The organism is Pseudoalteromonas marina, from assembly GCF_000238335.3.
Classification (GTDB): domain Bacteria; phylum Pseudomonadota; class Gammaproteobacteria; order Enterobacterales; family Alteromonadaceae; genus Pseudoalteromonas; species Pseudoalteromonas marina.
In genome coordinates this window covers 288358-519043 of the sequence record NZ_AHCB03000007.1, presented here as the reverse complement: position 1 = coordinate 519043, position 230686 = coordinate 288358, and the positions used below count along the sequence as shown (strand labels likewise).

The 230686-nt window shown below is 40.2% G+C and carries 209 protein-coding genes and 3 tRNA genes (2 of these 212 running past the window's edge); 129 read left to right on the top strand and 83 right to left on the bottom strand.

The window, feature by feature from the left end; all coding sequences use genetic code 11:
• The 6 genes from PMAN_RS13570 to PMAN_RS13545 all read left to right on the top strand — a co-directional run.
• Positions 1 to 49: the 3' portion of an aldose epimerase family protein gene (locus PMAN_RS13570; RefSeq protein ID WP_010557669.1), read on the top strand. Its footprint begins 917 nt before the window's first position; only the last 49 of its 966 coding nucleotides appear in the window; its start codon lies beyond the left edge, outside the window; its stop codon occupies positions 47 to 49.
• A 212-nt stretch (positions 50 to 261) separates the two neighbouring features.
• A complete protein-coding gene (locus PMAN_RS13565) occupies positions 262 to 3042 on the top strand; it encodes a TonB-dependent receptor (RefSeq protein WP_010557670.1) in 2781 nt (926 codons plus the stop codon).
• 81 nt (positions 3043 to 3123) lie between these two features.
• The gene (locus PMAN_RS13560; protein WP_010557671.1) at positions 3124 to 4665 is read left to right on the top strand and encodes a tryptophan halogenase family protein; all 1542 of its coding nucleotides are present in this window, start codon (positions 3124 to 3126) and stop codon (positions 4663 to 4665) included.
• A gap of 22 nt (positions 4666 to 4687) precedes the next feature.
• Positions 4688 to 5437 (top strand): SapC family protein, encoded by a 750-nt coding sequence (locus PMAN_RS13555; RefSeq protein ID WP_010557672.1) that lies wholly within the window; start codon positions 4688 to 4690, stop codon positions 5435 to 5437.
• A 2-nt stretch (positions 5438 to 5439) separates the two neighbouring features.
• Positions 5440 to 6903: an SLC5 family protein gene (locus tag PMAN_RS13550; protein WP_010557673.1), complete on the top strand. Its 1464-nt coding sequence runs from the start codon at positions 5440 to 5442 to the stop codon at positions 6901 to 6903.
• 305 nt (positions 6904 to 7208) lie between these two features.
• A complete protein-coding gene (locus tag PMAN_RS13545) occupies positions 7209 to 9341 on the top strand; it encodes an alpha-galactosidase (RefSeq protein ID WP_010557674.1) in 2133 nt (710 codons plus the stop codon).
• Between the two features lie 63 nt (positions 9342 to 9404).
• Here PMAN_RS13545 and PMAN_RS13540 read toward each other — a convergent pair whose 3' ends face one another.
• On the bottom strand, positions 9405 to 10106 hold the full coding sequence (locus PMAN_RS13540; protein WP_010557675.1) for a FadR/GntR family transcriptional regulator: 702 nt from the start codon (positions 10104 to 10106) through the stop codon (positions 9405 to 9407).
• Positions 10107 to 10303: 197 nt separating this feature from the next.
• Between PMAN_RS13540 and PMAN_RS13535 the strand changes: the two genes are divergently transcribed.
• Together PMAN_RS13535 and PMAN_RS13530 are read left to right on the top strand one after the other, a co-directional pair.
• Complete coding sequence (locus PMAN_RS13535) at positions 10304 to 11062, top strand: SDR family NAD(P)-dependent oxidoreductase (protein ID WP_010557676.1); 759 nt, start codon at positions 10304 to 10306, stop codon at positions 11060 to 11062.
• A gap of 3 nt (positions 11063 to 11065) precedes the next feature.
• A complete protein-coding gene (locus tag PMAN_RS13530; protein ID WP_010557677.1) occupies positions 11066 to 12010 on the top strand; it encodes a 2-dehydro-3-deoxygalactonokinase in 945 nt (314 codons plus the stop codon).
• Positions 12011 to 12085: 75 nt separating this feature from the next.
• Here the strand turns inward: PMAN_RS13530 and glpD are convergent, their stop codons facing one another.
• The 7 genes from glpD to galE all read right to left on the bottom strand — a co-directional run bounded on the left by glpD (position 12086) and on the right by galE (position 21072).
• Complete coding sequence (glpD, locus tag PMAN_RS13525; protein WP_010557678.1) at positions 12086 to 13576, bottom strand: glycerol-3-phosphate dehydrogenase; 1491 nt, start codon at positions 13574 to 13576, stop codon at positions 12086 to 12088.
• Between the two features lie 203 nt (positions 13577 to 13779).
• Positions 13780 to 15282 carry a glycerol kinase GlpK gene (gene glpK, locus PMAN_RS13520; RefSeq protein WP_033035268.1) on the bottom strand — a complete coding sequence of 501 codons (1503 nt, stop codon included), beginning with the start codon at positions 15280 to 15282 and terminating at the stop codon, positions 13780 to 13782.
• Between the two features lie 204 nt (positions 15283 to 15486).
• On the bottom strand, positions 15487 to 16815 hold the full coding sequence (locus PMAN_RS13515) for an alpha/beta hydrolase family protein (protein WP_010557680.1): 1329 nt from the start codon (positions 16813 to 16815) through the stop codon (positions 15487 to 15489).
• A complete protein-coding gene (locus PMAN_RS13510) occupies positions 16812 to 17840 on the bottom strand; it encodes a Gfo/Idh/MocA family protein (RefSeq protein ID WP_010557681.1) in 1029 nt (342 codons plus the stop codon). Before PMAN_RS13510 ends, PMAN_RS13515 begins: the two co-directional genes overlap by 4 nt.
• A gap of 14 nt (positions 17841 to 17854) precedes the next feature.
• Positions 17855 to 19003, bottom strand: a complete 1149-nt coding sequence (galK, locus tag PMAN_RS13505; RefSeq protein WP_010557682.1) for a galactokinase — start codon at positions 19001 to 19003, stop codon at positions 17855 to 17857.
• Positions 18993 to 20057, bottom strand: coding sequence for a UDP-glucose--hexose-1-phosphate uridylyltransferase (locus PMAN_RS13500; RefSeq protein ID WP_010557683.1), 1065 nt, complete (start codon positions 20055 to 20057; stop codon positions 18993 to 18995). The genes galK and PMAN_RS13500 overlap by 11 nt, the downstream gene beginning before the upstream one ends.
• Position 20058: 1 nt before the next feature.
• Positions 20059 to 21072, bottom strand: a complete 1014-nt coding sequence (gene galE / locus PMAN_RS13495; protein WP_010557684.1) for a UDP-glucose 4-epimerase GalE — start codon at positions 21070 to 21072, stop codon at positions 20059 to 20061.
• Between the two features lie 251 nt (positions 21073 to 21323).
• On the opposite strand from galE, the gene PMAN_RS13490 reads away from it, so the two are divergent.
• Positions 21324 to 22133 (top strand): SDR family NAD(P)-dependent oxidoreductase, encoded by an 810-nt coding sequence (locus PMAN_RS13490; RefSeq protein ID WP_010557685.1) that lies wholly within the window; start codon positions 21324 to 21326, stop codon positions 22131 to 22133.
• Positions 22134 to 22263: 130 nt separating this feature from the next.
• On the opposite strand, the gene PMAN_RS13485 is transcribed toward PMAN_RS13490, so the two are convergent.
• Positions 22264 to 22506: an HP1242/YdcH family protein gene (locus PMAN_RS13485; RefSeq protein WP_006791291.1), complete on the bottom strand. Its 243-nt coding sequence runs from the start codon at positions 22504 to 22506 to the stop codon at positions 22264 to 22266.
• Between the two features lie 258 nt (positions 22507 to 22764).
• Between PMAN_RS13485 and PMAN_RS13480 the strand changes: the two genes are divergently transcribed.
• The 8 genes from PMAN_RS13480 to speD all read left to right on the top strand — a co-directional run bounded on the left by PMAN_RS13480 (position 22765) and on the right by speD (position 30607).
• On the top strand, positions 22765 to 23346 hold the full coding sequence (locus PMAN_RS13480) for an anthranilate synthase component II (RefSeq protein ID WP_010557686.1): 582 nt from the start codon (positions 22765 to 22767) through the stop codon (positions 23344 to 23346).
• A 46-nt stretch (positions 23347 to 23392) separates the two neighbouring features.
• Positions 23393 to 24556, top strand: a complete 1164-nt coding sequence (locus tag PMAN_RS13475; RefSeq protein WP_010557687.1) for an HDOD domain-containing protein — start codon at positions 23393 to 23395, stop codon at positions 24554 to 24556.
• A 377-nt stretch (positions 24557 to 24933) separates the two neighbouring features.
• Positions 24934 to 26139 (top strand): aspartate aminotransferase family protein, encoded by a 1206-nt coding sequence (locus PMAN_RS13470; protein ID WP_010557688.1) that lies wholly within the window; start codon positions 24934 to 24936, stop codon positions 26137 to 26139.
• Between the two features lie 85 nt (positions 26140 to 26224).
• A complete protein-coding gene (gene astA, locus PMAN_RS13465; RefSeq protein ID WP_010557689.1) occupies positions 26225 to 27241 on the top strand; it encodes an arginine N-succinyltransferase in 1017 nt (338 codons plus the stop codon).
• A 15-nt stretch (positions 27242 to 27256) separates the two neighbouring features.
• Positions 27257 to 28726: a succinylglutamate-semialdehyde dehydrogenase gene (astD, locus tag PMAN_RS13460; protein WP_010557690.1), complete on the top strand. Its 1470-nt coding sequence runs from the start codon at positions 27257 to 27259 to the stop codon at positions 28724 to 28726.
• Positions 28727 to 28855: 129 nt separating this feature from the next.
• Complete coding sequence (locus tag PMAN_RS13455) at positions 28856 to 29203, top strand: DUF3802 family protein (protein WP_006791285.1); 348 nt, start codon at positions 28856 to 28858, stop codon at positions 29201 to 29203.
• An 89-nt stretch (positions 29204 to 29292) separates the two neighbouring features.
• Positions 29293 to 29706 (top strand): OsmC family protein, encoded by a 414-nt coding sequence (locus PMAN_RS13450; RefSeq protein WP_006791284.1) that lies wholly within the window; start codon positions 29293 to 29295, stop codon positions 29704 to 29706.
• A gap of 88 nt (positions 29707 to 29794) precedes the next feature.
• Complete coding sequence (speD, locus tag PMAN_RS13445) at positions 29795 to 30607, top strand: adenosylmethionine decarboxylase (RefSeq protein WP_006791283.1); 813 nt, start codon at positions 29795 to 29797, stop codon at positions 30605 to 30607.
• 95 nt (positions 30608 to 30702) lie between these two features.
• Here the strand turns inward: speD and PMAN_RS13440 are convergent, their stop codons facing one another.
• Both PMAN_RS13440 and PMAN_RS13435 read right to left on the bottom strand, forming a co-directional pair.
• Entirely contained in the window at positions 30703 to 32046 is a 1344-nt protein-coding gene (locus PMAN_RS13440; protein WP_010557691.1) for a M24 family metallopeptidase, read from the bottom strand.
• Between the two features lie 127 nt (positions 32047 to 32173).
• The gene (locus PMAN_RS13435) at positions 32174 to 33457 is read right to left on the bottom strand and encodes an aromatic amino acid transport family protein (RefSeq protein WP_010557692.1); all 1284 of its coding nucleotides are present in this window, start codon (positions 33455 to 33457) and stop codon (positions 32174 to 32176) included.
• A gap of 751 nt (positions 33458 to 34208) precedes the next feature.
• Between PMAN_RS13435 and PMAN_RS13430 the strand changes: the two genes are divergently transcribed.
• From PMAN_RS13430 to PMAN_RS13405, 6 genes are all read left to right on the top strand, one after another.
• Entirely contained in the window at positions 34209 to 34598 is a 390-nt protein-coding gene (locus PMAN_RS13430) for a hypothetical protein (protein ID WP_168371059.1), read from the top strand.
• A gap of 95 nt (positions 34599 to 34693) precedes the next feature.
• Entirely contained in the window at positions 34694 to 35056 is a 363-nt protein-coding gene (locus PMAN_RS13425; RefSeq protein ID WP_010557695.1) for a DUF7674 family protein, read from the top strand.
• Between the two features lie 169 nt (positions 35057 to 35225).
• A complete protein-coding gene (locus tag PMAN_RS13420) occupies positions 35226 to 36023 on the top strand; it encodes an alpha/beta fold hydrolase (RefSeq protein ID WP_010557696.1) in 798 nt (265 codons plus the stop codon).
• A gap of 1106 nt (positions 36024 to 37129) precedes the next feature.
• On the top strand, positions 37130 to 37384 hold the full coding sequence (locus PMAN_RS13415) for a hypothetical protein (RefSeq protein WP_010557698.1): 255 nt from the start codon (positions 37130 to 37132) through the stop codon (positions 37382 to 37384).
• A 71-nt stretch (positions 37385 to 37455) separates the two neighbouring features.
• Entirely contained in the window at positions 37456 to 37869 is a 414-nt protein-coding gene (locus PMAN_RS13410; RefSeq protein ID WP_033035258.1) for a hypothetical protein, read from the top strand.
• A 36-nt stretch (positions 37870 to 37905) separates the two neighbouring features.
• Positions 37906 to 38202, top strand: coding sequence for a hypothetical protein (locus PMAN_RS13405; RefSeq protein WP_010557700.1), 297 nt, complete (start codon positions 37906 to 37908; stop codon positions 38200 to 38202).
• 103 nt (positions 38203 to 38305) lie between these two features.
• On the opposite strand, the gene cysQ is transcribed toward PMAN_RS13405, so the two are convergent.
• Genes cysQ through cysG form a run of 6 tightly spaced genes read right to left on the bottom strand, consistent with a single transcriptional unit; the run spans position 38306 to position 45267 of the window.
• Positions 38306 to 39076, bottom strand: coding sequence for a 3'(2'),5'-bisphosphate nucleotidase CysQ (gene cysQ, locus PMAN_RS13400; RefSeq protein WP_010557701.1), 771 nt, complete (start codon positions 39074 to 39076; stop codon positions 38306 to 38308).
• A 5-nt stretch (positions 39077 to 39081) separates the two neighbouring features.
• Positions 39082 to 39678, bottom strand: coding sequence for an adenylyl-sulfate kinase (gene cysC / locus PMAN_RS13395; RefSeq protein ID WP_010557702.1), 597 nt, complete (start codon positions 39676 to 39678; stop codon positions 39082 to 39084).
• A gap of 33 nt (positions 39679 to 39711) precedes the next feature.
• Positions 39712 to 41436: an SLC13 family permease gene (locus tag PMAN_RS13390; protein ID WP_010557703.1), complete on the bottom strand. Its 1725-nt coding sequence runs from the start codon at positions 41434 to 41436 to the stop codon at positions 39712 to 39714.
• Positions 41437 to 41467: 31 nt separating this feature from the next.
• Entirely contained in the window at positions 41468 to 42892 is a 1425-nt protein-coding gene (gene cysN, locus PMAN_RS13385) for a sulfate adenylyltransferase subunit CysN (RefSeq protein WP_010557704.1), read from the bottom strand.
• Positions 42892 to 43791 carry a sulfate adenylyltransferase subunit CysD gene (gene cysD, locus PMAN_RS13380; protein WP_006791269.1) on the bottom strand — a complete coding sequence of 300 codons (900 nt, stop codon included), beginning with the start codon at positions 43789 to 43791 and terminating at the stop codon, positions 42892 to 42894. Before cysD ends, cysN begins: the two co-directional genes overlap by 1 nt.
• Positions 43792 to 43842: 51 nt before the next feature.
• Positions 43843 to 45267: a siroheme synthase CysG gene (gene cysG, locus PMAN_RS13375; protein ID WP_010557705.1), complete on the bottom strand. Its 1425-nt coding sequence runs from the start codon at positions 45265 to 45267 to the stop codon at positions 43843 to 43845.
• A gap of 277 nt (positions 45268 to 45544) precedes the next feature.
• Between cysG and deoC the strand changes: the two genes are divergently transcribed.
• From deoC to PMAN_RS13295, 16 genes are all read left to right on the top strand, one after another.
• The gene (gene deoC, locus PMAN_RS13370; protein WP_010557706.1) at positions 45545 to 46285 is read left to right on the top strand and encodes a deoxyribose-phosphate aldolase; all 741 of its coding nucleotides are present in this window, start codon (positions 45545 to 45547) and stop codon (positions 46283 to 46285) included.
• Positions 46286 to 46295: 10 nt separating this feature from the next.
• Positions 46296 to 47144, top strand: coding sequence for an SPFH domain-containing protein (locus PMAN_RS13365; RefSeq protein ID WP_010557707.1), 849 nt, complete (start codon positions 46296 to 46298; stop codon positions 47142 to 47144).
• Positions 47145 to 47250: 106 nt separating this feature from the next.
• Positions 47251 to 47327 (top strand) — tRNA-Trp (locus tag PMAN_RS13360).
• 132 nt (positions 47328 to 47459) lie between these two features.
• On the top strand, positions 47460 to 47837 hold the full coding sequence (gene secE / locus PMAN_RS13355) for a preprotein translocase subunit SecE (RefSeq protein ID WP_006791265.1): 378 nt from the start codon (positions 47460 to 47462) through the stop codon (positions 47835 to 47837).
• 4 nt (positions 47838 to 47841) lie between these two features.
• A complete protein-coding gene (nusG, locus tag PMAN_RS13350; RefSeq protein ID WP_006791264.1) occupies positions 47842 to 48399 on the top strand; it encodes a transcription termination/antitermination protein NusG in 558 nt (185 codons plus the stop codon).
• 214 nt (positions 48400 to 48613) lie between these two features.
• The gene (gene rplK / locus PMAN_RS13345; RefSeq protein WP_002958879.1) at positions 48614 to 49042 is read left to right on the top strand and encodes a 50S ribosomal protein L11; all 429 of its coding nucleotides are present in this window, start codon (positions 48614 to 48616) and stop codon (positions 49040 to 49042) included.
• Positions 49043 to 49045: 3 nt separating this feature from the next.
• Positions 49046 to 49750 (top strand): 50S ribosomal protein L1, encoded by a 705-nt coding sequence (gene rplA / locus PMAN_RS13340; protein WP_006791263.1) that lies wholly within the window; start codon positions 49046 to 49048, stop codon positions 49748 to 49750.
• A 320-nt stretch (positions 49751 to 50070) separates the two neighbouring features.
• Complete coding sequence (gene rplJ, locus PMAN_RS13335; RefSeq protein WP_006791262.1) at positions 50071 to 50565, top strand: 50S ribosomal protein L10; 495 nt, start codon at positions 50071 to 50073, stop codon at positions 50563 to 50565.
• A gap of 73 nt (positions 50566 to 50638) precedes the next feature.
• Positions 50639 to 51001, top strand: coding sequence for a 50S ribosomal protein L7/L12 (gene rplL, locus PMAN_RS13330; protein WP_006791261.1), 363 nt, complete (start codon positions 50639 to 50641; stop codon positions 50999 to 51001).
• A gap of 270 nt (positions 51002 to 51271) precedes the next feature.
• Positions 51272 to 55297 carry a DNA-directed RNA polymerase subunit beta gene (gene rpoB / locus PMAN_RS13325; RefSeq protein WP_006791260.1) on the top strand — a complete coding sequence of 1342 codons (4026 nt, stop codon included), beginning with the start codon at positions 51272 to 51274 and terminating at the stop codon, positions 55295 to 55297.
• Between the two features lie 104 nt (positions 55298 to 55401).
• Complete coding sequence (gene rpoC, locus PMAN_RS13320) at positions 55402 to 59577, top strand: DNA-directed RNA polymerase subunit beta' (RefSeq protein WP_006791259.1); 4176 nt, start codon at positions 55402 to 55404, stop codon at positions 59575 to 59577.
• Between the two features lie 193 nt (positions 59578 to 59770).
• Complete coding sequence (gene rpsL / locus PMAN_RS13315; protein WP_002958885.1) at positions 59771 to 60145, top strand: 30S ribosomal protein S12; 375 nt, start codon at positions 59771 to 59773, stop codon at positions 60143 to 60145.
• A 97-nt stretch (positions 60146 to 60242) separates the two neighbouring features.
• The gene (gene rpsG, locus PMAN_RS13310; protein WP_004588211.1) at positions 60243 to 60713 is read left to right on the top strand and encodes a 30S ribosomal protein S7; all 471 of its coding nucleotides are present in this window, start codon (positions 60243 to 60245) and stop codon (positions 60711 to 60713) included.
• A 27-nt stretch (positions 60714 to 60740) separates the two neighbouring features.
• Positions 60741 to 62855: an elongation factor G gene (gene fusA, locus PMAN_RS13305; RefSeq protein WP_006791258.1), complete on the top strand. Its 2115-nt coding sequence runs from the start codon at positions 60741 to 60743 to the stop codon at positions 62853 to 62855.
• Between the two features lie 62 nt (positions 62856 to 62917).
• Positions 62918 to 64102, top strand: a complete 1185-nt coding sequence (gene tuf / locus PMAN_RS13300; RefSeq protein WP_006791257.1) for an elongation factor Tu — start codon at positions 62918 to 62920, stop codon at positions 64100 to 64102.
• Between the two features lie 594 nt (positions 64103 to 64696).
• Complete coding sequence (locus tag PMAN_RS13295) at positions 64697 to 66163, top strand: bifunctional ADP-dependent NAD(P)H-hydrate dehydratase/NAD(P)H-hydrate epimerase (protein WP_010556702.1); 1467 nt, start codon at positions 64697 to 64699, stop codon at positions 66161 to 66163.
• 5 nt (positions 66164 to 66168) lie between these two features.
• Here the strand turns inward: PMAN_RS13295 and PMAN_RS13290 are convergent, their stop codons facing one another.
• Positions 66169 to 66567, bottom strand: a complete 399-nt coding sequence (locus tag PMAN_RS13290; protein WP_010556701.1) for a VOC family protein — start codon at positions 66565 to 66567, stop codon at positions 66169 to 66171.
• 75 nt (positions 66568 to 66642) lie between these two features.
• A complete protein-coding gene (locus tag PMAN_RS13285; protein WP_198434413.1) occupies positions 66643 to 66795 on the bottom strand; it encodes a hypothetical protein in 153 nt (50 codons plus the stop codon).
• A gap of 356 nt (positions 66796 to 67151) precedes the next feature.
• On the opposite strand from PMAN_RS13285, the gene PMAN_RS13280 reads away from it, so the two are divergent.
• The 4 genes from PMAN_RS13280 to PMAN_RS13265 all read left to right on the top strand — a co-directional run bounded on the left by PMAN_RS13280 (position 67152) and on the right by PMAN_RS13265 (position 71617).
• A complete protein-coding gene (locus PMAN_RS13280; protein ID WP_010556699.1) occupies positions 67152 to 68441 on the top strand; it encodes a tyrosine-type recombinase/integrase in 1290 nt (429 codons plus the stop codon).
• Positions 68442 to 68457: 16 nt separating this feature from the next.
• Positions 68458 to 69963, top strand: coding sequence for a GIY-YIG nuclease family protein (locus PMAN_RS13275; RefSeq protein WP_010556698.1), 1506 nt, complete (start codon positions 68458 to 68460; stop codon positions 69961 to 69963).
• 128 nt (positions 69964 to 70091) lie between these two features.
• Positions 70092 to 70658, top strand: coding sequence for a recombinase family protein (locus PMAN_RS13270; protein WP_021032401.1), 567 nt, complete (start codon positions 70092 to 70094; stop codon positions 70656 to 70658).
• Positions 70655 to 71617, top strand: a complete 963-nt coding sequence (locus tag PMAN_RS13265; RefSeq protein WP_010556696.1) for a ParB N-terminal domain-containing protein — start codon at positions 70655 to 70657, stop codon at positions 71615 to 71617. Before PMAN_RS13270 ends, PMAN_RS13265 begins: the two co-directional genes overlap by 4 nt.
• A gap of 122 nt (positions 71618 to 71739) precedes the next feature.
• Here PMAN_RS13265 and PMAN_RS13260 read toward each other — a convergent pair whose 3' ends face one another.
• The 4 genes from PMAN_RS13260 to PMAN_RS13245 all read right to left on the bottom strand — a co-directional run bounded on the left by PMAN_RS13260 (position 71740) and on the right by PMAN_RS13245 (position 75424).
• Entirely contained in the window at positions 71740 to 72492 is a 753-nt protein-coding gene (locus PMAN_RS13260; protein WP_010556695.1) for a hypothetical protein, read from the bottom strand.
• A 358-nt stretch (positions 72493 to 72850) separates the two neighbouring features.
• Positions 72851 to 74500 (bottom strand): chaperonin GroEL, encoded by a 1650-nt coding sequence (groL, locus tag PMAN_RS13255; protein ID WP_006791253.1) that lies wholly within the window; start codon positions 74498 to 74500, stop codon positions 72851 to 72853.
• Positions 74501 to 74549: 49 nt separating this feature from the next.
• Positions 74550 to 74837, bottom strand: coding sequence for a co-chaperone GroES (locus PMAN_RS13250; RefSeq protein ID WP_006791252.1), 288 nt, complete (start codon positions 74835 to 74837; stop codon positions 74550 to 74552).
• Positions 74838 to 74947: 110 nt separating this feature from the next.
• A complete protein-coding gene (locus PMAN_RS13245) occupies positions 74948 to 75424 on the bottom strand; it encodes an FxsA family protein (RefSeq protein ID WP_006791251.1) in 477 nt (158 codons plus the stop codon).
• Positions 75425 to 75594: 170 nt separating this feature from the next.
• On the opposite strand from PMAN_RS13245, the gene cutA reads away from it, so the two are divergent.
• The 15 genes from cutA (at position 75595) to PMAN_RS13170 (ending at position 91107) form a co-directional block, all read left to right on the top strand.
• Complete coding sequence (gene cutA / locus PMAN_RS13240; protein ID WP_006791250.1) at positions 75595 to 75915, top strand: divalent-cation tolerance protein CutA; 321 nt, start codon at positions 75595 to 75597, stop codon at positions 75913 to 75915.
• On the top strand, positions 75915 to 77705 hold the full coding sequence (locus tag PMAN_RS13235; protein ID WP_010556694.1) for a protein-disulfide reductase DsbD: 1791 nt from the start codon (positions 75915 to 75917) through the stop codon (positions 77703 to 77705). Before cutA ends, PMAN_RS13235 begins: the two co-directional genes overlap by 1 nt.
• A 229-nt stretch (positions 77706 to 77934) precedes the next feature.
• Positions 77935 to 78387 carry a type II 3-dehydroquinate dehydratase gene (aroQ, locus tag PMAN_RS13230; protein WP_010556693.1) on the top strand — a complete coding sequence of 151 codons (453 nt, stop codon included), beginning with the start codon at positions 77935 to 77937 and terminating at the stop codon, positions 78385 to 78387.
• Between the two features lie 43 nt (positions 78388 to 78430).
• Positions 78431 to 78898: an acetyl-CoA carboxylase biotin carboxyl carrier protein gene (accB, locus tag PMAN_RS13225; RefSeq protein WP_008128370.1), complete on the top strand. Its 468-nt coding sequence runs from the start codon at positions 78431 to 78433 to the stop codon at positions 78896 to 78898.
• Positions 78899 to 78924: 26 nt separating this feature from the next.
• Complete coding sequence (gene accC, locus PMAN_RS13220) at positions 78925 to 80265, top strand: acetyl-CoA carboxylase biotin carboxylase subunit (protein ID WP_006791246.1); 1341 nt, start codon at positions 78925 to 78927, stop codon at positions 80263 to 80265.
• 126 nt (positions 80266 to 80391) lie between these two features.
• Positions 80392 to 80856 (top strand): tRNA (adenosine(37)-N6)-threonylcarbamoyltransferase complex ATPase subunit type 1 TsaE, encoded by a 465-nt coding sequence (gene tsaE, locus PMAN_RS13215; protein WP_010556692.1) that lies wholly within the window; start codon positions 80392 to 80394, stop codon positions 80854 to 80856.
• Between the two features lie 79 nt (positions 80857 to 80935).
• On the top strand, positions 80936 to 82231 hold the full coding sequence (locus PMAN_RS13210) for an N-acetylmuramoyl-L-alanine amidase (protein ID WP_008128378.1): 1296 nt from the start codon (positions 80936 to 80938) through the stop codon (positions 82229 to 82231).
• Between the two features lie 36 nt (positions 82232 to 82267).
• A complete protein-coding gene (gene mutL, locus PMAN_RS13205) occupies positions 82268 to 84100 on the top strand; it encodes a DNA mismatch repair endonuclease MutL (protein ID WP_010556690.1) in 1833 nt (610 codons plus the stop codon).
• 10 nt (positions 84101 to 84110) lie between these two features.
• Positions 84111 to 85028, top strand: coding sequence for a tRNA (adenosine(37)-N6)-dimethylallyltransferase MiaA (gene miaA, locus PMAN_RS13200; RefSeq protein ID WP_008128382.1), 918 nt, complete (start codon positions 84111 to 84113; stop codon positions 85026 to 85028).
• Between the two features lie 81 nt (positions 85029 to 85109).
• Positions 85110 to 85373: an RNA chaperone Hfq gene (gene hfq, locus PMAN_RS13195; RefSeq protein ID WP_006791241.1), complete on the top strand. Its 264-nt coding sequence runs from the start codon at positions 85110 to 85112 to the stop codon at positions 85371 to 85373.
• A 15-nt stretch (positions 85374 to 85388) separates the two neighbouring features.
• Positions 85389 to 86678, top strand: coding sequence for a ribosome rescue GTPase HflX (hflX, locus tag PMAN_RS13190; RefSeq protein WP_010556689.1), 1290 nt, complete (start codon positions 85389 to 85391; stop codon positions 86676 to 86678).
• 100 nt (positions 86679 to 86778) lie between these two features.
• Positions 86779 to 87939 (top strand): FtsH protease activity modulator HflK, encoded by a 1161-nt coding sequence (gene hflK / locus PMAN_RS13185; protein ID WP_010556688.1) that lies wholly within the window; start codon positions 86779 to 86781, stop codon positions 87937 to 87939.
• A gap of 14 nt (positions 87940 to 87953) precedes the next feature.
• Positions 87954 to 88832 (top strand): protease modulator HflC, encoded by an 879-nt coding sequence (gene hflC / locus PMAN_RS13180; protein ID WP_010556687.1) that lies wholly within the window; start codon positions 87954 to 87956, stop codon positions 88830 to 88832.
• Positions 88833 to 89043: 211 nt separating this feature from the next.
• Positions 89044 to 90357 (top strand): adenylosuccinate synthase, encoded by a 1314-nt coding sequence (locus tag PMAN_RS13175; RefSeq protein WP_008128387.1) that lies wholly within the window; start codon positions 89044 to 89046, stop codon positions 90355 to 90357.
• Between the two features lie 111 nt (positions 90358 to 90468).
• Positions 90469 to 91107, top strand: coding sequence for a tetratricopeptide repeat protein (locus PMAN_RS13170; protein WP_008128241.1), 639 nt, complete (start codon positions 90469 to 90471; stop codon positions 91105 to 91107).
• A 100-nt stretch (positions 91108 to 91207) separates the two neighbouring features.
• On the opposite strand, the gene PMAN_RS13165 is transcribed toward PMAN_RS13170, so the two are convergent.
• Complete coding sequence (locus PMAN_RS13165; protein WP_006791234.1) at positions 91208 to 93049, bottom strand: cation:proton antiporter; 1842 nt, start codon at positions 93047 to 93049, stop codon at positions 91208 to 91210.
• An 831-nt stretch (positions 93050 to 93880) separates the two neighbouring features.
• Between PMAN_RS13165 and proB the strand changes: the two genes are divergently transcribed.
• The gene (proB, locus tag PMAN_RS13160; protein ID WP_006791232.1) at positions 93881 to 94987 is read left to right on the top strand and encodes a glutamate 5-kinase; all 1107 of its coding nucleotides are present in this window, start codon (positions 93881 to 93883) and stop codon (positions 94985 to 94987) included.
• On the top strand, positions 94984 to 96231 hold the full coding sequence (locus PMAN_RS13155) for a glutamate-5-semialdehyde dehydrogenase (protein WP_010556686.1): 1248 nt from the start codon (positions 94984 to 94986) through the stop codon (positions 96229 to 96231). The genes proB and PMAN_RS13155 overlap by 4 nt, the downstream gene beginning before the upstream one ends.
• Positions 96232 to 96290: 59 nt before the next feature.
• On the opposite strand, the gene PMAN_RS13150 is transcribed toward PMAN_RS13155, so the two are convergent.
• The 4 genes from PMAN_RS13150 to PMAN_RS13135 form a co-directional block, all read right to left on the bottom strand.
• Complete coding sequence (locus tag PMAN_RS13150) at positions 96291 to 98498, bottom strand: two-component system response regulator (RefSeq protein WP_010556685.1); 2208 nt, start codon at positions 98496 to 98498, stop codon at positions 96291 to 96293.
• A 46-nt stretch (positions 98499 to 98544) separates the two neighbouring features.
• A complete protein-coding gene (locus PMAN_RS13145) occupies positions 98545 to 101409 on the bottom strand; it encodes an ATP-binding protein (protein WP_010556684.1) in 2865 nt (954 codons plus the stop codon).
• Entirely contained in the window at positions 101409 to 102671 is a 1263-nt protein-coding gene (locus tag PMAN_RS13140; RefSeq protein WP_010556683.1) for an ABC transporter substrate-binding protein, read from the bottom strand. The genes PMAN_RS13145 and PMAN_RS13140 overlap by 1 nt, the downstream gene beginning before the upstream one ends.
• Positions 102672 to 102822: 151 nt before the next feature.
• A tRNA-Ala gene (locus PMAN_RS13135) sits at positions 102823 to 102898 on the bottom strand.
• A 166-nt stretch (positions 102899 to 103064) separates the two neighbouring features.
• Here PMAN_RS13135 and PMAN_RS13130 point away from each other — a divergent pair.
• Positions 103065 to 103460 (top strand): putative periplasmic lipoprotein, encoded by a 396-nt coding sequence (locus tag PMAN_RS13130; protein ID WP_010556682.1) that lies wholly within the window; start codon positions 103065 to 103067, stop codon positions 103458 to 103460.
• Between the two features lie 2 nt (positions 103461 to 103462).
• The gene (locus PMAN_RS13125) at positions 103463 to 103963 is read left to right on the top strand and encodes a prolyl-tRNA synthetase associated domain-containing protein (protein ID WP_033035173.1); all 501 of its coding nucleotides are present in this window, start codon (positions 103463 to 103465) and stop codon (positions 103961 to 103963) included.
• Here the strand turns inward: PMAN_RS13125 and PMAN_RS13120 are convergent.
• The gene (locus PMAN_RS13120; protein ID WP_010556680.1) at positions 103930 to 105078 is read right to left on the bottom strand and encodes an MFS transporter; all 1149 of its coding nucleotides are present in this window, start codon (positions 105076 to 105078) and stop codon (positions 103930 to 103932) included. The two genes, PMAN_RS13125 and PMAN_RS13120, sit on opposite strands and share 34 nt — an antisense overlap.
• A gap of 196 nt (positions 105079 to 105274) precedes the next feature.
• On the opposite strand from PMAN_RS13120, the gene PMAN_RS13115 reads away from it, so the two are divergent.
• The 4 genes from PMAN_RS13115 to PMAN_RS13100 all read left to right on the top strand — a co-directional run bounded on the left by PMAN_RS13115 (position 105275) and on the right by PMAN_RS13100 (position 108428).
• Positions 105275 to 105814 (top strand): DUF2058 domain-containing protein, encoded by a 540-nt coding sequence (locus PMAN_RS13115; RefSeq protein WP_006791224.1) that lies wholly within the window; start codon positions 105275 to 105277, stop codon positions 105812 to 105814.
• Between the two features lie 180 nt (positions 105815 to 105994).
• Positions 105995 to 106318 carry a c-type cytochrome gene (locus tag PMAN_RS13110; RefSeq protein WP_008128263.1) on the top strand — a complete coding sequence of 108 codons (324 nt, stop codon included), beginning with the start codon at positions 105995 to 105997 and terminating at the stop codon, positions 106316 to 106318.
• Positions 106319 to 106458: 140 nt separating this feature from the next.
• Entirely contained in the window at positions 106459 to 107226 is a 768-nt protein-coding gene (locus PMAN_RS13105) for a class II aldolase/adducin family protein (RefSeq protein ID WP_010556679.1), read from the top strand.
• A 26-nt stretch (positions 107227 to 107252) separates the two neighbouring features.
• Positions 107253 to 108428, top strand: a complete 1176-nt coding sequence (locus PMAN_RS13100) for a mandelate racemase/muconate lactonizing enzyme family protein (RefSeq protein WP_010556678.1) — start codon at positions 107253 to 107255, stop codon at positions 108426 to 108428.
• A 72-nt stretch (positions 108429 to 108500) separates the two neighbouring features.
• On the opposite strand, the gene PMAN_RS13095 is transcribed toward PMAN_RS13100, so the two are convergent.
• From PMAN_RS13095 to zapB, 8 genes are all read right to left on the bottom strand, one after another.
• Positions 108501 to 108869 (bottom strand): hypothetical protein, encoded by a 369-nt coding sequence (locus PMAN_RS13095; RefSeq protein WP_010556677.1) that lies wholly within the window; start codon positions 108867 to 108869, stop codon positions 108501 to 108503.
• Between the two features lie 51 nt (positions 108870 to 108920).
• The gene (locus tag PMAN_RS13090; RefSeq protein WP_010556676.1) at positions 108921 to 109760 is read right to left on the bottom strand and encodes an amidohydrolase family protein; all 840 of its coding nucleotides are present in this window, start codon (positions 109758 to 109760) and stop codon (positions 108921 to 108923) included.
• Positions 109757 to 110485, bottom strand: coding sequence for an SDR family NAD(P)-dependent oxidoreductase (locus tag PMAN_RS13085; RefSeq protein ID WP_010556675.1), 729 nt, complete (start codon positions 110483 to 110485; stop codon positions 109757 to 109759). The genes PMAN_RS13090 and PMAN_RS13085 overlap by 4 nt, the downstream gene beginning before the upstream one ends.
• Before the next feature lie 20 nt (positions 110486 to 110505).
• Entirely contained in the window at positions 110506 to 110994 is a 489-nt protein-coding gene (locus PMAN_RS13080) for an FKBP-type peptidyl-prolyl cis-trans isomerase (RefSeq protein WP_006791217.1), read from the bottom strand.
• A gap of 66 nt (positions 110995 to 111060) precedes the next feature.
• Complete coding sequence (locus tag PMAN_RS13075; RefSeq protein ID WP_010556674.1) at positions 111061 to 112548, bottom strand: LysM peptidoglycan-binding domain-containing protein; 1488 nt, start codon at positions 112546 to 112548, stop codon at positions 111061 to 111063.
• A gap of 55 nt (positions 112549 to 112603) precedes the next feature.
• Positions 112604 to 113626, bottom strand: a complete 1023-nt coding sequence (locus PMAN_RS13070; RefSeq protein ID WP_008128279.1) for an MBL fold metallo-hydrolase — start codon at positions 113624 to 113626, stop codon at positions 112604 to 112606.
• A 63-nt stretch (positions 113627 to 113689) separates the two neighbouring features.
• Positions 113690 to 113995: a cell division protein ZapA gene (locus tag PMAN_RS13065; RefSeq protein ID WP_006791214.1), complete on the bottom strand. Its 306-nt coding sequence runs from the start codon at positions 113993 to 113995 to the stop codon at positions 113690 to 113692.
• Positions 113995 to 114225, bottom strand: a complete 231-nt coding sequence (gene zapB, locus PMAN_RS13060) for a cell division protein ZapB (RefSeq protein ID WP_006791213.1) — start codon at positions 114223 to 114225, stop codon at positions 113995 to 113997. The genes PMAN_RS13065 and zapB overlap by 1 nt, the downstream gene beginning before the upstream one ends.
• A gap of 448 nt (positions 114226 to 114673) precedes the next feature.
• Here zapB and PMAN_RS13055 point away from each other — a divergent pair, with 448 nt between their 5' ends.
• Complete coding sequence (locus PMAN_RS13055) at positions 114674 to 115513, top strand: 23S rRNA (adenine(2030)-N(6))-methyltransferase RlmJ (protein ID WP_010556672.1); 840 nt, start codon at positions 114674 to 114676, stop codon at positions 115511 to 115513.
• 94 nt (positions 115514 to 115607) lie between these two features.
• Here PMAN_RS13055 and PMAN_RS13050 read toward each other — a convergent pair whose 3' ends face one another.
• Both PMAN_RS13050 and PMAN_RS13045 read right to left on the bottom strand, forming a co-directional pair.
• A complete protein-coding gene (locus tag PMAN_RS13050) occupies positions 115608 to 116174 on the bottom strand; it encodes a PhnA domain-containing protein (protein WP_010556671.1) in 567 nt (188 codons plus the stop codon).
• 73 nt (positions 116175 to 116247) lie between these two features.
• A complete protein-coding gene (locus tag PMAN_RS13045; protein WP_008130444.1) occupies positions 116248 to 116997 on the bottom strand; it encodes a substrate-binding periplasmic protein in 750 nt (249 codons plus the stop codon).
• A gap of 153 nt (positions 116998 to 117150) precedes the next feature.
• Between PMAN_RS13045 and PMAN_RS13040 the strand changes: the two genes are divergently transcribed.
• The 7 genes from PMAN_RS13040 (at position 117151) to PMAN_RS13010 (ending at position 126221) form a co-directional block, all read left to right on the top strand.
• Complete coding sequence (locus PMAN_RS13040; protein WP_010556670.1) at positions 117151 to 118416, top strand: EAL and HDOD domain-containing protein; 1266 nt, start codon at positions 117151 to 117153, stop codon at positions 118414 to 118416.
• Positions 118417 to 118418: 2 nt separating this feature from the next.
• A complete protein-coding gene (locus tag PMAN_RS13035; RefSeq protein ID WP_010556669.1) occupies positions 118419 to 119036 on the top strand; it encodes a paraquat-inducible protein A in 618 nt (205 codons plus the stop codon).
• A gap of 59 nt (positions 119037 to 119095) precedes the next feature.
• A complete protein-coding gene (locus tag PMAN_RS13030) occupies positions 119096 to 119470 on the top strand; it encodes a hypothetical protein (RefSeq protein WP_010556668.1) in 375 nt (124 codons plus the stop codon).
• Between the two features lie 150 nt (positions 119471 to 119620).
• On the top strand, positions 119621 to 120988 hold the full coding sequence (locus PMAN_RS13025; protein WP_021032400.1) for a TolC family protein: 1368 nt from the start codon (positions 119621 to 119623) through the stop codon (positions 120986 to 120988).
• Positions 120978 to 122471: an efflux RND transporter periplasmic adaptor subunit gene (locus PMAN_RS13020; RefSeq protein WP_010556666.1), complete on the top strand. Its 1494-nt coding sequence runs from the start codon at positions 120978 to 120980 to the stop codon at positions 122469 to 122471. The genes PMAN_RS13025 and PMAN_RS13020 overlap by 11 nt, the downstream gene beginning before the upstream one ends.
• Positions 122468 to 125587 (top strand): efflux RND transporter permease subunit, encoded by a 3120-nt coding sequence (locus tag PMAN_RS13015; protein WP_010556665.1) that lies wholly within the window; start codon positions 122468 to 122470, stop codon positions 125585 to 125587. Before PMAN_RS13020 ends, PMAN_RS13015 begins: the two co-directional genes overlap by 4 nt.
• Positions 125588 to 125765: 178 nt before the next feature.
• Positions 125766 to 126221 carry a hypothetical protein gene (locus PMAN_RS13010; protein ID WP_006791203.1) on the top strand — a complete coding sequence of 152 codons (456 nt, stop codon included), beginning with the start codon at positions 125766 to 125768 and terminating at the stop codon, positions 126219 to 126221.
• A 70-nt stretch (positions 126222 to 126291) separates the two neighbouring features.
• Here PMAN_RS13010 and PMAN_RS13005 read toward each other — a convergent pair whose 3' ends face one another.
• The 3 genes from PMAN_RS13005 to PMAN_RS12995 form a co-directional block, all read right to left on the bottom strand.
• Positions 126292 to 127779, bottom strand: a complete 1488-nt coding sequence (locus PMAN_RS13005) for a Ppx/GppA phosphatase family protein (protein ID WP_010556664.1) — start codon at positions 127777 to 127779, stop codon at positions 126292 to 126294.
• The gene (ppk1, locus tag PMAN_RS13000) at positions 127772 to 129859 is read right to left on the bottom strand and encodes a polyphosphate kinase 1 (RefSeq protein ID WP_010556663.1); all 2088 of its coding nucleotides are present in this window, start codon (positions 129857 to 129859) and stop codon (positions 127772 to 127774) included. The genes PMAN_RS13005 and ppk1 overlap by 8 nt, the downstream gene beginning before the upstream one ends.
• 93 nt (positions 129860 to 129952) lie before the next feature.
• Positions 129953 to 130459 (bottom strand): glycine cleavage system transcriptional repressor, encoded by a 507-nt coding sequence (locus PMAN_RS12995; RefSeq protein WP_006791200.1) that lies wholly within the window; start codon positions 130457 to 130459, stop codon positions 129953 to 129955.
• A gap of 365 nt (positions 130460 to 130824) precedes the next feature.
• Here PMAN_RS12995 and PMAN_RS12990 point away from each other — a divergent pair, with 365 nt between their 5' ends.
• The 7 genes from PMAN_RS12990 to PMAN_RS12960 all read left to right on the top strand — a co-directional run bounded on the left by PMAN_RS12990 (position 130825) and on the right by PMAN_RS12960 (position 139468).
• Positions 130825 to 133059, top strand: a complete 2235-nt coding sequence (locus PMAN_RS12990; RefSeq protein WP_006791199.1) for an ABC transporter permease subunit — start codon at positions 130825 to 130827, stop codon at positions 133057 to 133059.
• A gap of 15 nt (positions 133060 to 133074) precedes the next feature.
• On the top strand, positions 133075 to 134724 hold the full coding sequence (pstA, locus tag PMAN_RS12985; protein WP_010556662.1) for a phosphate ABC transporter permease PstA: 1650 nt from the start codon (positions 133075 to 133077) through the stop codon (positions 134722 to 134724).
• A 27-nt stretch (positions 134725 to 134751) separates the two neighbouring features.
• Positions 134752 to 135579: a phosphate ABC transporter ATP-binding protein PstB gene (pstB, locus tag PMAN_RS12980; protein WP_006791197.1), complete on the top strand. Its 828-nt coding sequence runs from the start codon at positions 134752 to 134754 to the stop codon at positions 135577 to 135579.
• Positions 135580 to 135625: 46 nt separating this feature from the next.
• A complete protein-coding gene (phoU, locus tag PMAN_RS12975; protein WP_006791196.1) occupies positions 135626 to 136327 on the top strand; it encodes a phosphate signaling complex protein PhoU in 702 nt (233 codons plus the stop codon).
• 143 nt (positions 136328 to 136470) lie between these two features.
• Complete coding sequence (locus PMAN_RS12970; protein WP_006791195.1) at positions 136471 to 137148, top strand: TIGR00153 family protein; 678 nt, start codon at positions 136471 to 136473, stop codon at positions 137146 to 137148.
• 39 nt (positions 137149 to 137187) lie between these two features.
• Complete coding sequence (locus PMAN_RS12965; RefSeq protein ID WP_010556661.1) at positions 137188 to 138456, top strand: inorganic phosphate transporter; 1269 nt, start codon at positions 137188 to 137190, stop codon at positions 138454 to 138456.
• A gap of 82 nt (positions 138457 to 138538) precedes the next feature.
• Positions 138539 to 139468: a hydrogen peroxide-inducible genes activator gene (locus PMAN_RS12960; RefSeq protein WP_006791193.1), complete on the top strand. Its 930-nt coding sequence runs from the start codon at positions 138539 to 138541 to the stop codon at positions 139466 to 139468.
• A gap of 30 nt (positions 139469 to 139498) precedes the next feature.
• Here PMAN_RS12960 and PMAN_RS12955 read toward each other — a convergent pair whose 3' ends face one another.
• Positions 139499 to 139711: a hypothetical protein gene (locus PMAN_RS12955; RefSeq protein WP_008130474.1), complete on the bottom strand. Its 213-nt coding sequence runs from the start codon at positions 139709 to 139711 to the stop codon at positions 139499 to 139501.
• 194 nt (positions 139712 to 139905) lie between these two features.
• Positions 139906 to 142422: an EAL domain-containing protein gene (locus PMAN_RS12950; protein ID WP_010556660.1), complete on the bottom strand. Its 2517-nt coding sequence runs from the start codon at positions 142420 to 142422 to the stop codon at positions 139906 to 139908.
• Between the two features lie 193 nt (positions 142423 to 142615).
• Between PMAN_RS12950 and queA the strand changes: the two genes are divergently transcribed.
• From queA to PMAN_RS12915, 7 genes are all read left to right on the top strand, one after another.
• Complete coding sequence (gene queA, locus PMAN_RS12945) at positions 142616 to 143647, top strand: tRNA preQ1(34) S-adenosylmethionine ribosyltransferase-isomerase QueA (RefSeq protein ID WP_010556659.1); 1032 nt, start codon at positions 142616 to 142618, stop codon at positions 143645 to 143647.
• A gap of 184 nt (positions 143648 to 143831) precedes the next feature.
• Positions 143832 to 144959, top strand: coding sequence for a tRNA guanosine(34) transglycosylase Tgt (gene tgt, locus PMAN_RS12940; RefSeq protein ID WP_006791189.1), 1128 nt, complete (start codon positions 143832 to 143834; stop codon positions 144957 to 144959).
• A gap of 25 nt (positions 144960 to 144984) precedes the next feature.
• Positions 144985 to 145320 (top strand): preprotein translocase subunit YajC, encoded by a 336-nt coding sequence (yajC, locus tag PMAN_RS12935; protein WP_006791188.1) that lies wholly within the window; start codon positions 144985 to 144987, stop codon positions 145318 to 145320.
• Positions 145321 to 145339: 19 nt separating this feature from the next.
• Positions 145340 to 147199 (top strand): protein translocase subunit SecD, encoded by a 1860-nt coding sequence (secD, locus tag PMAN_RS12930; protein WP_006791187.1) that lies wholly within the window; start codon positions 145340 to 145342, stop codon positions 147197 to 147199.
• Positions 147200 to 147208: 9 nt separating this feature from the next.
• Positions 147209 to 148162 carry a protein translocase subunit SecF gene (secF, locus tag PMAN_RS12925; protein ID WP_010556658.1) on the top strand — a complete coding sequence of 318 codons (954 nt, stop codon included), beginning with the start codon at positions 147209 to 147211 and terminating at the stop codon, positions 148160 to 148162.
• A 128-nt stretch (positions 148163 to 148290) separates the two neighbouring features.
• The gene (locus PMAN_RS12920; protein WP_010556657.1) at positions 148291 to 150060 is read left to right on the top strand and encodes a GGDEF domain-containing protein; all 1770 of its coding nucleotides are present in this window, start codon (positions 148291 to 148293) and stop codon (positions 150058 to 150060) included.
• A gap of 31 nt (positions 150061 to 150091) precedes the next feature.
• On the top strand, positions 150092 to 150901 hold the full coding sequence (locus tag PMAN_RS12915) for a substrate-binding periplasmic protein (protein ID WP_010556656.1): 810 nt from the start codon (positions 150092 to 150094) through the stop codon (positions 150899 to 150901).
• Between the two features lie 62 nt (positions 150902 to 150963).
• Here the strand turns inward: PMAN_RS12915 and suhB are convergent, their stop codons facing one another.
• Positions 150964 to 151767: an inositol-1-monophosphatase gene (gene suhB, locus PMAN_RS12910; RefSeq protein ID WP_006791183.1), complete on the bottom strand. Its 804-nt coding sequence runs from the start codon at positions 151765 to 151767 to the stop codon at positions 150964 to 150966.
• A gap of 248 nt (positions 151768 to 152015) precedes the next feature.
• On the opposite strand from suhB, the gene PMAN_RS12905 reads away from it, so the two are divergent.
• Positions 152016 to 152432 carry a VOC family protein gene (locus tag PMAN_RS12905; protein ID WP_006791182.1) on the top strand — a complete coding sequence of 139 codons (417 nt, stop codon included), beginning with the start codon at positions 152016 to 152018 and terminating at the stop codon, positions 152430 to 152432.
• Between the two features lie 55 nt (positions 152433 to 152487).
• On the opposite strand, the gene PMAN_RS12900 is transcribed toward PMAN_RS12905, so the two are convergent.
• The gene (locus PMAN_RS12900; protein ID WP_010556655.1) at positions 152488 to 153144 is read right to left on the bottom strand and encodes a LiaF domain-containing protein; all 657 of its coding nucleotides are present in this window, start codon (positions 153142 to 153144) and stop codon (positions 152488 to 152490) included.
• Between the two features lie 320 nt (positions 153145 to 153464).
• Here PMAN_RS12900 and PMAN_RS12895 point away from each other — a divergent pair, with 320 nt between their 5' ends.
• The 4 genes from PMAN_RS12895 to PMAN_RS12880 all read left to right on the top strand — a co-directional run bounded on the left by PMAN_RS12895 (position 153465) and on the right by PMAN_RS12880 (position 155390).
• Entirely contained in the window at positions 153465 to 154028 is a 564-nt protein-coding gene (locus tag PMAN_RS12895) for a BON domain-containing protein (RefSeq protein ID WP_006791180.1), read from the top strand.
• Positions 154029 to 154091: 63 nt separating this feature from the next.
• Positions 154092 to 154250 (top strand): YqaE/Pmp3 family membrane protein, encoded by a 159-nt coding sequence (locus PMAN_RS12890; protein WP_006791179.1) that lies wholly within the window; start codon positions 154092 to 154094, stop codon positions 154248 to 154250.
• A gap of 285 nt (positions 154251 to 154535) precedes the next feature.
• A tRNA-Ile gene (locus tag PMAN_RS12885) sits at positions 154536 to 154612 on the top strand.
• Positions 154613 to 154808: 196 nt separating this feature from the next.
• Positions 154809 to 155390, top strand: coding sequence for a porin family protein (locus tag PMAN_RS12880; RefSeq protein ID WP_010556654.1), 582 nt, complete (start codon positions 154809 to 154811; stop codon positions 155388 to 155390).
• 64 nt (positions 155391 to 155454) lie between these two features.
• On the opposite strand, the gene PMAN_RS12875 is transcribed toward PMAN_RS12880, so the two are convergent.
• Complete coding sequence (locus PMAN_RS12875) at positions 155455 to 156270, bottom strand: DUF4437 domain-containing protein (RefSeq protein WP_010556653.1); 816 nt, start codon at positions 156268 to 156270, stop codon at positions 155455 to 155457.
• Between the two features lie 137 nt (positions 156271 to 156407).
• Here PMAN_RS12875 and PMAN_RS12870 point away from each other — a divergent pair, with 137 nt between their 5' ends.
• Positions 156408 to 157373: a LysR family transcriptional regulator gene (locus PMAN_RS12870; RefSeq protein ID WP_010556652.1), complete on the top strand. Its 966-nt coding sequence runs from the start codon at positions 156408 to 156410 to the stop codon at positions 157371 to 157373.
• Positions 157374 to 157379: 6 nt separating this feature from the next.
• Here PMAN_RS12870 and PMAN_RS12865 read toward each other — a convergent pair whose 3' ends face one another.
• Positions 157380 to 157709 carry a 5-carboxymethyl-2-hydroxymuconate Delta-isomerase gene (locus PMAN_RS12865; RefSeq protein ID WP_006791175.1) on the bottom strand — a complete coding sequence of 110 codons (330 nt, stop codon included), beginning with the start codon at positions 157707 to 157709 and terminating at the stop codon, positions 157380 to 157382.
• Between the two features lie 206 nt (positions 157710 to 157915).
• Between PMAN_RS12865 and PMAN_RS12860 the strand changes: the two genes are divergently transcribed.
• The 6 genes from PMAN_RS12860 to PMAN_RS12835 all read left to right on the top strand — a co-directional run bounded on the left by PMAN_RS12860 (position 157916) and on the right by PMAN_RS12835 (position 162927).
• Complete coding sequence (locus PMAN_RS12860) at positions 157916 to 158398, top strand: CreA family protein (RefSeq protein ID WP_006791174.1); 483 nt, start codon at positions 157916 to 157918, stop codon at positions 158396 to 158398.
• A gap of 18 nt (positions 158399 to 158416) precedes the next feature.
• Positions 158417 to 159190 (top strand): hypothetical protein, encoded by a 774-nt coding sequence (locus PMAN_RS12855; RefSeq protein ID WP_010556651.1) that lies wholly within the window; start codon positions 158417 to 158419, stop codon positions 159188 to 159190.
• An 11-nt stretch (positions 159191 to 159201) separates the two neighbouring features.
• Positions 159202 to 159828, top strand: a complete 627-nt coding sequence (locus tag PMAN_RS12850) for a LysE family translocator (RefSeq protein ID WP_010556650.1) — start codon at positions 159202 to 159204, stop codon at positions 159826 to 159828.
• 35 nt (positions 159829 to 159863) lie between these two features.
• The gene (locus PMAN_RS12845) at positions 159864 to 160355 is read left to right on the top strand and encodes a gamma-glutamylcyclotransferase family protein (protein ID WP_008128736.1); all 492 of its coding nucleotides are present in this window, start codon (positions 159864 to 159866) and stop codon (positions 160353 to 160355) included.
• Positions 160356 to 160368: 13 nt separating this feature from the next.
• A complete protein-coding gene (locus PMAN_RS12840) occupies positions 160369 to 161910 on the top strand; it encodes a serine hydrolase (RefSeq protein ID WP_010556649.1) in 1542 nt (513 codons plus the stop codon).
• Positions 161911 to 162009: 99 nt separating this feature from the next.
• Complete coding sequence (locus PMAN_RS12835; RefSeq protein WP_010556648.1) at positions 162010 to 162927, top strand: histone deacetylase family protein; 918 nt, start codon at positions 162010 to 162012, stop codon at positions 162925 to 162927.
• 15 nt (positions 162928 to 162942) lie between these two features.
• On the opposite strand, the gene PMAN_RS12830 is transcribed toward PMAN_RS12835, so the two are convergent.
• The 14 genes from PMAN_RS12830 to rsmD form a co-directional block, all read right to left on the bottom strand.
• On the bottom strand, positions 162943 to 163236 hold the full coding sequence (locus PMAN_RS12830) for a hypothetical protein (RefSeq protein ID WP_010556647.1): 294 nt from the start codon (positions 163234 to 163236) through the stop codon (positions 162943 to 162945).
• Positions 163237 to 163238: 2 nt separating this feature from the next.
• Complete coding sequence (locus PMAN_RS12825) at positions 163239 to 164048, bottom strand: DUF2797 domain-containing protein (protein ID WP_006791167.1); 810 nt, start codon at positions 164046 to 164048, stop codon at positions 163239 to 163241.
• A 23-nt stretch (positions 164049 to 164071) separates the two neighbouring features.
• Positions 164072 to 166612 carry an EAL domain-containing protein gene (locus tag PMAN_RS12820; RefSeq protein ID WP_006791166.1) on the bottom strand — a complete coding sequence of 847 codons (2541 nt, stop codon included), beginning with the start codon at positions 166610 to 166612 and terminating at the stop codon, positions 164072 to 164074.
• 109 nt (positions 166613 to 166721) lie between these two features.
• Positions 166722 to 168005, bottom strand: coding sequence for a phosphoribosylamine--glycine ligase (gene purD / locus PMAN_RS12815; protein ID WP_010556646.1), 1284 nt, complete (start codon positions 168003 to 168005; stop codon positions 166722 to 166724).
• A gap of 16 nt (positions 168006 to 168021) precedes the next feature.
• Entirely contained in the window at positions 168022 to 168843 is an 822-nt protein-coding gene (locus PMAN_RS12810) for a class I SAM-dependent methyltransferase (protein WP_006791164.1), read from the bottom strand.
• A gap of 101 nt (positions 168844 to 168944) precedes the next feature.
• Complete coding sequence (gene purH / locus PMAN_RS12805) at positions 168945 to 170531, bottom strand: bifunctional phosphoribosylaminoimidazolecarboxamide formyltransferase/IMP cyclohydrolase (protein WP_010556645.1); 1587 nt, start codon at positions 170529 to 170531, stop codon at positions 168945 to 168947.
• A 191-nt stretch (positions 170532 to 170722) separates the two neighbouring features.
• Entirely contained in the window at positions 170723 to 171013 is a 291-nt protein-coding gene (fis, locus tag PMAN_RS12800; RefSeq protein ID WP_002957804.1) for a DNA-binding transcriptional regulator Fis, read from the bottom strand.
• 19 nt (positions 171014 to 171032) lie between these two features.
• Positions 171033 to 172004, bottom strand: a complete 972-nt coding sequence (gene dusB, locus PMAN_RS12795; protein WP_010556644.1) for a tRNA dihydrouridine synthase DusB — start codon at positions 172002 to 172004, stop codon at positions 171033 to 171035.
• 281 nt (positions 172005 to 172285) lie between these two features.
• Positions 172286 to 173167, bottom strand: a complete 882-nt coding sequence (prmA, locus tag PMAN_RS12790; RefSeq protein WP_010556643.1) for a 50S ribosomal protein L11 methyltransferase — start codon at positions 173165 to 173167, stop codon at positions 172286 to 172288.
• 66 nt (positions 173168 to 173233) lie between these two features.
• A complete protein-coding gene (gene rpoD / locus PMAN_RS12785) occupies positions 173234 to 175078 on the bottom strand; it encodes an RNA polymerase sigma factor RpoD (protein WP_006794813.1) in 1845 nt (614 codons plus the stop codon).
• A 124-nt stretch (positions 175079 to 175202) separates the two neighbouring features.
• Complete coding sequence (dnaG, locus tag PMAN_RS12780) at positions 175203 to 176954, bottom strand: DNA primase (RefSeq protein ID WP_010556642.1); 1752 nt, start codon at positions 176952 to 176954, stop codon at positions 175203 to 175205.
• A gap of 239 nt (positions 176955 to 177193) precedes the next feature.
• Complete coding sequence (locus PMAN_RS12775) at positions 177194 to 177640, bottom strand: GatB/YqeY domain-containing protein (protein WP_008128764.1); 447 nt, start codon at positions 177638 to 177640, stop codon at positions 177194 to 177196.
• A 19-nt stretch (positions 177641 to 177659) separates the two neighbouring features.
• Positions 177660 to 177875 carry a 30S ribosomal protein S21 gene (gene rpsU / locus PMAN_RS12770; RefSeq protein WP_002957797.1) on the bottom strand — a complete coding sequence of 72 codons (216 nt, stop codon included), beginning with the start codon at positions 177873 to 177875 and terminating at the stop codon, positions 177660 to 177662.
• 145 nt (positions 177876 to 178020) lie between these two features.
• Positions 178021 to 178626 (bottom strand): 16S rRNA (guanine(966)-N(2))-methyltransferase RsmD, encoded by a 606-nt coding sequence (gene rsmD / locus PMAN_RS12765; protein WP_006794810.1) that lies wholly within the window; start codon positions 178624 to 178626, stop codon positions 178021 to 178023.
• A 227-nt stretch (positions 178627 to 178853) separates the two neighbouring features.
• Here rsmD and ftsY point away from each other — a divergent pair, with 227 nt between their 5' ends.
• The 6 genes from ftsY to PMAN_RS12735 all read left to right on the top strand — a co-directional run bounded on the left by ftsY (position 178854) and on the right by PMAN_RS12735 (position 184301).
• The gene (gene ftsY / locus PMAN_RS12760) at positions 178854 to 180434 is read left to right on the top strand and encodes a signal recognition particle-docking protein FtsY (RefSeq protein ID WP_479687538.1); all 1581 of its coding nucleotides are present in this window, start codon (positions 178854 to 178856) and stop codon (positions 180432 to 180434) included.
• A gap of 85 nt (positions 180435 to 180519) precedes the next feature.
• Positions 180520 to 181197 carry a cell division ATP-binding protein FtsE gene (gene ftsE, locus PMAN_RS12755; RefSeq protein ID WP_006794808.1) on the top strand — a complete coding sequence of 226 codons (678 nt, stop codon included), beginning with the start codon at positions 180520 to 180522 and terminating at the stop codon, positions 181195 to 181197.
• Positions 181194 to 182180 carry a permease-like cell division protein FtsX gene (ftsX, locus tag PMAN_RS12750; RefSeq protein ID WP_006794807.1) on the top strand — a complete coding sequence of 329 codons (987 nt, stop codon included), beginning with the start codon at positions 181194 to 181196 and terminating at the stop codon, positions 182178 to 182180. Before ftsE ends, ftsX begins: the two co-directional genes overlap by 4 nt.
• Positions 182181 to 182621: 441 nt before the next feature.
• Positions 182622 to 183485 (top strand): RNA polymerase sigma factor RpoH, encoded by an 864-nt coding sequence (gene rpoH / locus PMAN_RS12745; protein WP_008128777.1) that lies wholly within the window; start codon positions 182622 to 182624, stop codon positions 183483 to 183485.
• 68 nt (positions 183486 to 183553) lie between these two features.
• Positions 183554 to 183907 carry a hypothetical protein gene (locus tag PMAN_RS12740; protein WP_010556640.1) on the top strand — a complete coding sequence of 118 codons (354 nt, stop codon included), beginning with the start codon at positions 183554 to 183556 and terminating at the stop codon, positions 183905 to 183907.
• Entirely contained in the window at positions 183885 to 184301 is a 417-nt protein-coding gene (locus tag PMAN_RS12735) for a hypothetical protein (protein ID WP_010556639.1), read from the top strand. The genes PMAN_RS12740 and PMAN_RS12735 overlap by 23 nt, the downstream gene beginning before the upstream one ends.
• Here PMAN_RS12735 and PMAN_RS12730 read toward each other — a convergent pair whose 3' ends face one another.
• The 4 genes from PMAN_RS12730 to gpmM form a co-directional block, all read right to left on the bottom strand.
• Positions 184302 to 185051 carry a divergent polysaccharide deacetylase family protein gene (locus tag PMAN_RS12730; protein ID WP_010556638.1) on the bottom strand — a complete coding sequence of 250 codons (750 nt, stop codon included), beginning with the start codon at positions 185049 to 185051 and terminating at the stop codon, positions 184302 to 184304.
• 79 nt (positions 185052 to 185130) lie between these two features.
• Complete coding sequence (locus PMAN_RS12725) at positions 185131 to 186378, bottom strand: S41 family peptidase (protein WP_010556637.1); 1248 nt, start codon at positions 186376 to 186378, stop codon at positions 185131 to 185133.
• Between the two features lie 34 nt (positions 186379 to 186412).
• Positions 186413 to 187552, bottom strand: coding sequence for a murein hydrolase activator EnvC family protein (locus tag PMAN_RS12720; RefSeq protein ID WP_010556636.1), 1140 nt, complete (start codon positions 187550 to 187552; stop codon positions 186413 to 186415).
• A 3-nt stretch (positions 187553 to 187555) separates the two neighbouring features.
• Entirely contained in the window at positions 187556 to 189100 is a 1545-nt protein-coding gene (gpmM, locus tag PMAN_RS12715; RefSeq protein ID WP_006794824.1) for a 2,3-bisphosphoglycerate-independent phosphoglycerate mutase, read from the bottom strand.
• Between the two features lie 271 nt (positions 189101 to 189371).
• On the opposite strand from gpmM, the gene PMAN_RS12710 reads away from it, so the two are divergent.
• The 4 genes from PMAN_RS12710 to gpsA are packed head-to-tail and all read left to right on the top strand — an operon-like array spanning position 189372 to position 191627.
• Positions 189372 to 189803 carry a rhodanese-like domain-containing protein gene (locus PMAN_RS12710; protein ID WP_006794823.1) on the top strand — a complete coding sequence of 144 codons (432 nt, stop codon included), beginning with the start codon at positions 189372 to 189374 and terminating at the stop codon, positions 189801 to 189803.
• A gap of 32 nt (positions 189804 to 189835) precedes the next feature.
• Positions 189836 to 190093 carry a glutaredoxin 3 gene (grxC, locus tag PMAN_RS12705; RefSeq protein WP_006794822.1) on the top strand — a complete coding sequence of 86 codons (258 nt, stop codon included), beginning with the start codon at positions 189836 to 189838 and terminating at the stop codon, positions 190091 to 190093.
• A 34-nt stretch (positions 190094 to 190127) separates the two neighbouring features.
• Positions 190128 to 190616 (top strand): protein-export chaperone SecB, encoded by a 489-nt coding sequence (secB, locus tag PMAN_RS12700; protein WP_006794821.1) that lies wholly within the window; start codon positions 190128 to 190130, stop codon positions 190614 to 190616.
• 3 nt (positions 190617 to 190619) lie between these two features.
• Positions 190620 to 191627, top strand: coding sequence for an NAD(P)H-dependent glycerol-3-phosphate dehydrogenase (gpsA, locus tag PMAN_RS12695; RefSeq protein ID WP_010556635.1), 1008 nt, complete (start codon positions 190620 to 190622; stop codon positions 191625 to 191627).
• A gap of 73 nt (positions 191628 to 191700) precedes the next feature.
• On the opposite strand, the gene trmL is transcribed toward gpsA, so the two are convergent.
• On the bottom strand, positions 191701 to 192165 hold the full coding sequence (gene trmL, locus PMAN_RS12690) for a tRNA (uridine(34)/cytosine(34)/5-carboxymethylaminomethyluridine(34)-2'-O)-methyltransferase TrmL (protein ID WP_008128796.1): 465 nt from the start codon (positions 192163 to 192165) through the stop codon (positions 191701 to 191703).
• A gap of 105 nt (positions 192166 to 192270) precedes the next feature.
• Between trmL and PMAN_RS12685 the strand changes: the two genes are divergently transcribed.
• The gene (locus tag PMAN_RS12685; RefSeq protein WP_010556634.1) at positions 192271 to 193188 is read left to right on the top strand and encodes a cation diffusion facilitator family transporter; all 918 of its coding nucleotides are present in this window, start codon (positions 192271 to 192273) and stop codon (positions 193186 to 193188) included.
• On the opposite strand, the gene PMAN_RS12680 is transcribed toward PMAN_RS12685, so the two are convergent.
• Genes PMAN_RS12680 through PMAN_RS12670 form a run of 3 tightly spaced genes read right to left on the bottom strand, consistent with a single transcriptional unit; the run spans position 193148 to position 196181 of the window.
• Positions 193148 to 194095, bottom strand: a complete 948-nt coding sequence (locus PMAN_RS12680; protein ID WP_010556633.1) for an alpha/beta fold hydrolase — start codon at positions 194093 to 194095, stop codon at positions 193148 to 193150. The two genes, PMAN_RS12685 and PMAN_RS12680, sit on opposite strands and share 41 nt — an antisense overlap.
• Before the next feature lie 3 nt (positions 194096 to 194098).
• Positions 194099 to 195514, bottom strand: a complete 1416-nt coding sequence (locus PMAN_RS12675; RefSeq protein ID WP_010556632.1) for an ATP-binding protein — start codon at positions 195512 to 195514, stop codon at positions 194099 to 194101.
• Entirely contained in the window at positions 195492 to 196181 is a 690-nt protein-coding gene (locus PMAN_RS12670) for a response regulator (RefSeq protein ID WP_010556631.1), read from the bottom strand. Before PMAN_RS12670 ends, PMAN_RS12675 begins: the two co-directional genes overlap by 23 nt.
• A 183-nt stretch (positions 196182 to 196364) precedes the next feature.
• On the opposite strand from PMAN_RS12670, the gene PMAN_RS12665 reads away from it, so the two are divergent.
• Positions 196365 to 196856 (top strand): Spy/CpxP family protein refolding chaperone, encoded by a 492-nt coding sequence (locus PMAN_RS12665; protein ID WP_010556630.1) that lies wholly within the window; start codon positions 196365 to 196367, stop codon positions 196854 to 196856.
• A gap of 81 nt (positions 196857 to 196937) precedes the next feature.
• Here the strand turns inward: PMAN_RS12665 and yacG are convergent, their stop codons facing one another.
• From yacG to nadC, 8 genes are all read right to left on the bottom strand, one after another.
• Positions 196938 to 197168, bottom strand: a complete 231-nt coding sequence (yacG, locus tag PMAN_RS12660) for a DNA gyrase inhibitor YacG (RefSeq protein WP_006794561.1) — start codon at positions 197166 to 197168, stop codon at positions 196938 to 196940.
• Positions 197169 to 197235: 67 nt separating this feature from the next.
• Complete coding sequence (gene pilB / locus PMAN_RS12655; RefSeq protein ID WP_010556629.1) at positions 197236 to 198912, bottom strand: type IV-A pilus assembly ATPase PilB; 1677 nt, start codon at positions 198910 to 198912, stop codon at positions 197236 to 197238.
• 132 nt (positions 198913 to 199044) lie between these two features.
• Positions 199045 to 199677 (bottom strand): dephospho-CoA kinase, encoded by a 633-nt coding sequence (gene coaE / locus PMAN_RS12650; protein WP_010556628.1) that lies wholly within the window; start codon positions 199675 to 199677, stop codon positions 199045 to 199047.
• Between the two features lie 17 nt (positions 199678 to 199694).
• The gene (locus PMAN_RS12645) at positions 199695 to 200588 is read right to left on the bottom strand and encodes a prepilin peptidase (protein WP_010556627.1); all 894 of its coding nucleotides are present in this window, start codon (positions 200586 to 200588) and stop codon (positions 199695 to 199697) included.
• Between the two features lie 144 nt (positions 200589 to 200732).
• Positions 200733 to 201962, bottom strand: coding sequence for a type II secretion system F family protein (locus tag PMAN_RS12640; protein ID WP_021032399.1), 1230 nt, complete (start codon positions 201960 to 201962; stop codon positions 200733 to 200735).
• An 88-nt stretch (positions 201963 to 202050) separates the two neighbouring features.
• Positions 202051 to 203424 carry an O-antigen ligase family protein gene (locus PMAN_RS12635; RefSeq protein ID WP_010556625.1) on the bottom strand — a complete coding sequence of 458 codons (1374 nt, stop codon included), beginning with the start codon at positions 203422 to 203424 and terminating at the stop codon, positions 202051 to 202053.
• A gap of 29 nt (positions 203425 to 203453) precedes the next feature.
• Entirely contained in the window at positions 203454 to 203873 is a 420-nt protein-coding gene (locus PMAN_RS12630; protein WP_010556624.1) for a pilin, read from the bottom strand.
• Positions 203874 to 204397: 524 nt separating this feature from the next.
• Complete coding sequence (nadC, locus tag PMAN_RS12625) at positions 204398 to 205243, bottom strand: carboxylating nicotinate-nucleotide diphosphorylase (RefSeq protein WP_010556623.1); 846 nt, start codon at positions 205241 to 205243, stop codon at positions 204398 to 204400.
• A gap of 216 nt (positions 205244 to 205459) precedes the next feature.
• Here nadC and ampD point away from each other — a divergent pair, with 216 nt between their 5' ends.
• The 11 genes from ampD (at position 205460) to PMAN_RS12570 (ending at position 220729) form a co-directional block, all read left to right on the top strand.
• Positions 205460 to 206014, top strand: a complete 555-nt coding sequence (gene ampD, locus PMAN_RS12620; protein ID WP_010556622.1) for a 1,6-anhydro-N-acetylmuramyl-L-alanine amidase AmpD — start codon at positions 205460 to 205462, stop codon at positions 206012 to 206014.
• 13 nt (positions 206015 to 206027) lie between these two features.
• Positions 206028 to 206879 (top strand): beta-lactamase regulator AmpE, encoded by an 852-nt coding sequence (gene ampE / locus PMAN_RS12615; RefSeq protein ID WP_010556621.1) that lies wholly within the window; start codon positions 206028 to 206030, stop codon positions 206877 to 206879.
• Positions 206880 to 207274: 395 nt separating this feature from the next.
• Positions 207275 to 208024, top strand: coding sequence for a pyruvate dehydrogenase complex transcriptional repressor PdhR (gene pdhR / locus PMAN_RS12610; RefSeq protein ID WP_006794551.1), 750 nt, complete (start codon positions 207275 to 207277; stop codon positions 208022 to 208024).
• 90 nt (positions 208025 to 208114) lie between these two features.
• Positions 208115 to 210781, top strand: a complete 2667-nt coding sequence (gene aceE, locus PMAN_RS12605) for a pyruvate dehydrogenase (acetyl-transferring), homodimeric type (RefSeq protein WP_010556620.1) — start codon at positions 208115 to 208117, stop codon at positions 210779 to 210781.
• Between the two features lie 10 nt (positions 210782 to 210791).
• Entirely contained in the window at positions 210792 to 212699 is a 1908-nt protein-coding gene (gene aceF, locus PMAN_RS12600) for a pyruvate dehydrogenase complex dihydrolipoyllysine-residue acetyltransferase (protein WP_010556619.1), read from the top strand.
• A 175-nt stretch (positions 212700 to 212874) separates the two neighbouring features.
• Positions 212875 to 214302, top strand: a complete 1428-nt coding sequence (gene lpdA / locus PMAN_RS12595) for a dihydrolipoyl dehydrogenase (RefSeq protein ID WP_010556618.1) — start codon at positions 212875 to 212877, stop codon at positions 214300 to 214302.
• 310 nt (positions 214303 to 214612) lie between these two features.
• Positions 214613 to 215305 (top strand): tRNA-uridine aminocarboxypropyltransferase, encoded by a 693-nt coding sequence (locus PMAN_RS12590; RefSeq protein ID WP_008131110.1) that lies wholly within the window; start codon positions 214613 to 214615, stop codon positions 215303 to 215305.
• 792 nt (positions 215306 to 216097) lie between these two features.
• Positions 216098 to 217102 carry a Fe(3+) ABC transporter substrate-binding protein gene (locus PMAN_RS12585; protein WP_010556616.1) on the top strand — a complete coding sequence of 335 codons (1005 nt, stop codon included), beginning with the start codon at positions 216098 to 216100 and terminating at the stop codon, positions 217100 to 217102.
• Positions 217102 to 218733: an ABC transporter permease gene (locus PMAN_RS12580; RefSeq protein WP_008131115.1), complete on the top strand. Its 1632-nt coding sequence runs from the start codon at positions 217102 to 217104 to the stop codon at positions 218731 to 218733. Before PMAN_RS12585 ends, PMAN_RS12580 begins: the two co-directional genes overlap by 1 nt.
• Positions 218734 to 219783 (top strand): ABC transporter ATP-binding protein, encoded by a 1050-nt coding sequence (locus tag PMAN_RS12575; RefSeq protein WP_010556615.1) that lies wholly within the window; start codon positions 218734 to 218736, stop codon positions 219781 to 219783.
• Between the two features lie 46 nt (positions 219784 to 219829).
• Positions 219830 to 220729 (top strand): Dyp-type peroxidase, encoded by a 900-nt coding sequence (locus PMAN_RS12570; protein WP_010556614.1) that lies wholly within the window; start codon positions 219830 to 219832, stop codon positions 220727 to 220729.
• Here PMAN_RS12570 and argR read toward each other — a convergent pair.
• Positions 220726 to 221193: a transcriptional regulator ArgR gene (gene argR / locus PMAN_RS12565; RefSeq protein WP_006794541.1), complete on the bottom strand. Its 468-nt coding sequence runs from the start codon at positions 221191 to 221193 to the stop codon at positions 220726 to 220728. The two genes, PMAN_RS12570 and argR, sit on opposite strands and share 4 nt — an antisense overlap.
• A 224-nt stretch (positions 221194 to 221417) precedes the next feature.
• On the opposite strand from argR, the gene mdh reads away from it, so the two are divergent.
• Positions 221418 to 222350, top strand: coding sequence for a malate dehydrogenase (gene mdh, locus PMAN_RS12560; RefSeq protein ID WP_006794540.1), 933 nt, complete (start codon positions 221418 to 221420; stop codon positions 222348 to 222350).
• Between the two features lie 95 nt (positions 222351 to 222445).
• Here mdh and ispB read toward each other — a convergent pair whose 3' ends face one another.
• Entirely contained in the window at positions 222446 to 223417 is a 972-nt protein-coding gene (ispB, locus tag PMAN_RS12555; protein WP_008131122.1) for an octaprenyl diphosphate synthase, read from the bottom strand.
• Positions 223418 to 223839: 422 nt separating this feature from the next.
• Between ispB and rplU the strand changes: the two genes are divergently transcribed.
• The 5 genes from rplU to PMAN_RS12530 all read left to right on the top strand — a co-directional run bounded on the left by rplU (position 223840) and on the right by PMAN_RS12530 (position 226735).
• Positions 223840 to 224151: a 50S ribosomal protein L21 gene (rplU, locus tag PMAN_RS12550; RefSeq protein WP_006794538.1), complete on the top strand. Its 312-nt coding sequence runs from the start codon at positions 223840 to 223842 to the stop codon at positions 224149 to 224151.
• A 16-nt stretch (positions 224152 to 224167) separates the two neighbouring features.
• Positions 224168 to 224425, top strand: coding sequence for a 50S ribosomal protein L27 (gene rpmA / locus PMAN_RS12545; RefSeq protein WP_002957747.1), 258 nt, complete (start codon positions 224168 to 224170; stop codon positions 224423 to 224425).
• A 141-nt stretch (positions 224426 to 224566) separates the two neighbouring features.
• Entirely contained in the window at positions 224567 to 225718 is a 1152-nt protein-coding gene (gene cgtA, locus PMAN_RS12540; RefSeq protein WP_006794537.1) for an Obg family GTPase CgtA, read from the top strand.
• A gap of 71 nt (positions 225719 to 225789) precedes the next feature.
• On the top strand, positions 225790 to 226281 hold the full coding sequence (folA, locus tag PMAN_RS12535) for a type 3 dihydrofolate reductase (protein WP_010556613.1): 492 nt from the start codon (positions 225790 to 225792) through the stop codon (positions 226279 to 226281).
• Positions 226282 to 226360: 79 nt separating this feature from the next.
• Entirely contained in the window at positions 226361 to 226735 is a 375-nt protein-coding gene (locus tag PMAN_RS12530; protein ID WP_010556612.1) for a DUF3718 domain-containing protein, read from the top strand.
• A 157-nt stretch (positions 226736 to 226892) separates the two neighbouring features.
• On the opposite strand, the gene PMAN_RS12525 is transcribed toward PMAN_RS12530, so the two are convergent.
• From PMAN_RS12525 to coaBC, 3 genes are all read right to left on the bottom strand, one after another.
• Positions 226893 to 229667, bottom strand: a complete 2775-nt coding sequence (locus PMAN_RS12525) for a S9 family peptidase (protein WP_010556611.1) — start codon at positions 229665 to 229667, stop codon at positions 226893 to 226895.
• Between the two features lie 162 nt (positions 229668 to 229829).
• Entirely contained in the window at positions 229830 to 230417 is a 588-nt protein-coding gene (gene slmA / locus PMAN_RS12520) for a nucleoid occlusion factor SlmA (protein ID WP_006794533.1), read from the bottom strand.
• 100 nt (positions 230418 to 230517) lie between these two features.
• Positions 230518 to 230686 carry the 3' end of a bifunctional phosphopantothenoylcysteine decarboxylase/phosphopantothenate--cysteine ligase CoaBC gene (coaBC, locus tag PMAN_RS12515; RefSeq protein WP_010556610.1) on the bottom strand. The gene runs 1025 nt beyond the window's last position, so the window shows 169 of its 1194 coding nt (coding positions 1026-1194); the start codon falls outside the window, past its right edge; it ends in the stop codon at positions 230518 to 230520.

Sequence of the window (230686 nt, the reverse complement as noted above, 5' to 3'; positions counted from 1 at the left end):
ATTGCCTGATGAAGAATATAATCAGGTTATTATTTATGCATTTTCGTAATTAAACTCAACACCTTAATTTGATTTTAATGTTAATTAAAAGAAAACAAAAAGAAAATCAATAGTAATGAAGTGATACGTATTATTAAGGAAAAGGTTGCACTTTTGCTTTGTTTAAAGTATTTATAATATAAATAGTATTTGAAATAATTTTGAAGCTATTCAATCAACATAACGACAAAATAACTACACACAATCAGGAGTTTTTAAAAAATGATAATTAACAATAAGTTATCGTTCAACAAGAAAACCGCACTCAGTTTAGCTATCGCTGGTGTACTGGCAAGCGGCCATGTTGCAGCTCAAGAGGCAGAGGGAGCTACAGCAGAAAAAGATATCGAAGTCATTGAAGTACGCGGCTTAATAAGTAGCCTTAAGCGTTCTTTTTCTGATAAGAAAGAAGCGCTCATCGTTTCTGATGGTATTTCGGCGGAAGATCTTGGTAAATTTCCTGATCAAAACGTAGCAGAGTCACTACAACGTATTACAGGTGTTGCTATTGACCGAAGCGGTGGTGAAGGTCAGCTTATATCTGTGCGTGGTTTTGGCCCTCAGTTTAACCTGGTTACTGTTAATGGCCGTCAAATGGCGTCGGAAAGAGCTGGCCGTGAGTTTAGCTTCGACACACTTGCTTCAGAGCTAATTTCAGGTGCAGATATCTACAAAACATCAAATGCTGCTAATCAAGAAGGTGGTATTGGTTCATACATTAATTTAAATACAGCTAAGCCTTTTGATTTGGACGGTTTCAAAGCTGTGGGTAATGTAAAAGCAACTTACGACAGCTTATCTGAAAGCACAACCCCTGCATTTTCAGGCCTCATAAGTGACACCTTTATGGAAGATAAATTAGGCGTACTAGCCTCTTTATCAGTACAAAAGCGTGATGCACAAATTAACCAAGCTGATACACGTGGCTTTTACCGTGTCGATCGTATCCAAACAAATGACTTTGATGCTGCTGCAGGTACAGGTAAAGAAGCATTTAATGTATGGGTACCACGTAATTTAGATTTAACATCAAACGTTGAAGACCGCACACGCACAAGTGGTACACTGGTATTTCAATACGCTGCTAGCGATGATCTAACTTTAACGTTTGACGGTATTTATTCAAAATTTGAAGTTGAGTCTCAAGTAAGTAACTATGCAAACTGGTTTACTCCAGGTAACTTCCGTGATTTTCAGGTAGATCCATCAACAGAAACAGTAACTTATTGGTCACACAATGCGTTTGACGATCCAAATGGTGGTGGTTCAGGTGCAACTGACTTTGTTCAACAAGGTTTAGACCGCAATGTTAAAATTCAATCTTTTGGCTTTAATGCTGATTGGAAATTAACAGATCAATTAAAAGTAGATATTGATATTTCTACTTCTAAAGCTGAAGATTTAAGTGGCGATCAAAGTCGTGTTTTCACCGTAATGGGTTACGCAAACGGTTATACATATGACTTCACTGGTGGTGGTGATTTACCGGGGTTATCTTCTGATGGAATTAACGGCCCATTCACTCAAGCAGACTCAAGTAAACTTCGTGCTCACTACGTAGAGCGTGGAGGCGATGAACGAACTGATGAAATCACAGAAATGCGTGCAGATTTCACCTATACACCAAATAGCGAAACGTTTACTCAATTACGCTACGGTGTGTATACACAAGATAGAACAAAAGAAGCTAAAGTATTCCAATCGCCAAGCTTACCAAATTGTTTCTACTGTGGTTACGGTCTAGATGTTCCAGATGACTTAGCATATCTAGTTACACCAAATGGTTGGTTTAATGGTATTCCATCATCATTCTTTGGTTACAACGTAGATGATTACTTATCGTACCTAGAATCTGATGCCGCTATTTCTGGTCAGTCAGCCAACCGCGGTGATGATGCAGATGCAAATATTGCAGCGTTTGCAGCGTTAAATGGTTATACGCCGGTTGAGTTAGGTACAAGTTTTGAAATAGAAGAAGAAATATTTTCTGCTTATGCTGACTTTGTATTCCAAGGTGATTTAGGTGATATACCATGGACTGTAAATGTTGGTGTTCGCTACAGTGAAACTACAACTACAGCATCGGGTAACCAGGCTACATTAGTTGATATTGCTCAAAACCCACTAGACGGTACAATCCTTGACCAAGTTTACATTGAAGATGCAAACGGCCAACGAGCTTCTGTTCCAATTACGCTTAAAAACTCTTACACCAACTTACTTCCTAGCTTAAACGCTAAGTTTGAAGTTGAAGATGATATGTTGTTACGTTTTGCTTACTCAGAAACGATTACTCGTCCGACATTAGAAGCAATGCGTCCAGTTACAAATATAGGCACAACCCGTCCAGATATTTTACTGGCGAGCGGTGGTAACCCTAATTTGACTCCATTCCTATCAACAAACTGGGATATGTCATACGAGTGGTACTATGATGATGCAAGCGCCGTATCTTTTGGTATTTTCAGCAAAGATGTTGAAGGCTTTATCACAGTAACACCGGCTACAGAGTCTTTCTCTTTAGCAAGTGGAAGCTATGATTTTGAAGTAAGTCGTCCACGTAATGGTGCGACTGCACAAGTTGAAGGTCTAGAAATGGCCTGGACTCATACGTTTGAAAATGGTTTTGGTTTCCAAGCAAATGCAACTATTGTTAATAGTGATAGTGAAGATGGCTTTCAGTTAGAAGGATTAGGTGATTCACAAAACTTAATTGGTTTCTATGAAAAAGACGGTTTCCAAGCTCGTATTGCTTACAATAACCGTGAATCGTTTTTACAAACTCTTCGTAACGGTGATACTGGTGAGCCTGAGTACGTAGATACTTATGGACAGTGGGATATTAGCGCCAGTTATGACATAAACGACAACCTTACAGTTATTCTTGAAGGTATCAATATTACTGATGAGTACACGTCTAAACACGGTAGCTTAGCAAGTCACTTTACTGAACAAGTTCGTTCAGGTTCTCGCTATGCACTAGGTATTCGAGGCTCGTTCTAGTCAGGTTATGATGTAAGTTTAAAGGGGGGATTTACCCCCCTTTTTTCTTAAAGTTTAACATGCAATGAAAAGGTAAACGCTTTGTCTGGTGTTATTAATCGAATTATTGTCCTGGGTGGTGGTACAGCAGGGTGGATAACTGCAGGCATTCTTGCAAAGAAACACGCTAGCAATCTATCCAACCAAGGCATTAAAGTTACCCTAATTGAATCGCCTGAAATTTCAGTAGTTGGCGTTGGTGAGGGGACATGGCCAACGATGCGTAAAACATTATCGCAGTTGGGAATTTCAGAAACGCAATTTATGCGTGAATGCGGAGCTACTTTCAAACAAGCTAGTAAGTTTGTTAACTGGGTGAATGCAAAAGATGATGTCTATTATCACCCGTTTACAGAACCACAAGGGTTTAATAAAGTTGATCCAGCACCTTACTGGCAGTCTGTAGTTGAGCCAACTTGCTCGTTTTCTGAAGCCGTCAGCTTTCAGCAATATTTATGTGAACAGGGTTTAGCCCCGAAAACTATTGCGAATAAAGAGTACGAAGTGATAGCTAATTATGGCTACCATTTAGATGCGGCAAAGTTTATCGCTTTATTACGAAAGCACTGTATTAGTGAACTTGGTGTTGAGCACATTAGCGATACCGTTGATCGTATTGAGCAAGCTCCATGTGGTGATATCAGTTGTTTACAGACCAAAGAACATGGCGCACAACTAGCTGACTTATTTGTAGACTGCTCAGGTATGCGAAGTTTGTTGCTTGGTGAAACTCTAAAAGTTCCGTTTATTCCATGCAATGATGTTTTTTTAGCTGATACGGCCATAGCCACTCAAGTTCCTTATATCAATGAAAATGACCCTATTGCTTGTCATACTATTTCAACAGCTCAAGAGGCGGGTTGGATATGGGATATTGGCTTACAAGAACGTCGTGGTGTTGGTTATGTGTATTCGAGTAAACATTGTTCAGAAGAACAAGCTCGCAAAACACTTGCGAATTACATTGGCTTGGAAGAGGTAAAAACAGCTAAAAAAATAAATTTCAAACCAGGGCATCGAAAAATTTTCTGGAAGAATAATTGTGTTGCTGTTGGCTTAGCTGCAGGTTTTTTAGAACCACTAGAGGCATCAGCGCTCATGCTTATTGAAGCGTCTGCAAATTATATCGCGGATCAATTGCCTCCAAATAAAGAATTGATGCCTATTACTGCAAAACGTTTTAATGCGATCATGTTGAAAAAGTGGCGCGGTGTAATTGATTTTCTTAAGTTGCATTATGCTTTGAGTGAGCGTACTGAACCGTTTTGGCTTGAGCATCGCGATACACAGAGTATTCCTAATTCTTTGCAAGAGTTATTGTCTATTTGGCGTTATAGCTCCCCAAGCGAGTATGACTTTACTGATAATGTAGAAGCATTTAGTGCTGCTAGCTATCAGTACATCTTATATGGTGTTGGGTTTAAGTCTGACTTTAGTCAAATGAAACATATTTATAATCAAGGTGAGTTAGCAAAAAAACAGCTACAGATGACAAAAATACGTATAGATCAGCTGAAATATAATTTGCCCACTCACAGAGATCTTATTAATAAAGTAAATTCATTGGGTTTTGCAAAACTGTAATTCCCTTTGATGAGAGATAAACATGTCTAACTATGTACTACTTGATCCTGCAAAACATCAGGATATAAAAATAAAACCACATAGCAATTTCGGCTTTTCAAAAAATCAGCACCACGCATCATTAGTTGTTCATGAGTTTGGCGCAGCTGCGAGTAGCTTTCCCGTTGTTTATATGAAAGAGCCTACTCAAGGGCAATTTCGCGCTGTCGGATTGCTTGGTTTAGTCGCTGGCCATAATGTGTTCTTCACAGAACAAGAGTGGCTAGCAGTTCATGTTCCTTCAGCGTTTTTAAGAGCCCCGTTTGAGTTAGGGCCAGATCCAGAAAAAGATAAAACACTCACTATTTACATAAATGAACAAAGCGACTATGTGAATAATTCACAGGGCGAAGCTTTATTTCAAAATGGCGAACCGAGCCAATTTTTGCATCAAGTTCAAGATAAAATGAGTGAGTATTATCAGCAGGAACAGGTTTCACATGAATTTACCCAAAAGTTACTCTCTTTGAGCTTACTTAAAGAAATAGAATTGGTTATTAATTTTAGTGATGGAAAGAAAACACGAGTAAAAGGCATCTACACAATCGACGAAGAAGCCCTAAGAAAATTGCCAGACACTGATATTGTTGAGCTTAATAAACAAAATTACTTATTACCTATCCATGCAATGTTATCGTCGCTAGTTCAAGTTAACCGCTTAATTAAACACCATAACCATTGCTCAGAAAATACGATATTAGGTGTGCAAATGCGCGCTAATGCAGGAGAGTAAAAATGTCTGATAGTATGATCCAAGTGTTAGTTTTTGCTATTGTAACAGGCCTAATTGGTTTATTTACATACTTAAAATGCCGCGATCAGGGGCGTAGTGAGCAAACTCAAAATAAAGAATATTTTTTAGCAGGAGGCGGTTTAACTTGGATATTTGTTGCAGGCTCAATCACGCTTACTAATTTAAGTACAGACCAGTTAGTTGGCATGAATGGGAACCAAATGGCTTTATTAGTTTGGTGGGAGCTTGCGGCGATTATAGGTCTAATATTATTGGCTAAAGTGTTTATTCCTGTTTATTACAAATATAACTGCACAACAACCACTGAGTTATTAGAAAAGCGCTACAACAATAAGCATATCCGTGCCGTTATTGGTAGTTTGTTTTTTACAGGAAATGCACTCATTTACATGCCTGCGGTTATTTACTCGGGTTCGCTATTTATGCAAACCATGTTTAAAGTTGATATACCATTAATGTACATAGCAACCGCTTTTGCTATTATAGGTGCCATTTATGCCTTTTTTGGTGGGCTACGTGCAGTTGCGGTGTCAGATACATACAACGGGCTACTCGTGCTAGGTATGGCAATACTAGTCGTGTTCTTAGCGCTTAACGCAATTGATTACGACTTTAGCGGCATCCCACAAGAGCGCTTAACGTTAATTGGCGGGCCTGATTCGCCTATCCCTTGGCCAACGCTACTGACTGGTATGATATTCATTCAGATGTTTTACTGGGGAACTAATCAAACGATTACACAGCGCGCTATGGCAGCACCTAATGTCAAAGAAGCGCAAAAAGGGATATTTGCGGCAGCAGGTATTCGCCTTTTGATTGTTCCGGCAATCGTGGTGCTACCTGGTATTATTTCTTACAAGTTGTATGGCGATATTGGTGATGCCGCATACGGACGAATTGTTGGCGATGTAATGCCTACATGGTTAACAGGTGTGTTTGCCGCAGCAATGGCTGCAGCAGTGCTTTCAACTTATAACAGTTTACTAAACTCATCTACGGCATTATATGTGTGTGATATTCACGAAGCATATTTTAATAAAGAACCAAGTGTTGTAAAGCTAAGTGGTTATGTCACATTATTATTAACTAGTTTGACGCTGGTGCTTGTACCTATTTACCAGCAAGCTGACAGCATTATTAACTTACTACAGCAGCTAAACGGCTTACTAAGTATGCCTATATTCTCAATTTTTGTGGTTGGCTTGTTGTTTAAAAATGTAGATGCACGAGCGGGTATTGCCGCTGTAATTTTAGGTGTTGTTATGTATGGCATGCTGACATTTGAAAGCTCACCCCTTCACACTACTATTCACTATATTCATTTAATGCCAGTGACGTTGTTTGTGTGTGTGGCATTTGCATTAACTGTGAATAAAGTCGTGTTTGGATTAAACGCGCAATGGGCGGGTAAATCTTCAGCAATTGACGACACAGTAAAACAATAAACGTTAACTAACCGACGTTAATACAATCGGCCAAAGTATAGCTTTGGCCGATTTTTTATTTTAAACAATGTGATTATCACTATAGTTAACCATCAAATGAAACCTAAGTGGTATATCCAGTGGTTTTATCTCAGTATTTGCGATAGAAAAACTATTAAAACTAAATTTATATGATATATACTATTATTGATGTTCGCCATCTAGCAGGTTGTGCCTGAACACTTTAGAGATCGCGTTAACGCCTATCGCTAACATCATCTCGGTATATTAATAACTCACACAATGAATAAGAGGATAGGAAAATCATGGCCAACACTAAATCATTTTATCGATTAGACAGTGTAAACAGCACCGTTATTTTCAACTGCCAAAGTAAAACACCTGCGTTACTGTATTTTGGTAAACGCCTATCAGAGCAAACAACTGAGTTGATGCTTGCTCAGCTTGCTACCCGTCAAGAGGTAAAATGTGCCTCAGTTGAAGAAGCGCCTATTTCTCTTTCTCCACTTTTAGGTGAGGGCTTTACTGGTGCACCTGGCCTTGAGCTTGTAAACGACTCTATTGCTTGGTCTGTAGGGCCGAAGTTAAAAGAGGTTCGTCAGCCATCATCATCAACGCTTGAGTTTGTAAGTGAAGATACATTACGTGGAATTGAAGTCGTTCATAGTATTACGCTTGATAACAACACTAATGTGTTAAGCGCGCATACGGTATTAACTAATTTAAGTGATTCTCCACTAAGCGTTAATTTTTGTGCAGCACCCACATTCCAGCTACCCGATAGCGTTAACAAAATTGTAAGTTTTGAAGGGCGTTGGTCAAACGAATTTCAACGTCAATCTGTCGATTTAGTGTTAGGCAGCTTTGTACGCGAAAATCGTAAAGGTAAAACATCGCACGACGTATTCCCTGGTTTATTAGTTCATAGCGAAGGCGCAGGCGAGCAACACGGTGATTGCTATGGCTTTCATTTAGGATGGAGTGGTAACAACAAGCTACGCGCTGAACTACTACCAGAAGGGCGCCGTTATGTGCAAATGGGTGAGTTATTATTACCGGGCGAGCTAAGCCTTTCTAAAGGCCAAACGTATCAGAGCCCACGTATTTATGGCTCGTTTTCGAGCGATGGCTTTAGCGCGCTTTCGCGTAATTTTCATCAGTTTGTTAAGGCTAATTTACTTAGCCAAGCACAGCGCGAAAAAACACGCCCAGTGCATTATAACACCTGGGAAGGTATTTATTTTGACCACGATGTAGATACGCTTAAGCAGTTAGCCGATAAAGTAGCACCATTAGGTATTGAGCGTTTTGTTCTAGACGATGGTTGGTTTAAAGGTCGCCGCGGTGATTTTGCAGGCTTAGGTGATTGGACAGTAGATTACGAAATTTACCCAGATGGTTTATCGCCAGTCATCGATCATGTAAATAGCTTAGGCATGGAATTTGGTATTTGGTTTGAACCAGAAATGGTTAACCCAGATAGCGACTTATACCGCGCTCACCCTGATTGGGTCTTAGGCTCAGAAAATAACGAGCAACTGAGCTTTAGAAACCAGCTTGTGCTTGATTTAACGCGCACTGAGGTGGTTGAATATTTATACAAAGCCATTGACGATATTTTGGTTGAGTACCCAAAAATTAAGTATATTAAATGGGATATGAACCGCGATATTAACCATGCGGGTAACTTTGATGGTAAGCCTGCGGTACATCAGCAAACACTGGCACTTTATCGCTTAATCGATCGCATTAAAGCGGCGCACCCAGGCCTTGAAATAGAAAGCTGTTCGTCAGGTGGTGCACGTGTAGATTATGGTGTGCTTGAACACACAGACCGTGTATGGACGTCAGATTCTAACGATGCGCTTGACCGTCTTGAAATTCAACGTGGTTGTTCGTTCTTCTTCCCATCGTCGGTTATGGGAGCACATGTAGGCCCACGTGATTGTCATATTACAGGGCGTAATGTGAGCATTGAAATGCGTGCTGCGGTATCCATGTTTGGCCACATGGGAATTGAAATGGATCCACGTGAGCTGACCGATCACGAATACAATGCGCTTAAAGCGGCTATTGCGCTGCATAAAGAGCACCGTGACTTTATTCATACTGCCGATTTATACCGCCTAGATAGTGACGATTTATCTATTAACTTTGGTTTAATAGACGAGCATAAATCAAAAGCGTTATTTGCGTACAACAGTGTACGCGAAACACCGCGTACCGCGCCTAATAAGCTTCGTTTTGTTGGTTTAGATGCAGATACACAGTACACACTTAATTTAGTGTGGCCTATTAAATTTGAAGAATACCGCCCTTCGTCTATTACCGCCGTTAACGGGCAAACCTTTACGGGGGAAGCATTAATGGAGTTTGGCCTACAAATGCCAATTTCATTCCCGCAAACATCACTTATTTTTGAGCTTAGCAAAGCTTAAAATATAATAAGCAGTAAAAAGGGAGCTAAGTAGCTCCCTTTTTTAAAGATATTTTTTTAGTCATCAATCGAGTTTAGATTCGATGAGCTCTAGCGCTTCTTCTAAAATTGTTTCGACCGCTTTTTTAGCGCGCTCGGGATTCCCAGATTTTATTGTGTCTAAAATATCAGCGTGTTTAGTTACGTCAGCGCCTGGTACACCTTTAATATGGTTAGTGTAACGAATACTAACTCTAAGAGCTGTACTAATAAATTCAGTCAGCTGTACAAAAAATCGGTTGTTGCTGGCTACTAAAATACTGGTATGGAAGGCGATGTCGGCTTCTAACGGATCGTCTAACCCTTCATCGGCATCAGCCATGCGCGCAAGTGCGTTATCAATTTCTGCAAGCTGCTCTGGCGTAGCGCTTATTGCGGCTAACGCGGCTGCTTGTGGTTCAAGTGCAACACGTACTTGGGTAAATTCTTTTAATAATGATAGTGACGGTTTGCTGCTTAAAATCCAACGAAGTACGTCGGTATCAAACATATTCCAACTGCTTTCTGGTAATACACGAATACCTTGCTTTGGACGCGATGAAATAAGCCCTTTAGCAGAGAGCATTTTTACTGCCTCGCGCGTTGCACTGCGGCTTACATTGTACTTAATGCATAAATCAGCTTCCGATGGTAATCCTTCGCTTACAGGATACACGCCCCGCACTATTGCAAACCCTAAATCATGGGTTAGTTGGTGAGTTAAATTTTGGCGAGGTTGAGTTTTCATCGTGCGAATTTCCGAGTTCATTATTGCTTAATTATATATCATATATCATATTAATGTACGTAATGATATGGTATAAACTTTTAAATCGCTAATTATTTTAACACAGCAATAACAACTTGGTTTGGCTCTTTTTCTCTAAGTAATCGTTTTTAAAGGGTTTAAGTTGAACTGAAAACATGCTGCAAGGAAATTTAATTTTGAACACTCAAGCTCAATATCACAGTCTTTCTGGCAAGGTTATTTTTATCACTGGTGGTGCGTCAGGCATTGGCAGAGCCATGGTTGAGTCGTTTGTTAAACAGCAAGCCAAAGTAGCATTTATTGATATAGATGATGAAGCGGCGCAAGCACTCATTAGCGATTTACCCGATGCTAATTTATGGTACAGGCAAGTTGATGTCACTGATTCGAACGATTTGCAAAAGTCACTGGTCGATGCGTGTGCTGCCCTTGGTAGCGTAAATGTACTTGTAAATAATGTGGCAAACGACCGTCGTCAAGCCAGTGAAGACGTGACGGTTAAAGATTGGGACCAGTGTTTACAAATTAATTTAAATCCTGCTTTTTTTGCCTCTCAAGTGGCTATGTCGTTTATGCAGCAAGAAGGTGCTGGCAGTATTATTAATTTTAGCTCTATCAATGCCATTATGGGCCAACCGCAAATGGCAGGTTATGTAACCGCCAAAGCGGGTTTAATAGGTATGACCAAAGCACTCGCTCGTGACTATGGTGAGTTTGGTATTCGCGTTAATGCCATATTACCAGGCTGGGTTGCAACCGAGCGCCAATTAGCAAGCTGGTTCACCGAAGAAGAGCAAGTAAAATGGATGGAAGCTATGGCGCTTAAAAAATTAGTAACGCCAGACGACGTCGCTAATTTAGCGCTTTTTTTAGCCGCCGATGAAAGCAGTATGATCACCGGGCAAGGCATTAAAATTGACGGTGGGAGACTTTAAAGTTTGACTACTTCAACTTTGTTTATAGCCGTTGACTGGGGCACAAGTCATTTACGTGCTTACTTGTGTAAAGTAGGTGAGGGCAGTGAGTTAACGTTAATTGATCAATGTGACGGGCCTGGCGTTGTAAAAGTTAATCAACACTTTCAACAAACACTCATTCACGCAATTACACCTTGGACAGCGCAATATGGTGTACTACCTATTTATATTGCAGGCCAAATTACATCAACGATTGGTTGGCATGAAACCCCTTATCTAGAGTGCCCAATTAACCCTGAAGGCTTGCTTGATGCTGCTGTTAGCTTTGAATGTGAAGGGCACACCATTAATGCCTTACCAGGCACAAAATGCACGTTACAAAACACGCTAATTGATGTCATGCGAGGTGAAGAATTACAAATACTGGGTTTTTTAAAACAAAACGAGCAGTATCAAACGGGCAAAATTTTACTGTGTTTACCTGGTACGCATACCAAGTGGGTACTAATTAACAATGGTAAAATAATATGTTTTAAAACCGCTATGACCGGTGAGTTATACGACCTGTTATGTCATCAAAGCGTATTAATTCCTGATGATTGCGCTGAAGGTGAATTTGATTGGCAAGCGTTTGAGCAAGGCTGCGATTTAACATTGGGTAGTGATAGCGGAAATTTAGCCCATGGTATTTTTAGTGTGCGAACACGCCAACTGTCTAAAGAATTAACCCCTGTTCAAGCTAAAGCATACCTATCGGGTGTACTAATTGGCAGCGATGTACGCGCAGCACGTTATGCAAGTGAATGGCAACTACTTAGCAACACACAGGTTGTGGTTATTGGCACTAAGCAACTTAACACGTGTTTTACCAAGGCGCTTACAAAAATAGGGGTACAGTGTAGTGAGTTTGATATTAAATCGGCAACGCTTAGTGGGTTTAACTACCTATATCAGTCGGCTGAATAGTTAAGAATAAAAGCCCCTTTATAATTTGTTAGCCATAAAGGGGAAAACGGGGAATAGTGATAATGAAACGGCTTATTAATTGAGTGTTTCAATATAATTATTTAAAACTGTAATCTGCTCATCGCTAAAACGTAAACCCAGTTTACTGCGACGCCATAAAATGTTGTAAGCATTACCAGCCCACTCTTGTTTTAGTAAGTAATCAACTTCAGCAGCAAATAAGCCATGGCCAAAGTCATGTCCTAAATCACTGAGTTGTGTGGCATTACCTAAAATAATTTTTGTACGTGTGCCATACGTACGCACAAAACGCTTCAACGTCACTTCTGGTAGCCAGTTGTATAAAGATTTAAGCTCTTGAGTCAGTGCTTCAACATTATCAAAGTCGCCACCAGGTAATGCACTGTGTTTAGTCCATGCTTTACCCATTTGCGGATAAAAGTCTTCTAACTTATCAACAGCGGCTTCTGCCAGTTTACGGTAAGTGGTAATTTTTCCACCAAATACGCTTAATAATGGAGTGTGTTTACTCTCACTTGAAAGCTCTAGCTTGTAGTCACGTGTTACGGCTTGCGCATTAATAGATTCGTCATCTAGTAGCGGGCGTACACCTGAAAAAGTATGAACTATGTCTTCGCGTTTAATGTGGTTTTTAAAGTAGCTGTTAGTAATATCGATTAAGTAATCGATTTCTTCATCACTAATTTTAACATCTTGAGCTGCGCCGTTATGCTCTACATCGGTTGTGCCAACTAACGAATAGTCATCTTCAAATGGAATAACAAATACAATTCTTTGATCTTTATTTTGTAAAATATAGGCTTCTTTCTCGTCGTGAATGCGAGGCACTACAATGTGGCTGCCTTTTACAAGGCGAATATTTTGTGGTGATTTTTCAATTAGCGCTTCATCAAATAATTTTGCAACCCACGGACCTGCTGCATTAACAATGCCTTTAGCTGATACAGTGTATTTACTTTTAGTATTTTGTTGCTCAAGCGTTACCTGCCATTTATTTTGCTCACGTTTAGCTTTTACACATTTGGTTTGTGTAGCAATGGTAGCGCCTTTTTCTTGTGCAGAAAGGGCATTTAAAATAACTAAACGAGAGTCATCAACCCATCCATCTGAGTATTCAAAACCTTTTACAATAGATGGCTCTAGCACGCTATTTTCGCCAAATTTAATACCTCGAGAACCAGCCAGTGTTTCGCGCTTGGCTAGGTTGTCGTACATAAACAAGCCAATGCGGATCATCCATGCAGGGCGTAAATGCGACTGATGTGGTAATCTAAAAGTAAGTGGCCACATAATATGAGGGGCATTTTTAAGCAGCACTTCTCGTTCAGCTAAAGCTTCTTTTACTAATCTAAATTCATAATGCTCAAGGTAACGTAAACCACCGTGGATTAACTTAGAACTATTTGACGATGTCGCACAAGCAAGGTCCGATTGTTCACACAAAAGTACCTTTAAACCTCTGCCAGCTGCATCAGCTGCTATTCCTGTGCCGTTTACACCACCACCGACGACGAGTAGGTCGTATTCGTTATCTGCTAATTCCACTGTGAGCTAACCTTTTTATTTGTAATATAAATAAGACATATACCATCATAAAGCGACCGTTAGTGTTTGACAATAGCTAACCGTGCTTTTTGATTTTAAATTTTTTAGCCTGATCTTTTTAAAATCAAACTGCGTAGAACGCGCCTTTAAATAGCGTTAGGCCTGGTTTAAAAGCCGCTAAATTTTATTAGCGGCTGCATACATTATTGTTGTTGGCAATCGTCGCTAGATAGCCTAACTTGCGCTACACAGTGCTGCCATTTTGCGTATAAATCATTACGTTCATCAGCACTCATTGTTGGCTCAAAACGACGGTCACAGGTCCACATTTTAGCGAGTTGCTCAGTTGACTCGTAAATACCTGCTTGCAAGCCGGCTAAATAAGCAACGCCTAACGAGGTGGTTTCGGTGACCGTTGGACGCTCTACGGTTGCACCTAAAATGTTAGATAAAAAGGTGAGTACCCAGTTATTTTTAACCATACCGCCATCTACACGTAGTACACTTGGGCGAAGTCCATCACGTTCCATTGCTTTTTGTAAATCTTTGGTTTGATAACCCACCGATTGCAAAGCTGCGGCAACAATAGTGCTAATACCAGAGTCGCGTGTTAAGCCTAAAATTGCACCACGTGCGTTAGGGTCCCAATAGGGTGCGCCTAAACCTGTAAACGAAGGCACTAAAAATACCCCATGATCAAGTGGTACATCTTTCACTAGTGATTCACTTTCGCCTGCATGACTCAACAGTTTTAAGCCTTCAACAATCCACTGCATAGTGGCTCCCGCCATAAAAATGCTGCCTTCAATGGCGTAAGTGGGTTTGCCATTTAATCTATAAGCAACCGTAGTCAGTAAGCGGTTCTCAGATGTAAGGGCTTTTTCGCCCGTATTCAGCATTAAAAAACAGCCCGTACCATAGGTGCTTTTAGCCATACCTTGTTCAAAGCAAGCATGACCAACAAGCGCAGCTTGCTGATCGCCTGCAATACCACATACGCGTATTGGCGCGCCAAAAATATCTTCGCTGGTTGAGCCAAACTCGTCTGCTGAATCCATTACTTGTGGAAGCATAGATTCAGGAATACCAAATAAGTCGAGTAACTCTTGATCCCATTGCTGTGTATGAATATTAAATAACATGGTGCGCGAGGCATTAGTGGCATCGGTGCGATGCTCTTGTCCACCTGTTAGGTGCCATAATAAATAAGTATCAACGGTACCAAAGGCCAGTTCGCCAGCATCGGCTTGTTCACGTGCGCCCTCTACGTTGTCTAAAATCCAGCGTACTTTAGTGGCAGAAAAATAAGGGTCGAGCAATAAGCCTGTTTTGTCGCTAATCGTTTGGCAAAGTTCGTCAGTGCTTAGGCTTTCGCAATAATCACTGGTACGGCGATCTTGCCAAACAATGGCGTTATACACTGGCTTACCGGTTTTTTTGTTCCATACCAAGGTTGTTTCGCGTTGGTTGGTGATACCAATAGCAATAATTTCATCAGGCTTCACGTCGTTTTTAGATAACACTTCACGGCTTGTGCTAAGCACGGTTTGCCAAATATCGTTTGGGTCATGTTCAACCCAACCGTTTTTTGGAAAATGCTGTGAAAATTCTTGTTGTGCTGACCCAAAAACGTCTGCATCTTTTGTAAACAAGATGGCCCGAGAGCTTGTGGTTCCTTGATCAATTGAGAGTATGTATTTTGACATGATATTTGTGTTATTTATCTTATCTTATATATGACTAGATTGCCTTTAACAAAGGTTAATGGCAATGGTTTTTTCTTAAAATAGCCGATTAAAAAACAAACATTTTTATATTGTGTGTTAACTCATTTATATAAAAGGTTTTTATTTCAGTCTGGTTTTAAGGCGAAGGCGGCTATCAAGTTTTATAGCCGCTTAAATTAAGTATTACTTACTACGAGGTTTACTTTGTTGCCAATCCATACCTGATGAGAAGCGGTTATCAAAGCCATACCATTGTGGTAGTGGCTTACCATCAACAATGGCTTGGTCGCCATTTTGAGGTAAATCTAAGTACTTACACTGGCTGCTTATGTCTTTTACATGGCAATCCATCATGGCAAGTACAAAGTGTTTATTTATTTCGTTAATGGTGCGCAATGACCACGATGGCTCGTAGTAATGACCTAAATCTAATTCACTACTGCTTTGGGCAATAGCAGGGGCTGGGTGCGGTGCAATATTATGGCGGGCATTTTTATAAGTAAGCATGTACTTGTCGGCACTGCCAGTTTGGTTGTAAAGATTTTTAATGCCTTCAAAACCAGAAATATCATCTAAGTCACCTGCAATATAAAGTGAAGGCACTTTAATGTTTTTCATTGCTTTAGCGTCAAATAAGTTATGTTGTCCACCCCAAGGTGCGATAGCCACCATTGTTTTTATACGAGGGTCTACTTGCGGGCTTTGATATTGCCCGCCTGCACAGCTATTAAGTAGTTGCTGTACTTGTTTAATTTGAGCAGGGTCAGTCATTCCCGTAAACATGGCTGTAGTTTGCTCGTTAAAGGCATAACAACCACCAATTGTATTAACCGCACCAAATCCACCCATAGAGTAGCCAATAACACCTGCGCTAGTTTGATCTACTTGCTCGCTTGCAAAGTTGCTTTGTTCGTTAAAATAATTAATCACAAATTGCTGATCGCGTGAGCGATTAATCAAGGTGCTAAAAAAGCCCGCAAAGGGCGCGTTTTTAAAATCTACATGGGCGTTTGTGGAGTCTGTGTGATCAAGTGCAACAACTATGTAGCCATGCGAGGCTAAGTGCTCGCCAAGGTAGTACATAATTGTGCGGTAGCCGGTATAACCGTGCGAAAGCACTACAACTGGGTAGTTATCGGCGTTACTTATATCAACATCACGCTGTGCATCGGCTTGTAAGGTAAATTGTTTGCCTGAGCGAGTTATGTCTGTGTAGCTAGTTAGTGGTTTGTTTGCTTTACTATCTGCTGGATACCACACTTCAACTTTTAAAGGGCGATCTTTTTGGCTTTGCGTTGTGGGATCAAACTGCGCTGGATTAACTAAGTCTAGGGTTTTTACACCTACTTTATAGGTGCCTTTAGCTGCTAATTCAGGGAGCACTTCGCTGGTTATTGGCGGATAAAGTTGCTCAGGCTTATTTGATTCGGCAAATACCGCACCGGTTGTTAAACTGGCCGTGGCTAATAACATTGCTTTTGAAAGCGTTTTTAAACGGTGTGTTGTTGTCATTGTGTATCCTTGTTGCGTGTATTTTTATTTATGTCATGAGATTCGACAGTCGCGCTATATTCAATCTGCCATTGGTCTCTTAGGCTATCCATCATCGTCATAACCCGTAAGCTTGTGCTCAGTGGTAATATAGAGCTTTGTATTTGTTTATTTAATATGCACTCAGTAACGTGATCAATTTCAAATTTAAAGTTTTCATCATCACTAAATGGATAGTCAAAATGTTGAATAGCTTGCCCATTAATATGAAGCTCAAGACCTTTTGCACCTACAAACCAAGGTATGCGTATAAAGCCATATTCACCGGTAATACATGCTTCGGTTGGACCGTTTTGCTCAAGTGCGCTGCTAAGTTGTGCGAACTGACCATTACCATAATCGAGCATGGTAATATTTCGCGCATCTACACCTGTATCTGCCTTATGCACAAATGAGCTGATTTTTTCAGGTGCTTTATTAAAAACCACATCAGCAATCGATAGCGGGTAAATCCCTAAATCAAGCAAAGCGCCACCGGCTGTATTTGGGTTCATTAAGCGGTGGGTGTTGGCAAAGGTGCCGGGTAAACTAAAGTTGGCCTGCACGGTATGTACTTTACCAATAGCTGCTTCGCTTAGTAGCTGCTCTAATTTTATAATGGCGGGTAAAAAGCGCATCCACACTCCTTCCATTAAAAAACAATTTTTTTGCTTGGCCAGTGCGGTTAAGTTTTTTAACTGCTGTGCATTAACGGTAATAGGTTTTTCACTTAGTACGTGCTTATTATGCATCAAGCATTGGGCGATGCTTTGAAAGTGTTGGTCGTGAGTGTTTGCAATGTAAATAGCATCAATGTTTGGGCATTGCATAAGGGCTTGGTAGCTCTCATAGCCTTTAATTGAATAATGTGTGGCAAACTCGTTTGCGCGCTGCTCACTAGTTGAGGCTGCGCCAATAAGCTGAGCATCAGCGCAATGCGCAATGCTTTTAGCAAAGGTGTGAGCAATATTGCCACACCCAATAATACCCCAGTTAACCTTTGCCATATTGATACCTACTTTTAAAAAGACGTTATTTGTAACCCTGAACCTGCTGAGCACACATAAATATCTGCGTATAAGTTAAAGCGTTCAAAGTAATGTTTTTCAACGGCGGCTTTAATTAGCGGTACTTCTGCATCGCGGCATAAACACACTATTGCTCCCCCAAAACCACCGCCGGTCATGCGCACTGCGCCGCGCTCACCCATGGCTTCTTTACATATTTCTACTAAGCCATCCGTTGCGGGTACCGTTACTTCAAAGTCGTGTTTAAGTGATTGGTGCGATGCAGCCATCAATTCACGAAGTTGCTCCATATCATTGGCTTGTAATGCTGTAGTTGCGGCGATAACACGGTCGTTTTCGCTAATTACATGGTGCGCACGTTTGTATTCGTTATTGCTAAGTTGTGCTTTAACAGCATCTAGCTTAGCCATCGTTGCTTGGCGAAGTGTTTTAACTCCTATTTTTTCAGCCGCTTGTTCGCAATCAATACGGCGTTGATTGTATTCGCTGTCTACTAATTTACGTGGGTAGTTAGAGTTTACAATAACAATGTTTAAGTCATCAGGCACTTTCACAGACTTAGTTGCCAAATTTTCGCAATCTATTAGTAATGCGTGGCCGTTTTCGCCTTTTGCCGAAATGAGCTGATCCATAATGCCACACTGGCAATGCATAAAGTCGTTTTCAGCTTCTTGGCCTAGTAGTGCAATTTTTTCTTCGCTTAAACCAAGCTGTGCAATATGGTTAAACATACCACCCACAGCCACTTCTAATGCTGCCGATGATGATAAACCACTACCTTGGGGTAAGTTACTATCAATAAGTAAATCAGCACCGCGTAAGGTGTGGCCTGCGCGTTTTAATACGAATGCAACGGCGCGAATATAATTTCCCCATTGCGATTGACCTTCGCTAATCGGTTCGTCAACGTTAAAGCTGTCTTGCTCGCCTGGGTAATTGAGTGACTGCACGGTAATTGTATTATCGTCGCGCTCTTTAAACATCACTTGGGTACGAAATTCTAATGAGCACGGAAATACAAAGCCGTCGTTGTAGTCAGTAAACTCACCGATTAGGTTTACACGTCCTGGTGCAGCTGCAATACCCTGAGCAGGGGCACCGTACAGTGATAAAAAGTGGTGTTGAAATTCATTAAGCTTCATCTGTGTGTCCTGCTGTATTTTTATAGTGTGTAGTGCTTGCTGCTTTTAAAATAGACGCGGCTGTTTCTGCGCTTAAATCGCGCTGACTTTCGCCTAACATTTCGTAGCCAACCATGTGTTTTTTAACGGTGGCAGAGCGAAGTAGTGGCGGGTAAAAGTGTGCATGTAAGCGCCAGTGTTGCTCATCAGAGCCACGATTTGCTGGAGCATTATGCCACCCCATAGAGTAAGGGAAGCTGCAGTTAAATACGTTGTCGTATTTAGTGGTTAATACTTTTAATGCCTGAGCGAGTGAATAGGTTTGTACATCACTAAGCTGACTAAAGTTTTGAATGTTGTCTTTAGTTACTAGTAAGGTTTCAAATGGCCATGCTGCCCAAAAAGGCACCACAACAAGCCAGTGTTCATTCTCAAATACGACACGGGTTTTATCGACTTGTTCTTTTTTTACATAGTCGGCAAGCATAGCAGTGCCGTGTTTATCAAAATAAGCACGCTGCTGAGTATCTTCGGCTTCTATTTCGGTAGATAGGTGCGAATGCGCCCATACTTGGCCATGCGGATGGGGCTGCGAGCACCCCATGATCTCGCCTTTATTTTCAAATACCTGAACACACTCGTATTGCTGTGTAAGCTCGGTATAGTTGTCTTTCCACGTTTTTACTACGGCATGCAGGGCATCGTGCTCAAGCTCTGGTAATGTTTTGTTATGTTCTGGCGAAAAACAAATTACGCGGCATTCGCCGCTTGCTTCATCAGCAATAAATAAATCGCTATCTGACTCTACGCTTTGTGATTGTTCGCTGGCATTGGGCGTTAGTGCGCCAAAGTCATTTTTAAAAACATGGGTGTATTTGTAGTCTGGGTTGCTGTCGCCATTTGCTCGTGTATTGCTTGGGCAAAGCGGGCAGCTTTCGTCATGCTTTGGCAATACTGTTTCGTTAACGGCTTCGGTTGCGCCTAACCATGGGCGGTTATTACGATGCGGTGAAACTAATACCCAGCGCCCCGTTAGCGGGTTTTTACGTCTGTGAGTACTTTCTAATAAAGCCATATTAACTCTCCAACCCACTTGGGTAATTAGTTTGCCAGCGCCATGTATCGTTGGTCATGTCGCTCAGTGTTAGTTCTGCGTGCCAGTTAAGGGTGTTTTGCGCTTTTGTGGCATCAGCGTAATTGCAGGCAATATCGCCTGCACGGCGCGGTGCACTTTTATACGGAATAGCTTTACCTGCTGATGCGCTAAATGCGTTGATCATATCAAGCACTGAATAACCTTGGCCTGTGCCTAAGTTGTATGCATGAAAGGCGGTATCTGATTTATGTTGCATAAATGCCGCTACATGGCCTTTAGCTAAATCTAAAACGTGAATGTAATCGCGCACGCCAGTACCATCTTCGGTATCGTAGTCGTCACCAAAAATATTAACTACCTCACGTTTACCTACCGCAGTTTGAGCAATAAATGGCATTAAATTATTTGGAATACCATTTGGGCTTTCGCCCAATAAACCACTTGGATGTGCGCCTACTGGGTTAAAGTAACGCAGTGCTATGCCCATAAAGTTGCTGTTGGCATTACATACATCTTGCATGGCTTGTTCTACCATGACTTTAGTCCAACCATAAGGATTGGTTGCGCGTATTGGGTGCTTTTCATCAATAGGCAGGTAGTCTGGCTCGCCATAAACAGTGGCCGATGAGCTGAAAATTATATGATTAACACCTTCATCTTGCATGTTTTGTAGCATGCTTAATGTGCCCGATACATTGTTTTGGTAGTAACGTAGTGGTTGCTCGGTCGATTCACCTACTGCTTTTAATGCTGCAAAATGAAATACAGCCTCAGCCTGAGTGTGCTTAAGCGCAAGTTTAAACTGCTGCTCGTTTTGAATATCACCTAAAATAAATTCAAAACGTGTACCTGTAATTTTTTCGAGTTGATCAAGTACACGAGGGCTCGCATTAGATAAGTTATCGTAAATTACAGGTGTAATGCCTGCTTCATGTAATGCAATACATGTGTGGCTACCTATGTAACCCATGCCGCCAGTCACTAAAACTTTCATGTGGTTTCTCGAAAATATATTTATATGATAAATACTACTATTAAGGAAGTTTAAAAACAATAGTTATGAATTGTTCAAAATTCAAATAAATGATTAAAAAACATTCACTGCTATCTCCGTCACTTTATTAATATTTTCTATAAACTGATTCAACAACGGTCTAATTATCATTCAAAGATGGCAATGCTATTATTTCACAATCGTAATTCGTTAAATGTGTAAGCGCTGTATTACATAACATGGAGCTAGGTATGAACAAAAAAATTTTAATCACAGGTGCAACAGATGGCATTGGGTTTGAAACGGCTAAAATGCTGCTAGCGCAAGGTCATACCGTACTTCTTCACGGGCGTAATGCGCAAAAGCTCAATAAAGTACACACTTTACTCAATAACGATTATCCGCAAGCAAGCACACAAACTTACGTGGCTGATTTGAGTGAAATGGCGCAGGTGCGTAATCTGGCTAAACAAATTACAGCCGACCATGAACACTTAGATGTACTTATTAATAATGCAGGTGTGTTTAAGCTCGACAACCCTGAAACTGCAGATGGTCTTGATGCACGATTTGCAGTAAACACATTAGCGCCTTATTTATTAACAACTTTACTATTACCGCTTTTTGATACCCAAGGGCGAATTGTTAATGTGTCGTCAGCGGCGCAAGCAACAGTCAACCTAGATGCACTGATTGGGCAAAGCTTTTTGTCAGATAACGCAGCATACGCACAAAGCAAATTGGCAATTACAATGTGGTCGCGTCATATGGGTATAAAACTTAAGGGTAATGGTCCATTGGTGGTATCGGTTAACCCTAAGTCGCTACTAGGCAGCAAAATGGTTAAAGACGCATACGGCCTTAATGGCGGCGATTTAAAGTTAGGTGCCGATATATTTTGCCGCGCTGCACTAAGCGATGAGTTTAGTAATTCAACAGGGCTTTACTTTGATAATGACGCTGAGTGCTTTTCAGCCCCTCACGCAGATGCATTGAATGACGCTAAAAATCAACAGCTAATAGATGCACTCGATTTAAAGTTATTACAGCTAGCAATATAGCTAACGCAATTTGAGCGTTGGTTATAGAGTTTATTACCTAGTTATACACCGTATAAAGTTTCATTGAAGACAAACAAGGAGTTCACCACTTTAAAATGGCGAACTCTTTTTTGTTTTTGGAATTTTATATTTATTGTGCGCTTATTAAACGCTGATACAACCAATCTTTTAATTCAGAGCGGTCGTGTTTTAGCTGGTGCATTTGCTCATCGCTAATAGGCGCACCGTCCAATTCTAATATTCTTATTTCTTTATCCAGTTTATTGTACTGCTCGGCTTTTTCTGCAAAGTCAGCATCACTTTTGTTCAACGTATTTATCGTGTTTATGTGCTCAGGAAAGTCGTTTGTTAATGAATGGTCTTCGCCTAACATAGTCGCTCCTTAGTAAAAAATAAGCTTACACAAAATAAGCTTACACAAAATAAGCTGTCACTTAATGAGCTTGGGTTTAAATAAGGGGAATTCAACCACTCGCATCAAAAATTTAATAGGGTAAGTAAGTGTTACGTCATGCTAAAGAGGGAATTACTATTTATCTAGCTGCAAATCACTGACACTCATAACGGCTTGGGTTAGAATGCAACACGCCTAAATACTCCCGATAACTACCTTTATTGAGTACTTAATTACATGCTATTAATGATCGATAACTACGATTCGTTTACCTATAACTTAGTGCAGTACTTTCAGCGATTGGATCAAGACGTATTAGTAAAACGTAATGACGAGTTGAGCATTGCGCAAATTAAACAACTTAATCCGGAGCATATAGTTATCTCTCCGGGTCCTTGCTCACCGAATGAAGCTGGTATATCGTTAAGTGTAGTTGAACACTTAAAAGGCCAATTTCCTATATTAGGGATTTGCTTGGGACATCAAACGATTGCCCAAGCTTTAGGCGGGGATGTAGTGCGCGCTAAAAAAGTAATGCATGGGAAAACATCTCCCATAACACACACCAATAAAGGTGTTTTTAAAGGATTAGCTAATCCGTTAACGGTTTGTCGTTATCATTCGCTGGTGGTTAAAGCGCAGTCGTTGCCCAACGAACTTGAAATAACAGCGTGGACACAAACACCGCAAGGTGAGTTTGACGAAATAATGGGCATGCAACACAAAGAGTTAGCAATTGAAGGGGTGCAGTTTCACCCTGAAGCTATTCTAACCGAGCAGGGATTAACGCTACTTGATAACTTTTTAACTCGCTTCTAGTCTAATAGCACTGAACGTATTCAATACTTACTATTTAACGAGCACTATGACTGAACTTGCACAACAACAGCGTACAGCAAAAATACTTGATCAACGGGCACACGATTTGCTGTTGGGTCATAGTTTTGCGCATCAGCAAATTGGGTTTATTCATACCTTAGATATTGATTACGGCGAGCCTATGAAGCAGCGTACCTTGTTGCAGGTTGAAGTGTCAGCGCAACAAAAGCGTAAGCAAACAAGTACCGCTCATCATAAGTACCGTGCACAAGCCAGCGAACAGCTTCATAAAGTAATTGAAACAGCTATATTTAAACAGCTCGAAGATATGGACGCAGTGATTCAAACCACAATAGGGATTGAAGACAGCGTTGCCACTATTTTAGATATATTAGCTGTAAAGTCGGCCTCAGTTGGCCGTTTAGAGCCGTTAGTAAACGATTTAAGCTGGCTAGGGCGCGAATTGGTCACGTTGGTTAACCTCCCGTATTACCGAAACCAGCGTAGTAAAAAAAATACCGCGGTAAAAGTAGACAGCCCCGCACTTGCTCTGCGTTACATAGGGCTTGATAACTTACAGTTAGTGATTCCCACATTTGCAGTTCGCCATTGGATGCCCCATAGTACCGAGCCTTTTTCGTTACTAAAACGTAGGCTCAGAGACAGCGCAATGGCCAACGCCATTGCCGCGCAAAAAATTGCAGAAATAAACGACGTAAACGAGATACACGCATTTACCTTGGGTATGTTATTAGATGTAGGGCGTATTACGTTAGTACGTTTGTACTTAAAAACCTTTGAGCAGGTTTGGCAACGAAAAGTACAAATAGCACGTAAAGAAAACCAAAAAGACCTTCACACAGCATTATTAGAGCTAAAGCCCGACCCTTTATTTTTAACTACACTGCTGTGCAATAAGTCAATTCAGGTCAGTGCGCGAGTCATCGACAAAATGGCCTTTAAATATTTGCCATTTAAAGGCGTGATGGAACAGCTACAAAATGGCGTAAATAAAGGCGATAGTGCCTTACCGTTAACGCAGGTCATGCTAAAAGCGCGGTGTTACTCCCAGTATTTAATTTTAAAAGAACACCAACTAATTGAGCCCGACGAAACGGCAGCGTGGTTTTCGTATTTTCAGTTCACTAAAACGGAACTAAAAACCCTTCAAACAAGCAATTTTACCAATCTTGCTATTCAAATTGACTAAAAAATTAAATTTTTTGTTAATTTTTTTACGACTATTCATTCATTCCCACTGATTCATCCGTAAAGTTATTTAGTGGTAAAAGCCTATGCAGGTCACTACTGATGCGGTTAGTTGATAAAAAATAAGTGTGTTTAGGTATGCAAATAGTTATTCACTATCTATGAAATAATATCTTAAGCCCTTTATTTTCAAGGGTTACATGAAAGTTTTTAACGAGACAGCTACCACTAATTCTGAAATAATGGGCGTCTGAAAATTGAACCACAAAGCAATTTTTTGTACCCAACAGACACCTGAACGTACTCAAAAGCTTGGTTAATATTTTTAATCAAACACTTATTTATGCTTTGTGTAGATCACAATTAAGAGGAAATAAAATGACAGTCAATCGCGAATTATTTGATCACGTAATGGTTCCTAACTACGCACCTTCAAGCGTAATTCCTGTTCGAGGCGAAGGCTCTCGCGTATGGGATCAACAAGGCAAAGAGTTTATCGACTTTGCTGGTGGTATTGCTGTTAACTGTCTTGGCCACTGTCACCCTGCTTTAGTAGGTGCATTAAAAGAACAGGGCGAAAAAATTTGGCATTTATCAAATGTTATGACTAATGAGCCGGCGCTTCGCCTAGCTAAAAAAATGGTTGATGCCACTTTTGGTGAAAAAGTTTACTTTGCTAACTCTGGCGCAGAAGCAAACGAAGCCGCACTTAAATTAGCGCGTCGTTTTGCACTTGATAAGTTTGGCCCAGAAAAATCAAAAATTATTGCATTTAACAAAGGTTTCCACGGTCGTACATTCTTTACTGTAACTGTTGGTGGCCAAGCGGCATACTCAGATGGTTTTGGTCCTAAGCCGGGTGACATCGTACATTGTGATTACAACGATCTAGCCGCGTTTGAAGCGCTAATTAGCGACCAAACATGTGCCGTAATGATGGAACCACTGCAAGGTGAGGGCGGTATTGTTTCACCAACTGACGAGTTTGCTCAGCAAGTTCGCGATTTATGTACTAAACACAATGCGCTACTTATTTTTGATGAAGTGCAAACAGGTGTTGGCCGTACAGGTGACTTGTACGCATACCAAGGTTTAAATGTAGTACCTGATATTTTAACTTCAGCAAAAGCATTAGGTGGCGGTTTCCCAATTGGCGCAATGTTGACTACAACAGATATTGCACAGCATCTAAAAGTAGGTACTCATGGTTCTACTTACGGCGGTAACCCGCTTGCGTGTGCTGTTGCCGAAGCCGCATTTGATACTGTTAACACACCCGACGTACTTGCTGGTGTAAAAGAAAAAGCAGCTTTATTTAACGAACTCCTTGCAGCGGTAAACGAAAAATACAACGTATTTAGCGAAATTCGCGGTAAAGGTTTGTTAATTGGTGCTGTTGTGAATGAGCAATACAAAGGCCGCGCTAAAGAATTTTTAGTAGCCGGTACTGAACAAGGTCTAATGTCATTAGTGGCAGGTGCTGATGTTGTTCGTTTTACACCGTCTCTTGTTATCCCAGAAGCGGATATTCGCGAAGGTATGGCACGTTTTGAAAAAGCAGTTGCAAGCGTAGTAAACGCATAAGCTGTTTTAGCCAATCTACCGAGGGCAAACATTGTTTGCCCTACGAATTTTATTTACCGTTATTTATAAGGGAGCAAGCGGACTCATGATGATCCTTCGCCCAATCCAGCAAAATGATTATTCAGCATTACTGACAATCGCCCACGAATCGGGCCATGGTTTTACATCTTTGCCTTTAAACGAAGAGCTATTACAAAAGAAGATTGACCATTCAGTAAGCTCATTTGCTAAACAAACGTCACAACCCGGTGACGAAGGCTACTTGTTTGTTCTTGAAGATAGCGAAACAGGTGAAGTAGTAGGTACCTCGGCTATAGAAGCCGCTGTGGGCTTAGATGATGCGTTTTATCATTACCATTTAAGTAAAGTGATTCACTCTTCGCGCACACTAGATGTTTACAAAGCGGTTGATATTTTAACGCTATGTAACGACTACACTGGCGCAACAGAGCTGTGCACCTTGTTTTTGAAAGACGGCTATCGCAAAAACTGTAACGGCAAACTGCTGTCTAAAGCACGCTTTATGTTTATTAAACAACACCAAGCACGCTTTGCAGAAACCGTTATTGCAGAAATGCGCGGTGTGTCTGATGAAAACGGCAATAGCCCGTTTTGGAAGTGGTTAGAAGAACACTTTTTCTCAATGGACTTCCCAACAGCAGATTACTTAACGGGTATTGGCCAAAAAGTATTTATTGCTGAACTGATGCCTAAATACCCAATTTACGTCAATTTATTGAGTAAAGATGCGCAAGCAGTAATCGGTCAAGTTCACAACAATACTCGCCCGGCGATTGAATTATTAAAAAGCGAAGGCTTCACGTTTAACGGCTACGTTGATATTTTTGACGCAGGTCCAACAGTTGAAGCAAAAGTAGATAATATTGCTACAGTACGTAACTCACACGACTTTATTGTTGAAATTGGAGAGCAAACGGGCGACACCATGGTGTTATTAGCAAACGACAAGCTCGAAAACTTTAGAGCGACCGTTGCATCAATGAGTTTCGACGAACGCGCTAAAACCGTTGTGTTATCACAACAAGTAGCCGACGCCCTGCAATTACAAACGGGCGATACTGTTAGCGCAACCCCAGTTTAATTTAGGAGAAAGTATATGACTCATCCTGCACAATTTATTAATGGTCAATGGTCACAAGGCCAAGGCTCAGAATTTAACTCAGTAAACCCAGCAAATAACGATGTTATTTGGCAAGCATCATCAGCCACTGCAGAGCAAGTTGACGCAGCTGTTGGCGCTGCACGTGAAGCGTTTTACGCATGGGCTGATAAAAGCTTTACTGAGCGTTTAGAAATAGTAAAAGCATTCGCAGCACAATTAAAAGAAAACAGTGAAGAGCTTGCAGTCACCATTGCACAAGAAACAGGTAAGCCACTATGGGAAACACGCACTGAAGCGGGTGCGATGGTTGGTAAAATTGCCATTTCAGAAAAAGCATTTTTAGAGCGCACGGGCGATGTTGAAAATGCAATGCCATTGGGCCGCGCGATGATTCGCCACAAGCCACACGGTGTTGTAGCAGTATTTGGCCCGTATAATTTTCCGGGCCACTTACCAAACGGCCATATTGTGCCAGCGTTACTAGCGGGTAATACGGTTGTATTTAAACCGTCTGAACTAACACCAAAAGTGGCTGAGCTTACCCTTAAATTGTGGGAAAAAGCGGGTTTACCAGCAGGCGTTATTAACCTTGTACAAGGTGAAGTTGAAACGGGCAAAGCCCTTGCTGCTCATAAAGGCATTGATGGCTTGTTCTTTACTGGTTCATCGCGCACAGGTCATATTTTACATGAACAGTTTGCAGGCCAGCCGGGTAAAATTTTAGCTCTCGAAATGGGCGGTAATAATCCGCTTATTATTACTGACGTTGAAGATACTAAAGCCGTTGTACACGATATTGTGCAATCAGCATTTATCTCTAGCGGTCAGCGTTGTACCTGTGCTCGTAAGTTATTTTTACCAACAGGTAGTAAAGGCGATGCAATATTAGAGCGCCTAATTACTGCAACTAAAGCCATTAAAGTAGGTAACTACGACGATGAAGATCAGCCATTTATGGGCTCTATGATCTCATCAGCGGCAGCAGCAGGTATGGTTAAAGCACAAAGCGAGCTTGTTGAGCTTGGCGGTAAGGTCCTTGTAGAACTAGAGCACACAGCAAATACAGGCTTTGTAACACCAGGTATTATTGAGTGTTCAGCAATTGGCGACTTCCCAGACGAAGAGCATTTTGGCCCACTTTTAAAAGTGTTCCGCTTTGACGACTTTGACAGCGCAATTGATAAAGCAAACGACACAAGCTTTGGTTTATCTGCCGGTTTACTTAGCGATAATGAAGCCGATTACGACCACTTTTTACGTCGTATTCGTGCCGGTATTGTTAACTGGAACCGCCCAATTACGGGTGCGTCTAGCGCTGCACCATTTGGTGGTATTGGCGCATCAGGCAATCACAGAGCAAGCGCGTACTACGCAGCTGACTACTGTGCATACCCTGTAGCTTCAGTAGAGCTTGAAAAAGTAGCCATGCCAGCAACATTAAGCCCAGGCTTAAAAATAGATTAAGTTAATAATACTTAATTAGTATAAAAGCAGCTTCGGCTGCTTTTTTTGTATGCTTAAATCACAAAGCTAGCAATCAACCGCGCTTTCTGCTTAAATCAGCGTAAGTAATATTATTAGGTGGTAAATATCATGGTTTTAGATAGGCAAGGGTACGATGATTTAATCATGTATCTAACTCAAAATTTAGCATTGTTTGAGAAGCCAGGTGTGATAAAACCAGGCGCTCCAACGGTAATGGAACTCATAGAAGATGTTATTGCCGAAAACGTCATGCTAATTTGTGAACAGCACACAAACCTTAACACAGAGCAACGCAGCTTAATTGTGCGTGAGGTTGATGGCATTGTTTACGACTTACAAGAAGTGCTTAGCAGTATTACGTCACAGCCAGTTACGGTTGAACAACATGAGTTTATTGACGAATTTGCAAGCTTAATTAAAAACCTCTTCGACAGCGCTGTTTCGCAGCAGTATTAATCCCCAATTTATAGCGCCGCGTATCGCATTTCGTTTGCAACTGCGGCCAACTTGCTTACAATCAAGAAAAATATTTTTGAGATAAAAACATGCAAGCAAATGTAAAATGGGTTGATGGCGACACATTCGTAGGTCGTTCTAATTCTAATCACAACGTTGTATTTGATACCGGTAGCGACAGTGCTGCCCCTAGCCCAATGGAAATGGTATTGATGTCGGTTGGTTGTTGTTCATCGGTTGATGTTGTGGGTATTTTAAAAAAAGCCAAACAAGACTTTTCAGACGTTCAAGTACAATTAAGTGCCGAACGCGCCGAAACCGCTCCTCGCGTATTTACTAAAATCAATTTACATTTTGTTGTTACAGGCAAAAATGTGTCTGAAAAGCACCTTGCACGCGCTGTTTCTTTGTCTGCTGAAAAGTATTGCTCGGTAGCATTAATGCTTGATAAAACAGTAGAAATTACTCATAGCCATGAAGTTGTGCAAGAACAGGTAAAATAACGCTTTTTCCATAAGGAAAATTCGTATAAAATCCGCGAACTTTTCATTCTGCAGGTGCAGATTTCACTAATTTATAGGTTGGTTTATTATGAACAAACCCTTCGATAAACTTAAACTTCATGGCTTTAACAATTTAACCAAAAGTTTAAGCTTTAGTATTTACGATATTTGCTACGCAAAAACCGAGCAACAACGTAAAGAATATATTGAATATATCGATGAGCAGTACAGTGCAGATAGACTAACCGACATTTTAGGTGAAGTTGTTGATATTATTGGTGCCAATATTTTAAATGTTGCACGCCAAGATTATGAACCACAGGGCGCCAGTGTAACTATTTTGGTTTCGGAAGAGCCAGTAGAAGAGCAGCAAAATTACGATGCTGACGAAGCACCAGGCCCATTACCTGACTCAGTTGTTGCACACCTAGATAAAAGCCATATTTGTGTACACACATACCCAGAAGCTCACCCTGATGATGGTATTTGTACATTCCGTGCTGATATTGAAGTATCTACGTGTGGTATTATTTCGCCGCTTAAAGCATTAAACTTTTTAATTCATAGTTTAGAGTCTGACGTGGTAACAATTGACTACCGTGTTCGTGGTTTTACTCGCGACGTAAACGGCGTTAAGCACTACATTGACCACGCTATTAACTCAATTCAAAACTTCATGACAGACGATACTAAAGAAGCGTACCAAATGATGGACGTAAACGTGTATCAAGAAAACCTGTTCCATACCAAAATGATGTTAAAAGAAACCGACCTGAACACATACTTGTTTGGTCTTTCTACAACTGATTTATCGGATGATGAAGAAGAAGAAATTCGCTCTAAGCTAAACCGTGAAATGCAAGAAATATTCTATGGTCGTAACCTGCCAGAAACAGAATAACAGTCACGTTAGTTAAATAAAAACGGCGCTTATTAAGCGCCGTTTTTGTATGCGTTAATAAATATACCTATAAATCACTTACATCAGAGTTTAGGTTATTTAACAAGTAACAACTCGGTTTGTCGGCCGTTTAAGTACCACACGCCGGTTTTATCAAAAATAGCGTCTTCTTCTAACATTATGCGTATTTCTTTATTCCATGGTTTTATAAACACGGCATTGTTAAGCTCAATAGAGTAAGCGGTATTTAAATGCAGTGGGTAGTCGCCATCGCCGGGTACACCTTGTTGTGAATCCCACATACCCAGTGTGGTACCCGCAGCATGACCATGATAGCCAAGCGGGTGCGTATAAATAGTGGGTTTTAAACCTTGAGCAATGGCTTTTTCGCGAGCGGCTTTTAATACCTGATTACCCGTTTTACCTTCGCTAAATTCAGCGGTAAAAATGTCTTGGAGTTTATTGCCTTTTTTAAGCGCATCAACAAGGTAAGCGGGCGCATTGGTTTCGCCAGGCTTTAAAACATAAGCATGTTGTTGGGTGTCGGTATTTAAGCGTAAGTAGGTAATACCAAAATCGACATGCAGTAAGTCACCCGCTTGAATAACGTTATCGGCGTAACCATTCGTAAAGCTGTCTTCGTGATCGAACGATTTGCTGTCAGCGCGTTGTATTGCAATACTTGGGTGAAACCATGTTTGTAGTTTTAGCTCTTTTACGCGCTCTCTAAACCACCACACTAAATCGTCGCTGGTTGTTTTGCCCACAGTTATTACTTTGTTTGAAAAACCCTCGGCAATAATAGCGTGCGCAATAGCAACAATGTGTTTATACATGTCTATTTCTTGGGGAATACGCTGCTCTAACCAGGCAACCGCCAGCGGCTCAGCCGATATTATTTTATTTTTATAAGCGCTAGGTAAGTTGGCCATTAAGGTATTGTAATCGCCTAACACTAAGCCGTCGGCATGACCCCAATCGGTAGACGTATTGAGTGCAATGTTATCTGGGTTGTAGCGTTCAATAATATCGTTCAGTGCTTGCCACTGGTTTGGCTGCGCCTTTTTGTCCCAGCCTTTTGTAAATACATTACCTATTTTATAGGGCGCAATAGCGTAAGCATCCACATTGCCTTGTTCATTTAAGGCAAAAAGTAAAATGGTGGTACGCCTTGCCGATAACCAGGTTGCTGGCAGCATTGTTTTTAGTATGGGATCTTCGTTGTATTCGCGGCTAATAAGCAGCCACATATCGATGTTGTGTTTCTTCATTACGCTGGGCATTAATGTGTTTACCCTAAGCTCTGTTATATTATCTATAAACGCAGCGCGTTCTTTCATCGATAAAATAGCAGGCACGCCATCGGCTTTAGCTAAGGGGCTTAAAACAAGCGTGGTAAGTAAGCTCACGCAAAGTAGGAGTTGTTTTGTAAGGTGCATAATTGTTTTATTTTTAGGCTAGTTAATTTATAACATGCCTTAATGGCAGCCATAAAAAAACATTTTGAGATAAACAGCACACAAAAAAGCCCAGCTAACTCGCTGGGCTTCAGCATGAATAGGGGTGTTATTTAATCATGCTGTAAATAAGTGCAAATACCGCAAGCGCACCTACCGCTAACACAAACAAGGTACTTAAGCGGTTACGATACTTATGCAGAGCCGGTACTTTATAAACTGCAATCATAGGCATGATAAATAATATCATTGCAATAATAGGGCCCGACAGCTGATCCATCATATCGAGTATGCTTGGGTTTTTAACTGCACAAAACCAAATTGCAAAAAACATAATAACTACACCAATTTTATCTACCGTTTTAGCACCAAGCTGTGTTTGCTTAGTCACCAAACCTGTAAAGCTTTCGCGGGCTCCTAAAAAGTGACCTAAAAACGACGACGTAATGGCAATAAAAGCAACTAAAGGCCCAAGCATCGCAATAAACGAGTTATGGGTAATGTTAGCAAGGTACGATAAAACCGAGACGTTATCGGCTTTTGCTTGTGCCATCTGCTCACCTGTTAGCGACAGCACGCACGAAAATACAAACAGCAATACAAACACAATTAACAGTAAGCTTGTGCGCTTTAAAATGGCTTCAGATTTTCGTGTAGCAAGGTCGTCATAGTGTTCGCGTTGTACATGCACAAAGCTTGAAATAGCCGCTGCATGGCTAAACGAAAACACAATAATAGGAATAGATAACCACAACGTTTTACCAAAGTTACCCACTTCAGGTAGGCTTATGTCTGGCATTTGCCAGCTAGGGATTAAATACAGGGATAAAAAAAACAGAATACCCACAAGCGGGTACACCAAAATAGAAAAGGCGCGCAGCATTAAGCGCTCGCCACCCATCATTAGGCTTATCATCCCGGCTACCAAAACACCCGAAAGCACTGCGCGAGGCGGCGATTCCATGCCCAGCTGGTTTACCATAAAGCTGTCTACCGTGTTGGTTAAGCCCACACCGTAAATAAGCAAAATAGGGAATATAGATAAAAAGTATAACAATGAGATTAATCGCCCAGCATTAACGCCAAAGTGTTCTTCAACTACATCGGTAAAATCGGCATGCTTATTTTTAGACGATAATACAAAGCGTGCTAAACCACGGTGGGCTAAAAAGGTCATCGGAAACGCTAAACACGCCATAATAATCAGCGGCCAAAAACCGCCAATACCAATGTTAATAGGTAAAAATAAAATACCCGCACCAACGGCGGTACCAAAAAGGCTTAAGGTCCACTGCGTATCGTGCAGGTTCCATTTAGATTTAGCGTTTGAATTTGCACTTGAATGCGCGTGTGTTGATGCATTTGAATGCGTTGCATCTAAAGGTGTTGTCATGTGTGTGTGCCGTCCATTATTTATAATAATAACCGCGCCGAAGGATATAGTTTTTGACCCACTTTTTCATGTTTTTAGCGCCTTAGAGCCGCAATTAACTGCGTTAAAATAGCCCCCAAGTGTCATGAATACGAAACAGCGGTGTAAAAGTAAACAAAGCCAGCACAAGGTGTTTAAAAATGTAGTAATGACACGCTTTACTATTTCTAGCACAACTAAATAACTCGCTAAAATATAATATTTATAATTGGCAAACACTTGCACGGTTTGTTATTAATAGGTTTTCATAAAATAAGGATGTTTTCATACAAAAATGGTGAAAGTGTTCTTTTGTTAAATTGTCAGGTTTTTCATCGTGTTAATTCATATAGTTTTTACTGAAACAGCAGTAATATTAACGAAGGTCGAATATAAATCATTCAGGGAAATACAAAATGATTTTTGTGACTTCAAAGCGTCACTTGGTCCTTGGACAGAGTGTGAGGTTTTTGATTATCTAAATTTTGAATATTCAAATTTAGCACCGAATGCTAGGGATCAACTAAAAAAGCTTAAATCGAGTGGGCACAACGAAATTGTACTTTCTTTTTGCGATAAGGCATAAACCTACAACTTAATAAATTAACTCACTTTTGTGCATACATGAAGGGCAGCTGTGCAATTTATTTAGAGGTTTTATAATGTTTATAGGCAACAATCATTAATGCGGTGCTTCACTAACTGGTTGGCTAGACTTAAGTTGGAATCAAATTTGAAAATTATTATTGTATTAATATGTTTAATAACCTCTTTTAATTCCTTCGCTTGTTTTGTTCAACCAGAAGGTTTAACAGAACAACATGAAACTCAATTAATTAATTATTTAATTTATGCTGGTGTTCTAATGACTGCAGCTTTATTTATTAGGGCTTCATATAATATACAAAAAATTTGGATTCCAATTTTGTTGCAGGTTATTTTTGGGTATTTTCCAATGTATCTGTATATGCTGGAAATAGCAGGTGTATCACCTTATTCAGGCTCCTGTGGTGCTCCTGGGTTTGTTTACATTGGTAAAGTATTAGCCATTGGTATGGCCTGTATTTTTGCACTTGAAGTAGTTTTATTCTTTAAGGGCAGAGGAAGTAGAAAAGTAAAATAATAAGCTCGGATTTTGTTTTTATTTAGAACTAGGATAAACAATAAGTCTATAGTTTTACACCGGCATTTTAATGACTTCGTATTAACAGGGAATATATGGCAGACCAAGAAATAAGACAATTTATTGAGGATATACAATCTAAGTTTCCAGATGTCATACCGCTAATGGATAAACACGAAGAATGTGAATTCGCTTTTCGTATGGAGGAGTTCGCAAATTTAACAACGTTTGCATTCAACGAAAATAAAAACGCCGACGGCATAAAGCATTTGTCGTATATGAATCTAAAACTAGAGACTGCAAGTCCTGCCGAGTTTGAATACATAGATACCTATTATGTTGAGCACTTGTTTTGGAAAGCGACTCCCATAGGAATTGAAATGGGTTGGCCACTTGTTCCCGATAAACTAAAAAAGCTGTACTTAAATTTTCATAGGCAAGCGCCTCAAATACGTTGAGTATTGGTAAAGGTTGTTCTTATTTGTTTTTATTTAAAAATTAAAACCTGTTCCGAAAAGTTGTTAAGTAGACGCTATTGTTGTGAACTTGATGAGAGATTTTTATTAAACTCCGTTATACTTCTTACAATTGAATATGCCAAATGAAGTAAATAGGCCGCTAACAGCAATGAGCACAGACATTCTTTTTCATACTATTTTTCCGCACGAAACCAGTCAAACATGGGTTGTATTTGTCCATGGCGCTGGGGGAAGTTCGGCAATTTGGTTTCGTCAGCTCAAAGCTTATAAAAAAGAATACAATGTATTGTTGCTAGATCTTCGTGGTCACGGTAAATCAAATAACTTAGTACAAAATTTTGTTGATAATAATTATTCGTTTAATAACGTCTCTAAAGATATTATTGATGTGTTAGACCATAACAATATCACCAGCGCACACTTTGTTGGTATTTCATTGGGCACAATACTCATTCGCAATATTGCAGAAATTGCGCCGCAATATGTTTCTAGCATGGTGCTAGGTGGCGCGGTAACCCGCCTTAATACTCGCAGTAATACTTTGGTTTATTTAGGTAATACGTTTAAACACTTCTTGCCTTATATGTGGCTGTATCGCTTATTTGCTTTTATTATGATGCCCAAAAAGCGCCATAAAGAATCTCGGCTTTTGTTTGTTCGTGAAGCAAAACGTTTGTGCCAAAAGGAGTTTATAAAATGGTTTAAATTAGCCATGGATGTAAACCCCTTAATGCAGTATTTCAAAGAAAAAGACATCGATATCCCCATTCTTTACATTATGGGTAAAGAAGATCATATGTTCCTTGGCCCTGTTAAAGAAATGGTTAAACGCCATAAAAATAGCGTACTGCAAACTATTCACCATTGCGGCCATGTTTGTAATGTGGAACGCCCAGACTTATTTAATCAACACTCGCTTGCTTTTATCGCCCAGCAAAATCGTTAAGGGTTGTCGCTTTTAAAAAGCGTTCAATTAATCGCAAGTCTCAAAAACTTATAACAACCATTACTTGTTGATTGGAAGCGGTCATTCTTTTGCCTCTCTCCTTAAGTTAAAAGCACTGCCTTGCTTCATGCCACACCTTTTTACACATAGTAAAATACCTCGATTATATAATTTTATAATTGGCAATCACTTACACAGTTTGTTACTAATAGATGTTCCAAAAATAAGAACACGCTCATGTTAACTATAAGGGTGTAATTTGAGCAAGTTACTAGAATGCAGGGAAATATGTGAGAAGATGTTTAGTTTTAATATTATTACTTCTTAATGGGTGTTCTCCAGTTTGGGAGGAGCAACCTTATAAAGTGTATTACATCGACGGTACCAAAAGGTTAGGTTATAGCCTTGGTCAGGGCACATATATTGGGCGACTCAATGAACCAATAAATATTAAGTCTAACGAACAATATATTTCGGTTTATGCTTGTCCGCATAAAATTTGTGCTTTTTACTATATTGATAAAACCAAAGATAACAAGTTTGCTGAGCACAATGAGTTTTTTTATGGGCCATACACAAAGGCTCAATTTGCGGCGATAGCCAAAAAGTTAGGGTTACCGACTACGAATTCCAGCGTTAAGACTACAATTTAATAAAGACTAAAACGTTACTTATATTTTCACCGGCTACAATAGCGCCAAATCAGTTAACTAAAACGCATTTAAAGTTTATAAGTACAGAACTTAAATAAAAACAAAGGCAGTAAAGAGAGTTAGCATGGATAAAAAAAAGGTGATTGTTATATTTTTCGGCATAATATGGTTTGTGTTTTGAGCCGCTTTTTTTATAGGTTTTGAGTCATTAAAAAAGCTGTTGTTCTGCGTGTTTGTATTTTCTTTTTGTTATAGATATATCTATGCATTTATATTAAATAGAAGTATTTATGCACCATATACCGGTGAGGAAATTTCTCCTACTGAAGGTAATTTAGTAAAGCGGCTTTTTATGCTGATTATAGGTATTGGTGCGTGCACCTATTTTACTTTCTTTATCCCTTAAAAAGCATATTTGCCCAGTAGCTCTTTATATTATTAGGTGTCAGCAGGATGAAAAATAAAGATAACGGATATCCTTATCTCAATATAGACCGACTTACGTATATTTATAAATGTGTTAAGTGCAAAGCTCATATTAAAAAAGGCATGGCAACCTGTTATAGATGTGGCTATGAGTTCACATCTAGCGATGTTGATAAAATGCTCACAGAGTATAAAGAAAACTATTCAAAAAACTGGCACGTTAAGATTTATTTTGTGCTGTTTGTTGGAGGGATAGTGCTTTTATTGCTGAATATAAATTAAGTGTACTCTATTAAAAAAGAGTTATGATCAGTGTTTTACTTCCACTCAAAGCTATAAATTATAAGGTTATTATGAGCAAAGTATTGTTATTATTATTTATTTTTCTAGCCTGTGCTTGCACTTCAACTCATAAGATAGATTCAAACGTTGAATTTGAACGACTCTATGCAGCACTAAAAATGGAAGAGATCTTAAGTTCATTTGGGGGAGAAGTGAATATTAGTCCTGAAAAGATACTCTCAGAAATACTAAGGGATTTACCCGAAAGCCAAAAGCGGGCCTTCATTGAGTCAATGCCTTCAACATTTATGGCTGACCCAATTAATGTCAACGCAGCTAAAATTATTTTTAAAAGCAAACTTACTTCATTATTAACAGCACAAGAGTTAAAAATTGCTGCTGACTTTTATTCTAGTAATATTGGTTTAAAGGCGCATCGAGCGATTATAGATGCAGAGATAGCTGTTTCAGAATCGTTAAACTAATTTTTCTTTCGAGATGAAATAAAAGGAATTTAATAAATGGCACTTTTATCGATTTCAGTAGGCGTTGCGTTTTTTGCAGTTGCTATTATTTGGTTTGGGTTTAGCGCTATGTTCGGCCAAATGGAAAATTCAGGTTTCGCATATAGCTTCATATTGTGTATGTTCCCTGCGTTTATTGGCTTGGTTTTAATAGTGCCTAGTACACTTTACCGAACTGTTTTTGTATTTGCCCAAAAGCCTGAGCAAACCCTGAAGGAAAAGGTTATTTTATCGCTTGGTTTGTTGATAACTTTGCTATGCTTTAGTGCGCTTATTAAGTTAGCTTTTACATAACAAATAACTTAAGCGTTACTAAGTATTTTACTTTATGCTCCCTGAGTAACTCTTATAGTAAAAGCTATCACTTATCTTGCTGACAACTGATAGCTCTTAACTTTTATTCTTCTATCGCACTTACAATAAAATACGGATTCAAATACTCATCTTTAGTATTGTAAGTAAGCGGACTGCCATCAAGTTTAGTGACTTTTGCACCGGCTATTTCGGCGATTGCATGGCCAGCTCCGGTATCCCATTCACAGGTTGGGCCTAAGCGCGGATAAATATCGGCGCTGCCTTCGGCAATTAAACACAGTTTTAGTGAGCTGCCTTTTGAGACCATTTCTACGTCATCAAAGCGTTTTACAAATTCGGCTAAATCGGGTGATGGGTGCGAGCGGCTGCCTACAACACGTATTAACCCTTTGTTAGGCTTGGTGGTTACTTTAAGTTCTATACGCTCATCGCCCGTGTCTTTAAACGCGCCAATGGCATCGCTTGCAAGGTACGATACGCCAAGTGCAGGGGCATCAACAACCGCGAGTACCGGTTTTCCGTTTTCTATTAGGGCAATGTTTACGGTAAATTCGCCGTTCTTTTTAATGAACTCTTTGGTACCGTCGATTGGATCGACTAACCAGTAGCTTTTCCACGTTTGGCGAATCGCCCAGCTTATGTCGGCGTTTTCTTCGCTAAGGATGGGGATGTCGGGCGTAAGCTGAAGTAGCCCCGCTACAATGACCTTATGAGCTGCTAAGTCGGCGTCGGTTACTGGGCTTTCATCGGCTTTGTATTCAACGTTAAAGTCCTTTTCGTAAATCCCCATAATGGCTTTGCCTGCGGTGCGGGCAAGGATGAGGGTTTCTTCTAGCAGTTCGGTTTGGTTCATTGGGGTTAACCTATTATATGCGTTTGTTTTAGATACGTTATCAGTTGGGCAACCGATTGGTCTAGGGTGTTTTTACTTGTATCTAAAATTATTTCAGGCTTTGTGGGTACTTCGTAGTTTGAGTCGATGCCAGTAAAGTGTTTTATCTCCCCTGCGCGTGCTTTTTTGTATAGCCCTTTTGGATCGCGGCTTTCGCATATATCAAGCGGAGTATCTATAAATACTTCAATAAACTCTCCGTCATCTACTAAATTGCGCACCATGTCCCGTTCAGCTCTAAAAGGCGATATAAACGCAGTAAGTACTAACAAGCCTGCGTCGGTCATTAGTTTTGCGGTTTCGCCTACACGGCGAATGTTTTCTATGCGGTCTTCATCGCTAAAGCCTAGGTCTTTACATAAGCCGTGGCGTACGTTGTCGCCATCGAGCAGGTAAGTGTGTACGCCTTGCTGATTAAGCGCCGCTTCGAGTGCGTTGGCTACGGTGCTTTTACCCGAGCCTGAAAAACCGGTAAACCATAAAATAGCCGGCTTATGTTTTTTTTGCTCGCTACGTTGTGCTTTAGTGGTTGCGTAGTTATGCCAAACTATATTTTCATCCATAGTGATGTGTCTCTTATGCTGTTTGCGCCAGTATTAAAAAGGAAATACCAGCGGGATCAGGGTTAATACCGTGATTGAATAAATAATAGAAAGGGGCAAGCCCATAACAATGTAATCTTTTAAGCGATAATTACCCGCGCTATACACCATTAAATTTGTTTGATACCCAAATGGCGATATAAAACTTGCCGATGCGCCAAAAGCAACCGCCATAATAAAGGGTAGCGGGTCTACATTAAAGCCAACAGCTAATGAGTAAGCAACCGGAAATGAAAGTGCCGCTGCCGCATTATTTGTAATAAGCTCGGTAAATAATACGGTCATTAAAAATATGGCTATAAATGCGCCGTAAGGACCAAAGTCGCCAAGCACCATAAATAGCGCACTCGATATTTGCCCAGCAAGCCCCGTGCCTATCATTAATTTTGCAAGCCCAATGGCGCTACCAACTACAACAAGTAACTCAAGCGGAAATCGGCGTTTTATTTCGTTTAGCTTTATGGTGCCGCTGAGCATTAAGCCAATAAGTAATACCAATAAGCCTTTTACTAACGGCACTACCCCAAAAATACTTAAACCCAATACACCCGCAAAGCTGAGTAATACAATATTAGATTGTTTGGGCGCAAGGTGGGTTTGTAAATCAAGGCCTGAAATATATACAAACTCACGCTTTAAATTAGGTAGGCTGTAAAAGTTTTTGCCGGGTGCCAAAATAAGTGAATCGCCCGCTTGTAATTTTACTTGGCCAAGGCCGCCTTGAAGTCGGTCGTGCCCACGGCGAATAGCAATAACAGCAGCGTGAAACTGCTCGCGAAAACGTATTTCTTTTACGGTTTTGCCTATAAATTTAGACGACTGACTTACGACCACTTCAACTAAGTGTTCTATGTCTTTTTCGTGGTTATCGTGTACTACTTTTAAACCATCAAAGCGGGTTAATAGGGGGACTGATTTAATGTCGCCTACAAATAATAAAATGTCGTTTTGTTGAATAATTTGCTGAGGCGTTACTGCGCATATGCGTTCGTTATTACGAATTATTTCAGCTAGGAACAAGTCTTTTAAATCGCGTAGGCCGTTTTCTTCTACTGTGCGACCTATTAATTTTGAGCCTGTTTGTACTTTACCTTCAAGGTAAAAAGGAACAACTTCTTGATCGCTTTTGCCGTTGTCAGGCAAGTATTTAAGCATTACCAAAATAGTAATAAGGCCAACGCTAAGCGCGCCTAAACCCACTAAGGTAAAGTCGAAAAAGCCCAGTGGCTGCATACCTGCATCTACCGCAAAGCCGTTAACAATGAGGTTTGTTGAAGTACCTATGAGTGTAATGGTGCCACCTAAAATAGCAGTGTACGACAGCGGTAATAATAGCTTTGAAGGTGAATGGTTTGGGTTATCTTTTATTGCGGTAATGAGTGAGGCAACCACCGCCGTATTATTAGTAAACGACGATAAAAATGCAGTAGAAATCCCCAGCTTTGTTACCGACTTAACTAAGCTACCTTTAGATAAAGACATGGATAGCTTTTGAATTAACGTGGTTTTTTCGATTGCAATCGACACTAATACGAGGAGCACTAAGGTAATAAGTGACGGATTGGCGTAGTTAACTAGCATGTTTTCAAGGTCAATTAGCCCGGCTAAGTAGCTGGTGCCAATAGCGCTTACAAATAACCATGCTGGATTAATGCGGGTGCCAAAAAGGCACCCGACTAAGGTAAGCATTATGCCTGTTAAAACTAGCTGCTCTACCATGCTTTATTATTCCTAACAGACATTAATAAACTTACAGTTTCGAAATATCAAGCGCTTGCCAATGCGGGAAGTGCTTGCGTACTAAGCTATTAAACTCAACTTCAAAGTCACTGAAATCGCTTTTGCTTTTTTCGCTTTGTAGTACGTGTTCAATCATACCGGCTGCTACCGTTAAGTTAGATAAACGGTCAATTAGAATGAAAGAGCCTGTTTCGTGGTTATTGTGGTACTCGTCGGCCAAAATAGTTTCGGTGAGTTCAAGCGTTACAATAGCAATTTCGTTTAGCTGTAATGAATCGGCAGAGCCATGTTCAAGCGTGTTTACATCAATAGTGTGGTCAATCTTTTTAACCACAGCCGATGTGTTTTTGCTGCCTAGTTTTAGGTTGTAGTTTTTACCTAGCACTAATGGCGATTCGTGCATCCATACAATTTTAGCCTGAAGCTGATTAGTAACTGCCGCAGTTGAACTTGCCGGTACGATTACGTCGCCGCGGCTAATGTCTATTTCACTGTTTAGCGTAATAGTAATTGCTTGGCCTGCTTCTGCTGTGTCTAGGTTGCCATTAAAAGTGACAATTTCTTTAATGCTTGATGTTTTACCCGACGGTAATACTTTTACAGCGTCGCCTACTTGTAGCTTGCCCGATGCTAATGTGCCCTGAAAACCACGAAAGTTTAAGTTAGGGCGTATTACATATTGCACGGGTAAACGTGCTTCAAAACCGGTATCGGTTTGTGCCGCTGGCGAATCTTCTAATAGCTCAAGCAGTGGTTTGTCGGTGTAATACGGAGTATGTGCAGAGCGCGTTACTACGTTGTCGCCTTTAAGTGCCGACATAGGCACAAACTTGATGTTTGTTACATTTAGTTGCTCAGCAAATTTAAGGTAATCGGCTTTGATTTTTTCATAAACGGTTTCGTCAAAATCAACAATATCCATTTTATTAATGGCTACAACAAACTGTTTAATACCTAGCGAGTCACAAATAAAGCTATGGCGCTTGGTTTGTACTTGCACGCCGTAACGCGCATCAACCAAAATAATGGCGACATCGCTTGTTGATGCACCCGTTACCATGTTGCGTGTATATTGCTCGTGGCCTGGTGTGTCGGCAATAATAAATTTACGCTTAGCCGTTGAAAAATATCGGTACGCTACGTCAATGGTAATACCTTGTTCGCGTTCAGCTTGTAGGCCATCTACTAGTAATGCAAGGTCAAGATCTTCACCTGCGTTACCTACTTTTTCGTTGTCTTTGTGAAGGGCTGCTAGCTGATCTTCATAAATTTGGTGGCTGTCGTGTAATAGGCGGCCAATCAGTGTTGATTTACCGTCGTCTACACTGCCACAGGTAAGCATGCGCAATAAGCTTTTGTCTTGTTGACGTGCTAGGTAGGCGTCTATGCCTATTTCTTTTACTTCGTTAAATGTATCGTTATTTTGGCTAGACATTAGAAATACCCCTCACGTTTTTTCTTCTCCATTGAGCCTGCTGAGTCATGGTCAATAACGCGGCCTTCGCGTTCTGATGACGTAGATAGCAGCATTTCTTCAATAATTTCGGTTAGTGTACTGGCTGTAGATTCAACGGCGCCGGTTAGTGGGTAACAGCCTAATGTACGAAAACGGACCGATTTCATTTGTGGTACTTCGCCTTCTTCAAGTGGCATACGTTCGTCATCAACCATGATAAGTGTGCCGTCACGTTCAACTACAGGGCGCTCTTTAGCTAGGTAAAGTGGAACCATTTCGATGTTTTCTTGATAAATGTATTGCCAAATATCAAGCTCAGTCCAGTTAGATAACGGGAATACACGAATGCTTTCGCCTGGGTTTACTTGACTGTTATAAGTGTTCCAAAGCTCTGGACGTTGGTTTTTTGGATCCCAACGATGGTGCTTGTCGCGGAACGAGTACACACGTTCTTTTGCACGTGATTTTTCTTCGTCGCGGCGGGCGCCACCAAAGGCTGCATCAAAACCGTATTTGTTAAGAGCTTGCTTTAACCCTTGGGTTTTCATTATGTCGGTATGCTTACCCGAGCCATGCGTAAAGGGGCCAACGCCCATTGCTAAGCCTTCTGGGTTTTTGTGTACCAGTAGGTCAAAGTCGTACTCTTTTGCTATGCGGTCGCGAAATTCAATCATTTCACGAAACTTCCAGTCGGTGTCTACGTGTAATAACGGAAACGGAATTTTTGCAGGGTAAAACGCTTTACGCGCTAAGTGCAGAAGTACCGACGAATCTTTACCAATTGAGTAAAGCATTACTGGGTTCTCAAACTCAGCGGCGACTTCGCGCATGATTTTGATACTTTCAGCTTCAAGTTGCTGAAGATGAGTTAAAGCCATTGTTAGTCGTCCTACTAAAATGATTAAAAGTTATAAAATTAAATTTGGTTACTAATTTGCTATATCGGTTAACGGTTGCGCATAGCTACTTGTTTGGTTGTTTTTCCCAAACCACGCAAGCTGCGAGTGTAGGGCGGCTACTTCACCAATAATAAGTAATGCTGGCGATACAATGCTGTTGCGTTCAATTAAATTGGCAAGCTCACCTAATTGGCCTGTTACTACACGTTGATTTTTGCGCGTGCCATTTTCGATCACGGCAACTGGCGTGTCGGCTTTACGGCCATGTTTTAATAGCTCTGCTTGAATGTGCGGTGACTTAATTACGCCCATATATATAGCAAGTGTTTGGTTTGGTTTAGCCAGTGATTGCCAATCAAGTTCTTGGCCGTCTTTTTTACAGTGCCCTGTTACAAACTGAATAGCCTGGGCATGATCGCGATGCGTAAGCGGAATACCTGCATACGCACTACACCCTGCTGCAGCTGTAATACCCGGTACTATTTGGTAATTTACCTTGTTGGCAGCCAATACTTGTACTTCTTCACCGCCGCGGCCATAAATAAAGGGGTCACCGCCTTTAATCCGGCATACTTTTTTACCTTGTTTAGCTAGGTCAACCAACATTTGGTTAGTGTCTTCTTGAACAACACTATGGTCGCCTAAGCGTTTACCAACACAAATTAGGTCTGCATCACGACGCACAAGCTCCATAATTTCGTCAGACACTAAAAAGTCGTAAACAACGACATCAGCCTGTTGCATAAGTTGCAGTGCTTTAAGTGTTAAAAGTTCTGGGTCGCCAGGACCTGCCCCTACCACATAAACTTCGCCCTCGGGCTCGGCTTTAGCGTCTAGCATTTGTTCAAGTTGTTGCTCAGCACCTTGGGTGTCGCCGGTTTGTACTTTACTCACAACTGATGAGTCGAACACGCCTTCCCAAAATTGGCGGCGGTCAGAAAAGTGCTTAAAGCGCTGTTTTACTTTATCTCTAAAGCCACCCACCAATGTAGCAAGTGGGCCAATGTGTTGTGGTATTAATGTCTCTAACTTTTCACGTAAACGGCGTGCAAGTACAGGGGCTGTTCCCGCACTCGAAATAGCAATTGTAATAGGGTTACGGTCAACAATAGAAGGAAATATAAACGTACATTTAGGTTGGTCATCAACCACGTTTACAAACACATTGCGAGCATTGGCAAGCTCAAACACCGTGTTATTAACTTCGTCTCGATCGGTTGCTGCAATAACTAGCATTTTTCCGTCTAGATGTGACTCGTCAAAGTAAGCGTCTATTAGGATCACTTCGTTGTGTTGTGCGTGTTCTTTTAATTCGTCACAAAACCAAGGTGCCACTAAGGTTACTGCTGCACGGGCTTTTAAAAACGCGCGACACTTGCGTAATGCGACCTCTCCACCGCCAACAACCAATACAGGTTTGTTGTCGAGTTTGGTAAAGATAGGTAAATATTGCACGTTGGTAACACCCCTAAACAATTTTATAAAACGCTTTAATCTGTTGCGCAGAATATAGCGGCTATGTGTAAGTAAAAAATAATTAAAACCAAGTTGATATAACCAAAAGTTATATTGGGTAGCGGTTTTAAGCCTAAGACTGAGTTAACAAGGGATTGCGGCTAGTTACAAGTAAAATAATAAGCTTAGAGTGTTTGGTTATGAGCTATAGCGAGTTTTTTTTAATTTGTTAATATGAGGCGTATTAATTTTACCCAAGCAGGGCAAGGGAGTCCTTATGACAAAACAACAAGACGCATTACTCGCAGTAGAGCTTATGGATTTAACTAGCTTAAACACAAGCGACACTACAAAAGACATTCAAGCTCTGATCAATAGTATTAGGCCTGCACTAGGCACGCCAGCTGCGGTGTGTGTGTATAGCGATTTTGTAGACGATGCAAAAATAGCGCTTGCTGCACGAGAGCTTAGCCACGTTAAAGTAGCAACGGTGACTAACTTTCCAACAGGTGACGCCCTGCTGAGCGATGTGATAAACGAAACACTTATAGCCATTGAACGCGGCGCAGATGAAATAGACCTCGTTATTCCTTATAAAAAACTAGCAGCAGGTGACACGCAAGCCACGTTTAAGTACGTAAGTGAAAGTAAAAAAGCGTGCGGCACTCAAGCTCAGCTAAAAGTAATTATAGAAAGTGGTGAGCTAAAAACAGAGGCGTTGATTGCTCAAGCGACCGAACTGGCTATTAAAGGCGGCGCTGACTTTGTAAAAACGAGTACAGGTAAAGTCGCTATAAATGCGACGCTTGAGTCAACTAAGGTAATGCTAACAACCATTAAAAATTCAGGTAAACGTGTTGGTTTTAAAGCTGCCGGCGGTGTTAAAATGGTGGCTGATGCCAGTGAATATTTAGCACTAGCCCGTTCAATAATGAGTGATGACTACCTACAAGCCACCACATTTAGGTTTGGTGCTTCAAGCCTATTAAGCGATGTATATAAAGTATTAGAGAAATAAAGGACAAATAATGAGAGCAAGAAATTCAGGGATGCAAAGTTTGGTTAATAATTTAGTTAAAGGTGCTTTTGTTGTTGGCGTAATTGGGTTTGGATTAACCGCGTGCACTAACCCAAGTACGCCAGCAGGTGAAGAGGGCTATGTTTACGAAAAACCACGAGTATTTGGTGAAGGTGGTTACCAAGGCACCATGATAGGGCCTGCTAATTATGGTATGTCGTTACTGCGTAATGAAGTGGTAAACATAGATATGCGGCCCAATACGTATACCGAAACATTTAGAATATTAGCTAATGATGATTTAAACATAAAATTTGATTTTCATGCTGTGATTGCCATTCAAAGTGGTTCAGTGCAAACCGTTGTCGAACAATACGGAGCAGAGAACTGGTACAAACGTTTTGTGCGTGAAACGTTCAGAACTTACGTAAGAGATACTGTGCAGAAATACGACAGTGGTGAACTTAAAACAAACCGCGAAAAAATAGCCCAAGAGGTCACACTGCGTTTACAAAATTATTTATCAACCACCCCCTTTAAGCTTGCCAATGTAGTTGTAGGTAATATTAACTACCCCGATATTGTTGCTAATGCGGTAGAGAAAAAACTAGCTGCGCAGCAGTTACTTGCTGAAAAAGAAACACAAAAAGAAATAGCGCGTAAAGATGCAGAAATACGTGTTGAAGAAGCAAAAGGTATAGCGCAGGCACAAAAAATTATTAACGCCACGCTTACAGCTAATTATTTACAACATGAAGCCATAAATGCGCAAATAAAAATGGCTGAGTCGCCAAACCATACAACGGTTTATATTCCTGTGGGTAATAATGGCGTGCCACTTGTTAAAGGGGCGAATTAAGCCTTTTTAATATTAAGTACTTAATTGTTTATAGAGATTTTGCATTGCGGGTATCTTTTAGGCTTGTGTAAATGATTTGCGTAAGTATAATAGGCATCCACTTTGCAGGGGCGTAGTTCCAATTGGTAGAACAGCGGTCTCCAAAACCGACGGTTGGGAGTTCGAATCTCTCCGCCCCTGCCAATTTACTCATTAATATGAGTAAGTCTGGGGTTAAAAATCGGTTTAAATAAGTCTGTTTTTAAGTTTAGATTTTAATGGATTAACCCTGCCGGCGTGTAGGGTTGTTGTGTCTGTAGTTAAGGTAATAATATTATGAGCACGAATGTAGAAACACCATCAAGCGGGATGGAGTCAGTGAAGTGGTTAGTAGCAATCGCGCTACTTGCAGGCGCAGTTGTTGGTAACCATATGTATGCAGATCAGTCTGTATTATTACGTGCTATCGGCGTTGTTGTTGCAATAGCGGCCGGATTAGCCATTGCCTCACAAACTTTTAAGGGACGTACCTTCCTTGCTTTTGCTAAAGAAGCTCGAATTGAAGTACGTAAAGTTATTTGGCCTACGCGTCAAGAAACTACCCACACGACATTAATTGTAATGGTTGCAACCGTGATTATGGCACTTATCCTTTGGGGATTAGATGGCATTTTATTCCGCGCTGTTGGCTTTTTAACTGGATTGGAGATCTGATCCCATGTCGGATGAGAACAAAGAAATTAAATTACGTTGGTACGTAGTACAAGCATTTTCTGGTTATGAAAAGCGTGTAGCTCAAACGTTAACTGAACACATTAAAATCGAAGGTCTTGAAGAGAGCTTTGGTGAAATATTAGTACCAACTGAAGAAGTGGTTGAGATGCGCGCCGGTCAAAAGCGTAAATCTGAGCGTAAATTCTTTCCAGGCTACGTACTAGTACAAATGGATATGAATGACGCTAGCTGGCACTTAGTAAATAGCACAGAGCGTGTAATGGGCTTCATTGGCGGTACATCTGACCGTCCAGCGCCAATTAGCTCTAAAGAAGCTGATCGTATTCTTAACCGTTTACAAGAAAATGCTGAAGCACCTAAGCCTGCTACATTATTCGAACCAGGTGAAGTAGTACGCGTAACTGACGGTCCATTTGCAGACTTCAGTGGTGTAGTTGAAGAAGTTGACTACGAAAAAAGCCGCGTAAAAGTATCTGTACTTATTTTTGGTCGTTCTACGCCAGTTGAGCTTGAATTTGGTCAAGTTGAGCAAGATAAGTAATTGATTAAAAAAGCTTCACTGCTGAAATTTTAAATTTTGGCACGAAGCTTGAAAAAGGCCGCTGATTATCTTATAATCAGCGGCCTTTTTGTATAAAGGTAAAAATTTATTTTTACAGTACAAAAAGTACGAAACCAATTTTTAAACTGGGAAGCCGTTAGAGTACGCGTCCTCGCGCGCACAAGGCTAAGACCCACCAAATGAGGTATTTATAATGGCTAAAAAAGTTGAAGCTCTAATCAAGCTACAAGTTGCCGCTGGTATGGCTAATCCTAGTCCTCCAGTAGGTCCTGCACTAGGTCAACACGGTGTAAACATCATGGAATTCTGTAAAGCGTTTAACGCACGTACAGAGTCTATCGAAAAAGGCGCTCCAGTTCCTGTAGTGATCTCTGTTTACGGTGACCGTTCATTTACGTTCGACATGAAAACGCCACCTGCTGCTTACTTACTTAAGAAAGCTGCTGGTATCAAGTCAGGCTCAGGCCGTCCTAACACTGACAAAGTAGGCACAGTAACTCGTGCTCAACTTGAAGAGATTGTTGAGACAAAACGAACTGACCTTACAGCTGCCGATATGGACGCAGCGGTTCGCACTATCGCAGGTTCTGCGCGTGCGATGGGCTTGAACGTAGAGGACTAAGAAATGGCTAAATTAACTAAACGTATGCGTACTATCCGCGAAAAAGTGGAAGTAACTAAAGATTACGAAATCAATGAAGCAGTTGCTCTTTTAAAAGAGTTAGCGACAGCTAAATTCGTAGAAAGTGTTGACGTTGCTGTTAACCTTGGTATCGATGCTCGTAAATCTGACCAAAACGTTCGTGGTGCAACTGTACTACCTAACGGTACTGGTCGTGACGTTCGCGTTGCAGTATTCACACAAGGCGCTAACGCAGAAGCTGCGAAAGAAGCCGGTGCTGAATTAGTAGGTATGGAAGATCTTGCTGAGCTAGTTAAAAAAGGCGAGATGGATTTTGACGTTGTTGTTGCATCTCCAGACGCTATGCGTGTTGTTGGTCAACTAGGTCAAATCTTAGGTCCACGTGGTCTAATGCCAAACCCTAAAACTGGTACTGTAACACCTAACGTTGCAGAAGCAGTTAAAAATGCTAAAGCTGGTCAAGTGCGTTACCGCAATGACAAAAACGGCATCATCCATACTACTATTGGTAAGGTTGATTTCACAGCTGAGCAACTTCAACAAAACCTTGAAGCTCTAATTGTTGCACTTAAGAAGGCTAAACCTTCTCAAGCTAAAGGTGTTTACTTGAAAAAAGTAACTATCTCTACAACAATGGGCGCAGGTGTTTCTGTTGACCAAGCTACTTTAAACACAGTAGTTGCTTAATTTAGTGTTTACATGGCACGAAATTTGTACTATAATTTCGCGCCATTTTGTTGATTAATTTATTAATTAGCAAAATAAAGAATTCGGGTTGAAGTCCATAATTTCGGTGCGCCTCTGGCAAAGCGATAAATTGGGCTTCCGTCCAAGACCGTAGGCGGCTTAGGCCTTAATTTTACCTACGTAGACGGTGTAGACCCCAGATAGATTTTTCCTAATCCTTCTGGCTCTCGCCGTAAAAAGCATCTCTACCTTTTTGGTAGGGAAGAGTAGAACAGGGGAAACCGATTGTCGGTAACCCCATTAAACCAGGAGTAACACCCATGGCTTTAAATCTTCAAGGCAAAAAAGCAATAGTTGCTGAAGTCAACGAAGCAGCCAATGGTGCTCTATCTGCAGTTGTTGCAGATTCTCGTGGTGTAACAGTTGGCGCAATCACTGCCCTTCGTAAAGAAGCTCGTGAAGCTGGTGTATGGATGAAAGTTGTTCGTAACACTTTAGCAAAACGTGCTCTTGAAGGAACAGATTTTGAGTGTCTTTCTGATTCATTTGTTGGTCCAAGCTTAATCGCTTTCTCATCAGAGCACCCAGGTGCTGCTGCGCGTATCTTTTCAGATTTCGCGAAAAAGAATGAGAAATTCGAAGTTAAAACGGCCGCTTTTGAAGGTAACGTAGTAGATGCAGCTATGCTTGCAACTCTACCTACATACGACGAAGCTGTTGCACGCTTAATGAGTGCTATGAAAGAAGCGTCTGCTGGCAAATTGTGTAAAACAATTGAAGCAGTACGTGTACAGAAAGAAGAGCAAGCTGCTTAATTTTAAGTTGTTTAATCCTTTCGGTGTAAAATTTATTTGGACCTAGAGTCCGTTAATTATTAGGAAATTTGTAATGTCTGTATCTAAAGACCAAATCCTTGACGCAATTGCTGAAATGTCAGTAATGGACGTTGTTGCTCTTGTTGAAGCAATGGAAGAAAAATTCGGCGTAACTGCTGCAGCTGCAATGGTAGCTGGTCCAGCTGCTGAAGCTGCTGAAGAGAAAACAGAATTTGACGTAATCCTTACTGGCGCTGGCGCTAACAAGGTTGCTGCAATCAAAGCTGTTCGTAGCGCTACAGGCCTTGGCCTTAAAGAAGCTAAAGCTCTTGTTGAAGCTGCTCCTACACCTGTTAAAGAAGGTGTATCTAAAGAAGAAGCTGAAGCACTTGCAAAAGATCTTACTGAAGCTGGTGCTGAAGTTGAGGTTAAGTAATTTAGCTTACGCTAAGTTCGCTGCCTGAGAAATCAGGCAAGGGCTGGTGATTATTTAATCACCGGCCTTTTTGCGCTATGGAGTGATGCACTCTTATAGCGCAAATAAAATCTAATTATTTCTTTACTTTCAACGCTTTATAGTTTGCTAGTGTTGAAAAGGGATTTAATTAGAACAACAATAAAATGTTGTAAATCTTGGCATAGCTGCCAGTTAAGTCTGTTCTTACAAGAACAGGTCGGGTCAAAGATCAGCAAGCTGAGGAACCCCATGGCTTACTCTTATTCTGAAAAGAAACGTATCCGTAAGGATTTTGGTAAACGTCCACAAGTTTTGGATATACCTTTTTTACTGTCTACACAGTTAGAATCGTTTAAAAAATTCTTAGTGCCGGACGCTGATGGCGATCATGGTTTGGAAGCTGCCTTCCGTTCTGTGTTCCCTATAAAAAGCTACTCGGGAAATTCTGAGCTTCAATACGTAAGTTACCGTATTGGTGAGCCAGTTTTCGATGTAAAAGAATGTCAAATTCGCGGTGTGACTTATTCTGCTCCACTTCGCGTGAAACTGCGTCTTGTTGTTATGGACAAAGAAGCTCCAGGCACAGTTAAAGACATTAAAGAGCAAGAAGTTTACATGGGCGAAATTCCGCTCATGACCGATACCGGTACCTTTGTAATCAATGGTACAGAGCGTGTTATCGTTTCTCAGCTACACCGTAGCCCTGGTGTATTCTTTGATAACGACCGCGGTAAAACTCATTCATCAGGTAAAGTATTATATAACGCACGCGTTATTCCTTACCGTGGTTCATGGTTAGACTTCGAATTTGATGCAAAAGATAACTTATATGTACGTATTGACCGCCGTCGTAAATTACCGGCGTCTATCATCTTACGTGCACTTGAGTACTCTAGTGAAGAAATCCTAGATATCTTCTTCGATACTACTGCGTTTGAAGTAGCTGACGGTAAAGTTCTAATGGAACTTGTACCTTCACGTTTACGTGGTGAAACTGCCGCTTTTGATATCAAAGGCGAAGACGGTGAAGTACTTGTTGAAAGCGGGCGTCGTGTTACGGCTCGTCACATCAAGAGTATCGAGAAAAAAGGCATTACTCAGTTAGAAGTACCTCATGAGTACATCATTGGCCGTATTATTTCTAAAAACTACGTTGATGAATCAACGGGTGAAGTTATTGCAAACGCGAATGATGAATTAACTCTTGAGCTTATGGCTGAATTAGTTAAAGCCGGTCACACTACTATTGATACGTTGTACATCAATGAAGTGGACAGCGGTGCTTACATGTCAAATACATTGAACATTGACTCTTCAAGCAACCGTTTAGAAGCACTAGTAGAAATTTATCGCATGATGCGCCCAGGCGAGCCACCGACGAAAGACGCGGCTGAAGCCTTATTCCAAAACTTGTTCTTCTCTGAAGAACGTTACGATCTATCAACTGTTGGTCGTATGAAGTTTAATAGCCGTGTTGGTTACGATTCTGACACAGGCCCTGGCACATTAAGCAAAGAAGACATCGTGTCTGTTATGAAAGTATTAATTGCTATTCGTAACGGTCAAGGCGATGTTGATGATATCGACCACTTAGGCAACCGTCGTATACGTAGTGTTGGCGAAATGGCTGAGAACCAATTCCGTGTTGGTCTAGTACGTGTAGAACGTGCTGTACGTGAGCGTTTAAGCTTAGGTGACCTTGACGCGATAATGCCACAAGATCTTATTAACGCTAAGCCTATTTCGGCAGCGGTTAAAGAGTTCTTCGGCTCGTCTCAGTTATCACAGTTTATGGACCAAAATAACCCGCTATCAGAAGTAACGCATAAGCGTCGTATTTCTGCATTAGGTCCGGGCGGTCTAACACGTGAGCGCGCTGGCTTTGAAGTACGTGACGTTCACGTAACTCACTACGGTCGCGTATGTCCAATCGAGACGCCTGAGGGTCCAAACATCGGTCTAATTAACTCATTGTCTACGTACGCACGTACAAATGACTACGGTTTCTTAGAAACACCTTACCGCAAAGTGGTAGACGGTGTAGTAACTGATGAAGTTGATTACTTATCAGCCATTGAAGAAGGCCAGTTTGTTATCGCACAGGCGAACTCAAACTTAACTGAAACCAATGAGTTTGTAGATGAACTTATTCCATGTCGTCACAAAGGTGAATCAACCTTTATGGGTCGCATGGACCAGCAATATATGGATGTATCACCACAACAGGTGATCTCTGTAGCAGCAGCACTTATCCCGTTCCTAGAACACGATGATGCTAACCGCGCATTGATGGGTTCAAACATGCAACGTCAAGCAGTACCAACATTGAAAGCGGATAAGCCGTTAGTAGGTACAGGTATTGAGTTAACACTAGCGAAAGATTCTGGTGTAACGATTGTTGCAAAACGTGGTGGTGAAGTAATGTATGCCGACGCAAGTCGCATCGTTGTAAACGTACATGAAGAAGAACGCATCCCTGGTGAAGCGGGTATCGACATCTACAACTTAACCAAGTACACACGTTCTAACCAAAATACATGTATTAACCAAAAACCAACGTGCATGGTTGGTGAACCGGTTACTCGTGGTGACGTGTTAGCAGATGGTCCTTCGACTGACTTAGGTGACTTAGCCCTTGGTCAAAACCTTCGCGTGGCATTCATGCCATGGAACGGTTATAACTTCGAGGATTCAATCTTACTATCAGAGCGCGTAGTTGAAGAAGATCGTTTAACGACTATCCATATTCAAGAACTACAGTGTGTTGCCCGTGATACTAAATTAGGTCCAGAAGAGATCACTGCAGATATCCCTAACGTGGGTGAATCTGCACTAGGCAAGCTTGATGAATCAGGCGTTGTTTATATTGGTGCTGAAGTTAAAGGCGGCGATATTCTAGTAGGTAAAGTGACTCCGAAAGGCGAAACACAGCTTACACCTGAAGAGAAGCTACTGCGTGCTATCTTCGGCGAAAAAGCATCTGACGTTAAAGACAGCTCTTTACGTGTACCAAACTCTGTAACTGGTACAGTAATTGACGTGCAAGTTTTCACCCGTGACGGTGTTGAAAAAGATAAGCGTGCGTTAGAGGTTGAAGACATGCAGCTTCGCGAAGCGAAGAAAGACTTCAACGAAGAGTTCCGTATTCTTGAAGCTGGCGTTTTAGAACGCGCTCGTAAGCTACTTGTAGCTGCAGGCTTTGATGAAAACAACTTAGTGTCATTAAATGCTGAAAAACTATTAACTCAAAGCCTTGCCGAAGAAGATAAGCAAGCTGAACTTGAGCAACTAGCTGCACAGTACGATGAACTTAAAGCTGAATACGACAAGAAGTTTGAAAACAAACGTCGTAAAATTACTCAAGGTGATGACTTAGCACCAGGCGTACTTAAAATTGTTAAAGTATACCTAGCTGTTAAACGTCGTATCCAACCGGGTGATAAAATGGCGGGTCGTCACGGTAACAAAGGTGTTATCTCGACTATCGTACCAGTAGAAGATATGCCATACGATGATAAAGGTCGTACGGTAGATATCGTACTAAATCCACTAGGTGTACCATCGCGTATGAACATCGGTCAGATCCTTGAAACACATATGGGTCTTGCTGCACGTGGTATCGGTGAACGTTTAGAAGAAATGATGAAAGAGCAACGTGAGCTTCATGAGCTACGTGAATTCATCAAGCAAGCTTACGAAATTGGTGAATCTCGCCAAGTTGTAGACATTGCAAGTTTCTCTGATGACGAAATTCGTCGCCTAGCTGAAAACTTAAAAGGTGGTTTACCAATCGCTACTCCTGCATTTGATGGCGCTAAAGAAGACGAAATCAAAGACATGCTAGAGCTTGGTGGATACCCTAGAAGTGGTCAGGTTACACTTTATGATGGCCGTACTGGCGATCAGTTTGAACGTCAAGTAACTGTTGGTTACATGTACATGCTTAAACTTAACCACTTGGTTGATGATAAGATGCACGCACGTTCTACTGGTTCTTACAGCCTTGTTACTCAGCAGCCGCTGGGTGGTAAAGCACAGTTCGGTGGCCAGCGTTTTGGTGAGATGGAAGTATGGGCACTTGAAGCTTACGGTGCTGCTTACACTCTACAAGAAATGCTAACAGTGAAATCGGATGACGTGAATGGTCGTACTAAGATGTATAAAAACATCGTTGATGGTAACCACAAGATGGAACCAGGTATGCCAGAATCGTTCAACGTATTGTTGAAAGAAATCCGCTCACTGGGTATCAACATCGAGTTGGAAGAAAATTAAGCCAATTAGATGCTGCAGTTGACGCTGCAGCATCTGTTACGGCTGAATAGAATGTAGGGACGAGATTACCCGTCCTCGAGATTAACTCCGACAGGAGAGCTAAGGTGAAAGACTTACTTAAGTTTCTGAAGCAACAAAATAAGACCGAAGAATTCGATGCAATTCGCATTGGTCTTGCTTCACCAGACATGGTTCGTTCATGGTCATACGGTGAAGTAAAGAAACCTGAGACTATTAACTACCGTACTTTCAAGCCTGAGCGCGATGGCTTATTCTGTGCCCGTATTTTCGGCCCAGTGAAAGATTATGAGTGTTTATGTGGTAAATATAAACGCCTTAAACACCGTGGTGTGATCTGTGAGAAGTGTGGCGTTGAAGTTACACTGACCAAAGTGCGTCGTGATCGTATGGGTCATATTGACCTTGCGAGCCCAGTAGCACATATATGGTTTTTAAAATCATTACCGTCACGTATCGGCTTAATGCTAGATATGACGCTTCGTGATATTGAACGTGTTCTTTACTTCGAATCATTCGTAGTAACTGAGCCTGGTATGACAACGCTTGAGCGTGGTCAGTTACTAGGTGAAGAAGAGTACCTAGATGCATTAGAAGAGCACGGTGATGAGTTTGAAGCGAAGATGGGTGCTGAAGCAGTTTTAGACTTGCTTCGTGAACTTGATCTTGGCCAATTAATTGCTGAGATGCGTGAAGAGTTACCAACAATTAACTCTGAAACTAAGCGTAAAAAAATCACTAAACGTCTTAAGTTAATGGAATCATTCCACCAATCAGGTAATAACCCTGAGTGGATGATCATGACAGTACTTCCAGTATTGCCACCTGATCTACGTCCATTAGTACCACTAGACGGTGGTCGTTTTGCGACATCTGATCTAAATGACCTTTACCGTCGTGTTATTAACCGTAATAACCGTCTTAAGCGTCTATTAGATTTAGCTGCACCAGACATTATCGTACGAAACGAAAAACGTATGTTACAAGAAGCGGTAGATGCGCTACTTGATAACGGTCGTCGTGGTCGTGCTATTACAGGTTCTAACAAGCGTCCGCTTAAATCTCTTGCTGATATGATCAAGGGTAAGCAAGGTCGTTTCCGTCAGAACTTACTTGGTAAGCGTGTAGATTACTCAGGCCGTTCTGTAATCACAGTAGGTCCTACACTTAAGCTTCACCAATGTGGTCTTCCTAAGAAGATGGCACTTGAGCTATTCAAACCGTTTATCTACGGCAAACTAGAGCGTCGCGGCATGGCTACGACAATCAAAGCTGCTAAGAAAATGGTAGAGCGTGAAGTAGCGGAAGTATGGGATGTATTAGACGAAGTAATTCGTGAACATCCGGTATTACTAAACCGTGCACCAACACTTCACCGTTTGGGTATCCAAGCGTTTGAGCCTGTGCTTATCGAAGGTAAAGCGATTCATTTGCATCCATTAGTATGTGCGGCTTACAACGCCGATTTCGATGGTGACCAAATGGCGGTACACGTACCGTTAACAATCGAAGCACAGCTTGAAGCACGTGCATTGATGATGTCAACAAACAACATTCTATCTCCTGCGAATGGTGAGCCAATCATCGTTCCTTCACAGGATGTTGTATTGGGTCTTTACTACATGACCCGTGATTGCATCAACGCAAAAGGCGAAGGCGCAATATTTAAAGATCCTAAAGAAGCAGAAAAAGCATACCGTAGCGGTAATGCAGACCTTCACGCTATTGTGAAAGTACGTATTAGCCAGTCAGTTGCTAACGAGCACGGTGTAGTAGAAGATACTACAACGGTTATCGAAACAACGGTAGGTCGTGCAATTCTGTCTCTAATTTTACCAACTGGTATGCCGTTTGAGTCAATCAACCAGCCACTAGGTAAAAAGCAGATTTCTAGCTTGTTGAATGAGTGTTACCGTCGCTTAGGCCTTAAAGACACCGTTGTGTTTGCTGACCAAGTTATGTACACCGGTTTCCATTACGCAATGAAGTCTGGTGTTTCTATCGGTATCGATGACTTAGTTATCCCACCGGTTAAAGCGCAGATCATTGAATCAGCAGAAGCTGAAGTAACTGAAATCAATCAACAATTCCAATCAGGTCTTGTAACGGCTGGTGAGAAGTACAACAAAGTTATCGATATCTGGTCACGTGTAAATGAAAACTTATCACGTGAGATGATGGCTAACTTGTCGAAAGACACAGTAACCAACGCGAAAGGTGAAGAAGTAGAGCAACCGTCATTTAACTCAGTGTTTATGATGGCCGACTCAGGTGCTCGTGGTAGTGCCGCTCAGATCCGTCAGCTAGCAGGTATGCGTGGTCTAATGGCACGTCCAGATGGTTCAATCATCGAGACACCAATCACGGCTAACTTCCGTGAAGGTCTAAACGTACTTCAGTACTTCATCTCAACTCACGGTGCGCGTAAAGGTCTAGCCGATACAGCACTGAAAACAGCGAACTCGGGTTACTTAACGCGTCGTCTAGTAGACGTAGCACAAGATTTGGTAATCAACGAAGACGACTGTGGCACAGAAGATGGCTTAACAATGAAACCGCTTATTGAAGGTGGTGATGTTGTAGAAGCGCTTCGCGAACGTGTACTAGGTCGTGTTGTAGCTGAAGATGTTGTTATTCCAGGTACTAATACTGTACTTGTAGAACGTAATATCATGCTTGATGAAAAACTGTGTGACCTTTTAGAAGAGCACTCGGTTGATGAAGTACGCGTACGCTCAGTTATCACATGTGATAATGACTTTGGTGTATGTGCTAACTGTTATGGTCGTGACCTTGCACGTGGTCATATCATCAACGCAGGTGAATCAGTAGGTGTTATCGCGGCACAGTCAATTGGTGAGCCGGGTACACAGCTTACGATGCGTACATTCCACATCGGTGGTGCGGCATCTCGAGCGTCAGCTGAAAATAATGTACAAGTTAAAACTAACGGTACATTAAAACTTCACAATGCTAAGTATGTATTAAATACAGACGGTAAGATTGTTATTACGTCTCGTTCAACGGAAATCACTATCATCGATAGTCATGGCCGTGAAAAAGAGCGTTATAAAGTACCTTATGGTGCAGTATTAACAGTTCAAGACAATGCAGAAGTTCAAGGTAACGACATTGTTGCTACTTGGGACCCGCATAGTCACCCAATCGTTCTTGAGCACAAATCAAAAGTATCGTTTAGCGATATCGATGACTCGAATACAGAGACACAAACCGATGAACTAACTGGTTTGACTCGTATCGTAGTTAAAGACCTTGCTAAAGCGAATGCTAAAGAGCCTAAACTTATCATCGAAAGTGATGAGCGTGGTCTGCAAGAAACACGTCTTCCTTCATTCACAACGATTGAAGTAACAGACGGTGCGACTGCAAACCCAGGTGACGTGTTAGCACGTATCCCGCAAGAAGGCTCTAAAACTCGTGATATCACGGGTGGTCTACCACGCGTAGCCGACTTATTTGAAGCGCGTAAGCCAAAAGATCCAGCTATCTTAGCTGAAATCACCGGTACTATTAGCTTCGGTAAAGAGACTAAAGGTAAGAAGCGTTTAGTTATTACTCCAGCTGAAGGCGATCATTACGAAGAAATGATTCCTAAGTGGCGTCAACTTAACGTGTTTGAAGGTGAACAAGTGTCTAAAGGTGAAGTAATCGCCGATGGTCCTGAATCACCACATGACATCTTACGCCTACGTGGTGTGACTCATGTTGCTAACTACATTGTTAACGAAGTGCAAGAGGTTTACCGTTTGCAAGGCGTTAAGATCAATGACAAGCACATTGAAACAATTATCCGTCAAATGTTACGTAAATGTACCATTTTACACGGTGGTGATACTGACTTCTTAGCTGGTGAACAAATCGAAGTGGCGCGCGTTAATATCGCAAACCGTGACCTTGAAAAACAAGGTAAGATCCCAGCGAAGTTTGAAATCCAGTTAATGGGTATTACTAAAGCATCACTAGCAACAGAATCTTTCATCTCTGCAGCGTCTTTCCAAGAAACAACACGTGTTCTTACAGATGCAGCAGTGAATGGTAAGAGCGATGAGCTTCGCGGTCTGAAAGAAAACGTAATTGTGGGTCGTTTGATCCCAGCCGGTACCGGTTTTGCGTATCATCAAGATCGTATGGCTCGCCGTAAACAAAGCAAAGAAGTAGTAGAAGAGCAAACAGTAAGCGCTGAAGAGGCAACTCAAGCACTAACTGATGCACTAAATGCTGATTTGTCTGGAAATCAATAAACTGTTCTTAATCAATAGATTAAGAGAACGTAAGGCAGTTAAGTGCTGTCTTACGATTAGTTTAGGTTGACAGGTTAAACTTTGCTCATTAAAATTCCGCCACCCATTTACTTGTGTGCTTATCGTAGGCAGGTAATAAAGGGCGGATTTTTTATTTTTTTCAGTAGTAATTTTAATTTCAGGAGCTATTTAAATGGCAACTATTAACCAGCTAGTGCGTAAGCCACGCCGTAGCAAGGTTACGAAAAGTAACTCAGCTGCACTAAAAGCGTGTCCGCAAAAGCGCGGTGTATGTACTCGTGTATATACAACTACACCTAAGAAACCAAACTCAGCGTTACGTAAAGTAGCTCGTGTACGTTTAACTAACGGTTTCGAAGTAACATCTTACATCGGTGGTGAAGGTCATAACCTTCAAGAGCACAGTGTAATCCTAATCCGTGGTGGTCGTGTTAAAGATTTACCAGGTGTGCGTTTTCACACTGTACGTGGTGCACTTGACTGTGCAGGCGTTAGCGACCGTCGTCAAGCTCGTTCTAAATACGGTGCAAAACGCCCTAAAGGGTAATTGTATTCCGTTAGTAAGGCCAAGCACTAAATATTATTAATTATTGTTTTGGGTGATTGACTCGAAAGAGCAAACCTGAATAAACCGGAGATACAAAATGCCTAGAAGACGCGTAATAGGTCAACGTAAAATTCTTCCAGATCCTAAGTTCGGATCGGAACTTCTTGCTAAATTCGTTAACATCGTAATGTTAGACGGCAAGAAATCTACTGCTGAAAAAATTGTTTATGGTGCGCTAGACGTGGCTGCTGAGAAATCAGGCAAGTCGCACCTAGAAATCTTTGAATCTGCACTTGATAACATCCGTCCACAGGTAGAGGTTAAATCTCGCCGTGTTGGTGGTTCAACTTATCAAGTACCAGTTGAAGTACGTCCAGTTCGTCGCAACGCATTAGGTATGCGTTGGTTAGTAGACGCTGCACGTAAGCGTGGCGAAAAATCTATGGGCTTACGTTTAGCTCAAGAAATCGTTGACGCTGCTGATAATAAAGGCACTGCGGTTAAGAAACGTGAAGACGTTCACCGTATGGCTGAAGCGAATAAAGCATTCGCTCATTACCGTTGGTAATCTGTCCTTAACCTTTAAGAGGATCATATGGCACGTACAACTCCACTTGAGCGCTACCGTAATATCGGCATAGTAGCTCACGTAGATGCAGGCAAAACCACCACAACAGAACGTGTTCTGTTCTACACAGGTCTTTCTCATAAGATCGGTGAAGTACATGATGGCGCTGCAACTATGGACTGGATGGAGCAGGAACAAGAGCGTGGTATCACAATCACTTCTGCTGCAACAACGTGTTTTTGGAAAGGGATGGACGCTCAATTTGACGCCCATCGTATCAATATTATTGATACTCCAGGACACGTAGATTTCACTATCGAAGTAGAGCGTTCTTTACGTGTACTTGATGGTGCGGTAGTTGTGCTTTGTGCTTCTTCTGGTGTACAGCCGCAAACTGAAACAGTTTGGCGTCAAGCGAACAAATACGAAGTTCCAAGAATGATCTTCGTAAATAAAATGGATCGCACGGGCGCTGACTTTTTAGCTGTTGTTAGCCAGGTGAAATCTCGTCTTGGAGCAACGCCTGTTCCTATTCAGTTGCCAGTAGGCGCTGAGGACGACTTTAAAGGTGTTATTGACCTTATAAAAATGAAAGTGATTAACTGGAACGAAGCGGACCAGGGTATGACTTTCACATATGAGGCAATACCGGCAGACCTTCTTGAGTCAGCTGAAGAATGGCGCTCTCATTTAGTTGAAAGCGCTGCTGAAGCCTCAGAAGAACTAATGGACAAATACTTAGAAGGTGAAGAGTTAAGTGAAGCAGAAATTAAAAATGCTTTACGTCAACGCACATTGGCCAATGAGATTGTTCCAGTAACTTGTGGAAGCGCATTTAAAAACAAAGGTGTTCAAGCGGTGCTTGACGGCGTTGTAGAATATATGCCTTCACCAGAACAAGTTAAACAAATCCAAGGTATCTTAGAAGATGGTACCGAAGAGGAACGTCCAGCTGATGATAAAGCGCCGTTTGCTGCACTTGCATTTAAAATTGCAACAGACCCGTTTGTTGGCACTTTAACCTTTTTCCGTGTTTACTCTGGTACTGTTAAACAGGGTGACGCGGTATACAACCCAGTTAAAAGTAAGCGTGAGCGACTTGGCCGTATCGTACAGATGCATTCAAACTCTCGTGAAGAGATCAAAGAAGTCTACGCAGGCGACATCGCGGCGGCTATTGGTCTTAAAGACGTTACAACAGGTGAGACACTGTGTGCTCCGAATTCAATTATTACGCTTGAGCGTATGGAATTCCCAGAACCAGTTATCTCTGTTGCGGTTGAGCCTCGCACAATCGCTGACCAGGACAAGATGGGTATCGCGCTAGGTAAACTAGCGGCCGAAGATCCGTCTTTCCGCGTACAAACTGACGAAGAATCAGGCCAGACAATTATTTCTGGTATGGGTGAACTTCACCTAGATATTATCGTCGACCGTATGAAACGTGAATTCAGTGTTGAATGTAACGTTGGTAAGCCGCAGGTTTCATATCGTGAAGCTATTCGTTCAACTGTAGAAGTTGAAGGAAAGTTCATTCGTCAATCAGGTGGTCGTGGTCAATATGGTCACGTTTGGTTGAAGCTTGAACCGATGGATATTTCGGATGATGATTCTCCAATTTACGAATTCGTTAACGAAACCGTAGGTGGATCAGTTCCTAAAGAATACATCCCAGCGGTAGACAAAGGTATCCAAGAGCAAATGTCTCAAGGTGTACTGGCAGGCTATCCTTTACTTGGCGTTAAAGCGACTTTATATGATGGTTCGTTCCATGATGTAGATTCGAATGAAATGGCATTTAAAATTGCAGGTTCATTAGCTATGAGAGACGGTGCGCTTAAAGCAAACCCAGTTCTTTTAGAACCACTAATGAAGGTTGAGGTAATCACTCCTGACTCAAACATGGGTGATGTAGTTGGCGACTTAAACCGTCGTCGCGGCATGATCGAGGGCATGGAAGATGCACTTGGTGGACTTAAGCAAATAAATGCGCAAGTTCCACTGTCTGAAATGTTCGGTTATGCGACTGCTTTACGTTCTGCAACTCAGGGTCGTGCTTCTTACTCTATGGAGTTTTTGAAGTACGCTGAAGCCTCAAAGCAGGTTGCAGATACAATAATTTCAGCTCGCGCTGTAATATGATTTTAGCTTGTCTGGCTCAATAGTGAGTCAGGCTTTAATTTCTTAATTAGGAATTTTTTAAGATGGCAAAAGAAAAGTTTGAACGCGTAAAACCGCACGTAAACGTTGGTACAATCGGCCACGTTGACCACGGTAAAACTACACTAACTGCAGCAATCACTAACGTACTTGCAAAAGTATACGGCGGTGTTGCTAAAGATTTCGCATCAATCGATAACGCTCCAGAAGAGCGCGAGCGTGGTATCACTATCTCAACTTCACACGTTGAGTACGACACACCAACTCGTCACTACGCACACGTAGATTGTCCAGGTCACGCCGATTATGTTAAAAACATGATCACTGGTGCTGCACAAATGGACGGCGCTATCTTAGTAGTAGCTGCGACTGATGGCCCAATGCCACAAACGCGTGAGCACATCCTTCTTTCTCGTCAGGTTGGCGTACCTTACATCATCGTATTCATGAACAAATGTGACATGGTTGATGACGAAGAGCTACTTGAGCTAGTAGAAATGGAAGTTCGTGAACTTCTTTCTGAGTACGATTTCCCAGGTGACGACTTACCACTAATTCAAGGTTCTGCACTTAAAGCACTTGAAGGCGAGAAGCAATGGGAAGACAAGATTGTAGAGCTTGCAGAAGCACTAGATTCTTACATCCCAGAGCCAGAGCGTGACATCGATAAGCCATTCATCATGCCTATCGAAGACGTTTTCTCAATCCAAGGTCGTGGTACTGTTGTAACAGGTCGTGTTGAAGCCGGTATCATCAACGTGAATGACGAAGTTGAAATCGTTGGTATCAAAGAGACTACTAAGTCTACTTGTACTGGTGTTGAAATGTTCCGTAAGCTTCTTGACGAAGGTCGTGCTGGTGAGAACATTGGTGCACTATTACGTGGTACTAAGCGTGAAGACGTTGAACGTGGTCAAGTACTAGCTAAGCCTGGTTCAATCAACCCACACACTACATTCACTTCAGAAGTATACGTACTTTCTAAAGATGAAGGTGGTCGTCATACTCCATTCTTCAAAGGTTACCGTCCACAGTTCTACTTCCGTACAACTGACGTAACTGGTGACGTACAGTTACCAGAAGGCGTAGAAATGGTAATGCCTGGTGATAACATCAAGATGACAGTAACTCTAATCGCACCAATCGCGATGGATGAAGGTCTTCGTTTTGCTATCCGTGAAGGTGGCCGTACTGTAGGTGCTGGTGTTGTAGCAACTATCGTAGAGTAATAATTAACGTTTAAGTTAATTAATACTAAAAAAACCCGAGCTTAGTCTCGGGTTTTTTAATGCCTGCAATTTACGTCACGTGAAGGTGGCGCTCTTACCTTAGGCGTAGGTGCTTTGTAGCAACGCTCAACGAGTAATAATTAACGTTTTAGTTAATTAATACTAAAAAAACCCGAGCTTAGTCTCGGGTTTTTTTATGCCTGCAATTTACGTCACGTGAAGGTGGCGCTCTTACCTTAGGCGTAGGTGCTTTGTAGCAACGCTCAACGAGTAATAGTTAACGTTTAAGTTAATTAATGCTAAAAAACCCGAGCTTAGTCTCGGGTTTTTTAATGCCTGCAATTTGCCTCACGTGAAGGTGGCGCATTTACCTCAGGCGTAGGTGCTTTGTAGCAACGTTCAATGAGTAATATTTAGCGTTTAAGTTTTTAATACCTGAATAAAAGTGATTAGTTTTCAGTTATCTGACCCGGATAAATATGTGATCTTTAGTACGTTTGAATAAACGAACTTACCTCGATTAAAAGCTCACAAAACTAGCCGCTTGATATGTGTATTTGATAAGGTTGGGTGTCACTTATTAGAGGGGTCTTCATGCTAAATAAACTAATATTTACTGCAAAAGAAGTTAGGGATAACGAGGCACTAGCTGCTAATAATAGCCATTGTGAGTTATTTACCCTCATGCAGCGCGCTGGGCACGCTGCATTCAACGCTTGGCAAGACTTTAATGCAGAGCATACGTTAGTTGTTGTAGGGCATGGTAATAACGCTGGTGACGCTTATATTACCGCGAGCCTAATTAAGCAAGCGGGTAAGCGAGTAACTTTGTGTGCCGTTAACCCTGAAAAATCACTAACAGGAGATGCTGCAAAAGCGTTTAAGTTATGGCGTGATGAAGGCGGTGAAGTTAATGCTTATACGAGTGAGTTATTAAACCGAAGTGATTTAATTATAGATGCAATGCTAGGTACAGGGATCACAAGCTCGGTTCGCGATAATTTTGCTCAAATTATTCATGAAATTAATGTCTGTAATAAACCTGTATTGAGTATAGATGTGCCTTCAGGCATCAGCGCAGATACTGGCCAACCTTTAGGTATTGCTATACAAGCAAGTAAAACAATAACCTTTGTTGGTATTAAGCAGGGGCTAACAACGGCTATAGGTAAACAACATTGCGGGGAGTTAATATTTGACGATCTAAATATTGGACCTGCATTTTTTGAGCTCGCTACTTCAAGCGGCACACTTATAAATATTAAGAGCTTTAAAAAGCTTGGTGCGCGTAACCTAAATAGCCATAAAGGAACTCATGGTAAACTCCTCTGTGTAGGTGGTAATGAGGGGACGGCTGGCGCAATTAGATTATCCAGCGAGGCCGCACTTAGAGCAGGTGCGGGTATGGTAAAAGTGTATACACATTCAAGTTCTGTAGTGCCTGTAAGCATTGGTAGGCCAGAATTAATGGTAACCAGTACTAATCTAAAAGAAGCGCTTGAGTGGGCTAGCTGCGTAGTAATAGGGCCAGGTCTGGGGCAGGATGAATGGGCACAAAAAACCTTTGAGGAGGTTATATATTACTGCCAAACTAATAACATGCCACTGGTTATTGATGCCGATGCGCTAAATTTATTAGCCAAGCAAGCCTCATCGTACACATTAAAGCAATGTGTACTTACACCGCACCCAGGAGAAGCATCCAGGCTATTAAGTAAAACTATTGTGGATGTTGAGTCAAATAGGTTTGAGAATGCTCGACTGTGTGCTAAGCGCTATAACGCTACTTGCGTATTAAAAGGAGCCGGAACATTAATTGATAATGCTGAGAATACGTGGGTGTGTGAAGACGGTAACGCAGCACTGGCCGTTGGTGGTAGTGGCGATGTACTCACCGGTATTATAGGTGCATTATGCGCTCAAGGCCTCGATATAGATGAGGCAGCGCGATATGGCGTAACACTGCACGCTAAAGCCGGTGATATCGCCAGTGAGCGAGACGGGCAGCGAGGTATGCTACCCTCCGATTTATTTAGCATAGTTAGATCCTTAATAAATTAAGCTTTCTATTTTTGTTGAATTAAATCCCACTTATTACCGTATAAATCTTCAAAAACAGCAACAACTCCGTAAGGTTCATTACGGGGTTGTTCATTAAAGACAACACCGTTAGCTAACATGTTTTCATGATCATGCCAAAAATCGTTAGTATGTAAAAATAACCAAACACGCCCACCGGCTTGGTTACCAATAGCACTTACTTGTTCTGGCTCAGTGGCTTGAGCAAGTAGTATATGCGTACCATTTGACTGCGGCGGTGTAATTAACACCCAACGTTTTCCCTCACCTAAATCAGTATCTTCAACTAATTCAAAGCTCAATTTTTTAGTGTAAAACTCAATGGCTTCATCATAATCTTTTACGATTAAGGCAATACTGCCAATATGCTGTTTTATACCTGACATAAACTACTCCTTGATTGTGTTGCTGCGTATTTTTACATATCAGTGTGTGTTTTGTGTAGGGTTGTATATTGTAGATTATACCTCTTCATCCGGCGGGTCGCCTGAGTCTTCCTTACGTTTTCTTTGCTCTTGCTTCGCCTTTTGAACATTTTCGTAGGTAGGTGGCGGAATAGGCATCAGGGAAATAAGCGGAAAAAACGCTAAAAATAAATATGCCCCTTTCGACATACTTTTACCCCAAGTAATCATTTTTAACAAAAGGCAAACTATTAAAAGCAGCAATGCAGATATTAGGGTTACAAGCACTGCGATGAAAGTAATTCCATTACTGTTAAGTATGTCCATGGTGTGGTTTTTTAATTTATACGTTATTACTATTTGGGGGTAAATTGAACAATAACAATAAAAAAGTACTAAAAAGTAAAAACCCAGCCGAGGCTGGGTTTTATATAAGCGAGGTGCTTAAACGGTGATGATTACATCATGCCTTCCAAATCTACATTAAGCCACTGTATGTACTGTAAATAAAGGGTTGTGGTATTATTTGTCTCTACATTGGTCTCCACTTTTGGGTATATTCAACAATGGCAGAAGCTAGTAATAACAAATACCTTAAAAAACGTAAGAATCGTGATGTCTGGATGTTTCAAATAAGAATACCTAAGGGAGTTAGGCACTTATATGACGGCAAAGAGATTTACGTAAAGTCACTTCAAACGAGCTGCATTAAGACTGCTAGGTTACGTAGAGACAGTTTGTTGGGGCAGTTAGCTGTTCAAAAGGAACAAGCTATTGATGGTGGGCGTAGTACCTTTATGAGCTTCTATAATACTTTAGAGCAAGCAAAGCGTGATGCTAGGGGTGATAAATACGAGGCATATTATCAGCTTGAAGACTCTATTTTGGTTGGAACAGAAGAACACCCAGAGGTACGACAAGAAGCAGCTAAAGCATTTAAGACTGGGACAATACCTGTAAAATATACCTATTCCATGAGAGAAGCTCTTAATGATTGGCTGCGTAAAAACAAACAGAGAAACCAAGATACTATAGTCAAAATGAAGTCTACCGCTAGTCGTTTCTTGAGGCACCTAAACGTACACGATATGCCGCTAATGGGTATTGAAAGAAAGCAGGTGATTAGTTTTATAGACGAACTCATTCAGGAGGTAGCAGTAAGTACAGTTAAGGGTCATTTGAGTCGATTGAAAAGTATCTACGAGCATGCTTGGAGAATTGCAGAAATTGATAAACGCGAGAACCCTTTCGACTCTCACATACTTACTCATTATGAAGCAGATAAGACTATTGAAAAGAAGCAGCTATTTAGTCGTGAGGAAATTCGCGAAATAATTAGCTGGGCTAACTCTGAAGATGAAGGCATCAAAGCTCTCGTTTATTTAGGCTTATTCACTGGATGTCGCATATCTGAAATTTGTGCTGTAACTAAAGATGATGTGTATATCGAGGGTGAGCTAATGGCGTTATATATAAGAAAGGGTAAGACAGCATCAGCGACTAGAACTGTTCCACTTCCTAAGAGGGTTCATGAAATTGTAAGGAGGCGTTTGGGGGTTTCTGAAGTAGGTCAAAGCATCATTGGAATGGATGGTAAACAAGCCTCAAGAGTCTTTAGTAACTATAAATCTGCTAATGTGACGAAGGATAAAAGTCGAACATTTCATTCATTTAGGGTGCATATGAGTACGGCTTATCAAAGGGCTGGAATAGATGAGACTAGTGCAGCATTTGCTGTAGGTCATAAAGGCGGTAAGACAATGACTTATGGCTATTATGCTAAGGGTGAAGAGTTAAAGGTATTATGTCAACATGCTGATCAAGCGGCAAAAATCATAGAAAGAGACTGGCTGTAATCAAGGAGTTTTCAAAATGGCAAAGCAAGGGATTGAGGTAGACGGGATTGCTTATTCTAGTATCTCTGAAGCATCTGAACAGTACCATCTTAACCCCAAACTAATAGTAGGTCGTTTAAGAAGCGGTTGGTCTATTGAAGAGGCCTTTGAGTTAGCTCCAAGACGCAAGTTAGAGCCTAATAGACGGCAATCTATCTCTGTAAAGGTTAATGGTAAATTAAAGAGCTATTCAACCATTAAGGATGCCGCTGACGAATACGGGATAGAGCCCAAATTAGTTAGAGCTAGGTTGACTAACTTTAACTGGACTCCTGAAGAAGCATTAGGAATTATTGAGCGGGATTCAAAACGTATTGCCCATAATAGGAAAGAAGTTAAATTCTCAATTAATGGAGTTGACTATCACTTTTTATCTGTAACAGAGGCTGCTAAATCTCAAGGGCTAAACGAATTCCTTGTTTTCAATAGATTAAATAGTAGAGGATGGTCAATAGAGCAAGCTCTAGAATTAGCAACACCACCAGCACATACCAAAAAATGCTATGGCTACATTTATTTGATAAAAAACAACATCAATAGCAAGTATTACGTAGGACAGACTATGTCGCCAGTTACTGAAAGGTGGAAAAGTCACGTAGGTTTAGCTTCAAAAGGAAAAACCAAAAGCAAGCACTCTCTCTCTGCTGCTATTTTGAGATATGGAGCTGATGCCTTTGATATTACAATTATAGATCATGCTGACTCAATTAATGAATTAAATAAACTAGAGAGGTATTGGATTAAGAAATTAAAAACAAAGTACCCTGACGGATATAATCTTAATCGTGGAGGTAGTGGTTTTAGCAAAGGCCGTTCTGTAGTCTTAGAAAACTTAACTTTCCCATCTGTAAGTGAGGCTGCGAGGGCTTACGGTTTTAAGTATAGACTTGTTGCTGATAGGCTTCGCTATGGATGGACATTAGAGCAAGCCTTTGAGCTTGCACCAGCTCCAGAAACACACAAATTTGCTGGAAGAAAATTTACAATCAAAGATTCAGGAAATATGCTTACCTTTAATTCTGTTGGTGAATTAGCAAGCAGTTATAACCTTCCCACTGCAAGAGTTCTACAACGGCTAGTTAAGCTGAACTGGACACCTGAGCAAGCTGTAGGTTTGGTAGAACCACCCAAATGGGTGCATCCAATGCATTCATTTCAATTAGAGATAAATGGTAAAACTCGAAGGTTTAAGTCTAAAGCAGAAGCTGCTGCATTTTATGGATTTGATAGGTGGGAAACTATTAGAAAAAGGCTCTCAAGAGGCTGGACTCTAGAGCAATCTTTAGGTTTGGAGACACCTCCCATAAATAAACATGCTACTAAATTAATTGACGTTGAAATAAACGGCAACAAAGTAAAATACTCTTCAATGAGTAAAGCTGCTGAGGCAAATGGTGTATGCTTCAAAAGAGTCAGCGCAAGATTAAAATTAGGTTGGAGTTATGAAGAAGCTCTTGAGATCCGTCCAAGATCTAAAAGTTGATTTGTACTCTTTTAAGTATACCTAAACAGGTATGGTCATAACGTGATCAAACAGTACCTGTTAGGGTTTACTTTAAATTAAGACCACATTATTATTTCCCGCCTCTTAGAATTAAACGAGTACAGGATGTGGCACACATAGCTTATATGAGGGTCTCTTCTACAGACCAAAACACGGAACGACAACTTGCTGACGTAAAGATTAGTTTTACAAAGAAGTTTGTTGATAAATGTAGTGGCGGCTCTGCTCAACGACCAGCCTTAAATGAGCTAAAGGAATACATCAGGGAAGGTGACACTGTACATATCCATAGCATTGATAGACTTGCACGTAACCTCTTAGACTTGAAGCAGATTGTTACTGATTGGAATGGTAGAGGGGTCAAAGTGAAGTTTCATAAGGAAGGCCTCTGCTTTAAAGCTGGTGGCTCTGACCCAATGTCTGAGTTAATGCTGAGTATGTTGGGGGCAGTTGCTCAATTCGAGTTATCTATGATTCAAGAGAGAAGGCAGGAAGGCATCGAAAAAGCCAAGGCTGCTGGTAAATACCGTGGCCGTCCTACCAATAAGACTAACCACCAGCAAATCAGGCTATTACGCTCTCAGGGTATATCTTTGCGTAAAATAGCTAAAGAGGTTGGTGTTTCCCTTTCCACAGTACAAAGAGCTCTAGAAGCGATAGAGAAGCCTCAATGAACCAATACATGTCTAATAGTAGTTTTATAGACATCAACCCAAGAGAAGTGATTTTAGACCCTGCTATGCAAGGGCGAGACACTAATTTAATTAGAGATAAGAATACAAGACGCGCTCAAGAGCTTAAGCAAGAGAGCCAATCAAAAGAAATCTTAGACGACTTTCACAATGGAGTAGGAATAAAGCAACCAATAACTGTGTTTGAGGTTTCTGGAAAGAAGCTTGTTATAGATGGTTTTCATCGTATTAGTGCATCCTTAGAGTACATGGACAAAGCTAAATGTGATGATTTTAGGGTAAAAGCTAGGCTAGTTAGAAACAGAACATACACAGAGGCTTTCCTTGCGGCTCAAGAAGTTAACCAAGGGCATGGTGTAGGGGTTACTAAGGACGAAGTCAATCAGTCTAAGTTTAGATCATTAGTTATAGCTGGAAAATATGATTATAGTGTTAGTGAGCTTACAAAGCTTATTGGCTGCAGTCGAGGACAAGCAAACCATGTAATGAGAGCCCTTAGAGCTTGTGCAGAAGCTATTCAAGGTAAGCTGGAAGATTATAGCTCTCTTGATAGTTTTACCCGCCAGCTACAAAAAAAACTAGAGAATAGATACACAGAGGCAGCTAAAAGCTCCACTTGGGATGCAAGAGGGTTTCCAAAGATTAGAAGGCTCTCTGATATTGTCTCAGGAAAAAGCTACACCCCTAAGGATATGGATAATGAAGAATACAGACATTATCTAATAGAAGAGGCATATGCCAAGATAGACAGCCTAATAGAATCTGTTGGTGAAGATAACTTTAGGGAAGCCCTACGTAAAACTGCTAGAGGCTCTACCCTTGGGATTTCTATTACCAGAAGGGATAAATGGCTTGAACAAGCAGGAACGTTAGAGAGTGACGAAGCGCCAGATAATTGGGATGGCGTATCAATACCTGAAAGCTCATATGACGCCTTTTAGAGCCGTTGAATAGCCCTCAAAGGAAGACCGCACATAGTCTTTATAAGGAAATAGAGCCTAGTGTACACATGTGTACAGTGTGGTTTCCTTGGTGTACACAACAGGTTTACAGGTAAGTTAAATCAACATACTAAGCGAAGTCTAGTCGAAAGTATGAACTCTCTATGTAGCTCAAATAGTTCTGTTGCTAAGTCATTTAGCTCACTAATTTGCTCACTAACATTATCTGGCCAGTCGTATGAACCTCTGTATCTATCTGGAATACAAGAGAACACATCGCCATTACCAATAGGGTAAGACCTAACTGCGAGGGTATGAATAAAATGCTTTGCCTTGCCTAAAAAATTATTTCTTTTAGACTCAAGCTCTTTATCTAAAAAGGATTTCTGAGCGTGATCCCATGTATTAACAAACTTCTCTAAAGCATCAAAGCTACCTCTATGGTAAGCATTACCAAAGTCGTGGTCTTTTAATGTGCATACATCAAGACCATCTGCTGGTAATAAAGCAGCAAACTCTATAAATAGTTTTTCATCTACATCAATTTGAGCTTGTTTCTTGTTTTGAGATAGTTGCTCAGTCTTATATATGAGGACTCGATAACCAATATTGTGTAGAAGAGCCAAAAAGATTAAACCAAACCCTAAAGAATAATCAGCTGTACTGTTTTGCAAATCTGATAGGGTATAAGGAATACCAGAGTTTAAATTAAAGGTATCTACCAGCCAATTGTAAAATAGGTGTTTAAAAGGGGTTGGGGTTAAAATGATTGCTGCTCCAGTACCCCCAATGAACCAAGTGAGTTTGTTAGAAAAGTCTGGGAATAGCCATTTTTTCCATATGATTTCTTTAACTTCCTTTTTGTTATACACCATAGCTCCAATATGAATATGACTTTTATAGCTAAGCTTAACGCACTTATCATACTTGCTCTACATTTATAAAAAACAGATAAATATAAAACACGTTTTTTTTAAGCGTAGTGAGTCGATGCAATCGCAAAGGTGATTCAGTACCCCTAATACTCCCCCCCTACGGCTTAATATATGTAGTGAGCTAACCTAAATAATTTAAAAGAGGGTCTGAAGAAGTAGTTTTATTTGCTAGGTAGAATAGGAAAGTAGGGCAGGTGTATACCTAAGTATACAAAAGGGTTTATCCATGTCTCTACATATGCCTCTACGTGGAGTGGATAAACCCTTATAAATCAATGGTTAATATGGGTTGTGATGATTACATCATGCCGCCCATGCCACCCATTCCGCCCATGCCACCCATATCAGGGGCACCAGCAGCTTCTTCTTTAGGGATTTCAGCAACCATTGCTTCAGTTGTGATCATTAGACCCGCAATAGACCCTGCAAATTGTAGTGCAGAGCGCGTTACTTTAGTTGGATCTAGGATACCCATTTCAATCATGTCATTGTATTCGCCAGTTGCTGCGTTGTAACCGTAGTTACCTTCGCCACCTTTAACAGCGTTAATAACAACAGATGCTTCGTCACCCGCGTTAGTTACGATTTGACGAAGAGGTGCTTCCATCGCACGAAGGGCAACTTTAACACCGTGGTTTTGATCTTCGTTATCGCCAAGTAGTTCAACTAGCTTGCTAGCTGCACGTACTAGAGCAACACCGCCACCCGGTACTACGCCTTCTTCAACCGCTGCACGAGTTGCATGTAATGCATCTTCAACACGGTCTTTTTTCTCTTTCATTTCAATTTCAGTTGCTGCGCCTACTTTAATTACTGCAACACCGCCGGCAAGTTTAGCCATACGCTCTTGTAGTTTTTCTTTATCGTAGTCTGATGTTGCTTCTTCAATTTGTGCTTTAATTTGAGAAACACGACCGGTAATGCCTTCTTCTTCGCCAGCACCATCGATGATAGTTGTATCGTCTTTAGTGATAACAACGCGCTTAGCTGTACCTAGGTCTTCAACTGTTGCTTTTTCAAGCTCAAGGCCAATTTCTTCTGAAATAACAGTACCGCCAGTTAATACGGCGATATCTTGTAACATCGCTTTACGACGGTCGCCAAAACCAGGAGCTTTAACCGCTGATACCTTAACAATGCCGCGCATGTTGTTAACTACAAGCGTTGCAAGTGCTTCGCCTTCAAGGTCTTCAGCAATGATTAATAGTGGCTTGCTTGCTTTAGCAACGGCTTCTAATGTAGGTAGTAGCTCACGAATGTTAGATACTTTTTTATCTACAAGTAGAATAAATGGGTTATCTAATTCAACTGCGCCTTTTTCAGCGTTGTTAATGAAGTAAGGAGATAGGTAACCACGGTCAAACTGCATGCCTTCTACAACATCTAGTTCGTTCTCTAGTGATTGACCTTCTTCAACAGTAATAACACCTGTATTGCGGCCTACTTTTTCCATTGCTTCTGCAATGATGTCGCCAATTTCTTTATCAGAGTTAGCTGAAATAGTACCTACTTGAGCAATAGCTTTAGTATCAGCACAAGGAACAGAAAGCGCCTTAAGCTCTGCAACAGCAGCAATGATTGCTTTATCAATACCACGTTTAAGGTCCATTGGGTTCATGCCTGCAGCAACCGCTTTAAGGCCTTCATTAACAATAGACTGTGCAAGTACTGTAGCGGTAGTTGTACCATCGCCGGCTGCATCATTTGCTTTAGATGCAACTTCTTTAACCATTTGCGCGCCCATGTTTTCAAACTTGTCTTCAAGTTCGATTTCTTTTGCTACAGATACACCATCTTTAGTGATCACTGGAGAGCCAAACGATTTGTCTAGTACAACGTTACGGCCTTTAGGACCTAATGTAACTTTAACTGCGTTTGCTAGGATGTTTACGCCAGTTAGCATTTTAGCGCGTGCGTCACCTGCAAAAAGTACTTCTTTAGCTGCCATGTTTTAAATTCCTCTAAATTCTTAAATGTGTGTTAAACGAAAAGTAGGCTTAGCCTACAATGCCTAAAATGTTGTCTTCACGCATGATCAGGTACTCTTGACCTTCGATCTTTTCAGTTTTCTCAACATATGAGCCAAATAACACAGTGTCACCGGCTTTTACTTCTAAAGCTCTAACGTCACCGTTATCTAAAATACGACCATTACCTACGGCTACTACTTCTCCGCGAGTTGATTTTTCAGCTGCAGAGCCAGTTAATACAATACCGCCAGCAGATTTTGTTTCTTCTTCTAGACGTTTAACGATTACGCGATCTTGTAAAGGACGAATGTTCATGTTTTTTAGTTCTCCTAACAGTTTCTGAACAGTACAGAAAAAAGCTTTTCTAATTTGCATTCATTAATGGGGGTAGAGTAAAAAATTCCAAGAGAAAAAATGATAAATTTTTAATCTTTTCGTTCAAACTCACCATCAATGGTTGTTGGTTGTTCGGTTTGTTGCTGGTCACGCATCGAATGCGGTTGTTGAGCGTATGGGGAAGGACCTTGTTGCATACCTGCACTCATTCTCACAGTTGCCTGACTTGCAAGGCCTGCAGCTAATTTATTACGAATTGCAGGGGTTAATAAAAGTAAACCAAAAACGTCAGTCATGATGCCTGGCGTTAACAATAGTACACCGGCAATAATTACGCATATTCCCGTGAATAATTCTTTAGCAGGCATCTGGCCTTGCGCCATTTGCGTTTGCGCATTTTGAAGTGCGCCCATACCTTGTTGTTTCACCATCTTAGCGCCTAAAATTGCGGTAATAACCACTAGTGCAATAGTCGCTACACCCCCTATTACATCGCTTACTTGAATTAACAAGGCGATTTCGATAATAGGAATGATAATAAACAACACAAATAAAAATCTAAACATAATGCTCTCTAAATAAGGTACTCGTAAGAGTTGATGAAATATAAGTGAGGGTTAATAGGTCTCTTTTCAAGGTTAATGCGTAGGTAGTGTCATTTAACTGGATTTCTACACATTGGCTTACCTATCAGATACTATGAAGCTAGACATCGTTCAACAAGTAAAGGTTCATAATGAATACACAATTTAAATTAATTTTTACTACCTGTAAAAACGAGGCTGAAGCACGCATGCTTGGTAAAGCTTTGGTAGAAAAAAAGCTGGCCGCGTGTGTCAATATTTTACCAGCAATGTCTTCTATTTATATGTGGGAGGGTGAGGTAAAAGAAATGACAGAAGTTAAAATGCTAGTTAAAACCAAAACAGAGAAAATGAACGATGTGTTTTTAACTATAAAAGCGATGCATAGCTACGAAGTACCCGAGATACAAGTTATTGACATAACAACCGGGAACTTGGCTTATTTTAACTGGATGGATGAGGTATTACATTAATGCGCTTTTTGTTTTTGCTATTAGTGACATTATTAATAGCCCCTGCAAAGGCTACATCAAATAATGTGCTTAATGATTTATTAGCGCCCACGCAGCAAACCTTTTTACCCGTAACACAAGCGTTTGAGTTTGACTTTGATCAGCAAGGTCGCACCTTGTTTATAGGGTGGGATATTGCGCCAGGTTACTATTTATATAAGCAAAAAATAGAGATACTCGCTAAAGATGCCAGCATTGATGTAGGAAGCTTAGGTGATGGCGAGATTATCGAAGATGAATTTTTTGGTAAAACAGAGGTGTTTTTTCAAAGCGTTAGTATCATCAGTAAGCTGAGTGACGTAAATGAAGGCGCCGTAGTCAAAGTGCGTTATCAAGGCTGTGCTGAGGCTGGACTCTGTTACCCGCCTGAAGTTATCACAATTCCATTGAGTGTGATTGCAGGCGAGCAATCGCAAAATGCAACACCGTCTAATGCTGCAAGCGCATTAACCGAATCAACATCGCAACCGGATGCTGCTATCACTAAAAAAGATCTTTCTTTTACTGAGCAACTGGCAAGTCAAAGTTTAGCTATTAACTTATTAGTATTTTTTGCAGTGGGTGTGGGGCTTGCTTTTACACCATGTGTGTTCCCGATGTTTCCTATTTTGTCGAGCTTAATTGCTGGGCAACAAAATTTATCAACTAAAAAAGCCTTTGCACTTTCGTTCGTATACATACAAGGCATGGCGGTAACTTATGCAGCATTAGGGTTAGTTGTTGCAGCATTAGGTGGACAAGTACAAGGGTATTTACAGCACCCCTATGTACTTATTAGCTTTAGCTTATTATTTGTATTACTGGCTATGTCGATGTTTGGTTGGTACGAAATAAAACTCCCTAGCAGTATGATGAATAAACTCACGCAGGTAAGTAATAATCAAAAAGGTGGCAACTATGTTGGTGTATTTTTGATGGGGGTATTGTCCGGTTTAATTGCATCACCTTGTACTACGGCGCCGCTATCAGCCGCTTTATTATACGTTGCGCAAAGTGGTGATTACTTAGTGGGCGGGCTAACGTTGTATGTATTAAGTTTAGGCATGGGGTTGCCTTTATTATTGCTTGGTACATCGGGTGGTAAATTGCTACCTAAAGCAGGCGGTTGGATGGAGCAAGTTAAAACCTTATTTGGCTTTGTAATGTTGGTCGTTCCACTAATATTGTTAGAACGTTTGATCAGCGCCAACATTATATTACTTATGGCAGGTATATTGGCGTTAGCTGCTGCTTTGTACTTACACCATTGGCAAAGTAATCAGCAGCAAAGTAAATTAAAAACAGCTTTATGGTTTGCAGCCATGTTATTGGTATTTACTGGATTTAGTTTAGCTAAAGACTATTTTTGGCCTGTACAAGTCCAAGTGAACTCACAAAAAAACGAGTTTAAACACGTTGCCAATTTAGCCGAACTAAAAGTCGCGGTCGATGATGCCAATAAACAAGGTCGACTTGTTATGGTCGATTTATACGCCGATTGGTGTGTTGCGTGTAAAGAGTTTGAACATTACACCTTTCCTGATGAAAATGTGCAAAAGGAGTTTAGTCATTATCAGTTAATTCAAATCGATTTAACTGAAAGTGATAGTAAAACTATTGAGCTAATGGAAGAGTATGACGTGTTCGGGTTACCGAGTATTTTGTTTTTTAATACTCAAGGGCAAGAGCTAAGCACGTTGCGAGTGACAGGCTTTTTAAATGCTGAGGATTTTGCTAAACACCTTGCTACAGTGCGTGCCAACGCACAATAATAGTGCAATAAAGCCACTTAAGTTTACTAAGTGGCTTTGTTATTTATACCTTTCAAAATGTACCTTAAATAGTGATTGGACCAGTATTTTGCTGTTATTTACGTCGAAATCACTATAATACCCAGCTAACGTGAGAAAATGTTGCAATTTAGCTTTTTTATGCTTAGTTTAAAGTTAAAAAATAGCTAGCAATGGCTTAACTCATTACTTAGAGGGTATATCGCGTATTATGGCTGCAAAATTAAAGATTTTAGTTGTTAATGGTCCAAATTTAAACATGCTAGGAAAGCGCGAGCCAGAAAAATACGGTACGCAAACACTTAGCGAGATTATGAGCGAACTAACAAATACCGCTAATAGTCTGAATGTTGAACTTACGCACTTTCAAAGTAATGGTGAGCAAGCGCTCATAGAACGAATTCATAATGCTTGGCAAGCGGTTGATTGTATCATTATTAACCCCGCAGCATTTACGCATACAAGCGTTGCATTACGTGATGCATTGTTAAGTGTTGATATTCCGTTTTATGAGGTGCACTTGAGCAATGTGCACGCACGTGAAGCTTTTCGCCATCATTCTTATTTTTCAGATGTGGCACAAGGCGTTATATGTGGATTAGGTGCAATGGGTTACCACGCAGCATTAAATGCAGCGGTTAACCGGTCGCAAAACGTAATTTAATTTAAAAATTAACACACTAACAAACTAACAGGCGGGTCGTGTAATGGATATTCGCAAGATAAAAAAACTTATCGAATTAGTAGAAGAATCGGGCATTGCGGAACTAGAAATCACTGAAGGTGAAGAGTCGGTACGCATAAACCGTAACAATATGAGTGCGGGTCCAGCTTACCCACAATTTGCACCACAACAATATGCGCCAGCTCCTGCACAGCAAGCGCCAGCCCCTGCTGCCCCTGTAGCAGTTGAAGCAGAAGCTGCGCCTGCTGCACCAACGGGTCATCAAGTTAAATCACCTATGGTTGGTTCATTTTACTCAGCATCTTCTCCAGAGGCACCTGCTTACGTAGAAGTAGGCTCTAAAGTTAATGTAGGCGATACACTGTGTATCATTGAAGCCATGAAAATGATGAACCAAATTGAAGCTGATAAAGCGGGTACTGTACGCGCAATTTTAGCTGAAAATGGCGAGCCAATTGAATTTGACCAACCTCTATTCATCATTGACTAATAGCATAACGTAAAAGGCCAACTCTAATGTTAGATAAAGTAGTCATAGCAAACCGAGGTGAAATAGCACTTCGTATATTGCGCGCCTGCAAAGAGCTTGGGATCAAAACGGTTGCTGTTCATTCAACGGCGGATCGCGATCTTAAGCATGTATTGCTTGCAGATGAAACCATCTGTATTGGTAAGCCATCAGCAACAGATAGTTATTTAGATATACCGCGCATTATTGCTGCGGCTGAAATAACTGATGCGGTAGCGATTCACCCAGGTTATGGTTTTCTTGCAGAAAACGCAGATTTTGCAGACCAAGTTGAGCAAAGTGGTTTTGTATTTATTGGACCAAAAGGCGACACAATTCGTCTAATGGGCGATAAAGTATCTGCTATTGCCGCAATGCGTAAAGCTGGCGTTCCATGTGTACCGGGTTCTGATGGTCCTGTAACAGACGATAACGAACGCAACATGCAAATTGCTAAGCGCATTGGTTATCCGGTTATTATTAAAGCAGCTGGCGGCGGCGGTGGTCGTGGTATGCGTGTAGTACGCAATGAATCTGAATTAGTAAATTCAATTTCACTAACGCAGCAAGAAGCTAAACAGTTTTTTGGTAATGGTATGGTTTACATGGAGAAATACCTTGAAAACCCACGTCATATCGAAGTACAAGTATTAGCCGACGGACAAGGTAATGCAGTTCACCTAGGTGAACGCGATTGTTCAATGCAGCGCCGTCATCAAAAGGTAGTTGAAGAGGCTCCTGCACCAGGCATAACAGCTGAAACACGTAAGTTTATTGGTGAGCGTTGTACACGTGCGTGTATTGAAATTGGTTACCGTGGCGCGGGTACGTTTGAGTTTTTATACGAAAACGGCGAGTTTTACTTCATTGAAATGAATACCCGTATTCAGGTTGAGCATCCAGTAACAGAAATGGTTACGGGTATTGACTTAATCAAAGAGCAGCTAAAAATAGCAGCGGGTCAGCCATTATCATTCACGCAAGACGACGTCGTTATTCGTGGCCATGCGATTGAGTGTAGAATTAATGCTGAAGACCCTGAAACGTTTATCCCGTCACCGGGTAAAATTACACGTTTTCACCCCGCTGGTGGGTTAGGTATTCGTTGGGACAGCCATATTTATGCTGACTACACTGTACCACCTCATTACGATTCAATGGTTGGCAAGCTAATTACTTACGGTGAAAACCGTGATGTGGCTATTGCCCGTGCACGCAATGCACTAAACGAATTAGTAATTGATGGAATTAAAACTAATACTCCTTTGCATAAGCGTATTCTTGCAGACGAGAATTTTCAAAATGGTGGAACTAATATCCACTACCTTGAGAAAAAGTTAGGTTTGTAATCTTCCTAAATTAAAAAAACCGGCTTAGGCCGGTTTTTTTATGCCTGAAACTTCAATTTATCGCCATAAATAAATAATCTGGTATGATTAGCTAATATGCGCTTTTAAGTTAATTTTGAGGTAATAATGACCCGTAGTTTTGAATCTCACTTAAATGATGAACTTGCAACTGTTGCAATGGGTAAGCAAGTAGCAGCAGTTATTGAGCAAGGTGCTGTGATTTATTTACATGGTGATTTAGGCGCTGGTAAAACAACGTTTACACGTGGTGTGGTGCAAGGCTTTGGTCATACAGGTAAAGTTAAGAGTCCAACATATACACTGGTTGAACCCTATGAGCTTGACCGTGCAAACGTTTATCACTTTGACTTGTATCGTTTAGGTGATCCAGAAGAACTTGAATTTATGGGTATACGCGATTATTTTTCACCGCAGGCTATTTGTGTTGTTGAATGGCCAGAAAAGGGTGGAGAGTTTATTCCTGTACCCGATTTAGATATAACGCTAAGCTATGTAGGTGACGAGCGTAAAATTGTGTTCAAAAGTACCAGTGAACGTGGTGCAGCAATTGTCGATAAACTAAAAAAATAAATAATAAAATAGTGAAGGCAGTAATTATCAAATGAATCGAGGCGCAATTAAACTCTCAGTTTCTCTTATGATTTTCATCATGAGCTTTTCTTTGTGGGCACAAAACACGATAAATAGTGTGCGTGTGTGGCCATCTCCAGATAGTACACGCGTTGTATTTGATTTAGACGATAAACCCGATTTTAGTTATTTTATGCTAAAAAACCCAAGCCGCTTAGTGGTTGACCTAGAAAACACCAAAGAGCTTAAAGTACTACCCGGTGTGCCACCTAAGCACCAAATTGTTAGCAAATTACGTTACTCAAAGCCCAAAAATAAGCAAAGCGTTCGTTTAGTATTTGAGCTAAGCGCACCCGTAAAACCAGTGCTATTTGCGCTTGCGCCTACTGGTCCATACAAAAATAGGCTTGTGGTCGATTTATATAATAAAAGTGAACCAGAACCAGTGGCTTCACCTGCACAAAAAGCTGCTAAAAAACGTCAACTTAGCCAAGAACGCGATATTGTAATTGCTATCGATGCGGGGCATGGCGGAGAGGACCCTGGCTCAATAGGGCCATCAGGCACGTATGAAAAAACGGTTACGTTGCAAATAGCTAAGCGTCTTGAGCGAATGATAGACGCTGAGCGAGGCATGATTTCGCGTATGGTACGAAGTGGCGATTACTTTGTAAAACTTAATACGAGAACAAACAGAGCACGAGAGAAAAAAGCCGACTTTTTTGTGTCTATTCACGCTGATGCATTTACAAGCCCTGGTCCCAATGGTGCATCGGTATGGGTGTTGTCATTACGAAGAGCCAATTCTGAAATCGGTAAATGGATAGAAGATAAAGAAAAGCATTCCGAGTTGCTCGGTGGTGCAGCCGATGTAATGAAAGATGCGGCTAACGAAAAATACTTAGCGCAAGCATTACTTGATATGTCGATGGATCATTCAATGAAAACCGGCTTAAACGTTGCTGAAGAAGTGGTTAAAGAGCTACGAAAAGTTGCAAAGCTTCATAAAAAAGACCCGCAACATGCAAGCCTTGCGGTTCTTAAGTCGCCAGATATTCCCTCTATTTTGGTCGAAACGGGGTTTATATCTAACCCGCGAGAAGAAAAATTATTGAAAAGTGCAAATCATCAAGAGCGTTTAGCCAAGGCTATGTTCACTTCAATTAAAAATTACTATTTGAAAAACCCACCAGATGATTCGTTGTTTGCAAAATTAAAGTCGCAATACCCTACAAAACATAAAGTACGCCCGGGTGAATCTTTAAGTATGTTGGCAAGCCGTTATGGGGTCAGCATAAGTAAAATAAAAAAAGTAAATAAACTAAATTCAAACACGCTTTTTATTGGTCAAGAGCTCGACATACCACAGAGTTAATTACATAAATCTGCACGCAGTTTGCTAGGAAATATCATGAATATTGAAATACTACCTGCCCGTTTAGCCAACCAGATTGCCGCAGGTGAAGTGGTTGAGCGTCCAGCGTCGGTAGTAAAAGAGCTTGTTGAAAATAGCCTAGATGCTGGCGCTACTCGTATTCAAATAGAGATAGAGCGTGGTGGCCATAAGCTTATTCGTATTCGTGATAATGGCTCGGGTATAGGTAAAGAAGAGCTCACACTTGCGCTTTCTCGCCATGCGACAAGTAAGTTAAAGTCGCTTGATGATTTAGAAAATATTTGTTCACTAGGTTTTAGGGGGGAGGCATTAGCTTCAATTAGCTCAGTATCGCGATTAACCCTCAGCTCCAAACCAAAGACTCAAGACGCTGCTTGGCAAGCATTTGCAGAAGGCCGTGATATGGCTGTGCAAGTTAAGCCGGTTGCTCACCCTGATGGCACCACCATTGAGGTTAAAGATCTATTTTTTAATACCCCTGCACGGCGCAAATTTTTACGTACCGAAAAAACAGAGTTTACCCATATTGATGAGCTCATTAAGCGCATAGCGCTTAGCCGGTTTGATGTATCGATTACGCTGACTCATAACGAAAAAGTAGTTAGGCAATACCGCGCCAAAACAGATCCCGCTCACGCCATAACTCGCGTTGCACAAGTTGCAGGTAAGGCGTTTGCAGAGCAAGGGCTTCATATTCAATCAGGGGAAGCAGGGCTTCAACTACATGGCTGGGTTTTACCGGTAGGCTCTGTAAATACAACTCAGTACACGTATGTAAATAATCGTATGATGCGCGATAAGCTCATTTTACACGCTATTCGTCAGGCATTTGAAGAAGTTAGTGGGGTACAAGAGCTACCAGGGTTTGTAATTTATATTGATATTGACCCACGCCAAGTTGATGTAAATGTACACCCAGCAAAGCATGAAGTACGTTTTCATCAAGGTCGCTTAGTACATGACTTTATTTTACAAGCGATCAAGCAAGTTGTTGTGCCATTGCAAGGTGAGTTTAACAATGAAGCGGTAACGACAGCTGATGATCATTTACCTGCATTTACTCATGCCATGCATCCGTCGACATCTAAAAATGAGACTCGTGGCGGTTATGATTATCCTAAATCTCAGTTACAACCAAATTACTCAGGTAGTTCAAGTTCAACTGGTGCAAAAAGTAGTGGTGGTGAATACAGAGCATCATCAAGTGCAGACCATCAAGACGTGAATGCGTTTTATCAAGGAGTGAGTGAACAACATGCTGCGCACTTTGATGTCGTGGCGCAAACCACTCTGCAAGATTCATCAGTACCTGATCAAAGTGCTGTAAATATGGTGTCTATTATTAGTTTGCATGATGGAAACTGTGTCTTTAGTGCGCAGCAGCAGCTATTTTGCTCACATTTTAAATACGCCATAGTTGATGATTGGCATGAGCAAATTAAAGAGCAAGGTAGCCTTGAAGGTAAAGCATTGTTATTACCTGTCAGGGTTAATTTATCAAAAGAAGACTGTTTGCTAATCGAAGGGCAGCAATCGTGGTTCACGCTGCTTGGCTTTGAATTGGTGATAGAGAAGCAGTTTGTTATGGTTAAAAAGCTGCCTTCATGTTTGTATTTACTTGATGTAAGTAATGCTGTTAACGAGTTACTAAGCGCCTGTAAAAGGCAGTTTGAGAACATAGAAGATTGGTTAAAATGGCAGGCCGAATGTATACCGCCGCGCTTTTATGCTAGCAACGTATTTATAACTCAACAAATGCGCTTACAAAATAATCCGCAAACTATTGAACGCTTGCGTGAAAAAGCAGTTAAAATAGAGCTAAGTCAGTATTTAGCGCAATTAAATTAGGGTGTTCGTGTTGAGTCAATTACCAGTTATATTTTTAATGGGTCCCACTGCTGCAGGTAAAACAGCATTGGCTATTTCTTTGTGCGAGCATTTAAATACAGAGATAATCAGCGTCGATTCAGCATTAGTGTATAAAGGTATGGACATTGGCACTGCAAAACCTGATTCAGAAGAATTGGCTCGCGCTCCACATCATCTTATTGATCTGCTTGACCCGAGTGAAACGTATTCTGTTGCAGATTTTAGACGTGATGCAATAAAAAAAATTGATGAATTTCATCAACAAGGTAAAGTGCCTGTATTAGTTGGAGGTACAATGCTGTACTTCAAGGCACTTATTGACGGTTTATCGCCTCTGCCTGAGGCAGACCCAGCTATAAGGGCTCAACTTGAAGCAGAGGCTAGTGAGTTTGGCTGGCCACACTTGTATCAAGAACTCGTAAAAATAGATCCACAAGCGGCACAAAAAATGAGTGAAAACGACTCGCAAAGAATTAACCGTGCGCTGGAGGTATATCGATTAACCGGTAAAACAATGACTGAACTGCAAAAGCAAAAGCAGCCACCTTTACCGTATACTTTTCATCAATTTGCCATCGCGCCGCAAGAGCGAAGTGAATTACATCAACGAATTGAAGAAAGGTTTAAAATAATGATAGATCAGGGGTTTGAAAATGAAGTTTCGGCCTTATATCTACGTAAAGATTTACATCACAATATGCCTTCTATTCGTTGTGTGGGCTATAGACAGATGTGGGATTACCTTGCGGGTGAAGTAAGTCATGATGAAATGGTATTTCGAGGTATTGCAGCAACCCGGCAATTGGCTAAACGTCAATTAACTTGGTTGAGAAGTTGGCCTGATGTTACTTGGTTAACAACCGGCGATGAAGAAAACTTGCATCATGTAGTAAGTTCGCTAAGCTAGTAGTAGTTGGATATGATTTAGCTTTATTAAATGAGTTCAGCCACTTAATTATAATAACACCTAGAACGAAGGAAGAATAACATGGCAAAAGGCCAATCGTTACAAGACCCATTTTTGAATGCACTACGTCGTGAGCGCATTCCAGTATCAATCTTTTTGGTTAATGGCATAAAATTACAAGGTAAAATCCAGTCATTTGATCAATTTGTTATTTTACTTGAAAACACGGTAAACCAAATGGTTTACAAACACGCAATTTCAACAGTTGTACCTGCTCGCGCAGTCAACTTCCAAGGTGTTCAAGGGAGCGATGACACTGAAGAACCAGAAGCTGGAAACTTTTAATTAGGAGCGTAATGCTTGTTTGACCGCTATGAATCCGGCGAACAGGCAATTTTAGTTCATATCGACTTACCTAAAGAAGGGGATCGTGAAGATCTTCATGAATTAGAGATGTTGGTATCTTCTGCTGGTGTTAGTAGTTTGGCGGTTGTGCAAGGCAGCCGTCAAGCACCACATCCGAAACTATTCGTCGGTACCGGTAAAGCAGAAGAAATAGCTGAGATTGTCAAAATCCACAATGCAGATGTCGTTATTTTTAATCATCAACTCAGACCGTCACAAGAACGCAACTTAGAGCGCGTTTGTCAGTGCCGTGTGCTTGATAGAACGACCCTTATTCTTGATATTTTTGCCCAACGTGCACGTACCCATGAGGGTAAATTGCAGGTTGAATTGGCACAACTTCGCCATATGTCTACTCGGCTTATCCGAGGTTGGACTCACCTTGAGCGTCAAAAGGGTGGTATTGGTCTTCGTGGACCTGGTGAAACTCAATTAGAGACCGATAGGCGTTTACTGCGCGTACGTATTCAAAGTATTCGTGCACGACTACAAAAAGTGGCTGTCCAGCGTGAGCAGGGTAGACGCGCGCGTAACCGTAATGAAATTCCAACGGTGTCGTTAGTGGGTTACACTAATGCGGGTAAATCTACATTATTTAACCGTATTACAGATTCTGAGGTCTATGCTGCCGATCAGCTTTTTGCGACGCTTGACCCAACACTGCGTAAACTGGAGTTGGGTGATGTTGGTCAGGTGATTTTAGCCGATACCGTGGGTTTTATCCGTCATTTGCCTCACGATTTAGTGGCTGCATTTAAAGCAACATTGACCGAAACACGTGAAGCCGATTTACAGTTACACGTAATAGATGCTGCTGATTCGCGGATTAAAGAAAATATTGAACAAGTGCAATCGGTGCTTAAAGAAATTGAGGCCGATGACGTTCCACAACTATTAATTTATAATAAAATTGATGCGCTTGATAATGTTGCTCCGCGTATTGATCGAGATAGTGAAGGTCAACCTATAAGAGTATGGTTGTCTGCACAAACGGGTGAAGGGTGCGAATTACTAAGTGAAGCCATTAGCGAGTTGCTTGCTAAAAAAATGTTTAGTGAAACGCTTTTATTAACCCCTTTATACGGGCGTTTAAGGGCTTCACTTTTTAGCTTAAATGCGGTGCATGAAGAGCGATTTGATGAACAAGGCAATTGGCTACTAGATGTAAGAATGCCAATGGTTGAATGGAATCGCTTAATTAAAGAATTTGGTCCTGAAATTGTTGGTTTTATCAACCGAGATTAAAAATTGACGTTTAAATGTCGGTTTTTGTATGAGAAACGCAGTAGATTTGATAGATTTAACACAATTTCCTAATTTATTTAGATAACAATGGAGTATAGCTATGGCCTGGAATGAACCGGGTAATAATGGCAATGACAAAGATCCGTGGAACAATAAAGGCGGACGTGATCAAGGCCCACCTGATTTAGACGAGGTGTTTCGTAAGTTTAGTAACAAGTTCGGCGGCTTATTTGGCGGTAAAAAACCCGGCAATGGAAGCGGTGGCGGACTTGGCGGAGCCGGTATTTCATTTATCCTCATTATCGCCGCTATTGTGTGGGCGTTAAGTGGTATTTATACGGTTAAAGAAGCCGAACGTGGTGTTGTTTTGCAGTTTGGTAAATATGACCGAATTGCTGAACCAGGCCTGCGTTGGAAAATGACGTTTATTGAAACGGTTATCCCAGTTGATATCGAAGCCGTTCGTTCACTGTCGGCGTCTGGCTTTATGCTTACTGAAGATGAAAACGTGGTAAGTGTTGAGTTTCAGGTGCAATACCGTGTTATTGACCCATACCTTTACAAGTTTAGCGTAACGAATGCTGATAGCAGTTTAGAAGAAGCGCTAGACAGTGCACTGCGTTATGTTGTGGGTCATGCAAAAATGGACCAGGTTTTAACGAACGGCCGTGAAGAAGTGCGTCAAAACACATGGGATGAGCTTAACAAGGTAATCGAACCATACAACCTTGGTTTAATTGTTACTGACGTTAACTTTAAAGATTCTCGCCCACCTACTGAAGTTAAAGATGCGTTTGATGATGCGATTGCAGCACAAGAAGATGAAGAGCGTTTCATCCGTGAAGCAGAAGCGTATGCGCGTGAAATTGAACCGCGTGCACGTGGTCAAGTAACACGTATGACACAAGAAGCTGAAGGTTACCAAGAGCGTATTACACTGGAAGCGCAAGGTGAGGTTGCTCGTTTTGAAAAGCTATTACCTGAGTATTTAGCGGCTAAAGAAGTAACGCGTGAACGCTTATACATTGATGCAATGGAAGAAGTGTTAGGTAGCAGTTCTAAGGTGTTGGTTGATGTGAAGGGTGGTAATAACATGATGTACTTACCTCTTGATAAAATCATGGAAAAGCAAGGCACTGCAACACGTGTTGCGTTACCAAGCTCAAGTGACATTCAAGACTTAAGAAACAAAGTAAATACATCACGTAACAGCACCGTTAATAGCAGCAACGACCGCTTTAACAACGATCGCTTTAACTAGGGGAGATAAGCATAATGAAAAATTTTAGTTTAGTAATACTACTAGTTGCCATTGTGATGTCTTTCTCATCGGTATTTGTTGTACCTGAAGGGCAAAAAGCAATTGTGCTATTGTTCAGTAAAGTACAAAAAGATGATGATGATCAAGCGGTTGTTTATGGCCCAGGTTTGCATTTGAAAGTCCCATTTTTCAGCCAAGTACGTCGTATTGATGCACGTATTCAAACGCTAGATGGAACGCCAGATCGTTTTGTGACAAGTGAGAAGAAAGACTTAATTGTTGATTCGTTTGTTAAATGGCGTGTTAACGACTTTAGTGCTTTTTACTTACGTGCACGTGGCGACAAGCAATATGCTGAAACGTTACTTGAGCAAAAGGTTAATAACGGACTTCGTACTAACTTTGGTACACGCACAATTCGTGAAATTGTATCGGGTGAGCGTAGTGAGCTTATGGAAGAAGCATTAGTTCAAGCATCTGAAAGTGCCCGCGAGTTAGGTATTGAAGTGCTAGACGTACGTGTTAAGCAAATTAACTTGCCTCAAGAAGTAAGTAGTTCGATTTATCAACGTATGCGTGCTGAGCGTACTGCCGTTGCTAAAGAACACCGCTCTGAAGGTCAAGAAAAAGCGGAGACTATTCGTGCTAGCGTTGACCGTCGAGTGACAGTTATGCTTGCAGACGCTGAACGTAACTCACGCTCAGTACGTGGTCGAGGTGATGCAGATGCTGCCGCTATTTATGCAAATGCATATAATAAAGATCCAGAGTTTTTCAGCTTTGTACGTTCTTTAGAAGCGTATAAGAAAACGTTTAAAGGTAAGCAAGACGTGATGGTGCTTTCACCAGACAGTGACTTCTTCCAATATATGAAAGGCGCTAAAGCGCAGTAGACTATATTTATACTTTTAAATTTTAAAGCCCCGCACTTGCGGGGCTTTTTGTTGAATACAATCTACAACTTTAAATCACTGTTATATATGTGGTTATTTACTCATATTTTAATTTAATAATTCTTCGCAGAAAAAATAAGCTGAACAGGGGTGATCTTTGCTTGGGTTTTCTGGTAAAATCTCGTCCTAATTTTCTCTAAGTGAATTTACAATGGGTAAAAACGTTGTTGTATTAGGCACCCAATGGGGTGACGAAGGTAAGGGTAAGGTAGTTGACCTCCTTACGGACAAAGCATCTTTAGTAGTTCGTTATCAAGGTGGCCACAATGCAGGTCATACTTTAGTTATCGAAGGTAAAAAGACGGTTCTACACCTTATTCCATCGGGTGTATTACGTGACAATGTTAAATGTGTGATTGGTAATGGTGTTGTTTTATCACCAGAAGCGCTAATGAAAGAAATTGGCATGCTTGAAGAGCGTGGCGTACCAGTACGCGAACGTCTTTTAATAAGTGAAGCATGTCCGCTAATTTTGCCTTTCCATGTTGCATTAGATGTAGCCCGCGAAACAGCTCGTGGCGACAAGCCAATTGGCACAACTGGCCGTGGCATTGGTCCTGCGTACGAAGATAAAGTAGCACGTCGCGGTTTACGCGTAGGTGATTTATTTAATCCTGAATTATTTGCAGCTAAACTAAAGGAAGTTCTTGAGTACCATAACTTCACGCTAGTTAACTACTACAAAGTAGACGCTGTAGATTTCCAAAAAACGTTTGATGATGCGATGGCTGTTGCAGATATCTTAAAAGCAATGGTTGTAGATGTAACTGAGCTTTTAGACCAAACACGTTTAGCAGGTGAGCACATTTTATTTGAAGGTGCGCAAGGTACATTACTTGATATCGATCACGGTACTTATCCTTATGTAACTTCGTCAAACACGACCGCTGGTGGCGTTGCAACTGGTGCTGGTTTTGGTCCACTAAACCTTGACTACGTGTTAGGTATTATCAAAGCGTACACAACACGTGTTGGTTCAGGCCCTTTCCCTACAGAGCTTTACGATGGCCTTGATAAGCAAGACCCAGTTGGTAAGCACTTAGGTGACAAAGGTCATGAGTTTGGTGCTACAACAGGTCGTCTTCGTCGTACTGGTTGGTTAGATGCAGTGGCAATGCGCCGTGCAGTTCAAATCAACAGTATTTCAGGTTTTTGTTTAACTAAGCTTGATGTTTTAGATGGCTTAGAAACATTGAAAATCTGTACTGGCTACCAGCTTGAAGATGGCACTGTTACAAACGTAACACCATTAGCTGCTGAAGGTTACGAGAAAGTAACACCAGTATATGAAGAGATGCCGGGTTGGTCTGAAAATACTGTGGGTGTAACTTCACTTGAAGGCTTACCAAAAGCTGCAATTGATTACATCAAGCGTATTGAAGAAATCACTGGTGTTCCAATTGATATTATTTCTACAGGTCCAGACCGTGTAGAAACAATGGTACTTCGCAATCCATTTGCTTAATTACCATAAATATAAAAAAAGCTGCTAAATGCAGCTTTTTTTGTGTCTAAAATTCACCTTGGAACGATCTTTGTATATTATTTAGTAAGATAATTTTTGTACGTGGTGAACATGCGCCTATTTTTAAAAAGTTCGTTATTAGCTGTGCCCTTAGTGTCAGTGTCTTTATTTATATCTTCCAATACGTTAGCAGATGAATCACCTGCTGCAGTACCGCTATACACTGAATCAGAGCTTATCGCGTTAATAAATAAAAATGTGCATTTGCAGCGTGTAAAGGCAGATGATTGCCAGCTAGTTCAAGATATTGAAGCGCGAGCCAATAAAATGGCATTGCCATCCTATCAATTTTTATATGGCGATATGCTTGCTTATAATGTGTGTGTTGAGCGAAATGTAGAGCTAGGCGTGTATTATATGAGAAAGTCTGCTGAGCAAGGCTTAGCGGCAGCGCTTGAGCAGTTAGGTCGCTATTACGATACCGGGAGGCTAGTTCAGCAAGATAAAGCCATGGCTATTACGTATTTACGGGAAGCTTCTGCACAAGGTAACTTAAAAGCGCAGTTACGTTTAGTGAAGTTGTTTAATGATGGCTACGGTAGCCCACGGGATTTTGAAGATGCATATCGTTGGTTGTTTAATGCAATGGTAGCAGATAAAGCAACGCATAAAAAAATTGAAAACGCTCTAACTAAGCTTGCGCAAAAAATGCCTGATAGTGTAGTAGAGCGCGCTCGGTTACCTATGTAATACTAATCAAGAATAAACTTTAATTAAGCGAGTTGCTGTACATTTAGAAAAAAGCCCTAATAAAATTAGGGCTTTTTTGTGAGCATTATTTTAGTTAACTTTATTCTTTGTCTTTAGGTTGAGGGTCTTTTAATAACGACATTTTAGGGGGGTGCAGTGCAACAATACGCTCACCTTCTTGAGGCGGTTTGTCCATATTAAGTGTGAATGGTGTTACTTTAGCTGGTGTATCGTCATCGTTGTCTTTATCTCCTTTAAGAATAAATAAAGGGATAGCCTCAGGGTTCATTTCTAAGTATTGCTCCCAGCTAAACTCATCTGAAATACGTGTAGCACTTACTTTTCCACCTTTAGCAATGACACTGCTTAAGCGAGCGTACGAACCTTCATCCCCAAATAATATTTGACGCGATAAAAAGGTCGCACTGTCTTTATTAGCTTTAGCGTGTGTTGTTGATGAGCGTAGCGAAAACACGTTTTTTTCATTGAGTAAATGTGAAAAATACTGCACACCTAATGCATTGTGATGCCTGTTTGGTGAAAGCGCTAAAACACTTCGGATAGTTGTAAGCGGTAAGTATCGTTCAGCATGCTCTGATTGCGGATTACCATAATAGCAAGGCAAGCCATCCATACGTGCCATTTTGCAGTTTTCCCAGGCAGGATCTGAAAGGTGGACAGGAATATTTTGCTCTTTTAAACCTCGCCCTATTGCACGTGACACATGGTTAGCCCCAATAATTAAAATAGTATTAGGTGATGGTTGACGTACACCTAGTAACTTAGCCACAGGGATTGCGGTTAGGCTTTGTAGTACAACAGTTATAATGATAACTGTAAAAATAAGTGGAACCATTTTTTCTGCATCAGCCACACCCGCTTCCATCATGCTAAGTGCAAACACTGAACCAACAGCGGCTGCTACAATACCCCTTGGCGCAATCCAAGCGAGTACTAAGCGAGATTTAATTGGTAAGTCGGTACCAAAGGTAGAGATAGCAATACATAAAGGGCGTGCTACGAATAACACAATCGCTAAAAAAATAAATACATCACTGTCTAACATCATTAAGTCGGAAAGCTGCAAACGGGCTGCGAGTAAGATGAAAAGCGTTGATATAAGAATCATCGACAAGTCTTCTTTAAACTCTAAAACAGAGTCTATTTCTAGGTCATCTTGATTCGCAAGCCAAATACCAAATACCGTTACGGCCAATAAGCCTGACTCATGGCTTAAGTAGTTTGATACAGAAAAGCTAATTAATACCAGCGCTAAAATACCAAACTTATGTAATTCAAATGGCAACCATTCTCGGCGCATTAATTGAGTTGTAACCCAGCCTGCTGCTACCCCTATTGTTAGACCAACTCCAACAGTTTTAACTAAAGCAACAATAGTATGGCTTAGTACCTCGCCTTGGCCTACTAACATTACTGCTTCAAATACCAGTACAGCAAACAATGCCCCGATAGGGTCAATAACAATCCCTTCCCAGCGTAGAATGCGGTCTATGTCTTGTGTGGGGCGCATGGAGTTTAGTAAAGGCGCTATTACTGTCGGGCCTGTTACCACAAGCACTGCGCCGAGCACAGCAGCAACCCGCCAATTGAGCTCAAGTAACCAATAGGCACTTAAACTAATTACAACACAAGTTGCAATCATACCAATGGAGCATAGGTTTCTGACTACTTTACCAATTCCCTTTAACTCCCTAAAGTGAAGGGTAAGGGCGCCTTCAAATAAAATAACAGCCACACTTAATGATACGACAGGGAAGAGTAAGTCGCCTAAGAGTGCATCAGGGTCTAAAACACCACTAAATGGCCCAAGTAACAGGCCAGTGAGCAATAAAAAAAGAATAGCGGGTACTCTAAATGCCCACGCTACCCATTGGGCAAGCACTGAGCAGAGTGCGATACCGGCTATGTAAATTGCTGACATAGATTAAGAATTCCTTATTATGATTTTATTTAAAGTATAACGATTTTAGTTGTTATTAAAGGGGTATACACGGGAAAATCAACTATTACTATTTAATTTTAGCCGCTAACAAAATATTAGTACGTATTAATTATGGTTAGCGTTGCTAAATATTTTATAAATTATCAATAACACCTTCTATCTTCATGATTTGAAAGTAAAAAAGTTTGTTACTAAACGCTTTTTAATGTGGTCGTTTGAATTTTAGCCTTGATCTTACGACCTAATTTAGCGTATTATACTTCGAGTTCGAATAATTAGGTATCTAATTAAATTATCTGGGAAATAAATTCGTCGTTAATGTTACGGTCATATTTGCTAGGTATAATCGTTATTTAGAAGCTAGTTCAGTATTTGAACGTCTAAAATATAATTTATTTGATTACTTGATACGGTTTATCCCAAGCATTTAAAGTTTGAGTTGAATTGATATCTTTCAATGTTTAACCCCCATCGTGGCGGTTAAATCTCGGTCCTTTAGTCTTCACCCTATCTGTTGGTGTACCAGACTTTAGAGGCTCTATGTATGTTGTTAATAAAAAAGTCACCAAGGCTTTTTACAGCGATGCATCAACAACACTTTTTAAACTTTCTTATAGGCATTACTTTCATTGCAAGGTATCTGCTTTTTATATCTGAGCTTAAATTTAAAGCCTTGCTTTTAGATTTTGGCTTTCTTGTGTGTGTTTAAAAGTGTTGCCAAAAAACACAAATTCGAAGCTACATATATTGGTAGCTATTTAGTTTAGCTCATTAACACTGAGCACAGATAAAATGGAAAGTAGAAGACTTATGCAAAAGTTAAATTGGCGACGCATTGTTTTAAAAGTAGGTAGCGCACTTATTGCTCCAGATCAAGACGGTTGTCGTTCTCGTTACATACTTACTATCGCACAGTTTATTGTTCGTTGTCGTGCTCGCGGCATTGAGGTCATTTTAGTTTCATCAGGTTCTGTTGCGGCAGGTTCGCACCTATTCCCTTCGGACCAACCCCGTTCAGTTGTACTAAAAAAAGCAATGGCCGCCGCAGGTCAAACTGAAATGATTGCTATGTGGGACCGCTTTTTTGATTTTCCATCTGCCCAGCTTTTGCTCACTCATGGTGATTTGCGCGACCGAGAGCGTTATCAAAGTATTCGTGAAACCGTGTTTACATTATTAGAGCATGGTGTTTTACCTATCATTAATGAAAATGATGCGGTAACTACTGATGACCTTAAAGTAGGTGATAACGATAATTTATCAGCAATGGTTGCAGCAGCCGCTGATGCAGACGCTTTACTGATTTTTTCAGACGTAGATGGTTTATACGATAAAAACCCAAATCTTCATGACGACGCTGTTTTATTACCTGAAATAAAATCAATTGATGATTCTATTTACGCCATGGCAGGATGTGCTACCAGCGCGGTAGGTACTGGCGGTATGAAAACTAAAATAGAAGCGGCAGAAAAAGCAACATCACACGGAATCGCAACATATATAATTAATGGTTTTAAAGAAGAGACATTTAATCGTTTATTAGAGGGTGACAACCCTGGAACAATATTTTTACCATACGAAAAACCAATGCAAGATTCTGTGCATTGGATGACACACACCGCGAATGAGCAAGGTGAAGTTGTGGTAGATGGAACATTTGATGAATCAATCGAAGGTGAAACAGGCATAATTCGCGGCGATGAAATTGTTGAAGTACATGGTGAGTTTGCAATTGGCGACACCATACTCGTTAGAAGTGAAGATGGTACGCGTTTAGCTAAAGCGACCGCAAATTACAGTAGTTGTTTGTTGAATTTCATTGCAGACAACGAACAAAGTGAATTTAGTGAAAAAATGCAGGATTCTATTGGACCTGTTATTTCAGAAAAAGATATCGCATTATTGGAGAAGTCATGAGTTTAATTACGGATATTTCGGGTCAGGCAGCTAAAGCTGCAAATACACTTGCTTTACTCGACACCGAGACAAAAAACCAAGTGTTAACAGAAATGGCTGCGGCATTAAGAGAGCAAAAAGCATTTATAATTCAAGAAAACGAAAGTGATTTAAGCGCTGCGCGCGACAACAATTTGCCTGCGGCAATGGTTGATCGTCTAACTCTGAACGATGAACGCATAGAATCGATGGCTGAAGGGATAGAAGTTATAGTAAGCCTGGATGATCCAGTGGGTCAGCTTCGTGAAATCACGGAACGACCTAATGGTATTAAAATTCGTAAAATGCGCGTACCACTTGGTGTTGTTTGTATGATTTATGAAGCACGCCCTAATGTGACCGCAGACGCTGGTGCTTTGTGCTTTAAATCGGGTAATGGCGTTATTTTACGCGGTGGTAAAGAGGCGCTCAAAAGCTCACAAGCGATTGCCAGTGTAATGCACAGTGTACTTGAAAAGCACAACTTACCCGTTTCATTAATCTCGGTTATTCCAGATCCCGATCGTGCACTTCTTATGGAGTTGATGCAGCAACGAGATAGCATCGATTTAATCATTCCTCGCGGCGGTGAAGGGTTAATTAACTTTGTTACCGAGAACAGTACCATTCCTGTTATTCAGCATTACAAAGGCGTATGTCATTTGTATGTCGATAAAGACGCAGACCTAGAAGTTGCGATTAATTTATTACTTAATGGTAAAACACAACGAACGGGTGTATGTAATGCACTTGAAGGTTTGGTTGTACATGAAGATATCGCAGATGAGTTCCTAAATTTATGTGCGGTAGTACTTCGTCAAGAAGGTGTAAAGATCAATGCTGATAGCTTTGCTGCCAAATACTTTGATAATGCAACTGTTTTAGCTGATGATGAGTTTGGTGAAGAATACCTAGATTTAGAAATCGCGATACGCGTAGTACCTACATTTTCAGCCGCTGTTGAGCATATTGCTCAATTTGGCTCAAATCATACAGAAGTTATTTGTACTAAAAACCAAGCCGCAGCTGAGTTATTTCAACGTAGTGTAGATGCGTCAGTTGTGATGGTGAATGCATCGTCTCGTTTTTCTGATGGTTCACAGTTAGGATTGGGTGCAGAGATTGGCATTGCTACATCTAAGCTTCATGCGTATGGCCCTATGGGGCTTGAATCACTCACAACAGAAAAATATTTAGTGAATGGCGAAGGTCAAGTTCGCGAATAAATTTTATATTAATTTTACAAAAGCCGAGCATAGCTCGGCTTTTTATTTTTGATAAAAAATCACTTTAATTTAGCTAGCCAATCGTTTACTGGCTCAGGTTTATGCAAGTGATAACCCTGTAGTATCACCTCCGGGTATTCCTGTAGTAAATCGAAGTGTGATTGGTTTTCGACACCCTCTGCAACAACGTCTAATTCAAATAAACGTCCCAAACTCACAATCATATCTATTATTAGTTTGTCATTTTTATTTGTTGGCGCTTCGAGCACAAAAGAACGGTCTATTTTAAGCTCTTGAATTGGTAATTGCTTTAAATATGTGAGGCTTGAATAGCCAGTTCCAAAGTCATCAATTGATACTTTTACACCCAACTTTTTGAGGTTATGCACAGCTTCAATAGCAGAGTCCATATTATTTAGTAGCGTACCTTCAATAATCTCTATAGTGAGTTGCGACGCAATAACATTATTAATTGTTAGCTGTTCAACTAAAAAGGCTAAAAAGCGTGGCTCATGGAAATGTCGACCACTTATGTTTATTGATAAACTTAAGTGAGGGTGTGTTTGATTAATCTTAGCTAATGTTTTTAAGGCATTTTCACATACCCAGCAATCTAAGTCATAAATAACGTCAGACTCTTCCGCAATAGAAATAAACTCACTGGGGCTAATAAAGCCTTTTGTCGTGTGTTGCCAACGAAGTAAAACCTCAGCTCCTTTTAAAATTTGATCACTATCATATTGAGACTGTAAATGAAGTGATAACTCGTTATAAGCGATTGCTTTACGTAGGTCTTGCTCAATTTCGAAACGTCTTTTTGCTTGTTCACCAAATGAGGTGTCAAAAAATGTAACTCGGTTGCCCCCTTTCTCTTTTGCTTTATAGCAGGCAGCTTCACAGTTTCTGATAGTCTCGATAGCGCTTTCCCATTGCCCATGTTGCGGGAATATGTACATACCAATACTTACTGTTAGGCTAACTTCCTTTAAATCAACAAAAAAAGGCAGTCTTACGGATGTAAGAATTTTTTGTGCTTTTTTCTCTGCAATAATTTGGGCTCTTGCTCTGCCAATGCCTTTATCTAGGACAGACAACGTTGCAAAGGCATCGCTTCCCAAGCGAGCAATAATATCATTATTATCAGTATTTGTATGGATACGCTTAGTTAGTTCTTTTAGGACATGGTCACCGGCTAGCAGGCCCATTCCATCATTAAACGAGTGAAACCCATCTACATCGATAATAAAAATATAGGCAAAATTTTTGTCAGTGGAACAGCTTTGTAATTGCTGCTCTAACTGCTTTAAGAAGCTGTTACGGTTAGGTAGGGCGGTTAATTCGTCATGCCAAGTTAAGTAATCTATTCGCTCCTGGGTCACTTTTAGGCTTGATATATCGCTAAATACACCGATGTAGTGATCGTTGGTATCGTGTTCATTTTTTACAAGGCTCAACGTTAGCAATTCTGGGTATAACTCACCACTTTTGCGTCGGGTAACTAACTCACCACTCCAGTAGCCGGCTTCACTTGCGTGTTGCCATACTTGTTCAAAGTTTATATTTGGCTGGTTATTTTGTTTGATATCGTGAATATGCATATTTAACGAATTAGCTTCATCGTAACCCGTGATGCGGCAAAAAGAAGGATTAACCGCGATTATTTTGCCTGTACTGTTAGTTATCACAACACCGTCAGCTGTACTCGTTAGTGCGTGAAAAAAGAGTTGATGTTTAGATGATAACTGCTTTAATTCTTTTTCTCTAACATCCAGCTCCATTGCTAAAGATTCTATTTCAAGCAGCTTGTCATGTAGGTCAAAGTTTTTCTCTATTAATCGGTCTAGCATACCTTGCGCTGTTATATGTGTACGAATGCGAGCTCTGACCAAGGCTAATTTATAAGGCTTGTGAATATAATCTATGGCGCCCATAGCAAAGCCTTTTTCTTCAGACTCTTCTTCTGTAAGCGCCGTAACAAAGATGATGGGAATGCCTTTTGTTTTGGGTTTCCCTTTTAGTATAGTGCACACTTCATAACCATTCATTCCCGGCATCATTATGTCGAGTAAAATTAAATCTGGACGGGTAGACTCAATAAACGTTAGAGTTTGCTCTCCACTTGTCGATATTCGAACATCGTAGTCGGTTGAAAGCCCTTCTACCAAAATATGTAAGTTACTTGGTTCGTCATCAACAATTAGAATTAAAGGCTTTTGTCGCTGCGCTTTTTGTTCACTTTTATTTATGGTGGAATGAGTTAAATGCACTGTTAATCCTTTTTACATAGTATTTAAATTCTGAATCGCTCAATCATTAATGCTTTGTGTCTGCTTTATATGTTTCAATAATCGAAATTACAGACGGATAGTCGAAACTATTAATCGCCTCTATTAGTTTTGATAAGCCGTGTTCAGTATCATAGCTATTCGCTTCTAAATGCCTTTTTAGGTCGTTAGGGATAGGACGAGACGCTAATGCTAGTGAGTGAATCTCATTTATCACTACCAGCTCATCTTCGAGATTGTGTCGTTTCGGCTCTATATTTTCCAAATTGAGTGTCGCTAATAATTCTTTAATAGAAAAAAGCGTTGCTGCCAAATTTTCTTTTAATAAATCTATATTAAGCGAACTTTCCTCAAGTAGTGCTTTTTCAGTCTCTAATGCACACTTTTGCAGCTTCTCTAGCCCTAATGTACCCGCTAACCCCTTCAGTGTATGCACCGTTCGCTTTAAAGTAGCAACATCATTATTGTTTATTAATAAATCAGCCTTCGCTGAAAAGTTATTATTACCATCTATAAACCGAGTAAGCAATGTCACGAGTAAGGTTTCATTGTTATCAACGTTTTGCTTTGCTTTTACTAAATTTATTGTTTGCAAATTATCTCTACTTTTTAGGTGTTTATCTAAGCTTTCGTAAAGCGCGTCAAATACAATGGGTTTAACCAAAAAGTCATCCATACCTGCATCAGCGGCTGCTTTTTTATCTCTGGGCTCTACAGCAGCACTTAAAGCAATAATAGGCATACTGTAGCCTTTAGCTCTTAGTTGTTTAGTGGCTTCAAGGCCGTCCATATGGGGCATTTGTATATCCATAAATACAATATCAAAATGTTGAGCTGATACTTTATCTATAGCGTCTAGCCCATCGTTTGCAATTGTTGTATTAAGGTCAAATTTACCTAGCATTGCAGAGGTTATTTCTTGGTTAAGTTTGTTATCGTCCACAACAAGTGCTTTAAAATCAGTTAGTTTTGGCAGTACTACCTTTGCAGGTAAAGGGTTATTTTTGCTAGCAGTGTTATTAATTAATTGCTGTTCTGCAATGGTGAATGGAAGAGTAAATAAAAACTCACTTCCTTTGCCAAGTTCGCTTTTTACTTGTATGTCACCACCTAATAATTTGGTTAGCTGTTTGCTAATCGTTAGGCCAAGCCCTGTGCCTCCGTACTTTCTTGTTGTACTTGAGTCGCCTTGAGCAAATGATTCAAACACCCTATCAGATTGGGCTTGCGTCATACCAATTCCGGTATCACTAATGCTAAAGCGCAACTGTACTTTGTTTTCTTTTTGAAAAATGACTTCTATGGTTAATGACACCTCACCCTTATCGGTAAACTTAATGGCATTACCAATGCAATTATTAATTATTTGATTTAGCTGTATAGGATCGCCCAACAGAGTCAGGTGTCTGTCGGCATGCACAACACAATTTAGAGCTAGTCCTTTTTGTTGTGCATTAATCGAAAATAAATCTTCAACGTTAGATACGATCGTATCGAGTGTGAAAGGGATTTTCTCAAGTTTGACGTTATTAGAGTCGAGTTTTGAAAAGTCTAAAATATTGTTTAAAACTTGCAGTAAACTTTGCGCGCTGGAAAACGCTTTTTTAGCGTATTGCTCCTGCTTTGCGGGCATTTCACTACTTTGTAAGAGTTGAAGCATACCCAATATGCCGTTCATTGGTGTGCGAAGTTCATGGCTCATATTTGCCACAAAGTCGATTTTTGTTTTATTAGCCTTGTTTGTTTCCTCTATTGCTTGAGTAAGCTCTGTATTCATGGCTTCCATTTTTACATTTAAAGCGCGTGTTTCATCAAGTAATTGCTTCGTTTCCTCACTTTTTAAATAAAGTGTATTAGCCGCTTTTAACACAGATGCAATTTCGCTCAGCTTTGTATGCTTATTTTTTAGTGTAATTGGCTCACCTTCATTCATACTATTAAGTAGCAAGGTAAGCTGTGATAGGGGTTTAATAACAAAAGCAACAATAAAATAACAAAGCAGCAAAATAATAATCAGAATTAGAAAGGTAAATAGGCTGCTTTGCTTGGTTTTTTTCGTTAATTCACTATTAAATTGCGACTTAACCAAATTTAATTTTTTTTCTTCAGCGCTTTTAATTTTATTAGTTAGGTATAAAAGTTCGTTTTCGATCCCTGTCAGCACAACATTCACAGAGTAGGTGTAACTACGTGTTAGCAGTATTAGTTGGTTATGTGTTTTTTTAAGATTAATTGTTTTATCAAGCAAGGAGTCATTAATAGCTGACATACGGTTAATTTTTGTGTGCAAAAACGCTAGATTTTGCTTCACATTTTGAGCTTCATCAAAATTAGGTTTATAAAGGTAGCTGACAGCTGCATGCTTAAGGTTACTAATGGTTAGTAAAATATCATTGTATAGAATTTTTTTATCATTGTTTGATACTGACTCAAGTGCTATTACCTTTTTTTGCAGCTCTTCAATGGGCTGTTTAAATCCAGATGAGTATATTTGCTCGCGCTTTTGTCTGTTAATAACTACTTTTTCAAATGTTGTTTCATAGTTTGCTAGATGCTCGCTGAGGCGGGCAAGCATATTTTTATATTCTGGGGTTTTGTCTAGCGTATTTAATGTTAATTGCTCTAAATGAATATTGGCTTGGTCTAGATATGTTTTAAACTTAGTAATATTATTTTTGTTAGCTTTATCAATAAATGCAACGGCATGGCTTTGTAAGGCCATTACATCTCTTTCTAGTTTTACTACAGCCTCACTTTGGCTAATTGCATTGTTTTGAATGCTTTGTAAGCTGGTTAACGATTTTTGTAAGTGATTAAATAAATAGCTTTGTATAAAAAGCAGTCCAGCTAATACAGCTAAGGTCGCAATTATTTTTGACTTAATAGAGCGCATTATCGACTTATCAACTCATACCACTTTTGTAAACTGTAGTCGTAGGTTGGCATAACGGTATTCCATACTGCAACATTACTGAAGCGTTTAGTGTAACTTCCACCATTTCTTTGTTCGCCTTTTCTAACCGCAATATTACCATTTGTTTCTAGTAAATCAGTGTTTGCGATTTTGCCGTCATACCAATAGTCCCATTCATTCTGTGAAAGTAATGGTTTAGAACGCTGCGGATTGCTTATGTAATAACCTTGGCGAGCAATAAATGCACCTGGCCAGCCAGATAACCACCAATTCATATAATCGTAAGAAGCATCTTTCACACTATCATGCGTTTGTGACGACAAGCACATTACACCATGCCAGCCTCTGTAACCTTCTTTAGGAGCAGCAAAGCGCACATTTATGCCTTGGCCATTTAGCGCAGATACTGCAGGAGAAAACATGCTTTCAATATGAACGCGTTCATCTTTCATATACTGAACAGATTCAGGCACTGAGTTCCAATAACCGCTAAAATGGCCTTGGCGTTTGAGCTCAAGTAGTACCTTAAATAAGTTATCCAATTCAATACGAGTCATTGCCCCTATATTGTTAATTTTCACAAGCCCTTTAGCTTTAGCAGCAAGCGCTAAGTCAAATAAACCAATAGTTGGTGCATTTACAATACCTACTTTTCCTCTGTGTTGCTCATCCAGTAACCATCCCCAACTTTCAGTTTCATAGGCAATTCCGGGTTTAATAAATTTAGTGTTATAACCAAAGGAGTCTACATTGTGCACGTAGGGTAAAAAGCTTATTAAGTCGCTTTCTTGCTCACTGAGTGTGCCATCGGGTTGTACGTTTAATATTTTAAAGGGAGCGTCACCTGCACCAATATTGGCATCTTCTGATAACTTTCCTGTTTTTGTAAGGCTATTTATTTCGTTAAAATAAGTAAGGCGTTTTTTTTCTATGGGTTGTATTGAGCCTGCATTCCACAACACATTAATACTGTTTGACCACTGCTCGTATAAATCAAATGAGCTGGGGTCCATTGAGGCTCTTTGCAAAACAGCGGCACTACCAGCGGGCGTAAATTCAATATTAATGCCTAAATCACTCATGGCTTGCTTACGAATTGCGTCCTGTAAGGTTACATGTGTGCCAAGCACTCTTATTGTGACCTTGTTACGAGCAAAAACATAAGGAACATGCGTTATAGCGCCTGCAGTTAAGCCTATAGCTGCAAGCTTTTTAAGTGTTGAGCGTTTTGGAGAGTCCATGATTTACCTAAGGCATTAATAGATATACAAGTATGTATAGCTAATAATTGATAAAGACTCAAGATAATAGAGATAAATGAAAAACAAAATAAAATGAATGAATTAGGGTGTTTTTGAAGTAAAGAATACATTTAAGGAAGGAGTAGGAAAGTGGTGGAGCTAAGCAGGATCGAACTGCTGACCTCCTGCGTGCAAGGCAGGCGCTCTCCCAGCTGAGCTATAGCCCCACATTCCTAGTTTATGTATAACATAAACGCTTGGCTGCTGAGTTCCAAGCGGGACGAACTTTAAGTTTTTTTATAAATTTGGTCAAGTATTTTTTCGCTAATTTTCACTGTTTAGATGAATTTTTGATAGACTCGGCTTAATTACTCATTAAAACGACAGAAAATAATGAAAAAAAGCGTTTTGGTACTGATGGTTTTACTTTCGGGTTGTGCATCAAATGAAGAGCCGCCTTTTGAAATAAACAACAAACAGTTTTTTGAAAAACAAGATGAGCAAGGAAATAATGTATTTGCTTATGTTGTATCGGTTAAAGCTAAGCACCGTGAGAACTTTAATCTCGATCGTGGACGTAATAACAGACCTTCTCGCAGTGAAGTTAAGGAATATATTGAGCAAGAACACTTTGAAGAGTCGAGTGTGTTAAAACTAAAATTAGAAGACCAGGCCGTTGAATTATTAAAGCAAGAGCTTACAATGCGTGAATACTGCGCTAATAATCATGAAATAACAGACGTTCTGTGGCGAGATCTAAGCGTGCAATTAAGAGGGCGTTGTTTGTAATTATGTTAGCGGACAAAACAAAATTAGAGGCGTGTTTAGCGCATTTAAATATTAATTACGATGTTATCGAACACCCACCTTTACATACTAGCTTAGCAGCGGATGAATTACTGCTTGAACGCCCAGGTACCCGTTTAAAAAATTTATTTTTGCGTGATAACGAAGGTAAACGTCACTTTTTAGTAATTACAGCTCACAATAAGCAGTTGGACCTAAAAGCGCTCTCTAAACAGCAAGGTTTGTCGCGTTTAGGGTTTGCTTCAAGCGAACGTTTAGCAACCTATTTAAAAGTTGCACCAGGATGTGTATCAATGCTTGCGCTACTAAACGATAAACAAAATGCGGTAACAGTATGGTTAGATCAAGATATTTGGTTTGGTGAGTTATTTCACTGCCACCCCTTTGAAAATACGCTTACATGGATTTTGAGTAAATCAGACCTAGAAACCTTTTTTAATTATACGAGTCATCAACCGCGCGTCATGTTTTTACCGTCAAGGTAAGCCCAGGTAATAAGAAAAAAGCCGCACAAACAAACAACAAGTAAGGTAAACATAAATGCCGTTTGTCCGTACTGTTGATAAACTAAACCCGGTAATAGCGAGCCACTCGCCCCGCCACTGTAATAAAACGAGACATACCCTCCGTTTGTCACGCTTGGTGGTGCTTTACTTATTTGATTGACCAGTGGAGCTGCGGTTGAATGAATAATAAACATAGCCGCACAAAATAGCGTAAATGCAGTTAAAAATACGCTTAGCTGTTGGCTTATTAGCGTAACAATACTAAGGCTATAAAAAATGAAAGTCGCCGCTAATACGTGCCAAGCTGAAGGTGCTTTTTTCAGTAACCAAGGCGTCGCAATAGATGCCAAAGCACCAATTAAATAGCCGCTATAAACTAATCCAATATCACGAGTGTTGGTAATTAAAAATGTTTTTTGCAGTATAAAAGGCAAATAATTAAGTAAAGCAGCAAAACAAAAAAACATACAAAACACAGCGCTGTAAACTTTTAAGACAGGACCTTTCTTAAGTTGTTTGATGTAATCTAGAGGTGATTTTGGGGCATGGGGGCTAATGTTATTGAATTTCTGGGGCTTTATTAATATGGCTAAAAAAACAAGCATAAAAGCAATTAAGTAATAAAAGCTTTGCCAATGCCATAAGTCACTAAACAGTGCAGCAAGCACTCTTCCAAAGTAACCACCTGCAATACTGCTGCCTATATAGAGTGTCATATTTTTTTGAAGTGTATCAGCGCTAAAGCTTATCCCTATGAAACTGGTCATGGCGGTTAATGCTGCGGGAAGAGTAAGGCCTTGTAAAAACCTTACTAACAGTAAGAGCTCAAAACTTGGCACCCATATAAATAGTAAGCAGCTAAAGCTCAGTACTATCATTGCAATACGAAGTATTTTTAAAGGATTCTGTTTAGCTAAAAACAAGCCGTATACTAATGGTGCAATAGCGAGTGGCAGCATGGTTGCCGTCATAAGACTACCAGCAACGGCAGGCGATACATTATATTCACTCGCAAATAAGTTCAGTAACGGTTGAGGTGCATAAAGCACAAAAAATATAACAATGGAGCAAGCAAGTAGATGGGTTAAGCGCATTATTTGGCTTATGAGTTAGCTAGTTGGCTACTTAATTGTATTGAAAGTTAACTCTAATTGATAATTAAAAGTACGATTATTGCTTTATATCATGCTTAGTATGAAGGAGTTTGTTAGATTAATACCAATAGCACTGTTATTTAAACGCGTTGATGATTAAAATGAGCGTAATATTAGTTTTTACTGGAACAATGCCATGGGTTCATTACAAGACCAATTGCTTCAAGCAGGATTAACAACATCGCATAAAGCTAAAGTTGCTAAATCAGAAAAACGTAAGCAACAAAAAAAACAAAAAAAGGGCGCGACAAGTAACCCTAGTGATCTGCAAAAGCATATTCAACAAACTAAACTTGAGCAGCAGAAAAAAGCAGAAGAGCTTAACCAAGTTCGCCAAGTTAGCCTTAAACAGCGTGAGCAAGAAGCGCGCGTTAAACAAATTTTAGAGCACAACAACCAAGATGCTATTCGTGGTGAGCGAACCTTTAATTTTACTTACGACAAAAAAGTTAAAAGTATTGAAGTGAATGAAAACACTCAAAAAGCATTGTCGGGTGGTCGTCTAGCAATTTGTGTCCTAGAAGGGCAGTTTTATGTATTAGAAGACGAACCCGCTCGCAAGGTGGCTGAAGTTGACGAAAAATACATTGTTTTTCATGTTGAAGCTGAAAATAAACCAAAAGATGAAGACGATCCGTACGCAGATTTTGAAGTGCCAGACGATTTAGTATGGTAACAGTCAGTTAAGCGTCTGCTCATATTTATTTGCTAAACTAATTATGAGCATAAAACGAGCTAGCAGTGTAGGATTAAGTTGATCGTCTAGCATCGTTTCTAACGTATGCTTTTTATTTGATTGTTGACTACAATCAATTGAACAGTTTTTTCTAACCGTCAAAAAAGAAGAGTAAATACAATGAGCAAGATGAAAACACTAATACTAGGCGCGGGCATTAGTTTAGCCGCAAGTTTCTCGTTTAATGCAGCTGCCGCCGATGGCGCCGCTCTTTACACTGCAAAAAATTGTCAAACCTGCCATGGTGCAGATGGTAAAGCACCAATTATGGGTATGTACCCTAAACTTAATGGCCAAAACAAAGATTACCTAGTTGCGCAAATGAAAGACATTAAGTCGGGTGCGCGTAATAATGGTATGTCTATGGCGATGAAAGCAATGGTTGCTACAGTAACAGACGAAGAGTTTGAAGCTATTGCAGACTACTTATCTAAAGTAAAATAACTCAAAGCAGTTATTCGTCCTTTAAAAACAGCCACACACGTGTGGCTGTTTTTGTTTGTAGATTGCTATAAAGAACAGAGTGTTTTAGACTTCTAAACATCTATTTACACTTGTTATGTGTGTATTTTAAAAGGCTTACTATGTTTGATTTACCCCAACTCGATTTAAAAAATAAAGTATCTGCTCAAGAGTGGCAACTTCGTGTCGACCTTGCTGCCTGTTACCGGCTAGTGGATCACTTTCGCTGGGGAGATTTAATTTATACGCATTTATCAGCGCGCTTGCCGGGCACTGACTATTATCTTGTTAATGCTTTTGGATTAACATTTGACGAAGTAACCGCGTCAAACTTGGTTAAGGTAGACTTAAACGGGAATATAATCGACGACACTCCCTTTAGCATTAATCCTGCTGGTTTTACTATTCATAGTGCAATACACGAAGTAAGAGAAGATGCGCATTGCGTTATTCACCTGCACACCAAAGAAACCATTGCTGTGGCTACGCAAAAAAATGGCTTATTACCATTAAGTCAGTATTCTATGTTTTCATTACCGTCGCTTTCATATCACGGTTACGAAGGCCTCGCAGTTAATGATGATGAGCGCAAAGTCCTCCAGGATGACCTAGGCTCAACCAATCACATGTTATTAGTTAACCATGGTGGGTTAACTGTAGGCCCTACTGTAGGCGATGCGTTTATGCGTTTTTACGACTTACAGCGCGCCTGCGAAATACAATTAGCGCTGCAAGCTAGTTCGCAAGAGGTCATTCCCGTGCCTCAACCAATAATCGACAATATTTATAATCAAGCTAATGTGGTTCATAGCGGCAGCACCGGAGGCCAGCTTGCTTGGCCTGCTATGCTGCGTAAAGCGTATCGGCTTGATCCCAGTTTTGCAAAATAACCTTAACAGGTTAATAAGGAATTTTTATGAAGGTAAATCGCGTAGAAGTATTTGATATTCATTGTCCAGAGCGCCCAGCATGGACACCCGTATTCGTTCGCATTCATACTGATGAGGGCATTAGTGGTGTTGGTGAGGCGGGTCTTGCTTATGATTTAGGTCATAGCGCAGCCGCCGCCATGATTAAAGAAATGGCAGATGCTTTTTTAATTGGGCACGACCCGTTTCAGACAGAAAAGCTATGGTCTCGCATGTTACGAGAAAGCTTTTGGGGCTTAGGTGGTGGACCCGTTGTGTACGCTGCAATGAGTGCTATTGATACTGCGCTTTGGGATATTAAAGGTAAGGCACTTGGGTTACCGGTATATCAACTACTTGGTGGTAAAGTTAACGACAAGCTTCGTACTTATGCATCGCAACTGCAGTTTGACTGGGATAGCGAATTTAAAGCGCTCGTTCAGCCACAAGAATATGCAGAGGCAGCATTAAAAGCCATAGCTGAGGGTTACGATGCAGTAAAGGTAGATCCAATTCAATACGATAAAGACGGTAATACCTATTACGACCGAACTAATATTATTTCACGCCCAGAAATGAAGTTGTATCGCGCGCGTATGCAAGCTATTCGTGAAGCTGTGGGTGATGAAGTGGATATTATTTTTGAATGCCATAGTTTACCGGGTGCTACATCTGCAATTCAAATTGGTGAAATAGCCGAAGAGTTTGATTGTATGTACTTTGAAGAGCCTGTGAACTACTTAAATCACTCATTGCATGCCAAAGTAGCAGATAAAGTGAATGTGCCAATTGCAGGTGGTGAGCGCTTGTATAATCGCTGGGGGGTTCGTCCTTATTTAGAAGATCAGAGTATTGACGTACTTCAGCCCGATATCGGTTTATGTGGTGGTTTTACTGAAACTAAAAAGGTATGTGATTACGCTGATATTTTTGATGTACGCATTCAGGCGCACGTATGTGGTGGGCCAGTTGCAACGGCTGCATCACTGCATCTGGAAACTGCTATTCCTAACTTTTTAATTCATGAGCATCACACGTACGCAATTAAAAAGTGGAACCGCGAGTTGTGTCTACAAGACCCACAACCTAAAAATGGTTTTTTTGAAGTATCTGAAGAGCCAGGTTTGGGTATTGAGTTAAACGATGAGATTGTAATGCGGTCGCAACGTGTAGAAATAAAATAATAACTAATGTTGTTATTACAACAGCCGGTAAGTGACTATTCACTTATCGGCTTTTTATTAGCAGAATTAAGGTCATTCGTTAATTACGCACTCAACACCTTTGAGCTCTTGAGTTGCTTTGCTATCTACGTGGCGTATAAAGCATTGTTTGTTCTTTATCATCAGTTCAAATTGGTCGGGTGGATTTAGCTGATGACTTTTTATTATGTTATTTTCGTTTAAATTACTCAGCGTAACCACACTGTTTATTGTAAATACATCGTCATCTAACGTTATATTTTGCATATTCATAAGGGTATTGATTATTTTGTTAACTGCGCTTTGATTAGGCACTAAAAGTAATGCATGTTGTAATTTTGGAGTGGGTTCAGCGTGTTGCGATACACAGCCACTTAATAAAGTGCACAAGGCTAAGCTCGAAATGAATAATGTGTTTTTCATAAAACCTACGCCATTTTAAGCATAATAAAATTTAAATATAACGACTTTTACTTACACTTGGTAGTAGTGCTTTGCATTTGCGTAGCTGAGCTTATGCCAAAGGCTATGGCTATTACATAACGCATAATGCTGATGCCATAGGGCATTGTAATGCGTGTTTATTTGGCATACCGGAAAGTTACTAGCAAACATAATACGCTGTTCGCCAAAATGTTGTAAAAGCCACTTAAAGCAGGCTTCTTGTTGTGCTTGTGTCAGGTCTAATAATTCAAAGCCAGAAAACTTAATAGCAATATTGCTATATTGGGCAAGTAGTTCAACGCCTTTTTGCCAAGAGATCAAATCATCAGGCAACCCTGTATGGTTAAGAATAATTTGTAGGTGAGGTAATTGTTTTGCACAGTGAGCAATATGATTGGCCACACTAATATTGTGTAACTCAAATTGTGCTTCAAAATGCAATTTGTTTGCTGCTAATAAATCAAGATTATGAATACAACGAGGGCTTTTTAGCCTTACTGCGTCATCTCCTTCGGTTATATCTCTAATGCCACATAAGCTTGAATGAGCAAGCGCATTTAGTGCATTACTAAATTGCTCAGCAGGCGCATCTATTTGGTTAAAGCTAATAGCTTTAAATGGCATTCCACTTAAATGCTTGCTTAGCCAATTTAGCTCCTTAATTGGGGCTGAGTTATCAAAGCCCGCTTCTATGTGAACAAGGCCTTTTAATTTAAAATCGGTACTGTTGGCAAGTTGTTGTGCGCTAATAGGCCGTTTTATTTTCTCTAAATTGGGCCACGCAGGAGGATTGCTTCCTTGTAGCCAAGTGTATTGACCATCAAGTAAATTAAAAAAATGAACATGCGGGTCAATTATATTTGTACTCATTGGGCTGTATAGCCGCCATCAATACTTTGTAAGCTGCCAGTAATAAAGCTTGCATCGTCACTTGCTAAAAAACTCACAAGAGCGGCTACATCATCGGCTTGACCTAATCGGTTTAGCGGTTGAAGGCTGGCTTCTTCTGCCACTATATCGGCTTTGTTTGCACCACTTTTTTTGCAGTAAGCGTCTATTGCGTTATGAAATAAAGGGGTTTCAATGGTGCCTGGACACACTGCATTAGCACGAATATTAAAGTGTGCATAATCAAGTGCTGTAGTTTTTGCCATTGAGGCGAGGGCATGTTTAGTGAGGTTGTAGGCAAATGAATTTTGCTTGGCAATTAATGCTTGGTCGGATGCTATTAATATAATAGAACCCGCATTATTTGCCTTCATCGTTGGGAGTACGCTTTGTACCGCCGCATAGGCGCCTTTTACATTAAGCGCAAATAGCGCATCGAGCGTTTGCTCATCGGTGCTTTCTATATTTGCGCTTAAGTGTTTTCCAGCATTAGAAACCAGTACGTCAATACGTTGAGATTGTTCATGTATCACGCTTATTGAGCGGCGGACAGCTTCTACATCACTTACATCGCAATGATGAAAAACACCTACATCGCTTGGTGTGATATCAAGGTTATGTACCTCATAGCCACTGGTTAGTAAGCGTTTTACTACCGCTAGGCCAATCCCTTTTGTACCACCTGTTACAATTGCAACTTTTGACATACTTGTTCCTTTTTCGCTAATTAGTGAGCGTGGCCACAACCGCCTTCAGCGTGAACATGGCCATGCGAAATCTCTTCGCTGGTTGCTTCGCGTACCGATACAACTTCAACATCAAATGTCAGAGTTTTACCTGCAAATGGGTGATTTAGGTCACAATCGGCATTAAAACGACCAACTTTAACAATAGTCACTTGATGACGGCCTTGGTTAGATTGAACCATTGCGGTCATACCTGGTTTCCACACTTTAACATCGCCTTGTAAATGCTTTAGTGGAATGCGTTGAATTAAGTCATCAACACGCTCACCATAAGATTCACTTGGTTCAAGTGTTACACTAAATTTATCGCCGGCACTTTTATCTTCAAGGGCTTTTTCTAAACCCGCAAGCATGCCTTCGCTACCATGGATGTAGCTAAGTGGTGCATCATTTACACTACTTTCAATTTGCTCACCTGCTTCACTGAGTGTGTAGTGAAACTCTACTGCCGAATTTTTACTAATTTGCATGCTGATCTCTTTCAATAATAACTATGTTAGGGCGTGATTTTACGCGAAATAGATTGGTTTATAAACTTAACGTGGTTGATTTAGTGTTTTTTGCAGATCAAGCAGTAGGTCTTTTTTGATTGGCTTGGCTTTAGGTTTTTCAGCTTGAGGAATAAAAAGTACTAGCTGACTGCCGGGCTTTAAAATACTTGAGGCTGATAATTTATTCCACTTAGCTAAATCGCTATGTGGTACGTCGTAAAGTTGGCTAATACTCCACAGGCTATCTCCAGTTTTTACGGTGTAGTCTATTTCTATTGTTGGGATAACAATATCTTCTTGAGGTTCTAAATAAGGGCTTATTTTGTAATCTATGGTTAAAGAGCTTGGTAAGGTTTTGGGTTGCCCAACCAATAACTTTTCGCCTATACCAATAAAGTTATTGGCTTTGTTATTAAGCTGTTTAAGCGCTTTGACCGACATACTATAACGCTTTGCAATGCCATAAAGTGTATCGTTTTGCTTTACTATGTATTCACCAGCAAAGTTAGATTTAAAAAACTGACTTTTTAAAAGTGCCTCTTGGCCTATTGGCAGTAGTAAGGTATGTGGTCCGTTTGGCGAACTTTGATTTTTTAAATACCCTTGGTTAATTGCATGTAACTGCTTTGAGCCAATTCCAGACAGCTTAGCAATAACCGAAAAATCGAATTGCTGACCTATATTCATTTGTGTGGTGAGTGGTTTATAAGCAAGTTTTGGTTGCTTCATGCCTTTTTGTGGATGCTTAACTAAATAACTTAAAGCGAGTAATTTTGGTACGTAATCAGCAGTTTCTTTTGGCAAGCTTAGCGACCAAAAGTCAGTGCTTTTTCCTCGTTTTGTATTTTTCTCTATGGCCCGCTTTACGCGTCCTTCACCGCTATTGTAGGCGGCTAATGCATGTAGCCAGTTACCATTAAAGCGTTTATGTAAATAACTCAGATAATCCAGCGCGGCATCGGTTGAAGCAAGTACATCTTGGCGTCCGTCGTACCATTGATCTGACTTTATACCAAAGTGATACGCAGTTGCACCGACAAGTTGCCATACGCCAACAGCTTGCTGCGATGAGGCAGCTGTAGGTCTAAAGTCACTTTCCACAAAAGGCAGTAACGCTATTTCCATAGGGAGGTTTCTTTGCTCTATTTTTTTTACAATGTGGTATAAATAGGGTGCTGCACGCTTACTTACCGTGGTTAGGTATTTAGGCTGTTTTAGATACCACTTAATGCGTTTTTTTAAAGCCCGATTTTGATAAACCGTAAAGTGTAAGTTGTTAGCAATGTGCACCCATAAATCAGTCGTTTTTGGTGGGCGCTTTTTTACGACTCTATTTTTAACCTTTAGTGGCGTGCTTTGTTCTTCAATAAGCAGTGCTTGTTGCTTTTGGGGTATCGGTTCATCTACGTTTTGGTGATTAGCGTAATCAGGCTCAAAATGAGTAAATATTTGAGGTGCCTCTGCCTGCTTTTGCTCAGTTAATTCACAACCAAACAAAAAAAGTACTAAAAAGCATAATATCAAACTGCGCATAGTGATCACTTGAATAAATTCCTTTTATTATTTTAACACAATCCGTTGTGTTGGGTTATTGTGAGCTTTTAGCGCGATTGAGTCCTGCTTGTAAAAAAAACTGGCTCGACTTTTGGTTTAGCGTGTCTTGTTGATAAGGAGCGAGCACATTTTGTGGAAAAGATTCTATGAGTGCTTCAGTTGTTAGGTTTTGATTACTTTTGACGTGTTCAGTCAGGGCATTTAAGAATGCCAGTGGTTGCTTTAGTTGTTGTTTATTTAGAGTATCACCATGGCCTGGTATAATGAGTGATAGCTTTTCATTACTTATGTATTGTTTAAGCAACGTTTGCCAGCTTTTAAGTTCACCGTGGCCTGGGTAAGGCAGCCAATCAACAATATCACCACCAATTAACGTGCTCCCATTGTTTGTAGTAATGGTTAAATCACCCGTAGTATGCGCTTTGTGTGGTGTGATATTTATCTCAAAGTTCCCTAAATTAAGCGTTTTACTTACTGCTAATGCTATTTTTGGTGGATTAAGCTTATATTCGCGCCAGCGAAAAAGTCGTGCTTTAGCCAGTTCTAGCTTTTCTCGCCATGCTGTTTGTTCTTCTTTGGGAATTGAAGCTAAACGCTGATAACTCAGTTCAATGCTTTTTTCATAGCTGTCGAGTTTATTGATGTAGGCTTTTTGATAGGTTTTAAAATCAGCGCTCACTTGCTGGTGGGTAATGAGTTTAGCGTTTGGATAGTAGTGTTGAACCACCGCCATGCCCAGTAAGTGATCGTCGTGATAATGAGTTGCAACTAAATAACAAAGAGGCGTTTTAAGACGTTTTTTTAGTTCAACAACTAGTTGTTCAACACCGGCAAAATTCCCGCTGGTATCAACAAGTAGGGCGCATTCAGCGCCTTCAATCAAAACTTGGTTTGAGTCGTAAAAGCGTAAATCGTCCTGTTGTTTTAAAAATTGGATATTGTTATTAATAGTTTGCCAGCTAATAGCTGCATTTGAATTGGCTGTGGCAAAAAGTAAACCTATCATCAGGAGTGTATATTTTAACGATGAGTGAATAGTGAGTAAGGAGTACTTCATTTGCGATCTCTTGCAGGCCATTTATTACCCTAATGATAAACAAAAAGCGCAGGTTGCGCTTTTTTATTTTTTTTGTTCGGGGTCACTTGCCAAATGTTGGCTGAGTTTATCAACAAGTTGGTCTTGGTGTTGCTGCTCAACAGTTGCTTGTGTTTTTGCTTCAAGCAAATCGTGGCTTAAATTAAGTGCTGCCATAAGCAATGCTTTTTGATCGTTTCGAACGGTTGAACGCTGTTTCATTTGTTCAACTAAGTCGTTTAGATTTTTAGCTGCTGCTATCAATGCCTCTTCTTGTCCTTGCGGACAAGCAAATTGCTGCTCTTTACCTAGCAACTCAACAGTGACCCGCTGGTTTTGCAGCTCAGACATTAGCTAGCCTGTTGTGCGCTTTGTAATTTATCAAGCAAGCCAGTTAATGTTGTGCTGGCATCTTTTTGCTTTTCTTCGTTTTCAAGCGCTTCTAGTTGTAAAAGCTCATTATCATCAGCAAGTTTGCTGTTTTGTTCTTTTAAGCTAGCAACGTCAGTTTGTAATTGATTATTGCGTTCAATAAGTGAATCGATCAGTTGTTCGAGTTGTTGAAGAGTATTGTTGTCCATAAGGCGCTCATATAACTGTAATTAATGTCTTGCAAATGTAAAGCAAAGTACATTAATTTACTAGCATTTACGCGAGTTTTAGCTGATTTTTCTTCTTTGTTAAGGGATAATTCATACAACGTGCTTTTTTGTTCATATATGGTTCATTTAAACACCCTTTATCCAAGAGGTTGTTGAATTTTGCGGATTAAAGTTTGTTCAAACTAGAGGGTATTTAATCGTGGCGCGAGGTTTGTAACTCAATGGACTCGGTAACTGCTCCCGCGTTATTCTACCGGCTTAAATTCATGTAAGTATAACCGCACTATGTAGGCTCTACTTTGCCTAAATATCAAACAGGTCGCTTAAACTTTAACCTTGAAAGGTTAACAGACCTTAGTGCAAGTTGCTAAAGCCCAGTGCTTATGGTTCACTTGCGATATTAAATTGCGTATGGCGAAAATAAATAATGCTTAGTTACAGACACTCATTTCATGCGGGTAATCCGGCCGATGTCCTAAAACATCTTGTATTGGCTGAGGTGCTTAAATATCAAACAGTTAAGGATAAGCCGCTAGATTACATTGATACGCACTCTGGCGCAGGCTTTTTTGAACTCGCAGCAGCTGATGCTCAAAAAACGCAAGAATACCAAGACGGTATTGAAAAGTTGTGGGCGCACACAAGTGAGCATGAGGCTCTTAACGAATACATTGACCTAATTAAATCGTTCAATAATGCGAGTGACCTCGATTTTTATCCGGGTTCACCAAAAATTGCTGAACATTATTTACGTCGTCAAGATAAAGGTTGGTTTTTTGAATTGCACCCAAGAGACTTAGTCTTGCTAGAAAGTAATATGCAGGGTAAGCGCTCTATTCGAGTGCGCGGTGAAGACGGGTTCACTGGTTTGGTAGGGCTACTACCACCTGCGTCTCGAAGAGCGTGCGTATTAATCGACCCACCATACGAAATAAAAGATGATTATGAACGCGTTGTAAAAACATTAATTAAAGCACATCAACGATTTGCAACGGGTACTTATATGATTTGGTATCCGGTTGTTGATCGGGAGCGCATTAACAATATGGAGCAGGGTTTAATTGATTCCGGTATGCGAAATATTCAGTTATTTGAGCTGGGAACCGAGGCCGATACTGACGTTCATGGCATGACTGCATCAGGTATGATAGTGATTAATCCGCCATGGAAGCTTAAACAAACTATGGATAATGTATTGCCTGAGCTAGTGTCATTGTTAAGTGAACCTACTGGCTTTTATAGGTGTGAGCAACTGGTTGATGAATAACCACTACTTACAAAAATGCCCAGCACTGCTGGGCATTTTTGTTCTAACTTATTACTCACAGTTAAAAGCGAAGATAGTGTGAGTTATTTGCTGCCTACTTTTTAACAAACTTAGTTAAAATGACAATGCGCTGGCCATCAACACGCCCTTCAATGTGTTCTGGGTTACTGGTTAAACCAATATTACGCACCGCAGTACCACGTTTTGCTGTAAGGCTACTGCCTTTTACATCTAAATCTTTTATAAGTGTCACGGTATCGCCAGCTTGAAGAACCACGCCATTACTATCGACATGTTTAACATCGTCATCTTCAGCAAGTGCTTTATTAGCCCACGCCAGAGTCTCTTCTTCTAGATATACCATGTCTAGTGCATCTTGTGCCCAACCGTTATCTGGCGCTAAGCGCGATAGCATTCTATAGGCAACAACTTGAACCGCAGGTGTTTGGCTCCACATGCTGTCATTTAAACAATGCCAATGCGTTGGAGTGATTTCGACGGTGTTTTCAATTTGTTCTTTGCATGTTTTGCAAGTGTAAATGCATTTGTCTGAATGTGTTTCGGTTACAGGTGGAACTTCATAAACAGATAAGTCATTGGTAGCTGTACACAATTCACACTGGTTATTGCTGCGTTCAATTAAGGCTTTTTCAATACTCATAGGACTACTTTTTTGGTGGGTTAATATTTTTGCATAGTATAACTCAGCGCACTGGGTGTGTGTTATAAATCCCTTAGTTTTGTATGGGTATTTCTTTCATGTATTTTTCAGCTATGTTGTTTATATAACCAATGCTGTGGAGGTTTTTTATTACTTTATTGATGATAGGCATTAAGTGCTTATGTTTGCTAAGCAGGCGAATTCTCAAAAAACCATGAGAATATTGAGCACCAAAACCAATGTTGATATTAAGTTTTTGTGACCAATATAAGGTTGGCAACTCACCTATTATGGCAACATCTACTCTTTTTCGTACTAGCGCCTCTATGAGTTCTTTTTCCGAGGGAAAATCAACGCGTTTAAATGTATCAGCATTGTGATAATAATAACCTAATACTGTGCCTACATTTTTACCCTCCATGTTGGACACATGTTGCCATTTTTTTGTGTTTTCGGGCAGCGTTACAAGCATTTCTGTTACTGTAATTAATGGGTCAGAAAATACATATTTGGTGTTGGTTCTTTCACTTTGAGGTAGCCAATCAAGCGAGATCACATCAAAGTCAATAATCCCTTCATTAAGGTATTTAGTGATTCGCTTTGCAGGTAGCGATTCATGAGAAGCAGAGATATTAGCGTCAATAAGTACTTTTTCAATGATTTCTGGTAACACTCCCGGGCGTTTAGGATTGTTGGTGTAGAAAGGGTAATGACTTCCAGATGAGCTAATGTTGTACTTTAGGGTATTGTTGCTTTGTGCTGCAATATTAGGAAGCGAGCTCAATGCTAAACATAATATCAATAACCACTTTAAAATAAGCAAACCCGCTCCTGTACTACGAACTTTTTTATTAGTTTTATTTACTTTGCAAAATTTTGCAACGATTAAGATGCATTTACTATACTTTTAATCTCTAACATAGATTAGACTGAAAAGATTAGCTTTAATTTTGCACAAACTTATAGGTGAATTCTATTGAACGTGTCTGACACCCCGTCGTTAACACCTACGTTGACACAATATGTTGCTAGGCAACCAATATTTGATGCTGACAAAGCTGTGTTTGCTTATGAGTTGCTTTACCGAAACTCCGCAAATAATGCGTTTCCTGTAGGCACTAGCGATGAGCACGCGACCAGCCGTTTGTTTTTTAATACCTTAATGTTAGTTGGCGCAGAAAAGCTTACAGCTCACCAACTTGCTTTTGTAAATCTTTCTACAGACGCCTTACTGGATGAATTCCCTAAACTATTAAACCCTGAACATACTGTAATTGAAATTGTTGAGCGCACGGTAAACATTGCAGCGGTTGCTAGTCGTATTAAAGCGCTGAAAGGTCAGGGTTATGTATTTGCACTGGACGATTATGACGGCGATGAAAAATGGGAGCCGTTACTCGCCCTTGTTAGTTATATAAAAATTGAGGCTGAAGAGCCTATTATTAAAACTAACATACGGGTTAAAAAGCTTAAACGAAGCTACCCTCATTGCAAAATAATAGTAGAGCGAATAGAAACTTACGATCAGTTTATAAACTTACGCGATGCAGGCTGTGATTATTTTCAGGGATTCTTTTTTGCTCGCCCAGAAATGCTAACTTACAGTGGGGTCGATCCTTCAAAAGTTACCGTTTTCGAACTCCTTAAAGCAATAGCAAAAGAATCGTTATGCTTTGAAGAAATTCATCAGCGTGTAGCTAAAGATGTAGGAATAACGGCGCGAATTTTACGTTTGGCAAATGCACGTTCTAATAATAGTAATTTAGTTATTACGTCCATATCGCAAGCTGTTGTTTATTTAGGTGAGGACGTAATTCGTCAATTTGTGCGTGTATTAGCTGTTAGCGATTTAGGAATAGATAAACCAACAGAGTTGACTAAATTTGCTCTTGTACGCGCTCGGTTAATAGAGCTTATATTAGCTGAAACAAACAAAAATTTATCTCAGCAAGGTTACTTAGTGGGTTTGTTTTCGATGCTTGATGCGATATTAGATATTGAGCTAGCAACTATTGTAAAAGAGTTTACGCTAGATAAAAGCATAACAGATGCTTTGCTACTGCAAACCGGTTTGCTGGGTGATTGCTTATTACTGGCAAAAGCGATTGAAACTAAAAACTGGGCAGTGGTTGAAACACAACTTAAGTTGGTTAACCCAGAGATAGAAATAGAAAAAATATACAGCTTTATATTAGAGTCAATGCTTTATAGTGATGATGTAATAGAAGTTATGAGCGAATAAGTATGCGTAATTTTTTATCTGTTGTAAGTGTAGTTATTGCTTTATGTTTGTTATTTCCGGGTATTACAAAACCCGTGTTAACAATTGAAGGGAATATTGATAAATCAAAACTTGCTCAAGCGGGGATTGAAATGTTAGCTGAAGAGGGCGATGGCCGAACGCGCAGCATGCTAATGATGTTTTCAAACATGTTGGGCCTGGATAAGTTAGACGGTGAGATTAGCGCTTATAGCAAAACGCAAAGTATTTACGGCACTATCACAGACCTAGCAAATAATAATAATTTACTTGTGGCTGCCTTGGTTGGTCTTTTTTCAGTTGTGGTGCCAAGCTTAAAGCTATTATTACAGCTACTGTATTGCTGCTTACCAGTGAATAGACTTAAGCAAGTATGTGGCAATATTGTTTGTGCACTCAGCAAATGGAGTATGGTTGATGTATTTGTAATAGCATTAATTGTTACGTATTTAGCGGGCAATGCACACGGTAAAAGTGGTGAATTGCTTGTTATGAATGCACAATTTGGTGAAGGGTTTTGGTATTTTAGTGGCTATTGTATATTTACAGTAATTGGCAGTTATTTAATTAAACCCCAAACCAAACTACAAAACATGCCCTAAATTATTTGTAGTCGTTTATAAGTTACTTTAAAATCCCCTTTTTTGATTGAGGTACTATTTTGCAACGCTTGTACACTATTTTACTTACGCTTACTTTACTGCTCACGTTTGTGGGTCAGTCGTTTGCGTCTATAGCAAGTGAATGTGAAATGCCTCATCAGTCTAACGTTCACGTTAACATGCATTTAGACAAAAGTAGTGCAGAGAATAACAGCGCTCACCATTCCATGATGCAAATGGATTGCTGCGATGAGGAAGCGACTGCTCAAAATGAATGCAGTTGTCCCGTTAATGGCTGTACCGCTAACTCAATGCTCAATGTTGATATTCTAATGATTATTGCAGTTATGAGTACTGAAAAAGTTAATACATGCGAATCGCGTGCTCAAACAACCTCTCCCAAATCACTTTACCGACCTCCAATGTTTGCTTAAATAGCAGGATAGGTGTGTCTAAATTTTATGGAACCTCAAGCTGATTTTTATCTTTTGAAAACGTGATTAGTTTTCGTATTAGGTGCGGCTGATATAAACACCTTTCTTGCCAATTTAAAATTTTTTATTAATTTTTAAATGGAGCAAGTGATGAATTACGCTTTGAAAATAAATGCAGTGCTATGTTGTTTGACTTTGTTCAGTAGTGCGGCAAATACCCAAGAAGAAAAAACGACTGGCGCAATAGATGAGTATAGCTCTGTACGTACGCTAAACTTATCTCACGCCCTTACCTATGCACTTGCAAATGATCCGTGGTTATCGGCAAGCCGCCACCAAGAGCAAGCCATTATGGCGCAAAGTATTATGGCGGGTACTTTACCCGACCCAACACTAACGCTTGGTCTTATGAACTTACCAACAAATGGTTATGCGTTTGACCAAGAAGGGATGACTCAATTTAAAGTGAGTCTAAGCCAAAAATTTAGCCGCGGTGATAGTCTATCACTGAAACAAAAGTCGCTTTTTCAGTCGTCTAAGCAATATCCATGGCAGCGAGCTGATAGGTTGGCTCAAGTCAAAGCGATGGTTACTGAGTTTTGGTTAAATGCTTATAGGGCTCAGTACAGTATTAATTTGATTGAGAAAGACAAAGAGTTATTTACTCAGCTTATTCAAATAACTGAGGCCAGCTATGCAAGTACGCAGGGTAAAACACGCCAGCAAGATATTATTCGTGCTCAGTTAGAGCTTACCCGCTTAGAAGATAAGCTACTCATACTTGAACAGCAACTTCACAGTGCTAAAAACCGGCTAGCGCAATGGTTACCCATAACAATGTTAGTAAAATCTTTAGACGATAAATTTATACCTCCTGTGGCGCTTACTGATTTTAATAACCTTGAATTTAGTCAACTTATGCAATTACTTATGGCTCATCCAGCTATTGTTGCTATAGAGCAAAGTGTGTTGGCAAAGCAAACACAAGTGAGCTTAGCGAAACAAAGTTATAAGCCACAGATAGGGGTTAATGTGGGGTATGGCTATCGAGCAGACACCCCAATAGGCCAATCAAGAGCCGATTTACTTTCTGTGGGGGTTAGCATTGATCTCCCTTTATTTACGGATAACAGGCAAGACCAACACGTTAAATCGGCTATATCTATTACGGAGGCGACTAAAACACAAAAAAGGGTCGCTTTGCAAAAGCTCAAAGGCATGTATTTTAAAGAATATAGTCAGCTATCCCAGTTACAAAAACGAAATACGCTATATCAAAATATTTTATTAGTACAAATGGCTGAGCAATCACAAGCAACCTTGAATGCTTATACGCGTGATGACGGTGACTTTTCTGATGTTATGCAAGCACGTATTAGTGAGTTAAATGCCAAAATTGACGCGCTTAACATCCAAGTCGATCAACACATTATTATTGCACGCTTAAATTATTATATGAGTAGCTTAGACTCCCAAGTTATGGGCGAACTACGTGAGGAGCAGCCTGATGAACACTAATTTGAAACTATTCATTGCCGCTATTGTAGGGGCTGGTTTATGGGCTGCTTTTACGCAAATTATAATTGATGAAAAACCGGCCGTAAAACAACCCTTATATTGGGTGGCACCCATGGACAGCAATTATAGGCGTGACGCTCCAGGCCTCTCTCCTATGGGGATGGATTTAGTGCCCGTTTACGACGAAGTTGGTAATAGTGAAAGTGAAAAAGGAGCGATTACTATTTCGCCAGTGGTGATTAATAATTTAGGAGTGAAAACCACTAAGGTGCAGTTAAAAACACTGCAAAGTAACATCAATACAGTGGGTTATGTGCAATATAACCAAGATAAAATTACTCATATTCACCCTCGTGTAGAAGGGTGGCTTGAGGATTTATATGTAAAAGCGCAAGGCGATAAGGTAAACGCCGGCGAACCTTTGTATACCTTATATTCACCGCAGCTAGTTAATGCACAAGAAGAGTTTTTATTGGCAGTAAATAGAAATAACAATGTACTAATTCGTGCTGCAAAGGCACGTTTAGAGTCGTTAAATGTATCTGCTGAATTTATTGAGCGCTTACAAAAAAATAAGCAAATAATGCAAAATATTACCTTTTATGCGCGTCAAAGTGGGATTGTTGATGAGCTGAATGTGCGAGAAGGTTTTTATGTAAAGCCGGGTACATCTATGATGAGTATTGCTCAACTTGATGAAGTATGGGTGGAGGCGGAAATATTTGAACGTCAATCGTCGCTTATTAGTGTTGGCCTACCGGTAACCATGACCCTTGATTATTTTAAGGGAAAAATATGGCAAGGACAGGTCGATTATATTTATCCGGCGCTGGATGCTCAAAATAGAACACTCCGGGTCAGGCTCCGATTTACAAATAAAGACCTTAAGCTAAAAGCGAATATGTTTGCTCAGGTGACTATTCATACAAAAGCGAGTGAACCTCAGCTTGTAGTACCAAAAGAAGCTGTAATTCGTACGCAACATCAAAACCGCGTAGTTATAGCATTAGGCGAAGGGCGCTTTAAATCTGTTGAAGTACAAGTAGGACAAACAAGCGTTGATGAAACGATTATTTTATCAGGTGTGGTGGTAAACGATAGCGTGGTTACCTCTGCACAATTTTTAATAGATTCTGAGTCGAGTAAGCTTTCAGACTTTAAGCGAATGGAGATGCCAGCTGCTGATAGTAGTAACGATGACAACTCTCAAAGTGCAACCGTAAATGGCGTTATAAATACAATTGATGCAGCAAATCGAGTTGTAAATATTAGTCGTGAAGCTATTCCAAAGTGGAACCGAGGTCCAGCAACAATGAATTTTGTTCTGGCACCGCATATAGAGGTTAACTCGCTTATTAAAGGTCAAACCATTGATTTCACGTTTAGTATTATTAATGATGATTTTGTGATCACCGCTTTAAATAATATAGACGCAATAGATCACTCCTCAATGCAACATACAATGGGCGAGGAAGTAAAATGATTACTGCTGTTATTCGCTGGTCTGTTCATAACCGGTTATTGGTATTGTTGCTTACATTAATTTTAGTGGGCGGTGGTGTGTTTGCCGTTAAAAATACACCCGTAGATGCCTTGCCCGATTTATCTGATGTGCAAGTTATTGTAAAAACATCGTATCCAGGGCAAGCACCACAAGTGGTTCAAGACCAAGTTACTTATGTGCTTACTACTGCTATGTTATCGGTGCCAGGGGCAAAAACCGTAAGAGGCTTTTCATTTTTTGGCGACTCGTATGTTTATATTATTTTTGATGACAGCACTGATTTGTACTGGGCGCGTAGCCGAGTGCAAGAATACCTAACCCAAGCTGCAAACCGTCTGCCTGAAGGTGCAACGCCAGAGCTTGGACCTGATGCAACGGGTGTTGGTTGGGTTTACCTATATGCCCTCATTGATAACACAAATACGCTTGATATTAGCCAATTGCGAGACTTACAAGATTGGTTTTTAAAGTTTGAATTACAAACTGTGCCGGGTGTTTCTGAAGTAGCCTCTGTAGGGGGAATGGTTAAGCAGTATCAAGTAAATGTAGATCCTAATAAGCTGCGTGCTTACGGCATTCCGTTGAGTCTTATTCAAACTGCAATACAGCAAGGAAACCAAGAAACAGGCGCCTCTGTTATTGAAATGGCCGAAGCTGAATACATGGTTACCAGCACAGGGTACATAAAAAGTGTTGCCGATTTAGAGGCTATTCCATTAGGTACTAATGCAAATGGCACGGCTTTGCAGTTACGTGATGTCGCAAATATTCGCCTAGGCCCACAAATGCGCCGTGGCGTGAGTGATCTTAACGGTGAAGGCGAAGCTACCGGTGGTATTGTTGTTATGCGCTACGGCGAAAATGCACAAAAAACCATTGAACTGGTTAAGGCTAAACTCGAATCGCTTAAAAAAGGATTACCAGAGGGCGTTGAGATTACTCCTGTTTACGATCGTTCAAACTTAATTAACAACGCAATAAGTAATCTGACAAGCAAACTTGTTGAAGAGCTGATTGTTGTAGCGCTTGTGTGTGTTGTGTTTTTGTTTCATGTGCGCTCATCTTTGGTGGCTATTATTACCTTACCGCTGGGTATTTTAACGGCGTTTATTGTGATGTATTGGCAAGGAATTAACGCTAATATTATGTCTTTAGGCGGGATTGCGATTGCCATAGGGGCAATGACCGATGGCGCCATCGTAATGATTGAAAATATGCATAAGCATATGGAAAAAACGCCTCTGACTGATCAAAACCGTTGGGAAGTCGTTATTAAAGCGACAAGCGAAGTAGGTCCTGCGCTGTTTTTTAGTTTATTAATTATTACCGTGAGTTTTTTGCCTGTATTTATTTTAGAGGCGCAAGAAGGGCGAATGTTCTCACCTCTTGCTTACACTAAAACATATGCAATGGCGGCCTCAGCAGGGTTAGCGATCACTCTAGTGCCTGTATTGATGGGTTATTTTATAAGAGGTAAGGTAATACCTGAAAATAAAAATCCCGTAAATAGATTGCTTGTAGCGGCTTATCGGCCTTTGCTCGGGTGGGTGCTTAATTTTCCAAAAACGACCTTAATATTTGCCTTAGTTATGACCTTGGTAGGTTTTTACCCACTTAACAAAATAGGTAGCGAGTTTATTCCGCCACTTGATGAGGGTGATTTAATGTATATGCCCACTACATACCCAAGTATATCAATAGCTAAAGCTCGAGAGATTTTGCAGCAAACAGATAAATTAATCGCAACCGTGCCAGAGGTTAAAACAGTTTTTGGTAAAGTCGGGCGAGCTGAAACAGCCACCGATCCCGCGCCACTGACAATGATTGAAACGTTTATTCAATTAAAGCCCAAAGACGAGTGGCGAGAGGGAATGACTCTTGAAAAACTCAAAGCCGAACTTGATGCATTAGTCACGTTTCCTGGTTTAACTAATGCGTGGGTTATGCCAATTAAAACACGCATAGACATGTTGGCAACCGGTATTAAAACACCAATAGGTATTAAAGTGGCAGGTCCACAGTTAAGTGAAATTCAAAAAATTGGTGAGCAAATAGAAACGCTACTTGCTGATATTCAAGGCACTGTATCTGTTTACTCTGAACGCGTGGCTGGTGGGCGCTACGTAAAAATTGATATAAACCGTGAAAAAGCAGCGCGTTATAATTTAAACATAAGCGATATACAGCAAGTTATAGCAACGGCAGTTGGTGGTAAAAATGTAACCCAAACAATAGAAGGGCAGGCTCGTTATTCGGTTAACGTGCGTTATCCGCAAGTTTTTAGGGATTCACCTGACGCCCTTATGTTAATGCCCATTGTGACGCCACAAGGACAGCATATTGCACTTGGAGATGTCGCTAATGTATTTATTGAAAATGGCCCGTCTGGCATTAAAAGTGAAAATGCACGTTTAAATGGTTGGGTTTATATTGATATAGATGGCGTAGACATTGGTAGCTATGTTGAAAGCGCGAGAGCCGTGCTCGATGAGCGTTTGATACTGCCATCGGGGTATTCTATTTCATGGGCTGGTCAGTATGAATATATGCAGCGTGCAAAAGAGAAGCTCACCTACGTAGTGCCTCTCACTTTGGCCATTATTGTTGTGCTGCTCTATCTTAATTTTAAAAGCTTTGCTGAAGTAACTATTATTATGTGCACACTGCCATTGGCTATGATAGGTGGTGTATGGCTAATGTACCTTCAAGGTTTTAACTTTTCAGTCGCCGTAGGGGTTGGTTTTATTGCACTGGCCGGTGTTGCCGTGGAGATTGGGGTGATTATGCTGGTTTACTTAAATCAGGCATATAAAAACATGTGCTTAACTGCTAAGCGAGCTGATAAACCACTTTCGTTAGCTCAGTTACAGCAAGCAATTATTGAAGGTGCCGGGTTACGTGTGCGTCCTGTCATGATGACGGTGGCTACTATTGTTATTGGTTTATTACCTGTGCTTTATGGAACGGGTACCGGTAGTGAAGTAATGAGCCGAATTGCAGCGCCTATGGTGGGTGGTATGATAAGCGCAATAATGTTGACCTTATTAGTTATTCCTGCGGTTTACCTGTTGTGGAGAACAAAGGCCATTAAGTAACAGTGATAGGGTAATGACTTATCATTGCCCTATAAAAATTACCTATTGTCTGTAAGTTATTCTATTAATTTGTATTTTAATTTATTTTTAAAGTGTAACCCATTGTTTTTAATTGTGGTTTTTATTGGCATGATTCAAGCAACTAGTAACTCATAAGTTAACTAAGTAAGGAATGCACATGCAAGTTAAAACAATTAAAGAGGTATACGATTGGACAGTATTATTTCATACGCAAATGGCGGCTAACTTTCATAGCGTTAAACCAATACTTGATGAGCGTAATGCCATGCTGGTGGATTATTACCTTAATTACGAAAAAAAACTCGCTGAAGATTTAGTGGGTTTTAAAGCGATTACCGAAATTAACACGCTCGACACATTTTGTTATGAGTACTTTGCCAGTAACCCCGAACTTATTACGTTTAACGATATCAGCAAAGATAAGCAGTTAGATGAAAAAGCAATTCAAGATTACTTATCGAGTCAGCATCAAAAAGTTATCGCGCTTTACGATTACCTTCTTGAGCGTGCAGAAACGCAAAATGCGCAAGAGAAGCTAGCGCAGCTACTAGAGCTTGAAAAGCAAGGGCTTAAACAAATGATGCAAAGTACAAATCGCCATATGGATATGTAATTAGCTAAAGTATACATAGCTAAAAGTAGGGTGTAATTGCACCCTACTTAATTATTTACTCTTCAAAATATTATGAGCAGTTAAGACTTATTCCTACCTTTTTTAAATAACGTTGTTCTAGTTCTAAATCTGCATTAAGTAACGTGTGTGTTTGTAAATAATTATCGTAAAATTTAATAAAAAGCCCTGTGGCATTAGCGCTAATATTCATATTAGGTTGCTGGCTAATTTGGCGTTTTTGATTAAATAAAACAGCTAAGCGTAAAATAGTAACAAGCTTAATTACATGTTGCTGCGCGATTGTTGTGAACTCTGGTAATTCATCACGTTTAATTTTTTTTCGGTAAAAGCGAATTAGCGAGCTTAAAATGAGTTGTTCTTGCTGAGTAAAGCCAGGAAGCTGGCTATTTGCCACAATGTAAGCGCTGTGTTTATTAATACCTGAAGAGTTAATAGACAAGCCAATTTCGTGTAGCTTAGCAGCCCAATTAAGAAGCGCTATGTCGTTATTATCATTTAGTTGCCACGCTTTGCTAAGGCGTTCGTATATCCAAGTAGCTGTATTAGCAACGCGTGAGGCATGGGCTTTATCTACGGTGTATCGTTCACTCAGGTTATTGATTGTATTGCTGCGAATGTCTTTATCGGCGAGTTTTTGCTGCATTTCATGAAGTAGCCCCTCTCTTAAAGAGAAGTCACTATAAGAGAGCTGATTAATTGAGAACTCTTTAAAAACAGCAATAAGAATGGCAAGTCCTCCACATAGACTCTGCTGACGCTCAGGCGTTAATCCTTCTATACTTATATTATTGATGTGTTCAGCGGCAATGCATTGCTGCTTAAGAGCCAGTAAATCGTCAATACTTACAAATGTTTGTTGCGGGTTTTGTGCGCACACCATGGTTAAAATAGATTTTATGGTGCCAGATGTACCAATTACATCTTGCCAACCTTCGTTAATGTAGTTGGCAAAAATAACTTCGATTTCTTGTTCCGCTTTTATTTCAGCTCGATTAAAACGCTTAGCCGTAATAGCTCCACCACTAAAAAACTGTTTTGTGTAGCTAACACATCCCATATTTCGGCTGGTAAGAAGCTTATGTTTGAAGTGCTTACCAATAATTAGTTCGGTACTGCCTCCGCCAATATCGATAATAAGGCGGTTCTCTTCGTTATGTACATAATGAGCCACACCTTGATAAATAAGCCGAGCTTCTTCTTGCCCTGGGATCACATCAATATGAAATGGAAATACCTTACTCGCCTGAGTTAAAAAGGCATGAATATTTTTGGCGCGCCTAAAAGTGTATGTAGCAGCTACTTTTACATTACCAGGAGGAAAGTCTTCAAGGGTGTTTGCAAACTGCTTAAGTACAAGTAGTGCACGGTCTATGGCTGCTTGGTTTAGTCTTAATTTATCGTCTAAGCCATCGGCTAAATAAACACGCTGTTTCTCTTTATGCAGAATTTGTAATGTGCCATCCACTTCGCGCGCAACGACCAAGTGAAAGCTATTCGAACCTAGATCGACGGCCGCTATTGATGGGTGATCATTCATTATTATAATTACTCTCCCATTTTTTTAAGTGATCGTATATTGCTATTTGTGAGCGAATTTTTTTTCTGTTACCGCGCCTAACATAGGTATTTTTTTGCTCGCTATCGATTAGCCGAGCTTTTGTGCGGTCTTTAAATTGTAGCTCTAAAATGTCCAGAATGAGCTGTTTTAATTTATTATTTAAAATGGGCACTCCCACTTCAACGCGTTGATCAAGATTGCGAGTCATCCAATCAGCGGAAGAAATATACACCTTTTCATTGCCATTATTGCCAAATACCATTACGCGAGGATGCTCTAAAAAGCGATCAACAATACTGATCACTTTTATGTTTTCGCTAAAGTGAGCCACCCCCGGTATTAATGAGCACATACCACGTACAATAATTCGGATTTTTACTCCACGACGACCGGCATAATAAAGTTTATCTACAAGTTGTTTATCAACTAAGTTATTTACTTTAATTGTAATTTTTCCTGTGAAACCATCTTCAACATGCTGAATCTCTTTATCAATTAAATCCAATAAAGTGTCGCGAGCATTAATAGGGGAGAGCATTAAATATTCAAAATTAAAAGGCTTGTAGCTGCTTTCTATAAACTTAAATACGCTATCGCATTCTTCACAAATACCGTTATGTTTTGTGAAAAGGCTAAAGTCAGTGTAGATTTTAGCTGTTTTTTCGTGAAAGTTTCCGGTACCAATATGGGCGTATTTAACTATTTTGTTTTTTTCTTTACGGTGAATAACACACAGTTTGCTGTGCACTTTTAGGGCTGGAATACCAAAAATAACTTTTATTCCTGCACTGCTAAGAACTTTAGCCCATTCAATATTGTTCTGCTCATCAAAGCGTGCTTTAAGCTCAACCATTACCGTGACACTTTTGCCATTTTTAGCGGCATTGATGAGTAAAGAAATAAGCCGAGACTTACTCGCCACTCGATAAATATTTACTTTAATCTGCGTCACCATAGGATCAAATGCGGCTTGGCGAACATACTCCAGTAAATGATTAAATGTGTGATATGGGTAGTAGAGCAGTATGTCTTGCTCGCTTATTGCGTCAAATACGCTGCTGTGTTTGTTAAAAGCTGTGCTTTGTATTGCTGGAAGTGTTTTGTTTTCAAGGTATTGACGACCGACATTCGGAAAAGCAATAAAATCTCTAAAGTTACGGTATCGACCCGCGGGTATCAGCGCATCATGATGACTCACGTTTAAACGTTTTTTCATCACTTTTAACATACTTTCTGGCATGCTCTCGTCGTAAACAAGGCGCACAGGCTCTGCATAAATACGTTGTTTAAGACCCTTAGACATTTTATCGAGCAGTCCTTCTTCTAGCTCATCGTCTAAATTGTATTCTGCATCTCGTGTGAGTTTTATTGCATGACCTTGAATTTTATCAAAGTGAAAAAAGTTACTAAAAACATCATTTAAAAAGTAAGAAATAACGTCATCAAGCATAACAATGGTTTTACGACGACGTGTCTTTTCAGGCGGTAATATAATAAAACGGGGTACTCGGTCTGTGGGGACTTCAAGCATAGCGTAGTGGCTTTTTTCGTCACTCATTTCAATAAACAAGTAAGTCATTGTGTCGTTTATATAGTCTGAGTAATCTTTATTTTCATTAAGTAAAATGGGTGATATATGCTGTAAAACCTTGTCATGAAAATACGCTTTAAGCCAATTAAGATGAAAGTCTGTTAATTTTTCGGGGCGATCTACATGGATATTATGAGTGGTTAAATCGTTTAAAATTTGTTGGTGTATTAGGTTAAATTTTTTGCCTAGCTGCAAAACTTTTTGTTGAATTTGACTTAATAAAGCTTCGTCTTCTTCAAAATTAGCATCGGGAAGTTTGTTTAATAAAATACGGCGTTTAACATCGGCAACACGCACCCTAAAAAATTCATCAAGGTTATTAGAAAAAATCCCCAAAAACCGCATGCGTTCAATTATTGGATTATTTTTGTCTTTAGCCTCTTGTAGAACGCGCTCGTTGAATGACAGCCAACTAAGCTCTTTAGCAAAGTATTCAACGGTTTGAGTATGTTCTATGTGGGCATTCATATTATATTCCATTATCTAACGCTGAGTTAAATATAGAACAATTTAATGACATTAAAATGACATGCGTGTCACTTGTATGACACGCAATAAAAATTATGCTTCTTCTGTGTCTACTATTAAGTCGCTGGTTATTGACTCAAGCGCATCAATTACTTCGTCTTTATCCATTCCGTTAGGTAAGGTAACGGTTGCAACAGCGCTAAAAATAGGGACTCCCCAATTAGGTGCGCTTTGTTGTCTAGAATTTAAATGAGTAATACTTGCTCCTTTGTGTCGTATTACGCTCGCGAGCTCTTGGACAATACCAGGGCGATCGTTTCCTGTGATCACTAAATTGATTTGTTCACGTGGTGAAGGTTCAATTTCAGTATTGCCAGCTTCAATACGCACTTCAAGTTTTGGTAAAGCGGTAAGCGCGTTTTGCAGTTCCTGAAAATGCTCTTCAGCAACTTCTAACTGAATAATCCCTGCAAAATGACCTAATAAATGGCTAAGGTTACTACATAACCAGTTGCCATGATTTTTTAAAACTACTGATGAAATATCTTCTACTAAGCCTGGACGATCCTTTCCTAAAATAGTTATTACCAACTGTTTCATAAATTGTGCCTCTTTTTAAGCCCGAAGAATGTAAATGCGTAGGCATTAAATAAAATATGTTTTGATGCTGACGCGCTTTTATAGGTTAATGATTTTATTATGTTAATAATTAATTTAACGTGAATGAAAGAAAGGTAAGCGCATCCCTTAATTTACCATTTGAGTATTAACCTCGTTAAATGCTTTGTCCAATTATTTTTGTTATTTAGTTCCCTTCTAAATGACTAATCTAACGCTTAATTAATACAATAACTTATGCCACCTTAGATATACCTTTAATTAGAGTGCTTATTATGACCGTTGTAACATTACTGTCATCTTGATGAAATATAATTTATAGAACGTTAAGATTTAAAGGTGTTTTGATGACTTCCAATCCGAATAAACCGTCTTTTAATACGGATCGAAGCCGTCTATTTAAAGACAGGTTTGCCAAATTTGGCATAACCGCCGGTGGAGTAATGGTATTAATAGCGCTGTTGTTAATATTTTTCTACCTTCTTTATGTAGTACAGCCAATTTTTGAGTCGGCTAAAGTTGAAAAGCGTGACAGCTTCACAGTAAGTAACGCAGATCAAATAGTTGGCTTAGGTGTTGAAGAGCAAACCGAAGTTGCTTATTTACTAAGCCAACAAGGCCAAGTTGACTTTTACAATGTAGAAAAAGCAAGTTTTGGTAAAAAACTCAAGACGCTTAATGTTGCTCTTCCAAGCGAAGTAACAAGCTTTGCAACGAGTGCACCGTTTCAGGGCCAATACGCCTATGGTTTAGAAAACGGCACTGTAATGGTGGTTGTACCTAAATTTTTAGTTACCTTTCCAAATAACGAACGCAAATTAACGCCACGCGTTGATTACCCGCTTGGTGAAATGGCGTTAGAAGTTGATGCTCAAGGCGCTGCTATCAAGCGTTTTGCGTTTACTCACTATGAAGATAAAACGGCGGTTGTTGCATTAACCGCAGATAAGCGCGTTTTGTTTAGCAGCTTTGTTGCTGAAGAAAACATGTTTACAGGTGAAGTAGAGTGGGTTGTTGAGCGAACAGAGCTTGATGTTGAAGGTCGTGTAGATGAGCTTTTAATTTCGCCAGATACAACACGTACGTTTATTCGTTCAGCTAATCAAATTTACGTTTATGATACGCGCTATCCGAGTGAAGTAGAGCAAATCCAGTTATTATCGGCTAATGAAGAAAACGCTAATATAGTGTCTGCTCAGTTACTTGCGGGTGCAAACTCATTAATGCTTGCTAACGATAACGGTGAAGTGTCGCAGTGGTTTGAAGTAAACACAGATGCTGGTCGTCAGTTCCAAAAAATTCGTGCGTTTGAAACAACCAAACAAAGCAAATTAAATATTTTTACAGAATTTTATCGTCGTACTTTTTTCACTACCAGCAGTAATGGTGAGCTTGGTGTTTACTACACAACAAGCGAAGCTAAGCTGTGGCAGGGTAAAGTAAGTGAAGGCGAAATTAAACACTTTGCAATTGCTCCACGTTCAAATGCTGCGTTAATTTTAGCGGATGGCAAATTAACGGTATTAGAGGTTCATAACGAACATCCTGAAGTAACATGGTCTGCGTTATGGCAAGAAGTGTGGTACGAAGGTTACCCAGAGCCTGCATACATTTGGCAGTCAACATCTGCAAGTGATGACTTTGAATCTAAATTTTCGCTAGTGCCTATTTCGTTCGGTACAATTAAAGCGGCTTTTTACGCTATGTTATTTGCAGTACCCATTGCGATTTCGTCGGCAATTTACACTGCGTACTTTATGTCGAGTGGATTACGTAAGGTTGTAAAGCCAACCGTTGAAATAATGGAAGCACTTCCTACGGTTATTTTAGGCTTTTTAGCGGGCCTTTGGTTAGCGCCTTTAATTGAAGAGCACTTACCTGCAATTGTTGGCTTACTCATTTTATTACCTATTGGTATTTTAGGTTCAGCACTTGCGTGGACGAAGTTACCAGCAAGTATTCGCCATAAAATACCTGAAGGTTCTCATTCAATTATTTTGATTCCTGTTGTATTAGTTGTTGGTTGGTTCTCGTTCGCAATGAGCGAAACAGTAGAGCTGTGGATGTTTGACGGTAATGTACGCCAGTATCTAACAAACGAGTTGGGCATGACATTCGACCAACGTAATTCATTGGTAGTAGGTATAGCAATGGGTTTTGCAGTGGTTCCAACTATTTTCTCTATTGCGGAAGACGCCGTATTTAGTGTACCTAAGCACTTATCAAATGGTTCATTAGCACTAGGGGCTACTCAATGGCAAACACTCGTACGTGTTGTGCTATTAACTGCAAGCCCAGGTATATTCTCTGCGGTAATGATGGGTCTAGGCCGTGCCGTGGGCGAAACCATGATTGTACTCATGGCAACAGGTAACACACCGATTATGGACTGGAGTATTTTCCAAGGCATGAGAACGCTGGCAGCTAATATTGCGGTAGAAATGCCTGAATCAGAAGTAGGTAGCTCGCATTACAGAATATTGTTTTTAGCCGCCTTTGTACTATTCATATTCACCTTTGTATTTAACACGTTAGCTGAGTTTGTTCGTCAGCAGTTACGTGAAAAATACAGCTCAATGTAAGTGGAGAGACACGACATGGTAAAGCAGTGGTTTAAGTCTGGTTCTCCTTGGATTTGGATGACCGGCGGTGCAGTGAGCATCAGCTTAATTTCGGTTTTAGGTATATTAGCGATGATAGCCTGGAAGGGATTGAGTTTTTTCTGGCCTTCTCAAGTTGTACAGTTTGAGCTTGAAGGCTCGATTGCCAAGCAAACCGTTATTGGTGAAGTTTACGACCGTGAACTCGTACCAAAAGAACGTTTGGCAGCGACAGGTGTTGATGTATCAGCATTTGATAAAGAAGAATTTGAACGTTTACTTATAAAAACAGGTAACCGTGAATACGTAGCTCTAGATTTTCGTTGGATACTTGAAACCGACATAAAAGCAAAGTCTACACCGGCTACGCTTGCAGTATTTGAACGTAGTAAAAATGGTAATTTTTACGGGTATGTAGAAGGTGTATTTAAAGACGGCAAGCCAGTAGAGGGCGATAAAGTAGAGGCTTTATATGACCTTGTTGAGCGTGCTGTAGATTTAAATGATGAAGCACTGGATTTACAAAATGGCGATATAGGTCATATCAACTATGAACTTGAGCGCTTACGCTTAAAAGAGAAAAGCTACTTACTTGATAACCAGTTAACAGATGAACGTGTTGCAGAGCTTGCAAAAACGCGTGCCGAATTACGTGCAGAGTACGGCGAACTTGAAAAAGAGTTATTTGCACTGCGTAAACAGGCAAAACGTGACCATGTTACGGTAAAAGATATGCGCGGCGAAATAGTCACGATCCCTATGTATCAAGTACTTGATGTGTGGTTTCCGAACGACATGGGCTTTTTTGCAAAGCTAGGCCACTACTTTGGTCAACTAGGCAAGTTTGTATCTGACGATCCTCGCGAAGCAAATACAGAAGGCGGTGTATTCCCTGCTATATTTGGTACTGTATTTATGGTTATGTTGATGGCTGTGATAGTAACGCCGTTTGGTGTTGTTGCTGCTATTTACTTGCACGAATACGCGGCTAAAAATGCGGTCACTAAAATGATTCGTATCGCGGTAATTAACTTAGCGGGTGTACCTTCTATTGTTTATGGTGTATTCGGCTTAGGCTTTTTTGTATATATGCTTGGTGGCAGTATCGACCAATTATTTTACCCAGAGTCTTCACCAACACCAGTATTTGGTACGCCAGGTGTAATGTGGTCTGCACTAACATTGGCAATACTAACGTTACCCGTGGTTATTGTATCTACGGAAGAGGGTTTATCACGTATTCCAAGCACTGTACGTGACGGTTCATTAGCATTGGGTGCAACTAAAGTTGAAACCCTATGGCGTATTGTAATTCCAATGGCAAGCCCTGCAATTATGACGGGGTTAATACTGGCTGTTGCACGTGCAGCAGGCGAAGTTGCGCCCCTGATGTTGGTAGGTGTTGTTAAAATGGCACCGACGTTACCATTAGACGGCAACTTTCCGTATTTTCACTTAGACAGAAAGTTCATGCACTTAGGCTTTCATATTTACGATGTTGGCTTCCAGAGCCCGAATGTTGAAGCGGCACGCCCGCTAGTATATGCAACGGCATTTTTACTTGTGTCGGTTATTATCACACTCAACATAACGGCCATTGGTATACGTAACCATTTACGTGAAAAATTCAGATCGCTTGAACACTAATTAGTAAAGATTTAATAGGTAACAAACATGATTACAGTCGCTCCAAAAGTAAACCAAGCCAATTTGGGCATGAAGTTAGATTTAGACAATTTAACAGACGAGCAAAAAGCGTTAGAGATTAAAGATCTCGATCTTTACTACGGTGATAAACAAGCGCTTAGTAAAGTGAATATGAATATTCCAAAAGGGCAAGTAACGGCGTTTATCGGCCCATCTGGTTGTGGTAAATCAACGCTATTACGTTGTATTAACCGAATGAATGACTTGGTTGATATTTGTCGAATTGAAGGTGAAATACTCCTTCATGGACAAAATATTTACGATAAAAATGTAGATGTTGCGGCGCTTCGCCGCAACGTGGGGATGGTGTTTCAGCGTCCTAACCCATTTCCAAAATCGATTTATGAAAATGTAGTCTATGGTCTACGCTTACAGGGCATTAAAGAAAAGCGTAAGTTAGACGAAGTAGTAGAGCAGTCATTACGTGGCGCTGCTTTATGGGATGAAGTAAAAGATAGACTGCATGATAGTGCATTTGGTTTATCAGGCGGTCAGCAACAGCGTTTAGTTATTGCTCGTTCTATTGCGATAGAGCCTGAGGTTTTATTACTAGATGAACCAACGTCAGCACTTGATCCAATTTCGACATTAGTTATTGAAGAACTAATTAACGATTTAAAGAATAAATTTACCGTTGTTATTGTTACGCATAACATGCAACAAGCAGCGCGAGTGTCTGACCAAACAGCCTTTATGTACATGGGTGAGCTGATTGAATACTCAGATACAAATACCTTATTTACAACACCAACAAAGAAAAAGACTGAAGATTATATTACAGGTCGTTACGGCTAAATAATTAACAGTATCGTGTTGTACAAGATTTAGAGAGAAGGTAATTATGGAACATAATATTAATAAGCATATTTCTGGTCGCTTTAATCAAGAGCTTGAAAATGTTCGTAACCATGTACTAAGCATGGGTGGGTTAGTTGAGCAGCAACTAAGTAGTGCACTTGATGCGGTAAGCACAAACGATGCAGAACTTGCAGAAAAAGTGCGTAAAAACGACTACAAAGTTAATGCTATGGAAGTGAGCATTGATGAAGAATGTACTCGTATTATTGCGCGTCGTCAGCCCGCTGCCAGCGATTTACGTTTGGTGATTGCTATTGCAAAAACTATTGCTGATTTAGAGCGTATTGGCGATGAAGCTGAGCGTATTGCAAAAGTGGCTCTCGATTCTTTCACTAAAGATCAACAAGATTTGTTAGTGAATATTGAAAATATGGGTCGTCAGGTTTTAAAAATGTTACACGATGTACTTGATGCGTTTGCACGTATGGATGTGCAACGCGCATTTGAAGTACACAAAGAAGATGCTAAAGTTGATCGTGAATATGAAGCCATAACACGTCAAATTATGACGTACATGATGGAAGATCCTCGTTCTATTCCAAAAATCATGGATTTAGTTTGGTCAGTGCGTTCATTAGAGCGAATTGGCGACCGTTGTCAGAATATTGCTGAGTACATTATCTACTTTGTAAATGGTAAAGATATTCGCCATATATCACAGGAAGATATTGAAAAATCGCTTTAAAGCTCATTAGCGCATTTTAACAAAGCGGCTATAAGCCGCTTTGTTTGTTTAGCGATAAGTTAAATAATAAAAACCGTTCACAATTGTTGTGAATACTGTAAAATCGCATGCTGCACGCATGTAATTTGATTAAAGGGTCAGTTATGCCTACAAACGCGTTTTTAGGAGTTTTTGCAAAATCTCCTTTCAAACCAATGGAAGATCACATCAAAAAAGTTCATCAAGCTAGTAAAGCTTTGATACCTTTTTTTAATCACGTTTTTAAAGAAGAGTGGACACAAGCAGAAGAGCTTCGTATCACTATTCGTAATTTAGAGCGTGAAGCCGATGACATGAAAAGAGACATACGTTTACAGTTACCACGCGGTTTATTTATGCCGGTAGAACGTACGGATCTGCTTGAGTTAGTAACCCAACAAGACAAAATTGCTAATAAAGCAAAAGACATTGCTGGGCGCGTAATCGGTCGTGAAATGACCATACCAGCAGTAATGCAAGCTGATTTCTTGGCTTACTTAACTCGTTGTGTGGATGCGACAAAACAAGCATCTAAAGCAATAAACGAGTTAGAAGAGCTATTAGAAACAGGCTTTAAAGGTCGCGAAGTGACCTTAGTAGAAAAAATGCTCGTTGAATTGGATGCAATAGAACAAGACACGGATGACATGCAAATTAAAGTACGCCGCCAACTACGTGAAGTAGAAAGTGAGCTTAACCCAGTAGATGTAATGTTTTTATACAGCATTATTGAATGGGTTGGTGAGCTTGCAGATATTGCAGAGCGCGTAGGATCACGTCTTGAGCTGATGTTAGCTCGTTAATTTAAAATCAGTTCAAACACGAAAGATTAAGGTTATACAATGGATATCATTGCATCTTACGGCACGGTATTAGTTTTAATTGCCGCAGCTGTTGGTTTTTTCATGGCTTATGGTATTGGCGCGAACGACGTTGCGAACGCCATGGGTACATCTGTAGGTTCAAAAGCATTAACAATCAAACAAGCTATTTTAATAGCTATGGTTTTTGAGTTTGCTGGTGCTTATTTGGCAGGTGGTGAAGTTACATCAACTATTCGTAAAGGAATAATTGATGCTGCACCGTTTGCGAATATTCCTGAACTGATGGTTTTAGGTATGATTGCCGCGCTATTTGCCGCGGGTTCATGGCTACTAATCGCATCATTCTTAGGTTGGCCAGTATCAACAACTCACTCTATTATTGGTGCAATCATTGGTTTTGCGCTAGTTGCAGTGGGTACAGAAGCAATCCAGTGGAATAAAGTAGGCGGTATTGTGGGAAGCTGGATCATTACACCAGCTATATCCGGCTTTATTGCGTATCTAATATTTATGAGCGCACAAAAGCTTATATTTGATACAGATGCACCATTAAAGAACGCTAAACGCTACGTACCAATCTACATGGGTTTAGCGGGTTTTATCATGGCTTTAGTTACAATCAAGAAAGGTTTAAAGCACGTTGGTATTAACCTAGGTTCTGTTGAAGGCTATGCGCTTTCAATTGGTGTTGCAGTGGTTGTTGCCATTATTGGTAAAATTGCTATCTCTCGCTTAAACATCGATCCTAAAGCTGACAAACAAATGCAATTTAATAACGTAGAAAAAGTATTTGCGGTATTAATGGTGTTAACGGCTTGTTGTATGGCATTTGCTCACGGTTCTAACGATGTTGCTAATGCAATTGGTCCACTAGCTGCTGTTGTAAATATTGTTGAAAACAACGGTGAAATTGCTAAGAAAGCAGCAATTGCATGGTGGATTCTTCCACTAGGTGGCTTTGGTATTGTTGCAGGTCTTGCCATTTTAGGTAAAAAAGTAATTAAAACAATTGGTGAAGGCATTACACATTTAACGCCTAGCCGTGGTTTTGCTGCAGAACTTGCCGCTGCTTCTACTGTTGTTATTGCATCAGGAACGGGTATGCCAATCTCTACTACTCAAACCTTAGTGGGTGCGGTACTAGGTGTAGGTATGGCACGTGGTATTGGTGCACTTAACATGAGCGTTATCAGAAACATTGTAGTTTCTTGGGTAATAACGTTGCCAGTTGGTGCTGCCCTTGCTATTGTTATCTTCTACGTACTGAGAACCGCATTTGGGGTTTAACAAAAAAGTACTAAAAGACTTTTAGCTTGAAAAGATCTCAATGCCCTAGGTATTGGGGTCTTTTTATTTGTGGAAAGAAAAAATGACCAATCTTCCAAGTATTAAACAGCTTCAGTATTTACTCGCTGTTCATCAGCATCAGCATTTTGGCCGTGCAGCCAGTGCCTGCTTTATTGGCCAGTCGACACTAAGCAGTGCCATTCAAAACCTTGAAGAAACGCTAGGTTGCCAACTTATTGAGCGTGAAAACCGAAGTCTTATGTTTACAAGCATAGGTGAAGAGGTTGTTGAGCGTTCACGAAAAATAATCAACGACACTATCAGTTTAAAAGAGCTTACAAAAAGCTTTTTAACGCCCCTTAGCGGTAAGTTAACCGTTGGCGTTATTCCTACTATTGCAAGCTTTATTGCAGCGCCTTTGTATCACTTTTGTCAGCAAACTTTTTGTGAATTAGAGTTGGTACTAATTGAGGATACCAGCGACAAATTACTGGATAAGCTAGAGCATGGGCACATTGACTTAGCGTTACTGGCATTACCGTATGCAACCGACAAGTTCCATACCCAAATTTTAGCAAAAGATCATTTTAGCTTAGTGCACCATAAAGATTATATGCCTGCAAAGGGCGTAGAAGACTTTAACCTATTACCTGATGCCAGTGTGTTTTTGCTAGAGCGAGAGCACTGTATGACGGGTCACGCGCTGAGTGCGTGCCATTTAAACCGCTCAAGCTGTATTAACCCATTTGAAGCGGCCAGCTTACATACATTACTCAGTATGGTTGAACACCAGCTCGGGGTGACCTTTTTACCACAAATGGCCATTAATGCCGGTATTTTAGAAAATAAACAGATGGTAGCCACACCGTCGCAAAGCGATGCTTACAGAGATATTGGTATTCTTTGGCGAAAAACTACAGGACGTATTCGCGATTTTAAATTGTTTAGCCAGCAGCTTGAGGTGTTTTTACAACGCCAATGTAGTTTAAATTTTAATGAGCCAAGCAATTAAAGTTAACCGCTATTAAAAAATTAAAGCAGCCTACAATGGCTGCTTTTGACGTTGAACATGGCTTTCAAATGGCTCCAGTTCAGGTAAAAAAAGTAAGTAAATCCATACCACTACATTAAAGTAGGGCACGCATCCTAATACGGTAAATACTTTGACGGGGTAACCTTTTAAACTTGAATACCTGTAACATTGGTACGCAATAATAAGGTGAATTATCAGTAATAATATAACTAGTTGCGCCATACCTTCCTCCCTAAAACCCTTGTAACTTGTAATCAACCATGTATTGACTGGGGGTTGATGTCATGTTTATACAGCGTAATCCTTTAAATTACATGACATCCTCTTTATCTGATAAAGAAAGTATAGGCAAGAAAGAAAATAATGGAAGAAAAAAGTGACGTTAAATTGTTCGAATTTGTTAGTTTTAACCTAGGCTACTGTTGGTAAATACTTTTATTTTGATAAATTTTTTCAAGCTCATCATTTATTTTTTCAACAGGAACGGGGCGAGCAATAAAGTAGCCTTGTCCGTAGTCGACACCAATGTCTCTTAAAGTAGTAAATAATTCTCTATTTTCAACGTATTCCGCAACAGAATATTTATTAAGTGAGCGGCTGATATCGTTAATAGCCTTTACTAAAGCAAGGTCTATTGGGTCATTAAGCATGTCGCGAACAAACGAGCCATCTATTTTCACATGTTGAGCAGGCAGCTGTTTTAGGTAACTAAAGGTACTAAAGCCAGTCCCAAAATCGTCTATTGAGAAGTGACACCCTAAAGAGTTAAGTTTATCAATCATCTTACGTGTAGCTTGTATGTTATTTATGCTTGCGGATTCGGTGATCTCAAAAATAATCCGTGTGGCGGGAACATTGTATTTTTCAAGGTTCGACTCAATGAGTGGTAGCAGCCGTTCATCTAAGAATGATTGTGCAGATAGATTAATAGCAACTTGGCTAAGTTGAGGGTATTTTGCAACACTGGCAATTGCATTTCTAATTACGCACTGATCCATTAAAAAGGTGTCGTTAAGCATTTCTAGAGACGGAATAAACTGATTAGGGTAAATAAGAGTGCCTTCATGCTTTAAGCGCAATAGTGCCTCAAAGTAAGCAACTTTTTCTGCTTTAAAATCCCATATAGGCTGGTAATGCAATTCAATATTATTCTGTTGAAGTGCTTGGCGGATTTCGTGTCCCCACTCAAGACCTGTTTGAAGTGTATTGTTGTGCGCATCTTCTTTTGAATAGCAATGTACTAAGTTACGGCCTAAGTTTTTTGCAATATACAAAGCAATGTCGGCTTGTTTTAAACACTCATTAGGGTCGTTATTGTTTACTGTAATTTGCGTTAAGCCGATAGAGCAGCTTATTGTGTAGCTTTGCTCGTTTGACTTAAAGGTATGCTGCTCTATGGCACTACAGACACCTTCTGCAATAAGGTGCGCATCGAGTAGGTTCATATTTTTTAGAATGACGGCAAATTCATCGCCACCAATGCGACATACTAAGTGTTCTTTTTCAATGTTGTCTTTAAACAGCTGAGCCACATCTTTTAACACCAAGTCGCCTTGATGATGACCTTGGCTATCATTAATAATTTTAAAATGATCAAGGTCAATGTAAATCAAGGCATGCTCAACATCGCTGTGAGTATGTTTGGGTTTACAAATACGACTTAGCTCTTGGTCAAAGTGGTATCGGTTGTGTAGGCCAGTTAATGGATCATGCAGCGCAAGGTGGCGTAATTGAAGTTCGGCTTGCTTACGCTCGTGAATGTTATCAATAGTGACAGTGATCGTTGCATTATTGCGTCTGTTTTTAATTAGCTGCAACCTACATTCAACCCAAATTTGGCCACCGTTTTTATGTTGGAGTTTTATTTCTATTTGCTGATGATCGTTCCCACCACCGAGTATATCGTCGATGGTTGCTTTGAGCTTTATCTGACATTCACCAGTATAAAATTGCGTTAGGCTTTTTTGCAGGCTTGTTTTAACGCCAAAACCACTTAAGGTTTCCCAAGCTGGATTTATAAAGCGAATTTTTCCTAACTGGTCGAGCTCAAGAACAACAGTATTAAGATGCAATAATATGCGCTGATGAGCTGAGAATAGCTCTTTGTATTTCACTTCGCTGACGCTTAACTGCTCTACTTTTTGAGCAAATTCAGCGTAGCTCACCATAAAGTCTTCTCGACGAGCGGCATGATCACATACTTTATTTAAAAATGAAGGTTCGTAAGGGGCGCGAATAAAATCGGTTACACCCGATAACAAAAGCTGTTCTGCATAATCTGCATCAGGGTTATCTATAATAGTAACAATGGCTTGCTTTGGGTTATGTTGTAAAATATTTTCGACAAGTAGGCTAGATTCATCTGCTTTTTCTTGTGTGGTATCAAGTAGTACGATTGAGAATTGTTGTTGGTTGTACTGGTTCAGTGCGGCTTTACACGTTGTGACATGTGTAATAGCAAAATTTAGTTTTAGTTCTTCAGTTATCGACTCCGCTTTATTTGCGTGGGGCTCTAACAAAAGTAGGTTTAGTCGACTGCTTTTTTCTAAATGTGTAGATAAAACATTAGCTAGAACTTGCGGTAGCATATCTTGGTTTTCAAACGGTAAAACAGCATCGATTCCATAACTTCGGGCGGTTGTTTCTGCAATTCGTTCGCAGTAAGTTGGGGGCATCAACAAAATAGGGGTGTTTTTAGGGGTTTTCAATAGCCCTGAGCGAATCATACGAGAAAAACGCCAACCGTCTATTTTACCCACATTTAATCCAGTGATAATAATATCAACTGGTTGTTGCTTAAGAGTTTTAAGAGCTTCCTGGCTATCATTTGCTTCAATAAAGCTAAATACGTCAAGCTTTTTTAAAGTATCTTTAATCACCCTGCGCTCAGCACGGCTTGCATTTAAAATCAGCAAATTTAATTGTTCTGCCACGCAGGAGATCCTAAAAATCGTAATTTACTACCATTACTAAGGGTAATAAGTTTTGTTAGTAAGAACAAGTAGATTTGAATAATCCCCCCGAATAGAAGGATGCTCAGGTTTACAGTAGTTGGATTGGCTTCTTGAGCTTAATTGACGATAGATATACACTTGGCGCGATTTTTAATGATGTGGATTACCAACTATGCGCGTAGCTGACTTTAGTTTTGACTTACCCGATGAATTAATTGCTCGCTTTCCTAAAAAAGATCGTACGAGTAGCCGCTTATTAAGCCTCGATGGTCCAACAGGGGAGATAAGCCATAAAGTATTTAGTGATATTCTTGAGCTAGTTAACGAAAACGACTTACTCATTTTTAATAATACGCGAGTAATACCAGCACGTATGTTTGGCCAAAAAGCATCGGGCGGTAAGGTTGAGGTACTTGTAGAACGAGTATTGGATGAACACCGTGTGCTTGCTCATGTTCGTGCAAGTAAATCATTAAAACCAGGCAATGAGGTTATCTTAGAAGGCAAAGCTAAAGCCACTATGATTGCCCGTCACGACACCTTATTTGAGCTGGAATTTGATCACAGCAAAAATGTACTCGATACACTTAACGATATAGGTCACATGCCGTTACCGCCTTATATCGATAGACCAGATGACGAAGCTGACCGCGAACGTTATCAAACAGTATATGGTGAAAAACCAGGGGCTGTGGCAGCACCTACAGCGGGTTTACATTTTGACGAGCCGCTTATGGCTGCGCTAAAAAATAAAGGTGTAAACATGGCCTTTGTCACTTTACACGTAGGCGCAGGTACATTTCAGCCAGTACGTGTAGAAACCATTGACGAACACGTAATGCATTCAGAATACATTGAAGTACCACAAGATGTTGTGGACGCTGTAGCACAGACTAAAGCGAGCGGTGGGCGAGTGATTGCTGTTGGTACTACATCAATGCGTTCGCTCGAATCAGCTGCAAAAATACATGGCGGTAAATTAGATACTTACTTTGGCGATACCGATATCTTTATTTTTCCGGGTTACCAATTTAATGTCGTCGATGCCATGGTCACTAATTTTCATTTACCTGAGTCAACGTTAATTATGTTGGTGAGTGCGTTCAGCGGACAAGACAACATAATGGGTGCCTACAATACAGCAATAGAACAAAAATATCGCTTTTTTAGTTATGGCGATGCTATGTTTTTAACACGTAAATAGCGCTGTTTTATTTATTATCAAATATAACTAACACTCAACCCCAGCATACTTGCTGGGGTTTTTAGTTGCATATGATTATAACGAGCGAATTTACCGCAGCTAATAGTATTAGCAGTGCAAAAAGGGTAGAATCGAGCGGTTAAATTATAGCTTGTTGGACTGTTTTTCCGACATTGAGGATGATATGAAATTTGAATTAGACCGCACCGACGGTAAAGCGCGCCGTGGCCGCTTGATTTTTGACCGTGGTGTAATAGAAACACCTGCATTTATGCCAGTAGGTACTTACGGTACTGTTAAAGGCATGACACCTGATGAAGTTAAAGCAACAGGTGCGCAAATTTGTTTAGGTAATACCTTTCACTTAATGCTTCGCCCTGGTACTGAAATTATTAAGCAGCACGGTGATTTGCACGACTTTATGAATTGGGACTTCCCAATTTTAACTGACTCAGGCGGCTTCCAAGTATTTAGTCTTGGCGCAATGCGTAAAATTACCGAAGAAGGTGTTTTGTTTCAGTCACCTGTAAACGGTGACCAAATAATGATGTCGCCAGAAAAATCAATGGAAGTGCAACGTGATTTAGGGTCAGATATTGTAATGATATTTGACGAATGTACACCATACCCTGCTACTGAAAAAGAAGCTAAAGACTCTATGGAGTTGTCTCTTCGTTGGGCTAAACGCTCAAAAGAAGGTCACGGCGATAACCCTTCTGCGTTATTTGGTATTATTCAAGGTGGTATGTACCCAGAATTACGTGCACAATCACAAGCCGGTTTAGAAGAAATTGGCTTTGACGGCTATGCATTGGGTGGTTTATCAGTTGGTGAACCTAAAAACGAAATGATGAATATTCTTGATCATTGTGCGTACAAAATGCCTGAAAATAAGCCGCGTTACTTAATGGGTGTTGGCAAGCCAGAAGATTTGGTTGAATCGGTACGCCGTGGCATAGATATGTTTGACTGTGTTATGCCGACGCGTAATGCACGTAATGGTCACTTATTTATTACCACTGGTATTATTAAAATACGTAACGCAGTGCACAAAACAGATACCGGTCCACTCGACCCTGATTGTGATTGCCATACGTGTAAAAATTACTCGCGTGCTTATTTACATCACCTTGATAAATGTAACGAAATTTTAGGTGCACGACTAAACACAATACATAACTTACGTTACTATCAGCGTGTTATGGAAGGCCTGCGCAATGCAATTAGCGAAGGTAAACTAGAAGAATTTGTAAAAGATTTTTACGCTCGCCGCGGCCAAGAAGTGCCAGAGCTTGCAGATATAAAAAATTAAACTTTAAATTTAAAGAGGAAGTATTATGAGTTTATTTATTTCAAACGCACACGCATCAGCTGGCGCACCTGCAGCCGGTGGCGGCATGGAAATGCTAATCATGTTAGCTATTTTCGGTTTAGTTTTTTACTTTTTAATTTACCGCCCACAAGCTAAGCGTGTTAAAGAGCATAAAGGCTTAATGAATGCGATGGCTAAAGGCGATGAAGTACTAACCCAAGGTGGTTTAGTAGGTAAAATTGTTAAAATTGCAGAAGATAAAGATTTCATCGTTATCTCTTTAAATGAGCAAGCAGAAGTTACAGTTCAAAAAGCGTCTGTATCTGCTGTATTGCCAAAAGGCACAATGAAGTCGCTATAAAAATAATAAGGACGACCCCGTGTTAAACAAGTTTCCAGTGTGGAAGTATTTACTTGTTTTAGCTGTGGTTGCCATTGGCCTTTTATATGCCTCTCCAAACTTGTATGGCCGTGACCCGGCTATACAAGTTTCGGGCGCTAAAGGTGCTGATGTTGATCTCAGTGTAGTAGACAAAGTAAACGCAACCCTTAAAAAACATAACGTAGCAGTTAAATCAACTAAGCTTGAAGGCGGGCAAATACTTGTTCGTTTTAAAAATGTTGAAGAGCAATTAAAAGCACAAGATTTATTGCGTGACTCGCTAAGTGACGATTACATTTCAGCCATTAATATGGCGCCGGCTCAACCTCTTTGGTTAAAATCCCTTGGCGGAAATCCAATGAAGTTAGGTCTAGATTTAAGTGGTGGCGTACATTTCACCATGGAAATCGACATGGCAACAGCGGTTGATAACCAGCTTGAGCAAATGGAGCAAGATTTCCGTAGCGATTTACGCGAAGAAAAACTTCGTTATCGCAGCGTTCGTCGCGTGGCTGGCTCTGACCGTATGCGTGTTGAAATGCGTAATGAAGAAGATAAAAATGCTGCAGAGCGCTTTTTAGAATCTCGTTACCCACTTAACGTATACATTGATGACAGCAGTAACGATAATGCATTTTTTGCCACTATGAGTGAGCAAAAGCTGAAAGAGATTCGTGACTACGCCATCAAGCAAAACGAAACAATCATTCGTAATCGTATCAACCAAATTGGTGTTGCAGAGCCAAACGTACAGCGCCAGGGTGCTGAACGTATTATTGTGCAATTACCCGGTGTGCAAGATACCGCTCGTGCTAAAGAAATTTTAGGTGCGACAGCAACGCTTGAATTTCGTGAAGTAGACGAAAACGCCGATCCAAGCGCTGCCGCTCAAGGCCGTATCCCTGCCGGCACTGAAATGATCATGAGCCGCGACGGTTACCCTGTGGTACTTAAAAAACGCATCATTCTTGAAGGTAGCCATATCACTGGCGCGCAATCTGGCGCAGATGAATACCAACGCCCACAAGTAAGCATTTCACTCGACAGCAAAGGCGGTTCAAAAATGAATGCCTTTACTAAGCGTGCTATTGGCAAGCGTATGGCAACGGTATTTATTGAATACAAACCATCAGGTAAAAAAGACGAAAACGGTAAAGCACTTCCACCTATTAAGGTAGAAGAGGTTATTAACGTGGCAACAATTCAAGCTCGTTTAGACCGCTCTTTTCGTATTACAGGTATTGATAACCCAGCTGAAGCACATAACTTAAGTTTACTGCTTCGCGCAGGTGCACTTGTTGCGCCAATTCAAATTGTTGAAGAGCGTACAGTGGGGCCAAGCTTAGGCCAAGAAAACATTGAAGCAGGTATGACTGCGGTTGCACTTGGTTTTGCGTTTGTACTTGCCTTTATGCTTATTTATTACAAAGGGTTTGGCTTAGTGGCTAACTTAGCGCTTGCTGCTAACTTGGTGCTTATTGTTGGCATAATGTCACTTATTCCAGGCGCTACGTTAACCTTGCCGGGTATTGCAGGTATTGTACTGACAGTTGGTATGGCGGTTGATGCTAACGTACTTATTTTTGAACGTATTCGTGAAGAGCTGGCCGATGGTCGTAGCCCTCAACAAGCTGTTCATTTTGGTTACGATAGCGCATTCAGTACTATATTTGATGCCAATATCACTACGTTAATTGCGGCAGTTATATTGTTTGCAGTGGGCACGGGCCCAATTGCAGGCTTTGCCGTTACATTAGCTATTGGTATTTTAACTTCAATGTTTACAGCCATTGTTGGTACCCGAGCGGTGATCAACTTATTTATTGGTGGTAAACGCATTGATAAACTTTCTATTTAAGGAGCAGACATGCAAATTTTAAGTTTGGGTAGCAGAACCCTTCGTTTCATGTCTCTTCGAAAAGTGGCAATGGGCTTTTCTACGCTATTAATTGTAGCGTCGATAGTATCAATGTTTATGAAGGGCTTAAATTTTGGTCTTGATTTTACCGGCGGCACCGCGGTAGAAGTGGGTTTTTCTCAACCGGCTGATCTTAAAAAAGTGCGTAATGTACTTGGTGAAAATGGCTTTGCTGATGCATCAGTGCAGCTATTTGGTTCGAGCCAAGATATATTAGTGCGCTTAGCTCCACGTGGAAGCGATGTTAAAGCTGAAGTAATTGGTAACCAAGTAATTGATGCACTGAAAAAAGCGGATGACAGCGTAGTCATGCGTCGTATTGAGTTTGTTGGCCCAAGTGTCGGTGAAGACTTAAAAGAGCAGGGTGGCCTAGCCATGTTAACTGCACTTATTTGTATCTTAATTTACGTTGCATTTCGTTTTGAATGGCGTTTTGCTGTGGGTGCTGTAGGCGCACTATTACACGATGTAATTATCACTTTAGGTTTGTTTTCAGTACTGGGTTTAGAGTTTGATTTAACTATATTAGCGGCAATATTGGCGGTAATCGGTTACTCACTCAACGATACTATTGTTGTATCTGACCGTATTCGTGAAAATTTCCGTAAAGTACGCATCGACGATACCGTTGAAATTATTGATATTTCACTTACGCAAACACTTAACCGTACACTTGTTACATCAATCACCACAATTTTGGTATTGATTGCATTGTTTGTATGGGGTGGACAAACCATTCATGGTTTTGCTACTGCATTATTGTTTGGTGTATTTATTGGTACATATTCTTCTGTATATGTTGCAAGCTCGGTTGCACTTGCAATGGGAGTTAGTAAAGAAGATTTAATACCAGAAGTGATAGAAAAAGAAGGTGCAGATCAAGATCCGATGGCAATGCCATAATCTTAAATGCATTAAAAAAACCGCTCTATGAGCGGTTTTTTATTGCCTGTAATATAGGGGCTTGAAATAAAAATGTCATACAGAATTGATATTTTGTTGCTCTATTTAAAATAATAATTGAGCCAGTAGTGACCCTTCAACGACAAGCCTTAGAGGCTATTTTAGATAGTGGGGAAGTAACCACGTTATTTCAGCCTATTTTAGATATATCTGGTCAGCTCATTCTTGGTTACGAGGCGCTTAGCCGTGGTCCACAAAATAGCCCATTAGAAATGCCCAATATGCTCTTTAAAGCTGCGCATCAAGAGGGCCTTATTTCTGAGCTAGAGCTACTATGCCGCTCAAAGGCAATAGAAAACTTTGTTAAGCTAAATTTGCAAGGTAAGCTTTTTTTAAATGTGAGCCCAAAAACGCTACTAGACCCTTGCCACCCAAAAGGCGAAACACGCCACCTAACCGAGCAGTTTGGTTTAGCGACTAATCGTGTTGTTATAGAAGTAACAGAGCAAGACAAAGTAGATAACGACGACTTATTACTTAAAACCATTGCGCATTACCGAGAGCTCGGTTTTACCATTGCAATTGATGATTTAGGAGCTGGGTACTCTGGCTTAAAGCAGTGGTCTGCACTGCGTCCTGACTATGTAAAAATAGATCGTTATTTTATCGATCATTGCGATCAGAGTGAGGTTAAAAAGGAGTTTTTAAAATCAATTATTGTTTTAGCTAAAGCAACAAACACCTTAGTGATTGCAGAAGGCATTGAGCGCTCTGAGGAACTCGCTCTGGTTGAAAGTTTAGGCATTAATAATGTACAAGGTTTTTTATTTGAACGACCGAACTTGCAACCAAGTCGTGATTTTAGCTCTGCTCAAATACAAGCACTTACATTTAAATTATGTGATCAGTTTGACCAGTCAATGGCGATTGGCGCGCTAAGCCAACCACAAAAGGCCATAGCAAGTGATACCCGATGCAAAGACGCTCATTTACTCTTTGAGCAAGACAAAGCCATTATTAGCATACCTGTAATTAATCAACAGGGTCAGCCAGTGGGCCTACTACATAAAGACCAACTTACCGAGGTATTTGCAGCACCCTATGGTCATGCTCTTTATGATAAGCGCCCTGTTATAGAGTTAATGGATAAACAACCCCTAATTGTTGATGAAGACCAAAAGCTAGATACGGTGAGTAAGCAAATAACTGAGCAAGACTTCGATATTAGGCGCCATATTGTTATTACTAGAGGCGGCAATTATTTAGGGCTTGCGCCACTAAGAGACATTTTAAAACATATAACAGAAGAAAAAATTCGCCACGCACAACATGCAAATCCGCTAACAATGTTGCCAGGCAATGTTGCAATTAACGAAGCTATAGAGCATAGGTTACGTAATAAAAATAAATTTCATCTTGCTTATATTGACCTGAATCACTTTAAACAGTTTAACGATCTTTATGGCTACGCGAGTGGTGATAGTGTCATTAAATTATTGGCTGATGTAACAGTGCAAGCCTGTACAAATAGTGCTAACTTTGTAGGACACATTGGTGGTGACGACTTTATGGTTGTTTTTGACCAAAGCGATGCGGTAAGTATTTGTAACCGTATTATTGAACAGTTTGAACATCGTTCTCGTGCTTTTTTTACGCCCAATCACATAGCTAGCAAAGGGTATTGGGCTACAAATCGTGAAGGTGAAAAGCAGTTTGTACCTTTACTTACCTTATCAATAGGATTAGTTGAACCCGATTTACAGCAGTGTAAAAATAGTCATCAGGTTGCTGCATTAGCAACGGATGCGAAAAAAGAAGCCAAACGATTTCGTCATAGCTATCTTTTTACATGCAAGCGAAGGCGCCCAGCGCCTCCAGTAGTAGCGATTAGCAAATAGTAAAAAGGTAATTTACTAATAGGTGATCATGATGTTGCCATTAAAGTGTATCGTATGTGTAGTGAGCTTGTTTATTGGAAGTGTTGTAGCAAGCGAAGTTAATATTGTAAAAATTCCGAAAGATCAACATGCGCATTTTGCCCGTGATGATTACCTCAATGACATGCTAACCAAGGCATTGATAAGAGCCCAGTATCCTGCCGAAATAGAACGTGTTGCTGTACACCCGCATCAGCAACGCAATTTAATGTCACTTGATGATGGCTCGCTTGATTTATATTGGAGTATGAGCAGCCCTGAACGAGAGTCATTAGCCACAGCCATTAAAATTCCATTGTTCAAAGGGTATATAGGCAAAAGAGCATTAGTTACAAATAAACAGAATTTAGATAAATTTAAAGACATAAAAACGCTTGAGCAATTATCAAAACTGAGCTCGGTACAGGGGCATGATTGGCCTGATACACGCATATTGGTTAATAATGGTTTAAACGTGAGGCCATTATCAAACTTAAAAGCCATGTTTGCGCTTACTAGCCAAGGCCGCATAGATTACTTTCCGCGATCATTTATTGAAGTAAATTCTGAGCTTTTAGAGCGAGATCACAAAAATTTACGTATTGTGCCTAATTTATATATTAGCTACCCAACAGCGCTATATTATTTTGTGTCTAAGGATAAGCCTGAGTTAGCTAAAGCGGTTGAGCAAGGAATAAAAATAATGCAGCAAAACGGCGAGTTTGATGCGTTATTTTATGAGTACTTTGCTACAGATTTAAATTCCCTTCCTTATACAAAGGGGGAAACTATAGAGATTAAGCTAATAAACCCATATTTTTAACAACAAAAAAGGAGCCTAGGCTCCTTTTTTGTTGCACCAATTATATTGGTAAAAGCAATTTATTAGCGAAGTAACGACTCAGTTAACACTGGACGAATTTCACGAATAATAGCTTGAGTCAGTTTTGGCGCACCACAGATGATATTGCCACTGTGGTTGTAGTTATTACCACCAGCAAAATCGACAACCATACCACCCGCTTCTTTAACCATAAGCTCGCCTGCAGCAGAGTGCCAAGGTTTTAAGCCAATTTCAAAAAAGCCATCAACACGGCCAGCAGCAACATACGCCATGTCTAATGCAGAACAACCTGCGCGACGAATATCTGCAGTGTGAACAAATAACGCTTTAAACGCTTCAGTGTATGCATCTGTATGTTGTTTATGCTTAAAAGGGAAGCCCGTTGCTAATACTGTACCAGCAAGAACAGTTGTTTTACTCACGCGTAAACGTTTGCTGTTAAGTTGTGCGCCTTGACCTTTAGATGCAGTGAAAAGTTCACCACGAATCGGATCATAAATAACGGCTTGGTCTAAACGACCTTTAACTTTAAGTGCAATAGAGATTGCGTAATGTGGAATACCTTTGATGAAGTTTGTTGTTCCATCGATAGGATCTACAATCCATTGGTAATCATCATCCTTGCCTTTGTGCTCACCTAGTTCTTCGCCCACAACAGAGTGAGTAGGGTAAGACTGTAAAATAGTGTCACGGATTACGGCTTCGGCTTCTTTATCAATATTAGTTACTAAGTCGTTAGCGCCTTTTTGTTGCACTTCAACTTTTGATAAATCTTCGCCAGCGCGAAGTAAAATTTTGCCTGCGTTACGCGCAGCGCGAACCGCAATGTTTAACATTGGATGCATGGAGTTACCTTTGGGTTGTAAAAGAACGTTTGTATTTTCAGCCGGCGTATTTTAGCGACTTTTGACATAAAGTAAACAATAAACCCTAAATACTTGTGGGTGTTTTTTGTACAGTCTTGAAAGTGTTGCACATTTAATTAAAACAAAAGTGTATTTTTAATTACCCACTAAAAATTTAAAAAAAGCGCTTTACCTAAAGTTAACTTGAGGTTTTATTGTGTGTTTAAATTAACTCACAAGGAAACAGTATGTATTTAGAACACGTAAATTTAGTTGTTAAAAACATTGATACCATGATTCGCTTTTACCAAGCCATTTTTCCCCACTGGGTAATACGAAGTGAAGGGCGGGGTGAATGGTATGGAAAACCAAGGCGTTGGGTCCACTTTGGTGACGACACGCAATACATAGCAATGAGCGATCATGGTGAGGGTGAAAACAGGGCGCTTTCAGGGCATCAAGTTGGGTTTGCTCACTTTGCTTACGTGACGGCTAATTTAGATAATACGGTGTCTCGTTTAAATAAAGCGGGTTTTTCAGTTCATAAGCAAGGCAATGAAAACCCATTTAGAAAAAATATCTACTTCAGAGACCCTTCGGGCTTTGAAGTTGAGTTTGTAGAGTACTTGTCGGATATACCTGCAGAACGAAATAATGATCTTTAAGCCCACCACTATATGGCTGCCAAAAGCAGCCATATTAAAGCAAATACAGTTGCACTTATTTACTGCTTACCCCTAGCTGTGACTTTAAATCGTTTGCAAAGCTCATGAACTTTTCTTTTATGGTACGTTTTATCTTTACTTCAATCGACCCTAGTATCGCTTTGCCTTCAATATGAATGGTAGGACCTTGACGCTTATTTAACGTTACTGATTTGTTTTCTAGCGTACTTAAAATACAAAACATTTTGGACACAACATTAACATGCTCGGGTACGTAAATTTCGTCGCTACCAAAAATGCAATTAACATGAATTGTCACGTTTTGATGGGTAAAGATAGCGTCGGTGAAATCAAGCACCACAGAGCCCATATAATTATTTAGGTAAATATTTTTAGGAACCACCCATTGTCCGCTTCGCTCGTTTGAACCCAAAATACTGCGCAGTGTAATGTCGTCATCGCTATTTTGTTGAGCACTGTAATTAGGCGTAAACTGCGATTGCTTTTCAGCTTTGTATTGCTTGTCGGTATTAAGTGTTAAGTCTTCTACTAACGTAAGCAGCACAGAATTGTCTTTTGCATCCATTGCTTTGTCTAATCGTCTTTCAAATGCCTCAACAGATATAACGCCATGGCTATAGTTATAAATTAACTGATCAATCACTTGTTCGCGTACTTGCTCTATTGGGCGGTCTTCAACTTTTACAGACATGGGGCATTCCTTAATTGTATTTGCAATTAGTTAACTAGTAAGCAAACCCTATACCAAAATTAATTTTGTTTATTATCAATAGTTTAATTTTTAAAGGCTTTTTGTTTAGTTGTTATATTAACGACACATTAACCAAAATAGCAATAATCTAGTAATTTTCACACGTTGAGAAAGTTTTACTCACTTGCCTGTAAATAGGGGAAATGCGTTAAACCTATAAGAGTCTATTTTTTTCGTTAAGCCTATGATTTTTAATAGTAAATAAAGTTGGCTTGATGTTCGCATTAGTTAAAGTGTCTTTAATCAAAAGGAGAAAGATTATGAAAACATTTAACAAATCTATTATCGCCGCGTTAGTTCTTGGTACAACAGCAATGGGTGCACAAGCAAACAGCTGGGAAAACGAAAGTAAAGATGCTTGGATTGATGGCAAGGCAGAAACTGTGCTTCTTATGAACACAGACCTAAACAACTTTGACATAAACACTGATGTAACAAATGGCAAGGTAGTACTTACAGGTAAAGTTGATAGCGAAGTAGAGAAAGAGCTAGCAGAAGAGCTTGTACTTAGTCTAGATGGCGTCATGGACGTTGAAAACAGCCTAACCGTTGTTAAAAACATGAGCGCTAAACACACAGATTCTAAAATGATGGATGATGATAACGACCTAACGGACGCTAAAATCACCACCGTTATTACAACACGTTTCCTATTTGATTCTGAAGTAGGTGGAACCGATATTGATGTAGATACCGATAATGGTGTTGTTACATTAAACGGCTCAGTTGAATCATCAGCGGAAAAGCAATTAGCAATCGAAATTGCAAAAAATGCTGAAGACGTACGTGATGTGGTAGATAACTTATCTATCGTAGCTGAATAACGTTATACTCAAAGCCCAGCATTGCTGGGCTTTTTGTTTTTAACTGTTTGAAGGAGCTAAATAATGGATATCATTCGCATAATACTGTCTGTTTTGCTACCACCACTAGGTGTTTTTTTACAAGTGGGCTTAGGTATGCATTTTTGGATTAATATTTTATTAACGCTATTGGGTTACTTCCCTGGGTTAATACATGCAATTTATATTATTGCTAAAAAATAATGCGCAGCTGAGCTATGTTTACGCCAGTTGTAAGTAAATATTGCTCAGCGCATTCTATTAATAAATATTATTTTTAATCATTTTTACTTTATTTTCCTAAAACTCCCCAAATTTACCCATTCACACTCTTTAAAAGATTACAATTTAAGCAGTTAGCTTATTGATTGTTAAAATAAAGGTTTTTGGTAGTGACAAGCCCTAAAAAAGTTTTTATACTGCAACCCGCTTTAGTCGCTCTGTGGCTGAACGCTTCAAAAATTAACTGCCTTGCAGTTATATAAAGTTGGCCCCTTAGCTCAGTTGGTTAGAGCACACGACTCATAATCGTTAGGTCCCCAGTTCGAGTCTGGGAGGGGCCACCACTTTTCAAAGCCTTCCAAGTAAATCCTGTTAAATTTTTACGCACTTAAAACCCAAAGCTCTACATTATTATCCTTTATTGGTTGATATATTGATTTTTAATTAATCTATAAAATTTCTAATTGCAATCAAATATATAGCTGTGTATTTTATTGGGTACAACAATATGTTGTTAAAATATATCTAAAAGGAAGTACCATGAAAATGAATAAAGTCACACTCTTATTATTAAGCTCAGTTTTTGTCACCCCTGCTGCATTTGCAGAAACACCTAACTTTAATTATGTGTCTGGCGGTTATTTAAATGCAGATCTTGATGGCGATGATTTAAACGGTTGGACGCTTGATGGTAGTAAATTACTAGACGATAACTTTTTTGTGTCTGGTCAATATAAGACTGTAGGCGACTCAGAAGATGGTTTGGATGTAGATCTAAATTGGTTGAGCGCAGGCGTGGGTTACCGTACTGCAATTAGTGAAAGCACTGACTTTTATGGTTTAGTAACGTACGAAAACATTGAAACTGAAGTATCGTTCAGCGGTACTGATTTGTCGGATGATGAAAATGGCTATGGATTATCTGTTGGTGTTAGATCAATGCTAACTGATAGCATCGAAATTGATGGCCGCTTAAGTTACATTGATATTGCAGACGACAGTGAAACAGCTATCACTTTAGGTGCTCGTTACTATGTGAATACAAATTTATCTGTAGGTACTAGCTACACCACAATAGATGATTTAGATTATATTAGCTTAACTGCACGTTACAGCTTTTGATCACAAGCAGTTAAATGAGCGCACTTATTAGTGCGCTTTTTAGTTTTTACGTAGCTACAACACGCTAATTTACGTGGTATAAGCCATTGCTGCGAATGTAAATAGTTGCTGGTATATCGCTTGTGTTCTCAAGCGAGTGAATGAACTTACCCGCAGATTCTACAAAGCTACCTGCACTTAAGTTTTGTGAGTTACTTTTTGAGCTGTATTGCACGTTGCCTGCAATTATCACTGCACGAAACTCATCCGCATCTGTGCTAATTTCCCCCTTAAACCCGGCTGGTAGTTTTATCATTGAGCCGTACATTGTCTCGGTGTCTCCCCAAAGGTAGGTTGTTTGTACACCTTCAGCATTAATATTGCTTACGTCGCTTTTGTCTAGCCAAACTAAGTTGTCTTTATGTACGTTTAATGGGCGTTCACCATTATCAAACTGTTTGTTTGTTGGTTTTACTAAATAAGGGCCTGAGTCTATTTCTAGGTAAATTAGATTTGTAGTGCCATTGGCTGCAGTAGTATGGTTTTCACCGGCAGGTTGTGTCCAAAATGATCCCGCAGGCATCCACATTTTTTCAGCGGTGGGGTCGTCATTGTGCATTTGGCCTTCAATTACGATACCTCGGTAAGTAATGTTATGAATATGCGGCGGGGACTCGAACCCTTTTTTAAAGCGTACTAGCATACCTGTTGCGGTATCTGCGGTACGATCGCCCCATAAATCGGCTGCACCGGGACTTTGCTCGCCTCTTAATGGGTTTAAATAGCCCCATTTTACTTTGTTCGCAGGTATTACTTTCGATTCGTACTCGTCTGCAAAAGTAGGTACAGATATAAGCGAAGTTGTGAGCATTAAAGCTGATGAAACAATTCTACATTTCATAAATATTTTCCTTTGCGTTGGGATAGAGACACAATAGTGAGTATTTTTCATTCCATAAACAGGCTAATGTTTAATACAGTTTCGTTAAAACGTGGATAATTGGCAGCATCAACGAATAGTTTTATAAAGGGGCGGATATGAAAATTGCAGATTTACGCGTATTACTAAAAGTTGCGCAGCTTCAATCAATAACAGCGGCTGCGCATCAGTTGGATATGAGCTCGTCGGCAGCGAGTGTCTCTATTAAACGAATAGAGCAAGCTCTTGGTACACAACTATTTGTTCGCACTACTAGAAAGATAAGATTGACCGCTGAAGGTGAGCGTTACTTACCATTATGCGAACAGGCGCTTGGGTTACTAATGCAAGGGCAAGCGGCTATTAATGAAAAGCCGGAGTGTATTACAGGCGAAGTGCGAATGGCGGTGTCGTCTGAAATGGGACGTAATTTAATGCGTGTTTTACTTAATGAGCTTATGGATATTCATAGTTCTATAACTTTGAGATTGCATGCAAGTGATAGCCGTGCTGATTTTTATCGTGATGGAATTGATGTTGCATTAAGAGCGATGAAAAAAGGTGTAGCTGAGGAGCTTAATTTATATGGATTTAAAATTTGTAATATTCCACACGTGGTGTGCGCTTCACCTAGTTACTTAAAACTGAATGGCGAGCCGTTAGTGCCGAACGATTTGAGCGAGCACAACGCATTACTCTACAAACTTTACGAAGTAGTGCACGCTGATTGGGAGTTTTATGATAATACACAGCAATACAAAGTTAAAATGAACAGCGATAGAGCTGTAAACGATGGTGATATTGTTAGACGCTGGTGTGTTGATGGTGCTGGGATTGCAAAAAAGTCAGCCATTGATGTAGCAGATGATTTGCTTAGCGGTAAGCTCAAACGAATAATACCCGATTATAAAATACCCTTAACAGAAATGTGGTTAGTGCTTCCGAGCCGGCAGTTTATTTCGCCTGCAATAAGGCTGATACGTGATGAGTTAAAAAGTAAAATAATGGCTCTTAGGGCATCGCTATTGGCAAAGCATATTTTGACTGAAGACGAGTGGCCTTGTGATGATGAGTACAAGGCCTGAATTGTGTTAATTTTTACGATATATCTCGTGGTCCATGTCGTAAATATTAACGCTTAAACTGTCAGACTCCCTGCAATAGGTTTTTAAACACGCAAGTAGGTGCTCACTCAGAGTTTGCTTTTGCTCTACTGTTCGCCCTGCCATAATGTGTGCTTGCACATGTATAAACCCTTCTTTCCCCACACCCAATTGATACTGCTGATATGCAACTGCGCGAGTTTTTATAGTTTCTAAATCAAATAAACCGCTTTCGAATGTGCATTTATGGATTTTTTCTACCAGTACTTGAGGTAATACAGGGAGGTCTTCTGAGTGCTCAATAATAATGTGCGGCATGCGGGTGGTTCCTGTTGGTTACGGCATTAAGCGTGTCGTTAATTGTAACAAATACACGACGGCTCGCTAAACCCCATACGGCTAAAATGTTTGTTTTAAACTAATTTAGTTGTGCTGATTTTTGATGTTAGTATAAAAACACACAGGTGAACCCAAGCTTATTAAAATAAGCGTGTAAAAAAACCTAGCTTATATTAAGGATGAGTATGAAATTTCAGCAAAAAATAAAACATTTAGCCGTGCTAATGGGCGCAGTAATTACGTTAAGTGCCTGCTCTGATGATGTGGCGTCGGTGAGTTTAGGTTTGTTTACTACAAAAGATGTGGTGGTGAACTCACAGCAAGATCCGATCATTAAAGGAGTGACGTGTCATATTAGTCATGTTGAGGCCGATTTAGACTTTTCTGATCCGTCAGACATGTCGATTGCGTGTCGTCAAACAGGGCCAATCACCGCGGAGCAATTACAAGAAATTGATCGTAGTAAGTCTGGTGAGGTGGTGTTTAAGTCATCAAAGAGCATTTTATTTAAATCGTTAAAGGTGCGCCGAATATACGACGCTAAAACTCGCACATTATTATATTTGTCGTATTCAACAAAAGAGTCGAGCGGCAGTCATCACCATGCATTATCTACTGTGCCTTTATATAACACGAAAGCATGGCAGTGGGCACAAGAGCAAGAATAATTAAATTAAGAGTACACTATGTTAGCGTTATTTAAATCAGCGCCTTTGTTAGAGCAACAAGAGCAGCAATGGCTTATTGATACTTTTATTTGGGCTGTAGAAAATTTTGATGCTGAGTTTTTTACTAAACATACGCAAATAATATTGCCTACAGGGCAATATTTTCCTGATTCGGTATCAAGTATTGAGCAAATGGCCACCAGCGTATTTAAGCGAGTAACTACGTATGCGGGAATGAGTGCATGGCCAATTCAATTAGTTGCGCCTCAGCAATTACAGCCACAAGTGTTTCCTCGTTTTGAGTTTAGTAGTGTAATACGTGGTGAGCGCTGTGAGTTAATTGTGCCGCCGAGCCATGTTATTAATATTTCGTTTAATCCAAATCAAATAAATCAGCCGCAAGATTTAGTTGCCAGTTTTGCCGGAACACTGGCTACTATTATGATTCATCATGTTGGTGTATTGCCTCCAGGGGGGAAGGACTTTCTACCCCAAGCTGCTGATGCGCTTGCCTGTTTTTTAGGTTTTGGTGTCATGATGAGCAATACGGTGTATCAGTTTAAAGGCGGGTGCGGCTCATGTTACAACCCGTACGCTAACCGTGAAGCACAATTGAGCGAAACACATACGGTATTTATGCATGCTTTGGTTTGCTACTTCAAAAAAGACAACGTATCTAAAAAACATTTAAAGCCCCATTTACGAAGCCAATTCAAAAAAGCGCAAAAAGAAATTAAAGCGCTGGTGAGTGAATCGGCAAACCCGTTATTACTGGCGTATGCACCTAACTAGCAAGGATAAGTGTGGACTATTTAGATGAATTTTTATTAATTGTTATTGCTCACTTCTTTGCAGTAGCAAGCCCAGGCCCTGACTTTGCTGTTGTGCTAAAGCAAAGTGTGCAACAAGGTAGGCGAAACGCATTGTGGACAAGTGCAGGCGTTGGCGGCGCTATTTTGTTGCACATAGCTTATTGTGTAATGGGTGTGGCGCTTATTTTGTCTCAATCGCCTAGTTTGTTTATGGCACTTAAATATGTAGCAGGCGCTTATTTGGCTTATCTTGGAATACAAGCACTAAGAGCGGCTAAGCCGGGCGCATCATCAACCAATGATATTGATAACCAAACAGCTCCAGAGGAGCCTATTTGGGTTGCTTTTAGACGCGGTTTTTTCACTAACGCACTAAACCCAAAAGCCACGCTCTTTTTTATGTCGTTATTTACCTTGGTAATAAGTCAAACAACGCCAGTGAGTGTGCAAATTGGTTATGGTATTTATATGGCGCTTGCAACATGGGGGTGGTTTTCTGCGCTTTCGTTGGTACTTTCTAAAGCCTGCGTGCGTGATTTTTTTCAGCAACGCGGCTACTGGTTTGACCGAGGTATTGGCGTTATTTTAATTGCGTTGGCTGTACGTGTTGTTATTTAACTTGTTCAATTTATGTAATACAAGCAGGAGTAAACATGCCTTTATATAATTTTTCGTTTGGATCTAATATGTCGTCTAATCGTTTGTTGGCACGTTTGCCAAACGCAAAGCGTGTGGGCACAGCAATCCTTAAAGGGTACGAGCTAACCTTTGATATGCTTTTTTCTGATGGTTCGGGTAAATGCAGTATTCAAAAAACTGATAAAGCAGATGCCTTAGTATACGGTGTGGTCTATGAGGTTAACACTGACGAAAAACTCACTTTAGATGCGATAGAAGGCCCAGGTTACGATTGTGTAGATATAACGGTTGAGCTGTTAAATGGGCAAACAATTGATACCCATTGTTATATTGCAAATACACACGACGAGGACGTTTTACCCTACGATTGGTACGTTAAACATGTTCATCGCGGAGCACTTGAAGCGGGCGTACCAAAGGCTTACAGTGATGCAATACTTAATCGCCCACAAAAGAGCGATCCTAATAAAGAACGCGCAGCAATTGAATTTGCAGTGCATCAATAATAAAAGGACTAACATGAAACTGACTAATTTAGCGGCTTTTACACTACTGGCCAGTGCTACTTTTAATACTTGGGCACAGGTTGATACCAACAAAATAGAAGAGGTCATTAAAACCTCTATGGCGCGCTTTGATGTGCCAGGTATGGCCGTTGCTATTGTTGAAAATGACGAGGTTGTACTCGCTAAAGGGTTTGGCATCGCAAACCTAAATACAAAGGCTGAAGTAAATAAAGATACGTTATTTGGTATTGCATCAAATACAAAGGCATTTACCAGCGCCGCGTTAGCTAAATTAGTCGATGAGGGGAAATTACGCTGGGATGACCGCGTAATCGACCATTTACCTGAATTTAGATTATACGACTCATATGTAACCCGGGAAATGCGAGTGCGCGATTTACTAAGCCACCGTAGTGGTTTAGGCCTTGGGCAAGGCGACTTAATGATTTGGCCAAGCACAGATAAATCAGTTTCTGATATTTTATCAGGCTTAAAATACTTAAAACCAGCCAGCAGTTTTCGTAGTAAATACGCTTATAACAACCTGATGTTTGTAACAGCAGGTGAAGTTGTAGCGCGTGTATCTGGCATAAGCTGGAACGATTACGTTGAAAAACATATTTTACAGCCGCTAAAAATGACTAACTCACGCGCAGGTTTTTCGCGTATCCCAAAAAGTAATAAAAACTGGGCAATAGGGCATATTCCAATGGAGGGAAGCTTACACCCATTTTTTGTTAATTACCTTGAAGACTTTAGAGGTGCAGGTGCTATTGCATCGAGTGTAAACGATATGAGCCAATGGCTACGCACTCAATTGGCTGGCGGCAAAATGCCTAATGGCGATCAATTGTTTAGTGAAAAACAACAAGCGCAAATGTGGCATCCGCACATTACCTCTATGGCATCTAAAAGTGCCTTTGAGGCATACCATCAACAATTTAGAGGTTATGGTTTAGGTTGGAGTATAGAGGACTACCACGGCTTTAAAAAGCTAGGTCATGGTGGCGGTATTTTAGGGATGGTGTCGCAAGTTACGTTACTACCAGAAAAAAAACTCGGTATTGTTATTTTGTCTAATCAGCAAGCATTTAGTGCTTTAAGTGCAGTTACCCACGAAGTACTTGAGGATGTGCTCAACCTAGAGGATAAAGATTGGGTTGAAGATTTAGCCAAAAAGCATTTTGAAGGTAAGCAAAAAGCATACGCAAATGCGACACCACCAACCCCTGCGGATTATCAGCCACAGCTACCTAGTATAAATTATACTGGTACACTAAACGATGATTGGTATGGCGACGTTATTATTGAAGAGCTTGATGGTAAATTACGAATTGATTTTACGCACACAAAACGCTTAAAAGGCACACTTGAGCACTATACAGGCAATACGTTTATTGTTAAGTGGGACGAAAAGCTGCTCGAAGCCGATGCGTTTATTAGTTTTGAAATGAGTACAGCTAACCGTGTTAATAGCGCCAACATGCGTGCAGTTTCAACAGCCGTGACCGACTTTAGCTTTGACTTTAGAAATTTAAATTTAAAAACTAAATGATTAACGCTCAAGTTATATAGTTATACACCAAAGTCGCAAAGCCACCATCGGGTGGCTTTGTTATATTAAGTTTTCACTTATTTGGTTTTTGGAGTTTTTATGCGTACTGCAGTTATCTCACATCCACATTGCCGTAAACATAAAATGATAGACGATCACCCTGAGTGCCCAGAACGTTTAGATGCGATAACTGATCGCTTACTTGCCAGTGGCATCGACGTGGGGTTAAAGCATTTACAAGCGCCTAAAGCTCATCGAGAACATTATTTACTAGCGCACGATGAGGCGCTTGTTAATTTGGTTGAGCGATTAATTCCTCAAGAGGGCTTAAATAATCTCGATGGCGATACATGGCTTTGCCCTGACTCATTTAAAGCAATTGAGCGCGCGGTGGGGGCCGGTGTTTTGGCGGTAGATGAAATACTTGAAGATAAACTCGACGCGGCATTTTGTTCTGTGCGTCCGCCAGGGCATCATGCCAATAAGCACTCGTCATCAGGGTTTTGCGTATTTAATAACTTAGCGATTGCTGTTAAGTATGCACAAAGCAAAGGCATCAAACGTATTGCAATTGCCGATTTTGATGTACACCATGGTAACGGAACCCAAGACATTTTTATTGATGATCAAAGGGTACTGCTTTGCTCGTTATTTCAATACCCGTTTTACCCAAATACAGCGGTTAAAAATAATAACCATATTGTTAATTCGCCTTTACCTATTGCAAGCAATGGGGACGATTTAAAAGAGGTATTCAACACCCAATGGTTACCGAAATTAAAGGATTTTAAGCCTGAACTGTTATTTATAAGTGCAGGTTTTGACGCACATGTAGAAGATGACATGGCAAGCCTAAATTTTGTAGAAGACGATTACATTTGGCTCACTGAGCAGCTATGCAAAGTAACAAAAGAAAGTAGCTGTAAGGGAATTATATCGTATTTGGAAGGGGGCTATGCGCTATCAGCATTGGGTAGAAGTGCAGTAGCGCATATTAAAGTGCTTAGCGAGCAATAGTTATTAAAAGTATGTTTAAAGCCCGAGTAAATCAAATGCCTGTGAAGTACTTAGCGTTTTAATTTTACCTAGGCAACAATGCCCTTCATTTAATAGATAAGCAGTAACAAGGTGTGCTAGCTGCTCTTCGGTTAAGGCTGAGCAAAGTTGACCTTGTAGGTTAAGGTATTGACCTTGTTTATTAAGCACTCTCACATTACTTAGTTCACTTGATGCAACACCGTGTAAGCACTCATTTTGCTCTTGCTGGTTTCGCACTATTTCAAGCTCATCATAAATAATCATTAACTGTGGAAAGCTGTTTAACATGGTTAGCCTACAGTTACTTCGTATGAAGTAAATTTACGTATATTAATAACGCCGTTATCAAATATTAAATATTGGCCTTTAATACCTTGTAAAATACCGCTTACAACGGGATTTTTATCAAAGTTAAATGAGCTGATTTTGGTTGGGTATTCGGTGACTGGAAAGTTTAAATCAACAACGTCTTCATCAAGTTGTTCTATGGCTGTTGCACCAAAAAGCTCACTAAGCTCGTTTAGTTTATCGCTAATTTGTGGAATAAGCTCAGCGGCGGCAGCTTTTAAGTCTATAGCTTCGTTTTGACCTTTTAACATATTGCGCCAATTAGTTTTATCGGCAATAAACTCTGCTAATGCAACTTCTACCAATCCCGACTGCAAACGTGTTTGTACTTTAAAAATAGGTAAAGCTTGAGTGGCGCCTTGGTCAATCCAACGTGTAGGTATTTGTGTATGGCGCGTAATACCTACTTTTAATCCCGAGGTGTTAGCTAAGTACACGTAATGTGGGATCATACAATTTGCTTCGCCCCACTGTGGCTCTCGGCATGTACCTTGGTCGTAGTGGCAGGTTTCTGGCTTCATAATACACATGTCGCAGCTAGCCAGCTTACGCATACAAACAAAGCAATGACCTTGAGAATAACTTTTTTTGGTTTTTTTACCGCAGTTAGAACACAAAATAGTGCCGCTAAATGTAAGCGTTAGTTCTTTACCTATAAAAGCATTTAAGTTAACTAGCTCATCGCCAACGGGAAGGTGATATTGAACGGGCTCTGTTAAGCTCGATTTTAATTTACGCAGTGTGCCTTGCATCTTCACATAGCCCCTAAAGATGTTTAAAAAGGAGAGTCTAACATTTTTAAACTGTATTGGCTTTTTAAGAAATTAACATACTCAGGATAAGGCAACGCTTTAGCATATAAATAACCTTGTGCGCGGTCTGCATTCATTTGTTTTAAGAGCTGGTGGATTTCTTGAGTTTCAACACCTTCTACAGTAATTGACAAGTTAAGCTGGTGCGCCATATCTATTGATGTTTGAACTATGACTTGGTGAGCGGGGTTATTAACGAGGTCAAAAATAAATGATTTATCTATTTTAAGCTCGCTAAAGTGGTAGTTAACAAGGTAGCTCAATGATGCGTAACCTGTGCCAAAGTCATCGAGTACAACTTTTATTCCTAATGCTGATAATTCATCAACTAATTTAATGAGCACGTCTTGGCTTTCTACAAAGGCAGATTCAGTTAATTCAAACTTAAGTAAGTGAGCGGGTGCTTGATGTTTGATTAATATATTTTCTATTTTTTCAGCTAAGTTATTAATGGCTAAGTTTTTAGCGCTTAAGTTAACGCTAATTGTGTGCTCTTTATGGCCGCTGTTAATTAGCTCTACAAGATCTTTACAAGCTTGTTCAATAACCCACAAGGTCAGCTCATTAATTATTCCGGTATGCTCAGCCAATATTACAAGCTCTTCAATCGAAATGTTTTTATAGGTGGGATCAGGCCAGCGTAGTAGCGCTTCAGCGCCTATTACTTGATTATTGACTAAACTTATTTGCGGTTGATAATACAGCGCAAGCTGGTTTGTTTTAATTGCTTTTTGCAAATGAGCCGCCAAACCAACATCCATTATTAAACTGTTATTAATTGCAGATGACGCAACGCGATCTGCACGTCCTTTTGCATCTTTTAAGGCTAAGTAACCGCGCTTTAACCAATATTCAAAATCATTACTTTGGTTTGCACTACTAATGCCAATTGTGTAGTTGAGTTGCAGACTCAAACCTTTAATTTCATATTGCTTGGGGAGGTTACTAATGACTTTTGTGAGTAGTGTTTTGAGTGTGTCTTGGTTTTGGTTTTTGGTTGAGATACAAGCAAATACACCACTGTTTAAATCAGCCAGACGAGGACTGTTATTTAAATCGGTTTCAAGGTTTGCAAACTCTCTTTCGTGCATTAATTCATTCTCTAGTCGCTCAGCAATGTGCTTTATGAGGGTGTAACCTTGAGTCGATGTAATGATGGTATTAAGCGAATTAAAATGACATATTTTTATTAGGCACAAGGTGGTAGAACGGTTTTGGCTTTGCAGGGACATAAATGCTTGTTTGAGCTTAGAGCTATTAAGCAACTTAGTTTGTTGAGTGTGAGTTGCATGGTAAAGCGCGCGCTCTCGTTGATAGCGTACACGATCAGCCAACGCCATGGCCATTAAAACAATTTCACATAAAATCGCCACCAAAAAGGCGTGACGCGAAGTGAAACTGTAATCAATCACGCCGGTGAGCTCCAGTGGTTGTATTACAGCACCTAAAATAAGGGGAACCCACGAAAAAACGTAAAATTTGGCCCATCTAAAACCACTAAGCAGTTTTTTATAAATTAATATAGTGCATGCAACATATAGCAGCGCTAATACGCAGAAAAAAAGTGGCGCAGCGATGTTTTCAGGAATAAAAAAGCTAGCTATACCCATAACAAACATAAGAGAAAGCAGCGCTTTGCTCATTGTGTATCGCCAGCACTTATCTTTATGGTAGCGCAAAAACATAGTACAAAAGGCGAGAGTAAAAAACGAAACAGCGTAATTACTCACAATGACTTTGTGATGAAAAAATAGTTGCCATTCTAAAGGCCAAAGGTAAAACCCAAACCCAAGCACTATACCCATTAGTATCAGTGCGCTAATTATATAACCAATATAAACAAGGTAAACCCGGTCTTTTATACCAAAATAGAGTACTAGGTTGTAAAGTGCAGCCATGAGTAATACGCCAGCAAATATTCCCCAAATACCAGTTTGAGAACGCATTAAATCTACAAATTCTTTATCGCGGTATAAATTGATAGGTGTTTTGCTAATGCCCACAGTGTCTATTTTAATAACGAGGCGCTGGGTTGATTTTTGCTCCATCAAAAAGTTGATGTGTGGCACGCTGTACTGAAACAAAGTCAGTTTTTTTTCTCTATCACCCAACTTATAAGTTTTTAATATATGGTTGTTTTTATCTAAACGATAAACTGTGAGGTGATCGGCCATTGGATTATCAAAGTGAGCAACTACTTTTTGACTTTCTTGGCTTTTGTTTTCTAAATCAAGAAACAACCAATAATTTTGCTGAGTAAAACTCCAAGGAATTTCTGAAAAAGGAGCATGGGTAAGTAAATTAGGTTGCTTGATAATTGCATCGAATGTTTGGTTTTTGGTTTCATCAATGTAGTAGGCGTGATTGAGATACATTGGTGATGTTTTATCAATTGTGTAACGAGTAGGCACTACTAGGTTTGAAGCCAATGTATTGATAATAAAAAATATAAATATCAAAATGGCAACAGCAAGTGAATGATAACGTAAAGTTCTAAGTTCCAATGTATGCTTACTTTTTAAAAACTTTTAATTAGTGTAGCACTAAAAAAGCGCAGGCGAACTGCGCTTTTTTAGTTAAATTAATTGGTCATACCAATCAATTTTTATTAGCTTACTGCTCGCGAGCAATAGCACGATAAGCAATATCAGTTCGATACTCCATACCATCCCAGCTAATTTGTTTAACCAGCTCGTAGGCTCGTTGTTGTGCCTCTGTTACAGTGTTACCCAATGCAGTTGCGCACAAAACACGGCCGCCGGCAGTAACAACATCATCGCCGCTTTGTTTAGTACCCGCATGAAATACTTTTTCATCAGCAGGGTAGTTAACCTTAAGGCCTGAAATAGCATCGCCTTTAGGGTAGTCACCCGGGTAGCCTTTAGCTGCAAGTACAACGCCTACCGCTGCGCGTGGGTCAAACTCGATGGTGGTTTTATCTAGTTCTTCACGGTTAGCCGCTTCAATCAGTTCAACTAAATCTGATTGTAAACGTAGCATCATAGGTTGTGTTTCAGGGTCGCCAAAACGACAGTTATACTCGATAACTTTAGGTGTACCTGAGCTATCTATCATTAAACCTGCATACAAGAAGCCAGTGTACGGGTGGCCTTCGCTTGCCATGCCTTCTACTGTCGGGGTGATCACTTCATCCATAATGCGTTGGTGGATTTCGTTTGTCACCACTGGCGCAGGAGAGTATGCACCCATACCTCCAGTATTTGGGCCGGCATCGCCATTATAAGCACGTTTATGATCTTGGCTTGTTGCAAACGGAAGGACGTTTTTACCATCTACCATTACAATGAAAGAGGCTTCTTCGCCTTCTAAAAACTCTTCAATAACAACACGGCTACCAGCATCACCAAAGGCATTACCGGCAAGCATATCGCGAATAGCGTCTTCAGCTTCCTGATGTGTCATTGCAACAATAACGCCTTTACCTGCGGCTAAACCATCGGCTTTAATTACAATTGGCGCACCTTTTTCTTTTAAATAAGCAAGGGCCGGGTCAATTTGCTCAAATGTTTGGTAATCGGCGGTTGGTATATCATGGCGAGCTAAAAAGTCTTTCGTAAACGACTTAGAGCCTTCAAGCTGGGCTGCACCCGCTGTTGGGCCAAATATAGCCATATCATGTTCACGAAATTTATCCACAACACCTAATACGAGCGGTACTTCAGGGCCTACAATGGTGAGCTCTACATTATTTTGCTGAGCAAATTTTAATAGGCCATCTAAATCTTCAACGTTAATTGCAACATTTTCGAGTTTAGGCTCAAGTGCAGTGCCTGCGTTACCTGGAGCAACAAACACGGTATTTACTTTACTGTTTTGAGCGGCCTTAAACGCAAGTGCGTGTTCGCGGCCGCCGCTGCCAATGACTAATACATTCATGGCGTAATATTCCTATTTAAAGCGGTTTTTTAAATTTCAGCGTCATACGGTCGCTTTCACCAATAGCTTTATATTTTTCAGCGTCTTGTTCGCCAAGTCTTAAGCTAGGTGGTAGCGTCCACACCCCTTTAGGGTGATCGGCTGTATCTTTTGGATTAGCATTTATTTCACTAGTTGCTGCTAGCTCAAATCCTGCTTGCTTTGCAAGGTCAACCACGTAACTCTGTTTCATATAACCTGATGTTTTTTGATCCTCATCAGCACGGTTTTCAGCTAAACGATGCTCAACCACACCCAATGTACCACCTGGTTTTAGTGCTTTATAAAACGCTTTAAATGCGCTCAATGCACCGTCTGTATCTTTACCCATATACCAGTTATGCACATTGCGGAAGGTAAGTACCATATCGGCAGATTCTGCAGGCGCAATATCTAGGTGGGTTAAAGGGGCAAACTCTGTAATTTTAACATTACTAAAGCGTTCGTCTTCAGCTACTTTTTGTTTAAACGCAGCTAATGAGCGTTGATAGTAACCAACCGATGAGTCGCTAGGGAAATGAGCAGCGTAGTATAAGCCTTGCTCTTTCAATGCTGGCGCTAAAATTTCACTGTACCAACCACCACCTGGCGCAATTTCTACAACGGTCATTGACGGTTTAAAGCCAAAAAATGCCAATGTTTGCTCAGGGTGGCGATATTCATCACGAGCACTATTTTTAGCGCTTCGCTCGCTTGCTTTTATTGCGTGGCTTAGGCTTGATTCATGGTTATGGCTCAATGCCATTGTTGAAGTAAGTGCTAGGCTAGCAACAAGTAGAGACTTTAGTGCAAATTTCATCGTTTGTTCCTTCACATTAAAATTAGGAGTTAGAATAATCAGAATACGTGAATTGCTTGCAAACAAAAAGGGTTAAACGTTGAGCTTAACCCTTTTTGTGATTAGTGGCGGAAGTGACGCATGCCAGTAAACACCATAGCCATGCCCGCTTCATCCGCGGCCGCGATAACTTCTTCATCGCGCATTGAACCACCCGGTTGAATAACCGCTGTTATACCAGCCTCTGCAGCAGCATCTATGCCATCGCGGAATGGGAAAAACGCATCCGATGCCATAACAGAACCCGGTACTTCTAGGTTTTCATCAGCAGCTTTAATACCCGCTATTTTAGCAGAATAAACGCGACTCATTTGGCCTGCGCCTACACCAATAGTCATACCGTCGCGGGCATACACAATCGCGTTTGATTTAACAAACTTAGCGACTTTCCAGCAAAACAGTAAATCTTTAAGTTCTTGCTCAGATGGCTGACGCTTAGAGACAACTTTTAAGTCGCCTTGGGTAACCATACCTAGGTCGCGATCTTGTACTAAAACGCCGCCGTTTACGCGTTTAATATCGTGGCCAGTTGCTTTGCCACTCCATTGTCCGCACGCTAATAAACGCACGTTCTTTTTAGCTTCAACAATTTTTGCAGCTTCACTTGAAATGCTCGGGGCAATAATCACTTCAACAAATTGACGGTCAACAATAGCTTGTGCTGTTGCAGCGTCAAGCTCCCGGTTAAAGGCAATAATGCCGCCAAATGCTGATGTTGGGTCTGTTTTAAATGCACGGTCGTAAGCGCTAAGAATATCTTCACCAATTGAAACACCACACGGGTTTGCGTGTTTAACAATAACACACGCAGGTACATCAAATTCTTTAACACACTCAAGGGCTGCATCGGTATCTGCAATGTTATTAAACGACAGTGCTTTACCTTGTAACTGAGTAGCGGTTGCAACTGATGCTTCACTTACATCATTTTCAACGTAAAAAGCAGCATCTTGATGTGAGTTTTCACCGTAACGCATATCTTGCTTTTTAGTGAACTGCATGTTGATAGTACGTGGGAACTTAGTGTCTTCAACGGCTTCTTTAGTGTAATCAGGAACCATTTTGCCAAAGTAATTAGCAATCATGCCATCGTATTGAGCTGTATGCTCATACGCGGCAATAGCTAAATCAAAACGTGTTTTATACGTAGTTGAACCATTGTTATTTTGCATTTCGCTAATAACGCGATCGTAATCGCTCGCGTTTACCACAATCGTTACGTCTTTGTGATTTTTAGCAGCTGCGCGAACCATTGTCGGGCCGCCAATATCAATATTTTCAATGGCATCTTCAAGGCTGCAGTTTTCTTGAGCGACAGTATTCGCAAAGGGGTATAAGTTAACTACAACTATGTCGATTGCAGAAATGTTGTTATCTGCCATTACATCTTCATCTTGTCCGCGACGGGCTAAAATACCGCCGTGAATCTTAGGGTGAAGGGTTTTTACGCGGCCATCCATGATTTCAGGGTGACCAGTGTGATCTGAAACTTCAGTCACTTTTATGCCGTTATCAGCAAGGAGTTTACATGTACCGCCAGTTGATAAAATATCTACACCTTGCGCTTCTAGTGCGCGGGCGAATTCAACAATACCGGTTTTATCAGACACACTTAAAAGTGCGCGACGAATGGGACGATGAGTATCCATTGTAGTTTGATTTCCTCAGTTAATGAGCTAGCTTAGAAGCGGGCATTTTAACTGATTACAACTTAAAAAACGACTTATAAAGCGCCAATAAGCGTGAGCATTTTGCAACATCTCTACTAAATTGTACGCATAAAAAAAGCACCCTAAGGTGCTTTTTTAATAAACAGCTGTGATTTATCACAGCCAGCATATTAGTTCATGCCGTATTTTTTAAGCTTTTTGCGTAAAGTACCACGGTTGATACCTAGTAAAATAGCTGCACGAGTTTGGTTACCACGTGTGTATGTCATTACTTCTTCAAGTAATGGCGCTTCTAGCTCTGAAAGAACAAGGTCGTAAACGTCTTGCACATCTTGACCGTTAAGCTGTTTTAAGTAGTGGTGAACAGCTTTTTTTACTGCATCACGCAATGGCTGCGGTTTCTCGTGTGACTGAACATGAGGGTTTGTGATAAATGGAGAAGTCACGTTTTGTTCGAACATTATAAAGTCTCTTTCTTTCTTAGTTAGCTGCTAGTGTTTTAAAGTATTGCTCTAATGCGACGACCTGTGCTTCTGAGTTGTCGAGCGCATTAAATACTCGCCTAAACTGACCATCACTGTCATGGGTTTGCAAATACCAAGATACATGTTTGCGAGCAATTCTCGCGCCCATTGGCTCACCGTAAAACGCATGGAGGTTTGTTAAATGCTCCATTAAAATACTGCGCACCTCTGCAATAGCAGGTGGCTGCATGTGTTCACCAGTTCGCAAATAGTGGTCTATCTCCCTAAATATCCAAGGGCGACCTTGGGCGGCTCGACCAATCATAATGGCATCTGCACCCGTATAGTCTAAAACCTGTTTTGCTTTTTCTGGCGAGGTAATATCACCATTTGCAACAACAGGAATTGACACTGAACGTTTTATATCCCTAATCGTGGCGTACTCTGCTTCACCTTTATACATACATGCGCGTGTTCGCCCATGTACAGCCAGTGATGCAATGCCATAACGTTCAGCTATTCTCGCAATCTCTACACCATTACGGTTGTCCGGATCCCATCCTGTACGGATTTTAAGTGTTACAGGTATATCAACAGCATTAACCACTGCATCAATAATCTCTTCCACGAGTTCAGGAAACTGTAATAAAGCAGAGCCTGCGAGTTTCTTGTTCACTTTTTTTGCTGGGCACCCCATATTGATATCTATGATTTGTGCACCGTTAGCAACATTGAATTGTGCGGCCTGCGCCATAAGCTCAGGATCAGCTCCTGCAATCTGCACCGCGCGTATACCCGACTCACCGCTGTGATCCATACGATTCATCGACTTTTCAGTTTTCCAAACCTTTGGGTTTGACGATAACATTTCAGACACAGCAAGCCCGGCGCCTAAGCGACGGCAGAGTTGTCTAAATGGTCTGTCTGTAATGCCGGCCATAGGCGCAACAATTACATTATTCTCAAGTTGGTATTTACCGATACGCACTGTATTCAATAGGCCTCTTTTCAAGGGGCGCTAAGTTTACGGCTTTTTTGACAAAAATCAAAGGCTATAAATTGAACAAAAGTGACTTTTTTTTGCTCTTTTCGTATTGACATTTGATAACCGTATGACGGAAGGGTTTATTTGTGTGAAATTTGAACGAATGATGTTTTTATAATAAATAATGTTTATTTTTTATTTTGTAAAAAAATAGTAAAGCCTGTTAAATACAGGCTTTACATGCGACTTTTGAGTTAATACTCTAAAATTTATAATGTATATGGTTAGCTATTTTTTGTACCGCTAACACGAGTCCAATCACCTTCAATGGCAATATTATCTAGCCCAATAAAAGGGGCGTAAATATCAGCTACTGACTGGGCTTGCTCTTCTAATATGCCCGACATGGCAATTTTGCCACCTGGCTTTAACAATCCTAAAATCACACTGTGAAGCTCACGCAGAGGTTGCGCTAAAATATTAGCCACAACAATGTCAGCAGTAAACTCAGGTTGGTTTTCTGGTAAGTACACTTCTAGCTTATCGGCTACGCCATTTCTGTTTGCATTATCAAGACTTGCTTCAAGTGCTTGTGGGTCAATATCAATCCCAATCATGCGCTCAGCACCCAGTTTAATAGCAGCGATACCTAAAATGCCCGAGCCACAACCAAAATCCACAACGGTTTTACCGGTAAGGTCTTGGCTTTCTAGCCATTTTAAACACAGAGCTGTTGTTGCGTGTGTGCCTGTGCCAAAAGCAAGGCCAGGGTCAAGTAAAACGTTAACAGCATCAGGATCAGGAATATCGCGCCAGCTAGGGCAAATCCATAGCTTTTCACCAAACTGAATAGGGTGGAAGTTATCCATCCATTCACGTTCCCAGTCTTTATCTTCAAGCTGTTCAATTTTGTAAACGAGTGATTCATTTATTTCGTCGTGGCGTTTTAATAGTGCGATCACTTCGTTCATATCGTGATTAGCTTCAAATAAACCAATAACAGTGGTGTCAGCCCAAAATTCAACAGTGCCAATTTTTGGCTCATATATAGGTGTGTCTTTAGCATCCATAAAGGTAACAGACGCACTGCCTGCTTCCATTAATAGGTCACTTACTGCATCTGCGGTTGCAGCATTGGCATTGATACGGATTTGGATCCAAGCCATCTTTATTTCCTTGAAATAGAAAAAAGGCCGCTACAGCGGCCTTTTTAGTTTATACAAAGCGCTAAATTACTTAGCGTCTAAAAAGCTTTTTAGTAAATCTGAGCGAGAAGGGTGGCGTAATTTACGCAGTGCTTTCGCTTCTATTTGACGAATACGCTCACGTGTTACATCAAACTGCTTACCTACTTCTTCTAAGGTGTGGTCGGTATTCATATCAATACCAAAGCGCATACGAAGTACTTTTGCTTCACGCGCTGTTAAGCCGGCTAGTACATCGTTAGTTGCACCACGAAGCGACTCCATTGTTGCCGAATCGATTGGCGAATCAATGGTGGTATCTTCGATAAAGTCACCTAAGTGCGAATCTTCATCATCACCGATTGGTGTTTCCATCGAAATTGGCTCTTTAGCAATTTTAAGTACCTTACGGATTTTATCCTCTGGCATCATCATGCGTTCTGCTAATTCTTCAGGATTTGGCTCACGACCCATTTCTTGTAACATTTGACGAGAGATACGGTTAAGTTTATTAATCGTTTCGATCATATGTACCGGGATACGGATAGTTCTTGCTTGGTCGGCAATAGAGCGAGTGATAGCTTGACGTATCCACCACGTAGCATAAGTAGAGAACTTATAACCACGACGGTATTCAAACTTATCTACCGCTTTCATCAAGCCAATATTACCTTCTTGGATTAAATCCAAGAACTGTAAACCACGGTTTGTGTATTTTTTAGCAATTGAGATTACAAGACGTAAGTTAGCTTCAACCATTTCTTTTTTCGCACGGCGCGCTTTTGCTTCACCAATACTCATACGACGGTTAATGTCTTTAATACGCTCTATGCTTAAACCAGTTGTTTGCTCAATAATAGATAGCTTGTTGATACAACGAATTATTTCAGGTTTAACTTCTTCAAGTTTAGCTGAGTATTTCTCGTTGTTTGAAATTTCTAAATCAACCCACGAAGGATCTGTTTCGTTATTAGCAAAGTGCTTAACGAATGCTTTTTTAGGTAGCTTAGCAATTTGTACAGCTTGTTTCATGATTAGACGTTCTTGAACACGAACACGATCCATCATTTCGCGCATGTTGTTAACCATGCGATCAAACTGTTTAGGAATTAGCTTGAAGGTTCTGAAAAGCTCACCAATTTCAAAAATGGCGGCTTGTGAATCAGGATGCGAACGACCTTTAGCTTCAAACGTATCACGTGCTTTATTGTATAAATCACGTAAGTTTTCAAAATGAATGCGAGCTTCTTCAGGATCTGGGCCTGTATCTACTTCTTCTTCATCTTCATCATCGTCACTTTTGTCATCGTCTTCATCATCGTCATCAAGTTGTTTTTCACTTAATTCTGAACCGATGTTAGTTGCTGAAATTGGCGCTTCGTCTTCGTTTGGATCAATGAAACCAACGATGATATCGCTTAAACGCATTTCTTCTGCTTCAAACTTATCCCACTGCTCTAGTAGGTAAGTGATTGCTTCAGGATATTCAGCAACTGAAATTTGTACTTGGTTGATCCCTTCTTCAATACGCTTAGCGATAACAATTTCGCCTTCACGTGTAAGAAGTTCAACAGTGCCCATTTCGCGCATGTACATGCGAACTGGATCGGTAGTGCGGCCAATTTCTTTTTCTACCGTAGCAAGTGCAGCAGCGGCAGCTTCAGCTGCGTCTTCGTCTGTCGTTGTTTCTTGCATCATTAGTTCATCGGCATCAGGCGCGTTTTCGCTAACCTTAATACCCATGTCATTAATCATGCTTATGATATCTTCTACTTGATCTGAGTCAATTATGTCTTGTGGAAGGTGATCATTTACTTCTGCAAAAGTTAAGTAGCCTTGCTCTTTACCTTTTTGAATCAGAAGTTTTAATTGTGACTGAGGAGTTGGATCCATAGAGATTGTTTCTTCCACTCTGATAAGTTGATACAACAGGCGCCATCACTTGGTTTACATTAATGCCAACCAGAACAATGTGACGCAGTGAATAGCACAGTATAACATCCAAAACTAGATCTGACTAGCTGTTAGTCGCTTTTAACGCTGTCATTAGTAAATGACATTCTAGTCTTTCGCCGCTATTTAAACCTTGTGTCTTGTCTTTTATTAATAAGGTCTCTAGTCGATAATTTAAACACTGATCTTCAATAAATTTAAAAGTATTTTTAAAAACAGTCTCTAAACGTTCTTCATTTATTTCATGTTGCCAAGTAGCGAGCTTAATAAGAGGCTCATAATCGTCAGTATCTCTAAAAAATTCGAGTATCTGAGCCGTAGTGATAGTCTCTTTTTCAAGTGCTTGTTGCTGCAAGCGAAGCAATAAACCAATACCTGCAATGTTCATTTGTGCAAGTTCTGGTAAATAAGGAACACTTTTAGCTAGGTTTGGATGCTGAATTAAAATACCAATAGCCTGTCGCATTGGGGTTATTTTAAATTTTCGCTCAATAGAATGCTGTTGCTTTGGTGTTTTTAATCGATTATTAAGTTGTTCACGCGTGCGCCCAATTAGTCTGCCTAATTGCTCTAAAATATTTTCTTGGTAAAATTCACTCGGAATTTTTTCAATGAGCGGTAGGGCTGCACTGAGTAATTTTGCTTTACCCGAATCGAGTGTTAAATCAATTTCTTGGCTTAATTTGTTAAACATGACTTTAGTAAAGTCATCGGCTTCACTTAAACGCTGTTCGAATGCTTCTTTACCTTCTTTTTGCACTAATGAATCGGGATCTTCTCCATCAGGCAAAAATACAAAGTTCAATGCTTTACCGTCATTTAAGTAGGGGAGCGCATTTTCAAGTGCCCGCCAAGCTGCATCGCGTCCAGCTCGGTCGCCATCGTAACAACAAATGACCTTATCGGTCGTTCTAAATAACGTATGCATGTGTTCGCTTGTTGTGGCGGTTCCCAGTGCTGCAACAGCGTATTCAATCTCTTTTTCTGCAAGTGCAACAACATCCATGTAGCCTTCAACGATAAGAATGTGCTCTAACTTTTTGTGTGCTTGTTTAGCTTCATAAAGGCCATAAAGCTCAAACCCTTTATGAAAAATTCGGGTCTCTGGAGAGTTTAAATATTTAGGCCCTTGATCAGCTTGCATAACGCGACCGCCAAAGGCGACAACTCTGCCGCGTTTATCACGAATAGGAAACATTAAGCGGTCGCGAAAAAAGTCGAACTGCCTGCCTGGTGTTTTTTCTGAGGCGAGCTTTAATTCGACGAGTTGCTCTTTTTGTTCTTTATTACGGCCAAGTTGTAAACATAAGCCATCCCATTCACTAGGGGCGTAGCCAACCATAAACTTTTTAACGGTTTCTCCGCTCAGTCCTCGACCTTTAACATAGTCAATGACTGCGGCCGAGTTAGCGTGGTGCTTTAGTTGGTGCTGATAAAAGCGAGCTGTATGAAGCATCAAATCGTAATCTGAACGCTTTTGCGCAGCGGTACGTTCTGGCGCAGAGCTACCGCCTTGTTCGCGGGGCACGTCCAAGTTGAGCATGCTGGCAAGCTCTTCAATGGCATCAACAAACTCTAGTTTGTCGTATTCCATAACAAATGATATTGCGTTGCCATTCGCCCCACAGCCAAAGCAATGATAAAACTGTTTATCTTGCGATACCGTAAACGAGGGAGACTTTTCGTTATGAAAAGGGCAACACGCTTGATAGTCTTTACCGGCTTTTTTAAGCCCAACTTTAGAGTCTATCAGGTCGACAATATCGGTTCTGGCAAGTAAATCATCTATAAAACTTCGTGGGATCTTTCCAGCCATTAGTAAAATACAGTCCTGAAATATTAAGAAGAATAACGAAAGTGAAACTTAAAATTTATACTCGTAAGGTATAAATAATTGGACCTTAACTTATCAAAATGACGGCTAAATAAATAGAGTCAGTACGAATAATTTCATTTTTGAATATAGGCATAACGTTTACTTTTTAGTGACGTAAAAACAAAGAAACCGAGCACTAGGCTCGGTTTACTTCAATTATACTTTACGTATAGGGAGTGTTAGGCGGTTAATCTTTGCTTTATTAAACCAGAGATCTTACCCATATCGGCGCGACCTTCAGCTTTGCTTTTGATTATACCCATCACTTTACCCATGTCTTGCATACCTGCTGCGTTAGTATCAGCAATAGCCGCGTCAATGAGAGCAATTATTTCTTCGTCACTCAACTGTTGAGGTAAGAAGGTTTCAAGTGCTGCTATTTCATTGGCTTCAATTTCAGCTAAATCATCACGCCCAGCATCTTTGTACTGAGTGTAAGAGTCGCGACGTTGTTTAACAAGCTTCACTATAACGGAGGTAATACCTGCGTCGTCTAGTGTTATTTGCTCGTCAATCTCACGTTGCTTGATTGCAGCAAGTACCATGCGAATAGGGTTAAGACGTTGTTTGTCTTTAGCTCTCATCGCATCTTTTTGCGCATCTTTTAGCGTTATTAAAAGGCTCATTTATACAAGACCTAATGTATTAGTATAATTTAACGCGACGAGCGTTATCACGAGAAAGTTTTTTCATGTGACGCTTAACTGCTGCAGCTTTCTTACGCTTACGCTCAGCTGTTGGCTTTTCATAGTGCTCGCGACGACGAACTTCTGAAAGGATACCTGCTTTTTCACATGAACGCTTGAAGCGACGAAGTGCTACGTCAAACGGTTCGTTCTCTCTTACTTTAATTACTGGCATTAAAAATTCACCTACCTAAATTATGAGCGTTGCTCAAGTTGATCAAACATTGATCAAGTGGTTCAAAAATGGTGCGGTATTGTAATCCGAAGCAACACCACATGTAAAGGATAATATTAACAGAAACGCATAGTGTAAAACAGTATTAATTTAGCTGGCGTTGGTAGAGTCTACAAAATACTTGGCCTGCTTTTTTTTCTTTAATTAACAGCCAGTTACTAGGTGGTTTGAATGTATTTAGATCGCTCTCTACTTCGAGGTAAATTAGTGCTTCTTCGCTAAGCCAATTATTTATTTCTAATAAGTTACAGCTAGTTTGAGCTAAATTTTTGCGAAAAGGCGGGTCAACAAAAACAAGATCAAAAGGCGTATTACTATTTTTTTGTTCTAAAAATGAAAGAGAGTTAGTGTGCCTTACCTGTGCATTTTGTAATTTTAGTGTTGCTATGTTTTGCGCTAGTTGCTTTGCTGCACTTGGGTCAAGCTCTATAAAAAGAGCAGTACTTGCAAAACGCGAAAGAGCTTCAAACCCCAACCCACCAGAACCTGCAAAACAATCGAGAACGTTAGCATCACGCGTGTCTTGCATTAACCAGTTAAATACTGTCTCTTTAATTCGGTCTGTAGTAGGGCGTAAACCTTGTACGTCTTTTACTGGAAGCTTTCGGCCGCGAAATTGCCCACTTATCACTCTAATAAAGCCATCAGTAGATTTGGTAATTGCTTTATTTTTAGTTGTTTTATTTCTCATTTAGCTCACTAAAAAATGGTATCTGGGATCTAGCTCAGATAATATTGTAGTAGATTACGTATAGCTTCATTTTTCAACCGCATTAAAAGTGTTACTATTGAACACTTATGTTTTGAATGGTTGTTTGGCTGGCAAAGTGTGTTGGCTCTTCCAAGCTATTTTCAAATTTTAGTTTATCAGATTTTTATAAGTGGTTATTAGCAAGTATGGCAAAAAAAAGTAAATTAATGTCTTGGCTCGGCTTTGGTAAGTCAGATAAAAAACAAGCCGAACAAAAAGCAGAGGCTGATAAACAACAAGCTTTAGCAGAGCAAGAAGCTAAACGCTTAGAAGAAGAACGCGTTGCCGCTGAAAAAGCCGAGCAAGAACGCGCTGCTGCAGAGCAAGCGGAAAAATTAGCAATAGAACGAGCAAATGCTGAGCTGTTAGCAAAAGAACAAGCGGAAGCCGAGCAGCAGAGAGTGGAGCAACAAAATCGCCTTGCTGAGCAAGCTGAAGCGCAGCGTTTAGAACAAGAACGTATTGCAGCACAGCAAGCAGAGGCGCAACGCATAGAGCAAGAACGCATTGCAGCAGAGCAAGCAGAAGCGCAGCGCTTAGAACAAGAACGTATTGCAGCACAGCAAGCTGAAGCGCAGCGTTTAGAACAAGAACGTATTGCAGCACAGCAAGCAGAAGCGCAGCGTTTAGAGCAAGAACGCATTGCAGCACAGCAGGCAGAAGCGCAGCGCATAGAGCAAGAACGCATTGCAGCACAGCAAGCTGAAGCGCAGCGCATAGAGCAAGAACGCATTGCAGCAGAGCAAGCAGAGGCCCAGCGTTTAGAGCAAGAACGTATTGCAGCAGAGCAAGCTAAGAAAGAAGAAAAGCCTAAGAAAGAAGGCTTTTTCTCACGTCTTAAAAAAGGATTACTAAAAACCCGCGTTAATATTGGCGCAGGATTTTCGTCTATTTTTAGTGGTAAAAAAATAGATGATGACCTTTTTGAAGAGCTTGAAACTCAATTATTGACGGCTGATTTAGGCGTAGATACCACCATGAAGTTAATCGATAGATTAACGGACGGTGCAAATAGAAAGCAGCTTAAAGATGGTGATGCTTTATATGAGTTAATGAAGCAAGAAATGGCAGCGATGCTAAAGACTGCTGAACAGCCATTAACAATACCAGCAGAAAAAAAACCGTTTGTGATTTTAATGGTAGGCGTAAATGGGGTTGGTAAAACAACTACGATTGGTAAGCTAGCTAAGCAATTCCAAAATGAAGGTAAGTCGGTCATGCTTGCTGCGGGTGACACTTTTAGAGCCGCTGCGGTTGAACAACTTCAAGTATGGGGTGAGCGCAATAGTATTCCAGTTATAGCACAGCATACCGGCGCCGATAGTGCATCGGTGGTATTTGATGCTTTTCAGGCCGCAAAAGCGCGTAACGTAGATGTGTTAATTGCTGATACAGCAGGTCGTCTGCAAAATAAAGATAATTTGATGCAAGAGCTTGAGAAAATAGCTCGTGTAATGAAAAAAATAGATCCTGATGCACCGCACGAGGTGATGCTAACAATAGATGCAGGTACAGGGCAAAATGCGATTAGCCAAGTAAACTTGTTTAACCAATGTGTAGGTTTAACGGGTATTACTTTGTCAAAACTTGATGGTACAGCAAAAGGTGGGGTTATTTTTGCTGTAGCTGATAAGTTTAACATTCCAATTCGTTATATTGGTGTTGGTGAAGGTATTGATGATTTGCGTTCATTTAAAAGCGATGACTTTATTGATGCATTATTTAGCCAAGATGAGGACGACGCTTAATTTACCAAGAAGGGAGCTTGCTCCCTTTTTAATTGCGAGGAATACCAATTGCATTAACACTTTAATGAGGTTGGCATAATAAAAAATGATAAATTTTCAGCAAGTAAGTAAAACCTATCCAGGGGGGCACCGTGCCCTCGAAAAAGTTAATTTTCATATAAAACCTGGCGAATTGGCCTTTTTGACAGGCCATAGTGGTGCGGGTAAAAGTACACTTTTAAAGCTTATCAGTTTAATGGAACGTCCATCTGCTGGTAACGTATTTATTAATGGTGTTGATTTAAATAAAGTTAACTCGCGACAAATCCCTTACGCTCGCCGAGATATTGGTATTATTTTTCAAAACCATCGATTATTAGAGCGATACACTGTATTTGATAATGTTGCGCTCCCGCTGATCATCGAAGGTACTCATCGTAATCAAATTGCAAAGCGTGTTCATGGTGCGCTCGATAAAGTGGGTTTAATCGATAAAGTTAAATGCCATCCATCTATGTTGTCGGGTGGTGAGCAACAGCGAGTCGGTATTGCTCGCGCTATTGTAAATTCTCCGCCAATTTTACTTGCCGATGAGCCAACGGGTAACTTAGATCCTGAACTCTCAATGGAAATACTTAAATTATTTGAAGACTTTAATAAGCATGGTACAACCGTACTTATTGCTACCCATGACTTAGGCCTTGTTGCACGCATGAAGTATAGGAGCTTAACGTTAAAGGATGGCAGAATGCTTGAAGATCCATTAGCGCAGGGGGCATTATGAGTTTACTGTTTAAAAGCCGCCAAAACAAAAACGAAAAACAAAAAAAATCATTTATTTCAAATGGCTACTTTTTTATCGTTAATATTTTTCGCCAAGGGATTCATAGCCTGGGTGAAATGTGGCGTACACCACTGGCATCTATGATGACAATTGCGGTACTTGGATTAAGCTTAACGCTTCCTGCCACACTTTACTTAGTGGTTAAAAATGTCCAGCAAGTTAGTAGTGGCTTTGAAGAGGCTAGTGAAATATCGTTATTTGTAAAACAAACAATGACGAAACAAGAAACAGCAACGCTAGTTAAGCGCCTAGCCTTATATCCTGAAGTAGAGAGTGTAACGTTTATTTCAAAACAGCAAGCGCTAAAAGAGTTTCAGGAGGTGTCAGGTTTTGGGCAAGCGCTAGAATATTTAGATAGCAACCCATTACCCGATGTTGTGCTCGTTACACCTACTAAGCGGCATCGCCAACCTAATGCCGCCAAGGTACTTATGACCAAGTTAGAAGCAGAACGTGAGGTTGATTTTGGCAAACTTGATATAGCCTGGTTAGAGCGCTTAAATGCATTGCTTAGCTTGCTAAAAGAAAGTGTAATAACCATTACCTTGTTATTATTAACCTCTGTAACCCTTATAATAGGTAATACTATTCGCCTATCGATTATGGATAAAAAAGAAGAAATACAAGTAATGAAACTTGTAGGTGCTACAAATACGTTTATACACGCACCATTTTTATGGACTGGTATTTGGTATGGCGTTATTGGTGGATTATTTGCTTTTATATCAGTTGCATTGATGATGTGGTGGCTTTCTTCAGCCGTAAACAGTGTGGCTGGTGTGTATCAAACTAACTTTTTACTCATTGGTTTAACGCTTAGCGAATTTGGCTTTTTAGTTTTACTTGCTACAAGTTTGGGGTTTGTTGGCTCTTACTTATCTGTAAATCGATACATTAAAGAAATAGAGCCAGACAAAGTGTAATACGCACCTATATAGCTCGCTGTTAATCAAGCGAACTATATAGGTTATGCTATTGGCGCTTTATTCGCTTCAAAGTAAACTTTGTGAATATACATTTAACTTTATAAGCGTGTTTATCTCTTCCTCATTCGCGCAAGCTAATACAAGTGAAGTAACTCAATGCTTAGCGCGTATGTTATTGGGTTGGGTTGTTCAGGTCCTATAAAAACTGTCACATTTATCTACTACCCTCCATATCAAGCATGAATTGTAAATAGAGTGAAAAACTGACGTTAATCACCCGCAATCCCTTAATTCATCGCTTATTCAGTCGCTTATAGTAGACTTCAATAACGCTAAAAAACCGCTTGATTTATACTTTAAAAAAGTTTTAAATTGGGGTTAGCACTCTTCAGTAAAGAGTGCTAAGATGGTTTCAAATGTTTATCACCGAGGTGAAAAATGAGTAAAGATTTATACGCAATGGCACTTACAGTTGGACAACAAAGCGCAAGCATGGATGGCTACCTTCAAGCGGTCAGCACAATCCCCATGCTTAAAGTTGAAGAAGAGCAAGAACTTGCTAAAAAACTTCAGGAAGAAGGCGATCTTAGTGCTGCAAAGCAACTCATTATGTCGCATTTGCGCTTTGTAGCGCATATAGCTAAAAGCTACTCGGGATACGGCTTGCCACAAGCTGACCTTATTCAAGAAGGCAATATAGGCCTGATGAAAGCGGTTAAACGTTTCGACCCAAGCGTGGGTGTTCGTTTAGTATCGTTTGCAGTGCATTGGATTAAAGCCGAAATACACGAATTTGTTCTTAAGAACTGGCGTATAGTTAAAGTAGCTACTACAAAAGCACAGCGTAAATTGTTTTTTAATCTTCGTAAAAATAAAAAGCGTTTAGGCTGGTTTAACCAAGCAGAGGTTAGCACTGTTGCTAGTGAGCTGGGTGTAAGCGAAAAAGAAGTGCGTGAAATGGAATCTCGTATGAGCGGTCAAGATATGGGCTTTGACTTAACGGGTGATGATAACGATGACGCACCAACAAGCACTTATTCACCGGTACAATATTTAACGGATGGTTCTGCTGATTTAGCTGATGACATTGAACAGCAACAATGGCAAGAACAGTCTCATACTCGTTTGTTTAGTGCACTTAAAACACTAGATGAACGTTCACAAGATATTGTAAGTGCGCGCTGGTTGTCTGATGATAAAGCAACACTGCAAGAGCTTGCTGAAAAATACAGTGTATCTGCTGAGCGTGTTCGCCAGCTTGAAAAAACAGCAATGAAAAAGTTACAAAGCGCTATGAGCTGATACGTTCTAAAAGCGTAATTTTTTTAAAAGCCCTGCATTAATATGCAGGGCTTTTTTGTTGAAAATTTATGCGCATTCATGTAGGTTCTAGTGATTATAAAAAAGCTTTAAAAGGATATTTGGCTTTGAATTACTACTTAATGTCGTTAATTATCGCCCTAGGCGTGATTATTAGTATTGGGCATGACCCACACTATTACGAAGTAAACTACATCTTAATCCCCGCTTTTTTGCTCACTATATTTGGTTTTATTTATAGATTAATTGGTAAGAAGATATTTGGCTTTGTAGCAATGCTCGGCTTTATTTTTTTTGTGCCTATTGGCCTGATAGGTATCTACGCAATCAGAAACATGATGGATGATCATGCTAAATTACTATTCAAAAGGACACTGAAAAATGACAACAGAAACCATCGATAAACCTACAGGTATTATTAAAGTTGATAAAGGTAAACTGCAAATACAATTATATGTAGGTATATTAATTTTACCTGGAGCCTTCTTTATACCAATGGCTGCATTTTATGGTGTACTACTCATTACTATGTATTTTGTTAATAGCAATATTGAAGTGGTTAGGTTTTATTCTAAATACTCAGAGGTTAAACAAGGCTTAATTCGTTCACGTTGGTTAATAGCTAATAGCGCGGTTGTAAGTGCAAAAAAGCTAGATGAACACATAGTTCTTACATTGATGGAAGATGAAAAGCTAAAAACACGAAAAATAACACTGAAACCAATTAGTGAAGACGGCCAAAAGAGTATTTTGAAATACTATCAGGCACAAGCAAGAAAGAATAAGTACCCTATTTAATTATCGCGCGCTAATCGTTTTCCCTTGAGCTTGCGCTAACTGAATATATTTACGTTGTACTAACTGAGAAACAGGTACTAACTCATAGCCTTGTTGAGTAAGCTCAGGCAGGGCTTTACGTAAAAAAGCAATGGTCTCAGGATAAGGGTGAGCAATGGCAATGGCAAAATTGTGATCTGTTGCTTTTTGTTTAAGTTCATCGAGCCTAAACTGAAGCTGATCTGCTGTTGTTATGTTGTCCAAAAAAACATGGCGACCAATATTTTCAACCCCAAAAAAGTTTGCAGCATTTTGCGCCTGGCTTAAGCCAGTTGTTCGGCTATCTAAAAAGTACAACTCGCGCTTTTTAAGTACTTCCATTGTCCATTTCATGGCTTGGCTTTGCTGAGTTAATGCAGAGCCCATATGATTATTAACACCTCTAACTTGCGGTAAACTTGCTAGTGCTGTTCCTAGCGTTTGTTGAAGTTGAGCTTTGTCCATATCAAGAGTAAGCGCACCAGGCCCTAGTGCTTTGCCGTTAAGTGCCTGCATAGGCACATGTAAAAGCAGCTCTTTATTTGCTTTGCTAGCACGTGTTGCAAAAACTTGCGAATAGGGTGTGTGGGGCAAAATTGAATAGGTCAATTGCCCAGGTAAGGTTAAAAACTCTAAGTCTCTTTGGTGATAGCCTATATCATCAATAACTATCGCTATTTGTTTAGCATTAGCGCTAAAGCAAGCAATACATACACTGAAAAAAAGCCACATCCGTATTTTTTTGTTAATAGTATTCACGTTTATAATTTTTATTATCTTTTTATGCCCAGTAACGCTCAAACAAAATAGATTACTGCATACTGAGTAATTGTTTTGCTTTAGCTAACTGTAAATCAGCTAAGGTGTTAACAAGCTGGTGTTGATTATTTTTTACTTGCTCATTTTTTATTATAACGGCTTTATTGTTTTGTGGAAGTGTTGTTTTATTAATCGTCACATCGGGCTTTATTCCAACGCCATCTATTGATTCACCAGAAGGTGTAAAATACTTTGCGGTAGTGAGTTTTAAAGCGGTATTGCCATCACCTAATGGTATAAGTGATTGCACAGACCCTTTTCCAAAAGATTGGCTTCCAACCACTTTTGCCCTGTTATTGTCTTTTAAGGCGCCGGCCAAAATTTCGGCCGCAGAGGCTGAATTTTCATTAATAAGTACAACAATTGAGGCGCCTTTGAGTATGTCGCCCCTTTTAGCATAAAAGGCTTGGTTAGCGTCAAAGTATCTGCCTTTCGTTGTTACTATAGTTCCGCTTTCTAAGAATAAATCAGAGACGGCAATCGCACTTTTAAGGGTGCCTCCGGGGTTGTCACGTAAATCAATTACAAGCCCTAATAATGGATAATCATAATTATTTTGCATCGCTGCAATTTGCAATGCAACTTCGTGTAGTGTGTGATTAGAAAAACTATTAATAGCTAAATAGCCAATGCCGGACTCTAAAACTTTACTGGTTACACTCTCTAATTGTATTTGCGTACGAGCTACGTTAAACGACAAAAGCTCTGGGCTTTCATTTCGCTTAACGGTGAGATTAATTGTTGTAAATTTATTTTCTTTTATTAAAGTTGCGACTTCGCTAATGCTGAGCAAATTGACCGTTTTTTGATTAACACTAACAATAATATCGCCAGCTAAAATACCTGCTTCTTTCGCTGGTGAGTTATTTACCACGTTAACTATTTTTATGTCAGTATCGACCTTTTTTACTTCAATACCTAAGCCCGTATATTGCCCATTGGTATTATCAAATAAGGCATCGAGCTCGTGTTCGTTAAGGTATTTAGAGTAGGGGTCTAGCTTTGAGTATAAGCGCTCAAACTGTTTGTTGTTGTATTGCACGTAATGGCTGTTTTGAAGATCTAAATCGTCAACATAATAGGCGTGTATGTTAAATAAAATTTCATCTATTTGTTGGCTTTTAAGGTTTTTTACTGAGCTGGCAAATGCATTGTTAAGTACTAAAGTAAAGGTGAATAAAAGCAGGCTGAAAACATAGCCTGCTTTTTTAAATGCGGGTATTACATTGTTGTTTTTCATCAGCTACTCCTCAGCGGAGCAGCGGTTTATTCAATTAAATACGTCTGCACCATTTTACGGGATTTACTGCGCGTCCTTTGTGTCGTATCTCAAAGTATAGACCAGAACTTGCCTGTCCGCCGCTTTGGCCAACCAACGCTAAAGTTTCGCCTTGGCGTACCATGTCACCTACGTCTCTCAGTAGTGTTTGTGCATGGCCGTATAGGCTCATAAATCCTTCACCATGATCGACTACAATTACCCAGCCATAACCTTTTAACCAATCTGCAAATACAACTTGGCCATTGTGCAGGCTATTAACATTTTCGCCTTCTTTAGCGCCAATTAGCACGCCTTTCCAATCAATGCCGCCATGTTTTCGTTGGCCAAATTTGTGTTTTAACTTACCTTTACTAGGCCAGTTTAATTTGCCTTTATTTTTATTGAGGCCAAGTAATTCTATTTTTTTTGTTTTTTCTTTTTCTAATTCTTCAATTGTATTAACAAGGGTTTGTTGGTTTTCTTTTAAGTAATTGATAGAGCTTTTAGTACTCGTAAGCTGAGCTTGAAGATTCCTAAGGTTAGCTTGGCGTTCACTTTGTGCATTTACTAAGGCTGTTTGGCGCCTTTTTTGCTCGTCGTATAAAGCTAAAAGTTTTTCTTTTGTTTTATTTAGTGCAACTTGGTTTAACGCGATTTGTTGTTTAAGTTCTTTTAATTCTTCTATCTGTTCAATTCGTGCTTTGTTTAGGTAATTATAATAGCTCAGTGTTCGCTCAAATTGCGCTGTGTTTTCTTGATTCAGCAACATTTTAGAGTAGTCATCACCACCTGCCATGTAAGCGCTTTTAAGTTGCGCTCCTAGAATACGTTGAAATTCGATGTGTTTTTTATCGAGTTCATCAGCTTTTTTTTGTTGTTGATTTTGCTGTTGTTGGGTTTCTTTAACAGACTGCTCAGCCATATTAAGTGCTTTAGCGTTTTTAGCTATTTCAAGCTCATGGCTTTTAAGATTTTTTTGAAGTTGAGATATTTTTTTTCGTTGTTGATTATACTCAGATTGACTTTGTTCAAGTGCTTTTTTCACCTGTGAGAGATCTTTTTTAGTGCGATCTTCATTGGCAACTGCAGATGCAGTCACCAATGAGGCGAGTATTAAGCCGCACTTAAAGTATCGGTTAACACGTTTAATCATGGGTTATTTCAACGTCATGATGGGTGTGCCAGTCATTTCACTTGGCTGCTCCATGCCCATTAAGTGCAGCATAGTAGGGGCAACATCACTTAATGCTTTACCTTCAGATGGTGTCGCATCGCGACCAACATAAATAAAGGGCACCGGTTCACTTGTATGCGCGGTATGTGCTTGGCCCGTTTTAAGGTTAGCCATTTGTTCTGCATTACCATGATCGGCTGTGATCAACGCTTCACCGCCAAATTCGTTCAATGCATCAACTACACGGCCAATGCAGGTGTCAACGGCCTCACAAGCTTTTACAGCGGCATCAAATACACCTGAGTGGCCAACCATATCGCCATTGGGGTAATTACATATAATGGCGTCGTATTTCCCGCTTTTAATTGCTTCTACAAGCTTATCGGTTAGCATTTCTGAGTTCATTTCCGGTTGCAAGTCGTAGGTAGCCACTTGCGGTGAAGGGATTAATTCACGCGTTTCACCTTCAAATTCGTCCTCACGTCCGCCGCTAAAAAAGAAGGTAACGTGTGCGTATTTTTCTGTTTCAGAAATACGCAGTTGTGTTTTCCCTTGTTTTTCAAGCCATTCCCCTAATACGTTAGTAAGAGGAGTTGGGCCAAATGCAACGGGCGCGTCTATATCGGCTGCATATTCTGTCATCATGACAAATGCGCTGAGAGCGGGGGATTTTTTCTTGGTAAAGCCATCAAACTCAGGCTCAACAAAGGCGCGTGTAATTTCACGTGCCCGGTCTGCCCTAAAGTTTGCAAAAATAACAGTGTCGCCATCATTAATTTGCGCTGCTTCTCTACCTGCTGGTGTAATGGTTGTAGGAGCAACAAACTCATCGTTTTCGTCGCGCTCATAAGCTGCATTTAATGCGGTTACGCCATCGCTGTAGTTAAACTCTCCAATGCCAGAGGTCATTACGTCATAGGCTTTTTCTACACGATTCCAGCGGTTATCTCTATCCATTGCATAATAACGACCAACGAGTGTTGCTAGCCGACCACATTCAAGTTTTGCAAACAACGCTTCTATACGTTCAATAGATTCTTTGGCACTACGCGGTGGTGTATCACGGCCATCTAAAAATGCATGAAAATAGACTTCCTTAGCACCGCGTTTTGCAGCAAGCTCTATGCTTGCAACAATATGATCTTCATGACTATGAACGCCACCCGGACTCAATAATCCCATAACATGAACGGCTTTGCCGGCATTTACTGCTTTATCAATGTTTTCAACAAGTGCAGGGGTTGAGTCAAATTCACCGTCATTTATTGCTTTGGTGATTCGAGTAAAATCTTGGTATACAACACGTCCTGCACCTAAATTAACATGTCCAACTTCGGAATTACCCATTTGTCCATCAGGAAGACCTACATCAAAACCAGATGCTGAAATTAATGTGCGAGGGCGAGATGCCCATAAGTTATCTAACACGGGGGTATTCGCTGCTAGTATTGCATTGCTTTGCTCGTCTTCACGATATCCCCAACCGTCTAAAATCATTAATACCAGTGGTTTTTTATGTTCAGTCATAGTCACTCCTAAAAGTTAGCACCTGTTTTGCTTTAGCATACCGTGTTTTGTTACTTGAATCAGCATACAAAACAGCATATTAATTTTTTTCACTTAATTGAATATCGTATTGATGCTGATGTGCGGTTAATAACCTTTATATGGGGTGTTTTTCCTCCTTTTAAACTCTGTGTAAACTCGCATTTTAAGTTGGTTTGGGTATACTTGCGTGGCTAAAGTCTAAAATGTCTAAAACATTGCGTTTTAGGATGTAATTTATAGTGGAAGTCGAATGGATCAATATATTGAATTTATAAGCAATCACCCTATCTTAAGCCTTGCTTGGGTTGGTATTGTTTTTCTTATTGTCAGTGGTTGGATAAAAAGTAAATTTTCAGCTATTCGTCAAATAAACCCTCAGCAACTAACGCTACTTATTAACCGTGAAGATGGTCAAGTAGTGGATATGCGCGCACAAAAAGAGTTTACGTCTGGCCGTATTTCGGGTGCTGAACACTTAAGCCCTGAAAATGCCAAAAAATCTGACTTTTCAGGCCTTGAAAAGTACAAGACTAAACCCATTATATTGGTATGTACTACAGGTATGACAGCCCAAGGCACGGCCACAGCAATGCATAAAGCTGGTTTTGAACAGGTTTATGTATTAGCGGGCGGAATGGGTGCATGGCAATCTGCTAGCTTACCAACGATAACAGGTCGCTAATCTCGTTTAGCTAAACCGATAGAGGATTTATTATGAGTAACGTTGTTTTATACACCAAGGCATATTGTCCATTTTGTCAGCGCGCTATGGCGCTTTTAAAAAGCAAAGGCGTTGAATTCACTAATTTTGATATTGGTGTACAACCTGAACTTCGCGATGAAATGATTACTAAAGCCGGTGGCGCAAGCACTGTACCGCAAATTTTTATTAATGATGAACATATCGGTGGCTGTGACGACATGATGGCTATTGAGGCTCAAGGTAAACTTGACGCTAAGCTTAACGCTTAATTTAATTATAATAACGAACAAGTTAGGAATAACAATGAACGAAGAAACTCAAAACGCAGCAGCGGCACAAGACGCAGGCGCACAATTTACTATTCAACGTATTTACACTAAAGATGTGTCGTTTGAAACGCCAAACTCTCCGGCAATTTTTCAAAAAGAATGGACGCCAGAAGTTAAGCTAGACCTAGATACTCGCTCTAACAAGTTAGACGAAGGTGTATTTGAAGTTGTTTTAGCATTAACTGTGACAGCATCAATTGGCGAAGAAACTGCGTTTTTATGTGAAATTCAACAAGCGGGTATTTTTACTATTGCTGAGGTTGAAGAAGTACAGCTTGCTCATATGCTAGGTGCATTTTGTCCAAACGTATTGTTCCCATATGCACGTGAAGCGGTATCTAACCTAGTTAACCGTGGCACTTTCCCACAGTTAAACCTTGCGCCAGTAAACTTTGACGCATTGTTTGCACAGTATATGCAACAACGTACTGCGCAAGCTGACCAGGTTACAGCAGACGCATAACTTATGAGTACAGCAACTTCAGCTGTTACTGTATTGGGGGCGGGGTCTTATGGCACCGCCCTTGCTATTTGTTTAGCCCGAAATGGTCATAAAGTGACGCTTTGGGGACGCAATAGCGACGACGTTGCTACGCTTGCAGCTGAGCGAAAAAATCAACGTTACTTACCAGATGCACCCTTCCCAGACACTCTAGTACTAGAAGCCGATTTACAACGTGCCGTTGCATGCAGTGCTATTGTGCTTGTTGTTGTGCCAAGCCATGCATTTGGCGACACACTTGCGCAAATAAAACCTGCATTGCAAATCGATGCTAAAGTCGCGTGGGCGACTAAAGGCCTTGAGCCAAATACAGGGCGTTTATTACAAGAAGTTGCACAGCAAGAGCTGGGTGATGAAATCGCACTTGCGGTGCTTTCGGGTCCTACATTTGCGAAAGAAATGGCAATGGGTTCACCAACAGCTATTTCTGTTTCGTCTACCTCACCTGAGTTTGCACAACAATTGGCTGATTTACTGCATTGTGGTCGTTCATTTCGAGTGTATAACAATGACGATTTTATTGGCATACAGCTTGGTGGTGCGGTTAAAAACGTAATTGCTATTGGCGCGGGTATTTCAGATGGTGTAGGTTTTGGAGCCAATGCTCGCACAGCTTTGATTACACGAGGTCTTGCTGAACTGACTCGGTTAGGTTGCGCTCTAGGCGCAAAGCCAGAAACCTTTATGGGAATGGCAGGCCTTGGCGATTTAATATTAACCTGTACCGATAACCAATCACGCAATCGTCGTTTTGGTTTAGCACTGGGTAAAGGTGAAAGTGTTGAAACTGCAATTGAGTCGATAGGCCAAGTAGTCGAGGGCTTTAGAAACACCAAAGAGGTGTATTTACTTGCCCAGCGTGCAGGCGTTGAAATGCCTATCACTGAACAGATTTACAAAGTACTTTATGAAAATAAAGATATGAAAGCCGCTGCTATGGCATTGTTAGGTAGAGAGCAACGCTCAGAATAGCACTCACTACTGTGATAATAACTAAAAAAACCGACATCATGTCGGTTTTTTGTTAGCTTTAATAATACGCGTATCATTGCGCGTTAGGAAAACCCAACTGTCGCCATGATTCGTAAACAAATACAGCGACTGCATTTGAAAGGTTCATGCTTCGGCTATTTGGTTGCATTGGGATACGCACGCGCTGCTCGTTTGGTAGAGCTTGAATCATCTCATCGGGTAGCCCGCGTGTTTCTGGACCAAATACTAGACAGTCTCCGGGTTCGTAACATGCTTCATGATGAAATTGGCTGCCTTTGGTTGTACATGCATACACTTTTTTCGGTTTACATTTTTCAAGATACGCTTCAAATGACGCATGACGCTGAACATGGCTGAATTCGTGGTAATCAAGGCCTGCACGCTTTACACGTTTGTCGTCCCACTCAAACCCTAAAGGCTCAATTAAGTGCAGCGAAAAGCCGGTATTTGCACAAAGGCGGATAATATTCCCTGTGTTTGGTGGAATTTCAGGTTGGTATAAAACAATATCCAGCATAATTAGCCTTTTAATAAATGGTATTTGACGAGAGCAGTATACACGAAACCCTTAAAAAAAATGATATACTCAAAGTATTGAATACTCTTATTAGCGGATGAAATTGTGCATAACCGCAGTTACGAATTTTGGGTTAAAGCTTCTAGTATTATTACTATGGTAATGGTGAGTTTAATGATTGCGGCAAAGGCGTGGGCCTGGCTTGCTTCAGGCTCTGCTTCAATGCTTGGCTCCTTAACAGACTCATTAATGGACATTACCGCTACATTTATGAGTTTTTTAGTTTTAGGTTACGCACTGCGCCCAGCTGATGATGATCATCGGTTTGGTCATGGTAAAGCCGAGGCATTAGCAGGGCTTGGGCAAGCTGCATTTATTGCAGGCTCGGGCTGTTTACTGGCATTTCATGGTGTTGAGCGCTTATTTAACCCTATAGAGCTTACACATTCATTATTAGGTGTATGGGTAAGTGCTTTTGCAATTGCATGTACTCTGGTCATTGTTTTTGTACAAACTAAGGTTATTAAGCATACCGAATCGATTGCTATAAAAGCAGATTCGGTGCATTACAAAGGTGATTTGATTTTAAACGCTGCTGTTTTAATTGCGATTGCTCTATCTTATTACGGAATGATGTATGCCGATCCTATTTTTGCAATAGGGGTAGCAGGTTACTTACTTTATAACAGTTGGGATATTGCAAGAGATAGTGCCGATCATTTAATGGATAAAGAACTTCCAGACGATGAAAAGCAAAGCATTTTTGATATTGCTAAAGAGCACGGCGATGTGCATGGCGTACACGGGATCCGTACTCGCCAGGGGGGGAAAATTAAGTTTATTCAAATGCATTTAGAGCTTGATGACCATTTAAGTCTAATACGAGCCCATACTGTGGCTGATGAGGTTGAAGCGATGATTGGTGCTCGTTTTGAATCTGAGGTTGATATACTAATCCACCTCGACCCGCTTTCTGTTTTAACTAAGCCGTCACCGACTCACAAAACTTATACAGACTCTTAAGTACTGGCTGGCGTACTTCATCACATTCAAAGAATAGTTCGTGCTTGGCGTCAGTAAAGCTTTCTAGGGTAATATTTGCGTACTTATTAGCTAGTCTATAGTGCGCTTCATTATCGACAACTACATCGTTTTTTGCGCTTGCAATGTAAAGTGGAATATCAACAGTAAGCTCATCTATTGATGATAAAAAAGTAAAGGTTGAATTTAGCCACCCATAAGTAACCCCGCCAAGTTGTAGTAAAGGCTCCTCATTATATGTTTGCCTAAATAGGCTGTAGCGTAATTCGCAACTTGTTAATACGTTTAAAGGGAACTCTTCTGGGGTGTAGTCGGTTTGTCCAAGGGCATAGCTAAATTGAAAACCAAGACGTACGGCATTACTTGCAATTATTCGGGCTAAAGGCTTTGGAATACCTTTGGTGTGTATATCGAACATTGGGGCTGATAAAAACGCACCGCTAAAACTATGCTCATAGTTTGCCAAATAATCAAATGCAATAGCACCTCCCATTGAGTGGCTCACTAATAGCTTTTTACCTTGCCAAACGGTGTCGACTATTTGGGTGTTAAATAAATTAAGATCGGCACTGTAGTCACCAAAATTATTTACATAGCCCTTATGTTTATTTTTTAAATAGCGGTAAGAGCGACCCTGTCCTTGGTGGTCAACAATAAAAACAGCAAAATTATTAGTATAAAGCTCCCATAACAACTCTTTGTATTTATCGAGCCCTTCGATTCTGCCTGAGCTAATAACTATGGCAACATGAGCTTTATCTGGCTGGGCATGCGCATAAAATAACTGCCCATTAGGCGTATTTAAATACGCTTTAACTAATGTGTTTTGATAAAAATCATTAATGGCTGATTGGTTACCTTTAAGCTCGCGCTCACTACTATAAAACATGGTTTACTCTTTGATTATTGGCAGTGTGATATTAGCACACAAGCCGCCCTGATCTTTGTTCGATAAAACTAAGGTGCCATTATGAGCTGTAATTGCATTTTTTGCGATAGCTAAGCCTAAACCGGTTCCACCACTGACTCTATCTCTTGCATCAGACTGCCTAAAAAACGGCTCACATAGCTTATCAAGCTGGTTATTTGGCACGCCTGGGCCATCATCACATATTTCGATATGCACGGCATCACCATGCGATAGTTTTATACTTATTGTGTTATTTGCATATTTAATGGCATTACGAAGTAGGTTTTCAAGCGCGCTGGCAATCAGGGCTTCATCGCAGCTAATGGTCACGCTTGCATCGCCTGTTATTGTTAACTGCTTATCATATTGTTTTGCTTCAAATTTTGCATCGTTTAAAACATGTTCAACAATAAGGTTTAGTGATTGCTTTTGCATTGCAAGGGTTTGGCTTTTTGCTTCTAAACGAGACACTTGAAGTACATCAGCAATCATTTGATCGAGTTGATTTGCCTCTTTTTCTATTCGTAATAAATAAGACTGACTTGCTTCATTTGCTTGCATTTGCGCAAGACCCGTTGCCATTTTTAAGCGGGTAAGTGGCGAACGTAACTCATGGGATATGTCAGCAAGCAAGCGTTTTTGTGAGCTTATTAATAGTTCTAGCTGGTTAGCCATACTGTTAAAGTCTCGACCAAGTACCCCTAGCTCATCTTTTCTGTTAGTTGAAATAGCAGCACGTGCGCTTAAATCGCCAGAAGATAGTTTTATAGCTGCTTTTTTAAGGCTGTTAATTGGTGCAATTAAGTTACGACTAAACAAAAAGCTCAAAATTAAAGAGGCAATAATTGCAATAGATACCTTAATCCAGCTGGGCATTAGCTTTAAGCGTATAAACAGAGGTGGCTGATTGTTTATGTCTATTTCATATAAATAAAATACTCCTTCGGGGACGGTTAATTGAACTGGTCCAAAGGCTTGATATTGCTCAGTGAAAACAATTTGCGGTGGCATGTTTTTGGTAAAATTAAGAAGACTTAGGTCTATGTTTATAGGTGTTTCTTTATTAGTAAAAGAAATATCTGATTGCTCAGCGCTTAAATATAAAAGCTTACGTTTAGATAAGCGTGGATGCGAAAGAATACTCTCAAGCGAACGCTTATGTTTATATGCAGAGCGCTCAATACTTCTTGCGGTATAAGCTAGGTTTTTTTCCATCGGGCCATGTAAGGGTTCATTACTTACTAAGTTCAATACACTGATATTACTTAAAAAAACAAGCGCAGTAACGGTGCCAATAATGGTTAGCCAAAACCAAACAAATATTTTAAAAAATAAATAATGCCTAGGGTGCTTAAGCCAAGATAAAGCGCCTGATTTACTCGCCTTGGATGAAAACATAACCGCTGCCTCGCATTGTTTTAATTCGTTCTGTTTTAATGTGCTCTGCTATTTTTTTTCGGATATTACTTACATGCATATCAATAGAGCGGTCGAACGATGCTAAACGCCTGCCTAGCACTTCTTCACTAATTTGCTCTTTACTAACAACTTGGCTGGCGTTTTTACACAAAAGTGCCAGTATTTCGTACTCTGTGCCAGTAAGCGTGAGAGTATTCTCATCAATAGAGGCTTCTCGTGCTGCAAGGTTAATAGTTACACCATTTACAAGCAGCTTATTAGTTGTGTTGATATTTAAGCTGCTTATATGCTCTATACGACGTGTAATCGCTTTTACGCGGGCAAGTAACTCTCTGTGATTAAATGGTTTTGGTATGTAATCATCCGCACCGAGCTCTAATCCAAAAATACGATCAAAGTCTTCACCTTTAGCTGTAAGCATAATAACTGGGGTGAGTTTGGTTTGTCTAAGTTGTTTTAGAACTTCAAAGCCATCTAGCGTAGGTAGCATGACATCAAGCAATATTAATGCGTAGTCGTTTGCCTGTGCTAACTTTAGGCCTTGTTCGCCGTCGTGTACGCTTTGTATTTCAAACCCTTGGCTTGAAAGGTATTCGCTGAGTAACTCACAAAGACCCGTATCGTCGTCAATCATTAATAGTTTCATTTACAAACCCTTAGGCAATATTTCATTTCTTTATTTTACGCCCTTAATTGCTCAAAAGTGAATCTTTACACAACCTTTACACTGCTTTGCGTTACTTTGCGTTGAGTTAGTTATAGTTAACTCACTGGCTAGGCAATTACACGACAGCCAACCACAACCAACCCAACAGTTAAGGTGATGATTATGACTAAAGTAAATACACTTTCAAAATTAGTACTTATTTGTGGCTTAGCAACAGCCACACTTGGTGCAGGTAGCGTACTAGCTAAAGGCGGTATGCATGATCGACAAGGGCATTCTTCAGCGCGTTTTTTACTTTCTGAACGCGGCGCCGAAAAACTTGATTTAACGCAAGATCAGCAAACTAAGCTAAAAGCTATTTTTGCAGCACAAAAAACGCAAATGAAAGCCTTACGAGGCGACGATAAAGAAGCACGTAAAGCAATGCGTGAAGCGCACAAAGCAAAAATGGACGTACTACTATCAGCAGCAACATTTGACGAAAATGCAGCAAAAGAGCTTTTAAGTGAGCGCCAAAGTAAAGGTGAAGAGTTTGCCTTAATTAAGCTAAAAACGCAGCATCAAGTAATGCAGTTGCTTAACGCAGAGCAAAAAGAAAAGTTTGCTAAAATTCAAAAGCGTAAAAGTAAAAAGCAGCGTAAGCAAAAAAGCTAACTGACCCTGTGGTTAACTTTTAAGTGAGTACTAAAAAGCCAGCATTTAGCTGGCTTTTGTTTATATAAAAACTAGATGACATTACTTAAAAAAGTCATCTTCGTTTTTAGCCATCATGGCTTCTATGTCTTCAATCATGTCTTGGTTTATTTGATCAGCCGATGTGATTGGCGCTGAAATTTTATTATTTTCAAACGACCACTCACCCAAATCAATGAGTTGGCAACGCTTAGAACAAAATGGGCGGTGAGGACTTTGCTCAGACCACTCAACATTTGTTTTACAGGTTGGACAATTTACAACAGTAGGCATGTTTTACTCTCAACAGGTTACTCATTAGCGCTTACTGTATTTAAAGCAAGCAAAGCGCTAAATAGTTTTACATATTAGTTACGCGGTTTATTTCAGCAAGTGACGTTAAACCATCAGCGGCTTTACGTAAACCCGATAGGCGCAAATTATTAAAACCGGCTTTTAATGATACCTCAGCGATTTCTAGTGAGTTACCGCCACGCATGATTATTTGTGCAATTTCTGGTGTGATTTGCATAACTTCGTAAATACCTACACGGCCTTTGTAACCATCTGTACAGCCATCACACCCTTTAGGTGCATATAGAGTCATATCTTCAATTTGCGCTGTGCTAAATCCTTGGCGAGAGAGCTCTTCGCTTGGCAATTGTTCTGCCGTTTTACATTTAGGACATAAACGGCGTGCTAGTCGTTGTGCAATAATTAAACTAATTGAACTGGCTACGTTATAGGCGGGTACGCCCATATTTAATAGTCGGGTGATGGTTTCTGGCGCTGAATTGGTATGTAATGTAGATAAAACCAAGTGACCCGTTTGAGCCGCTTTTATTGAAATTTCTGCGGTTTCAAGGTCACGTATTTCACCTACCATAACCACATCGGGATCTTGACGTAAAAATGCACGCAGTGCATTAGCAAAGGTCATATCGGCTTTAGGGTTAATCTGTACTTGGTTTATCCCTTCAAGGTTTATCTCAACTGGATCCTCAGCGGTACTAATGTTTCGCTCAGGTTGGTTTAATATGTTTAAACCCGTATAAAGCGATACCGTTTTACCTGACCCGGTAGGGCCTGTAACGAGTATCATGCCTTGTGGTTGACCAAGCGCATCCATGTATAACTTTTTCTGCTCTTCTTCGTAACCAAGTACATCAATACCTAGCATAGCGCTTGATGAATCAAGAATACGCATTACTATTTTTTCGCCCCACAGCGTGGGCATAGTACTGACACGAAAGTCGATACTTTTTCGTTCAGTAATTTTTAATTTAATTCGGCCATCTTGTGGTTTACGCTTTTCGGCAATATCAAGTCGCGACATTACTTTAATACGAGCAGAAAGCTTAGTCGCTAATGTATTAGGTGGGCTTGCCACTTCGTGCAAGATACCATCAATACGAAAACGAATTCGGTACTTATGCTCGTAAGGTTCAAAATGTAGATCCGATGCGCCTTTTTTTATCGCGTCCATTAAAATTTTATTAATGTACACAATAATTGGCGCATCGTCTTTGTCGTCATCTTGAGGTGTAGATTCTTTTTGGCTTTCAGTGTCTAGGTCGGCAAATTCTTTAAACTCATCATCGCTCAAATCTAGGCTGCCGGTTGCATCTAGCAATTGCTCAATTTTATTATCGAGCTGAATGTAATCGACTACGACTATTTCGCATGAAAGGCCGGTACTAAATTCAAAGTTTTCGAAGGCGCCGTAATCGGTTGGATCAGAGGCTGCCACATACACTTTTCGGCCTTTTTGTACCAACGGTAAAATATGGTGTTTGCGGATCAGTTTTTCTTTTACTAGATCGGCAGGAATAGACGCAGGGTCAAAGTCTTTTAAATCAAAATAGGGAACACGAAACAAATCAATACATTGCTCTGCTAACTCTTTACTGTCTATTTTTCCGCATTTAGAAATCAGTTCAGCGGTTGAGGCAAACTCTTGCTGCTTTGCTTTTACCGTATCGGCATCAATACGCCCAAGCGTAAGAAACTTTCTTAATAACGGTGAGTTAATATTCATTGCGCACCTTTTTAATCCTTCAGAGAGAGTAATTTATCAGAAAAAAGAAGGGGATTACATTACTCTTCACAATCTAGGCTAAATTTATTAATTAATATAGGAGATTAGTTTGTTTTGACTCGTTTTTACAATTTAAGTTGCTTGCATTTGTGCCATGTGTAGATAACGTTTATGCAGCGTTAATAAGTCGTGGTTAACGTCGTTAAGTGCACGGTCGTTATTTAAAATATCATCTGCTTTTTTTTGTTTATCTTCGCGTGACATTTGCGCTGCAATAATCGCTTTTACTTGCTCAACACTTACGTTATCACGCGAAGCCGTGCGCTCTATTTGTACACTTTGAGGTATATCAATCAGTAGCGTTCGATTACACAATTTATCTAGGCTGTTTTCAAACAAAAGTGGTGCTACAAGTACTACATATGGACTTTTTGCGGCAGTAAGGTCGTTATGTATTTTGTTTCTAATGAGTGGATGCAATAAATTATTTAGCCACTCTTTGTCGGCACTATTAGTAAAAATGCGTTCACGTAAAGCGCTTCTGTTTAGTGTGCCATCGCTCAATAAAATGCTATGCCCAAATTTTCTTACAATGGCATTTAAACCATCGCTTTTAGGCTTTACGACTTGGCGCGCAATAATGTCGGCGTCAACTATTGTAATGCCAAGCTGCTCAAACATATTACTTACAGCCGTTTTTCCACAGCCTATACCGCCTGTTAAGCCAAGAACCCAGGGTGATGTTTTATTTATGGTATTACTCATTTTAGTCAGCACTCAAGTTAGTAACCAATTAAGTTAAAATACGCGCTTTGCAATTGGTTACCCCACAGTAACGTGATCCACCCGGCTATTGCTAAGTAGGGCCCAAATGGGATGGGGGTAGCCTTATCTTTACCTTGAATACTTAATAAAGCGATACCAATAATGGCGCCAACAACACTTGAAAGTAGTATTATAGTGAGTAATGATTGCCAGCCTAGCAGAGCACCAAATAACGCTAACAACTTAAAGTCGCCATAACCCATGCCTTCTTTACCGGTTAATAGCTTAAATAACCAAAACACACTCCATAAGCTTAAATAACCAAAAGCGGCACCCATAATTGCATCACTTGGCATAATTGTAATTCCGGCAACGGCGGCAATCAGTGCTAGCCAAACAAGCGGTAAAGTGAGCTGATCGGGCAGTAGCATGTGGTCTATATCAATAAAGGTCAGTGCCACAAGTGCCCACGTGATCACTATGTATAATAATGCTTGTTCTGTTGCGCCAAAGGTATAAGCAACCACTAAGCTTAATAGAGCGGTAATGGCCTCAATAGCGGGGTATCGAATAGAGATGGGGTTACTACAACTTGCGCATTTACCTTTAAGTATTAACCAGCTAATGATAGGAATATTTTGCCAAGGCTTAATGGCCGTTTTGCATTTTGGGCAGGTGGAATTTGGTTTTACAAGATTAAAAGGCTCGCTAGTGTTTTTTGGTTTAGCTTGATTGGTATTGAGCTCGTCTTCAAGTAATAGCCTACACTCGCTTTGCCACTCTCGCTGCATCATAAGCGGCAAACGGTAGATAACTACATTTAAAAAACTACCCACACATAAACTAACTAAGCCAACGGTGGTTAAATAAAACCACAGTTGGCTTTGCATTACTTCAATAATACTTTGCATATATACCTGAAACTATTCTAAAAAAAGTCTAAAAATTAAATGAAATAATAATCACAAAGAGAAGTTAAAGAAAGCAAATGAGAAGACTAAATCGCCAACCATAAAAATAAGACGCTCTTTAATTTCTGTAAAATTTTTTATTAATTAAATGACAGAACCTAATTGGAAAATAGGTAAGTACATGGCAACAATTAAGCCGCCTACGAGCACACCAAGTACCGCCATAATAAGTGGTTCTAACAGGCTTGAAAGGCCATCGACGGCATCATCAACCTCTTGCTCGTAAATAGTCGCTACTTTTGCCAGCATGCCATCTAACGAGCCAGACTCTTCACCAATGGCAACCATTTGAATTACCATATCAGGGAATATTTTAGAGTTCCGCATGGCCCAGTTCATTTGGTTACCTGAGCTTACCTCAGCTTTAATATCTAAAATAGCATAACGGTACACTGCGTTACCCGAGGCACCTGCAGCAGAGTCAAGCGCATCAACAAGTGGTACACCGGCTGCAAAAGTGGTGGAAAGTGTTCGGGCATAGCGTGCAACAGCTGCTTTATTTAAAATCATGCCAATGACAGGGAGTTTTAAAATGGCTCTATCGGTTGCATCTCTGAGTTTTAAGCTTCTGAGTTTGGCTTCTTTAAACGCATAACCAAAGCTAACAATTGCAATTAAAATCATCCACCAATACGCTTGCATAAACTCAGATATCCCGATTACAAATAAAGTAAATGCTGGGAGTTCAGCGCCAAAGCCAGAGAATATATCCTGAAATTGTGGCACTACGAAGATTAGCAAAATAGAAGTTACAATACCTGCTATCACTAATACAGATATTGGGTAAAACATTGCTTTTTTTATTTTTGATTTAAGCGCTTCAGATTTTTCTTTGTACAATGCAACACGATCAAATATTTTATCAAGCGCACCTGATTGCTCGCCCGATGCGACTAAATCGCAATATAAGTCATCAAAATAACGAGGGTGTTTTCTTAGCGCTTGCGATAAAGGCTGACCTGCCTTTACTTCATCGCCAATGGTTTCCATTAGTTTACCCACGCTTTTATTAGTTGAGCCCGTGCCTATCATTTCAATGGCTTGTATAAGAGGTACACCCGCCATAAGCATGGTGGCGATTTGGCGTGTAACAAGCGCTATATCTTTAGGGGTGATTTTTTGAACACTTTGAATGCCAAATAAAGGTTTTGGCTTACGCTTTACTTTTGAAGGTGTAATGCCTTGCTTTCTTAGCTGAGCTTTAACAAGTGCAATGCTATTCCCTGTGAGCTCTCCTTCAAGTTTCTTCCCTCGGGCACTTACACCGACCCACTGAAAAGTATCGAGGCCTTTATCTTGTTGTTTTTTTGCCATGAGATGATCCAGCTGAATTAATATTATTAAAGAATTCTGTACTTAGCATAACTTAAACGAATGATTCTTGGTAGAAATATACTTTTTATTAGGCCCGTTGACCAATGGACCAAAACCTTGGCCCGTAAATATAGCCATTATCAGGGTCGATATTATTATAAATTTCTACTGCTTTTTGTAAGTATAAAAACCAAGCGAGGATGAATACACACGCCAAAAATAACTTAGCGTATACATTTATAGGAATATGTTTGTACTTGTTTTTATTAAGCCTGCCAATAAGTAAGCCCCACATTATAAACAACAAGGTTTGAGAAACTGGCATCACATGTACACCAGAGAATAGTGAATACGTAATACCTATAGCAAAAGAGTAAAAAATACTCTCCGTAATTATATCTTTTTTATGATTTTTTAGATGTATTATAGATTTTCTCAATGTATTAAAAATTACGATTAAAATACAAATTAGTGCTACTCCTCCCCACTCATTTAAAACTTCTATCAATGAGTTGTGGGGGTGACTAAATGGTGCTGAACTCCCGAGAGACATTTCAAATACACCAGGGCCACTACCAATCAAAAAATGTTTCCATGATAAGTTTGAAAGTGTATTTAACCATAAATCAACACGGCCTGAAGAGGATGCACGAAGTATATCGGCTCCTCCTTTATTCAACGAATCTAGAATATAAAAAGTGATACAGCTAAGTGCAAGGCAAACTAGCCCGGTTAAAATTTGCTTTTTTAGGGTTGTTTTCAATATGAGAGCAAATACTGAAAAAATAAAAAAAGAGAGCAAGGCCCCTCGAGCTTGACCAATAAAAATTAGCAATAGGTTTAAAAATAAAACAATGAATACGATGCGTTGAATACTTTTAAATTTTAGTAGTAATATTAAAAAGGGAAGAATAAAAACCTGTACCTGATTAAAAAAGCGAATGTTAATAAAGCCAGAGTAGATTATATAGGGATTTAAATGTTGCTGTTCTACTAGTGTAAAAATTATGTTGAGTAGGCAAACCAAAACCAAACTTGTGTGTGCTATTAATAAGGTATAAATAATGAGCAGCACAGATTTTTTATCATTTATAGTACTTATATAAAACATTGCCCCAAAAAGCAGGCTGATGTGAAATGTGTAAAGTAAACTGAAGCTTTTTTCCTGACTAGCTATAGATGACAAGAAACCGCTGAGAATAAAAGCTAGGAAAAACATTGCGCTTTTTTTATCAAATAAAACTGTGTATGTAGGTTTTTTGTGCTTCAATAAAACTGTAAGCAATAAAGTGCAAAGGCTGAGTAAGAAAGCTATTTGTATGATACGTTGATGATTGTGGTAATCGTAAGAGATAGTTGGAATTAATGGTGTTAATGTATTTAACAAAAATAAACTAATTATTAAAAATTTTACAGTATTAGTTTTAGCCATAATTTTTTCGGATAACTTAAAAAGCGCCATTCAGGCGCTTTTTGTTAGTCAGCAAATAATTAAGATTGTGGACAGCTCTTAGGAGCTAGGTCTTTATTTGCGGCTGTTATGCCAGTTGTTGCACATGACCAAGCACCAGTAGCACTTCTTGTCCAAGTGATTTTTGCACTAGTACCTATTTGGGTTGGTGCATTAACTACTGCACACTCAATTTCTGTTGAAGTTACTGTTATGTTACAATTTGCAGTACTTGCTTGCAGCCCTGCTGCAGCTCTATCTGGAGTTTCTCCTGCATTTGCAGCAACTTCAAAACCTGTTCTACCAGCTGAGATTTCAGCCAAAGCAGCAGTCAATTTTGATGATGCTTGGTAATTCGAATAAGCAGGCAGTGCTACCGCAGCAAGAATACCGATGATTGCTACAACAATCATTAATTCAATTAGGGTGAAACCCTGTTGTTTTTGAGTCATTGTTTTCATGTTTCCTCTCCTAAAGGATAGATTGTGTAAGTTAAATCACTTAATTGGCATTGTGCCGAACTTAATTTAACTGATTTACTTTACAGTTTTGCTTAAAATAAACTTTTGCGCTATCCACATTTTGCTGCAGAGTTAGCGCTATATTTGCACTTTAGCTTTAGGGTATGAAACACAAAAGCTAGGTGTGAATTCATTATATTTTGCAAATAACTTGCTATTTATTAGCTGGTTGAAAATAAGTGCTAACAGCAGCTAATAGAAAGTGTAGTCATAAGTAACTTGGATTCCTTGTTTGGATGAGCTTAAAAACAAGTATCTAATTATTTATGACGAGCTTTTATAATAAAACAGTACAAGTGTATCATTTTATTTTAGTTGTTAGCACGCTACTTTTCCTAAAATAGCTAATTAATTTAACAAATTGTTACAATTAGTTATTTTAACTATTAAATTACTTTTGTTTTAACTTGTCAACGCTTTAGCATTTATTAAATGTAGAACTAAATTATTACTTTGGCCATACATCATTCAAAACGCATCGACAAATCGATTGATTGTAAGTTTTTTGTTAATGCGCCGCTAGATATAAAGTCTACACCCGCTTGAGAATACGTTTTGAGTGTTGCTAACGTCATATTGCCAGACACTTCTAATTTAGCGCGCTTGTTAGTTAAGACTACGGCTTGCTTAATTTGTTCAACGCTAAAGTTATCAAGCATGATTATATCGGCGCCTGCGTCTATGGCTTGTTTTAGCTCTTGAAGCGATTCAACCTCAACTTCAACTGGTTTGCTTGGGTGGTTTAGTTTTGCCTGAGCAACGGCTTTTTCAATACCTCCGCAGGCTGCTATGTGGTTTTCTTTTATTAAAAACGCATCAAACAACCCAATACGGTGGTTTGCGCCACCGCCGCATTTTACTGCATATTTTTGTAAGGCTCTTAGCCCTGGAATTGTTTTGCGGGTATCGAGTAATTGTGTAGTTGTACCACTAAGCTCTTTTACATAATACGCTGTGGTTGTTGCTGTGCCAGAAAGCGTTTGTACAAAGTTAAGTGCGGTGCGCTCTGCGGTTAAAATTGCGCGGGCGGAGCCTTTTGCTGTAAATAAAGTGCTGTTGGCAGTGACAACGTCGCCATCGTTTACCAGTACTGATACCTGCACTGTTGGGTCTACTTGCTTGAACACTTCAATAATGATGTCTTTACCACAAAATATGCAGTCTTCACGGGTTATCACTTTGGCACTTGCTTGCTCGTTTTGTGGGATAAGCTGAGCGGTAATATCTCCATCGGCTGCGGTTTGGTAGTTTAAGTCTTCGTCGAGCGCAAGGGTAACAAGTTGACTAAGTAAAGTGTGCGAAATAGACATGGCTAAAAGCTCATAAGCATTAATAAATTAAAGAAAATTTTACTATGTTTAAATAATGAATAGAAGCGCTTTTAATTATTAGAGCATAGCTGAGAGCTTTAATACTAAAATATAAGCAGCTTATAATTCCCCACCTACCTAGATGAGGCTTGGTTACTATCATTATTTTTATAAATCCTTTAGCATCAAGGTTGTGAATAGTTTGGTATAAATGTAATGGCAATTGATTTAAATGGAGTGTTATTGGCGGCGCAACAGCGCGCATGCACGCACTGTGATGAGCGCCCAGAACACACAGATATTACCTTGTTGGTCATTCATAATATTTCATTACCAGCAGGGCAGTTTGGTACCCCCTTTGTGGATGATTTATTTATGGGGTGTATTGATTGCAATGCCCATACAAGCTTTGGTGATTTAAAAGGGCTGCGTGTATCAGCTCATTGCTTTATTAAACGCACTGGTGAGGTGATTCAATACGTGCCATTTAACAAGCGTGCTTGGCATGCCGGCGTATCTGAATATGAAGGACAAACTGCGTGCAATAATTACAGTATTGGTATTGAGCTTGAAGGCACCGATACAGCTGCTTATACTCGCGCTCAGTACGCCTCGTTATGTAATTTAAGTAAATTTATAATGCAGCGCTATCCCAAAATTACCTCTTCGCGTATTGTGGGGCACTGCGATATAGCACCCGGTCGCAAAACAGACCCCGGCAGTAGTTTTAACTGGCCATTATTTTTAAATATGCTTGAGCAACCAAGTTGAGAGAGTCACTATCATGATTTTAGTTTCTATTATTTTAGCGTTAATTTTAGAGCGTTTAGGGGCGCGAGCTAACTATTGGCAAATAAGCTATTACGCTAATGGTTATTTAACACGCTCCAACCGCTTACTTGCCAGTAACGGTTTATTTAGTTCGGCAATGGGTTTTTTAATTTGGCTATTTTTACCTGTAGTAGCTATGGCGTGTATCTACAACTTGTCGGAATTTGTTTTGTGGGAGTTGGCCATTAATATTGCTGTTTTACTTGTTTGCTTTGGTTGTGCAAAGCAACGTGCTTTATATAAAGCGTATTTAAACGCACTTACACGCGATGATGGTACCGCGGCGTCTTTATATGCATTGCAAATGGGGCAAAAACGTACTGAAGATCAAAAAGGCGGTGAAACCTTTGGGCAAACACTTGCTTGGGTAAATTTTAGGTTTTACTGTGCAGTTATTTTTTGGTTTGTTGTTTTAGGTGCGCCGGGTGCTGTTTTATATGCTCTTGTACGTACCTTTGCCGATTTAGTGCGAGATAACCACAAAGTGATATTTGCTAAACATTTTAAGTTAATACATAAATTACTGTTTTGGTTAGATTGGTTACCGGCACGTATAGCGAGTTTTGGTTACTTAGTAATTGGTAACTTTAATAAAGGAACGAGCTGCTGGTTACACTACGCGCTTGATTTTTCAAGCCCTAACCGAAAGGTCGTCACTTATACTGCGCTTGCAGCCGAACAAGTAGAGCAACGTTATTACGGTTGCACTTACGAGGCAACGTGTATGATTAAGTTAGTTAAGCGTAATGTACTCTTTTATTTAGTTTTAATTGCATTACTTACTTTGTTTGGAGGCTTGTCTTAACACCTTATTTATTTTTACAGCCTATTTAAAAGCAAAGCACTTATTTACGCTAAAGTGCTTTGCTTTTGGCCTCCTTGCCTATTTAAAACACTTTAAACATAGCGATTAAACCTCCCCCTAAAATAGAGTTAAAACTCTAAACTCATCTGGTCAGACCATTTGAATGTTAATCTTACTAGCCTCTCAAAACTAAGCTATATTGTGTATTGTTTGATCTTCGTTAAAAATGCGTTACGCTAATATCCCCGTACGAGTAACCTGTAAATTGACAGCTATATGGGTTTTTGATAACGTATTGCAAATTCTTGGTATGACCAATTTACCTTTTGGGTAAATCTTATAACTTTAAGCTCCAGTTTTAGGGCTTGGTATTTATACAACGCGGACGTTGATTCATGTCTTTAAAGATTAAAGCAGCAAAACTATCTGATGTTATTTTACAGCAACTTGAGAATATGATTCTTGAGGGATCGTTAGCACCAGGAGAAAAGCTGCCTCCAGAGCGTGAACTAGCCAAACAGTTTGAAGTGTCTCGTCCTTCGCTGCGCGAGGCCATTCAAAAGCTAGAAGCAAAAGGGCTAGTTACGCGTCGTCAAGGCGGTGGTACGTTTGTAAAAAATCAGCTGGAAGAAGGGTTAACTGATCCGTTGTTTGAACTGATAAGTAAACACCCTGAGTCACAATTTGATTTGCTCGAATTTCGTCATGCTTTAGAAGGTATTGCTGCTTACTACGCAGCACTGCGAGGTACAAGTAACGATTTTACTAAAGTAAAACAAAGCTTTGATAAAATTGCGCTTTCGCATGATGACCTACAGCAAAAAGCAAAAGCAATTAATGCCTTTCATTTTAGTGTGGCTGAGGCCTCACATAATGTTGTGTTATTGCACTTGGTGAGAGGTATGCAGGCGCTGCTTGAGCAAAACGTATTGCAAAATTTAACGGTTTTATTAGAAAAACCTGATATTAGCAGTCAGTTAGCCGAGCACAGGCGTTTGTTAATGGATGCGGTTATTGACGGCAATCCAGAACAAGCTCGTTTAGCAAGTAATGCGCATTTAGCGTTTATTGAAGAAGCATTACTTGAAGCGGGCAAAGAATATTCGCGAATTGAACGTAGTTTAAGACGCACAAAACAAAATTAAGCTAATACTCTATTACTTGAACACACTAACTTAAGTATCAGTTGTATTAAATTAACAACATTCGTATTTTAAACATAAGGAAACCTCCATATGTCTGAAGTCAATAAAATTGACGTAGACGCGCTAGAAACACAAGAGTGGTTACAAGCTCTTGAATCAGTTGTGCGCGAAGAAGGTGTTGAACGAGCTCAGTACTTACTTGAGCAAGTATTAGAGCAAGCCCGTTTAGACGGCGTTGATATGCCAACGGGTATTACCACGAACTACGTTAATACTATTCCTGTAGATCAAGAGCCTGCTTACCCAGGTGATGTGAACCTTGAACGCCGTATTCGTTCAATTATTCGTTGGAACGCGATTATGATCGTTCTGCGTGCATCTAAAAAAGATCTCGACTTAGGCGGCCATATGGCGTCTTACCAATCGTCAGCAGCATTTTATGAAGTGTGTTTTAACCACTTTTTTAAAGCGCCAAACGAGGTAGACGGTGGTGACTTAGTTTATTACCAAGGCCATATTTCTCCGGGTATTTACGCGCGTGCATTTGTTGAAGGGCGTTTAAGCGCAGCTCAACTAGACAACTTCCGCCAAGAAGTAGATGGTAAAGGTTTACCGTCGTACCCACACCCTAAATTAATGCCTGAATTTTGGCAGTTCCCTACAGTATCAATGGGTTTAGGCCCAATTGCATCTATTTACCAAGCGCGTTTCTTAAAATACCTAGACGGCCGCGGTTTAAAAGACACTAAAAACCAACGTGTATACGCGTTTTTAGGTGATGGTGAAATGGATGAGCCAGAATCACGCGGCGCAATCTCTTTTGCTGCACGTGAAAAGTTAGACAACCTATGTTACTTAATTAACTGTAACTTACAGCGTCTAGATGGCCCAGTAATGGGTAATGGCAAAATTATTCAAGAACTAGAAGGCCTATTTAAAGGCGCTGGTTGGAACGTGATTAAAGTTGTATGGGGAAGCGGCTGGGATATTCTGCTAGCCAAAGATACAACAGGTAAATTACTACAATTGATGAACGAAACAATTGACGGTGATTACCAAACATATAAAGCAAAAGATGGCGCGTACGTTCGTGAGCATTTCTTTGGTCGTTACCCAGAAACAGCAGCCCTTGTTGCTGATATGACGGATGACGAAATTTTTGCACTTAAGCGTGGTGGTCATGAACCATCAAAACTTTATGCTGCATTTAAAAAGGCCGAGCAAACTAACGACCGTCCTACTGTGATACTTGCTAAAACTGTAAAAGGTTACGGCATGGGTGAAGCAGCTGAAGGTAAAAACATTGCGCACCAAGTGAAAAAAATGGACATGAGTCATGTTGAACACTTACGTGACCGTTTAGGCCTACAAGATTTAGTCTCTGAAGAAGCAATTAAAGACTTACCATACTTAGAGCTTGATAAAAGCTCTGAAGAGTACAAGTACTTACACGCTCGTCGTAAAGACTTAGAAGGTTATACACCAACACGTATAGCTAAGTTTTCTGAAAAATTACAGTTGCCAGAAGTAGCAGCATTTAAGCCACTACTTGAAGAGCAAAAACGTGATATTTCAACCACAATGGGCTTTGTTCGTGCTCTTAATATTTTATTGAAAGACAAAGGTATTGGTAAAAACATTGTACCAATTATTGCCGATGAAGCGCGTACCTTTGGTATGGAAGGTTTATTCCGTCAAATTGGTATTTACAACCCACATGGCCAAAACTACACCCCTCAAGACCGTGATATTGTTTCTTACTATAAAGAAGCTACATCTGGGCAAGTACTTCAAGAGGGTATTAATGAGTTAGGTGCAATGTCGTCATGGGTTGCTGCTGCAACATCATACAGCACGAATGATTTACCAATGATCCCATTCTACATTTACTACTCTATGTTTGGTTTCCAACGTGTTGGCGACATGGCATGGATGGCGGGTGACCAACAAGCACGTGGTTTCTTGCTAGGTGCTACGGCTGGTCGTACTACGCTAAATGGTGAAGGTTTACAGCACGAAGATGGTCACAGCCATATTCTTGCAAATACGGTTCCTAACTGTATTTCTTACGACCCGACTTACGCATTTGAAGTTGCCGTAATTGTACAAGATGGTATTCGTCGTATGTACGGTGACGACCAAGAAAATATTTACTACTACCTAACGCTAATGAACGAAAACTACCATCAGCCAGCTATGCCTGAAGGTGCTGAAGAAGGTATTCGTAAAGGTATTTATAAGCTTGAAAGCTACGAAGGTAAAAAAGCCAACGTACAGCTATTAAGCTCAGGTACTATCATGACTGAAGTGCGTAAAGCGGCTGCAATTTTAAGTGATGATTACGGTATTGCATCAGACGTTTACTCTGTAACGTCATTCAATGAGCTTACGCGTGATGGTCAAGATGTTGAACGTTTCAACATGCTTAACCCTGAAAGCGAGCAAAAAACTGCTTATATCACGAGCGTATTAAACGACTCAGTAACTGTTGCCGCTACCGATTACATGAAAAACTACGCAGAACAAGCGCGTTCATTTATCCCTAGCAACAACTATAAAGTGTTAGGTACAGATGGTTACGGTCGTTCTGATAGCCGTGAAAACTTACGTCGTCATTTTGAAGTTAACGCAAGCTACGTGGTTGTTGCTACGTTATCTGAACTTGCTAAACGCGGTGAAGTTGAAAAGTCTGTTGTTGTTGACGCGCTTAAGAAATTCGACATCGACACAAATAAACTAAACCCACTGTACGCATAAGAGGTTTGCAATGAGTATTGAAATTAATGTTCCAGATATCGGTGGCGATGACGTAGAAGTAACCGAAATCTTAGTAAGCGTTGGTGACAAAGTAGATGTTGACCAATCCTTACTGACAGTTGAAGGCGACAAAGCCTCAATGGAAGTACCTGCTGCGCAAGCGGGTACCGTAAAAGAAATTAAAGTAAATGTTGGCGATACAGTAACAACGGGTTCTTTAGTATTTATATTTGAAGGCGAAAGCGCAGGTGCTGATTCAGCACCTGAAGCACCTGCTGAATCGGCAGCACCAGCTCGCGCTTCAGGTTCTTCAACTAAAGAAGTAACCGTACCAGACATTGGTGATGACGAAGTTGAAGTAACAGAAATCATGGTTGCTGTTGGCGATACAGTTGAAGAAGAGCAATCTATCTTAAACGTTGAAGGCGACAAAGCGGCTATGGAAGTACCTGCACCGTTTGCTGGTACAGTAAAAGAAATAAAAGTAGCTACTGGCGATACAGTAAAAACAGGTTCATTAGTATTTGTTTTTGAGGTTGCAGGTTCGAGCGTACCCGCATCAGATGCGCCTAAGCAAGAATCTGCGCCAGCAGAGACTGCTCAAAGCGCTGAGCCAAGCACTAAAGAAGTAAACGTCCCTGATATTGGCGATGATGAAGTTGAAGTAACTGAAATCATGGTTGCTGTTGGTGATACCGTTGAAGAAGAGCAATCTATCTTGAACGTTGAAGGCGACAAAGCGGCTATGGAAGTACCAGCGCCATTTGCAGGTACAGTTAAAGAAATCAAAGTAGCAGCGGGCGATAAAGTTAAAACTGGCTCATTGATTTTTGTATTTGAAGTGGCGGGTAGTGCACCAGCTGCAGCACCTGCAGAAAAATCAGCACCAGCGCCTAAAGCAGAATCTAAGCCGGCAGCTCAGGCAGAGTCAAAACCAGCATCATCTGCTAAAGCAAGCTCTGAAAGTTTTGAAAACAATAGCGCGTATGCTCATGCATCGCCAGTTGTTCGTCGTTTAGCACGTGAGTTTGGTATTAACTTAGCGAACGTAAAAGGCACGGGTCGTAAAAACCGTGTGGTTAAAGAAGACGTGCAAAACTATGTTAAAAGCTTAGTAAAGCAAGTTGAGTCTGGTCAAGTTTCAGCATCAGCAGGTAATGCTGGTGGCAGTGAGCTTGGCTTAATTCCTTGGCCAAAAGTAGATTTTGCTAAATTTGGTGAAATTGAAGAGAAAAAACTGTCTCGCATTCAAAAGCTATCGGGTAAAAACTTACACCGTAACTGGGTACAAATCCCGCATGTTACACAGTTTGACGAAGCAGATATCACAAGCCTTGAAGTATTCCGTAAAGAACAAAACGTATTAAGCGAGAAGAAAAAGCTTGGCGTTAAAATCACACCTCTAGTGTTTGTGATGAAAGCTGCGGCTAAAGTACTTGCTGAGTTCCCAACGTTTAACTCGTCGCTGTCTGAAGATGGCGAAAGCTTGATTCTTAAAAAGTACATCAATATTGGTGTTGCGGTAGATACGCCTAATGGCTTAGTTGTTCCAGTGTTTAAAGATGTGGACAAAAAAGGCATTATTGAGCTATCTCGTGAGCTTATGGAAGTATCTAAAAAAGCGCGTGAAGGCAAGCTAACTGCATCAGATATGCAAGGCGGTTGTTTTACTATTTCAAGTTTAGGCGGTATTGGTGGTACGGCATTTACGCCAATTGTTAACGCACCAGAGGTTGCTATTTTAGGTGTATCTAAATCTGAAATGAAACCTAAGTGGAACGGTAAAGACTTTGAGCCTAAATTAATGGTTCCGTTGTCTATGTCATACGATCACCGCGTGATTGACGGTGCACTAGCTGCACGCTTTACCGCAACGCTTGCTAGCTACATGAGCGACATACGTCAATTAGTGATGTAATCGCTACAATATGAACAAAATCAAATCCCAGCCAGTTGTTTTTAGCTGGGATTTTTACTATATGCAATGATACAATCTTTGCACTATTTGTGAATTGCTCTGATTTTCTGCCCATGCAGAAACATGGCAGTTAAATTTTAGGGCAGTGTCCCGTTCAAACAATTAAGGTAATAGCATGAGCAACGAATTAAAAACTCAAGTTGTTGTACTAGGCGGTGGTCCTGGTGGTTACTCTGCGGCTTTCCGTGCTGCTGACTTGGGCTTAGAAGTTACATTAGTAGAATCGCGTGAAACATTAGGCGGCGTATGTCTTAATGTTGGTTGTATTCCTTCAAAAGCACTTTTACACGTAGCTAAAGTAATTGATGACGCTGCAGAAATGTCATCTCATGGTGTTACTTTTGGTGCACCGCAAATTGACTTAGACAAAATCCGTTCTTGGAAAGAGTCTGTTGTTGGTCAGCTTACGGGCGGCTTAGACGGCATGGCTAAAATGCGTAAAGTTAAAGTTGTACCAGGCTATGGTAAATTTACTGGTAGCAACACTTTAGCTGTTGAAGGTGCTGACGGTATAACTACTATCACATTCGACAATGCTATTATTGCCGCAGGTTCAAAACCAGTTAATTTACCTTTCATCCCAGAAGATGACCGTGTAATTGACTCAACTGGCGCATTAGAGCTTAAAGATATTCCTGAAAAACTACTTGTTTTAGGCGGTGGTATCATCGGTCTTGAAATGGGAACTGTTTACCGCGCATTAGGTTCTGCCATTGATGTAGTAGAATTTGCTGATCAATTAGTTCCTGCAGCTGATAAAGATATTATCAAAATTTACCAAAAATACGTAAGCGATAAGTTTAACGTTATGCTTTCAACTAAAGTTGTTGCTGTTGAAGCGAAAGACGATGGCTTATACGTTACATTTGAAGGTAAAAATGCACCAGCTGAGCCAGTACGTTACGACAAAGTACTTGTTGCAGTAGGTCGTACGCCTAACGGTAATTTACTTGATGCTGAAAAAGCAGGCGTAAATGTAGATGAGCGTGGTTTTATTAACGTTGATAAACAGTTACGTACTAATGTAAGCAATATTTTTGCAATTGGTGACTTAGTTGGCCAGCCTATGCTTGCGCATAAAGCGGTTCATGAAGGTCATGTTGCTGCAGAAGTTATCTCTGGTCAGAAGCATTTCTTCGACCCTAAATGTATTCCTTCAATTGCCTACACTGACCCAGAAATTGCATGGGTAGGTGTTACTGAGAAAGAAGCTAAAGAGCAAGGTTTAAGCATTGAAACTGCGGTATTCCCGTGGGCTGCTTCAGGTCGTGCAATTGCATCTTCTCGTACTGAGGGTTCTACTAAGCTTATCTTTGATAAAGAAAGCGGCCGTATAATTGGTGGTGCTATGATTGGTATTAACGCGGGCGAAATGCTTGGCGAAATCGGTTTAGGTATTGAAATGGGTGCAGATGGTGAAGACTTAGCACTTACTATTCATGCTCACCCAACATTGAACGAATCAATTGGCCTTGCAGCTGAAATTTTTGAAGGTTCAATCACTGATTTACCAAACAAAAAAGCAGTTAAAAAGAAGAAGTAAGTTCTTTTAACTAGCAACGCTTTTTTAAAACCCAAGCTTCGGCTTGGGTTTTTTGTTTTATAGCTGTTAATCCAAACATAAACAAAACTTGCTTTAATAAAATGCCATTTTATTTTGAGCTGATAGCTGATAGCTGATAGCTGATAGCTGAAGCTGATAGCTGATAGCTGATAGCTGATAGCTGATAGCTGATAGCTGATAGCTGATAGCTGATAGCTGATAGCTGATAGCTGATAGCTGATAGCTGATATCTATTCATCACGTTTTTAGCTACAATATGCGCCGATCAAATTTAAGGTAATTAATCACAGTGACTCACTCTTCCCATAATTCAGTACTGGTATTACGCGCTCAGCAAATTAGTGAATCTCGTCGCGAATTTAATGCCCGTGGCGCTAAGTTAGCACGTTGTGAGCAATGCTTAATTGCAAAGCACTACTGTATTTGTGAAGGCGTAGAGAAAGCGCAGTGCGATGCTGCAGTGTGTTTATTGATGTACCATAACGAAAGTTTTAAACCTTCAAATACGGGGCGTTTAATTGCCGAAATTATACCCGATAACCATGCTTTTAAATGGGATAGAACTAATCCAGATGATGCGCTAATAGCGCTTATTAATGATGAGCAATATCAGCCAATGGTTATTTTTCCTGCTGAGGATGTAGAAGAGGGGCGAGCTATTACGCAAGTGAATATTGAGCCTAATAAAAAGCCGCTATTCATATTTTTAGATGGTACATGGCGTGAAGCGAAAAAAATGATTCGTAAAAGCCCATATTTAGATAACTTGCCCGTATTGTCTATTACAGCTGATAAGTTATCAGATTATCGCTTACGAGTTGCGCCTCATGCGCATCAATTAGGCACAGCTGAAGTGGGTATTTTAGTGCTAGCACTCGCGGGTGAAATGGATGCAGCTAAAAAGCTTGAGGATCACTTTATAAAGTTTAGAGATGCGTATCTTATGGGAAAACGAAATAAAGGTAGACCAGAGTCTCTCTAATACCGATTGTATTGAGTATTAAATTTAGGGCAAAGAAAAGCGCGCTCTATCTCTAGGCGCGCTTGCGGAATCTTCTAATTTTCTGCATCCTGCAATTGAACTTAATCAACTCCAATTTTTACTGTTCCATGTTTATTGCTATATTACTTTTTAGTTCTATGCAATATAAGCCAATCCGGGCTTATCTCCTTTATTCCTAAACGTCCTGTTGCGGTAAAACCTATTACCAAATCCTTCATTTGCACGTCCTAGTGCTTCCGTGTTGTTATCAGTCCATTGTGTTGCCTGTTAAGACCTGTCCTTTATATTCCTTCAACTTCCTGTTAAGCAACACTCCAATGTTGCACTCCTTTATGCATCTTCCTGATGCTGTCCGTTTATTAACACTCCGTTGCGATGCTCATCCTGAGCCTGTCCTAACTCCGTGTTATCCTTAATAACCAGTCACTGGTTTGCGAGTAATTAATCCCTGTCCTTTTACTCGTTAAGCGTCATTGCTTAGTTGATGTGTTAATTATAGGTGGATGGTCCAACTAAAGTAGGACAAAAACGCTAAATAGTTTATGTATTATTATTGTTAAATATTATATAGTTATTTAATATCAATGGTTTATGTTTTTTTTGGTAGGTTTTTAATCGGTGTTTTACTTATAAGCTGCCACTTCCGTGAGATATCTCTTACAGGGTATTTCTGTTTTGGACGCTTTTTTAGTATTTATGGGTATTTAGGGTGTGCACTTTTTAACTGTTCACGGTAGAATTATTGATAATAATTACTATTTAGGTGGAATAATGAAGAAAACACTCGCTATCGCTTTAGGATTTATCGTATCGGCGCCAGCCTTTGCAAATGATGTTGTTAATATTTACTCTTTTCGCCAACCTTTTTTAATACAACCTATTTTAGACGATTTTACAAAACAAACCGGTATTAAAACAAATGTTGTGTTTGCTAAAAAAGGCTTAATCGAGCGTGTAAAACGCGAAGGTAAACATAGTAAAGCTGATTTAGTTCTTACTTCTAATTTTAGTGCACTCATTCAATTGGAAGATTTAAACTTAACTCAAACAATTAATAGCACTAATGTAAATGCTAACGTACCTTCTGCTTTTCGAGATGGAGATGGTCAATGGGTTGCGCTAACAAAACGCGTGCGAAATGTATATTCGTCGAAAGATCGTTTGGGCGCATTACCAAAGCTCACTTACGAAGAACTAGCCGATCCAAAGTATAAAGGGCAAATTTGTACTCGTTCAGGTAAACATCCGTATAACCTAGGGTTAGTTGCTTCAATGATTGCTCATCACGGTGAAGCGCAAACTAAAACATGGCTTGAAGGCGTCAAGGCTAATTTAGCACGTAAACCACAAGGCAATGACCGTGCTCAAGTTAAAGCCGTTAAAGAGGGGCTATGTAATCTTGCGTTAGGCAATAGTTACTACTTGGGTAAAATGTTGCAAGACGAAGAACAAAAAGCATGGGCTGAGGCGGTACACATTAATTTCCCTAATCAAATTAATCGTGGTTCACATATTAATGTTTCGGGGGCTGTTATCACTAAATATGCTAAAAACCCTGAAAATGCCTTGAAACTCATAGAGTATATGACCGACAATAAAGCGCAAAACATGTATGCATCGCTTAATATGGAATACCCAGTTAAGCCTGGTGTGCAATTATCCAGTTTGGTTGCATCATGGGGCAGCTTTAAAGAAGATAGCTTGCCACTTGATGAGATCAGTAAATATCGTCCGTTAGCGCTTAAGTTAATTGATGAGGTGAAGTTCGATCTTTAATGACTTATAAATTTAAGCTGTCTAAATGGCAGCTATTCGCGTGGTCGACAGGTTTAGTTTTGTCGGCCCCGTTGTTCTTCCTTCTTTTTGAATCGCTACAAGGCAACTCAGAGGTTTTTACTCACCTTTGGGACACTGTGCTTTGGGATTACATTTCTAATACTGTACTACTTATATTAGGTGTGTGTGCACTCAGTAGTGTTATAGCGTTGCCACTTGGTTGGCTAACTGCTTATTGTAACTTTCCCGGTAAAAAACATTTTGAATGGGCGCTCATGCTGCCCCTTGCTATGCCTACTTACATTATTGCCTACGTGTATACTGATTTACTTGATTACGCAGGACCCGTGCAAATAACTCTAAGGGAGTGGTTTGGCTGGCAATCTCCCAGTGACTATTGGTTTTTTGATATACGTACCCTGCCGGGCGCAATAGTCATGATTGCCTTGGTGCTTTACCCATACTTATTTTTAATTTTTAAAACGGCTTTGAGAGAGCAGTCTTTTAAATTGGTACAGGCAAGTCAATTAATGGGACTTTCCCCAACTAAAAGTTTTTTTAAAGTGAGTCTTGTATTATCTCGTGGTTCTATTGTTGCCGCCCTTGCGCTTATTAGTATGGAAACAATGGCCGATTTTGCAACAGTAAGTTATTTTGCTGTTAGCACGCTCACAACCGCGGTATACGATACATGGTTTGGTTATTACTCCTTGACTGCTGCTGCAAAAATATCAGGTGTCATGCTGTTACTTCTATTTTTAGCGCTTATGGCAGAGCGCTTTAGTCGTCGTAATCAAGCTGTATTTGAACGCCAATCGGGCGTAAATAGTGAAGCACTTTATATTTTAAAGGGAAAGTCGGCTTGGTTAGCAACGGCATTTTGTGGCACGGTTTTACTTGTATCTTTTGTGATTCCGATTGCAGTATTACTTAATTACGCCATTACCTACTTTGAAAAAGCATGGAGTGCTGAGTTTTTTAATTATGCGTGGCAAAGCCTAAAAGTGGCAGGCGTTGTGAGCGTAATAACAATTGCATTAGGTGTTTTTGTTGTTTTTTATCAGCGTATAGCAACACAGTCTTACCCTCTCGTTCCTGGGCGACTAGCGAGTACGGGCTATGCACTGCCTGGCACCGTATTAGCAATTGCCGTTTTATTACCTCTAACACTGTTAGAAAGTAGTATTAATAATGTATTAGAGCCTTATAATTTAGACATAGGTTTGTTACTAACAGGCAGTGTGTTTACTATTGTGATTGCTTATGTCGTTCGGTTTTATGCCATTGCTCACGGAGCGATAGAGTCGAGCTTTGTGCGTATTAGTCCATCACTTGATATGGCAAGTCAGTCTATGGGTAAAAGCCAAGGCCAAACATTGCGTTTAGTGCACCTACCTTTATTAAGAAGAGGCTTACTGACAGCTGCCTTACTCGTTTTTATTGAATGCATGAAAGAACTTCCTGCTGCGTTATTACTCAGACCATTTAACTTTGAAAGTCTAGCAACGCATGTTTTTCAGTACGTGAGTGATGAGCAGTTAGAGCTGGCTTCTATATCTGCTTTATCTATTGTTATTGTTGGATTTATCCCCTTGTATTTTATTAATCGTTCTATGGAGCAACACACTTAAATGAGTAGTTTAATTTTGCAAGGTGTCAGCTATCACTATAACGGTACAAAGGTGATCGAAAACTTAGACTTAACCGTGGGTAAAGATGAGATTGTGTGCTTGCTTGGTGCCAGTGGCTGCGGTAAAACCACCACATTAAAAGCCATTGCAGGCTTAGTTGAGGCCAAGCATGGAAGTGTATTTATAGATGGCAAGCTGGTAAGTGATGAGTCAACATTTATTGCACCAGAGCACCGAAATATAGGTATGATGTTTCAAGATTACGCGTTGTTTCCTCATTTAAGCGTAGCAAATAACATTGCGTTTGGGTTGGGTAAAATGAGCCAATCCGAAAAACAACAGCGTGTGGATGAAATGCTTCAGTTAGTGCATTTGTCAGGCTGTGCAGATAGGTTTCCTCACCAGCTTTCTGGTGGGCAGCAGCAACGCGTTGCAATTGCCCGTGCATTGGCTTATAAACCAAGTTTACTACTTCTTGATGAGCCGTTTTCAAATATAGATACTCAAGTTCGTTTTGAATTAATTGCAGATATTCGCCGCATTATTAAGGCTCAACAAGTATCAGCGGTATTTGTTACCCATTCAAAAGAAGAAGCTTTTGCTTTTTCTGACACGCTTGCCATTATGGACCGCGGTAATATTGCTCAACAAGGCACGCCAGAGCAGCTTTTTGCTGCTCCTAGGTCAAAGGTGGTTGCAGAGTTTCTAGGTCAAGGCATATACTTATCCGCAGAAGCATTAACGGCTACTGAATATAAAACACCTTTTGGCACCGTTGAGTCAGATATGCAAACGAGCTGCTATCCATGTAGTGGTGAGTTATATGTGCGACCTCACCAAATTGAACTTGTGCAAGAGTGTCAAAGTGACAAACTCAGTAAACGGGCTACAATATTAAGTCGTCGCTTTATTGGCTCTGCGTATGTTTATAAAGTTGTTATAGCCGAACAAACGCTTGAAGTTGAAGCGCAATATGGCCAATCATTTGAAATCAATGAGCAGGTTATAATAAAAATAAAACCCCACACAGTGAATTTTTTTGAATCATAGTTAATGTGATTCACTGTGTATATATCTGTAAAACTGAGGAATAACAATGGCGCAAGCGCAATCTGGGATTTGTGCTGAAGCAAACCTGCATGGTTTGCATTTATTTTTTAATGTGTTTGATGGTCAAGACGAATCATTGCGCGCTAAATTAAAACAAGTAAGCGCAATTGAAGAAGAGTTTAATGATCAGTTTTCAGAGTCGATGTTGTCGTGCGTTGTTGCCATTGGCGCCCAATATTGGCCTCATATTCTTCCTGAGTATATCCCTAGTGAGCTGCAAAGCTTTCCCAATATAAATCATACAGATCACCAAATGAGTGTTCAGCCGTGTGACTTGTTTGTTCAGGTACGTTCAGACAGGGAAGACGTAAACCACTTATTTGCATTACAAGTTTTAAAGCTTTTTGCACCTGATGTAGAGCTGGTGGAGCAAATACGTAACTTTCGTTTTTTAGATGGCCGAGATTTTAATGGTTTTATTTATGGTGGTGATATGCCACACGGAAGAAAAAAGCGTTTAACTGCTTTAATTAATAAACCTGGTTGTTTTGAAGATCAGGGAAGTTATATTCATGTTCAGCGCTATAAACACGACTTAACTGTTTGGCAGCACTTATCGCTCAGTGAGCAAGAGCAAATTATGGGCCGTACACGACTTGATAATACGCTTATAACCCCAGCACTAAATACCAGTCATGCCACGCGTAGTGAGTTAAAAGATGAAGAGGGGCAACCCCTTTTGTTGAATCAAAGCATGCCTTATGGCGATGTTTATGAGCAAGGTATGTTATGCATAAGCTGCGCAAGTACTGGTACTGCATTTGAGGCTGTATTAAATAGCCGTTTAGGGGAGGGGGAGTGTTACGACCATTGGCTTGATTTTACTCAAGCCGATATGGGGTCAGCTTTTTTTGCCCCCTCAGTTGGGTTTTTAAAGCAAATTTAAACCGTATCAAATAAAATACGTACTCGTTCAAGCGTAACGTCTATTTCAGAAATTTTTGCTGGGGCAATAAATATAGTATCGTCTCCGGCAATAGTACCTAATACACCATCGGCCTTTCCTAACGAGTCAAGTAAGCGGGCAATAAGCTGCGCAGCGCCTGGACTGGTGCGAATAATAATCATCATTTCATTATGCATAATATCAATGACTAACTGGCGTAATGGGCTTTTAGCTGTCGGCACTCCCATTTCAGCGGGTAGGCAGTAAACCATTTCTTGTTTAGCGTTGCGGGTTCGCACAGCACCAAACTTACTTAACATGCGTGACACTTTACTCTGGCTTATATTGTCAAAGCCTTGCTCTTTAAGCGCATCAACTATTTCGCCTTGAGAGCCAAAGTTTTCTTCTTTTAAAAGTGATTTAAACGCTTTTACCAATGCTTCTTGTTTATCTTGAGGTTGCATAGTCTTTATTCATTATTGTTATTTATGCTGTAAATAGTACACAAAAATGAATAATTATGCAGCAGTTGTTTAGTCAACTTGACAGTTTGATGCGATAAACCACCAAAGTTTACAACTATGGTCGAAAATATCGCAAAATAGGCCCGATAAATTTGTTTTTAGGCGCTAATTTCATTATCTTAAGGGCCACAAGTATTTCCTACCTCAAATGACGGAGAATTCCAATGAAAGTTGCTGTATTAGGTGCTGCAGGCGGTATCGGTCAAGCATTGTCTTTACTATTAAAAACAGGCTTACCAGCTGGTTCTGAATTATCACTTTACGATGTTGCACCAGTTGTACCAGGTGTTGCTGTTGACCTATCACACATCCCAACTGATGTTAAAGTAGCAGGTTTTGGCGCAGACGATTTAAACAAAGCGCTTGACGGTGCTGATATTGTTTTAATCCCAGCGGGTATGCCACGTAAACCAGGTATGGATCGTGCAGATTTATTTAACGTAAATGCCGGTATCATCAAAACACTAGCTGAAGGCATTGTAGCTAGTTGTCCTAAAGCACTTGTGGGTATCATTACTAACCCAGTAAACGGCACAGTACCGATTGTTGCTGAAGTGTTCAAGAAAGCAGGTACATACGATGCAAGCCGTGTATTTGGTATTACTACGCTTGACGTGATTCGTTCAGAAGCATTTGTTGCTGAACTTAAAGGCGTAGACGTTGCTACAGTTAAAGTACCAGTAATTGGTGGTCACTCTGGAACAACTATTCTTCCTCTACTTTCTCAAGTTGAAGGCGTAACTTTCACTGAAGACGAAGTTGCTGCACTTACTCCACGTATCCAAAATGCAGGTACTGAAGTAGTAAATGCTAAAGCAGGTGGTGGTTCAGCTACATTATCAATGGGTGCTGCTGCAGCACGTTTTTGTATGTCTTTAGTTAAAGGCCTACAAGGTGAAGATGTTGTAGATTACGCATACGTTGCTGTTGAAGATGGTGATGCAGAGTATTTTGCACACCCAGTACGTTTAGGTAAAAACGGCGTTGAAGAAATTCTTTCTTACGGCGAGCTAAGCGCATTTGAAGAAAAAGCGAAGAACGATATGCTTGAGACACTGAAAAAAGACATCAAAGAAGGTGTTGATTTCATGGCGTAATAGCCAGAATGAGCATTAAAAAAGCCTGCATTTGCAGGCTTTTTTGTTGCTCGAATGTTATTTACTATTAGTGTTAAATAACAGGCTCGTTAAGGCTAGTGATCACGGTCAACGGCTATACGGGCTAAGCTTACCAATGCGTGCTTGTATTCAGATTCTGGTAGAAAATCTAAGCAAGCAATTGCTTTATCGGCTTCAAGCTCTGCTTTTTGCATTGTAAACTCAAGCGCATTGGTTTGTTTTAACGTAGATAAAATCTCTTCTAAATGTTCCATACCATTACTGTGCTCAATAGCATCACGAATTAACTGTGTTTGATGCGCATTACCGTGTTGCATTGCATATATAAGTGGTAGGGTAGGCTTACCTTCGGCTAGATCATCGCCTATATTTTTACCTAGCTGGTCTGCATCGGCGTTATAATCAAGCACGTCGTCAACAAGCTGAAATGCCGTACCTAAGTGCATACCGTATAAGTTTAATGCATTGAGCGTGGCTTCATCATTATTGGTAATAATAGCAGCAAGCCCGGTAGCAGCCTCAAACAGCTTAGCCGTTTTGGAGTAAATAACTTGCATGTAGCTGGCTTCGGTTGTGTCTGGATCGTTGCAATTCATAAGTTGCAGCACTTCACCTTCAGCAATGATATTGGTAGCATCGGCGAGTATTTGCATAATTTGCATTTTGCCTAAACCAACCATTAACTGGAATGAGCGCGTGTATATAAAGTCGCCAACTAATACGCTAGCAGCATTACCAAATTCAGCGTTAGCGGTCGGGGTGCCTCGGCGTAAGTTTGACTCATCAACAACGTCGTCGTGTAATAAGGTAGCGGTGTGAATAAACTCAACAATGGTCGCAAGTGTAATGTGGTCTTTACCAGTATATCCTAGCGCTTTGGCAGCTAAAATAGCCAACATAGGGCGAACGCGTTTGCCGCCGCTATTAACTATGTATAAACCAAGTTGGTTTACTAACGCCACCTCTGAGCGCATTTGCGCATGTATAAGTTGATTGACGTCATTCATATCGCTTTCTATTAACGCCTGGATAGCTTTTATATCCATTGATCTCCGAGCCAATTTTTATGTGTGAACGGCGCAGATTGTACAACAAAAAACGCACTAGCTCGATATTTTGTGACGATTGATTTAAAAAACCTACCTAAAGTGCTTAATAAGTGCTTAATTCAATCACAAATGTGTTTAATTACTAGACGATGAAAGATGGTTTTTGAGTTTGAATAATGTACAACGCAGGTTGTAATTTTATTAGTAGGGTTATTTTTGCAAAGAGTTAAAAAGCGCTTGGCAAAAGGCTTAATTAATATAAAATAGAGAAAATATTGAATTGCTCTCAAAGCAGCTACTTTTTATTCATTTTAATTACAAAATAGGCTTGCTAGTTATTTCGCGTTAGCGTAAACTTCGCGCCCTATCGAAGAATATTTTAGTTGCGCCGATTTGAGGGTGCACAGACGGAGTTAATTATGTACGCGGTTTTCCAAAGTGGTGGTAAACAGCATCGTGTGACTGAAGGTCAAACGATTCGTCTTGAAAAATTAGACGTTGAAACTGGTGCGGCAGTTGAATTTGATTCAGTGCTTTTAGTTGCTGATGGTGAGAAGATCGAGATCGGTGTACCGTTCGTAAACGGTGGTAAGATAACAGCTGAGGTTGTTTCACATGGTCGCGGTGAGAAGATTAAGGTTGTTAAATTTAGACGCCGTAAGCATTCTCGTAAGCAAATGGGCCACCGTCAATGGTTCACAGAAGTTAAAATCACTGGCATTAGCGCTTAATTAGAGGTACTTAGAAATGGCACATAAAAAAGCAGCTGGTAGTACTCGTAACGGTCGCGATTCAGAAAGCAAACGCCTAGGTGTTAAGCGTTTTGGTGGCGAATCAGTTCTAGCGGGTAGCATCATTGTTCGTCAGCGTGGAACACGTTTCCACCCTGGTACAAACGTAGGTATCGGTAAAGACCACACTATCTTTGCAAAAGCAGATGGTAAAGTTCAATTTGAACAAAAAGGTCCTTTAAACCGTAAATACGTAACTATCGTAACTGAGTAATCAGTAAGGTAGTTAAAAAACCCCGCCTTTGCGGGGTTTTTTGTTTTGAGACAAAAATATATACCAAAGCCAAGCCTGCAATCGGCTTGGCTTCGGTATATAATGTATAAATTAGCAAGCCAATCCCTAAAGTGAGTAATCATGAAGTTTGTAGATGAAGTAGAAATTCGCGCAGAGGCCGGAGACGGCGGAAGCGGTATCGTGTCTTTCCGACGTGAAAAATATGTCCCAGATGGTGGGCCTGACGGCGGTGACGGTGGAGACGGTGGTAGTGTTTATCTACAAGCTGATGAAAACTTAAATACCCTTATTGACTATCAGTTTGAGCGTTTTCACAGAGCTGAGCGCGGCACAAACGGACGTAGCCGAAACTGTACAGGTAAAAAAGCAGACGATTTGTTTGTAATGGTCCCTGTAGGTACACGTATAACCGATGTTGATACGCAAGAAGGGCTTGGTGATTTGACCCAACATGGTCAACGAATTTTGGTTGCAAAAGGTGGTTTCCACGGCTTGGGGAATGCACGTTTTAAATCAAGTACTAACCGAGCGCCTCGTCAAAAAACATTAGGTACCCCCGGTGAAGTACGTAACTTAAAACTAGAGCTACTACTATTAGCGGATGTGGGCTTATTGGGTTTACCAAATGCAGGTAAATCGACCTTTATTCGCAGTGTGTCAGCAGCAAGACCAAAAGTAGCTGATTACCCATTTACAACGCTTATTCCTAATTTAGGTGTAGTGCGTCCGGAAGCTAACAAGTCATTTGTAATAGCTGATATACCTGGGTTGATTGAAGGTGCGTCTGATGGTGCCGGTTTAGGTATCCGCTTCTTAAAGCATTTAGAGCGCTGTCGTGTGTTATTGCACATCATTGATGTAATGCCTGTTGATGGATCAAACCCAGTCGATAATGCGTTTGCAATTATAAACGAACTGCATCAATACAGTCCTAAGCTTGCAGAAAAGCCTCGTTGGTTAGTGTTTAATAAAATAGATTTGTTACCTGAAGATGAAGCACAAGCGCTATGCGATGCTATTGCACAAGAGCTAGGTGAGTCTGAAAATATTTATCAAATCTCAGCTATTAACAAGCTGCATACTCAACCGCTTATACACGATATTATGACATTGCTTGATAGCATGCCTAAAGAGAAGTTTGAGCAAGTTGAAGATGAAGAAATAGAATTTAAGTGGGATACCTACCATCAAAAAGCCACCAAAGGCGATGATGATGATTGGGATGACTGGGATGAAGATGATTACGATGTAGAAGTAGTCTACGAACGTTAATTTTCATTAAATATAAAAAGGAGCAGTGGCTCCTTTTTTATTTTTTAATAATAAAGTACTAGGTATTTAGTGTGATTATTTCAATGATTGCCGCTATGGCAAATAACCGTGTTATTGGTCTTGATAATAAAATGCCGTGGCATTTACCCGCAGATCTTCAACATTTTAAAGCCGTTACTACAGGTAAGCCTGTGATCATGGGTCGTAAAACTTTTGAGTCTATTGGTCGTCCTTTACCTGGTAGACGCAATATTATTATTACGCGCAACACTGAATATAAGGCCGAGGGTATTGAAACTGTAACAAGTCCAGAGGCCGCGCTGAGCTTGGTTTGTGGTGTTGAAGAGGTCATGATTATAGGCGGTGGAAATGTTTATCAGCAGTTTTTAACACAAGCTGAGCGCTTATATTTAACCTTTATTGATCTCGATGTTGAAGGTGATACACAGTTCCCTGATTATCAAGCTATTGCAAATTGGGAAGTGAAAGAAGAGCAAGTTAAACTGCCAGACGAAAAAAATAAACATAGTTATAAATTCGTAACTTTGTATAAATACTGCTAACATTATTGCGTAAGGTTAACTAGGTTGGTACAATATTAACCAGTTAACGTAGGAATAAAGTACCAAACAAGGGTCAACAATGTTTAAATTATCAAAGTTAGTTGTTATTGCTGCTATCGCTGCAGTTTCACTTTCGTACACAGCTCCAGTAAAAGCTGATGATCAACTAGCAATATCTATTTGCGAGTATATCGCAGCAGATGATAAAAACCGTTTACGTAGTAAGTTAAAAAGCTCTCGTGTAAAAATTCGTAACATATATGATTCTATTCAATGTAACGGTAATAACTTATTGCGTCATGCTGTTGCCAGCAATGCAGTAAATGCAGGTGAGTATATTGTTAAAAACTTATCTAAAAGTTCATTGTCAGACGGTGCCGACATAGCCTGGGCTGAAGGCAATCACGCAGGTTCTGCGCTTATTCCTGTAATTAAAGACCGTGCTGGTTTGTAATTATTAGTAATTTAAAAAAAGCCGCGATTATCGCGGCTTTTTTGTTGCTGGAAAAATAATTGACTATTTAGAGGCCGATATTACTGAGTAATATCGGCCTCTATCAGTCTGAGTACTCTGATCAGCTTTTATCATGTTTATTTATGAATGTCTCAGTTCACTCACTTATAAATGCTTCACCTTCAATCATCCATTTAGCTGCAGGCTGACCTTTTAGGTAATGATCGAAGTACTGCATCATACGAACTGAAAAATCGACCTGATTTGGGAATTTTTTAAGGTGATGCGGTTCACCTTCATACTGTAAAAAAGTGGCATCTTTGCCTGCACGACGAAGTGCTAAATAATACTGTACGCCTTCGTGCCAAGGCACCGCATCATCTTTGTCTCCAAACATGATTAAAATTGGTGTATTGACCTTGTCAGCAAAAAATACGGGTGAGTTTTCAATATATAACTCTGGTGCCTCAAATAAGTTTTTACCTATGCGGCTTTGTCCTGTTTCGTATTGAAACTGGCGAGCAAGGCCTGACTTTAAGCGTATGCCACTGTATGCGCTGGTCATGTTAGATACCGGCGCGCCTGATACAACCGCTTTAAACATATCTGTTTGGGTGATCATAAATGCACTTTGGTACCCGGCCCATGAGTGACCTTGCAAGCCAATTTTGTTTGGATCGGCAATACCAAGATCTATTAACTTTTGGGTAGCGTTGATCATGGTTTGCGTTGACGATTTGCCCGGGTGACCTATTTCAAAACGAATATCAGGTAAAAAGATGGCGTAGCCATTTGATGTAAACATTGGGAAATTAGGGCGATGATTTAACTCCATTTTAGGAAAATCAAACATACGCTGGCTCATGTAACGATAAAAATAAACGACAACAGGTACTTTATCGCCTTTTTTGTAACCGTCAGGTTTTATTAAAACACCTTGTAAGTCTTCTCCATCAAAGCCTTTGTAGCTAATCAGTTCAGGTTTTTCACCCCAAGCAAAATTTGCGGTTTGAGGGTTCAAATCAGTTACTTTTTGTGTGGTTAAAAAGCTTAAGTCGGTTTGATAGAAATCTGGGAACTGATGATAACTCTGTTCCGTAAATAGGTATCTATCTGCTTTCTTGGCTTTTTTAACAATATCAAAACGTTTATCACCACTGAGTACTTCAGTAATGGTCGTGTTTTCTAAATCAAGCTTTGCAATCCCTCTTTGCTTTGTTTGAAGGTCAACAGCAGTAACTAGCAGTGTTTCATCTTGTTTAAAGCCTACCTGGTTTCTATCAAGCTTAATGACGCGATACTGTGTATTAGTCTGCTTTCCATTTGTTAAGCGTTTAGCTTGATTGGTGTTTACATTAAACGCCCAAATATCATATTTGCTATAAGCAAGTACTTGGCTGCTATCGCTCATCCAGCCTGCAAAACCATAGCCAGGTTGATCTGATGGGTAATCGTGTTTGTCGTCGGCAAAAGTTGCTTTTATGGCTTTTGTAACCGGAGTAACTTTATTGTTAGCTAATTCTTTTAGTTGTATTTCGTTGTCAGCAAAGTAAGCCGCAAATAAGCCATTAGGAGAAAGAGAAGGTCTAAAAGGGCTGTTAGCCACAATAGGAGTTTGCTTGCCTGTATTGATGTTTACGGCGTAGTAATCTGCAAAAAAGCCGCCATACATTATTTTTTCTAAATAGGGAGAATTTGACGAGCCCAGCAAGGAAGTATCGCGTTCTGTATTAAGAGCAACACTAGGCATTGCAGGGGTACTCAGTTGAACCACTTTTTGTGAATTTACATGGTATACGGCTTCGTAATGACGGTGCTTATTAACCGCGTTCCATTGCTGTTTTTCTCGTGGTTTTATCTCTGGGTCTTTATTATGCCAAACATCCAAGCCTTTTTGCTCGCGAATGGTATCAATGTCATAGAGTGAGGTTTCATCTACGAATTCTTTGGCTTTTACTTTCGCTGCAAGTTTTGGTCGGTTTTCAAAGTATAAGCGTTCGCCGTTTTCTGACCAGCTTAGTTTTGCGGTTTTGCCTATAGTCCACTCTTTGTTTGTAGATTCAATAGTTGAAAGTGTTTCGTTTTTCCACAATTGTAGTGAGTGGTTTCGACGGCGGGTATCTTCGTTTACATAATTACCCAATGTAAATGCTACGGTTGCTTCGATTGGGTGCCATGCTATTTTATTAGCAATAACACCGGGTTCATCAATTAGCACTTCACTTTTAAAAGATGTTAGTGTGATTAGCTTTATTTGGTTGTCGTTACCATCAGGGTAACTTTGACTTAGCAAAAGCTGATCATTGGTAGCACTTATACTGTAACTAAAAACATTATCAATAGTTTCACTTTGTTGGTTTTTTAAATTAACAATAACGAGCGAGTAAACCTTGTCTTTTTTGTCAGGTGAAATGGCGTTGCTGTCTTCATATTCACTCTCATTTTTGGTATTTTTTTCTACATTATCAGTTTTATCTGCTTTTTTATCTAAGCGATAAGCAAGCCATACCCCGTCGTTTGATAATGCGTAGTCTTTTACATTCTCAAAACGTTTTTGCTCACCTGTTTCTGTATTTACTAGTACTAAGTTATTTTTAAGCGTGTTTTTTTTCTTGGTGGTTTCTTTTTCGAGTAATGTGGGTACTTGTGTAAATGCAGTCCAGTTGGCTGCTTTGTTTATAAACGGCTTGGTGCCGCGGTCCACTTCGCTGATTAAACTATTTGAGGTTAAAGAGTAAACCTGACCTGCAGCATTGCCGCGGTATGGCGTGGCACTTAAAGATAAAATACGTCCATCTTCAGATAGTTGTGTGCCTTTGGCTGATTTAAAGTTAAATACATCTGTAAATTCTAATGCCTCTTTTGCATTAGGCGCGGTGCTGACTAAGCCAGTAATAAGTGCGCTACTTAGGAGAGTGAGCTTTGTTTTCATTATTGAATCTCGTTTTTTAACATTATTTTATTGTAACGAGTTTGACTAATATTTCGACCAGATAGGATAGAAGGCAGGTAGTGGCGATAAGTAACAGGTATAAACGATAAAACGACCATTTGGTCGTTTTATTTTAAAATTAATTTAGTGGGTATAATTATGTTAGAGCCAAATTTTTTGCAATTCAGGCCATTGTTTTTCAAATTGCACGCTTGGCTTAGTTTTAAAGTCACTGCGCACAAATTGATTCATCTTTCCTTCAACATAGGCAAGTAAAAAGTTAGCCAGTGTAAGCTCATCGCTTTGGAAGTTTTTACCTTCACGGAGCTTACGTTCTCTGAGTACTTGTTTAAGTTGGGTTTCTAATTTTTCAAAAAAGCTTTGAACGCGTTCACGTAAGCGCTCTTGTTCACCTTGCAGCGCATCACCGGTTAAAATACGAGTAATACCAGGGTTTTTTTCGGCAAATGTTAAAAGTAAAAGTAAAATATTATAAACACGGGTTTGGCTTTCTTTTTCGTTTTCTAAAATAAGGTTAATGCGCGATAAAAGAGTGTCTTCAATAAACTCGATTAAGCCTTCAAACATGCGCGCTTTGCTAGGGAAATGACGATACAGAGCCGCTTCAGATACACCAACCTCAGCAGCTAGTTTAGCTGTGGTGATTCGTTGGCCAGGGCTTGTTTCTAACATTTGTGCGAGTGCTTGCAGTATTTGCTCTTTGCGATTACTTCTTTTTGTCGCAGGCATGAACATTCCTTTTTTATTAGTTATTCTTGGCTGGGGTTAATCATTTTTTGTTCAAATGAAAAGCATATGTTAATGTTTTATTCAGTTTGTTTCCAGCCTTTTATAGATGTTTAGCCAGCTGTTCGATCACTTTTAAAGCAATTGTACTTTTACTGCTAACAGGCAATTCTAACTGTTTATTTTGCCAATACAGAGTCAACGCGTTTTGATCAGAATTAAACCCTAAACCACTTTGCGATACATCGTTTGCGCATATCATATCTAGGTTT

Coding starts and splice junctions, on each gene's coding strand:
- PMAN_RS13450 (WP_006791284.1), top strand. CDS start 29,293: ATGCAAGCAAATGTAAAATGGGTTGATGGCGACACATTCGTAGGTCGT.
- rplK (WP_002958879.1), top strand. CDS start 48,614: ATGGCTAAAAAAGTTGAAGCTCTAATCAAGCTACAAGTTGCCGCTGGT.
- rpsG (WP_004588211.1), top strand. CDS start 60,243: ATGCCTAGAAGACGCGTAATAGGTCAACGTAAAATTCTTCCAGATCCT.
- rplA (WP_006791263.1), top strand. CDS start 49,046: ATGGCTAAATTAACTAAACGTATGCGTACTATCCGCGAAAAAGTGGAA.
- PMAN_RS13075 (WP_010556674.1), bottom strand. CDS start 112,548: ATGCGCAGTTTGATATTATGCTTTTTAGTACTTTTTTTGTTTGGTTGT.
- PMAN_RS12845 (WP_008128736.1), top strand. CDS start 159,864: ATGCCTTTATATAATTTTTCGTTTGGATCTAATATGTCGTCTAATCGT.
- PMAN_RS13480 (WP_010557686.1), top strand. CDS start 22,765: ATGCTATTAATGATCGATAACTACGATTCGTTTACCTATAACTTAGTG.
- glpK (WP_033035268.1), bottom strand. CDS start 15,282: ATGTCAAAATACATACTCTCAATTGATCAAGGAACCACAAGCTCTCGG.
- PMAN_RS13475 (WP_010557687.1), top strand. CDS start 23,393: ATGACTGAACTTGCACAACAACAGCGTACAGCAAAAATACTTGATCAA.
- yacG (WP_006794561.1), bottom strand. CDS start 197,168: ATGCCTACTGTTGTAAATTGTCCAACCTGTAAAACAAATGTTGAGTGG.
- cutA (WP_006791250.1), top strand. CDS start 75,595: ATGAATACACAATTTAAATTAATTTTTACTACCTGTAAAAACGAGGCT.
- PMAN_RS12840 (WP_010556649.1), top strand. CDS start 160,369: ATGAAACTGACTAATTTAGCGGCTTTTACACTACTGGCCAGTGCTACT.
- PMAN_RS12725 (WP_010556637.1), bottom strand. CDS start 186,378: ATGAAAAACAACAATGTAATACCCGCATTTAAAAAAGCAGGCTATGTT.
- PMAN_RS13210 (WP_008128378.1), top strand. CDS start 80,936: ATGAGCTTTTCTTTGTGGGCACAAAACACGATAAATAGTGTGCGTGTG.
- PMAN_RS13110 (WP_008128263.1), top strand. CDS start 105,995: ATGAGCAAGATGAAAACACTAATACTAGGCGCGGGCATTAGTTTAGCC.
- PMAN_RS12630 (WP_010556624.1), bottom strand. CDS start 203,873: ATGAAAACAATGACTCAAAAACAACAGGGTTTCACCCTAATTGAATTA.
- PMAN_RS12865 (WP_006791175.1), bottom strand. CDS start 157,709: ATGCCGCACATTATTATTGAGCACTCAGAAGACCTCCCTGTATTACCT.
- rpoB (WP_006791260.1), top strand. CDS start 51,272: ATGGCTTACTCTTATTCTGAAAAGAAACGTATCCGTAAGGATTTTGGT.
- PMAN_RS13035 (WP_010556669.1), top strand. CDS start 118,419: ATGCGTAATTTTTTATCTGTTGTAAGTGTAGTTATTGCTTTATGTTTG.
- PMAN_RS12710 (WP_006794823.1), top strand. CDS start 189,372: ATGGATCAATATATTGAATTTATAAGCAATCACCCTATCTTAAGCCTT.
- gpmM (WP_006794824.1), bottom strand. CDS start 189,100: ATGACTGAACATAAAAAACCACTGGTATTAATGATTTTAGACGGTTGG.
- secB (WP_006794821.1), top strand. CDS start 190,128: ATGAACGAAGAAACTCAAAACGCAGCAGCGGCACAAGACGCAGGCGCA.
- astA (WP_010557689.1), top strand. CDS start 26,225: ATGATGATCCTTCGCCCAATCCAGCAAAATGATTATTCAGCATTACTG.
- PMAN_RS13265 (WP_010556696.1), top strand. CDS start 70,655: ATGAACCAATACATGTCTAATAGTAGTTTTATAGACATCAACCCAAGA.
- PMAN_RS13410 (WP_033035258.1), top strand. CDS start 37,456: ATGAGCAAAGTATTGTTATTATTATTTATTTTTCTAGCCTGTGCTTGC.
- PMAN_RS12955 (WP_008130474.1), bottom strand. CDS start 139,711: ATGGCGCAACTAGTTATATTATTACTGATAATTCACCTTATTATTGCG.
- PMAN_RS13405 (WP_010557700.1), top strand. CDS start 37,906: ATGGCACTTTTATCGATTTCAGTAGGCGTTGCGTTTTTTGCAGTTGCT.
- PMAN_RS12570 (WP_010556614.1), top strand. CDS start 219,830: ATGGCGCAAGCGCAATCTGGGATTTGTGCTGAAGCAAACCTGCATGGT.
- argR (WP_006794541.1), bottom strand. CDS start 221,193: ATGCAACCTCAAGATAAACAAGAAGCATTGGTAAAAGCGTTTAAATCA.
- cgtA (WP_006794537.1), top strand. CDS start 224,567: ATGAAGTTTGTAGATGAAGTAGAAATTCGCGCAGAGGCCGGAGACGGC.
- PMAN_RS12990 (WP_006791199.1), top strand. CDS start 130,825: ATGACTTCCAATCCGAATAAACCGTCTTTTAATACGGATCGAAGCCGT.
- PMAN_RS13165 (WP_006791234.1), bottom strand. CDS start 93,049: ATGTCAGCAATTTACATAGCCGGTATCGCACTCTGCTCAGTGCTTGCC.
- PMAN_RS12890 (WP_006791179.1), top strand. CDS start 154,092: ATGGATATCATTCGCATAATACTGTCTGTTTTGCTACCACCACTAGGT.
- PMAN_RS13100 (WP_010556678.1), top strand. CDS start 107,253: ATGAAGGTAAATCGCGTAGAAGTATTTGATATTCATTGTCCAGAGCGC.
- PMAN_RS13105 (WP_010556679.1), top strand. CDS start 106,459: ATGTTTGATTTACCCCAACTCGATTTAAAAAATAAAGTATCTGCTCAA.
- PMAN_RS13070 (WP_008128279.1), bottom strand. CDS start 113,626: ATGAAGTACTCCTTACTCACTATTCACTCATCGTTAAAATATACACTC.
- PMAN_RS13455 (WP_006791285.1), top strand. CDS start 28,856: ATGGTTTTAGATAGGCAAGGGTACGATGATTTAATCATGTATCTAACT.
- ftsE (WP_006794808.1), top strand. CDS start 180,520: ATGATAAATTTTCAGCAAGTAAGTAAAACCTATCCAGGGGGGCACCGT.
- PMAN_RS13545 (WP_010557674.1), top strand. CDS start 7,209: ATGGCCAACACTAAATCATTTTATCGATTAGACAGTGTAAACAGCACC.
- PMAN_RS12900 (WP_010556655.1), bottom strand. CDS start 153,144: ATGTCTGTAAAAGTTGAAGACCGCCCAATAGAGCAAGTACGCGAACAA.
- PMAN_RS12645 (WP_010556627.1), bottom strand. CDS start 200,588: ATGCAAAGTATTATTGAAGTAATGCAAAGCCAACTGTGGTTTTATTTA.
- PMAN_RS12855 (WP_010556651.1), top strand. CDS start 158,417: ATGTTAGCGTTATTTAAATCAGCGCCTTTGTTAGAGCAACAAGAGCAG.
- tuf (WP_006791257.1), top strand. CDS start 62,918: ATGGCAAAAGAAAAGTTTGAACGCGTAAAACCGCACGTAAACGTTGGT.
- hflK (WP_010556688.1), top strand. CDS start 86,779: ATGGCCTGGAATGAACCGGGTAATAATGGCAATGACAAAGATCCGTGG.
- PMAN_RS12680 (WP_010556633.1), bottom strand. CDS start 194,095: ATGTTTTATAGTAGTGAGCGCGAGCTTAAAGGTAACCAATCAGCCATT.
- PMAN_RS13565 (WP_010557670.1), top strand. CDS start 262: ATGATAATTAACAATAAGTTATCGTTCAACAAGAAAACCGCACTCAGT.
- rsmD (WP_006794810.1), bottom strand. CDS start 178,626: ATGAGAAATAAAACAACTAAAAATAAAGCAATTACCAAATCTACTGAT.
- PMAN_RS12830 (WP_010556647.1), bottom strand. CDS start 163,236: ATGTTAAACAGCTTTCCACAGTTAATGATTATTTATGATGAGCTTGAA.
- PMAN_RS13175 (WP_008128387.1), top strand. CDS start 89,044: ATGGGTAAAAACGTTGTTGTATTAGGCACCCAATGGGGTGACGAAGGT.
- PMAN_RS12965 (WP_010556661.1), top strand. CDS start 137,188: ATGGATATCATTGCATCTTACGGCACGGTATTAGTTTTAATTGCCGCA.
- PMAN_RS13250 (WP_006791252.1), bottom strand. CDS start 74,837: ATGAACATTCGTCCTTTACAAGATCGCGTAATCGTTAAACGTCTAGAA.
- rplU (WP_006794538.1), top strand. CDS start 223,840: ATGTACGCGGTTTTCCAAAGTGGTGGTAAACAGCATCGTGTGACTGAA.
- PMAN_RS13550 (WP_010557673.1), top strand. CDS start 5,440: ATGTCTGATAGTATGATCCAAGTGTTAGTTTTTGCTATTGTAACAGGC.
- nadC (WP_010556623.1), bottom strand. CDS start 205,243: ATGTCTATTTCGCACACTTTACTTAGTCAACTTGTTACCCTTGCGCTC.
- rpsL (WP_002958885.1), top strand. CDS start 59,771: ATGGCAACTATTAACCAGCTAGTGCGTAAGCCACGCCGTAGCAAGGTT.
- coaE (WP_010556628.1), bottom strand. CDS start 199,677: ATGAGTAATACCATAAATAAAACATCACCCTGGGTTCTTGGCTTAACA.
- PMAN_RS12880 (WP_010556654.1), top strand. CDS start 154,809: ATGAAAATGAATAAAGTCACACTCTTATTATTAAGCTCAGTTTTTGTC.
- PMAN_RS13115 (WP_006791224.1), top strand. CDS start 105,275: ATGGGTTCATTACAAGACCAATTGCTTCAAGCAGGATTAACAACATCG.
- PMAN_RS13065 (WP_006791214.1), bottom strand. CDS start 113,995: ATGTCTGAGCTGCAAAACCAGCGGGTCACTGTTGAGTTGCTAGGTAAA.
- hfq (WP_006791241.1), top strand. CDS start 85,110: ATGGCAAAAGGCCAATCGTTACAAGACCCATTTTTGAATGCACTACGT.
- galE (WP_010557684.1), bottom strand. CDS start 21,072: ATGAAAGTTTTAGTGACTGGCGGCATGGGTTACATAGGTAGCCACACA.
- rpoD (WP_006794813.1), bottom strand. CDS start 175,078: ATGGATCCAACTCCTCAGTCACAATTAAAACTTCTGATTCAAAAAGGT.
- mdh (WP_006794540.1), top strand. CDS start 221,418: ATGAAAGTTGCTGTATTAGGTGCTGCAGGCGGTATCGGTCAAGCATTG.
- PMAN_RS12740 (WP_010556640.1), top strand. CDS start 183,554: ATGCGCATTCATGTAGGTTCTAGTGATTATAAAAAAGCTTTAAAAGGA.
- PMAN_RS13425 (WP_010557695.1), top strand. CDS start 34,694: ATGGCAGACCAAGAAATAAGACAATTTATTGAGGATATACAATCTAAG.
- PMAN_RS13095 (WP_010556677.1), bottom strand. CDS start 108,869: ATGAAAAACACATTATTCATTTCGAGCTTAGCCTTGTGCACTTTATTA.
- purH (WP_010556645.1), bottom strand. CDS start 170,531: ATGGATACTCATCGTCCCATTCGTCGCGCACTTTTAAGTGTGTCTGAT.
- speD (WP_006791283.1), top strand. CDS start 29,795: ATGAACAAACCCTTCGATAAACTTAAACTTCATGGCTTTAACAATTTA.
- aceF (WP_010556619.1), top strand. CDS start 210,792: ATGAGTATTGAAATTAATGTTCCAGATATCGGTGGCGATGACGTAGAA.
- rplJ (WP_006791262.1), top strand. CDS start 50,071: ATGGCTTTAAATCTTCAAGGCAAAAAAGCAATAGTTGCTGAAGTCAAC.
- PMAN_RS12665 (WP_010556630.1), top strand. CDS start 196,365: ATGACTAAAGTAAATACACTTTCAAAATTAGTACTTATTTGTGGCTTA.
- PMAN_RS13420 (WP_010557696.1), top strand. CDS start 35,226: ATGAGCACAGACATTCTTTTTCATACTATTTTTCCGCACGAAACCAGT.
- PMAN_RS13155 (WP_010556686.1), top strand. CDS start 94,984: ATGAGTTTAATTACGGATATTTCGGGTCAGGCAGCTAAAGCTGCAAAT.
- cysD (WP_006791269.1), bottom strand. CDS start 43,791: ATGGCTTTAACTCATCTTCAGCAACTTGAAGCTGAAAGTATCAAAATC.
- PMAN_RS12860 (WP_006791174.1), top strand. CDS start 157,916: ATGAAATTTCAGCAAAAAATAAAACATTTAGCCGTGCTAATGGGCGCA.
- PMAN_RS12585 (WP_010556616.1), top strand. CDS start 216,098: ATGAAGAAAACACTCGCTATCGCTTTAGGATTTATCGTATCGGCGCCA.
- fusA (WP_006791258.1), top strand. CDS start 60,741: ATGGCACGTACAACTCCACTTGAGCGCTACCGTAATATCGGCATAGTA.
- PMAN_RS13390 (WP_010557703.1), bottom strand. CDS start 41,436: ATGGTAGAGCAGCTAGTTTTAACAGGCATAATGCTTACCTTAGTCGGG.
- secE (WP_006791265.1), top strand. CDS start 47,460: ATGAGCACGAATGTAGAAACACCATCAAGCGGGATGGAGTCAGTGAAG.
- PMAN_RS13435 (WP_010557692.1), bottom strand. CDS start 33,457: ATGACAACACCTTTAGATGCAACGCATTCAAATGCATCAACACACGCG.
- PMAN_RS13145 (WP_010556684.1), bottom strand. CDS start 101,409: ATGCGCTCTATTAAGTCAAAAATAATTGCGACCTTAGCTGTATTAGCT.
- accC (WP_006791246.1), top strand. CDS start 78,925: ATGTTAGATAAAGTAGTCATAGCAAACCGAGGTGAAATAGCACTTCGT.
- PMAN_RS12530 (WP_010556612.1), top strand. CDS start 226,361: ATGTTTAAATTATCAAAGTTAGTTGTTATTGCTGCTATCGCTGCAGTT.
- PMAN_RS12960 (WP_006791193.1), top strand. CDS start 138,539: ATGACCAATCTTCCAAGTATTAAACAGCTTCAGTATTTACTCGCTGTT.
- PMAN_RS12895 (WP_006791180.1), top strand. CDS start 153,465: ATGAAAACATTTAACAAATCTATTATCGCCGCGTTAGTTCTTGGTACA.
- PMAN_RS13490 (WP_010557685.1), top strand. CDS start 21,324: ATGAACAAAAAAATTTTAATCACAGGTGCAACAGATGGCATTGGGTTT.
- PMAN_RS13485 (WP_006791291.1), bottom strand. CDS start 22,506: ATGTTAGGCGAAGACCATTCATTAACAAACGACTTTCCTGAGCACATA.
- PMAN_RS12995 (WP_006791200.1), bottom strand. CDS start 130,459: ATGAAACAGTTGGTAATAACTATTTTAGGAAAGGATCGTCCAGGCTTA.
- PMAN_RS13085 (WP_010556675.1), bottom strand. CDS start 110,485: ATGTCAAAAGTTGCAATTGTAACAGGTGGTACAAAAGGGATTGGCCTA.
- tgt (WP_006791189.1), top strand. CDS start 143,832: ATGAAATTTGAATTAGACCGCACCGACGGTAAAGCGCGCCGTGGCCGC.
- tsaE (WP_010556692.1), top strand. CDS start 80,392: ATGACCCGTAGTTTTGAATCTCACTTAAATGATGAACTTGCAACTGTT.
- accB (WP_008128370.1), top strand. CDS start 78,431: ATGGATATTCGCAAGATAAAAAAACTTATCGAATTAGTAGAAGAATCG.
- PMAN_RS12580 (WP_008131115.1), top strand. CDS start 217,102: ATGACTTATAAATTTAAGCTGTCTAAATGGCAGCTATTCGCGTGGTCG.
- PMAN_RS13440 (WP_010557691.1), bottom strand. CDS start 32,046: ATGCACCTTACAAAACAACTCCTACTTTGCGTGAGCTTACTTACCACG.
- PMAN_RS13280 (WP_010556699.1), top strand. CDS start 67,152: ATGGCAGAAGCTAGTAATAACAAATACCTTAAAAAACGTAAGAATCGT.
- PMAN_RS13290 (WP_010556701.1), bottom strand. CDS start 66,567: ATGTCAGGTATAAAACAGCATATTGGCAGTATTGCCTTAATCGTAAAA.
- rplL (WP_006791261.1), top strand. CDS start 50,639: ATGTCTGTATCTAAAGACCAAATCCTTGACGCAATTGCTGAAATGTCA.
- PMAN_RS12915 (WP_010556656.1), top strand. CDS start 150,092: ATGTTGCCATTAAAGTGTATCGTATGTGTAGTGAGCTTGTTTATTGGA.
- ispB (WP_008131122.1), bottom strand. CDS start 223,417: ATGGATATAAAAGCTATCCAGGCGTTAATAGAAAGCGATATGAATGAC.
- ampD (WP_010556622.1), top strand. CDS start 205,460: ATGGCAATTGATTTAAATGGAGTGTTATTGGCGGCGCAACAGCGCGCA.
- fis (WP_002957804.1), bottom strand. CDS start 171,013: ATGTTCGAACAAAACGTGACTTCTCCATTTATCACAAACCCTCATGTT.
- PMAN_RS12525 (WP_010556611.1), bottom strand. CDS start 229,667: ATGAAAACAAAGCTCACTCTCCTAAGTAGCGCACTTATTACTGGCTTA.
- PMAN_RS12810 (WP_006791164.1), bottom strand. CDS start 168,843: ATGAAATTTGCACTAAAGTCTCTACTTGTTGCTAGCCTAGCACTTACT.
- PMAN_RS12870 (WP_010556652.1), top strand. CDS start 156,408: ATGAAAATTGCAGATTTACGCGTATTACTAAAAGTTGCGCAGCTTCAA.
- ftsX (WP_006794807.1), top strand. CDS start 181,194: ATGAGTTTACTGTTTAAAAGCCGCCAAAACAAAAACGAAAAACAAAAA.
- cysC (WP_010557702.1), bottom strand. CDS start 39,678: ATGGATGAAAATATAGTTTGGCATAACTACGCAACCACTAAAGCACAA.
- grxC (WP_006794822.1), top strand. CDS start 189,836: ATGAGTAACGTTGTTTTATACACCAAGGCATATTGTCCATTTTGTCAG.
- PMAN_RS13090 (WP_010556676.1), bottom strand. CDS start 109,760: ATGAGTACAAATATAATTGACCCGCATGTTCATTTTTTTAATTTACTT.
- pilB (WP_010556629.1), bottom strand. CDS start 198,912: ATGAATATTAACTCACCGTTATTAAGAAAGTTTCTTACGCTTGGGCGT.
- PMAN_RS13555 (WP_010557672.1), top strand. CDS start 4,688: ATGTCTAACTATGTACTACTTGATCCTGCAAAACATCAGGATATAAAA.
- PMAN_RS13500 (WP_010557683.1), bottom strand. CDS start 20,057: ATGGCTTTATTAGAAAGTACTCACAGACGTAAAAACCCGCTAACGGGG.
- rpoH (WP_008128777.1), top strand. CDS start 182,622: ATGAGTAAAGATTTATACGCAATGGCACTTACAGTTGGACAACAAAGC.
- nusG (WP_006791264.1), top strand. CDS start 47,842: ATGTCGGATGAGAACAAAGAAATTAAATTACGTTGGTACGTAGTACAA.
- PMAN_RS12575 (WP_010556615.1), top strand. CDS start 218,734: ATGAGTAGTTTAATTTTGCAAGGTGTCAGCTATCACTATAACGGTACA.
- PMAN_RS13055 (WP_010556672.1), top strand. CDS start 114,674: ATGCTTAGTTACAGACACTCATTTCATGCGGGTAATCCGGCCGATGTC.
- ppk1 (WP_010556663.1), bottom strand. CDS start 129,859: ATGAATGCCCACATAGAACATACTCAAACCGTTGAATACTTTGCTAAA.
- PMAN_RS13015 (WP_010556665.1), top strand. CDS start 122,468: ATGATTACTGCTGTTATTCGCTGGTCTGTTCATAACCGGTTATTGGTA.
- yajC (WP_006791188.1), top strand. CDS start 144,985: ATGAGTTTATTTATTTCAAACGCACACGCATCAGCTGGCGCACCTGCA.
- pstA (WP_010556662.1), top strand. CDS start 133,075: ATGGTAAAGCAGTGGTTTAAGTCTGGTTCTCCTTGGATTTGGATGACC.
- PMAN_RS12675 (WP_010556632.1), bottom strand. CDS start 195,514: ATGTTTTCATCCAAGGCGAGTAAATCAGGCGCTTTATCTTGGCTTAAG.
- phoU (WP_006791196.1), top strand. CDS start 135,626: ATGGAACATAATATTAATAAGCATATTTCTGGTCGCTTTAATCAAGAG.
- PMAN_RS13235 (WP_010556694.1), top strand. CDS start 75,915: ATGCGCTTTTTGTTTTTGCTATTAGTGACATTATTAATAGCCCCTGCA.
- gpsA (WP_010556635.1), top strand. CDS start 190,620: ATGAGTACAGCAACTTCAGCTGTTACTGTATTGGGGGCGGGGTCTTAT.
- PMAN_RS12735 (WP_010556639.1), top strand. CDS start 183,885: ATGACAACAGAAACCATCGATAAACCTACAGGTATTATTAAAGTTGAT.
- PMAN_RS12640 (WP_021032399.1), bottom strand. CDS start 201,962: ATGGCAAAAAAACAACAAGATAAAGGCCTCGATACTTTTCAGTGGGTC.
- hflC (WP_010556687.1), top strand. CDS start 87,954: ATGAAAAATTTTAGTTTAGTAATACTACTAGTTGCCATTGTGATGTCT.
- PMAN_RS12875 (WP_010556653.1), bottom strand. CDS start 156,270: ATGAAATGTAGAATTGTTTCATCAGCTTTAATGCTCACAACTTCGCTT.
- PMAN_RS12970 (WP_006791195.1), top strand. CDS start 136,471: ATGCCTACAAACGCGTTTTTAGGAGTTTTTGCAAAATCTCCTTTCAAA.
- PMAN_RS12730 (WP_010556638.1), bottom strand. CDS start 185,051: ATGTGGCTTTTTTTCAGTGTATGTATTGCTTGCTTTAGCGCTAATGCT.
- PMAN_RS13365 (WP_010557707.1), top strand. CDS start 46,296: ATGAGAGCAAGAAATTCAGGGATGCAAAGTTTGGTTAATAATTTAGTT.
- PMAN_RS12670 (WP_010556631.1), bottom strand. CDS start 196,181: ATGAAACTATTAATGATTGACGACGATACGGGTCTTTGTGAGTTACTC.
- PMAN_RS13140 (WP_010556683.1), bottom strand. CDS start 102,671: ATGGACTCTCCAAAACGCTCAACACTTAAAAAGCTTGCAGCTATAGGC.
- PMAN_RS13170 (WP_008128241.1), top strand. CDS start 90,469: ATGCGCCTATTTTTAAAAAGTTCGTTATTAGCTGTGCCCTTAGTGTCA.
- deoC (WP_010557706.1), top strand. CDS start 45,545: ATGACAAAACAACAAGACGCATTACTCGCAGTAGAGCTTATGGATTTA.
- proB (WP_006791232.1), top strand. CDS start 93,881: ATGCAAAAGTTAAATTGGCGACGCATTGTTTTAAAAGTAGGTAGCGCA.
- queA (WP_010556659.1), top strand. CDS start 142,616: ATGCGCGTAGCTGACTTTAGTTTTGACTTACCCGATGAATTAATTGCT.
- PMAN_RS12775 (WP_008128764.1), bottom strand. CDS start 177,640: ATGAGCCTTTTAATAACGCTAAAAGATGCGCAAAAAGATGCGATGAGA.
- trmL (WP_008128796.1), bottom strand. CDS start 192,165: ATGCTGGATATTGTTTTATACCAACCTGAAATTCCACCAAACACAGGG.
- cysN (WP_010557704.1), bottom strand. CDS start 42,892: ATGTCTAGCCAAAATAACGATACATTTAACGAAGTAAAAGAAATAGGC.
- mutL (WP_010556690.1), top strand. CDS start 82,268: ATGAATATTGAAATACTACCTGCCCGTTTAGCCAACCAGATTGCCGCA.
- PMAN_RS12905 (WP_006791182.1), top strand. CDS start 152,016: ATGTATTTAGAACACGTAAATTTAGTTGTTAAAAACATTGATACCATG.
- PMAN_RS13050 (WP_010556671.1), bottom strand. CDS start 116,174: ATGAGTATTGAAAAAGCCTTAATTGAACGCAGCAATAACCAGTGTGAA.
- PMAN_RS13005 (WP_010556664.1), bottom strand. CDS start 127,779: ATGAATGATCACCCATCAATAGCGGCCGTCGATCTAGGTTCGAATAGC.
- PMAN_RS13260 (WP_010556695.1), bottom strand. CDS start 72,492: ATGGTGTATAACAAAAAGGAAGTTAAAGAAATCATATGGAAAAAATGG.
- PMAN_RS13415 (WP_010557698.1), top strand. CDS start 37,130: ATGAAAAATAAAGATAACGGATATCCTTATCTCAATATAGACCGACTT.
- PMAN_RS13470 (WP_010557688.1), top strand. CDS start 24,934: ATGACAGTCAATCGCGAATTATTTGATCACGTAATGGTTCCTAACTAC.
- zapB (WP_006791213.1), bottom strand. CDS start 114,225: ATGGACAACAATACTCTTCAACAACTCGAACAACTGATCGATTCACTT.
- prmA (WP_010556643.1), bottom strand. CDS start 173,167: ATGGCTTGGATCCAAATCCGTATCAATGCCAATGCTGCAACCGCAGAT.
- PMAN_RS13295 (WP_010556702.1), top strand. CDS start 64,697: ATGCTAAATAAACTAATATTTACTGCAAAAGAAGTTAGGGATAACGAG.
- PMAN_RS13285 (WP_198434413.1), bottom strand. CDS start 66,795: ATGTCGAAAGGGGCATATTTATTTTTAGCGTTTTTTCCGCTTATTTCC.
- groL (WP_006791253.1), bottom strand. CDS start 74,500: ATGGCAGCTAAAGAAGTACTTTTTGCAGGTGACGCACGCGCTAAAATG.
- rpsU (WP_002957797.1), bottom strand. CDS start 177,875: ATGCCAGTAATTAAAGTAAGAGAGAACGAACCGTTTGACGTAGCACTT.
- dnaG (WP_010556642.1), bottom strand. CDS start 176,954: ATGGCTGGAAAGATCCCACGAAGTTTTATAGATGATTTACTTGCCAGA.
- purD (WP_010556646.1), bottom strand. CDS start 168,005: ATGAATGTATTAGTCATTGGCAGCGGCGGCCGCGAACACGCACTTGCG.
- ftsY (WP_479687538.1), top strand. CDS start 178,854: ATGTCTTGGCTCGGCTTTGGTAAGTCAGATAAAAAACAAGCCGAACAA.
- slmA (WP_006794533.1), bottom strand. CDS start 230,417: ATGCCTGCGACAAAAAGAAGTAATCGCAAAGAGCAAATACTGCAAGCA.
- astD (WP_010557690.1), top strand. CDS start 27,257: ATGACTCATCCTGCACAATTTATTAATGGTCAATGGTCACAAGGCCAA.
- aceE (WP_010556620.1), top strand. CDS start 208,115: ATGTCTGAAGTCAATAAAATTGACGTAGACGCGCTAGAAACACAAGAG.
- pstB (WP_006791197.1), top strand. CDS start 134,752: ATGATTACAGTCGCTCCAAAAGTAAACCAAGCCAATTTGGGCATGAAG.
- galK (WP_010557682.1), bottom strand. CDS start 19,003: ATGAAGCTTAATGAATTTCAACACCACTTTTTATCACTGTACGGTGCC.
- cysQ (WP_010557701.1), bottom strand. CDS start 39,076: ATGAACCAAACCGAACTGCTAGAAGAAACCCTCATCCTTGCCCGCACC.
- suhB (WP_006791183.1), bottom strand. CDS start 151,767: ATGCATCCAATGTTAAACATTGCGGTTCGCGCTGCGCGTAACGCAGGC.
- PMAN_RS12720 (WP_010556636.1), bottom strand. CDS start 187,552: ATGATTAAACGTGTTAACCGATACTTTAAGTGCGGCTTAATACTCGCC.
- PMAN_RS13080 (WP_006791217.1), bottom strand. CDS start 110,994: ATGCAAATTAGTAAAAATTCGGCAGTAGAGTTTCACTACACACTCAGT.
- aroQ (WP_010556693.1), top strand. CDS start 77,935: ATGGCTGCAAAATTAAAGATTTTAGTTGTTAATGGTCCAAATTTAAAC.
- ampE (WP_010556621.1), top strand. CDS start 206,028: ATGATTTTAGTTTCTATTATTTTAGCGTTAATTTTAGAGCGTTTAGGG.
- PMAN_RS12835 (WP_010556648.1), top strand. CDS start 162,010: ATGCGTACTGCAGTTATCTCACATCCACATTGCCGTAAACATAAAATG.
- PMAN_RS13540 (WP_010557675.1), bottom strand. CDS start 10,106: ATGAAAACTCAACCTCGCCAAAATTTAACTCACCAACTAACCCATGAT.
- PMAN_RS13245 (WP_006791251.1), bottom strand. CDS start 75,424: ATGTTTAGATTTTTATTTGTGTTGTTTATTATCATTCCTATTATCGAA.
- PMAN_RS13120 (WP_010556680.1), bottom strand. CDS start 105,078: ATGCGCTTAACCCATCTACTTGCTTGCTCCATTGTTATATTTTTTGTG.
- PMAN_RS13275 (WP_010556698.1), top strand. CDS start 68,458: ATGGCAAAGCAAGGGATTGAGGTAGACGGGATTGCTTATTCTAGTATC.
- PMAN_RS12635 (WP_010556625.1), bottom strand. CDS start 203,424: ATGGCGCTTTTTAAGTTATCCGAAAAAATTATGGCTAAAACTAATACT.
- PMAN_RS13130 (WP_010556682.1), top strand. CDS start 103,065: ATGAAAAAAAGCGTTTTGGTACTGATGGTTTTACTTTCGGGTTGTGCA.
- PMAN_RS13010 (WP_006791203.1), top strand. CDS start 125,766: ATGCAAGTTAAAACAATTAAAGAGGTATACGATTGGACAGTATTATTT.
- PMAN_RS13515 (WP_010557680.1), bottom strand. CDS start 16,815: ATGACAACAACACACCGTTTAAAAACGCTTTCAAAAGCAATGTTATTA.
- pdhR (WP_006794551.1), top strand. CDS start 207,275: ATGTCTTTAAAGATTAAAGCAGCAAAACTATCTGATGTTATTTTACAG.
- rpmA (WP_002957747.1), top strand. CDS start 224,168: ATGGCACATAAAAAAGCAGCTGGTAGTACTCGTAACGGTCGCGATTCA.
- PMAN_RS13025 (WP_021032400.1), top strand. CDS start 119,621: ATGAATTACGCTTTGAAAATAAATGCAGTGCTATGTTGTTTGACTTTG.
- PMAN_RS13125 (WP_033035173.1), top strand. CDS start 103,463: ATGTTAGCGGACAAAACAAAATTAGAGGCGTGTTTAGCGCATTTAAAT.
- lpdA (WP_010556618.1), top strand. CDS start 212,875: ATGAGCAACGAATTAAAAACTCAAGTTGTTGTACTAGGCGGTGGTCCT.
- secF (WP_010556658.1), top strand. CDS start 147,209: ATGCAAATTTTAAGTTTGGGTAGCAGAACCCTTCGTTTCATGTCTCTT.
- PMAN_RS13510 (WP_010557681.1), bottom strand. CDS start 17,840: ATGGCAAAGGTTAACTGGGGTATTATTGGGTGTGGCAATATTGCTCAC.
- PMAN_RS13020 (WP_010556666.1), top strand. CDS start 120,978: ATGAACACTAATTTGAAACTATTCATTGCCGCTATTGTAGGGGCTGGT.
- PMAN_RS12825 (WP_006791167.1), bottom strand. CDS start 164,048: ATGCAAGGCACACTGCGTAAATTAAAATCGAGCTTAACAGAGCCCGTT.